At 65.9% G+C, this 222,863-nt stretch carries 229 protein-coding genes, 3 tRNA genes, 1 other RNA gene and 1 pseudogene (1 of these 234 running past the window's edge); 107 read left to right on the top strand and 127 right to left on the bottom strand.

Annotation, left to right across the window (positions count from 1 at the left end):
• The 13 genes from arsJ to QMG28_RS01110 all read right to left on the bottom strand — a co-directional run.
• Positions 1–23, bottom strand: partial view of an organoarsenical effux MFS transporter ArsJ gene (arsJ, locus tag QMG28_RS01170; protein ID WP_281840324.1) — the start only. It extends 1,216 nt beyond the left edge of the window; only the first 23 of its 1,239 coding nucleotides appear in the window; the start codon lies at positions 21–23; its stop codon lies off the left edge, out of view.
• A gap of 21 nt (positions 24–44) precedes the next feature.
• Entirely contained in the window at positions 45–1,049 is a 1,005-nt protein-coding gene (locus QMG28_RS01165; protein WP_281840323.1) for an ArsJ-associated glyceraldehyde-3-phosphate dehydrogenase, read from the bottom strand.
• Positions 1,050–1,109: 60 nt separating this feature from the next.
• Positions 1,110–2,417 (bottom strand): cytochrome-c peroxidase, encoded by a 1,308-nt coding sequence (locus QMG28_RS01160; RefSeq protein WP_281840322.1) that lies wholly within the window; start codon positions 2,415–2,417, stop codon positions 1,110–1,112.
• Positions 2,417–3,355: an aldose epimerase family protein gene (locus QMG28_RS01155; RefSeq protein WP_281840321.1), complete on the bottom strand. Its 939-nt coding sequence runs from the start codon at positions 3,353–3,355 to the stop codon at positions 2,417–2,419. The genes QMG28_RS01160 and QMG28_RS01155 overlap by 1 nt, the downstream gene beginning before the upstream one ends.
• Positions 3,356–3,358: 3 nt before the next feature.
• Positions 3,359–4,669, bottom strand: coding sequence for a xylose isomerase (xylA, locus tag QMG28_RS01150; RefSeq protein ID WP_281840320.1), 1,311 nt, complete (start codon positions 4,667–4,669; stop codon positions 3,359–3,361).
• The gene (gene xylB / locus QMG28_RS01145; RefSeq protein WP_281840319.1) at positions 4,666–6,117 is read right to left on the bottom strand and encodes a xylulokinase; all 1,452 of its coding nucleotides are present in this window, start codon (positions 6,115–6,117) and stop codon (positions 4,666–4,668) included. Before xylB ends, xylA begins: the two co-directional genes overlap by 4 nt.
• Before the next feature lie 85 nt (positions 6,118–6,202).
• On the bottom strand, positions 6,203–7,408 hold the full coding sequence (locus QMG28_RS01140) for an NAD(P)/FAD-dependent oxidoreductase (RefSeq protein WP_281840318.1): 1,206 nt from the start codon (positions 7,406–7,408) through the stop codon (positions 6,203–6,205).
• Between the two features lie 68 nt (positions 7,409–7,476).
• Positions 7,477–8,295, bottom strand: coding sequence for a shikimate dehydrogenase (aroE, locus tag QMG28_RS01135; RefSeq protein ID WP_281840317.1), 819 nt, complete (start codon positions 8,293–8,295; stop codon positions 7,477–7,479).
• Positions 8,292–8,729, bottom strand: coding sequence for a type II 3-dehydroquinate dehydratase (gene aroQ / locus QMG28_RS01130; RefSeq protein ID WP_281840316.1), 438 nt, complete (start codon positions 8,727–8,729; stop codon positions 8,292–8,294). The genes aroE and aroQ overlap by 4 nt, the downstream gene beginning before the upstream one ends.
• A gap of 78 nt (positions 8,730–8,807) precedes the next feature.
• Complete coding sequence (locus QMG28_RS01125) at positions 8,808–9,227, bottom strand: hypothetical protein (protein ID WP_281840315.1); 420 nt, start codon at positions 9,225–9,227, stop codon at positions 8,808–8,810.
• Entirely contained in the window at positions 9,220–10,650 is a 1,431-nt protein-coding gene (locus QMG28_RS01120) for a DUF2793 domain-containing protein (protein WP_281840314.1), read from the bottom strand. Before QMG28_RS01120 ends, QMG28_RS01125 begins: the two co-directional genes overlap by 8 nt.
• A gap of 147 nt (positions 10,651–10,797) precedes the next feature.
• Positions 10,798–10,874, bottom strand: a tRNA-Pro gene (locus tag QMG28_RS01115).
• Positions 10,875–10,919: 45 nt separating this feature from the next.
• The gene (locus QMG28_RS01110; RefSeq protein WP_281840313.1) at positions 10,920–11,867 is read right to left on the bottom strand and encodes a DMT family transporter; all 948 of its coding nucleotides are present in this window, start codon (positions 11,865–11,867) and stop codon (positions 10,920–10,922) included.
• Positions 11,868–12,024: 157 nt separating this feature from the next.
• Here QMG28_RS01110 and QMG28_RS01105 point away from each other — a divergent pair, with 157 nt between their 5' ends.
• Positions 12,025–12,462 carry a helix-turn-helix domain-containing protein gene (locus QMG28_RS01105; RefSeq protein ID WP_281840312.1) on the top strand — a complete coding sequence of 146 codons (438 nt, stop codon included), beginning with the start codon at positions 12,025–12,027 and terminating at the stop codon, positions 12,460–12,462.
• 121 nt (positions 12,463–12,583) lie between these two features.
• On the opposite strand, the gene leuB is transcribed toward QMG28_RS01105, so the two are convergent.
• Positions 12,584–13,690 carry a 3-isopropylmalate dehydrogenase gene (leuB, locus tag QMG28_RS01100; protein ID WP_281840311.1) on the bottom strand — a complete coding sequence of 369 codons (1,107 nt, stop codon included), beginning with the start codon at positions 13,688–13,690 and terminating at the stop codon, positions 12,584–12,586.
• A gap of 59 nt (positions 13,691–13,749) precedes the next feature.
• Positions 13,750–14,643: a LysR family transcriptional regulator gene (locus QMG28_RS01095; RefSeq protein WP_281840310.1), complete on the bottom strand. Its 894-nt coding sequence runs from the start codon at positions 14,641–14,643 to the stop codon at positions 13,750–13,752.
• 86 nt (positions 14,644–14,729) lie between these two features.
• Here QMG28_RS01095 and QMG28_RS01090 point away from each other — a divergent pair, with 86 nt between their 5' ends.
• Complete coding sequence (locus tag QMG28_RS01090; protein ID WP_281840309.1) at positions 14,730–15,617, top strand: Rossmann-fold NAD(P)-binding domain-containing protein; 888 nt, start codon at positions 14,730–14,732, stop codon at positions 15,615–15,617.
• Here the strand turns inward: QMG28_RS01090 and QMG28_RS01085 are convergent.
• The 5 genes from QMG28_RS01085 to leuC form a co-directional block, all read right to left on the bottom strand.
• Positions 15,604–16,686: an endonuclease/exonuclease/phosphatase family protein gene (locus tag QMG28_RS01085; protein WP_281840308.1), complete on the bottom strand. Its 1,083-nt coding sequence runs from the start codon at positions 16,684–16,686 to the stop codon at positions 15,604–15,606. The genes QMG28_RS01090 and QMG28_RS01085 overlap by 14 nt on opposite strands.
• Complete coding sequence (locus tag QMG28_RS01080) at positions 16,686–17,441, bottom strand: hypothetical protein (RefSeq protein ID WP_307726331.1); 756 nt, start codon at positions 17,439–17,441, stop codon at positions 16,686–16,688. Before QMG28_RS01080 ends, QMG28_RS01085 begins: the two co-directional genes overlap by 1 nt.
• A 356-nt stretch (positions 17,442–17,797) precedes the next feature.
• Complete coding sequence (leuD, locus tag QMG28_RS01075; RefSeq protein WP_281840306.1) at positions 17,798–18,403, bottom strand: 3-isopropylmalate dehydratase small subunit; 606 nt, start codon at positions 18,401–18,403, stop codon at positions 17,798–17,800.
• A 31-nt stretch (positions 18,404–18,434) separates the two neighbouring features.
• Complete coding sequence (locus tag QMG28_RS01070; protein ID WP_281840305.1) at positions 18,435–18,953, bottom strand: HdeD family acid-resistance protein; 519 nt, start codon at positions 18,951–18,953, stop codon at positions 18,435–18,437.
• Positions 18,954–18,965: 12 nt separating this feature from the next.
• Complete coding sequence (gene leuC / locus QMG28_RS01065) at positions 18,966–20,369, bottom strand: 3-isopropylmalate dehydratase large subunit (protein ID WP_281840304.1); 1,404 nt, start codon at positions 20,367–20,369, stop codon at positions 18,966–18,968.
• A gap of 265 nt (positions 20,370–20,634) precedes the next feature.
• Here leuC and QMG28_RS01060 point away from each other — a divergent pair, with 265 nt between their 5' ends.
• The 3 genes from QMG28_RS01060 to rlmH are packed head-to-tail and all read left to right on the top strand — an operon-like array spanning position 20,635 to position 22,920.
• Positions 20,635–21,948 carry a mechanosensitive ion channel family protein gene (locus QMG28_RS01060; RefSeq protein ID WP_281840303.1) on the top strand — a complete coding sequence of 438 codons (1,314 nt, stop codon included), beginning with the start codon at positions 20,635–20,637 and terminating at the stop codon, positions 21,946–21,948.
• Between the two features lie 46 nt (positions 21,949–21,994).
• Positions 21,995–22,450 carry a ribosome silencing factor gene (gene rsfS / locus QMG28_RS01055; protein ID WP_281840302.1) on the top strand — a complete coding sequence of 152 codons (456 nt, stop codon included), beginning with the start codon at positions 21,995–21,997 and terminating at the stop codon, positions 22,448–22,450.
• Positions 22,450–22,920: a 23S rRNA (pseudouridine(1915)-N(3))-methyltransferase RlmH gene (gene rlmH, locus QMG28_RS01050; RefSeq protein WP_281840301.1), complete on the top strand. Its 471-nt coding sequence runs from the start codon at positions 22,450–22,452 to the stop codon at positions 22,918–22,920. The genes rsfS and rlmH overlap by 1 nt, the downstream gene beginning before the upstream one ends.
• Positions 22,921–23,258: 338 nt before the next feature.
• On the opposite strand, the gene QMG28_RS01045 is transcribed toward rlmH, so the two are convergent.
• Positions 23,259–24,524, bottom strand: a complete 1,266-nt coding sequence (locus QMG28_RS01045) for a SulP family inorganic anion transporter (RefSeq protein ID WP_281840300.1) — start codon at positions 24,522–24,524, stop codon at positions 23,259–23,261.
• Positions 24,525–24,607: 83 nt separating this feature from the next.
• Complete coding sequence (locus tag QMG28_RS01040; protein WP_281840299.1) at positions 24,608–24,787, bottom strand: PLD nuclease N-terminal domain-containing protein; 180 nt, start codon at positions 24,785–24,787, stop codon at positions 24,608–24,610.
• A gap of 167 nt (positions 24,788–24,954) precedes the next feature.
• Here QMG28_RS01040 and gpmI point away from each other — a divergent pair, with 167 nt between their 5' ends.
• Genes gpmI through QMG28_RS01025 form a run of 3 tightly spaced genes read left to right on the top strand, consistent with a single transcriptional unit; the run spans position 24,955 to position 28,970 of the window.
• The gene (gpmI, locus tag QMG28_RS01035; RefSeq protein WP_281840298.1) at positions 24,955–26,475 is read left to right on the top strand and encodes a 2,3-bisphosphoglycerate-independent phosphoglycerate mutase; all 1,521 of its coding nucleotides are present in this window, start codon (positions 24,955–24,957) and stop codon (positions 26,473–26,475) included.
• Positions 26,472–27,617: a murein hydrolase activator EnvC family protein gene (locus tag QMG28_RS01030; protein WP_281840297.1), complete on the top strand. Its 1,146-nt coding sequence runs from the start codon at positions 26,472–26,474 to the stop codon at positions 27,615–27,617. Before gpmI ends, QMG28_RS01030 begins: the two co-directional genes overlap by 4 nt.
• A 12-nt stretch (positions 27,618–27,629) precedes the next feature.
• Complete coding sequence (locus QMG28_RS01025; protein WP_281840296.1) at positions 27,630–28,970, top strand: S41 family peptidase; 1,341 nt, start codon at positions 27,630–27,632, stop codon at positions 28,968–28,970.
• A gap of 114 nt (positions 28,971–29,084) precedes the next feature.
• On the opposite strand, the gene QMG28_RS01020 is transcribed toward QMG28_RS01025, so the two are convergent.
• From QMG28_RS01020 to QMG28_RS00990, 7 genes are all read right to left on the bottom strand, one after another.
• Entirely contained in the window at positions 29,085–29,687 is a 603-nt protein-coding gene (locus QMG28_RS01020; protein ID WP_281840295.1) for a LolA family protein, read from the bottom strand.
• Positions 29,688–29,767: 80 nt separating this feature from the next.
• Positions 29,768–32,815: a DNA translocase FtsK gene (locus QMG28_RS01015; RefSeq protein ID WP_281840294.1), complete on the bottom strand. Its 3,048-nt coding sequence runs from the start codon at positions 32,813–32,815 to the stop codon at positions 29,768–29,770.
• Positions 32,816–32,830: 15 nt separating this feature from the next.
• Complete coding sequence (locus QMG28_RS01010; RefSeq protein WP_281840293.1) at positions 32,831–34,012, bottom strand: aminotransferase class I/II-fold pyridoxal phosphate-dependent enzyme; 1,182 nt, start codon at positions 34,010–34,012, stop codon at positions 32,831–32,833.
• A 142-nt stretch (positions 34,013–34,154) separates the two neighbouring features.
• Positions 34,155–35,486, bottom strand: a complete 1,332-nt coding sequence (locus tag QMG28_RS01005; protein ID WP_281840292.1) for an amidase — start codon at positions 35,484–35,486, stop codon at positions 34,155–34,157.
• Between the two features lie 53 nt (positions 35,487–35,539).
• On the bottom strand, positions 35,540–36,124 hold the full coding sequence (locus tag QMG28_RS01000; protein WP_281840291.1) for a transglycosylase SLT domain-containing protein: 585 nt from the start codon (positions 36,122–36,124) through the stop codon (positions 35,540–35,542).
• 113 nt (positions 36,125–36,237) lie between these two features.
• Positions 36,238–36,624: a Cu(I)-responsive transcriptional regulator gene (cueR, locus tag QMG28_RS00995; protein WP_281840290.1), complete on the bottom strand. Its 387-nt coding sequence runs from the start codon at positions 36,622–36,624 to the stop codon at positions 36,238–36,240.
• A complete protein-coding gene (locus QMG28_RS00990; RefSeq protein WP_281840289.1) occupies positions 36,621–39,062 on the bottom strand; it encodes a heavy metal translocating P-type ATPase in 2,442 nt (813 codons plus the stop codon). Before QMG28_RS00990 ends, cueR begins: the two co-directional genes overlap by 4 nt.
• Positions 39,063–39,204: 142 nt before the next feature.
• Between QMG28_RS00990 and QMG28_RS00985 the strand changes: the two genes are divergently transcribed.
• From QMG28_RS00985 to lpxK, 3 genes are all read left to right on the top strand, one after another.
• Complete coding sequence (locus tag QMG28_RS00985) at positions 39,205–39,405, top strand: heavy-metal-associated domain-containing protein (protein ID WP_281840288.1); 201 nt, start codon at positions 39,205–39,207, stop codon at positions 39,403–39,405.
• Positions 39,406–39,519: 114 nt separating this feature from the next.
• Entirely contained in the window at positions 39,520–40,812 is a 1,293-nt protein-coding gene (locus QMG28_RS00980; protein ID WP_281840287.1) for a 3-deoxy-D-manno-octulosonic acid transferase, read from the top strand.
• A gap of 3 nt (positions 40,813–40,815) precedes the next feature.
• Positions 40,816–41,742 carry a tetraacyldisaccharide 4'-kinase gene (gene lpxK / locus QMG28_RS00975; RefSeq protein ID WP_434784406.1) on the top strand — a complete coding sequence of 309 codons (927 nt, stop codon included), beginning with the start codon at positions 40,816–40,818 and terminating at the stop codon, positions 41,740–41,742.
• Here lpxK and QMG28_RS00970 read toward each other — a convergent pair.
• Both QMG28_RS00970 and QMG28_RS00965 read right to left on the bottom strand, forming a co-directional pair.
• Entirely contained in the window at positions 41,739–42,398 is a 660-nt protein-coding gene (locus tag QMG28_RS00970) for a DsbA family protein (RefSeq protein WP_281840286.1), read from the bottom strand. The two genes, lpxK and QMG28_RS00970, sit on opposite strands and share 4 nt — an antisense overlap.
• 10 nt (positions 42,399–42,408) lie before the next feature.
• Positions 42,409–42,948: a DUF721 domain-containing protein gene (locus QMG28_RS00965; RefSeq protein ID WP_281840285.1), complete on the bottom strand. Its 540-nt coding sequence runs from the start codon at positions 42,946–42,948 to the stop codon at positions 42,409–42,411.
• 73 nt (positions 42,949–43,021) lie between these two features.
• On the opposite strand from QMG28_RS00965, the gene mutY reads away from it, so the two are divergent.
• Both mutY and QMG28_RS00955 read left to right on the top strand, forming a co-directional pair.
• The gene (mutY, locus tag QMG28_RS00960) at positions 43,022–44,080 is read left to right on the top strand and encodes an A/G-specific adenine glycosylase (protein ID WP_281840284.1); all 1,059 of its coding nucleotides are present in this window, start codon (positions 43,022–43,024) and stop codon (positions 44,078–44,080) included.
• Between the two features lie 67 nt (positions 44,081–44,147).
• Positions 44,148–45,287 carry an alkane 1-monooxygenase gene (locus QMG28_RS00955; RefSeq protein ID WP_281840283.1) on the top strand — a complete coding sequence of 380 codons (1,140 nt, stop codon included), beginning with the start codon at positions 44,148–44,150 and terminating at the stop codon, positions 45,285–45,287.
• A 101-nt stretch (positions 45,288–45,388) separates the two neighbouring features.
• Here QMG28_RS00955 and QMG28_RS00950 read toward each other — a convergent pair whose 3' ends face one another.
• The 3 genes from QMG28_RS00950 to QMG28_RS00940 all read right to left on the bottom strand — a co-directional run bounded on the left by QMG28_RS00950 (position 45,389) and on the right by QMG28_RS00940 (position 47,860).
• Entirely contained in the window at positions 45,389–46,486 is a 1,098-nt protein-coding gene (locus tag QMG28_RS00950) for a site-specific DNA-methyltransferase (protein ID WP_281840282.1), read from the bottom strand.
• A gap of 96 nt (positions 46,487–46,582) precedes the next feature.
• Positions 46,583–47,212, bottom strand: coding sequence for a ribonuclease HII (gene rnhB / locus QMG28_RS00945; RefSeq protein ID WP_281840281.1), 630 nt, complete (start codon positions 47,210–47,212; stop codon positions 46,583–46,585).
• 123 nt (positions 47,213–47,335) lie between these two features.
• Complete coding sequence (locus tag QMG28_RS00940) at positions 47,336–47,860, bottom strand: hypothetical protein (RefSeq protein WP_281840280.1); 525 nt, start codon at positions 47,858–47,860, stop codon at positions 47,336–47,338.
• 168 nt (positions 47,861–48,028) lie between these two features.
• Between QMG28_RS00940 and QMG28_RS00935 the strand changes: the two genes are divergently transcribed.
• Both QMG28_RS00935 and QMG28_RS00930 read left to right on the top strand, forming a co-directional pair.
• Positions 48,029–48,331, top strand: coding sequence for a hypothetical protein (locus QMG28_RS00935; RefSeq protein ID WP_281840279.1), 303 nt, complete (start codon positions 48,029–48,031; stop codon positions 48,329–48,331).
• Entirely contained in the window at positions 48,303–49,004 is a 702-nt protein-coding gene (locus QMG28_RS00930; protein ID WP_281840278.1) for a winged helix-turn-helix domain-containing protein, read from the top strand. Before QMG28_RS00935 ends, QMG28_RS00930 begins: the two co-directional genes overlap by 29 nt.
• A gap of 4 nt (positions 49,005–49,008) precedes the next feature.
• Here QMG28_RS00930 and QMG28_RS00925 read toward each other — a convergent pair whose 3' ends face one another.
• The 6 genes from QMG28_RS00925 to QMG28_RS00900 all read right to left on the bottom strand — a co-directional run bounded on the left by QMG28_RS00925 (position 49,009) and on the right by QMG28_RS00900 (position 54,193).
• Positions 49,009–49,344, bottom strand: coding sequence for a hypothetical protein (locus tag QMG28_RS00925; RefSeq protein WP_281840277.1), 336 nt, complete (start codon positions 49,342–49,344; stop codon positions 49,009–49,011).
• Between the two features lie 100 nt (positions 49,345–49,444).
• On the bottom strand, positions 49,445–50,410 hold the full coding sequence (locus tag QMG28_RS00920) for an ATP-grasp domain-containing protein (RefSeq protein ID WP_281840276.1): 966 nt from the start codon (positions 50,408–50,410) through the stop codon (positions 49,445–49,447).
• A 370-nt stretch (positions 50,411–50,780) separates the two neighbouring features.
• Positions 50,781–50,857, bottom strand: a tRNA-Arg gene (locus QMG28_RS00915).
• Between the two features lie 41 nt (positions 50,858–50,898).
• Positions 50,899–51,963 carry a LacI family DNA-binding transcriptional regulator gene (locus tag QMG28_RS00910; protein ID WP_281840275.1) on the bottom strand — a complete coding sequence of 355 codons (1,065 nt, stop codon included), beginning with the start codon at positions 51,961–51,963 and terminating at the stop codon, positions 50,899–50,901.
• 117 nt (positions 51,964–52,080) lie between these two features.
• Positions 52,081–52,860: an inositol monophosphatase family protein gene (locus QMG28_RS00905; protein ID WP_281840274.1), complete on the bottom strand. Its 780-nt coding sequence runs from the start codon at positions 52,858–52,860 to the stop codon at positions 52,081–52,083.
• Positions 52,847–54,193 (bottom strand): TldD/PmbA family protein, encoded by a 1,347-nt coding sequence (locus QMG28_RS00900; RefSeq protein ID WP_281840273.1) that lies wholly within the window; start codon positions 54,191–54,193, stop codon positions 52,847–52,849. The genes QMG28_RS00905 and QMG28_RS00900 overlap by 14 nt, the downstream gene beginning before the upstream one ends.
• Before the next feature lie 118 nt (positions 54,194–54,311).
• Between QMG28_RS00900 and QMG28_RS00895 the strand changes: the two genes are divergently transcribed.
• From QMG28_RS00895 to QMG28_RS00885, 3 genes are all read left to right on the top strand, one after another.
• Entirely contained in the window at positions 54,312–55,064 is a 753-nt protein-coding gene (locus tag QMG28_RS00895; RefSeq protein ID WP_281840272.1) for an SDR family oxidoreductase, read from the top strand.
• Positions 55,061–55,672, top strand: a complete 612-nt coding sequence (locus QMG28_RS00890; protein WP_281840271.1) for an enoyl-CoA hydratase/isomerase family protein — start codon at positions 55,061–55,063, stop codon at positions 55,670–55,672. The genes QMG28_RS00895 and QMG28_RS00890 overlap by 4 nt, the downstream gene beginning before the upstream one ends.
• Positions 55,673–55,772: 100 nt before the next feature.
• Positions 55,773–57,143: a glutamate--cysteine ligase gene (locus QMG28_RS00885; RefSeq protein WP_281840270.1), complete on the top strand. Its 1,371-nt coding sequence runs from the start codon at positions 55,773–55,775 to the stop codon at positions 57,141–57,143.
• Positions 57,144–57,168: 25 nt separating this feature from the next.
• On the opposite strand, the gene QMG28_RS00880 is transcribed toward QMG28_RS00885, so the two are convergent.
• The 8 genes from QMG28_RS00880 to QMG28_RS00845 form a co-directional block, all read right to left on the bottom strand.
• Positions 57,169–57,630 carry a DUF805 domain-containing protein gene (locus QMG28_RS00880; protein ID WP_281840269.1) on the bottom strand — a complete coding sequence of 154 codons (462 nt, stop codon included), beginning with the start codon at positions 57,628–57,630 and terminating at the stop codon, positions 57,169–57,171.
• Positions 57,631–57,741: 111 nt separating this feature from the next.
• Entirely contained in the window at positions 57,742–58,347 is a 606-nt protein-coding gene (plsY, locus tag QMG28_RS00875) for a glycerol-3-phosphate 1-O-acyltransferase PlsY (protein ID WP_281840268.1), read from the bottom strand.
• A 277-nt stretch (positions 58,348–58,624) separates the two neighbouring features.
• On the bottom strand, positions 58,625–59,887 hold the full coding sequence (gene pyrC, locus QMG28_RS00870) for a dihydroorotase (protein ID WP_281840267.1): 1,263 nt from the start codon (positions 59,885–59,887) through the stop codon (positions 58,625–58,627).
• Complete coding sequence (locus QMG28_RS00865; protein WP_281840266.1) at positions 59,884–60,387, bottom strand: hypothetical protein; 504 nt, start codon at positions 60,385–60,387, stop codon at positions 59,884–59,886. The genes pyrC and QMG28_RS00865 overlap by 4 nt, the downstream gene beginning before the upstream one ends.
• Entirely contained in the window at positions 60,384–60,971 is a 588-nt protein-coding gene (locus QMG28_RS00860) for an aspartate carbamoyltransferase catalytic subunit (protein WP_281840265.1), read from the bottom strand. Before QMG28_RS00860 ends, QMG28_RS00865 begins: the two co-directional genes overlap by 4 nt.
• 66 nt (positions 60,972–61,037) lie before the next feature.
• Positions 61,038–61,454, bottom strand: a complete 417-nt coding sequence (locus QMG28_RS00855; protein WP_281840264.1) for a hypothetical protein — start codon at positions 61,452–61,454, stop codon at positions 61,038–61,040.
• Between the two features lie 23 nt (positions 61,455–61,477).
• Positions 61,478–62,026 carry a hypothetical protein gene (locus QMG28_RS00850; RefSeq protein WP_281840263.1) on the bottom strand — a complete coding sequence of 183 codons (549 nt, stop codon included), beginning with the start codon at positions 62,024–62,026 and terminating at the stop codon, positions 61,478–61,480.
• A complete protein-coding gene (locus QMG28_RS00845) occupies positions 62,023–62,979 on the bottom strand; it encodes an aspartate carbamoyltransferase catalytic subunit (RefSeq protein WP_281840262.1) in 957 nt (318 codons plus the stop codon). The genes QMG28_RS00850 and QMG28_RS00845 overlap by 4 nt, the downstream gene beginning before the upstream one ends.
• A 95-nt stretch (positions 62,980–63,074) precedes the next feature.
• Between QMG28_RS00845 and QMG28_RS00840 the strand changes: the two genes are divergently transcribed.
• The 5 genes from QMG28_RS00840 to QMG28_RS00820 all read left to right on the top strand — a co-directional run bounded on the left by QMG28_RS00840 (position 63,075) and on the right by QMG28_RS00820 (position 69,990).
• On the top strand, positions 63,075–63,863 hold the full coding sequence (locus QMG28_RS00840; protein ID WP_281840261.1) for a uracil-DNA glycosylase: 789 nt from the start codon (positions 63,075–63,077) through the stop codon (positions 63,861–63,863).
• Positions 63,860–64,453, top strand: coding sequence for a metallophosphoesterase family protein (locus QMG28_RS00835; protein WP_281840260.1), 594 nt, complete (start codon positions 63,860–63,862; stop codon positions 64,451–64,453). Before QMG28_RS00840 ends, QMG28_RS00835 begins: the two co-directional genes overlap by 4 nt.
• Before the next feature lie 3 nt (positions 64,454–64,456).
• Positions 64,457–65,005 carry a molybdenum cofactor biosynthesis protein B gene (gene moaB, locus QMG28_RS00830; protein WP_281840259.1) on the top strand — a complete coding sequence of 183 codons (549 nt, stop codon included), beginning with the start codon at positions 64,457–64,459 and terminating at the stop codon, positions 65,003–65,005.
• A gap of 107 nt (positions 65,006–65,112) precedes the next feature.
• A complete protein-coding gene (locus QMG28_RS00825; protein ID WP_281840258.1) occupies positions 65,113–66,585 on the top strand; it encodes an efflux RND transporter periplasmic adaptor subunit in 1,473 nt (490 codons plus the stop codon).
• 3 nt (positions 66,586–66,588) lie between these two features.
• Positions 66,589–69,990 (top strand): efflux RND transporter permease subunit, encoded by a 3,402-nt coding sequence (locus tag QMG28_RS00820; protein WP_281840257.1) that lies wholly within the window; start codon positions 66,589–66,591, stop codon positions 69,988–69,990.
• On the opposite strand, the gene QMG28_RS00815 is transcribed toward QMG28_RS00820, so the two are convergent.
• A complete protein-coding gene (locus QMG28_RS00815; protein WP_281840256.1) occupies positions 69,987–70,796 on the bottom strand; it encodes a protein-disulfide reductase DsbD domain-containing protein in 810 nt (269 codons plus the stop codon). The genes QMG28_RS00820 and QMG28_RS00815 overlap by 4 nt on opposite strands.
• 121 nt (positions 70,797–70,917) lie before the next feature.
• Between QMG28_RS00815 and QMG28_RS00810 the strand changes: the two genes are divergently transcribed.
• The gene (locus tag QMG28_RS00810; protein WP_281840255.1) at positions 70,918–71,493 is read left to right on the top strand and encodes a YqgE/AlgH family protein; all 576 of its coding nucleotides are present in this window, start codon (positions 70,918–70,920) and stop codon (positions 71,491–71,493) included.
• Between the two features lie 10 nt (positions 71,494–71,503).
• Here QMG28_RS00810 and QMG28_RS00805 read toward each other — a convergent pair whose 3' ends face one another.
• Positions 71,504–71,944 carry a MarR family winged helix-turn-helix transcriptional regulator gene (locus QMG28_RS00805; RefSeq protein WP_281840254.1) on the bottom strand — a complete coding sequence of 147 codons (441 nt, stop codon included), beginning with the start codon at positions 71,942–71,944 and terminating at the stop codon, positions 71,504–71,506.
• 118 nt (positions 71,945–72,062) lie between these two features.
• On the opposite strand from QMG28_RS00805, the gene QMG28_RS00800 reads away from it, so the two are divergent.
• Positions 72,063–73,244 (top strand): MFS transporter, encoded by a 1,182-nt coding sequence (locus QMG28_RS00800; RefSeq protein ID WP_281840253.1) that lies wholly within the window; start codon positions 72,063–72,065, stop codon positions 73,242–73,244.
• 66 nt (positions 73,245–73,310) lie between these two features.
• On the opposite strand, the gene QMG28_RS00795 is transcribed toward QMG28_RS00800, so the two are convergent.
• Positions 73,311–74,600, bottom strand: a complete 1,290-nt coding sequence (locus tag QMG28_RS00795) for a DEAD/DEAH box helicase (protein WP_281840252.1) — start codon at positions 74,598–74,600, stop codon at positions 73,311–73,313.
• Positions 74,601–74,964: 364 nt separating this feature from the next.
• Between QMG28_RS00795 and QMG28_RS00790 the strand changes: the two genes are divergently transcribed.
• The 7 genes from QMG28_RS00790 to QMG28_RS00760 all read left to right on the top strand — a co-directional run bounded on the left by QMG28_RS00790 (position 74,965) and on the right by QMG28_RS00760 (position 79,512).
• Positions 74,965–75,987 (top strand): aspartate-semialdehyde dehydrogenase, encoded by a 1,023-nt coding sequence (locus QMG28_RS00790; protein ID WP_281840251.1) that lies wholly within the window; start codon positions 74,965–74,967, stop codon positions 75,985–75,987.
• Positions 75,988–76,199: 212 nt separating this feature from the next.
• Complete coding sequence (locus tag QMG28_RS00785) at positions 76,200–77,831, top strand: DUF4139 domain-containing protein (protein ID WP_281840250.1); 1,632 nt, start codon at positions 76,200–76,202, stop codon at positions 77,829–77,831.
• A 283-nt stretch (positions 77,832–78,114) separates the two neighbouring features.
• The gene (locus QMG28_RS00780; protein ID WP_281840249.1) at positions 78,115–78,300 is read left to right on the top strand and encodes a hypothetical protein; all 186 of its coding nucleotides are present in this window, start codon (positions 78,115–78,117) and stop codon (positions 78,298–78,300) included.
• A gap of 45 nt (positions 78,301–78,345) precedes the next feature.
• Positions 78,346–78,564, top strand: a complete 219-nt coding sequence (locus tag QMG28_RS00775) for a hypothetical protein (protein ID WP_281840248.1) — start codon at positions 78,346–78,348, stop codon at positions 78,562–78,564.
• A gap of 191 nt (positions 78,565–78,755) precedes the next feature.
• Positions 78,756–78,932, top strand: a complete 177-nt coding sequence (locus tag QMG28_RS00770) for a hypothetical protein (protein WP_281840247.1) — start codon at positions 78,756–78,758, stop codon at positions 78,930–78,932.
• 80 nt (positions 78,933–79,012) lie between these two features.
• Positions 79,013–79,207, top strand: a complete 195-nt coding sequence (locus QMG28_RS00765) for a hypothetical protein (RefSeq protein ID WP_281840246.1) — start codon at positions 79,013–79,015, stop codon at positions 79,205–79,207.
• Between the two features lie 59 nt (positions 79,208–79,266).
• Positions 79,267–79,512, top strand: coding sequence for a hypothetical protein (locus QMG28_RS00760; RefSeq protein WP_281840245.1), 246 nt, complete (start codon positions 79,267–79,269; stop codon positions 79,510–79,512).
• Positions 79,513–79,575: 63 nt separating this feature from the next.
• Here QMG28_RS00760 and QMG28_RS00755 read toward each other — a convergent pair whose 3' ends face one another.
• The 3 genes from QMG28_RS00755 to QMG28_RS00745 all read right to left on the bottom strand — a co-directional run bounded on the left by QMG28_RS00755 (position 79,576) and on the right by QMG28_RS00745 (position 81,908).
• On the bottom strand, positions 79,576–80,520 hold the full coding sequence (locus tag QMG28_RS00755; RefSeq protein WP_281840244.1) for a phosphatidate cytidylyltransferase: 945 nt from the start codon (positions 80,518–80,520) through the stop codon (positions 79,576–79,578).
• Complete coding sequence (locus tag QMG28_RS00750; RefSeq protein ID WP_434784405.1) at positions 80,507–81,163, bottom strand: lysophospholipid acyltransferase family protein; 657 nt, start codon at positions 81,161–81,163, stop codon at positions 80,507–80,509. Before QMG28_RS00750 ends, QMG28_RS00755 begins: the two co-directional genes overlap by 14 nt.
• A 94-nt stretch (positions 81,164–81,257) precedes the next feature.
• Positions 81,258–81,908, bottom strand: coding sequence for a carbonic anhydrase (locus tag QMG28_RS00745; protein WP_281840243.1), 651 nt, complete (start codon positions 81,906–81,908; stop codon positions 81,258–81,260).
• A 142-nt stretch (positions 81,909–82,050) separates the two neighbouring features.
• Here QMG28_RS00745 and QMG28_RS00740 point away from each other — a divergent pair, with 142 nt between their 5' ends.
• The 3 genes from QMG28_RS00740 to QMG28_RS00730 all read left to right on the top strand — a co-directional run bounded on the left by QMG28_RS00740 (position 82,051) and on the right by QMG28_RS00730 (position 84,749).
• A complete protein-coding gene (locus tag QMG28_RS00740; protein WP_281840242.1) occupies positions 82,051–82,434 on the top strand; it encodes a hypothetical protein in 384 nt (127 codons plus the stop codon).
• A 69-nt stretch (positions 82,435–82,503) separates the two neighbouring features.
• The gene (locus QMG28_RS00735) at positions 82,504–83,889 is read left to right on the top strand and encodes a leucyl aminopeptidase family protein (RefSeq protein WP_281840241.1); all 1,386 of its coding nucleotides are present in this window, start codon (positions 82,504–82,506) and stop codon (positions 83,887–83,889) included.
• The gene (locus QMG28_RS00730; RefSeq protein ID WP_281840240.1) at positions 83,886–84,749 is read left to right on the top strand and encodes a C40 family peptidase; all 864 of its coding nucleotides are present in this window, start codon (positions 83,886–83,888) and stop codon (positions 84,747–84,749) included. Before QMG28_RS00735 ends, QMG28_RS00730 begins: the two co-directional genes overlap by 4 nt.
• A 33-nt stretch (positions 84,750–84,782) precedes the next feature.
• Here QMG28_RS00730 and QMG28_RS00725 read toward each other — a convergent pair whose 3' ends face one another.
• The 5 genes from QMG28_RS00725 to QMG28_RS00705 form a co-directional block, all read right to left on the bottom strand.
• On the bottom strand, positions 84,783–85,280 hold the full coding sequence (locus tag QMG28_RS00725; RefSeq protein WP_281840239.1) for an RNA pyrophosphohydrolase: 498 nt from the start codon (positions 85,278–85,280) through the stop codon (positions 84,783–84,785).
• A gap of 55 nt (positions 85,281–85,335) precedes the next feature.
• Positions 85,336–85,524, bottom strand: a complete 189-nt coding sequence (locus QMG28_RS00720) for a Trm112 family protein (RefSeq protein WP_281840238.1) — start codon at positions 85,522–85,524, stop codon at positions 85,336–85,338.
• Positions 85,521–86,165: an LON peptidase substrate-binding domain-containing protein gene (locus tag QMG28_RS00715; protein ID WP_281840237.1), complete on the bottom strand. Its 645-nt coding sequence runs from the start codon at positions 86,163–86,165 to the stop codon at positions 85,521–85,523. Before QMG28_RS00715 ends, QMG28_RS00720 begins: the two co-directional genes overlap by 4 nt.
• A gap of 1 nt (position 86,166) precedes the next feature.
• Positions 86,167–87,078: a thioredoxin gene (gene trxA / locus QMG28_RS00710; protein ID WP_281840236.1), complete on the bottom strand. Its 912-nt coding sequence runs from the start codon at positions 87,076–87,078 to the stop codon at positions 86,167–86,169.
• A 263-nt stretch (positions 87,079–87,341) separates the two neighbouring features.
• On the bottom strand, positions 87,342–88,343 hold the full coding sequence (locus QMG28_RS00705; protein ID WP_281840235.1) for an asparaginase: 1,002 nt from the start codon (positions 88,341–88,343) through the stop codon (positions 87,342–87,344).
• 179 nt (positions 88,344–88,522) lie between these two features.
• Here QMG28_RS00705 and QMG28_RS00700 point away from each other — a divergent pair, with 179 nt between their 5' ends.
• The 4 genes from QMG28_RS00700 to QMG28_RS00685 all read left to right on the top strand — a co-directional run bounded on the left by QMG28_RS00700 (position 88,523) and on the right by QMG28_RS00685 (position 91,149).
• Positions 88,523–89,038, top strand: coding sequence for an invasion associated locus B family protein (locus QMG28_RS00700; protein ID WP_281840234.1), 516 nt, complete (start codon positions 88,523–88,525; stop codon positions 89,036–89,038).
• 105 nt (positions 89,039–89,143) lie between these two features.
• Positions 89,144–90,373 (top strand): dual-specificity RNA methyltransferase RlmN, encoded by a 1,230-nt coding sequence (gene rlmN / locus QMG28_RS00695; protein ID WP_281840233.1) that lies wholly within the window; start codon positions 89,144–89,146, stop codon positions 90,371–90,373.
• A 92-nt stretch (positions 90,374–90,465) separates the two neighbouring features.
• Positions 90,466–90,663 (top strand): hypothetical protein, encoded by a 198-nt coding sequence (locus QMG28_RS00690; RefSeq protein ID WP_281840232.1) that lies wholly within the window; start codon positions 90,466–90,468, stop codon positions 90,661–90,663.
• A 48-nt stretch (positions 90,664–90,711) separates the two neighbouring features.
• Positions 90,712–91,149, top strand: coding sequence for a ribbon-helix-helix protein, CopG family (locus QMG28_RS00685; RefSeq protein ID WP_281840231.1), 438 nt, complete (start codon positions 90,712–90,714; stop codon positions 91,147–91,149).
• Positions 91,150–91,155: 6 nt separating this feature from the next.
• On the opposite strand, the gene QMG28_RS00680 is transcribed toward QMG28_RS00685, so the two are convergent.
• On the bottom strand, positions 91,156–92,004 hold the full coding sequence (locus QMG28_RS00680) for an LOG family protein (RefSeq protein WP_281840230.1): 849 nt from the start codon (positions 92,002–92,004) through the stop codon (positions 91,156–91,158).
• Positions 92,005–92,096: 92 nt separating this feature from the next.
• Between QMG28_RS00680 and dapD the strand changes: the two genes are divergently transcribed.
• Positions 92,097–92,924 carry a 2,3,4,5-tetrahydropyridine-2,6-dicarboxylate N-succinyltransferase gene (gene dapD / locus QMG28_RS00675; protein WP_281840229.1) on the top strand — a complete coding sequence of 276 codons (828 nt, stop codon included), beginning with the start codon at positions 92,097–92,099 and terminating at the stop codon, positions 92,922–92,924.
• Here the strand turns inward: dapD and QMG28_RS00670 are convergent.
• From QMG28_RS00670 to QMG28_RS00660, 3 genes are all read right to left on the bottom strand, one after another.
• Positions 92,902–93,141: a DUF6525 family protein gene (locus tag QMG28_RS00670; protein WP_281841037.1), complete on the bottom strand. Its 240-nt coding sequence runs from the start codon at positions 93,139–93,141 to the stop codon at positions 92,902–92,904. The two genes, dapD and QMG28_RS00670, sit on opposite strands and share 23 nt — an antisense overlap.
• Before the next feature lie 47 nt (positions 93,142–93,188).
• Positions 93,189–94,388: a GTP-binding protein gene (locus QMG28_RS00665; protein ID WP_281840228.1), complete on the bottom strand. Its 1,200-nt coding sequence runs from the start codon at positions 94,386–94,388 to the stop codon at positions 93,189–93,191.
• 132 nt (positions 94,389–94,520) lie between these two features.
• A complete protein-coding gene (locus QMG28_RS00660; RefSeq protein ID WP_281840227.1) occupies positions 94,521–95,138 on the bottom strand; it encodes a hypothetical protein in 618 nt (205 codons plus the stop codon).
• A gap of 82 nt (positions 95,139–95,220) precedes the next feature.
• Between QMG28_RS00660 and QMG28_RS00655 the strand changes: the two genes are divergently transcribed.
• From QMG28_RS00655 to QMG28_RS00645, 3 genes are read left to right on the top strand one after another with little or no spacing between them, the layout of a single operon-like run.
• On the top strand, positions 95,221–95,559 hold the full coding sequence (locus QMG28_RS00655; protein ID WP_281840226.1) for a DUF8846 family protein: 339 nt from the start codon (positions 95,221–95,223) through the stop codon (positions 95,557–95,559).
• Positions 95,556–96,188: an HAD family hydrolase gene (locus QMG28_RS00650; RefSeq protein WP_281840225.1), complete on the top strand. Its 633-nt coding sequence runs from the start codon at positions 95,556–95,558 to the stop codon at positions 96,186–96,188. Before QMG28_RS00655 ends, QMG28_RS00650 begins: the two co-directional genes overlap by 4 nt.
• 3 nt (positions 96,189–96,191) lie before the next feature.
• Positions 96,192–96,845 carry an NnrU family protein gene (locus QMG28_RS00645; protein ID WP_281840224.1) on the top strand — a complete coding sequence of 218 codons (654 nt, stop codon included), beginning with the start codon at positions 96,192–96,194 and terminating at the stop codon, positions 96,843–96,845.
• Here the strand turns inward: QMG28_RS00645 and QMG28_RS00640 are convergent.
• From QMG28_RS00640 to QMG28_RS00630, 3 genes are all read right to left on the bottom strand, one after another.
• The gene (locus tag QMG28_RS00640; protein WP_281840223.1) at positions 96,842–97,423 is read right to left on the bottom strand and encodes a hypothetical protein; all 582 of its coding nucleotides are present in this window, start codon (positions 97,421–97,423) and stop codon (positions 96,842–96,844) included. The genes QMG28_RS00645 and QMG28_RS00640 overlap by 4 nt on opposite strands.
• Before the next feature lie 73 nt (positions 97,424–97,496).
• Positions 97,497–98,600: a Hint domain-containing protein gene (locus QMG28_RS00635; RefSeq protein ID WP_281840222.1), complete on the bottom strand. Its 1,104-nt coding sequence runs from the start codon at positions 98,598–98,600 to the stop codon at positions 97,497–97,499.
• Positions 98,597–100,219, bottom strand: a complete 1,623-nt coding sequence (locus QMG28_RS00630) for a Hint domain-containing protein (protein ID WP_281840221.1) — start codon at positions 100,217–100,219, stop codon at positions 98,597–98,599. Before QMG28_RS00630 ends, QMG28_RS00635 begins: the two co-directional genes overlap by 4 nt.
• Before the next feature lie 285 nt (positions 100,220–100,504).
• Between QMG28_RS00630 and dapE the strand changes: the two genes are divergently transcribed.
• The 4 genes from dapE (at position 100,505) to QMG28_RS00610 (ending at position 105,923) form a co-directional block, all read left to right on the top strand.
• Positions 100,505–101,650, top strand: a complete 1,146-nt coding sequence (dapE, locus tag QMG28_RS00625) for a succinyl-diaminopimelate desuccinylase (protein WP_281840220.1) — start codon at positions 100,505–100,507, stop codon at positions 101,648–101,650.
• 193 nt (positions 101,651–101,843) lie between these two features.
• Positions 101,844–102,401, top strand: coding sequence for a TIGR04282 family arsenosugar biosynthesis glycosyltransferase (locus QMG28_RS00620; RefSeq protein ID WP_281840219.1), 558 nt, complete (start codon positions 101,844–101,846; stop codon positions 102,399–102,401).
• A gap of 31 nt (positions 102,402–102,432) precedes the next feature.
• Entirely contained in the window at positions 102,433–104,694 is a 2,262-nt protein-coding gene (gene rnr / locus QMG28_RS00615) for a ribonuclease R (RefSeq protein ID WP_281840218.1), read from the top strand.
• A gap of 50 nt (positions 104,695–104,744) precedes the next feature.
• Positions 104,745–105,923 carry a lytic murein transglycosylase gene (locus tag QMG28_RS00610; protein WP_281840217.1) on the top strand — a complete coding sequence of 393 codons (1,179 nt, stop codon included), beginning with the start codon at positions 104,745–104,747 and terminating at the stop codon, positions 105,921–105,923.
• On the opposite strand, the gene QMG28_RS00605 is transcribed toward QMG28_RS00610, so the two are convergent.
• The 11 genes from QMG28_RS00605 to QMG28_RS00555 form a co-directional block, all read right to left on the bottom strand.
• Positions 105,885–106,580 carry an HAD-IA family hydrolase gene (locus QMG28_RS00605; protein WP_434784418.1) on the bottom strand — a complete coding sequence of 232 codons (696 nt, stop codon included), beginning with the start codon at positions 106,578–106,580 and terminating at the stop codon, positions 105,885–105,887. The two genes, QMG28_RS00610 and QMG28_RS00605, sit on opposite strands and share 39 nt — an antisense overlap.
• Entirely contained in the window at positions 106,580–107,242 is a 663-nt protein-coding gene (gph, locus tag QMG28_RS00600) for a phosphoglycolate phosphatase (protein ID WP_281840215.1), read from the bottom strand. The genes QMG28_RS00605 and gph overlap by 1 nt, the downstream gene beginning before the upstream one ends.
• Positions 107,243–107,246: 4 nt before the next feature.
• Complete coding sequence (locus QMG28_RS00595) at positions 107,247–107,798, bottom strand: thioredoxin family protein (protein WP_281840214.1); 552 nt, start codon at positions 107,796–107,798, stop codon at positions 107,247–107,249.
• 30 nt (positions 107,799–107,828) lie between these two features.
• Complete coding sequence (locus QMG28_RS00590; protein ID WP_281840213.1) at positions 107,829–108,749, bottom strand: MBL fold metallo-hydrolase; 921 nt, start codon at positions 108,747–108,749, stop codon at positions 107,829–107,831.
• Positions 108,750–108,753: 4 nt separating this feature from the next.
• The gene (gene rpe, locus QMG28_RS00585; RefSeq protein WP_281840212.1) at positions 108,754–109,455 is read right to left on the bottom strand and encodes a ribulose-phosphate 3-epimerase; all 702 of its coding nucleotides are present in this window, start codon (positions 109,453–109,455) and stop codon (positions 108,754–108,756) included.
• An 84-nt stretch (positions 109,456–109,539) separates the two neighbouring features.
• The gene (locus QMG28_RS00580; RefSeq protein ID WP_281840211.1) at positions 109,540–110,922 is read right to left on the bottom strand and encodes a ribulose-bisphosphate carboxylase; all 1,383 of its coding nucleotides are present in this window, start codon (positions 110,920–110,922) and stop codon (positions 109,540–109,542) included.
• Between the two features lie 86 nt (positions 110,923–111,008).
• Positions 111,009–112,058, bottom strand: coding sequence for a class II fructose-bisphosphate aldolase (gene fba / locus QMG28_RS00575; RefSeq protein ID WP_281840210.1), 1,050 nt, complete (start codon positions 112,056–112,058; stop codon positions 111,009–111,011).
• A 72-nt stretch (positions 112,059–112,130) separates the two neighbouring features.
• Complete coding sequence (gene gap, locus QMG28_RS00570; protein WP_281840209.1) at positions 112,131–113,132, bottom strand: type I glyceraldehyde-3-phosphate dehydrogenase; 1,002 nt, start codon at positions 113,130–113,132, stop codon at positions 112,131–112,133.
• A 16-nt stretch (positions 113,133–113,148) separates the two neighbouring features.
• A complete protein-coding gene (gene tkt / locus QMG28_RS00565) occupies positions 113,149–115,140 on the bottom strand; it encodes a transketolase (protein WP_281840208.1) in 1,992 nt (663 codons plus the stop codon).
• An 11-nt stretch (positions 115,141–115,151) separates the two neighbouring features.
• On the bottom strand, positions 115,152–116,024 hold the full coding sequence (locus QMG28_RS00560) for a phosphoribulokinase (RefSeq protein WP_281840207.1): 873 nt from the start codon (positions 116,022–116,024) through the stop codon (positions 115,152–115,154).
• Positions 116,025–116,033: 9 nt separating this feature from the next.
• Entirely contained in the window at positions 116,034–117,044 is a 1,011-nt protein-coding gene (locus QMG28_RS00555; protein WP_281840206.1) for a class 1 fructose-bisphosphatase, read from the bottom strand.
• A gap of 105 nt (positions 117,045–117,149) precedes the next feature.
• Between QMG28_RS00555 and cbbR the strand changes: the two genes are divergently transcribed.
• On the top strand, positions 117,150–118,073 hold the full coding sequence (gene cbbR, locus QMG28_RS00550; protein ID WP_281840205.1) for a LysR family regulator CbbR: 924 nt from the start codon (positions 117,150–117,152) through the stop codon (positions 118,071–118,073).
• An 81-nt stretch (positions 118,074–118,154) separates the two neighbouring features.
• Complete coding sequence (locus QMG28_RS00545; protein ID WP_281840204.1) at positions 118,155–118,658, top strand: protein-tyrosine phosphatase family protein; 504 nt, start codon at positions 118,155–118,157, stop codon at positions 118,656–118,658.
• On the opposite strand, the gene QMG28_RS00540 is transcribed toward QMG28_RS00545, so the two are convergent.
• Positions 118,655–119,560 (bottom strand): hydrogen peroxide-inducible genes activator, encoded by a 906-nt coding sequence (locus tag QMG28_RS00540; protein ID WP_281840203.1) that lies wholly within the window; start codon positions 119,558–119,560, stop codon positions 118,655–118,657. The genes QMG28_RS00545 and QMG28_RS00540 overlap by 4 nt on opposite strands.
• A gap of 118 nt (positions 119,561–119,678) precedes the next feature.
• On the opposite strand from QMG28_RS00540, the gene QMG28_RS00535 reads away from it, so the two are divergent.
• The 7 genes from QMG28_RS00535 (at position 119,679) to acpS (ending at position 125,287) form a co-directional block, all read left to right on the top strand.
• Positions 119,679–120,332, top strand: coding sequence for a peroxiredoxin (locus QMG28_RS00535; RefSeq protein ID WP_281840202.1), 654 nt, complete (start codon positions 119,679–119,681; stop codon positions 120,330–120,332).
• A gap of 144 nt (positions 120,333–120,476) precedes the next feature.
• Positions 120,477–120,833, top strand: a complete 357-nt coding sequence (gene rpoZ, locus QMG28_RS00530) for a DNA-directed RNA polymerase subunit omega (RefSeq protein ID WP_281840201.1) — start codon at positions 120,477–120,479, stop codon at positions 120,831–120,833.
• Positions 120,834–120,843: 10 nt separating this feature from the next.
• A complete protein-coding gene (locus QMG28_RS00525; protein ID WP_281840200.1) occupies positions 120,844–122,985 on the top strand; it encodes a RelA/SpoT family protein in 2,142 nt (713 codons plus the stop codon).
• A gap of 31 nt (positions 122,986–123,016) precedes the next feature.
• Positions 123,017–123,697, top strand: a complete 681-nt coding sequence (locus QMG28_RS00520) for a DUF2062 domain-containing protein (protein ID WP_281840199.1) — start codon at positions 123,017–123,019, stop codon at positions 123,695–123,697.
• On the top strand, positions 123,694–124,443 hold the full coding sequence (locus QMG28_RS00515) for a pyridoxine 5'-phosphate synthase (RefSeq protein WP_281840198.1): 750 nt from the start codon (positions 123,694–123,696) through the stop codon (positions 124,441–124,443). Before QMG28_RS00520 ends, QMG28_RS00515 begins: the two co-directional genes overlap by 4 nt.
• On the top strand, positions 124,440–124,892 hold the full coding sequence (locus QMG28_RS00510; RefSeq protein ID WP_281840197.1) for a hypothetical protein: 453 nt from the start codon (positions 124,440–124,442) through the stop codon (positions 124,890–124,892). The genes QMG28_RS00515 and QMG28_RS00510 overlap by 4 nt, the downstream gene beginning before the upstream one ends.
• Positions 124,889–125,287: a holo-ACP synthase gene (gene acpS / locus QMG28_RS00505; RefSeq protein WP_281840196.1), complete on the top strand. Its 399-nt coding sequence runs from the start codon at positions 124,889–124,891 to the stop codon at positions 125,285–125,287. Before QMG28_RS00510 ends, acpS begins: the two co-directional genes overlap by 4 nt.
• A 26-nt stretch (positions 125,288–125,313) precedes the next feature.
• Here acpS and QMG28_RS00500 read toward each other — a convergent pair whose 3' ends face one another.
• The 4 genes from QMG28_RS00500 to QMG28_RS00485 are packed head-to-tail and all read right to left on the bottom strand — an operon-like array spanning position 125,314 to position 128,222.
• A complete protein-coding gene (locus QMG28_RS00500) occupies positions 125,314–125,919 on the bottom strand; it encodes a pyridoxamine 5'-phosphate oxidase family protein (RefSeq protein ID WP_281840195.1) in 606 nt (201 codons plus the stop codon).
• Positions 125,906–126,652, bottom strand: coding sequence for a lysophospholipid acyltransferase family protein (locus QMG28_RS00495; protein ID WP_281840194.1), 747 nt, complete (start codon positions 126,650–126,652; stop codon positions 125,906–125,908). The genes QMG28_RS00500 and QMG28_RS00495 overlap by 14 nt, the downstream gene beginning before the upstream one ends.
• On the bottom strand, positions 126,652–127,554 hold the full coding sequence (locus tag QMG28_RS00490) for a cell division protein FtsX (RefSeq protein WP_281840193.1): 903 nt from the start codon (positions 127,552–127,554) through the stop codon (positions 126,652–126,654). The genes QMG28_RS00495 and QMG28_RS00490 overlap by 1 nt, the downstream gene beginning before the upstream one ends.
• Positions 127,551–128,222 (bottom strand): cell division ATP-binding protein FtsE, encoded by a 672-nt coding sequence (locus QMG28_RS00485; RefSeq protein WP_281840192.1) that lies wholly within the window; start codon positions 128,220–128,222, stop codon positions 127,551–127,553. The genes QMG28_RS00490 and QMG28_RS00485 overlap by 4 nt, the downstream gene beginning before the upstream one ends.
• Before the next feature lie 181 nt (positions 128,223–128,403).
• On the opposite strand from QMG28_RS00485, the gene QMG28_RS00480 reads away from it, so the two are divergent.
• Positions 128,404–129,294, top strand: a complete 891-nt coding sequence (locus QMG28_RS00480) for a zinc-ribbon domain-containing protein (protein WP_281840191.1) — start codon at positions 128,404–128,406, stop codon at positions 129,292–129,294.
• A 30-nt stretch (positions 129,295–129,324) separates the two neighbouring features.
• Here the strand turns inward: QMG28_RS00480 and QMG28_RS00475 are convergent, their stop codons facing one another.
• The 4 genes from QMG28_RS00475 to argH all read right to left on the bottom strand — a co-directional run bounded on the left by QMG28_RS00475 (position 129,325) and on the right by argH (position 135,325).
• Positions 129,325–131,850 carry a TIGR02302 family protein gene (locus QMG28_RS00475; RefSeq protein ID WP_281840190.1) on the bottom strand — a complete coding sequence of 842 codons (2,526 nt, stop codon included), beginning with the start codon at positions 131,848–131,850 and terminating at the stop codon, positions 129,325–129,327.
• A 339-nt stretch (positions 131,851–132,189) separates the two neighbouring features.
• Positions 132,190–133,455: a diaminopimelate decarboxylase gene (gene lysA / locus QMG28_RS00470; RefSeq protein ID WP_281840189.1), complete on the bottom strand. Its 1,266-nt coding sequence runs from the start codon at positions 133,453–133,455 to the stop codon at positions 132,190–132,192.
• A gap of 161 nt (positions 133,456–133,616) precedes the next feature.
• Positions 133,617–133,934 (bottom strand): DUF2834 domain-containing protein, encoded by a 318-nt coding sequence (locus QMG28_RS00465; RefSeq protein WP_281840188.1) that lies wholly within the window; start codon positions 133,932–133,934, stop codon positions 133,617–133,619.
• Positions 133,934–135,325, bottom strand: coding sequence for an argininosuccinate lyase (argH, locus tag QMG28_RS00460; protein ID WP_281840187.1), 1,392 nt, complete (start codon positions 135,323–135,325; stop codon positions 133,934–133,936). The genes QMG28_RS00465 and argH overlap by 1 nt, the downstream gene beginning before the upstream one ends.
• A gap of 24 nt (positions 135,326–135,349) precedes the next feature.
• Between argH and QMG28_RS00455 the strand changes: the two genes are divergently transcribed.
• On the top strand, positions 135,350–135,910 hold the full coding sequence (locus tag QMG28_RS00455) for a TlpA disulfide reductase family protein (RefSeq protein WP_281840186.1): 561 nt from the start codon (positions 135,350–135,352) through the stop codon (positions 135,908–135,910).
• Here QMG28_RS00455 and QMG28_RS00450 read toward each other — a convergent pair.
• The gene (locus tag QMG28_RS00450) at positions 135,907–136,461 is read right to left on the bottom strand and encodes a DNA-3-methyladenine glycosylase I (RefSeq protein ID WP_281840185.1); all 555 of its coding nucleotides are present in this window, start codon (positions 136,459–136,461) and stop codon (positions 135,907–135,909) included. The two genes, QMG28_RS00455 and QMG28_RS00450, sit on opposite strands and share 4 nt — an antisense overlap.
• A gap of 116 nt (positions 136,462–136,577) precedes the next feature.
• Here QMG28_RS00450 and QMG28_RS00445 point away from each other — a divergent pair, with 116 nt between their 5' ends.
• The 4 genes from QMG28_RS00445 (at position 136,578) to yddG (ending at position 140,604) form a co-directional block, all read left to right on the top strand.
• On the top strand, positions 136,578–137,417 hold the full coding sequence (locus QMG28_RS00445; protein ID WP_281840184.1) for an EAL domain-containing protein: 840 nt from the start codon (positions 136,578–136,580) through the stop codon (positions 137,415–137,417).
• Between the two features lie 179 nt (positions 137,418–137,596).
• Complete coding sequence (locus tag QMG28_RS00440) at positions 137,597–138,772, top strand: acetyl-CoA C-acetyltransferase (RefSeq protein ID WP_281840183.1); 1,176 nt, start codon at positions 137,597–137,599, stop codon at positions 138,770–138,772.
• Positions 138,773–138,939: 167 nt separating this feature from the next.
• On the top strand, positions 138,940–139,662 hold the full coding sequence (locus QMG28_RS00435) for a beta-ketoacyl-ACP reductase (protein WP_281840182.1): 723 nt from the start codon (positions 138,940–138,942) through the stop codon (positions 139,660–139,662).
• A gap of 66 nt (positions 139,663–139,728) precedes the next feature.
• Complete coding sequence (yddG, locus tag QMG28_RS00430) at positions 139,729–140,604, top strand: aromatic amino acid exporter YddG (protein WP_281840181.1); 876 nt, start codon at positions 139,729–139,731, stop codon at positions 140,602–140,604.
• Between the two features lie 18 nt (positions 140,605–140,622).
• Here yddG and QMG28_RS00425 read toward each other — a convergent pair whose 3' ends face one another.
• The 3 genes from QMG28_RS00425 to QMG28_RS00415 form a co-directional block, all read right to left on the bottom strand.
• Positions 140,623–140,790 carry a YdcH family protein gene (locus QMG28_RS00425; RefSeq protein ID WP_281840180.1) on the bottom strand — a complete coding sequence of 56 codons (168 nt, stop codon included), beginning with the start codon at positions 140,788–140,790 and terminating at the stop codon, positions 140,623–140,625.
• Positions 140,791–140,902: 112 nt separating this feature from the next.
• Positions 140,903–141,664 carry a tRNA1(Val) (adenine(37)-N6)-methyltransferase gene (locus QMG28_RS00420; RefSeq protein WP_281840179.1) on the bottom strand — a complete coding sequence of 254 codons (762 nt, stop codon included), beginning with the start codon at positions 141,662–141,664 and terminating at the stop codon, positions 140,903–140,905.
• A gap of 2 nt (positions 141,665–141,666) precedes the next feature.
• Complete coding sequence (locus QMG28_RS00415) at positions 141,667–141,885, bottom strand: putative signal transducing protein (RefSeq protein ID WP_281840178.1); 219 nt, start codon at positions 141,883–141,885, stop codon at positions 141,667–141,669.
• Between the two features lie 75 nt (positions 141,886–141,960).
• Here QMG28_RS00415 and QMG28_RS00410 point away from each other — a divergent pair, with 75 nt between their 5' ends.
• The 3 genes from QMG28_RS00410 to QMG28_RS00400 all read left to right on the top strand — a co-directional run bounded on the left by QMG28_RS00410 (position 141,961) and on the right by QMG28_RS00400 (position 143,604).
• Complete coding sequence (locus QMG28_RS00410; RefSeq protein ID WP_281840177.1) at positions 141,961–142,956, top strand: polyprenyl synthetase family protein; 996 nt, start codon at positions 141,961–141,963, stop codon at positions 142,954–142,956.
• A gap of 39 nt (positions 142,957–142,995) precedes the next feature.
• The gene (locus QMG28_RS00405; protein WP_281840176.1) at positions 142,996–143,229 is read left to right on the top strand and encodes a GlsB/YeaQ/YmgE family stress response membrane protein; all 234 of its coding nucleotides are present in this window, start codon (positions 142,996–142,998) and stop codon (positions 143,227–143,229) included.
• Positions 143,230–143,361: 132 nt separating this feature from the next.
• Positions 143,362–143,604, top strand: a complete 243-nt coding sequence (locus QMG28_RS00400) for a hypothetical protein (protein WP_281840175.1) — start codon at positions 143,362–143,364, stop codon at positions 143,602–143,604.
• Here QMG28_RS00400 and rnhA read toward each other — a convergent pair whose 3' ends face one another.
• The 6 genes from rnhA to QMG28_RS00370 form a co-directional block, all read right to left on the bottom strand.
• A complete protein-coding gene (gene rnhA / locus QMG28_RS00395; RefSeq protein ID WP_281840174.1) occupies positions 143,605–144,057 on the bottom strand; it encodes a ribonuclease HI in 453 nt (150 codons plus the stop codon).
• Positions 144,050–144,637, bottom strand: a complete 588-nt coding sequence (locus QMG28_RS00390; protein ID WP_281840173.1) for a class I SAM-dependent DNA methyltransferase — start codon at positions 144,635–144,637, stop codon at positions 144,050–144,052. Before QMG28_RS00390 ends, rnhA begins: the two co-directional genes overlap by 8 nt.
• Before the next feature lies 1 nt (position 144,638).
• Positions 144,639–145,250 carry a LysE family translocator gene (locus tag QMG28_RS00385; RefSeq protein ID WP_281840172.1) on the bottom strand — a complete coding sequence of 204 codons (612 nt, stop codon included), beginning with the start codon at positions 145,248–145,250 and terminating at the stop codon, positions 144,639–144,641.
• The gene (locus QMG28_RS00380; RefSeq protein WP_281840171.1) at positions 145,247–145,846 is read right to left on the bottom strand and encodes a class I SAM-dependent DNA methyltransferase; all 600 of its coding nucleotides are present in this window, start codon (positions 145,844–145,846) and stop codon (positions 145,247–145,249) included. The genes QMG28_RS00385 and QMG28_RS00380 overlap by 4 nt, the downstream gene beginning before the upstream one ends.
• A complete protein-coding gene (gene ispH, locus QMG28_RS00375) occupies positions 145,843–146,793 on the bottom strand; it encodes a 4-hydroxy-3-methylbut-2-enyl diphosphate reductase (protein WP_281840170.1) in 951 nt (316 codons plus the stop codon). The genes QMG28_RS00380 and ispH overlap by 4 nt, the downstream gene beginning before the upstream one ends.
• 132 nt (positions 146,794–146,925) lie before the next feature.
• On the bottom strand, positions 146,926–147,507 hold the full coding sequence (locus QMG28_RS00370; RefSeq protein WP_281840169.1) for a LabA-like NYN domain-containing protein: 582 nt from the start codon (positions 147,505–147,507) through the stop codon (positions 146,926–146,928).
• Between the two features lie 91 nt (positions 147,508–147,598).
• On the opposite strand from QMG28_RS00370, the gene folK reads away from it, so the two are divergent.
• Positions 147,599–148,204 (top strand): 2-amino-4-hydroxy-6-hydroxymethyldihydropteridine diphosphokinase, encoded by a 606-nt coding sequence (gene folK / locus QMG28_RS00365; RefSeq protein ID WP_307726330.1) that lies wholly within the window; start codon positions 147,599–147,601, stop codon positions 148,202–148,204.
• 8 nt (positions 148,205–148,212) lie between these two features.
• Here folK and ffs read toward each other — a convergent pair.
• Both ffs and QMG28_RS20950 read right to left on the bottom strand, forming a co-directional pair.
• An RNA gene (gene ffs / locus QMG28_RS00360) (signal recognition particle sRNA small type) lies at positions 148,213–148,311 on the bottom strand.
• A gap of 165 nt (positions 148,312–148,476) precedes the next feature.
• Positions 148,477–150,189, bottom strand: a pseudogene (locus QMG28_RS20950) (5'-nucleotidase C-terminal domain-containing protein); the annotation flags it as partial.
• Positions 150,190–150,484: 295 nt separating this feature from the next.
• Between QMG28_RS20950 and nudC the strand changes: the two are divergent.
• A complete protein-coding gene (nudC, locus tag QMG28_RS00350) occupies positions 150,485–151,462 on the top strand; it encodes an NAD(+) diphosphatase (protein ID WP_281840167.1) in 978 nt (325 codons plus the stop codon).
• Positions 151,463–151,511: 49 nt separating this feature from the next.
• A complete protein-coding gene (locus QMG28_RS00345; RefSeq protein ID WP_281840166.1) occupies positions 151,512–151,979 on the top strand; it encodes an SRPBCC family protein in 468 nt (155 codons plus the stop codon).
• Here QMG28_RS00345 and QMG28_RS00340 read toward each other — a convergent pair whose 3' ends face one another.
• On the bottom strand, positions 151,980–152,822 hold the full coding sequence (locus QMG28_RS00340) for a prephenate dehydratase (protein WP_281840165.1): 843 nt from the start codon (positions 152,820–152,822) through the stop codon (positions 151,980–151,982). It abuts the gene before it with no gap.
• A 144-nt stretch (positions 152,823–152,966) separates the two neighbouring features.
• Here QMG28_RS00340 and QMG28_RS00335 point away from each other — a divergent pair, with 144 nt between their 5' ends.
• The 5 genes from QMG28_RS00335 (at position 152,967) to QMG28_RS00315 (ending at position 159,595) form a co-directional block, all read left to right on the top strand.
• Positions 152,967–153,506, top strand: a complete 540-nt coding sequence (locus QMG28_RS00335; protein WP_281840164.1) for a c-type cytochrome — start codon at positions 152,967–152,969, stop codon at positions 153,504–153,506.
• A gap of 183 nt (positions 153,507–153,689) precedes the next feature.
• Complete coding sequence (locus tag QMG28_RS00330; RefSeq protein WP_281840163.1) at positions 153,690–155,591, top strand: extracellular solute-binding protein; 1,902 nt, start codon at positions 153,690–153,692, stop codon at positions 155,589–155,591.
• 30 nt (positions 155,592–155,621) lie between these two features.
• Entirely contained in the window at positions 155,622–156,785 is a 1,164-nt protein-coding gene (locus QMG28_RS00325) for a microcin C ABC transporter permease YejB (protein WP_281840162.1), read from the top strand.
• 48 nt (positions 156,786–156,833) lie between these two features.
• Positions 156,834–157,991: an ABC transporter permease gene (locus QMG28_RS00320; RefSeq protein WP_281841035.1), complete on the top strand. Its 1,158-nt coding sequence runs from the start codon at positions 156,834–156,836 to the stop codon at positions 157,989–157,991.
• Entirely contained in the window at positions 157,988–159,595 is a 1,608-nt protein-coding gene (locus QMG28_RS00315; RefSeq protein WP_281840161.1) for an ABC transporter ATP-binding protein, read from the top strand. The genes QMG28_RS00320 and QMG28_RS00315 overlap by 4 nt, the downstream gene beginning before the upstream one ends.
• Before the next feature lie 7 nt (positions 159,596–159,602).
• On the opposite strand, the gene fnrL is transcribed toward QMG28_RS00315, so the two are convergent.
• Complete coding sequence (gene fnrL, locus QMG28_RS00310) at positions 159,603–160,346, bottom strand: transcriptional regulator FnrL (RefSeq protein WP_281841034.1); 744 nt, start codon at positions 160,344–160,346, stop codon at positions 159,603–159,605.
• A 70-nt stretch (positions 160,347–160,416) separates the two neighbouring features.
• Here fnrL and hemN point away from each other — a divergent pair, with 70 nt between their 5' ends.
• Positions 160,417–161,772 carry an oxygen-independent coproporphyrinogen III oxidase gene (gene hemN / locus QMG28_RS00305; RefSeq protein ID WP_281840160.1) on the top strand — a complete coding sequence of 452 codons (1,356 nt, stop codon included), beginning with the start codon at positions 160,417–160,419 and terminating at the stop codon, positions 161,770–161,772.
• A 246-nt stretch (positions 161,773–162,018) separates the two neighbouring features.
• On the opposite strand, the gene hemC is transcribed toward hemN, so the two are convergent.
• Complete coding sequence (hemC, locus tag QMG28_RS00300) at positions 162,019–162,975, bottom strand: hydroxymethylbilane synthase (protein WP_281840159.1); 957 nt, start codon at positions 162,973–162,975, stop codon at positions 162,019–162,021.
• Between the two features lie 102 nt (positions 162,976–163,077).
• On the opposite strand from hemC, the gene hemE reads away from it, so the two are divergent.
• Positions 163,078–164,106, top strand: coding sequence for a uroporphyrinogen decarboxylase (hemE, locus tag QMG28_RS00295; protein WP_281840158.1), 1,029 nt, complete (start codon positions 163,078–163,080; stop codon positions 164,104–164,106).
• A gap of 187 nt (positions 164,107–164,293) precedes the next feature.
• Here the strand turns inward: hemE and hemF are convergent, their stop codons facing one another.
• Complete coding sequence (gene hemF, locus QMG28_RS00290) at positions 164,294–165,184, bottom strand: oxygen-dependent coproporphyrinogen oxidase (RefSeq protein ID WP_281840157.1); 891 nt, start codon at positions 165,182–165,184, stop codon at positions 164,294–164,296.
• A 114-nt stretch (positions 165,185–165,298) separates the two neighbouring features.
• Between hemF and QMG28_RS00285 the strand changes: the two genes are divergently transcribed.
• Positions 165,299–165,667 (top strand): hypothetical protein, encoded by a 369-nt coding sequence (locus QMG28_RS00285; protein WP_281840156.1) that lies wholly within the window; start codon positions 165,299–165,301, stop codon positions 165,665–165,667.
• 3 nt (positions 165,668–165,670) lie between these two features.
• Here QMG28_RS00285 and QMG28_RS00280 read toward each other — a convergent pair whose 3' ends face one another.
• Genes QMG28_RS00280 through clpS form a run of 3 tightly spaced genes read right to left on the bottom strand, consistent with a single transcriptional unit; the run spans position 165,671 to position 167,849 of the window.
• A complete protein-coding gene (locus tag QMG28_RS00280) occupies positions 165,671–166,513 on the bottom strand; it encodes an SDR family NAD(P)-dependent oxidoreductase (RefSeq protein WP_281840155.1) in 843 nt (280 codons plus the stop codon).
• Between the two features lie 37 nt (positions 166,514–166,550).
• Positions 166,551–167,522: a class I SAM-dependent methyltransferase gene (locus tag QMG28_RS00275; RefSeq protein ID WP_281840154.1), complete on the bottom strand. Its 972-nt coding sequence runs from the start codon at positions 167,520–167,522 to the stop codon at positions 166,551–166,553.
• An 18-nt stretch (positions 167,523–167,540) separates the two neighbouring features.
• The gene (gene clpS / locus QMG28_RS00270; protein ID WP_281841033.1) at positions 167,541–167,849 is read right to left on the bottom strand and encodes an ATP-dependent Clp protease adapter ClpS; all 309 of its coding nucleotides are present in this window, start codon (positions 167,847–167,849) and stop codon (positions 167,541–167,543) included.
• Positions 167,850–167,990: 141 nt separating this feature from the next.
• On the opposite strand from clpS, the gene QMG28_RS00265 reads away from it, so the two are divergent.
• Entirely contained in the window at positions 167,991–168,692 is a 702-nt protein-coding gene (locus tag QMG28_RS00265) for an HAD family hydrolase (protein ID WP_281840153.1), read from the top strand.
• Between the two features lie 251 nt (positions 168,693–168,943).
• Positions 168,944–170,359 (top strand): D-alanyl-D-alanine carboxypeptidase family protein, encoded by a 1,416-nt coding sequence (locus QMG28_RS00260; RefSeq protein WP_281840152.1) that lies wholly within the window; start codon positions 168,944–168,946, stop codon positions 170,357–170,359.
• Between the two features lie 90 nt (positions 170,360–170,449).
• Here QMG28_RS00260 and QMG28_RS00255 read toward each other — a convergent pair whose 3' ends face one another.
• On the bottom strand, positions 170,450–171,289 hold the full coding sequence (locus QMG28_RS00255) for a universal stress protein (RefSeq protein WP_281840151.1): 840 nt from the start codon (positions 171,287–171,289) through the stop codon (positions 170,450–170,452).
• A gap of 300 nt (positions 171,290–171,589) precedes the next feature.
• On the opposite strand from QMG28_RS00255, the gene ccoN reads away from it, so the two are divergent.
• The 8 genes from ccoN (at position 171,590) to ccoS (ending at position 179,841) form a co-directional block, all read left to right on the top strand.
• The gene (ccoN, locus tag QMG28_RS00250; RefSeq protein WP_281840150.1) at positions 171,590–173,185 is read left to right on the top strand and encodes a cytochrome-c oxidase, cbb3-type subunit I; all 1,596 of its coding nucleotides are present in this window, start codon (positions 171,590–171,592) and stop codon (positions 173,183–173,185) included.
• Between the two features lie 14 nt (positions 173,186–173,199).
• Positions 173,200–173,949, top strand: a complete 750-nt coding sequence (gene ccoO, locus QMG28_RS00245) for a cytochrome-c oxidase, cbb3-type subunit II (protein ID WP_281840149.1) — start codon at positions 173,200–173,202, stop codon at positions 173,947–173,949.
• Positions 173,950–173,959: 10 nt separating this feature from the next.
• A complete protein-coding gene (locus tag QMG28_RS00240; RefSeq protein WP_281840148.1) occupies positions 173,960–174,145 on the top strand; it encodes a cbb3-type cytochrome c oxidase subunit 3 in 186 nt (61 codons plus the stop codon).
• 29 nt (positions 174,146–174,174) lie between these two features.
• Positions 174,175–175,041, top strand: a complete 867-nt coding sequence (gene ccoP / locus QMG28_RS00235; protein WP_281840147.1) for a cytochrome-c oxidase, cbb3-type subunit III — start codon at positions 174,175–174,177, stop codon at positions 175,039–175,041.
• 510 nt (positions 175,042–175,551) lie between these two features.
• Positions 175,552–176,982: a cytochrome c oxidase accessory protein CcoG gene (ccoG, locus tag QMG28_RS00230; RefSeq protein WP_281840146.1), complete on the top strand. Its 1,431-nt coding sequence runs from the start codon at positions 175,552–175,554 to the stop codon at positions 176,980–176,982.
• A 6-nt stretch (positions 176,983–176,988) separates the two neighbouring features.
• Positions 176,989–177,477 (top strand): FixH family protein, encoded by a 489-nt coding sequence (locus tag QMG28_RS00225; protein WP_281840145.1) that lies wholly within the window; start codon positions 176,989–176,991, stop codon positions 177,475–177,477.
• Positions 177,478–177,481: 4 nt separating this feature from the next.
• A complete protein-coding gene (locus tag QMG28_RS00220; RefSeq protein ID WP_281840144.1) occupies positions 177,482–179,683 on the top strand; it encodes a heavy metal translocating P-type ATPase in 2,202 nt (733 codons plus the stop codon).
• Positions 179,680–179,841 (top strand): cbb3-type cytochrome oxidase assembly protein CcoS, encoded by a 162-nt coding sequence (gene ccoS / locus QMG28_RS00215; protein ID WP_281840143.1) that lies wholly within the window; start codon positions 179,680–179,682, stop codon positions 179,839–179,841. The genes QMG28_RS00220 and ccoS overlap by 4 nt, the downstream gene beginning before the upstream one ends.
• A gap of 16 nt (positions 179,842–179,857) precedes the next feature.
• Here the strand turns inward: ccoS and QMG28_RS00210 are convergent, their stop codons facing one another.
• Both QMG28_RS00210 and QMG28_RS00205 read right to left on the bottom strand, forming a co-directional pair.
• Positions 179,858–180,262 (bottom strand): helix-turn-helix transcriptional regulator, encoded by a 405-nt coding sequence (locus QMG28_RS00210; RefSeq protein WP_281840142.1) that lies wholly within the window; start codon positions 180,260–180,262, stop codon positions 179,858–179,860.
• Between the two features lie 387 nt (positions 180,263–180,649).
• Positions 180,650–181,270 (bottom strand): arylesterase, encoded by a 621-nt coding sequence (locus QMG28_RS00205; RefSeq protein WP_434784404.1) that lies wholly within the window; start codon positions 181,268–181,270, stop codon positions 180,650–180,652.
• Between the two features lie 61 nt (positions 181,271–181,331).
• On the opposite strand from QMG28_RS00205, the gene QMG28_RS00200 reads away from it, so the two are divergent.
• Complete coding sequence (locus QMG28_RS00200) at positions 181,332–182,003, top strand: ABC transporter ATP-binding protein (RefSeq protein ID WP_281840141.1); 672 nt, start codon at positions 181,332–181,334, stop codon at positions 182,001–182,003.
• Positions 182,000–184,528, top strand: a complete 2,529-nt coding sequence (locus QMG28_RS00195) for an ABC transporter permease (protein ID WP_281840140.1) — start codon at positions 182,000–182,002, stop codon at positions 184,526–184,528. Before QMG28_RS00200 ends, QMG28_RS00195 begins: the two co-directional genes overlap by 4 nt.
• A gap of 4 nt (positions 184,529–184,532) precedes the next feature.
• Here the strand turns inward: QMG28_RS00195 and QMG28_RS00190 are convergent, their stop codons facing one another.
• The 6 genes from QMG28_RS00190 to sdhC form a co-directional block, all read right to left on the bottom strand.
• Positions 184,533–184,952, bottom strand: coding sequence for a hypothetical protein (locus QMG28_RS00190; protein ID WP_281840139.1), 420 nt, complete (start codon positions 184,950–184,952; stop codon positions 184,533–184,535).
• 67 nt (positions 184,953–185,019) lie between these two features.
• A complete protein-coding gene (locus QMG28_RS00185; RefSeq protein ID WP_281840138.1) occupies positions 185,020–185,799 on the bottom strand; it encodes a succinate dehydrogenase iron-sulfur subunit in 780 nt (259 codons plus the stop codon).
• Positions 185,800–185,860: 61 nt separating this feature from the next.
• Positions 185,861–186,712 (bottom strand): hypothetical protein, encoded by an 852-nt coding sequence (locus QMG28_RS00180; RefSeq protein WP_281840137.1) that lies wholly within the window; start codon positions 186,710–186,712, stop codon positions 185,861–185,863.
• A 6-nt stretch (positions 186,713–186,718) separates the two neighbouring features.
• Complete coding sequence (sdhA, locus tag QMG28_RS00175; protein WP_281840136.1) at positions 186,719–188,524, bottom strand: succinate dehydrogenase flavoprotein subunit; 1,806 nt, start codon at positions 188,522–188,524, stop codon at positions 186,719–186,721.
• A gap of 10 nt (positions 188,525–188,534) precedes the next feature.
• A complete protein-coding gene (gene sdhD / locus QMG28_RS00170) occupies positions 188,535–188,912 on the bottom strand; it encodes a succinate dehydrogenase, hydrophobic membrane anchor protein (protein WP_281840135.1) in 378 nt (125 codons plus the stop codon).
• Between the two features lie 10 nt (positions 188,913–188,922).
• Positions 188,923–189,315, bottom strand: a complete 393-nt coding sequence (sdhC, locus tag QMG28_RS00165; protein WP_281840134.1) for a succinate dehydrogenase, cytochrome b556 subunit — start codon at positions 189,313–189,315, stop codon at positions 188,923–188,925.
• Between the two features lie 80 nt (positions 189,316–189,395).
• Here sdhC and QMG28_RS00160 point away from each other — a divergent pair, with 80 nt between their 5' ends.
• Positions 189,396–189,557 carry a hypothetical protein gene (locus QMG28_RS00160; RefSeq protein ID WP_281840133.1) on the top strand — a complete coding sequence of 54 codons (162 nt, stop codon included), beginning with the start codon at positions 189,396–189,398 and terminating at the stop codon, positions 189,555–189,557.
• 48 nt (positions 189,558–189,605) lie between these two features.
• On the opposite strand, the gene QMG28_RS00155 is transcribed toward QMG28_RS00160, so the two are convergent.
• The 5 genes from QMG28_RS00155 to QMG28_RS00135 form a co-directional block, all read right to left on the bottom strand.
• The gene (locus QMG28_RS00155) at positions 189,606–190,418 is read right to left on the bottom strand and encodes a DUF4344 domain-containing metallopeptidase (RefSeq protein WP_281840132.1); all 813 of its coding nucleotides are present in this window, start codon (positions 190,416–190,418) and stop codon (positions 189,606–189,608) included.
• Between the two features lie 7 nt (positions 190,419–190,425).
• A complete protein-coding gene (locus tag QMG28_RS00150) occupies positions 190,426–191,460 on the bottom strand; it encodes a MaoC family dehydratase (protein ID WP_281840131.1) in 1,035 nt (344 codons plus the stop codon).
• Between the two features lie 36 nt (positions 191,461–191,496).
• Positions 191,497–192,057: an NnrU family protein gene (locus tag QMG28_RS00145; protein ID WP_281840130.1), complete on the bottom strand. Its 561-nt coding sequence runs from the start codon at positions 192,055–192,057 to the stop codon at positions 191,497–191,499.
• 2 nt (positions 192,058–192,059) lie between these two features.
• The gene (locus QMG28_RS00140; RefSeq protein ID WP_281840129.1) at positions 192,060–192,917 is read right to left on the bottom strand and encodes an HpcH/HpaI aldolase/citrate lyase family protein; all 858 of its coding nucleotides are present in this window, start codon (positions 192,915–192,917) and stop codon (positions 192,060–192,062) included.
• Positions 192,918–193,077: 160 nt separating this feature from the next.
• On the bottom strand, positions 193,078–193,833 hold the full coding sequence (locus QMG28_RS00135) for a sulfite exporter TauE/SafE family protein (protein WP_434784417.1): 756 nt from the start codon (positions 193,831–193,833) through the stop codon (positions 193,078–193,080).
• Positions 193,834–193,994: 161 nt separating this feature from the next.
• Between QMG28_RS00135 and mdh the strand changes: the two genes are divergently transcribed.
• From mdh to QMG28_RS00085, 10 genes are all read left to right on the top strand, one after another.
• Complete coding sequence (mdh, locus tag QMG28_RS00130; protein WP_281840127.1) at positions 193,995–194,957, top strand: malate dehydrogenase; 963 nt, start codon at positions 193,995–193,997, stop codon at positions 194,955–194,957.
• 300 nt (positions 194,958–195,257) lie between these two features.
• On the top strand, positions 195,258–196,451 hold the full coding sequence (sucC, locus tag QMG28_RS00125) for an ADP-forming succinate--CoA ligase subunit beta (RefSeq protein ID WP_281840126.1): 1,194 nt from the start codon (positions 195,258–195,260) through the stop codon (positions 196,449–196,451).
• Between the two features lie 12 nt (positions 196,452–196,463).
• Positions 196,464–197,204 (top strand): sulfotransferase family 2 domain-containing protein, encoded by a 741-nt coding sequence (locus QMG28_RS00120; RefSeq protein WP_281840125.1) that lies wholly within the window; start codon positions 196,464–196,466, stop codon positions 197,202–197,204.
• Positions 197,205–197,208: 4 nt separating this feature from the next.
• Positions 197,209–198,093, top strand: coding sequence for a succinate--CoA ligase subunit alpha (gene sucD / locus QMG28_RS00115; RefSeq protein WP_281840124.1), 885 nt, complete (start codon positions 197,209–197,211; stop codon positions 198,091–198,093).
• Positions 198,094–198,202: 109 nt separating this feature from the next.
• On the top strand, positions 198,203–198,928 hold the full coding sequence (locus QMG28_RS00110; protein ID WP_281840123.1) for a hypothetical protein: 726 nt from the start codon (positions 198,203–198,205) through the stop codon (positions 198,926–198,928).
• Positions 198,929–198,964: 36 nt separating this feature from the next.
• Positions 198,965–201,943, top strand: a complete 2,979-nt coding sequence (locus QMG28_RS00105) for a 2-oxoglutarate dehydrogenase E1 component (protein ID WP_281840122.1) — start codon at positions 198,965–198,967, stop codon at positions 201,941–201,943.
• A gap of 3 nt (positions 201,944–201,946) precedes the next feature.
• Positions 201,947–203,470, top strand: coding sequence for a 2-oxoglutarate dehydrogenase complex dihydrolipoyllysine-residue succinyltransferase (gene odhB, locus QMG28_RS00100; RefSeq protein WP_281840121.1), 1,524 nt, complete (start codon positions 201,947–201,949; stop codon positions 203,468–203,470).
• A 1-nt stretch (position 203,471) separates the two neighbouring features.
• On the top strand, positions 203,472–203,705 hold the full coding sequence (locus QMG28_RS00095; RefSeq protein WP_281840120.1) for a hypothetical protein: 234 nt from the start codon (positions 203,472–203,474) through the stop codon (positions 203,703–203,705).
• 52 nt (positions 203,706–203,757) lie between these two features.
• Positions 203,758–205,143, top strand: coding sequence for a dihydrolipoyl dehydrogenase (gene lpdA / locus QMG28_RS00090; RefSeq protein WP_281840119.1), 1,386 nt, complete (start codon positions 203,758–203,760; stop codon positions 205,141–205,143).
• A gap of 134 nt (positions 205,144–205,277) precedes the next feature.
• On the top strand, positions 205,278–206,699 hold the full coding sequence (locus QMG28_RS00085; protein ID WP_281840118.1) for a peptidoglycan-binding domain-containing protein: 1,422 nt from the start codon (positions 205,278–205,280) through the stop codon (positions 206,697–206,699).
• A gap of 177 nt (positions 206,700–206,876) precedes the next feature.
• Here the strand turns inward: QMG28_RS00085 and QMG28_RS00080 are convergent, their stop codons facing one another.
• Both QMG28_RS00080 and QMG28_RS00075 read right to left on the bottom strand, forming a co-directional pair.
• A complete protein-coding gene (locus tag QMG28_RS00080) occupies positions 206,877–207,545 on the bottom strand; it encodes a GntR family transcriptional regulator (RefSeq protein ID WP_281841031.1) in 669 nt (222 codons plus the stop codon).
• 34 nt (positions 207,546–207,579) lie between these two features.
• Positions 207,580–208,278, bottom strand: coding sequence for a M48 family metallopeptidase (locus QMG28_RS00075; RefSeq protein ID WP_281840117.1), 699 nt, complete (start codon positions 208,276–208,278; stop codon positions 207,580–207,582).
• A gap of 143 nt (positions 208,279–208,421) precedes the next feature.
• On the opposite strand from QMG28_RS00075, the gene QMG28_RS00070 reads away from it, so the two are divergent.
• Positions 208,422–208,751 carry a TIGR02300 family protein gene (locus tag QMG28_RS00070; RefSeq protein WP_281840116.1) on the top strand — a complete coding sequence of 110 codons (330 nt, stop codon included), beginning with the start codon at positions 208,422–208,424 and terminating at the stop codon, positions 208,749–208,751.
• A gap of 274 nt (positions 208,752–209,025) precedes the next feature.
• Positions 209,026–209,101 (top strand) — tRNA-Ala (locus QMG28_RS00065).
• A gap of 59 nt (positions 209,102–209,160) precedes the next feature.
• Here the strand turns inward: QMG28_RS00065 and QMG28_RS00060 are convergent.
• Complete coding sequence (locus QMG28_RS00060) at positions 209,161–211,203, bottom strand: bifunctional aldolase/short-chain dehydrogenase (RefSeq protein ID WP_281840115.1); 2,043 nt, start codon at positions 211,201–211,203, stop codon at positions 209,161–209,163.
• A 110-nt stretch (positions 211,204–211,313) separates the two neighbouring features.
• On the opposite strand from QMG28_RS00060, the gene QMG28_RS00055 reads away from it, so the two are divergent.
• The gene (locus tag QMG28_RS00055; protein ID WP_281840114.1) at positions 211,314–212,282 is read left to right on the top strand and encodes a sugar-binding transcriptional regulator; all 969 of its coding nucleotides are present in this window, start codon (positions 211,314–211,316) and stop codon (positions 212,280–212,282) included.
• A 67-nt stretch (positions 212,283–212,349) separates the two neighbouring features.
• On the opposite strand, the gene mtnA is transcribed toward QMG28_RS00055, so the two are convergent.
• Positions 212,350–213,444: an S-methyl-5-thioribose-1-phosphate isomerase gene (gene mtnA, locus QMG28_RS00050; protein WP_281840113.1), complete on the bottom strand. Its 1,095-nt coding sequence runs from the start codon at positions 213,442–213,444 to the stop codon at positions 212,350–212,352.
• Entirely contained in the window at positions 213,441–214,706 is a 1,266-nt protein-coding gene (mtnK, locus tag QMG28_RS00045) for an S-methyl-5-thioribose kinase (protein ID WP_281840112.1), read from the bottom strand. The genes mtnA and mtnK overlap by 4 nt, the downstream gene beginning before the upstream one ends.
• Positions 214,707–214,866: 160 nt before the next feature.
• On the opposite strand from mtnK, the gene QMG28_RS00040 reads away from it, so the two are divergent.
• The 4 genes from QMG28_RS00040 (at position 214,867) to QMG28_RS00025 (ending at position 218,980) form a co-directional block, all read left to right on the top strand.
• Positions 214,867–216,384, top strand: a complete 1,518-nt coding sequence (locus QMG28_RS00040) for a sugar ABC transporter ATP-binding protein (protein ID WP_281840111.1) — start codon at positions 214,867–214,869, stop codon at positions 216,382–216,384.
• 5 nt (positions 216,385–216,389) lie between these two features.
• Positions 216,390–217,394 (top strand): ABC transporter permease, encoded by a 1,005-nt coding sequence (locus QMG28_RS00035; protein ID WP_281840110.1) that lies wholly within the window; start codon positions 216,390–216,392, stop codon positions 217,392–217,394.
• 33 nt (positions 217,395–217,427) lie between these two features.
• A complete protein-coding gene (locus QMG28_RS00030; protein WP_281840109.1) occupies positions 217,428–218,465 on the top strand; it encodes a substrate-binding domain-containing protein in 1,038 nt (345 codons plus the stop codon).
• A gap of 71 nt (positions 218,466–218,536) precedes the next feature.
• Positions 218,537–218,980 carry an RbsD/FucU family protein gene (locus QMG28_RS00025; RefSeq protein WP_281840108.1) on the top strand — a complete coding sequence of 148 codons (444 nt, stop codon included), beginning with the start codon at positions 218,537–218,539 and terminating at the stop codon, positions 218,978–218,980.
• Positions 218,981–219,131: 151 nt separating this feature from the next.
• Here QMG28_RS00025 and QMG28_RS00020 read toward each other — a convergent pair whose 3' ends face one another.
• From QMG28_RS00020 to QMG28_RS00010, 3 genes are read right to left on the bottom strand one after another with little or no spacing between them, the layout of a single operon-like run.
• A complete protein-coding gene (locus QMG28_RS00020; RefSeq protein ID WP_281840107.1) occupies positions 219,132–220,268 on the bottom strand; it encodes a RuBisCO large subunit C-terminal-like domain-containing protein in 1,137 nt (378 codons plus the stop codon).
• Positions 220,268–221,272, bottom strand: a complete 1,005-nt coding sequence (locus QMG28_RS00015; RefSeq protein WP_281840106.1) for a transketolase family protein — start codon at positions 221,270–221,272, stop codon at positions 220,268–220,270. Before QMG28_RS00015 ends, QMG28_RS00020 begins: the two co-directional genes overlap by 1 nt.
• An 11-nt stretch (positions 221,273–221,283) precedes the next feature.
• Complete coding sequence (locus QMG28_RS00010) at positions 221,284–222,228, bottom strand: transketolase (RefSeq protein WP_281840105.1); 945 nt, start codon at positions 222,226–222,228, stop codon at positions 221,284–221,286.
• Positions 222,229–222,384: 156 nt separating this feature from the next.
• Between QMG28_RS00010 and QMG28_RS00005 the strand changes: the two genes are divergently transcribed.
• A partial coding sequence (locus tag QMG28_RS00005; protein ID WP_491850071.1) for a beta/alpha barrel domain-containing protein occupies positions 222,385–222,863 on the top strand: 479 nt, incomplete at its 3' end.

Raw genomic sequence — 222,863 nt, 5'->3', positions numbered from 1 at the left:
TCTGGGCGCGTTTGGGCCGTCATCGGCGGTCTCCGGGCCGGGGGCTACAGCGAGGCCATCACCATCCGCGCCACATCGGCAAGGCGGCAGGCATAGCCCCATTCGTTATCATACCAGGCGTAGATCTTCACCTGCGTGCCGTTCACCACCATCGTCGATGGCGCGTCGACGATCGAGCTGCGCGGATCGTTCACGTAGTCGGCCGAGACGAGCGGCCGCGTTTCGAAGCCGAGGATACCCTTGAGCGGGCCATTCGCCGCCGCTTCCAGAAGTGCGTTAACCTCATCCACACTGGTTGCGCGCTCCACCTCGAAGACGCAATCGGTCAGCGAGGCACTGAGCAATGGCACCCGCACGGCATGGCCATTGAGCCGCCCTTCCAGCTCCGGGAAGATCTGGGTGATCGCCTTGGCCGAGCCAGTGGTGGTCGGGATCAGTGAATTCAGCGCCGAGCGCGCGCGCCGCAGGTCTTTCGCCGGGCGGTCGACCATCGTTTGCGTATTGGTCACGTCATGGATCGTGGTGATCGAGCCGTGGCGGATACCCAGCCCCTCATGGATCACCTTCACCACCGGCGCGAGGCAGTTGGTGGTGCAGGATGCGGCGGTTACCAGATCCTGCCCTGTGTAGATGTCATGGTTCACGCCATAGACGATATTGGCAGCATCAGGCTCTTTTACCGGCGCCGAGACGACCACCTTTTTCACGCCGGCGGCATAATAGGGCGCCAGCTTCTCTGCCGTCCGATGTGCGCCGGTGCAGTCGATCACCAGATCCACGCCGAGCTCGGCCAAAGGCAGCGCGCCGATCTCCCATTCGCCGCGCATCGCCATGCGCGCGCCATTGATGGTGACGCTTTCATCGTCATGGCCGATCTCGGCATCCCAGCGCCCGTGCACCGTGTCGAACTCGAACAGATGCGCGTGTTGCGCGGGTGTGCCCACGGGATCGTTGAGCAGCACGATCTCACCCGGAAAGCCATTATCCACCAACTCGCGCAGCGCGAGCTTTCCGATCCGGCCAAGACCATTGAGTGCGATCCGAGTCATGCCCATCCCCAAACTGGCAACGGGCACCCCATATGTTAGCCGTGTAACAGCTTCATGACATCACCTGTCCACCGGCAGCCCGCTCGGTACGCTGTCGGGCACACCCAATCGCCCAGCCGGCGCCATCGGATCGGTGAGTGCATTCAGGAAGGCGATAAGCTGGCTCACCTCGGCGTTGCTGAGAGCCATCGGCGCAAGCTCGTTGGCCTCGGCAATGGCCGCGATCTCGCGCGCATCGGCGAGCACCGCCGTATCCCACTCCGTCGCGCTCTCCAGCGCGGGCAGCACGGCTTGCGAAATGTCGTAGCTGAACAGCGCGGCCACCGGGTCGAGGTGATGGCGCACCACGGCCTCGAGCGTCGCATAGGCGCCGTCATGGCCGTAGGGCGCCGTGAGCGCCACGTTGCGCAGGCTGGGCGTGCGGAAGCGGTAGATATCGTCGGGATTGCCGGTTACCCGCAGCCGCCCGATATCGCGCGTATCGGTCTCGAACCGCTCCACCTTGCCGGGGCCGATCTGCGGCATGGCGATGGCGTGAAAGCCGTGATCGGTCTGGAACGGCCCGGCATGGCAATCGGCGCAGCCGGCCTTGCCGTAAAACAGCTCCATACCCGCCAGCGCATCGCCCGAAAGCGGCTCTGTTCCACGCAAATGCCGGTCAAACGGGCTATCGTCCGAGCGCCATTCAAAGGCGATGAACTCGGCGACCACGTTGGAAATATCGGTAAAGTCAATGGGCCGCGGCCCGATCACGGCGGTAAACATCTCGCGGTATTCCGGTACCGCCTCCACCCGCTTCGAGATCAGATCCCAGGCCCCGCCTTCGCCGGTGAGGAACCCCTGGCGCACCGCCTGGCTGATTTCGTTCTCGCTATAATGCCCGGCCATTTCGTCGGCGGACAGAACCGGAAACATCGCCTGCGCCGAAAGCACGCCGGAGAACCCGGCCACCATCTCCTGCCCCAGCGGTGTGCGGATGCCGCCCGGTTTGGTCGGGTCGGCCTCCAGCCGTCCGGCATGAAACATATGGGTGAATTGCAGCGCCCCGAGGTTGAACATCCCCGGCGCGTTACGCGGGATGCGCTTTTCGGGAAGGTTTTCGGGCAGCGCCACCCGGTCCGGCCCAAGCCCATCCGCGCCGTCGCCAAGGCCAAGCGAAAGCCCGTCGGAGGTGCCGAAGCGCGGGTGGTGGCAGGTGGAGCAGGCCACCGTTTTCGAGCCCGACAGGATCGGGTCGTAAAACAGAAGCTGGCCGAGGGCCACGGCCTCTGGCGTGGTTTCCATGTAATCGGCATCCGTCACCGGCGCAGGCAGATCGGCGGCCTGGGCGGCGGCGGTCATCAGGGCTAGGGCGAGCAGAATACGCATCAGGCCACCTCGATTGACAGGCGTTGAAAATATGGGGCTTCGGGAAATGTGATGATCGGCGCAAATCCGGGGTGGTTCACGGCGTCGGGAAAGGCCTCCGGCTCCAGACACAGGCCGGAATAGGGTCTGAACCGGCCCCCGAGATGCTCTCCGGTGTAGAGCTGAAGCCCCGGCTGGTCGGTGAAGAATGAAAGCGTCGGCGCGCCCGGCGCGCTGAGCACGGCAGCCGGTTCGGCGCCGCTCAGCACCATGCAGAGATCGGCCTGCGGCACCGGCTCGCCCAGCGCGCGCGTGGTGCGGAAATCGAGCGGCGTATCGGCAATCGCCAGCCGCTTCCCGGTGGGGATGCCGCCCGCATCCACCGCCAGCGCCTCCGCCGCCGCGATCTGCAATTCATGCCCGGCGAGCGATCCGCCGGTCAGGTTGTAGTAATTGTGCTGCGCCAGGTTGATCGGCGTGGGCCGGTCCACCTCGGCACGTATCTCGTAGGTCAGCCGCGTCTCGCTGAGGCGCACCACCACCTCGAACCGGGCGCGCCCCGGATAGCCGCCATCGCCATGCCCGCTCACGCAGGTCAGCCGCACGGAATTGGCACCGCTGTCTTCCTCCATCTCCCAGAACCGCTTGCCCAGCCCGCGCGGGCCACCGTGCAGGTGGTTTGGCCCGTCATTCAGCGGCAGGTCCACCGCCATGCCATCGAGCATGAACCGCCCGCCCGCGATCCGGTTGGCCACGCGCCCGGCGATGACACCGACGAAATAGGGATCATCGCCGTAATCCGCCGGATCGTCATAGCCCAGCACGATCGAGCGCCCGCCGATCCGCCAATCCCGCGTGATCGCGCCGTAGCTCAGAAGCGTCACCTCCATGTTGCCCGCGGCCAGCCTGGCGGCATCCACTGGCCGCCCCCCGATCCGGGTATGGCCGCGGGCGATCATGGCTCAGACGAACCTGTTGACGAGGTTTTCGAGGTATTCCTGCTTGCCGGATCGCGGCTCGGGCTCGATCCCCTCGTTCTCGACCTTCGCGGCGATCTCGTCGAGGCTCACCTTGCCGGCCAGAACAGACTGGTAATAGTCACTATTCCAGCCTGAATAACGCTCGTCGACATAGCCGGGCAGGGTGCCGTCCTCGAGCATCGCGGCGGCGGATTTGAGCCCGCGCGCGCAGGTGTCCATCGCGCCGATATGGGCGATCAGCAGGTCTTCCGCGTCGAGCGATTGGCGGCGGATCCGGGCATCGAAATTCGTGCCGCCCTGACCGAAGCCGCCACCCTTGAGGATGTGGTAATAGGCCAGCGCCACCTCCGGCACGTTGTTGGGGAACTGGTCGGTATCCCAGCCCGACTGGTAATCGTTGCGGTTCATGTCGATCGAGCCGAACACGCCCAGCGCCTGCGCCAGCGCAATCTCGTGCTCGAAGGAATGCCCGGCCAGGATCGCGTGGCCCTGTTCGATATTGAGCGTCACCTCATCCTCAAGCCCGTGGCGCTTGAGGAAGCCATATACGGTCGCCACGTCAAAATCGTATTGGTGCTTGGATGGTTCCTGCGGCTTCGGCTCCACCATGATCTGCCCCGTGAAGCCGATCTTGTGCTTGTACTCGACCACCATGTTGAGCATCCGCCCCATCTGCTGGTCTTCGCGGGCAAGATCGGTGTTGAGCAGCGTTTCATAGCCTTCGCGCCCGCCCCAGAGCACGTAATTCTGCCCGCCGAGCCGATGCGTGGCGTCAAGGCAGGTCTTGATCGTGGCCCCGGCATAGGCAAACACCTCCGGGTCGGGATTCGTGCTCGCCCCGGCCATCCAGCGGCGATGGCTGAACAGGTTGGCGGTGCCCCAGAGCAGGCACACCCCCGTCTCGTCCTGCTTGGCTGCAAAGATGTCGATGATCTCTTCGTAAGCTTTCTTGCTGGCCGTGAACGAGCCGAGATCGGGCCGGATATCGGCATCGTGGAAGCAGTAGAACGGCACGCCCAGCGCGGTGAACATCTCAAACGCCACATCTGCCTTCAGCCGGGCATTGTCCATGCTGTCATTGGGAAACCACGGGCGCTGGAATGTCGCCCCGCCAAACGGGTCCAGCCCCTCATAGGCGAAGCTGTGCCAATAGGCGACGGCGAAGCGCAACTGGTCTTCCAGCCGCTTGCCCATCACCATTTCGTCGGGGTTGTAGTGGCGGAAGGCGAGCGGATTGGTGCTGTCGGGGCCCTCGAAGGCAACGCGCTCGACGGGAAAAAAACCGGTGCTCATAGGATCTCCTTCAAAGCGGGATAAAGCGCGCGATATTGCGCGTAAGCGTCGTCATAGGCATGGGCCAGATCGGCGCGCGGTTCGATGGTGCGGGCGACGGCGGGCCGGGTCATCACCTCGGCGGGCGCCGCTCCCGTGTCGCCGACGATCGCAAGCCGCGCGGCGCCCAGCGCCGCGCCAAACTCGCCCTGTTCGGGCAGGTCGATGGGCACGCCCAGCAAAGTCGCGATCAGTTCCACCCAGTAATCGGATTTCGAACCGCCGCCGATCCCGAGCACACGGGTCAGCGTGGTGCCCGTGGCTTTCAGCGCCTCGTGATTGTCCCTGAGCGCGAAGGCGACGCCTTCCATCACGGCTTGGGTCAACGCCTTGTGCCCGTCGCCGATGCCGAGGCCAACAAAAGCCCCCCGAATGGCCGCATCGTTATGCGGCGTGCGCTCGCCGGAGAGGTAGGGCAGAAAGCGGATGCTGCCGGGCCCGTCGATCCGGTCGCCCAGCAAAGCGCTTAATTCCGCTGGTTTAGAGCCTGTTTGTTTCGCCAGCCAGTTCAGGCTGTCGGTGGCCGACAGGATCACGCCCATCTGGTACCAGGTGTCCGGCACCGAATGGCAGAAGGTGTGCACCGCGGTTTCCGGGCTGGGCGCAAAGCCTGCCTTTGCCGCCAGCAGCACGCCCGAAGTGCCGAGCGAGACAAAACCGTCGCCTTCGTCAAAGCAGCCCACGCCGCAGGCCGAGGCCGAATTGTCGCCGCCGCCGCCCACCACTTTCACGCTGTCGGAAAGGCCCCAGCGATCCGCCACCTCCTTGCGCAAGGTGCCCGACACGTCCGAGCCCTCCACCAGCCGCGGCATCTGATCGAGCCGCATCCCGGCCTTGTCGAGCAATGCGGGCGACCATGCCCGCTTGCCCACATCCATCCACGAGGTGCCGGCGCTGTCCGACATGTCGGAGGCATGATCGCCGGTCAGCCAGAAGCGGAGGTAATCCTTCGGCAGCAGCACCATCGCGACCTTGGCAAACAGCTCCGGCTCATGCGCCTTCACCCAGGCCAGCTTGGGCGCGGTAAAGCCGGGAAAGACGATATTGCCGCTGATCGCGCGAAAGGCCGGATCGCCGTCCATCGCCGCCGCTTCCACCGACGCGCGCGTGTCGTTCCACAGGATCGCGGGCCGCAGCACCTCGTCACCGGCATCGAGCAGCGTGGCCCCGTGCATCTGGCCCGAAAGGCCGATCGCCCGAAGCGCGGCAAGCTCCTTCGGGCGGCTCGCTTTGATCGCCTCCAGCGCGCGCTCGGCGGCGGCAACCCAATCCGCCGGGTCTTGTTCGCTCCAGCCGGAATGCGGGTGAGAAACAGGGTAGCTCTGATCCGAGGCGGCAAGCACATTGCCCGCGCCATCGGTCAGAATGGCACGCAAACCCGACGTGCCGAGATCCAATCCGAGATACATAATTCCTCCCAGGCGGCCGATTTATTTCAGCCGCCAAAAAAATAATGAACCGACTCGCGGATCAAGTCAACGAAAGAGGATGTGCTCAGATGATCGCGGCTTCATCCAGCCGCTCGCCGCGCCGGATGCGGCCGATCCCGAGCGGCGAGAGGTCGAGCGTCTGCCAGCCGCCGGTGGCGATCCACTCTGCAATCCCCCGCCCCACGGCGGGCGATTGTTGCAGCCCATGGCCGGAAAACCCGTTGGCATAGAGAAAATTGCCCACCCGGTCGTCCGGCCCCAGCACCGCATTCTGGTCGAGCGTGTTATAGGCATAATGCCCCACCCATTCGTTCACCACGCGGATCGCCTCGAAGGCGGGAATACGGTTGGCAAGTGCAGGCCAGACCTTGCTTTCCCATAGCCCGTGATCGGCGGCAAAATCGTCCGGCTCCACCGCCGGGTCATGGTCCGGCGTCGCCCCGGCCATGTAATAGCCGCCGTCGCTGCGCACATGCACGCCGCCCGGGTCAATGGTCAGCGGCAGATCCTGCCCCAGCGGGCGCTCCGCCTCGAACACCCAGGTGTAGCGCTTGCGCGGTTCCACCGGCAGCGCCAGCCCCGCCATCGCCGCCACCCGCGCTGCCCGTGGCCCGGCGGCGTTCACCACCCAACCGCAGGCAATCCGCTCGCCGCTCGCCAGCTGCACGGCGGTCACCCGGTCGCCCTGGCGCTCCACGGCCACCACCTCGTTGGCGGTGAACTCCACACCCCGCTCCCGCGCCTTGCGCCGCCACCAGTCAAACATCGTCCCGCCGTCGAAATAGCCCTCGTCACGGGTGCCGAAGGCGCCGAGCAGGATGTCGTCGAGCCGGTAGAACGGAAAGCGCGCGGCGATTTCATCAGGCGTGAGCAGCACCGTCCCAGCGCCACTTTGCGCCTGCATAGAGACTGTTCTTCGCAGATGCCCGGCAAAGGTGTCATCGCCCGCGAGATACATATAGCCAAAAAAATGGGTGTGAATCCCCGGCACCCGCTCATCGCCCAATTCCTCACGAAACCGCTTCACGTAGTCCGCGGCGAACTGGCTGATCTTCACGTTGATCGGGGCCGAGAACTGCTGGCGCATACAGGAGTTGGTGTGCGCCGTGGAGCAACTCCCATAGCCCGGATCGCGTTCCACCACGAGCACCCGGCCCTGAAAATCGGGGTTCGAGGCCAGAAACCAGGCCACGCTCGATCCCATGATCGCCCCGCCGACGATCACCACGTCATAGTTGTTGCGGTTCGGGGTCGGGTCGGTTTGCGCCATTGGCGGCCTCCATATCGCCGCGTGAGCCTGCCCGAAAGACATGCGCAGGGAAAGGGCCGGAAAAGACCCTATTCCAGCGGAATCGTCAGGTCTTCGATCACCGGGCGCGTGTTGGGCCGCTTGCCGCGCCACCACTGAAAGGCTTCCGCCGCCTGTTCCACCAGCATCCCGACGCCATCGGCGATCTGCTCGGCCCCGCTATTCTCGGCCAGCGCAAGGAAGGGCGTCTTGCCCTTGCCATAGACCATCTCATAGGCCAGCTCCGCCCCCTCGAAGGCCACGGCAGGCAGTGGCGGCAAAGCGCCCGTCAGGCTGGCGGAGGTGGCGTTCAGCACCACGTCGAAGCCCTGACCGATGGCATCGTAGCCGCAGGCATGGATCGAGCCGCGTGGCCCCAGCAGATGCGCCACCTCTTCGGCCTTCTCCACCGTCCGGTTGGCGATGCAGATCCCGGCCACCCCGGCCTCCAGAAACGGCCCCAGCGCGCCGCGCGTGGCCCCGCCCGCCCCGGCAAAGAGCACCCGCTTGCCCTTGAGTTCCACGCCGAGATTGTCCTCGATATCGCGCACCAGCCCGACGCCGTCGAAATTGTCGGCAATGATCCGGCCATCTTCGAACTTCAGGCAATTCGACGCACCGCAGATATTGGCCGCTTCCAGCGCCTCGTCCGCCATCGCCTCGGCGCGCACCTTGAAGGGTACGGTCACGTTGATCCCCTTGCCACCGGCCGCGATGAAGGCGCGCACCGCCGCCTCGAACCCGTCAACCGGCGCTTCGACCGCTTCGTAGCTCATATCTTCGCCGAACTGTGCGGCGAAGGCGGAATGGATGAACGGGCTTTTGGTGTGGCCCAGCGGGCTGCCGAACACGGCGTAACGGTCGGTCATCCCAGGAGCGACCCCATCCGCCGCATCGCCAGCGCATAGCCTTCCACGCCAAAGCCGGCGATCACCCCATCGGCCCGCAGCGACACATAGGAATGGTGCCGGAAGCTCTCGCGCTTGTGGACGTTGGAGATATGCACCTCCAGCACCGGCCCCTCGAAAGCGTTGAGCGCATCGAGGATCGCCACCGATGTATGGGTATAGGCACCGGGGTTGATGATGATCCCCCCGGCGTCCTCCCGCGCCTCGTGAATCCAGTCCACGAGCTGGCCTTCGTAGTTCGATTGCAGAAGCTGCACCGCCAGGCCGAACCCGTGCCCCACCTCGGCGCACATCGCCTCGACATCCGCCAGCGTGTCCGACCCGTAGATTGCGGGTTCGCGTTTGCCGAGCAGGTTCAGGTTCGGGCCGTTCAGGATGTAGATCAGGTTGCTCATGGGCGTGTCCTTCAGATGTCCCATGCTGTTTGCCACCAAAACCCCGCTGGAACAAGAAAACCCGGGCGGCCCCCACTCTCAGAGCGCCGCCGCCTGCCACCAGAGATCATCCATCGCCTCGGCTGAAAGACCGAGCGCCGCGCCGAGCTGATCCATCGCCGGATCGAAACGGTCGATCGTCGGCGCGTAGCGCAGCCGCGCCCGGATCACCGCCGCCACGTCCGGCGTCAGCGCGTCGAGCGCCGCCTCCAGCCGGTCGCTCAACCCCGCCATGTCGAGGACGGCGTGCAGGCACCACGCCTCCACCGGGCGCGGTCGCGGCCCGGGCAGGCCGTAGGGCGCGAGCACCTCCGAAAGCTCGGCCTCGCTGGCGATCCGTGTCAGCTTTCCGTCCTCTGCCGCCTCGACATAGGCTCCGGCACGGGATGACCAGATCCACCCGGTTTCGGCCACCAGCCAGAACCAGTTGGCAGGGTCATAGGTGATTACATCAGACATATTGGCCTCCCGTTGCCGTGATGCCGGCGGTGGTGCCCGGGATGTACGAGGCCCCGCCACCCGCGGTATTGATGACACCATTACTGTTCGCGTTGAATCGCAGGCCGCTGATCGCGCCTGCGCTTTCGTCCCAGACCACCTGGCTGGCATTCACCTGCGCAGTGGCGCTCAGATTGGCAAATGCCGTGGCGGTGAAGCTGACCGGCGCGGTGGTCGCCACGGTCACCCCGGTGCCGAGGTAGATGTATCCGCCAGCGGTCGCGTAGAGAAAATAGGCGCTGCCCGTCGCGCCGATCAGCAGTGTGCAGTTCAGCACTTCGATATAGGCCCCGTTATCGGCGCAAATCATCCTTGCGCTGCCCGTGCCGATCTGAATCGTGCCACGCAGAAACACCCGTGCGCCGTAGCGGGCCCAGAGCGCCACCGATGCGCCCGACACACTCAGGTTGCGCAGCGTCACCTCGCAGGGCCCCGTTATCTGTATCCCGTAGGCGCTGCCGGAAATCGTCGTTGCATCATAGCCGGCGCCCTCCAGAACCAGCCGCAGGTTGCCATTGCCGGGTACAAGCAGCCTCGTGCCCTCGTCGAAGGTGCCCGGCCCGATCCGGATGGTCACGGTATAGGGGCCGCAATAGAGCCCGGCGGCTATATCCACAGCATGTTGCACCGTCCGGAACGCACCGGCCGCCGTATCCGCCAGCCCGTCATTCCCGTCATAGCCGTCGCCGCGCACGTAATAGGTCCGGTTGGTGCTCAGCGATCCGGCCACGCCGGCGATCCCGGCGGGAAAGCTCGCCGCGCCCGTCACGGCGTTAATCACCAGCGCCTCCGTCCAGGCCGAGCCATCGGCGCTCACCTTCACATGCAGATCGTCATCTCCCGCCAGCCCGATCTCGGCCCGCCCCGACCAACCGTCCTGAAACAGCAGCGACGCCGTGTCGCCCGCTGTGGCCTTGTTGACCTTCAGCCGGTGATCGTCGCCCTCATGGCTGAGCAGCGTGGCAGGCGACGACACCGCCAGCCGGTTTGTGCCGTCTGCCGTGGTGTTGATGCCAACGCCGGTAAGATTGTCGAACGAGTCCGCGCCAAGCCCTGACCAGTCGCCGCCATCCCAAATCCGCATCTCCGTCGTGCCGGCCAGCACGGCTGCCCAGCCCGGCTGCGGAGTGTGAAATTGCCACGCCCCGTCCACATACATCGCCAGATCGCCATCGCGGCCCGACCAGGCATCGTTGGCCCCGGGGCCGAGCGCATATATCTCCCCCTCCACCGGCAACGAAGGCGGCGTGACCGCCCCGAAGGCAACGACAGTAAGCTGCACCAGCGCATCGAGCAGCCGCAGCGCCTCGTTATGGGTGACGTGTTTCTGGGCCTGCGCAGGCTGAATATACGGCAGGTCGAGACGGGGCGAATTGTCCGACATGGAGCCTCCTCGGGTGTGAAAAAACCGAGGAATGTGATATCCGGCAAATCCCCAAAAACGGCCAAACCGCCGGACCCGGACGGTGACACTTTCGTAACCAAGGTGAAGAAACGAAAAACGCCGCGACCGGCGCGGCGTTTTCTCAATTGGTCGGAGTGAGAGGATTCGAACCTCCGACCCCTGCCTCCCGAAGACAGTGCTCTACCAGGCTGAGCTACACTCCGACCGTGGCGCGCGGGATAGCCCAGCTTTGGAGGCTTGGCAAGGCCCTAACTTGCCTGACGTTTCCGCTTGAGCAGCGGCGAAATGCGAAACAGCGCCGTCGTGGCCCCGCGCGAGCGTGTGCGGGTGATCGGCGCCTGCGACGCGGCGCCAAGCCGGGTCTCGCGGATGACAATGTAAATCCCCGAGGCGATGATGATTCCCGCCCCTGCCAGCGTGTAGCCATCGACGCCCTCGTCGAAGAACAGAAAGCCATAGAGTGTGGCCCAGAGGATCTGAGAATACTGCATTGGCGCGACGATCGCGGCATCCGCCTTGCGGTAGGCGGCGATCAGCACCAGCCCGCCGACAAAGCTCAGCACCGCCACCACGCCGAGGCCACCCAGATGCGCCACAGGCATCGGCTTGTAGACGAAGGCGAGAATCGCCCCCATCACCACGAAGTTGGAAACCATCGGGTAAAGCATCAGCACCGCCGTGCGTTCTTCTGAGCCGATCTTGCGCACGATCAGCGCGGCGGTGGCGCCAAACACGGCCGCCACCGCGCCCGCGAGGTGGCCAAGGCTCAGCTCCGCCGCGCCGGGCCGGAGCACCACGATCACGCCGCACAGGCCAACCAGCACGGCGATCAGCCGGTGCGGCCCCACCTTTTCGCCCAGCATCGGGATCGAGAGCAGGGTGATCAGCAGCGGTGAGGCGAACAACAGCACATAGACCTGTGCCAGCGGCAGCACCGTGAAGGCGTAGAAGGCGGCAAACCCGGCGATTGTAGTGCACAGCGTCCGGGCCAGCGACCACCACGGATGCACCGGCCGCAAATGCCCCTCGGTGCGCTCCGCCATCAGCATCAGCGTGACGAGCGGGAAGGAAAACAGGGTGACGAAAAAAATGATCTGGATCGGCGAATAGGATGCGCCGAGAAACTTGATGACCGCGTCATGCGTGGCAAAGACCGCGAAGGAAAGGAGCGCGTAAAGCGGGCCTGTAACAGACATGGGGCCTCCATCAACTTTGCCCGAGTAAACAACACCAATGGAGCACGGACGCAATGCGAAAAGGTCGCACGACTCCATTTCCTTTTGCACTGGAAAAGGGCATTTATGCTCCCTTATTATCTCTGGTAAGGAGCAATAAAGATCAATAGGTCATATCATGTATACCGTCGCTGAAGTCGCAGAACTGCTGAAGCTGCATCCCAAAACCGTGTTGCGCCATATCCGCACGGGCCGTCTGGCCGCGCGCAAGGCGGGCCGGTCCTGGCGCATCACGCAAGACGCCCTGCGCGCCTATACCCATGCCGAGCTTGCATCGGGTCCGGCTGCCATCCGGCCCGATATGCCGCTCGGCGAGCGCCTGCGCGTCTCCGCCGTGTTTGAGATCCCCGAAGGCGGGGCGGAAGACGCGCAGCGCCTCGCCGCCAGCCTCATGGCGCTGATGAACTGCAAGGATCCAAGCTGGGGGCCGGCTCGGTTCGATGTGGTCCACCAGCCCGAAACGGGCGTGTCCCGTGCCGTTCTCTATGGCACGCCTGCCTTCCTTTCGGCGGCGCTCTCGGCGGTGGAGGTCTTTGTCTCCGACAATGCCTCATGAGCGTTTTCGCGCCGGCACCGGGCTATGCCGCCGTCATGCCCGCCCCGTCCTTCGGGGCTTGCTGAAACGCGAAGCGGCGCGGGTTCGATCCCGCGCCGCCTGCCGTCATGTCATTGATGCCTCAGAGCGAAGCGTCGAGCGCGGCGAGAATCGCGTCGCCCATTTCTGCGGTCGATACCGGCTGCACGCCATCCTGCCCCAGCAAATCGGCGGTGCGCAGGCCGTCGGCCAGCACCTTTTCGATTGCCGCATCCAGCCGGTCCGCCTCTGTGCCGAGATCGAAGGAATAGCGCAGCGCCATCGAGAAGCTGAGGATACAGGCGATCGGGTTGGCCTTGCCCTGCCCGGCGATATCCGGCGCAGAGCCGTGCACCGGCTCATACATCGCTTTTGGCCGGCCGTTTTCCATCGGCGCACCGAGGCTGGCGGACGGCAGCATCCCGAGCGAGCCGGTAAGCATCGCCGCCACGTCCGACAACAGATCGCCAAACAGGTTGTCGGTGACGATCACGTCGAACTGTTTGGGCGCGCGCACCAGCTGCATCCCGCCGGCATCGGCATACATGTGGCTGAGCTCGACATCGGGATATTCCTCATCATGCACCTTCTGCACGATCTCGCGCCAGAGCAGGCCCGATTCCATCACATTGCCCTTTTCCATCGAGCAGACCCGGCCATCGCGTTTGCGGGCCAGCTCGAAGGCCGAGCGGGCGACGCGCTCGATCTCGGGCACCGTATAGCGCTGGGTGTTGATCCCGTACCGCGCATCGCCCTCGCCGAATATCCCGCGCGGCTCGCCGAAATAGACGCCGCCGGTCAGCTCGCGCACGATCATGATGTCGAGGCCGGAGATGATTTCCGGCTTCAGCGACGAAAAATCCGCCAGCGCGTCGAAGCACTGGGCCGGGCGAAGGTTGGAATAGAGGTCCATTTCCTTGCGCAGACGCAACAGGCCGCGTTCCGGCTTCAGCGAGAAGTCGAGCACGTCGTATTGCGGCCCGCCGACGGCGCCAAGCAGAACGGCATCGACCTGCTGGGCCTTGTCCATCGTCTCATCGGCCAGGGGTACGCCGTATTTGTCATAGGCCGCGCCACCCACGAGGTCTTCGCTGACGTCGAAGTCAAGGCCGCGCTTCTCGCCATACCAGTCGATGATCCGGCGCACCTGCGCCATCACTTCCGGGCCGATCCCGTCGCCGGGGAGGATGAGAATGGAGCCAACACTCATGGGGTCTGTCCTTGGTTTGAATAGGGTTGGCGCTGGCGTAGCGGGAAGCGTCCCCAGCGTCAAGAAAGCGCGGCAAGGGCCTCGCTCAGCGCATCCCAGACCCGCGCCACACGCGGCACCCGCCGCACCGCTTCATGGGCGGTGAGCCACACCGGCAGCACCGGCAAGGGCATGTCGGGCAGCAGCCGTTCCACCTGCGGCTCCCGCTCTCCGATCGCCTGCTGCATGATCCCCACGCCGCCCCCGGCGCGCACAAGCTGCCAATAGGCGGCCTGATCGTCGGTGCGCAGCCGGAAAAAGTTCCGGTCCACATTCCAGCCCGCCTCGGCCATGCCGCGAATGATCATCTCGTTGCGGTCGAACCCGACCCAGTCGAGCGCCAGCAGATCGTCCACCGTCTTGGGCCGCCCGGCCCGGTCGAGATAACCCGCCGCCGCATAGGCCCCTGTCGGCAGATCGGCGACATGCCGCGTTACCACGTCGAGCTGACCGGGCCGATACATCCGCACCGCGATGTCGGCCTCGCGAAACAGCAGGTTCTCCGACGAATCCGAGGCAACGAGGTCGATCTCGATCCCCGGATAGGCGCGCCGCAGGTCCACCAGCACCGGCGGCAGCACGAAATGCGACACGACCACCGAGGCGGTGATCCGCACCGTCCCGGCCAGTGCCCGGTCTTCGCCCGCCGCGATCAGCGCCATCTGCCCCGCCGCCGCGCGCATGGCCTGCGCCGGGGCAAGCATTGCCTGCCCGGCATCGGTCAGCGCCAGTCCCTTGGCGTGCCGGCGAAACAGCTCCGCCCCCATTGCCGCCTCGATCTCACGCACCTTGCGCCCAAGCGTTGGCTGGCTGCTCCCCAATGCCCGCGCCGCGCCAGAAAGCGAGCCGGTTTCGGCGACGGCAAGAAAGGCTTGCACCAACGACCAGTCGAGTGAGGCGAGTGTATTATCCATTCAATACTGAATATCATATCAAAGATTTCAGGCAATTCTCATTCTTGGGTGAATGGATATCTTTGACCCATCAGAAGGAGGCCAACATGACCCAGACCGTTCTCATCCTCGGCGCCAATGGCCGCTTCGGCAGCCACGCCGCCACCGCATTCGCCACTGCCGGCTGGCGCGTCCGCCGCTTCGACCGCGCCGCCGACGATCTCGAAACCGCCATGCAGGGCGCCGATGTCGTCGTCTCCGCCTGGAACCCACCCGGCTATCACCTGTGGAACGAGGCCCTTGCCGAAAGCCATGCCGCCGTGGCCGCCGCCGCGGCGCGCAGCGGGGCCACCGTGATCCTGCCCGGTAATGTCTATGTCTACGGTCCCGACGCCCCCGCGCCCTGGCGGGCCGATACACCCCACCGCGCCACCAACCCGCTCGGCCTGTTCCGCAAGCGCATCGAAGCGGCCTATCGCAGCAGCGGCGCACGCACCCTGATCCTGCGCTGCGGCGACTTCATCGACACGCATCCCACCGGCAACTGGTTCGAGGGCTATATCACTCCCTCGGTGCCCAAGGGGTTCATCCGCTATCCGGGCAACCCCGACGCCCCCCATGCCTGGGCCTACCTGCCCGATGCCGCCCGTGCCGCCGTGGCACTGGCCGATAACCGGGCGCAACTCGCGCGGTTCGAAGATGTCCCCTTCCCCGGCTACACCCTGTCCGGGCACGACATCGCTGACGCGATCTCCCGCGTCACCGGGCGCGGCATCGCCGTCAAACCGTTCCAGTGGAACCTGATGCGGTTGGCGAGGCCCTTCATGCCGCTCCTGCGCGGCGTGTTTGAGATGCGCTACCTCTGGTCCCTGCCCCAGCGCCTCGACGGCGCCCGCCTCGCCCAGCTCGCCCCGGACTTCACGCCGACTGCCGCTGAGGATGCCCTGCGCGACGCGCTCGCCTATCAGGCCGCACCCGCCGCTAAGGCAGCGTGATATCGACCCAGACAAGGCGGTGACGGCTCGCCGTCGTCACCGTCGCCTCGAACGGATCGCCCGGCGCGGGCCAGATCACCCCGGCATCCAGCACATTCAGCCGCGCGTCGGGCAGCACGTAATCCACCCGCAGATTGCCCGGGTTCGGATCGCTCCAGTCTGCCGTATCCAGCCCCGCATTGCCCACCTGCCCGGCATTGGCCGCGGCCCGCCCGCCGGGGCTGACCGGCGCGGGGTCCTGCAACCGCGGGTCGGCGAGCAGCCCGACCATCGCCGCGCGCCGCCCGTCGCCGTCGGCAGGGTCGAGATTGGCATTGCCGATCACCACCACCGGCCTCTCCGGCGCGGCAAAGGGCAGATCGCCATCGAGCAGCCGTTGCCAGAAGACGATCTCATCGTGGTTGCGCCGCCCGTTCAGGTCTTCCGGCCCGTCGAACACCGGCGTCGTCGCGTTGAAGGCGAGCAGGTGGATCACCCCGCCCGGCAGCACCACCGGCACATCCCAATGCGCCACCGACGAAAGCCGCTGCACCGCCCGCGCCTCGGGCGAGGGAAACGGAGCGCCGCCCGCCTCCGGGGCAATCGCGCCGGGCAGGTCGTGCCACAGAAAGGTGCTGAAATCGCGCACTTCGCCGAGCGGATGGCGCGACAGCACCGCCATGCCGCCCGCGCCGGTAAACGCGCCATAGCCCTGCGCATCGCGCGCCTCGCCGATCTTTCCGTTGCCGTCCATGTCCAGCCCGGTTTCCACCCCGGCATTGGGCCGCGCGGCAAAGCGGAACGGATAGCTCACGCCCGTCGCGTCGAGCATGGCGGCGAAGGCCGTCAGGGCGTGGCCCTCAAGATCGTGGTCAAAGCCTGTCAGCAGCAGCACATCGGGCCGTGCCGCAGCAATCACGGCAGCAACGGCGCGCACCTGTTCTCCGCCGGCAAGAATATCCGCCAGCAACAGGCCGGGGCCGCGCCGGCCAAGCTCGGCATCATATGTGGCAATACGAACCGGATCAGCGGCCAGCGGCGCCCCCGCCATCGGCAAAGCGAGCGCCAGAAGGGCGAGCAGGCGGCGCATCACGCCGGCTGAAGCTCTTGCTCCGCATCGGCAGGGGTATTCTTCTGCCGCTCCTCGGTGATCATCGACGCCACCCGCTGCATGGCGATCCCGCGCATGAACAGGCTGGCGGGCAGAAAGGCCCAGGCGGCGATGCTCCAGATCACCGTTTGATCGTCCGACAGCGACATCGAGCCGAAAGCGCCCGAGGCGAGTTGGACCACGGCCGGGGTCACGAAGGGCAACAGGAAGCCCAGCGTCACGTTGAACCGCGCATCGCGTTCGAGCCGGTCGACAACGTCGCCGCCTGCCGTGGGATCGAAGGTCGGCAGGTTGACCCAGACATTGAAGCTCTTGCCCCGGTAGGGCCAGTTGGCCACGCGCAGCACGATCAGGAAAACGGCGAGCGACAGCAGCGAAATGAGATAGGCCATGCCCGCCGCGCTGCGCAACATGCTCACTTCGAGCGACGAGGCGGTATCGGGCAGCATCAGCACGACAAGCCGCACCGGGCTGTAGGGGAAGTCCATCGCGCTGCCGATCAGCAGGCCGATCGCGGTCACGAATTGCGACGCGGTCGAGGGCGCTTCGGGCCGGGCATAGACGACCGAGACGAGCAGCAGGATGAAGAAAAGGCTGGCGAAGCGGATCCGGTTGAACGGCGGCGCATCGCGGAATTCGACAAGGCCGGGATAGGCGGAGGCATATTCGAAGCCGGTCAATGCGGCGGCGAACAGCGCCACGAGCACCACGATCTGGGTTGCGTCGGAACTCACGCCGGGAAGTACGAGGGCAGGTGTCGCCACCAGCAAAGCCATCAGAATCGCACGCGCGATTGCACTGGGAAGACGCGAAAACACTGCCCTAATCCTCAACCTGGACGGGGACGATACGATGCCGCCACCCTTGTTCCAAATTAACCCCGCCAATTATGGCGGACTGCCTCATCTTTGCCATATTGTTGCCCACATCCGTCCACCGAAGCAAGTAACGGCTTCAGAAAGCACGATATTCCGGGCGTTTATTGGGAGGAACTGGTGCGATTGTGCATCATTTCTGGAGCAAAAAAAGGGCCGCCTGGATGGGCAGCCCCCGATGTTGTGGAGGCAGCCAGAACCGCCCCCAGATGTGGTCAGACCCAGGGGCGCTCCTGAGCGGCCTTCGCCTCGAAGCTGTCGATGGCCGCCTTCTTTTCGAGGGTGAGGCCGATATCGTCGAGCCCGTTCAGCAGGCAATGCTTGCGGAACGCATCCACCTCGAACGGAATTTCGACCCCGTCCGACGTGGTGATGAGCTGGTTTTCCAGATCCACGCTCATCCGCGCATTCGCGCCCTTTTCGGCATCGGCCATCAGCACATCCACCTGTTCCTGCGGCAGTACGATGGGCAGGATGCCGTTCTTGAAGCAGTTGTTGAAGAAGATGTCGGCAAACGAGGTGCTCACGATCGCCTTGATACCGAAATCCCCCAGCGCCCAGGGCGCGTGTTCGCGCGACGAGCCGCAGCCGAAATTGTCGCCCGCCACGAGGATTTCCGCTTGCCGGTATTGCGGCTTGTTGAGCACGAAATCGGCGTTCTCGTTGCCCTCGCGGTCATAGCGCATCTCGTCGAACAGGTTCACCCCGAGGCCCGAGCGCTTGATCGTTTTCAGAAAGATCTTCGGGATGATCATGTCGGTGTCGATATTGACGAGCGGCATCGGCGCCGCGATCCCGGTGATTTTTTCGAATTTATCCATGATGTTTCCTCCGTGGAGCCTTCCGCCCCACTTATTTCCGCATATTACGGCCAACGACGCCGAGGGCGATCAGCCCCGCACCGTCGGCGATCAGTTCAATGGCCAGGATCAGCCCGAGCAGCACGGTCGCGGCGCCCATCAGGTCGCCGATCACGAGAATGCCCAGGAGCGTCGAGACCGCGCCGGAAAGAAGCAGCATCCAGAACACCGGCGCGCCCCGCAGGCCCCAGGCCATCAACAGCCGCGCGATCCCGGTGATCAGGAACAGAAACCCAACGACGAGCGTGAGCGATACGACCCCTTCCAGCGGATTGGTCAGCAGGAACACGCCCGCCACCAGCGCCATCAGGCCAAGAAGCCCGGTCATTGTCCGCGAGCCGAAAACCATGCCCGAAAAGGCGGCCCAAAGCTGGAACGCCCCGCCGAACAGCAGAAAGAGGCCGACGAGCGAAGTCACCGCGAGCGAGGCGGCAAACGGGTTGGCCAGCGCCAGAAGCCCGCCCACCAGCATCACCGCGCCGATCACCATGAACCACGTGTTGAGTTTCATATCCGCCTCCGTCTACGTGAGGTCGCGCACATCCGTCAGATGGCCGGTCACCGCGGCGGCGGCGGCCATTGCCGGGCTCATCAGATGGGTGCGGCCCTTGAAGCCCTGCCGGCCCTCGAAGTTGCGGTTCGAGGTCGAGGCGCAACGCTCCTCGGGGGCGAGCTGGTCGGGGTTCATCGCCAGGCACATCGAGCAGCCCGCAAGCCGCCAGTCGGCGCCGGCTTCCACGAAGATCTCGGCCAGCCCTTCCGCCTCGGCCTGCTCACGCACAAGGCCCGAGCCGGGCACGATCATCATCCGCACGCCATCGGCCACCTTGCGGCCCTTGAGGATCTTCGCCACTTCGCGCAGATCCTCGATCCGCCCGTTGGTGCAGGAGCCGACAAAGACGGCATCCACCTTGATCTGATCGAGCGGGGTGCCGGGCTGCAGCCCCATATAGTCGAGCGCGCGCTTCGCCGCCTCGACCTTGCCCCCCTTGAAGTCCTCCGGCGCCGGCACCTTGCCCGAGATCGGCAGCACGTCTTCCGGGCTGGTGCCCCAGGTGACCACCGGCTCGATCTCCTCGCCCTTGAGGGTGATGACCTTGTCCCAATGGGCGTCATCGTCGGAATAGAGCGTCTTCCACCAGGTGAGCGCCGCTTCCCACTGCGCGCCTTTCGGGGCGTGCGGGCGGCCCTTGACGTATTCAAACGTGGTTTCGTCCGGCGCGATCAGACCGGCGCGCGCGCCGCCCTCGATCGCCATGTTGCAGACGGTCATCCGCCCTTCCATCGACAGATCGCGGATCGCCTCGCCGCAATATTCGATCACATAGCCGGTGCCGCCCGCCGTGCCGGTCTCGCCGATCACCGCAAGGGTGATGTCCTTGGCCGTGACGCCCGGCTTCAGCTTGCCGGTGATCTCCACCTTCATGTTCTTCGATTTCTGCTGGATCAGCGTCTGGGTGGCCAGTACATGCTCCACCTCGCTGGTGCCGATCCCGTGCGCCAGCGCACCGAAGGCGCCATGCGTCGCCGTGTGGCTGTCGCCGCAAACCACCGTCATCCCCGGCAGGGTCCAGCCCTGTTCCGGCCCGACGATATGCACGATCCCCTGACGAACATCGTCCACCGGGTAGTAGTTGATGCCGAAATCGCGGGCGTTCTTGTCGAGCGCGTCCACCTGAATGCGGCTTTCCTCGTTGTCGATGCCCTTGGCCCGGTCGAGTGTCGTCGGCACATTGTGATCCGGCACGGCGATGGTCTTGTCCGGCGCGTGCACCGGCCGGCCGGCCAGGCGCAGCCCTTCGAAGGCCTGCGGGCTGGTCACCTCGTGAACCAGATGGCGATCAATATAGAGAAGCGAGGTGCCGTCCTCGTCTTCGTGAGCCACATGGGCGTCCCAGATTTTGTCGTAGAGCGTCTTCCCAGACATGCGGTTTTCTCCCGTGGGAAATGTGTGAAGTCGGATGAACGAAAGGTCTGGCCGCGATCAAAGTCGCGCCAGTACCGTCAGCGACGCGCCGAAAAACCGCCAGGGCAGGCGCGCGCGGTCGTCCATGTCAAAAATCCGTTTCATGGCTCGCGATGTATAGGCTGCGGCTGAGTCTCGCAAGCCTCGCCAGCATGCGCGCCCGTCCTTGGCTTGCGGCTGGACGCCCGCGCCCGGATTTGCCACCTTGGACAAAGGAGGACGATGAATGGAAAATCAGGCAGGCCCGGCCCCGGAAGACATCGCCCTTGGCCTCTGGGGGCAGATGCTCGATTTCCTGACCGGGCTGATGCGGCCCTGGAACGCCTACCAGGTGCTGATCGCCATTGCGCTGATCGCCGCCGCCTACCTCGCCGCCCGCATCCTCCGCCCGCGCTGGGAGGCCTGGCTGCGCTCGCGCGAAGGCTGGCCGACATGGCGCATGCGCCTCGGCGTGATGATCAACCGCCGCATGGGGCTCATCCTCTTCGTGGTGCTGATCTGGCCGCTGGTCTGGGTCATGCGCGAGCTTACTTGGCCCTCGCGCACCTACCTGCTGGCGGGCATAGGCGAACTTGCCTTTGCCTGGCTGGTCATCGCCCTCGTCACCCGTTTCATCGGCAACGCCTTCCTGCGCATGATCGTGCGCACCGCCGGCTGGATCTGGGTCACCATCTCGATCCTCGGCCTCGGCGAAGACACGGTGGCGCTGCTCGACGGCATCGCCGTCAATATCGGCGAGATCCGGCTTTCGCTGTGGATGGTGGTGCAGGCGGTGGCGATCATCGGCGCGCTCTTCGCCGCCGCGCGCTTCATCGCCAGAAACTCCACCAGCCGCATCCGCAAGAACCAGGATATCAGCCCCTCGATGCAGGTGCTCATGGTCAAGCTGCTGCAGGTCGGCCTCTATGGCGCGGCGATCTTCATCGGGCTGAAGGCGGTGGGCGTCGATCTGACCGGCCTCGCGGTACTGTCCGGCGCCATCGGCGTCGGCCTCGGCTTCGGTCTGCAAAAGGTGGTGTCGAACCTCGTTTCGGGCTTCATCCTTCTGCTCGACAAGTCGATCAAGCCGGGCGACGTGATCAGCCTGGGCGAGACCTTCGGCTGGATCGAGCAGATGGGCGCGCGCTACGTCTCGGTCGTCACCCGCGACGGTAGGGAATACCTGATCCCGAACGAAGACCTGATCACCGGCCAGGTGGTGAACTGGTCGCACACCAATGCCTTCGTCCGGCTCGATATCTTCTTCGGCACCGCCTATCACAACGATCCGCATCTGGTGCGCAAGGTTGCCACCGAGGCGGCGGCCTCTGTGGATCGCGTGCTCAGCTTCCGCCCGCCGGTCTGCCATATCGTCAATTTCGGCGACAGCTCGGTCGATTACATCCTGCGCTTCTGGATCGACGATCCCACCGGCGGCCTGACCAATATCCGCGGCAACGTCTATCTCGCGCTCTGGGATGCCTTCAAAGCCAACGGCGTCGACATTCCCTTCCCGCAGCGGGAAGTGCGCCTGCTCGGCGAAAACGAGCCAACCCGTTGAGAAGGGGCAGGGGAGTTGTTATCTTGATTTCATCCCGGCGCCGGGGATGGAACGGCGTGCCACGAAGGAGGACTATGTCCTGTCTCAACCAGCAGACGCGGCCCAAGGCGCGGCCGCAAGGGGGGCAAGCGTGAAACCCGCGCCGGTCCCTGTCACGAGCGACAGCCTGCTCGAACGCATCGTCGCATCATTGGAAGACGACAAGGCCGAGGAGATCGTGGCGATTCCGCTGCGGGGCAAATCCTCGATGGCCGATCACATGGTGATCTGCTCGGGCCGCTCGTCGCGCCAGGTGGCTGCGATTTCCGAAAAGCTCACCGACCGGCTCAAGCAGGAGATGAACATCCTCTGCAAGATCGAGGGCAAGGACCAGGGCGACTGGGTTCTGATCGACGCGGGCGATGTCGTCGTCCATGTCTTCCGCCCCGAAGTGCGTGAGTTCTACCAGCTCGAAAAGATGTGGATGACGCCGGGCGCCGCCGCCTCGCCGAAAACCGTCTGATGCGGGTGCATATCGTGGCCGTCGGACGGCTGCGCAATGGGCCGGAGCGCGAACTGGTCGACGATTACCTTGCGCGCTTCGACAAGACCGGCCGGGCGCTGGGCCTCGGGCCGGCACAGATCATCGAAGTCGAAGACAAAAAGGGCGGCGGCATGGCCGCCGAGGCCGCGCTGCTGGAAAAGGCGCTGCCCAAAGGCGCGCTGATCTGCGCGATGGACGAGCGCGGCCAAACGATGCCCTCCCCCGATTTCGCCCGCCAGCTCGCAGATTGGCGCGATGCCGGGCGCGGCGATGTCGCCTTCCTGATCGGCGGCGCCGACGGGCTCGCCCCGGCCCTGCGCGACAGGGCCGATTTCGCCCTCAGCTTCGGGGCGATGGTCTGGCCGCACATGCTGGTGCGTGTCATGCTCGCCGAACAGCTCTACCGCGCCGCCGCGATCCTCGCCGGAACTCCCTACCACCGGGCGTGAATCGCGCTGAAGTCCCGATGGACGGGCTGCCCGTTTTGCATCGCATGGGCGGTCGGGCGCTGAGTGGGTGATGACCTGCGCCATCCTTCGCCGACAACGAAGGGCGAGAGCCAAAAAGCGGCTACGCCGCGACATGCTGATGAAACGTGGCGACTTTTTGCTTCCGGTCGGGAAAACGGGATCGCCGAAACCCGCACCCGCCTGGACGTACCTATGCAGATCATCCCCGACGAACCCGAACGGATGCCGAGCCGGAAAGGGCCTCACAATCCGGCCTCTCTTCTTCGTTCTGAAAATACCTCACGGGGGTCCGGGGGTGTGAAACCCCCGGCGCTCGCCTATTTCTCGCGCGGGTGCCAGTCCTGCGCCGGCCGGTCCCGCTCGCGCCGCCTGAGCGCGAAGCCGAGCGCCACGCCCACCCCGATGGCGACCGTCAGGTCCACCAGTACCGTGAGCGCCATCGTCAGGAAGATCAGAAACACCTCCTGTTTCGGTCCGTTCACATAGCCCTTCCATTTCTCGGGCTCCGACATGTTCCACGCGGTCAGCATCAGCAGCGCCGCCATTGCCGGCATGGCCAGGTGCCCCGCCAGTGGCGCGGCCACCATCATCACCACCAGCACAGTCAGCGCATGAACCACACCGGCCACCGGCGTCTGGCCGCCGGCTTTCACGTTGGTCGCCGTGCGTGCGATGGCGCCGGTCACCGGCAGCCCGCCCACCATGGCCGAGCCGATATTCGCCGCCCCCTGCGCCACCAGTTCGGCCCGCGGACGATGCGCGCCGCCGCACATCCGGTCGGCCACCACCGCCGAGAGCAGCGACTCGACCCCGGCCAGGAAGGCGATCACCAGCGCCGAGGGCAGAAGCCCACGCAGACGCTCAAAGCTCACCTCAGGAAAATGCGGCGCCGGAAGCTGGCTGGGCAGCTCGCCGAACCGCGCACCTACGGTTTCGACCGTCGCGCCGGGCAGCAGCGTCAGCGCCGAGCCGATGGCGACGGCAAAGATCAGCCCCGGCACTTTCGGCGGCAGCCGGAACCGCATCACACGGATCAGCACCATCGTGAGCAGCGTAAGCGCCAGCGCCTGCCAGTTGAACGTGGCCCGCGCGCCCCAGAGCGCCTCGATCTTGCCGATGAACTCGGCGGGCATGTGTTCGACGGAAAGCCCCAGCGCGTCGCCAAGCTGGCTGGTGGCGATGATCACCGCGATGCCGAGCGTGAAGCCGTTGATCACCGGTTCCGGCACATAGGCCACGAGGCTCCCCGCCCGCAGCGCCCCGGCGATCAGCAGGATCACCCCGGCCATCAGCGTTGCCAGCACCAGCCCGTCCATCCCGTGCTCGGCGATCACGCCATAGACCACCACGATGAACGCGCCGGTCGGCCCGCCGATCTGCACCCGGCTGCCGCCGAGTAGCGAAACGATGAGCCCGCCGACGATGGCGGTGACAAGCCCCTGTGCCGGGGTCGCCCCCGAGGCGATGGCGATGGCGAGCGACAGCGGCAGGGCCACAAGCCCGACAGTGATACCGGCCATCGCATCGGTGCCGAAAGCAGGCCAGGAATAGCTGCGAAGCGTGGTGAGAATCTTCGGAGTCATCGGAAAAATCGGAAATATGAGTGGTTCGGGCGCAGCCTAACGACTTGCTGCGCCGCCTGCACCCGGTTTTTTCAGCGCGAACCTCAGCCGCCGCGCGGCCCCGCGAGCAGCCAGATGATGAAACCGACGATCGGCAGAACAAGGATCAGGATCGTCCAGAGCAGCTTGCCCGCCGCCGAGGCGTTCGAGGTCAGAACCTGGTAGATCGCGTAGATGTCGAGGGCGAGGACGATCGCGCCGCCCAGGCTGGTACCAGCAGTCATGTCGGGCTCCTTTTCAGTCGGCCCAATGCGTCGGCAGAATTGCCCGCATGGCAACGAGCGTAGACGCCCCCCTTCGCGCCGGTCAACCCGGCCTGGGGGGCACGCTGCGTGGTTGTGCGTATCCGGGCGGAGGTCTAGATAGGTGGCAACGGAAAGCGAGGCCCCCGATGAGCATCCCCAAACCTGTCTGTCTGTGCATTCTCGACGGTTTCGGCATCCGAGACGCGCGTGAGAACAACGCGGTGAAGCTTGCCGATACGCCCAGCTTCGACAAGCTGATCGCCACCTGCCCCCATGCGCAGCTCACCACCCATGGCCGCTCCGTGGGGCTGCCCGACGGGCAGATGGGCAATTCCGAGGTGGGCCATACCAATATCGGCGCGGGCCGGATCGTGGCGATGGATCTGGGGATGATCTCGCTGGCGATTGAAGATGGCGAGTTCCCGAAGGAACCGGCCCTGCTCGATTTCATCCGCGATGTGAAACAGGCGGGCGGCACCGCGCATCTGATGGGGCTGACCTCGCCCGGCGGCGTTCACGCCCACCAGGATCATATCGTTGCCGCCGCGAAGGTGATCGCCGCTGCCGGCATTGCCGTTGCTGTACATGTCATCACCGATGGCCGCGACGTGCCGCCGAAATCCGCCCGCGACCAGATCGCCAGGTTCGAGGCCGATCTGCCGGAGGGCGCGAAGGTGGTCAGCGTTTCGGGCCGCTATTTCGCGATGGACCGCGACAACCGTTGGGAGCGTGTGAGCCAGGCCTATGACGCGATGGTCAAGGCGATGGGCGAGGCCGCGCCCGATGCCGATACCGCCATTGCCAATGCCTATGAGCGCGGCGAGAGCGACGAGTTCATCAAGCCCACCGTGCTTTCGGGCTTCACCGGCATCCATGACAATGACGGGATCTTCTTCCTCAATTTCCGTGCCGACCGCGCCCGCGAGCTGCTGCGCGCCATCGGCGAGCCGGGTTTTGCCGAGTTTGACGTGGGCACGCGCCCCAAGCTCTCGGCGCTGCTCGGCATGGTCGAATATTCCACCCGCCACAATGCTTACATGACCACCGTGTTCCCGCCGCGCGACATCGTGAATACGCTGGGTTCGTGGGTGGCGCAAAAGGGGTTGAAGCAATTCCGCCTTGCGGAGACAGAAAAATATCCCCACGTCACCTTCTTCCTCAACGGCGGTCAGGAAGAGCCGGAAGTGGGCGAAGATCGCTACATGGCGCCCTCGCCCAAAGTGGCGACCTACGATCTCCAGCCCGAGATGAGCGCACCCGAGGTGGGCGACAAGTTCGTCGAGGCGATCCACAAGGGCTATGACCTGATCGTCACCAATTTCGCCAATCCCGACATGGTCGGCCATACCGGCGATCTGCAGGCGGCGATCACGGCGGTGGAAACCGTCGATACCCAGCTTGGCCGGGTGATCGAGGCGCTGGCCGAGGTGGGGGGCGCGGTGATCGTCACCGCCGACCACGGCAATTGCGAAACGATGGTCGATCCCGAAACCGGCGGGCCGCATACCGCGCATACCACCAACCCGGTGCCGGTTGTGATGTTCGGCGGGCCCGATGGCGTATCCCTGCGCGACGGGCTTCTTTCCGATCTTGCGCCGACGCTGCTCGAACTCATGGGGCTCGAACAGCCCGCCGAGATGACCGGCAAGAGCCTGATCGTCCGGTGAAGTGGCCCGCGCTCTTCCTCGCGGGCGCGCTGGCGCTGGGCGGCGGCGCTTCGGCACAGACCGAAACCCCCGATACCGCCTGGGATGCGATGGAAGAATTGCGCGCCGCGGGTGATGCGCTGGAAGCGGCCGAAGGCGCGCGTGACCGCGTCGCGGCGCTGACACAAACGGTGCAGGCCTACGAGAGCGGGCTTGCGGCGCTGCGCGAAGGGCTGCGGCAGGCCACGATCCGCGAACGTGCCATCGAAGGCGTGTTCGCCGCCGAGAGCGACCGCCTCGCCCGGCTTCTCGGCGTGTTGCAGGCGATCCAGGCGGCGCCGGAGCCGCACCTGCTGCTCCACCCCGACGGGCCGCTTGGCACCGTGCGGGCGGGGATCGTCGTGTCGGACGTGACGCCCGCGCTCACCCGCGAGGCGATGGAGCTGAAAGAGGCGCTGCAGGAGGTTGCCGTGCTGCGGGCCTTGCAGGAGGCTGCGGTGACGACGCTGGAAGAAGGGCTTGCCGGAGCCCAGCGGGCGCGCACCGAACTGTCCAAGGCGATCTCTGAGCGCACCGATCTGCCGCGCCGGTTCATCACCGATACGGTGGCGATGGAAAACCTGCTGAACTCCGCCGATACGCTGGAAAGCTTTGCCGGCGGGCTGCTGTCGGCCAGCGTCGAAGATCCGTCGGTCAGTGTCGAGGCGCCCGATTTCACCACCGCGCAGGGGCAGCTTGGCCTGCCGGTGCTCGGTCGTGTCATTCGTGGTTACAACGAGGCCGATGCCGCCGGCGTGCGCCGCCCCGGCTGGGTGGTGGCGACGCGCCCGCTCACGCTGGTCACCACACCCTGGCCCGCCACGATCCGCTATCTCGGTCCGCTGCTCGACTATGGCGAGGTTGCCATTCTCGAACCGGGCGAGGGCTATCTGCTGGTGCTGGCCGGTCTTGGCCAGCTCTTTGGCGAGGTCGGCGAGGTTTTGCCAAAGGATACGCCGATCGGCCTCATGGGGGGGTCGACTCTCGCGGCAGATCAAGGCTTTTTGATATCCTCCCCGCAAGGAGGTGGCGCTGAAGCGTCGGAGTCGCTTTATATAGAGTTGAGAAGAAACGGCACGCCCGTGGACCCGGCGGAGTGGTTCGCACGTGCCGAAAACGGATAGACCGGAGCAGACATGAAAAAATTCCTGATGGCCGCCGTTGGCGGAACGCTGGCCGGCGCGGTGCTGACCACCCAGATTGCCGGGCCGCTGATCGCCCAGGGCGCGGAGAACAATGCGTCGGTTTATCAGCAGCTTGATCTGTTTGGTGATGTGTTCGAGCGCATCCGCTCACAATATGTCGAACAGGTCGAACCCGCGGAGCTGATCGAAGCGGCGATCAACGGCATGTTGACCTCGCTCGATCCGCATTCCAGCTACCTGCCGCCGGAAGACGCGGCCGATATGCGGGTGCAGACGCGCGGCTCCTTCGGCGGGCTTGGCATCGAGATCACCCAGGAGAACGGCTTTGTGAAGGTGGTTTCGCCGATGGACGGCACCCCCGCCGAGGCGGCGGGGATCCAGTCGGGCGATTTCATCACCCATGTCGACGGCGAGAGCCTGCTCGGCCTCACCACCGACGAGGCGGTTGACCTGATGCGCGGCCCGGTCGGCTCGGAGATCATCATCACCGTGGTGCGCGAGGGCGTCGACGAACCCTTCGACGTGTCGATCATCCGCGACACGATCAAGCTCACCGCCGCCACCGTGCGCGCCGTCGGCAACACCGCCGTGATCCGGATCACCACCTTCAACGACCAGACCTATCCCAACGTTGCCGATGGCTTCGAAACCGTGGTCGAAGAGTTGGGCGGGATCGAAAATCTCGCCGGTGTGGTGCTCGATCTGCGCAACAACCCCGGCGGGTTGCTGACCCAGGCCATCGCGGTCTCCGATGCCTTCCTCGAAGAAGGCGAGATCGTCTCGACGCGGGGCCGCAACCCTGAAGACACCGAGCGTGTGAACGCCAAGCCGGGCGACATCACCGGCGGCAAGCCGCTCGTGGTGCTGATCAACGGCGGCTCGGCCTCGGCTTCCGAGATCGTGGCCGGTGCGCTGAAGGACCACCACCGGGCGATCATCGTCGGCACCAAGAGCTTCGGCAAAGGCTCGGTGCAAACCGTGATGCCGCTGCCCGGCGACGGTGCGATGCGCCTCACCACGGCGCGCTACTACACGCCGTCCGGCCGCTCGATCCAGGCGCTGGGCGTGAGCCCCGATATCGTCGTCGAACAGCCGCACCGCGATATCAATGCAGAGGCGGAGGAGGAGGACGACACCCTGTTCCGCTCCGAGGCAGATCTGCGCGGCAGCCTCGACAATGACAGCCTGACCGAAGACGAGATCAAGTTGATCGAGGAGGAGCGCGCCGCCGCCGAAGAAGCCGCCAAGCTGCGCGACGACGACTTCCAGCTTTCCTATGCGATCGACCTGATCAAAGGCGTCTCGACCATCGCGATGGAAGATATCCGGTAAGCCGCGACAGGCGCGAAACATGGGCCACCCCCTTATCGGGGGTGGCCTTTTTCGTTGTGGGATTTACTGGCAGCGCGGCTGTGCGATGCCCGTGCCGCCGCGTTCGGGTGCCGGTCAGCGGTTGCGCTTGTCGATCTCGGCGCCGATCGAGAAGGTGGCGGTGTTGAACCGCATTCCCGTTTTGAGTTTGCCGAGGATCACCGCCGTTTCAGCGCCGGAGCCATCGGTGATGACCCATTGGCGCAGTTCCACCGGATCGGCGGTAAACATCAGCCGGATCGTGCCGTATTCCGGAAAATCCGGGTCTTGTGCCGTGACGGTCGTGGCGGTGCCGTCGTAATCGTGCCCGACCACCATGCCGGAGCGTGCGAGGTTCACATCGCGCTCAAGGATCAGGTTGAGCGGCGTTTCCTTCAGCGGATATTGCTCTGGCCCGGTATTGGATTTGCCGTCAAACACCGCAAGCTGCTGGCCGCCCGCGATCACCAGCGTCTGCTCCGGCGGGTTGTATTCGAACCGCGCCCGGCCGGGCCGCTGGATCATGATCGTGCCGGTCGAGATCGTCTGGTCGGCATTGATCTGGGTAAACTCGGCTTCGAGCGTGGTCAGCCCGTCGAGATAGGCCGAGATCTCGCTGAGCGAGAGCTTGTCGGCCCAGAGCGGCAGGGCCGAGAACAACAGCGCCACGGGGGCGAGGAGGAAGCGGGCAATCGTCATGGCACCTACCTAAGCGAAAGCGCGGGCGAATCCAGACCGCCCGCGCCTCATATCATTTCAAACCCGTATGTTAGGCGATATCACGCCTGCTCGGGCACCAGAATCTCACGCTTGCCGACATGGTTCGACGGGCTGACGATGCCCTGATCCTCCATCTGCTCCACCAGCCGCGCGGCCTTGTTGTAGCCGATGGCCAGCTTGCGCTGGATGTAGGAGGTCGAGCATTTGCGGTCCTTCAGCACGATCGCCACGGCGGTATCGTAAAGCGCGTCTTCCATATCGGTGTTGCCGCCGGTGTTGAGGCCCAGCACCGCGTCGATATCGGCGGCCTTGTCCTCGTCCGGCCCCTCGACCACACCGGAGACGTAATCGGGCGTGCCGAAAGACTTGAGGTGGTTGACGATTTCTTCCACCTCTTCGTCGCTGACGAAGGGCCCGTGCACCCGGGTGATGCGCGCCCCGCCGGCCATGTAGAGCATATCGCCCATGCCGAGGAGCTGTTCGGCGCCCTGTTCGCCAAGGATCGTCCGGCTGTCGACCTTCGAGGTCACCTGGAAGCTGATCCGGGTCGGGAAGTTGGCCTTGATGGTGCCGGTGATCACGTCGACCGAGGGGCGCTGGGTGGCCATGATGATATGGATGCCCGAGGCCCGCGCCATCTGCGCCAGACGCTGGATCGCGGCTTCGATCTCCTTGCCCGCCACCATCATCAGGTCGGCCATCTCGTCGACCACGACGACGATATAGGGCAGCTTCTCGGGCGCGAATTCTTCCGTCTCGAAGATCGGCTCGCCGGTTTCCTCATCGAACCCGGTCTGCACGGTGCGGGAGAACATCTCGCCCTTGTCGAGCGCGTCTTTCACCCGGCCATTATAGCCCTCGATGTTGCGCACCCCCATCTTCGACATCTTGCGGTAGCGCTCTTCCATCTCGCCGACGACCCATTTGAGCGCCACCACGGCCTTCTTCGGGTCGGTCACCACCGGCGAGAGCAGGTGCGGGATGCCGTCATAGACAGAGAGTTCCAGCATCTTCGGGTCGATCATGATCAGCCGGCACTCTTCCGGGGTGAGCCGGTAGAGGAGCGACAGGATCATCGTGTTGATCGCCACCGACTTGCCCGAGCCGGTGGTGCCCGCGATCAGCAGGTGGGGCATCTTGGCGAGGTTGGCCACGATCGGATCGCCGCCGATATCCTTCCCCAGCGCCAGCGGCAGGCGCATGTTGGTGTCGCCGAAATCGCGGCCTGAGAGGATCTCGCGCAGCACCACCTTTTCGCGGTGCGCATTGGGCAGTTCGATCCCGATCACCGAGCGGCCCGGCACGGTCGAGACGCGCGCCGAAAGCGCCGACATCGAGCGCGCGATATCGTCGGCCAGGCCGATCACCCGGCTCGCTTTCAGGCCCGGGGCGGGCTCAAGCTCGTACATCGTGACCACGGGGCCGGGGCGCACGCTCACGATCTCGCCTTTCACGCCGTAATCGTCGAGCACGCTTTCCAGCATCCGGGCGTTTTCTTCCAGCGCCTCGTCGGAGAGATGATGGCGCTCGATGGCCACCGGGTCGGCCAGCAGGTTGAGCGGCGGCAGCTCAAACGCCGCATGATTGTCACCGAAATTGAGCGTCGGCTGCGCTTCGGCCCGGGCGCGGGTCGATGGCGCGGTCTTGCGCGTATTGTGCTGCACCACGGCTTTGGGAGCTGGGGCAGGGGCGGGGGTAAAGGCGGCTTCGTAATCCGGCTCGAAATCGCCGTCGAAGCCGGGATCCCAGTCCTCGTCCGGAGCCGGTTCGGCAAAGATGTTGAGCTCTTCGACCGGCGGTTCCGCCGGCATCGCCTGCGCTGCGGGCGGCTGTGCGGGCGCACGCATCACCGGCGGCTCGGCGCGCAGCACCTTGCCGCCCTGCGCGTCCTGCCTGGCGCGGGCGCGGGCGGCGGCGCTGGCGATGGCCGCCGACATCGGCGACATCGGCTCGCCCTGCGCCATGGTCAGCGGCGGCTCGTCCGGTGCGCCGGGATTACGGCGCGCCTTGAGCGCATTGGCGATCTTGGCGCTGATCCGGTCAGACGTGCCGGCCCCCTCGGGAACGTCGCCCTGGAACGCCCCGGCATCCACCAGTTCCGGCTCAAGATCGGGCATCGGGTCGGCATTGCGCTTGGCCAGACCCTGCACACGGGCGAGAAGGCCGGTGCGCTGTTGCGGTTGCGGCTGCGGCTGCGGCGCGGGGGTTGCGGCCAGCGGCGCATGGGGTGCGGCGACGGGGGCGGCTTGCGGCTGGGCGCGCTCCACCGGCGGCTCGGCGCGCAGCACGCGGGCGGCGCGCAGCGGCGGCGGCGCGGAAAAGCTCAGCTCTTCTTCATATTCCTCTTCGTCGTCGTAGACGGCGCGTTCGGCCCGGCGGCGGGCATTGCGCGCGCGCAGCGCCTGCGCCCCGCGCACGGCCCCGGTGGCACTCACCGCCGCGCCCACCGCGGCACCGCGTGCGCCGTGGCGCAGAACGGAGAGCAGGGCGGCATAGGAGAAGACGACACCGGCCAGCAGGAACCGGCCGAAACGAGTGACCTCGGGCAGCGTCACACCAAGCGCGAAGGCTCCGACGACCAGCATGGCCAGCCCGACAAGGAGCGACATCGTCTTGATTCCAAAGGCGGGATCGACGGGCAGCAGGCCCAGCACCGCGCCCAGCACCGTATCGCCGAACAGGCCGCCAAGGCCAAAGGTATGGCTCCACTCGGCGCCTGGCAGCAGCGTCGAGGCGTAGACGGCGGCCAGCGCCACGGCGATCGGCACGAAAACGGCCCGGCCCAGTGCGCGCTCTTCGCCCTGATGCATGATGAACCGCAGGCCCCAGGCTGCAATGGCGACGACGATGGCCCAGCTGCCTTTGCCGATGATCACGGCGAGCGGCGAGGCGATGAAGGCGCCGAAACCGCCGAACATGTTCTGCGCCGGCCCGTCGGTGGCCGAGAGCCAGCCCGGATCATCCGGCGCATAGGTGCCGAGGATGAGGCCGAGCACCCCGGCGAGTGCCAGCAGGACCAATCCCAGAAGCTCCATGCCCCGTTGCTCGATCAGAGCCTGCGTGGTGCTGTCAAAGATCGGGTCGCGCCCTTTAGCCTGATATGCCATGCCTCACCTCGTGCCTTATGCGTAGAGACAGCGCCGGATCGTGTTCAGCGCCGCTTCCGTTTCTTTCTTCGGGCCCACAAGGGCCACCCTTATATATCCTTGTCCGGGGTTCTTCCCGTCCACCTCGCGCGCGAGATACGCGCCGGGCAGCACCCGGACCCCGGTTTCCGTCCAGAGCTTCATCGCCGCCGCCTCGCCATCGGCTACCGGCAGCCAGAGGAAAAACCCGCCTTCGGGCGCGCTGTAGCCCGGCACACCTGCAAACACGGCATCCGCGATGCGGTATTTCTCGTGGTAGAGCGCCCGGCTGGCCTCCACATGCGCCTCGTCGGCCCAGGCCCGCTCGGCCACGCGCTGCAAGGGCAGCGACAGGGGGGCGCCGGCATAGGCGCGCAGTTGCTTCATCCGGCCGATGCTTTCGGGGCCGCCCGCGGCAAAGCCCGAGCGCAGCCCCGGCAGGTTCGACCGCTTGGAGAGCGAATGGAAGATCACCACGCGCTCCGGGTCGGCCCCGCCCTCGGTGGCCACTTCGAGCGCGCCCGGCGGCGGTGCGTCGCGCCAGATCTCAGAATAGCATTCGTCGGCGAAGATCTGGAAATCGTGCTTCTCGGCAAGCGCGATCAGGCCCGCCCAGTCTTCCCGGGTCGCCACCGCGCCCTGCGGGTTGGAGGGCGAGCACAGATAGGCGATGGCGGTGCGGTTGAGGATGTCTTTCGGCAAGGCGGCGTAGTCGGGCATAAAGCCGGTTTCGGCCGTTGCCGAGACAAAGACGGGTTCGGCCCCCACCGCCTGCGCGGCGACGGCATAAACCTGGTAGAACGGGTTGGGGATCAGAACCACCGGCCTCTGCCCGCGCACTTCTTCGGGGCACAGCGCCAGCGCGGCGTTAAACAGCCCTTCGCGGGTGCCGTTGAGCGCCATGACCTGCGTATCGGGGTCGGTGGTGACGCCATAGCGCCGCCCGATCCAGCCGGAGATCGCCGCACGCAGTTCTGGCGTGCCCTCGTTCGGCGGATATTTGGCGAAGCCATCGACATTCGCGGCAATCACCTCGCCGACGAAAGACGGCATGGCGTGACGCGGCTCACCGATGGTCATATGCACCACCGGCCCGCCCGGCGCATGCACGTCGAGCAGGCTCCGCAAACGCGGAAACGCATATTCGGGTAGCCCTGAGAACCGCTCGGGGAACGTCATCGCCTGTTACTGCCTCTGTGTTCGGGATCGTTTCGCCCCGATTTCACCCAGAATAGCGTGCTCGTGCGGCGTGGTCCAGAAAAAGGCGGGATAACAGCCGGTTGGGCGGCGATATGTGGCTTTTGGGGCAAACCGGCCCGGATCAGGCCAGCGCTGCCTCTGCCGCCGCCCCGATCCGAAGCAACCGTTCCTCGCTCATCGGCGGGCCGACAAACATGATCCCGGTCGAGGGCAGGCCGGTCGGAAGCGTAAGCGCCGCGCCGCCGGTGAGGTTGCCGATGCGCGTATTGTTGAGCGTGAGCAGGTTCTCGGTCACGTAATAGTCGTGGTCGTCGAGCAGCTTCTGCGCCTTGGGCGGCATGATCGCGGCGCTGGGCAGGATCACGGCATCGTAACCCGCCGTAAGCCGATGATATTCCACTCGAATTTGTGCGAGTTTTTGCTGCGCGGCGACGAGGTCGGCAGCGCTGAATCGCCCGCCCGCGCGGAACCGTTCTAGGATTTCGTGGAACATCAGCTCGGGCTGCGCCTCGATCTCGTCGCGCCAGGTCGCATAGGCTTCGGGCGTGTAGAGAATGGCCGACATCGCCAGCGCCTCGTCGATCACGCCGATATGCGCGCGTTCCACCACCGCGCCCGCAGCGCGCAGCCGCTCGACGGCGCTTTCAAACCCGGCGCGGGGCGCGTCGCGCAGGTCGCGGTAGCCGTTTTCGAGGATCAGAAACCGTGTGCCGGCAAGGCTCGCCCCGGTCAGATCGGCGCTGCGCGACCGGCCTTCGAGCGCGGCGAGAAACAGAGCGGCGTCTTCCACGTTGCGGCAAAGCGGCCCGACCGTGTCGAAGCTTGCCACCAGCGGCACCACGCCCCTGAGCGAGAGCCGCCCGGAGGTGGTCTTGAGCCCCACCAGATCGTTCCATGCCGACGGGATGCGCACCGAACCACCGGTGTCGGACCCCATGCCAGCCGGGGCCAGCCCGAAGGCCACCGAGGCGGCGGCGCCGGAAGAGGAGCCGCCGGGCACGGCATCGGGATCGTTCACGCAAGGCGGGGTTTCGGTCACCGGGTTCAGCCCGAGGCCGGAGAAGGCCAGCTCCGACATATGGGTCTTGCCAAGGCCCACCAGCCCCATTGCCGTGGCATTGGCGACCACGTCGGCATCGCTATCCGGCACCCGGCCCTTCAGCATGGCCGAACCGGCTTCGGTGGCGATGCCGGCCGTATCGAACAGGTCTTTCCAGCTCACCGGCACGCCGTCGAGCGGCCCGCGCCGTGTGCCCGCCTTCGCCCGGAGCGCGGCGGCTTCGGCCTCCGCCATGCCACGCGCCTCGGTGAGCCGTGCATAGATGCGGTCGCGCAGCGGATGGGCCTTGATCGCGCTGAAATAGACCGTGGCGAGATCGACAGGGTCAATCTCGCCCGCAGCGATCCCGCGCCCGAGCGCACCCGCGCTCATCCACAGCCACTTGTCCGCCATCGCCGCCTCCGTTTTGGCCGACGGTATCGGCGGACCCTGCGCGGCACAACGCCTTATCGTTTGCCGCAGAGCCTCAACTGCTGGTCATACATCACCGCCCGCGCCTGCACCTCGTCGGCGATCCGCAAGAGCCATGCCTTCGAGTTGTGGCTGCCCCGGTTATAGCCGGTGCGGCCCTCGTGATAGGCGAGGTACTGGTTACGCGCGTCATGCACCGGCACGCCGGTCTCGGCTGTGGTCTGGGTCATGTACCAGCCCATGAAATCGGTGGCGTCGCGGATATCGTCGCGTTCGGAAAAGCGGCTGCCTTCGGATCGCTGATATTCGTCCCAGGTGCCGTCCAGTGCCTGCGCATAGCCGTAGGCCGAGCTTTGGCGGCCCATGGGAATCACGCCGAGCGCATAGCGCATCGGTGTGCGGTTGTTGCCGATGAATTTCGATTCCTGATAGATGATGGCCATCTGAACCGGCACCGGCACATCCCATTTGCGCTCGGTCCGCTCCATGGCCTTCAGATATTTCGGCCTTTGCTGCACAATCGAACAGGCGTCGTCGAGGTTGCGCGGCGCCCGGAAATCGCTGCCGCCACATGAGGCGACAAGCAACAGAATTGCGATTGTGCGAAGAAGTCTGCTCATAGCCCCTCGCATCTTTTGTTTTATCGTTTTGCGGCATCTTAACCGAAACCGCCCCGCGAGGAAATGGGGTTGGCCAAGTTCGTGTATGCGCTGTGGCGGGGCGCGGGCGCGGCTCAGTCGCCGCTCATGCTGGCGAGGATCGGGCAATCGGGCCGGTGATTGCCCCGGCAGGCCAGCACCAGCGCCGACAGCGTGTCGCGCATCTCGGCGAGCTGGAGGATCTTGGCCTCGATCTCGTCGAGATGGCGCTGGGCGATGGCCTTCACATCCGCCGACGCGCGCGACTTGTCTTCGTAGAGCGCCAGCAGCGCGCGGCAATCCTCGATGGAAAACCCGAGCGCCCGGGCCCGCGCGATGAAGGCGAGGTTATGCACGTCCGTTTCGCTGAAATCGCGGTAACTGTTGGCGCTTCGGGCGGGTTTGATAAGGCCGATCTGCTCGTAATAGCGGATCGTTTTCGGTGGCAGGCCCGACGCCTCGGCGGCTTGCTTGATGTTCATGCCCGCACCCCCGCCCGGCGCAACCTCAGCGCGTTGGTCAATACGAAGGTGGACGACATCGCCATCGCGAAGGCCGCCAGCATCGGTGAGAGCATCGGCCCGCCGAACGGATAGAGCAGCCCGGCGGCGACCGGGATCAGCACCACGTTATAGCCGAAGGCCCAGAACAGGTTTTGGCGGATATTGCGCATCGTCTGTCGCGATAATGTGATCGCGGTGGCCACCCCGGTGATCTCGCCCGAGGCAAGCACCACATCGGCTGCGCCGATGGCCACATCGGTGCCGGTACCGATGGCCAGACCGATATCGGCGGCGGCGAGCGCCGGAGCGTCGTTGATCCCATCGCCGACAAAGGCGGTGGCCCCGTGCGCCGCACGCAGGGCCTCGATGGCCGAGACCTTGCCGCGCGGCAGCACCTCGGCGGTCACGTGGTCGATCCCCAGCCGCCGGGCGATGGCGTCGGCGGTGGCGCGCGTATCGCCGGTGATCATCGCCACTTCCAGCCCTTCGCGGTGCAGCGCGGCGATGGCTTCTGGCGTGCTGTCCTTGATCGGGTCGGCCACGGCGATCACCGCCGCCGCCACGCCGTCGATCCCGACATAGAGCGGCGTCTTGCCATCCGCCGCCAACGCGGCGCCGGCCTCGGCCAGTGCGCCCAGCTCGATCTTTTCACGCTCCATCAGGCGGGCGGCCCCCACCGCCACGTTGCGCCCGCCGATGCCGGCGCGGATACCAAAGCCGGGCAGGGCGCGGAAGCTCTCGGTTTCCGGCAGGGCCAGCCCACGTTCCTCAGCGGCCGCAAGGATCGCAGCGGCCAGCGGATGCTCCGATTGCGCCTCCGCGGCGGCCACCAGCCGCAGCACCCCGGCTTCGTCCTGGCCATCGGCGAGCACGATGTCGGTCAGCGCCGGGCGGCCCTCGGTGAGCGTGCCGGTCTTGTCGAAGGCCACCACCTTCACCCCTTCCATGACCTGAAGCGCATCGCCCTTGCGGAACAGCACCCCAAGCTCGGCCCCCCGCCCGGTGCCGACCATGATCGAGGTGGGCGTGGCCAGCCCCATCGCGCAGGGGCAGGCGATGACGAGCACGCTCACCCCGGCAATCAGCGCAAAGCTCAGCGCAGGGCTCGGCCCGAAGGCGAGCCAGGCGAGAAAGGTGAGCGCCGCCGCGCTCATCACCGCGGGCACGAACCAGCGCGTGATCCGGTCGACGGTGGACTGGATCGGCAGTTTTGCCCCCTGCGCCTGTTCCACCAGCCGGATGATCTGCGCCAGCGTGGTATCGGCCCCCACGCGGGTGGCCTCGATGCGCAGTGCGCCGGTGGTGTTGACGGTGCCGCCGGTCACCGCGTCGCCCGGCCCCTTGGCCACGGCGAGCGGCTCGCCGGTGATCATGCTCTCGTCGATATGGCTCTCGCCTGACAGCACCGTGCCATCGGCGGCCACCGCTTCGCCGGGGCGCAGCACGATCACGTCGCCGGGGCGGATCTCATCGGCGGAGATTTCCACCGCACCGCCATCGCGCTCGACCCGCGCCGTCTTTGGCTGCAACTGCATCAACGCACGGATCGCGGCGCCCGTGCGCCCCTTGGCGCGCGCCTCCATCCAGCGCCCGAACAGGATCAGCACGATGATCACAGAGGCGCTTTCGAAATACACATTCGCCGTGCCTTCGGGGAACAGCCCCGGCGCGAAGGTGGCCAGCGTCGAATAGGCGAAGGCCGCCGAGGTGCCCATCGCCACCAGCGAGTTCATGTCTGGCGAGCCGTGCAGAAGCTGCGGGATGCCCTTGGTGAAAAACCTTTGCCCCGGCCCGGCGAGCACGATGGCGGTCAGCAGAAACTGCGCGATGCGCGAGGTCTGCATCCCGATCGTCGCGTTCACCCAGTGGTGGAACGGTGGGTAGAGATGCCCGCCCATCTCGACGATGAAAACCGGCAGCGTCAAAGCGGCGGCGACAATCGTGAGCCAGCCCAGCCGGGTCATCTCGGCCTGCTTGCGCTTTTGCACATCCTGCCCGTCGCTCGACCGCAGGGCAGCCTTGAAACCAGCAGATGAGATCAGGCCCGCCACCTGCGAGGGCGCGATGGCCCCGGCGGCGATGGTCACGCTTGCGGTATCGGTTGCAAGGTTCACGCTGGCCGAGAGCACGCCCGGCGCGGCTGTGAGCGCCTGCTCCACCTTGGCGACGGAGGCGGCATCGGCCAGCCCCTCGACGGCAAATTCGAGGTGGTCGGTCACCACCGGATAGCCCGCTTTGGCCAGCGCCTCGGCGGTGCGGGCGAGGTCGGCGGGATCGTCGAGCGAGAACGAGGCGTTCTCGGCGGCGAGGTTCACCACCTGGCCGTGGACGAAGGGAAGCTCATCGAGCGCACGTTCCACCTTCCCCACGCAGACGGCGCAGGTCATCCCTTCGACTTGCAGGGTCATATCGGTCATCGCGGGCCTCCGCTCTTGCATTCGCGCAACAGGTAAGGGTTCCAATGACTGGAAGGTCAAGGGCTGAGCGCGATATCACGTGGATTTGTCATTGACCGGCGGGTGGGCGCGTTCCTAGCTGAGTGCAAAGAAGGAGATCGCCATGAGCAAGTTTTCCGTTCCCGATATGAGCTGCGGCCATTGCAAGGCCACGATCGAAACCGCGCTGCTCGACGCCGATGCGGGCGCCGAACTGAGCTTTGACATGGAGGCGCGCGAGGTCGAGGTCGACAGCACGCTGGCCACCGCCGAGGTTCTCGCTGCGATGAAAGACGCGGGCTACCCCGCAAGCGAGATCGCCTGAGCCCTTTTCCCTCTGCGCGCCTTCGACTAGGCTCGCGCCGATGGTGATCAGGGCGGAAGGCGAATGGCGATGCACCCCCACCGCATGGCGAAGCAACCGGGTGGGAGGTAGGCCGTGGCGTCGCATCCCGGCATAGCCCTTGCGCTGTTTCTGGCGTCGCAAAGACCGGGCGGGCGCAGCCGCGCCGAGCGGCGGCTCCAGCGCGAATTGGCGGCCGGTCGCGAGGATGCCGACCGCGGCAGCGAGCGGCTGGGCGCGACGAGCCTGCCGCGCCCGCCGGGTCCGCTCGTCTGGCTGCATGTGGGCAGCGAGGCCGAGGCGCTGGGCATTCCCGAACTGATCGACCGTCTGCGCGAGGAGCGCGACGATCTGGGCGTGCTCATCACCACCGCGCGCCACGGGCCGGACGAACTCCTCGCCGCCCGCCTGCCGCGCGATGTGGCGCTGCAATTCTCGCCCTATGGCACCGGCCCCGGGGTCGATACCTTCCTCCAGCATTGGCGGCCCGATCTGGCCGTCTGGGCCGATAACCGACTGGAACCGGCCCTGATCGAAGCGGCGGGGCGGGCCGGGATCGAGATGTTTCTGGTCGATGCACGGGTGCCCGAACGGCCCGGCTGGCGCTGGTTTCCGGGGCTGCGCCGGGCGCTCCTGAAGCGCTTTTCGCATGTTCTTGCCGGCGATGAGCGGGCCGCGGCGGGGCTCAGGGCGCTGGGCGTGGCCGAAGATCGGATCGAGGCGATGGGGTTCCTCCAGGAAGGCACCGCGCCGCTCCCCTGCAGCCAGGCCGAACGCGACACCATCGCCGAAATTCTCGCCGCGCGCCCGGTCTGGCTCGCCGCCGGGGCGACGGCGGGCGAGGTGCAGATGGTGGTCGAGGCGCACCGGCAGGCGATGCGCGGGGCGCATCGGCTGCTGCTCGTTCTCGTGCCCGACCCGTTGGAAGACGGCCCGGCGCTCGCCGCCGCGCTGGAGGCCGATGGCTGGGTCGTCGGCCTGCGCTCGGGCGACGATGAGCCGGAGCCGGAGGTGGAGATCTTCGTGGCCGATCTCGGCGACGAGCTTGGCCTGTGGTATCGGCTGTCGCCGATTTCGCTGATGGGCGGCACGCTGATGGGCGAACAAGGCGCGCGCAACCCGTTCGAGGCTGCGGCGCTTGGCTCGGCGGTGCTGTTTGGCCCGCATCTGGGGCTGTGGCGCGAAAGCTACGAGCGGCTGCGCGATGCCGGGGCGGCCCGTGCCGTGGCCGATACCGCCAGCCTTGCCCGCGCTGTGGAATTCCTGCTTTCCCCCGACAAGGTGGCCGAGATGGCGGCAGCGGCCTGGGAGGTGACCACCTCCGGTGCCGAGGCGACCGACCGGATCGTCGCACTGGTGATCGAGGCGCTCGATAAGCGGGGGGTGTGAGCATTGGCGCCGGTGTTCTGGTATCGCCCGGCGGGGCCGCTGCTGCGCCTCCTCGGCCCGCTCGCACCGGGCCGCCGTTTGCCAGCTGCACCCGCCCGCCTGCCGCCGGTGCCGGTGATCTCGGTCACCAGCCTGTCGCTCGGCGGCACCGGCAAGACGCCGACGGTGATCGCTATTGCCCAGCGGCTCGCCATGCAGGGCCGGGCGGTGCATGTGGTGACGAATGGGCCGGGTGCGCCCGCGATGGTCGACGAACGCCACGACGATCCGTCGCGCGTGGGCGACGAGCCGCTGCTGATCGCCGCTTTCGCACCCACCTGGATCGCCGCCGACCCGGCCGAGGGGGTCCGCGCGGCGGCTGAGGCGGGCGCCGGGATCGTGGTGTTTGACGGAGATCTGCCGGGTGCGAAGGCGCGCGTGCTGGTCGAGGATGCGCTGCGTGGCTTTGGCAATGGCTATGCCTGGCCGCTCGGTCCGTTGAAGCGCAGGCTGTCTGACGGGCTTGCCGGGGCCGATCTGCTGGTGGCCATCGGCCCGGACCGCGCGCAGGCGGAGTTTGCCGCCAAATGGGCCGTGCGCCTGCCCTGCCCCATCGCCGCCGCACACCTCGCGCCCCTGCCCACGGGAATGGACTGGGAGGGGCTCGACGTGGTCGCCTTTGCCGGGATCGGTGCGCCGGAGCGCTTCTTCGCCACGCTGAAAGGTCTGGGCGCCAACCTCGTGCGCGCGCAGGCGCTCACCGATCATCAGGACCTCACCCCGGCGCTGATGACGCGGCTCGAAAATGAGGCGCGCTCGGCCCGTGCCCAGCTTGTTACAACGGAAAAAGACGCGGTGCGTCTGCCCCGCGCCTTTCGCCAGAAGGTGGTGAGCCTGCCGGTGCGCCTCGAACTCGGCGACTGGGCCGCATTCGAGGCGTTGCTGGCTTAGCTGTCGGCCAGTTTCTCGTCGATGATCGCGGCGAGGTCGTTGAACGACATGTTCGAGTGCTTGTCGCCGTCGATGATCAGCGTCGGCGTGGCGTTGATGTCATCGGTCTCGGCATGGGCCTGGAAGGTGGCGACGAGCCGGGTGGCCAGCGCCTCATCCTTCAGGCAGGCATCGACCTGCTCTTCGGTGAGGCCGGCGGTCTTGCCCATCTTGGTCAGGTTGGCGAGAATCTCGGTCGGGTCGCCCGAACCGATCCAGTCTTTCTGCTGGTCGTAGAGCATGCCGGCAATGCCGAAATACCGCACCTCGCCGCCGCAATTGGCGAGCAGCCCGCCCCAGAGCCCGAACCGGTCAAAATACACTTCGCGGTGAATGAAGCGCACCTTGCCGGTGTCGATGTAATTCGTTTTCAGCTTCTTGAACTGGTCGCCGTGGAAGTTGGCGCAATGCGGGCAGGTGAAGGAAGCGTATTCGATCACCGTTACCGGCGCGGCGTCGTCGCCGAGCACGTAGTCGGGCATCAGCTCCACATCGGCTGCCGCGTCCTGCCCCAGAGCGGGGGCGACGAGCGCGTCGGTCGCGGAGCGGCCAGACAGCCAGGCGCCGCCGGCGAGAACGAGGATCAGGGCTGCGATGGCAGGCAGGATACGGGTCATGTGTTACCTTTCAGTCGGCCGGGTGTTTCCGGCGGGATAGAACGTTTTGCGCCAGCGCCTCAAGGGCTTCGCGCAGATCGGCGTTTTCGATGCCCGCCGCGCTTTCATGCGCGCGGGCGGCAATCTCGGGGTCCGGCGCACGGGGCGCGGGCTTCGGCTGCCGGGTGAACTGGGCCTGCCCCTCGGCAAAGCCGGTGGGCGCGGTCTGGGTGAGCCGCACGCGCGAGATCGCGGCATAGCCGTAGGTGGCGTTCACCTTCTCGCGGATGCGCTCCTTCTGCATGTCCAGCATCGGCGCGTTGGCCCCGGTGGTGAGCAGAACCAGCGTGGCGCCGAACCCGCCGGAGCGGCCATAATTGACCTCGACGGGCCGGGCGATGCGGGCGATGTCCGGCCCGGCGATTTCGTCCCAATGGGTGAGCAGACGGGTCACGGCAAAGCCCCGGGCTTCGCCTGCCTCGCGGATGCGCTGGGTGAGCAGGGCCGAGGTACGCTCGAACCCTCGCCGCCGACGCTCCGGTTTGTCTGTTTGCCTGGTCGTCACTGGCATCCTCATGTGCTTGTGGGATACTAAGCCGCGCGGCAAGGTCATGCCACTTCAAAGCACTGACAGGACATAACACATGCGTGACGCGGGCGAGATGGCGGAGGAATTGCTGGGCTGGTATGACCGCCACGCCCGGGTGCTGCCGTGGCGCGTGAACCCGGCACAGCGCGCGGCGGGCATCCTGCCCGATCCCTATGCCGTCTGGCTGTCGGAGATCATGCTGCAGCAAACCACGGTGGCGGCGGTGCGCGATTACTTCACCCGCTTCATGGCGCTCTGGCCCGATGTTGCGGCGCTCGCGGCGGCCGACGATGCGCGGGTGATGGGCGAATGGGCCGGGCTCGGCTACTACGCCCGCGCCCGCAACCTGCTCAAATGCGCCCGCGTGGTGGCGGGGGAGCTGGGTGGCGTGTTTCCCGATTCCGCCGAGGGGCTGCGCGCCCTGCCGGGCATCGGCCCCTATACGGCCGGGGCCATTGCCGCCATCGCCTTCGACCGGCCCGAGCCGGTGGTGGACGGCAATGTGGAGCGGGTCATGGCGCGGCTCTTCCGGATCGAAACGCCGCTGCCGCGGGCAAAGCCGGAGATGCGCGACAAGGCCGCCGCAATGACGCCCGCCACACGCCCCGGCGATTATGCGCAGGCGGTGATGGATCTGGGCGCGACGATCTGCACCCCAAAATCGCCCGCCTGCGGCATCTGCCCATGGCGCGAACCGTGTCAGGCGCGCGCGGCGGGGATCGCCGCCGATCTGCCCGCCCGCGAAGCGAAAAAGCCCAAGCCCGTGCGTCTGGGCATTGCCTATGTCGGGCGGCGCGAAGACGGCGCCTGGCTGTTGGAGACACGGCCCGAAAGCGGGCTGCTCGGCGGTATGCTGGGCTGGCCCGGCGGCGTCTGGGGCGACACGGCCGAGGATCTGCCCCCGGTCGCGGCCAATTGGCGCGATCCAGGCGAAGAGGTGCGCCACACCTTCACCCATTTCCACCTGCGCCTTGCGCTGCGGGTGGCCGATCTGCCCGCCGATTGCCGGCCCGTGCGCGGCAGTTTCGTGCCCCGCCTGCGCCCGACCGATCTGCCGACGGTGATGCGCAAGGCCTACGACCTCGCGCGGCTGTCGTTCGGCGCCGCCGAGTGACATTGCCGCACCCGTTGAGCCGATGCATCCCGCCGCGTATGCTCAGGGCAGTCTGAAAGGGTGTGTTATGGTTCCCGCTACCGAAGTTGCCAGTTTCCGCCATGCGGTGCCCTATTGGGTGTCGCTCCTGCTCCTGCCGCTTGTGTGGCTGTCAGCCACCTATGGCGGCTGGGCGCTCTTGCTGCCGCCCGCCGGTGCGTGGTGGCTCTATACCGCGCTCGATGCCGTGCTCGGGCGCAATTCCGACAACCCCGACCTTGAGACCCGCGACGCCGATCTGTTCTGGTACAAGGTCATCACCTGGATCTGGCTGCCGATCCAGGTGGCGATGATCTACGGCACGATCTGGTATGTGACCGGGTCCGACCACCTCACCGGCTGGGAAAAGCTCGGCGTGTTCTTCGGTGTGGGCGTGCTTTCGGGATCGGTCGGGATTGTCTATGCCCATGAGCTTCTGCACCAGTCCGACAGGTTCGAGCGCTGGCTCGCCGACCTGCTGCTCGCCACGGTGCTCTATTCCCACTTCCGCACCGAACATCTGCTGGTGCACCACCCCTGGGTGGGCACGCGGCGCGACGGGGTGACGGCGCGCTATAACGAAGGCTTTCACCGCTATTTCGTCCGGGTGCTGTTCACCGGGCTGACCTCGGCCTGGCACGCCGAAACCGCGAAGCTGGCGCGGCGCGATCTTGCGCCGCTCGACGGGGCCAATCCGTTCTGGCGCTACTGGGCGCTGCAGGCGGGCGCGGCGATCCTTGCCGTGCTGGTCGGCGGCTGGGAGGGGCTGGGGCTGTTCGCGTTCCAGGCCATCGTGGCGATCTGGCAGCTCGAAATGACCAATTACGTGGAGCATTACGGGCTGACCCGCAAATATCTGGGTGACGGCAAATACGAGCCGGTGCGCCCGCACCATAGCTGGAACGCCGATCACCGGGCGACGAGCTGGCAGTTCATCAACCTGCAACGCCATTCCGATCACCACTACAAGCCCGCCCGGCGCTACCCGCTGCTGCAGACCTATCCCGACGCCGAAGCGCCGCAATTGCCCTTCGGGTATGCGGCGATGGGCTTTGTGGCGATGGTGCCGCCGCTCTGGCGGCGGGTGATGAACCCGCGCGTGCGCAAATGGCGGGCCGACCACTACCCCGAAATCACCGATTGGGGGCCGTATAAACGCGGCGAGTTTCCCGCGCCGGAGCTGCGCTAGGGGCGGCATCCGATGCAAAAAAGGCCCCGCCACAAGGGCGGGGCACAAGTTGGGTGCCCCGGCGCGAAGCCGCAGGCACAGGCGGTACCTCGTTGAATTCTTTATGACATCTCGGCCCGGATCTGCTGGCGCAACACGTCGATGGGCACGGTCTTGCCCTCGCGCTTGAAGTGCCAGTAGGTCCAGCCGTTGCAGGAGGGCGCGTGCTCCAGAGCCGCGCCGACCTGGTGGATCGAGCCCTTGGCGTCGCCCGAAATCAGCGTGCCGTCGGCGCGCACCTTGGCAAGCTGTCCGCGCGCGTTCATCAACACCTCGCCGGGGCGCAGCATCCCGCGCTCGACAAGCTGGCCGAAGGGCACGCGCGGCTCGGCGCGTTTGGAGGCGGAGACGGTCAGCGCCTCCTTGTCGAATTTGCGAATCCTGGCGAGCCGCTTCTCGGCGGCGTTGCGATAGCTCTCTTCGCGCTCGATGCCGATATATTCGCGGCCCATCATCTTGGCGACCGCGCCGGTGGTGCCGGTGCCGAAGAACGGGTCGAGCACCACATCACCGGGATTGGTCGTGCCGAGGATCACCCGGTGCAGCAGCGCCTCGGGCTTCTGCGTCGGGTGCGTCTTGTCGCCGTTCTCGTCCTTCAGCCGCTCATGGCCGGTGCAGATCGGCAGCATCCAGTCCGACCGCATCTGCACCCCTTCGTTCAGCGCCTTCAGCGCCTCGTAGTTGAAGGTGGGCCGCGCCTCTTCCGACTTCGACGCCCAGATCAGCGTTTCATGCGCATTGGTGAAGCGTTTGCCGCGGAAATTCGGCATCGGGTTCGACTTGCGCCAGATCACGTCGTTGAGGATCCAGAAGCCCTGGTTCTGCAGCTCGGCCCCCATGCGGAACACGTTGTGATAGGAGCCAATCACCCAGATCGCGCCGTTCGGCTTGAGCAGCCGGCGGGCAGCGGCAAGCCAGTCACGGGTGAATTCGTCATAGATTTTGAAGCTGTCGAACTGGTCCCAGTGGTCGTCGACGGCATCGACCTTGGAATTGTCGGGCCGGTGCAGATCGCCCTTGAGCTGAAGATTATAGGGCGGGTCGGCGAAAATGAGATCGACGCTGGCTTCCGGGAGGGAATTCATCACCTCGATGGAGTCACCGGCAAGGATCTGGTTCAGCGGCAAGTCGGGCACCGCTACGCGAGTCTGTTTGGTCATTTGTCTGCCTCTGTCCCCGGCACATTTGTGCTCGTTGTTGAGGCTAAGGATGAGTCAAAGGCGATTCGCGGTCAAATTCTTTTTTGAATCAAGCACTTACGTTTTTTCTTGATACAAGATATTGTGCACGGGCCGGAACGAACGCCTATGGTGTGGGGTCACACCAAGATTTTGGAGCGCCGAAATGTGGCTTTTTGACGGATATCCGGCATTGCTCTCCCAGCCATAACCGGGGTGCTGTTGCGCGAGGTCCACCATGATCCGGTCGCGCGTCACTTTCGCCATGATCGAGGCGGCGGCGATGGAGAGCGAGCGGCCATCGCCCTTGATGACCGGCTCCGCCGGAAGCGTCAGGCCACGTGGCAGCAGGTTGCCGTCGATCAGGGCGTGATCGGCGGCGGGGATCAGCCCGGCCAGCGCGCGGGTCATCGCCAGATGCGAGGCGCGCAGGATGTTGATCTCGTCGATCTCTTCCACGCTGGCATGGGCGATGGACACGCTCGCCGCTTCCATGATCGCCTCGAACAGTGCCTCACGCCGCCGGGCGGTGAGCTTTTTTGAATCGTTCAGCCCTTCGGGGATGCGGGCGGGGTCGAGCACCACGGCGGCGGCGGTGACCGGCCCGGCGAGCGGCCCGCGCCCGACCTCGTCCACCCCGGCCACGCGGGTGGCCCCCGCCGCCAGCGCGGCGGCCTCGAAGCTGAAATCCGGTCCGTCTTTCGTCATGCCGCTTGGGTCGCCCATGCTCGCGCCCGGTGCAAGCAAAAAGGGCGGGGGGCACATGGCCCGCCCGCCCAGGGGAGCACGGCGAAACCTGCGACAGCCGCGCCCCCGGCTCGATATGCCGTATCAGCGCCGCGCGTCGCGGCCACGGCTGCGTTCGTCCTCGCGGTAGCCGTAGCGCGCGAGGCAGCTTGCGTCATAGGCGCGGATATCGTGCCGGCCCGGCCCGTCGATGCGCTTTTCGCAGCGGTCGGGCAGGTAGGGCCAGTGGTTGAAGCTGCGTTGAAGGCACTGGCTGCTGTAGTAGCTGCCCCGGTCGCGGCCATGATTGACCGAAAATTCGCATTGCGCCGGCAAGAGCTTGCGCGGATCGGTGCGGGTGCGGCCGTGATCCCAGCGGTTCGGCTCCGGGTCGCGCCTTGGGGTATAGTGGTGCGGCGTGGGCGTGGACTTGTGGCCTTTCTGCGTGGCCGCATTGGCGACGATACCGGCGGTGATCAACGCAAAGACCGAGGCGGCGGCGATGGCGCCAATGGTCTCTTCGTTTCCGGCACGCGCCGGGCTGGCGGCAAGCGGGCTGAGCGCGAGGGCCGCGGTCAGCGTGGCGATCATGGCCGACCGTGCGGACAGTTTGAAAAAGCTCCGGGTCATGTCTTGTCCTTTCCTGTTGGCCGGCATTGCGCCGGGGAAGATCGAGGTGAGACAAGGCTGGAGCGGGTGGCGCCGGACAAACAATAACGCCCCCTCGCTATCGCATATCGCCGGGAGCAGGGCGGTTTGATATTGAATATCCACCCCGCCCCGCGCAGGGTCGGGCGCATGAAACGCATCGCCGCTACCCTTGGCCTTTCGGCCCTTCTCAGCCTCGCGGCCCTGCCTGCGGCGGCGGAGTGCTATGCCGATTACAAGGCCAAGCGCGACGATCCCCTGCGGCTGCATTACGGCGTGATCGCCCTGCCGGACCCTGCCTGCGCCAGCCGCGAGGCGGCGGCGGAGGCGATTGCCGCGCGCATTCGCGTCGAGGGCTGGACGCTGCTTTCGGTGGTGTCGGTCTTCGGCGAAGCCGGTCTGGACGACGAGAAAAGGAGAGAGAGTGCGGGAGACTACTTCCTCCGTTACTGAAGCGCGCCAGACCGGAAACCGGGTGGTGCTGATCGGGGTCGCGGCGGTGGTCGCGATCCTCGGTCTGGCGGCTGTCTTCCTGTTTCTCAATCTGCCCGACGCCAATGCCTTCAACGCCCGTGTCGAGCAGATCTTCGTCGAGAACGATCTGACCAGCGAAGCCGAGATCAGGCTGCTTGAAATCCTCGCGCAATCGGGCACCGCCTTTTCCGATACGCTCGCCTCCTATCGGGTGGTGATCTTCGTGCTGATGCTCTTCGCCACCGGGCTGCTGGTGGCCGCGCTTGTCTTCGTGCTCACGATCATCGCGCTCAACCGGCGCATGGGCGAGATCGAGCGCGCCGGCATACAGGTGAATTCGCTGATCATCAGCCGGGCGGACCGGACCGTTTATCTCAACAACATGGAATTCAGCCTGACCGAAGCGGCCATCGAAACCCTCTCGGTTCTGGCCGAAGCGCGGATGGACGATGTCGTGCTTTCGGGCGCCGAGCTGGAAGCGGTGATCTCGGGCCGCAATGCCGCCGATTGCGACGAGGCGGCGGGCGCAACCCGGATCAAGCGGCTGCGCGATGCGCTGGGCAACCAGCTCATGGCCGAGCTGCTGGTGCGCACCATCGCCCGGCGCGGCTACATGCTCTCCATCGACAAGGACGTGATCCGCATGATCTGAGCCGTCACGGGGCCAGATAGGCAGGATCGACGCGGCGCCAGAAATGCAGAAGGTCATGGGCCTTTGCCGGGCGCTTGCCGAGGCTTTCCACAGCATAGATATCGGCCGAGACCAGCGCCGCCATGCGGTAGGCGAGCGGGCCCGCGCCGCTCATCCCGCCCGTGCCCACCAGATTGTCTTCGATCATCGCGGCGGCGGAGGTGAGGGCGAAAACCACTGAAAGCGCCGGGCTTTCCGGCCAGCGCTCGCACATCCGGCGCACCAGCGCGCGGCGGCTGTCGCCGCTGCCTGACAGCAACGCCTTGAGCGCGAACGCGATCATGTCGTCAATCTCGGCCACCCGATGCACCCCTGTTGGCCCGGTTCTACGCCGCAAAGGCGATTCCGCCCACGATAAAACGCAGAAAATTGTCCGATCCGGTGGCGGATCGGCCGCCGGATCAGTCTTGCGCGCGCAGAAGCATGGCGACCGGGTCGCCAAGCCCCTGCCGAAGCGCAGCCCTCTCGGCGCGATTGAGCCGCCGTGGCGCCTGGCGGAAGGTCAGGATCCGAACCAGCAGATGGGCCGGCGAGCGGACGGTGCAGCCGGCGATGTCGGGCTGCTCCGGCACGGGCTGGCCGAACGCAACGGCGATGCCGGTCTTGACGAAGTTGCGTCCGCACCATTGCGCATGGGCGATCGTGCCCCAGAAACGCGCATTGCATTCGAGCAGGTGCAGCGTGCCGTCCTGGTCATTCACCAGCGCATCGAAATCATAGACGCCGGTCAGCTTAAGCTCCCGGGCGATCCGGCGGGCGGCCTCAAGGAAGGTGTCGTTGGCGAGATAAATCACCTTGGACCCGTCGCGGTCATGTGCCGAGTTGCACAGCACCTCGCCGTCGACGGCGAAAATGTCGAGCCCGATATCGCGCCCGTCCACTCTGCTCTGGGCGACCATCGGGCCGTGGTCGTAATCCGGATTGTCGAGCACCTCGCGGGTGAGCGCAGCCCGGTCCGCGGCGATGACCAGCCCCTCGCTCTGCCCCAGCCCGGTGGGCTTGATCACCATCGGATAGCCAAGCTCCGCTTCAAGCGCGTCGGCGTCGATGGCGGACTTGTCCGGCAGATGCACCGCTTTCGGTATCGGCAGGCCGAGCCTCTGGCAGAGCTGCTGAAAGCGCCACTTGTCGTTCAGTTCCTCGAATTGCGCCTGGCTGGGCATGGGGAAGACCGGGGTGGAAAGCTCGCCCTTGATCGCCACCAGCGCGGCCTGCCCGTCGAAATCGCCCGGCATGACGAGATCAATCCTGTAGCGCGCGCACAGCTCGTTCACCCGTTTCGCCAGTCCGGCGCGGTCATTTTCGTAATCGGCAAGCTCAAGATCGACGAATTTGCGGCAATAGCGCGAAAACCGCAGCGGCCGCATGGCCCGGCCCCCGGCCACAACCGGCCGTATCCCGGCGCCCCGAACGCAATACAGAACGGATGTGGCAAGGCCCCGTCTGGCGCAAAGCAAGAGAATGTTCGGTTCGGCTTCAGTACCCATCGTGATGAAAATGTCCCCCGACACCGGATGGCTGAAAAACTGTATGTTCTGAAGCAGCGATAAAAATGTGCTGCCGACTGGTTCAAATCGACGTGGGCAAACTTGCCCTCCCGTTCACCAATACCGGACAGGGGAGATTCGTTCACGCGATCCTCACGAAAACGTTAGATCAATTCGAGCGCTCGGTCCATCGTAGCGATGCGCCGATAGCCTGAACTTGCAGCGTGGCGTGAATGACGGTGGGGAGCGCTGGCGACCCCGGCAGGATTCGAACCTGCAACCTGCCCCTTAGGAGGGGGCTGCTCTATCCAGTTGAGCCACGGGGCCGCGCGCGGCCTTGATGCCGCGTTGCGCCGGGATTGTCTACGCTATTCCGGGTAGTCGCCGCCGGCGGGGCGGGCGCGCAGCGTGTCGCCGCGGCTGATCGTGGGGCTGAGCTCGATCCGTTCTCCGGCCATCTCGTCGCTCCCCGCCTCGACGCGCGCGGCGATGATCTCGGCGGCGCGCCGGCCGATCTCTTCACGGCCCGAATCCATCGTCGCGAGCCGTTTCGAAAAGCCGTCGAGCAGCGAGATGTTGTTGAACCCGGCCAGGCCGAGCCGCCCGGGCACGTCGATCCCGGCATCGAGGCAATGCAGTAGCCCGCCGACGCCGATCTTGTCGTTCGAGTAATAGACGAAGTCGACCTCGGGGCTGCGTTCGAGCACGCGGGCCGTCATCTCGCGGCCCTTGGCCAGCGATGAGCCGCCGTCGTAGAATTCCTGGTCGACGATCTCCAGCCCCTTCTTGGCGAGCGCCTCGGTGAAGCCCTCGAAGCGTTTGCGTGCGCGGTGATCGAGCGGCATCTTGGTGCCGAGAAAGGCGATCTTGCGGTAGCCCGCCTTCATGATCGCCTCGGCCATCATCCGCCCGGCGCGGCGGTGCGAGATGCCGACCATCGAATCGATCGGAGTGCCGTCCGTATCCATGATCTCGACCACGGGAATACCCGCGCCGCGCAGCATTGCCTTGGACGCGTCGGAATGTTCAAGCCCGGCGATGATCACGCCGGAGGGCCGCCAGGAGAGCATTTCATACAGCACTTTTTCCTCGCGTTCCGGCAGGTAATTGGTGACACCGACCACCGGCTGCAGCGGAGTCTGGTCGAGCACTTCCGAGATCGCGGTGAGCACTTGCGGAAACACCATGTTGCCGAGCGAGGGGATGATCACCGCCACCAGGTTCACCCGCTGCGAGGCGAGGGCGCCGGCGATCTTGTTGGGCACGTAGCCCAGCTCCTTGGCCGCCGTCAGCACCCGGGCGCGGGTGGAATCGCTCACATCTCCCCGGTTGCGCAGAACCCGGCTCACGGTCATCTCAGATACGCCGGACGCTTCTGACACATCCCGCAGGGTGAGCGGGCGTTTGGCGGGTTTGTGGGGTTCGTCGGTCACGGCATGGCCTCTCTGTCGCGCACGGTATTGTATGAATGTTAGCGGACGAACACCCGTAGCGAAAGCCATAAAACCAAGGCAGATACCGGTAACATGCCGGGGCTGCCCCGGATGGTGTCAGACCAGCCGCCGGGTGATCTCGTTATGCACCCGCGGCCCGGCGGCGACCACGCCGTTCACCCGTGGCTCGGCGGCGTTGAACCTGAGCGCCGCGCCGCGCCGGTCGGTCACACGCCCGCCCGCCTCCTCGACGACGAGCGATCCGGCGGCCACGTCCCATTCCCAGGTCGGGCGCAGCGAGAGCATCGCGTCGAACCGGCCTTCGCCCACAAGGCTCATCCGGTAGGCGAGCGACGAGCGAAACTTGCGGCTCACCTGCGGCACCTGCGCCTCGACCCAGTGCCAGGGTTCGAAATTGGTGCGCGAGGCCAGCACCGTCGCCCCGTCGAGCGCGTCGGCGGCCGAAACGGCGAGACGCGCGCCGTTCAGATGCGCGCCCTGCCCGCGCGCGGCGGAATAGAGCTTGTCGGTCATCGGCAGGTAGATCGCGGCAGCGGTCACTGTGCCGTTATCGACCACGGCAAGCGCATGGGCCCAGGCATAATCGCCTTCGATGAAGGCGCGGGTGCCGTCGAGCGGGTCGATCACGAAGGCGCGGGCGGCGTTCAGTCGGGCGGCATCGTCGGGGCTTTCCTCCGACAGCCAGCCATAGCCCGGGCGGGCAGCGCGCAGCCGCTCTTCGAGCATGTCGTTCACCGCGATATCGGCTTCGGTCACCGGCCCGGCCGCGCCGGGTTTGTCCCACGCCTTCGGGGCGCGCTGGAAGTAGCCGCGCGAGATCTCTCCGGCGGCGCGCGCGGCGTCGGTCAGCAGGGCAAGGTCGTCAGTTTCCGGCAAGCATCAACCCTTCGATCAGCAGCGAGGGCACCATGCGCGAATGGTGCGGTTCGGCATCGTTTGCGGGAACGATCCGCAGTAACATATCGAGCAGGTTACCCGCGATGGTACATTCGTTCACCGGGCGGGTGATCACACCGTTCTCGACCCAGAAGCCGGAGGCCCCGCGCGAGTAATCGCCGGTATTCGGGTTCACCGTCGAGCCGATCAGCGAGGTCACCAGCAGCCCGGTGCCCATGTCGCGGATCAGGTCTTCGCGGCTGGCGCTGCCTTGGGTGAGCGCCACATTGGAGATTGTCGGCGAGGGCGGCGCGGAGGTACCGCGCGCGGCGTTGCCGGTGCTTGCCAGCCCGAGTTTGCGCGCGGTGGCAAGATCGAGCGTCCAGCCGGTCAGAATACCGTTCTCGACGATCGCGCGCCGTTGCGTCGGCAGCCCCTCTCCGTCGAAAGGGCGCGAGCCGGAAATGCGGGGGCGGTGCGGGTCTTCGATCAGCGAGAGGTTTTCGGGCAGAACCTGCTTGCCCAGATGGTCGCGCAGATAGGACGAGCCGCGCACGATCGAACTGCCGTTCACCGCCATCAGAAGATGGCCGATCAGCGACGACGAGATGCGCTCGTCGAACAGAACGGGGTAGGTGCCGGTGGGCGGCTGGTTCGCGCCTGCGCGCGATGCCGCGCGCTCGCCCGCGATCCGGCCGATCTCTTCCGGGCTTGGCAGATCGGCCTGAAAGGTGCGGCTTTCGCCGTTATAGTCGCGCTCCATCGCCGCGCCGGTGCCCGAGATCGCGGCGAGCGAGATCGCCCGGTCGGTGCGGGCATAGCCGCCGGAAAAGCCGTTGCTGGCGGCAAGGTGAAGCTGCCGGCGGCCATAGCCTGCCGAGGTCGACTGTACCTGGCTCACCCCGTCTACCGCGAGCGCGGCGGCCTCGGCGCGGCGGGCATCTTCCTCCAGCGCGGCTGGGGCGGGTTCCGGCGCACTGTCTTCCAGCTCAAGCGCCGCAATATCCCAGTCGCGCGCAAGCTGCGACGGATCGGCGAGCCCGGCGGTCGGATCTTCCGGCGCTTCCTTCGCCATCGCCACGGCGCGCTCGGCCATCGCCGCGATGGTGGCGGGCGAGGTATCGGAGGCCGACACGCTGGCCTGCCGCCGGCCCATCAGCACCCGCAGCCCGATATCGACCCCCTCCGAGCGCTCGGCATGTTCGAGCTTGCCCTTCAGAACGTCGATGGACAGCGACGTGCCCGAAATGGCGATGGCATCCGCCGCCTCGGCGCCGGCTTTTTTCGCGGCGTCGAGAAGCTGTTGGCTGAGGGTTTCGAGCGAAATCGTCATGCGTCGTCCTTTGCGATGTTCCCCGTGAGGTAAACGCCCGCACCCCGTGCCGCAAGTGATCGGGTACTGGAATACGCTCTGGCCAGCGGCTATCCATATGAAAACGGAAGGATGCGGGATGGATATGACGGGCAAAACGGTGGTCGTCACCGGCGCGAGTCGCGGGATCGGCGAGGCGGCGGTGCGGGCCTTTGCCGGGGCTGGCGCCAATGTGGTGCTGCTTGCGCGTTCGGGCGAAGCGATTGGCCGGATCGCCCGCGAGATCGGCGACAAGGCCCTGGCGGTAACCTGCGATGTCGCCTCCTGGAGTCAGGTAAAGGCGGCGATGGATCAGGCCGCCTGGCGCTTTGGCCGGATCGACGTCCTGGTCAACAATGCCGGTGTGATCGAACCGATTTCGATGCTGCGCGGCAGCGATCCGGCGGCATGGTCGCGGGCCTTCGATATCAATCTCAAGGGCGTCTATCACGGGATGCGCGCGGCGGTGCCGATGATGCGCGAAAAGGGCGGCGGCACGGTGCTGACCGTGGGGTCGGGCGCGGCGCATAACCCGCTGGAGGGCTGGAGCCATTACTGTGCGTCCAAGGCCGCCGTGCACATGATGACGAAGGCGCTCCACAAGGAAGAGGCGCGCGCGGGTATCCGGGCGCTCACCCTCAGCCCCGGCACCGTCGCCACCGAGATGCAGCGCGAGATCAAGAGTTCCGGGGTCAATCCCGTCTCGGCGATGCAATGGAGCGACCATATCCCGCCGGACTGGCCGGCCAGGGCATTGTTGTGGATGTGCAGCCCGGCGGCGGATGCCTATCTCGGCGACGAGGTATTGCTGAACGATCCGGCCATCCGCGCGCAGGTGGGCCTGGGCGCATGATCCGCTATGTGCGCGATGGCGGGCTCTGGACCGCCACCATCGACCGGCCGGAAAAGGCCAATTCTCTGACCGGCGAGATGCTGGAGAGCCTCGCGGCGTTCGCCGGGGAGGCCGCCCGCGAAGCGCGGGTGCTGGTGCTCACCGGCACGGGCAAGGTGTTTTCCGCCGGGGCGGACCTCGACGAAGCGCGCGCCGGGCTTGCCACCAGCCCGCTCTGGGAGCGGCTCTCGGGCGCGATCGCCGGGGCGCCGATCCTGACCATCGCCGCGCTCAACGGCACGCTGGCGGGCGGCGCCTTCGGGATGGCGCTGGCCTGCGATCTGCGTATCGCGGTGCCTGAGGCGCGGTTCTTCTACCCGGTGATGAAGCTCGGCTTCCTGCCGCAGCCCTCCGACCCGCCGCGCCTGGCGGCCCTTGTCGGCCCGGCGCGGGCCAGGATGATCCTGATGGCGGGGCAAAAGATCCCGGCGGAGGAGGCGCTGGCCTGGGGGCTGGTCGACAGGATCGTGCCGCGCGAGGCGCTGGAAGAAACGGTGGAGATGCTGGCCGAAGACGCCCGCGCGGCGCGCGCGGCCCATGTGGCGGCGATCAAGCGGATGATCGGCTGACCCCGCCGCGCGCTTCGCCGCTCCCGGCGGATTGACACTTCCCGCCCGTTGCCCCACCACTTCACCGACCACGCGAACTCCCACGGCCCGGAGGCCAGATATGTCCATTCCCCAGTCCGGCGGCGGCCCGATCGAGCGGCCCGAACAACTTGCCGAATATCTCGCAAGCGGCTGCAAGCCCAAGGAAGAATGGCGCATCGGCACCGAGCACGAGAAATTCGGCTACGACAAGAAAACGCTTCTGCCGCTGCCCTATGACGGGCCGACCTCGATCAAGGCGATGCTGGAGGGCCTGCGCGATACCTATGGCTGGTCGCCGATCCACGAGGGTGGGCATATCATCGGGCTGGAACTGAAGGGCGCCAATATCTCGCTTGAGCCGGGCGGGCAGCTTGAACTGTCGGGCGCGCCGCTGGCGACGATCCACCAGACCTGCGACGAGGTGAACGAGCACCTGCGCGAAGTGCAGACCGTGGCCAACCAGATCGGTGCCGGCTTTATCGGACTGGGCACCGCGCCGGTCTGGTCGCACGAGCAGATGCCGATGATGCCCAAAGGCCGCTACAAGCTGATGACCGATTACATGGACAAGGTCGGCACGCTCGGCAAACAGATGATGTATCGCACCTGCACGGTGCAGGTGAACCTCGATTTCGCCTCCGAAGCCGACATGGTGAAGAAGTTCCGCGTGGGCCTTGCGCTGCAGCCTGTGGCCACGGCGCTCTTCGCCAATTCACCGTTCCTCGACGGCAAACCCAACGGCCACAAATCCTGGCGTTCGCGGATCTGGCGCGATCTCGATCCGGCCCGCACCGGGATGCTGCCCTTCGTCTTCGAGGATGGCATGGGCTTTGAGCGCTATGTCGATTACGCGCTCGATGTGCCGATGTATTTCGTCTATCGCGACGGCACCTATATCGACGCGCGCGGCCAGTCGTTCCGCGATTTCATGAATGGCCGCCTGCCGGCCATGCCGGGCGAAATCCCTACCCTCAGCGACTGGGCCGACCACCTCACCACGATCTTCCCCGAAGTGCGGATCAAGAAATTCATGGAGATGCGCGGCGCCGATGGCGGGCCGTGGCGGCGGATCTGCGCGCTGCCCGCCTTCTGGGTGGGCATCCTCTACGACGAACCGGCCCTCGATGCCGCCTGGGATCTGGTGAAGGACTGGGATGCCGAAACCCGCGAGGCGCTGCGCGTGGCCGCCAGCGTCGACGGGTTGCAGGGCCAGGTCGGCGGGCTGCATCTGCGTGTGCTGGCCGAAACCGTGCTCGATATCTCGCGCAGCGGGCTGCGCCGGCGCGCGCGGCCAGGCTTCGGCGGCATGGTGCCCGACGAGCGCCATTTCCTCACCGCGCTGGAAGACAGCGTGGAAGACGGGATGACGCCCGCCGACGAGCTTCTGGAGCATTACTGGGGCGACTGGAACGAAGACCTCAGCCGGATCTACGCCGAATACAGCTACTGATCCGGTCCGGCCGCCCCGGTCGTTTTCAGCCGCGCGGCACGTTCGGAACGGAAGAGGCCGTCAGCCCCTCGCCGCCGCCATAATCGCTACCGCCGCCCAGCGGGTCTTCGCCGTAGCGGTTCGGGCCGCTTGTGCCTTCGGTGGCGAACCAGACGATCAGGATGATGATCCCCACCAGCGGGATCAGCACCAGCCAGTACCACCAGCCCGACTTGTCGCGGTCATGCAGCCGGCGCACGGCGACGGAGATGCCGGGCAGCAGCGTGGCGAGGCCGAACAGGCCCGACAGGATCGGCGTATTGGTCGAGGCTTCGAAGCCGTATTCGGTTGTCACCGTGGTGCCGAACAGCACCGAGTCGATGACCGACAACACAAGGTTGGCGACGAAGACGAAGAGCACCCACCACCAGAATTCCGACCGCTGCGCGCGCCCCGAGAAGGTGACGTATTTTGAAAAACAGGTGCTGACCGATTGTCCGAAAGTCATTTTTACTGTCCCATTACGAGTTATAATTGCCCCGATGGTGCGCCCCTTCCGGGCCAAAATCAACACTCGCGTGATCCGCGCCGGCATCACGTGCGACAGGGGCTGGCGCTGTCAGGTTTTGCCGATGCGGGGCTCTTCGCCGCGCAGGAGCCGGCCGATATTGGCGCGGTGGCGCTCGAAGATCAGCGCCGCCAGCAACAGCGCCAGAACGAAAACCTCGCCCCGCCCGACCGCCAGCGCGAGCACCGGTGCAAGCGCCGCCGCCACCAGCCCGGCCAGCGACGAGATGCGAAACAGCGCCGCCGTGACAAGCCAGGTGCCAGCCGCGACCAGCCCCACCGGCCAGGCGACGGCCAGAATGGTGCCGAGCCAGGTCGCCACGCCCTTGCCGCCGCGAAAGCCGATATAAACCGGGAAGAGATGGCCGAGATAGGCAAACAGCCCCGCCGCCTGCGCCGCATCCTCGCCCAGAGCCGCGCGCGCCACCAGCACCGCGAAGGCGCCCTTGCCGATATCGCCGATCAGCGTGAGCAGCGCCGCCAGCCTGTTGCCGGTGCGCAGCACGTTGGTGGCCCCGATATTGCCCGACCCGATCTCGCGGATATCGCCAAGGCCGAAAAGCTTTGCCCAGACCATGCCGAAAGGGACCGAGCCGAGCAGGTAGCCGAGCAGGGCGGTCAGGGCGAGAAGCGGGATCGGTGTGGTGATCTCGGGCATGCTTTTCTATCCCCCGGCGCAGGGGGTTTCGGCAAGCGAAAAGGGGCGCTGTCTGCCCCTTCGGCCTGCGCGCCCCGGCGGTATTCTGAACAGAGAAGAAGAGATCGCCACGATATGCCGGGCTCATGGTGCCATGGTGCAGGCTGAGGAGCCTGTGACCGTGGCGGAGAAGCCCCCGCCCCCGCCCGCCGGCGGGGGGTGGACCGGCCATGCCCCTTTCTTCGTTCTTCAAATACCTCGGGGGGTTTGGGGGGCAGCGCCCCCCAACGGGTCGGCGTCAGCCGAAAACCCGTGTGCCGCCCACCCAGGTGCCAAGCACCTTGCCCTGCATCCGGGCCTCGTCGAACGGGGTGTTCTTCGATTTCGAGTGCAGCGTGAAGCGGTTGAGCACGAAGGGCGCATCCGGGTCGAACAGCACGAGGTCGGCGGGCGCGCCCGTGGCGAGTGTGCCGCCGGGCAGGCCGACCCGCCGCGCCGGGTTCATCGACAGCGCGCGCCAGAGCACCGGCAGCGTGATCGCCCCGGCATGAACCAGGCGCAACGCGGCGGGCAGCAGCGTTTCCAGCGCCACCGCGCCCGAGGCGGCCTCCTCGAAGGGCAGGCGCTTGGATTCCTCGTCCTGCGGCGTGTGCATCGACGAGATCACGTCGATCAGGCCGGAGGCCACCGCCTCGACCATCGCCATCCGGTCCTCTTCCGAGCGCAGCGGTGGCTTCAGCTTGAAGAAGGTGCGGTAATCGCCCACGTCGAGCTCGTTGAGCGTGAGGTGGTGGATATTCACCCCGGCGGTCACGTCGAGCCCGGCGGCTTTGGCGCGTTCCAGCACCGGCAGGGCGACGGCGGTGGAAAGGTTGTCGGCGTGGTAGCGCGCGCCGGTCATCTCGACCAGCGCCATGTCGCGCTCCAGCCCCATCCGCTCGGCCATCGGAGAGACGGCAGGCAGCCCGCGCAGGCTGGCGAACTTGCCCGAGGTTACCGCCGCGCCATGGGTGAGCACCGGTTCCTGCGGATGGGCCATGACCAGCGCGCCGAGCTGGCGGGCATAGGACAGCGCGCGGGAGAAGACCTTGGCGTCGGTTACCACATGGTCGCAATCGGTGAAGGCCACGGCACCTGCATCCATCAGAAAGCCGATCTCGACCATCTCACGCCCGGCGCGGCCCTTGGTGAGCGCGGCCATCGAATGCACCCGCACCGGCGCCACTTCGCGGGCGCGGCGGGTGACGAAATCGAGCACTTCGGGCGTGTCGATGGCGGGCGTCGTATCGGGCCTGGTGACCATCGTGGTCACCCCGCCCGCCGCCGCCGCGGCCCCGGCAGTGCGGAAGCTTTCCTTGTGCCGCTCGCCCGGCTCGCCCACCTTCACGCCGATATCGACGATGCCGGGGGCAAGGCATTTGCCGCCGCACTCCACCACCTCGCCCGCCGGGGCGAGATCGCGCCCCAGGATTACGCCGTTTTCGACGGTGAGCGAACCGGGCGTTTCGGTTCCGGTTTCCGGGTCGATCAGCCGGGCATTGGTGAAGGTAATCGTGGTCATGCTCCCCCCTCGATCTGGCGGATCAGGATGTCGCGCGCGGCGGCGCCGTCGTCAAGCCGCTCGAAGCGAAGCGTGGCGTCTTCGTCCGAGACGATCACCGTGCCGCCCCTGAGCGATACCGCCACGCCGGGCCTGAGCGCCAGCTCGGTCAGATAGGGGCCGGTAAGCGCCAGCGCCCGGCGGGGGGTGATGCCATAGGCCGTCCGCCCATCGCGGGCGCGGGCGCGGCGGCGGTCGAGCACGGTCAGGCGCAGACCGGCATAGGTAAACAGCGCGGCAAGCGTGAGGATACCCAGAACGAGGGGCCGCGATCCGGGCAGATGGCCGCGAAAGATTGCGACATACCAGGAGAGCACGGCCAGAAGCAGCGTAGCGGTGAACAGCGCCGCCGCGAAGGCCGTGGCTTTCAGGGGCACCCGGCGGCCGGGCCGCGGGTGGCCGCTCCACAGAAGCGCTTCACCCGGGGCGAGTTGCGCCGCGATGTCGGGGCGGGCGCTCATGCCTCCGCCTCGGGCGCCTGGCTGCGCTGCACCTTGCGCATCAGGCCATAAACCTTGCCGGAATCGTCGATCCGCTCGAAGCCGATATCGACGGAATAGCTCCGCCCCTTGTTGCCGCGCCGGTCCTCGCGGGCGAAATACACCGTGCCGGGGATTTCCTCACGCCAGGTGAGGCGGGTCTCGGGTGTGATCGCATAGCTGGCGAGCGACCGCCCTTTTACCGGCAGATCGGTCGCGATGAAGGCGCGCCGGTCGGTCAGCGTATACCAGGTGTGCCGCCGCTTCATTGTGCCCCAGTAGGTGGCGTTGAAGATGATTGCGAGGCCGGCGGTGAAGTGGATGAGGCCGAACATCCAGAAAATCCCGCCACGCCGTGCCGCCATGACCATCCAGAACAGCGCGAAGCCTGCAAAGAACAGGCCGAAGAGTGTCATCGGAATCTGGCTCAGCCGCAGGTGAAACGCCTGATCGGGCCGCCCCTGCCAGAGAATGCGCTCTCCGGGGTCGAGAATTCCTTCCCATCCCGCGGGCACGTCGCGCAGTTTCACCCCGGCCGGATACGGCTGTTCACTGGTCTCGGTCATGGTGTCGCCCAAGCTGATTGCGGCCCCTGTCCCGTATAGGCGGGCTGGCCGCGCCGGGCAATGCCGCTAGCTGCGCCCCATGATCGTTGCCGCCACGGCCTTCGGGTCCGGCTGGTACTTGATCATGTATTTGTCGCCCTTGCGGGTCACCACCTGCGCCGCCGAGAAGATGGTGCGCACCGTTTCGATCTCGGAGCGCGGAATCGTGAGCCCGGCGGGCGTGATCAGCCGGCGGTCGGTGAGCTGCCAGGTCATGCCCACCTGTTCGGAGGCGACATAGACGCCACGCACCGCGATGGCGAGCACGGCGCCGACGGGGCCGACCCAGTAGTTCGCGTCGCCCAGCCAGATCAGCACCAGCGCCGCCCCGACCGAGCCGATGGCGGCGAGCATCACATGCTCCTTGATATAGGTGGTCAGGTTGCCGCTGAACCGGGCGACGAGGGTTTCGCCATCGGCGAGGGCAGGCAGGGGGCTGGGCATGGGCGGCTCCGGGTGAGGGCGGATCAGGTCAGCGCAAGTACGAGAACGACGAGCGCGACCAGGGCGGCAATCGTCAGGATGAGCCCGCGGCGCGTATCGGGCGCGGGGGCGTTGGCGGGCGGGATATGGCCCCGGGTGCTCGCGCCCGGCGCGAAGGGCGTGGCGGGGGCAAGGCTCTGGTGTTCGGCATAATGGCCGATGAAATTGGCGGGCCGCGCCGGCGTGAATCGCCCCGGCCGCTCGGTCAGCGCGGCGGATTGAACGAGCGCCACGGTGCCGCGGATCATGTCGAGCTTGCCGGCATCGGCATTGACCTGATCGGCGTCCATCCCGATTGCGTCGATCAGGAACTTGCGCAGGCCCTCCTTGCCAAGATCGCCCGCCTCGAACACGCTCACATGGCCCGGCTCAAGCGGTCCGGCGCCGAGCGCATCCACAAGCGGCCAGTCGCGCGGGTTGCCGGGGCGCGGCGGCTCCCAGCGGTCGGCCTCGTCGGAGGTGACGAAGAGGGTGAAGAGCCAGGCTTCGCGCAGGCCCCGGTCGGGGCCGAAATCGAGGGGATCGCCGCTCATACCAGCACATTCCGGGGCTCGGGCGCCTCGCGCAGATTGCGGGCGAGCAGCTCCATCGCCGCCATGCGCACGGCCACGCCCATCTCGACCTGTTCCTGAATCACCGAGCGGTTGATGTCGTCGGCGATTGTGCCGTCGATCTCCACACCCCGGTTCATCGGGCCGGGATGCATCACGATGGCGTCGGGTCTGGCATGGGCCAGCTTCTCGGCATCCAGCCCGTAACGGTGATAATATTCGCGCTCGGACGGGATGAAGCCGCCGTCCATCCGCTCTTTCTGCAAGCGAAGCATCATCACCACATCGGCCCCCTCCAGCCCCTCGCGCATGTCGTCGTAGACCTCGACGCCAAACTCCTCGATCCGGCTCGGCATCAGCGTGGCCGGGCCGACGAGGCGGACGCGGTTTTCCATCTTGCCGAGCAGGATCAGGTTCGACCGCGCCACGCGGCTATGCGCGATATCGCCGCAGATCGCGATGGTGAGCCGGTGCAGCCGGCCTTTTTCGCGCCGGATGGTCAGCGCGTCGAGCAGCGCCTGCGTCGGGTGCTCGTGCTTGCCGTCGCCGGCATTGAGCACGGCGGCGTTGACCTTTTCGGCCAGCAGGTTGACCGCGCCGGAATGCGGGTGGCGCACGACCAGCAGATCGGGATGCATGGCGTTGAGGGTGAGCGCCGTGTCGATCAGCGTCTCGCCCTTTTTGATCGAGCTCGCCTGCATCGACATGTTCATCACATCCGCCCCCAGCCGCTTGCCGGCCAGCTCGAAGCTGGCCTGGGTGCGGGTCGAGTTCTCGAAGAACATGTTGATCTGGGTCAGGCCCTGCAGAACCTTCGAGCGCTTCTTGGGCTGGCGGTTGAGATCGACATAGCTTTCCGCGAGGTCGAGAACCGTGGTGATCTCGTCCGGCGCGAGCGGTTCGATGCCGAGCAGATGGCGGTGGCGGAAGGTCATGGGCGGCGCTCCCCGGTTTTTCCGGGTGATAGCCCCGGCGCGGGCCACGGGCAAGGGCGCTGGCGGGCCGCCGGAGCATGGGATAGCGTCGGGGCATGGATTCGGCGCAGGACTGGCACAGCGCGAAGGCGCTTCTGGAATGGTATGTGGAGCTTGGCGCGGTGGACGCGGTGGGCGACGCTGCCGTGGACCGCTACGCGCTGGAAGAGAGCGCGCCGAAAGCGGCCAAACCCGCCGCTGCCGCCGCGCCGCCGCCACCTGCGGAACCGCCAAAGCTGGATCATGCCGCCGAAGCCGCGCGCCTTGCCGCCGGGGCGCAAGACCTCGATGCGCTGGCCGGGGCGATGTGCGACTTCGACGGGCTGGAACTGAAGAAGGGCGCGCGCAACTTCGTCTTTGCCGATGGCAATCCGGCGGCGAGGGTGATGATCCTGGGCGAAGCGCCGGGCGCGGATGAAGACCGGATCGGCCGCCCCTTCGTTGGCCGGGCCGGGCAATTGCTGGACAAGATGCTCGCCGCCATCGGGCTCGACCGCGAGAGTGCCGATGCCGACCGTGCCGTCTACATCACCAATGTCCTGCCCTGGCGCCCGCCCGGCAACCGCACGCCGACGGCGGAGGAAGTGGCGATGATGGTGCCCTTCGTCACCCGCCATATCGCGCTGGCCGACCCTGACGTGCTGATCCTGATGGGCAATACCCCCTGCGGCGCGCTCATCGGGCGCAGCGGCATCCTGCGCATGCGCGGGAACTGGACGCAGGCGCTGGACAAGCCGGTGATGCCGATGACCCATCCGGCCTATCTGCTCAGAAACCCCGCCGCCAAACGCGAGGCCTGGGCCGACCTTCTTGAAATTCAGGCGAAGCTGAGGGAGACCCCATGAAAATCCTGGCCTTTTCCGATCTGCACATGGCGCGCGCGCGGGCCGAAGACATTGTGGCTGCGAGCCGGGTGGCCGATCTGGTGATCGGCGCGGGCGACTTTTGCAACATGCGCAAGGGGATCGCCGAGGCGATGGGCCTGCTCGACGGTATCGAGAAGCCGCTGGTGCTGGTGCCGGGCAACAACGAGAGCCTCGAAGAATTGCAGATGGCCGCGCCCGAGGGCGCGCATGTGCTGCATGGCACGAGCGTGGAGATCGTGGGTGTGACGATCTTCGGCATCGGCGGGGGCATCCCCGTTACCCCGTTTGGTGCGTGGAGCTGGGATCTCACCGAAGACGAGGCGGAAGAGATGCTGCAGCGCTCGTTCGGGGCCGATGTCCTCGTCTCGCATTCGCCGCCCAAGGGGATTGCCGACCGCACCGCCGATGGCATCTCGGTCGGCTCCGTCGCCGTGCGGATCGCGGCCGAATGGGTGCAGCCCAGGCTGCTGCTCTGCGGCCATATCCACGATTGCTGGGGCGAGGAAGGCATGATCGAAGAGACGCTGGTGAAGAACCTCGGACCCACCGTGAACTGGTTCGAGGTCTGAGCCATGAACCAGATCACCGACAGCGCCACGCGCGACTTCATTCCCGTCCGTATCGCCATTCTCACCGTGTCGGACACCCGCACGCTGGCCGATGACCGCTCGGGCGATACGCTCGTGGCACGGCTGGAGGCGGCGGGGCATGTGCTGGCCGACCGCGACATCGTGAAAGACGACCGGGGCGCGATTGCCGACAAGCTGCGCGCCTGGTCGCTCGACCCGGAGATCGACGTGGTGATTTCCACCGGCGGCACCGGGCTGACCGGGCGCGATGTGAGCGTCGAGGCGCATCGCGACGTATATGAGAAGGAAATCGACGCTTTCGCCACGATCTTCGCTCTGGTGAGTTTCCAGAAGATCGGCACCAGCGCCGTGCAGAGCCGCGCCACCGGCGGCGTGGCCAACGGCACCTATCTGTTCGCGCTGCCCGGCTCGACCGGCGCCTGTAAGGACGCCTGGGACGAGATCCTCGCCGCGCAGCTCGACTATACCCATCCGCCCTGCAACTTCGTCGAGATTTTTCCCCGTCTCGACGAGCATAAGCGACGGAAATAGCCGGCAGGGCCGTTCAAGCCTGTAACGGCTATGTCAACTCTGCCCGATTGCGCCGATCAAAAGCCGCGGTAAGACTATCGGGAAACCCAAACGGGAGTGGTTCCTTAATGCGATTTCTGCGCCGCAGCCTGGCCGGTCTGTTTCTTGTTGCCCTGACGATAGCCCTGCTTGCGCTGGCGGGCGAAACCCTGCGCAGCGCCATCCAGGAGCGGCTGGCCCGCGAAAGCGATCAGGGCACGGCGCGCGAGCGGGTCTACTCCGTCAACGTGATGACCGTCGAGCCGGGCGAGATCGTTCCGGTGCTGGAAGCCTTTGGCGAGGTTCGGGCGCGGCGCACGCTGGAACTGCGCGCGCAGGTGGCAGGCTCCGTCGTCGAGCTTGGGCAGGGGTTCGAGGAAGGCGGGCGCGTCGAGGCCGGGCAGCTTCTGCTGCGGGTCGACCCGACCAACCTGCAGGACAGTCTGGCGCTCGCACGCACCGATCTGGCCGAAGCCCAGGACGAGCAGCGCGATGCCGGGGCGGCGCTGGACATCGCCCGCGATGACCTGGCCAGCGCCCAGAGGCAGGCCGAGCTTCGCGCCCAGGCCCTGGCCCGGCAGCAGGATCTGGCCCAGCGCGGCGTGGGCACCGAAGCCGCGGTGGAAACCGCGGCGCTTTCGGCTGCCAGCGCCGAGCAGGCCGTGCTGTCGCGCCGCTCCGCCCTCGCTTCGGCCGAAGCGCGTGTCGCGCAGGCCGAAAACACCCTTGCCCGCCGCCAGATCGCGCTGGACGAAGCCGCGCGCCGTCTGGCCGAGACGGAAGTGCGCGCCAGCTTTTCCGGCACGCTCGCCGATGTCGCCGCCATCGAGGGGCGTCTGGTGACGGCCAACGAGCATGTCGCCACCCTCGTCGATCCATCGGCGCTGGAAGTGTCGTTCCGGTTGTCGACCGCGCAATATGCCCGGCTGCTGGACAGCGACGGCGCGCTGGTGCCGGCCGATGTCTCGGTCCGTCTTGCCGTCTCGGGGGTCGATATCGAGGCGGTGGGCCGGATCGACCGCGAGAGCGCGGAAGTGGGCGAGGGGCAGACCGGGCGGCTCCTGTTTGCCCGGCTCGAAGATGTGCGCGGCTTCCGGCCCGGCGATTTCGTGACCGTCGAGATTCGCGAGCCGGCGCTGCGCGGGGTGGCCGAACTGCCCGCCAGCGCGCTGGGCGCCACCGACACGGTGCTGGTGCTGGGCGCGGAAGACCGGCTGGAAGAAGTGTCGGTCACGGTGCTGCGGCGGCAGGGCGAAACGGTGCTGGTGCGCGCCGGCGATCTTGCCGGGCGCGAGGTGGTGACCGAGCGCACGCCGATGCTGGGCGCCGGGATCGGGGTGAAGCCCTTCCGCCCCGGCGCGGCTGCCGCGCCGGCCCAAAGCCAGCAAGAGAACATGACGATGATCGCGCTCGACGACGAGCGGCGCGCGAAACTGATCGCCTTCGTCACCGAAGAGAACGCCATGCAGCCCGCCATGCGCGAGCGGATGCTGTTTCGGCTGAACCAGCCCGAGGTGTCGGAGCAATTCGTCCAGCGCCTTGAGCAACAGATGGGGGAATAGCACATGGCCGCCTCACCCGGTTCCGCCGCGCGCGGTATCCTGAGCTACTTCACCCGCCACGCCACCGCCGCCAATCTGCTGCTCGTTGTGCTGATCGCCGTTGGCGTCACGCTGGCGCCGCGGATGCGGGCGCAGTTTTTCCCCGATGTGATCATCGACAATATCACCGTCAACGTCCGCTGGAGCGGCGCCGGGGCCGAAGATGTGGACACCGCCATCGTTCAGGTGATGGAACCGGCGCTGCTGGCCGTCGAAGGCGTCAGCTCGTCGAGCTCGCGCGCCTCGGAAGGACGAGCGCGCATCCGGCTCGAATTCGAACCGGGATGGGACATGTCGCGCGCCGCCGCCGATGTAGAGGAAGCCGTGGCCGGGGTGGGCACGCTGCCGAGCGACGCGGACGATCCCGATATCAGCCGCGCCAACTGGCGCGACCCGGTGACCGATGTGGTCATCACCGGGCCGGTCGGGCTCGACCAGATCGCCCGGTTCGGCGACGAGATGATCGCGCGGCTGTTTGCCGAGGGCGTCACCCGCACCAGCATCAGCGGCGTCGTCGCGCCGCGCACGGTGGTCGAGGCGACTTCGGCGCAGCTCATGCTGAACGATGTGACGATGACCGAGATCGCCAATGCGATTGGCGCGGAAGCCGCCGCCGACCCGGCAGGCAACGTCGCCTCCGGCGCGGCGCGGGTGCGCACCGGCGTGGCCAAGCGCAGCCCGGAAGAGATCGAGGCGATCGTTCTGCGCTCCAATCCCGATGGATCGAAAGTCACCATCGGCGATGTGGCGCGCGTCTATGTCGAGGGGATCGACCGCAACGTCGCCTATTTCGTCGGCAGCGATTCCGCCATCACGATCAATGTCAGCCGTTCCGCTCAGGGCGATGCCATCGGCATCCAGCGCACCGTCGAGGATGTGGCCGATGACATGATGCTCACCCTGCCCGAAGGGGTGAAGATCGACCTTATCCGCACCCGGGCAGAGGTGATCACCGGGCGGCTTCAGATCCTGCTGGAAAACGGCCTGATGGGGCTTGGCCTTGTGGTCGTGCTGCTGTTTCTGTTCCTCAATAGCCGCACTGCCTTCTGGGTCGCGGCGGGCATTCCGGTGTCGATGCTCACCGCCGTCACGATCATGTATCTGATGGGCCTGTCCTTCAACATGATCTCGATCTTTGCGCTGATCATCACCCTCGGGATCGTGGTGGACGATGCCATCGTCGTTGGCGAACACGCCGACTTCCGTTCGAAACACCGGGGCGAGGGGCCTGTCACCGCCTCCGAGACGGCGGCACGGCGGATGTTCGCGCCGGTCTTCTCGGCCACGCTCACGACGATCATCGCCTTCTTCGGCCTCACCGCCATCGGCGGGCGCTTCGGCGATATGATCGAGGATATCCCGATCACGGTGATCGCGGTGCTGCTTGCCTCGCTGATGGAATGCTTCCTGATCCTGCCCAACCATATGGCCCACGCGCTCACCCATTCGAAGGAGCACCATTGGTATGACTGGCCGTCGCGGCAGGTGAACCGGGGCCTGCGCTTCGTGCGCGAGAAACTGTTCCGCCCGATGATCCGGCTGGTGATCCGCGCCCGCTACCCTGTGCTGGCGGGCGTGCTGCTGCTGTTGTCGAGCCAGGTCGCGCTGCTGGTCACGGGCGATGTGCGCTTTCGCTTCTTCGATGCCCCCGAGCGCACCGATGTGACCGCGAACTTCGCGATGGCGCCCGGTTCGACGCGGGCCGACACGCTGGCCCAGCTCGCGCTGGTGCAGGAGGCGGTGGAAGCCTATGGCAAAGAGGTTGAGGCAGAGACCGGCAATAACCCGATCCTCTACGTGCTCGGCCAGATCGGTGGCAATGCCGGCCGGGGCCTCGCCGCGGCGGAAGACAAGGATTCCGACCAGCTCGGCGCCGTCACCATCGAACTGATCGACGCCGATCTGCGCCCCTTCACATCATTCACCTTCGTTGGCGAAGTGCAGCGCCGCGTGCCCAGCCACCCGATGCTCGAAGAGCTGAGCTTCCGCGGTGGCCGTTTCGGCCCCGGCGGCGACGCGCTCGACGTGGAGCTGACCGGCGCCGATGCCGGGGTGCTGAAAGCCGCCGCCGAGGAGTTGAAAACGGCCGTTGCCCGCTTCCCAGAAGTGTCGGCGGTGGAAGACAGCCTTGCCTATGACAAGGCCGAACTGGTGCTGGAGCTTACACCGCAGGGCAAGGCGCTGGGCTTCACCATCGACGCGCTCGGCAGCGAGTTGCGCAAGCGGCTGAGCGGGATCGAGGCGGCCACCTATCCCGACGGCATGCGTTCGGCCTCGATCCTCGTGCGCCTGCCCGACGAAGAGCTGACCGCCGATTTCCTCAACAGCACAATGATGCGCGCCGCCGCAGGCAGCTATGTGCCGCTGTCCGATATCGTGACCGCGACCCGCAAATCCGGCTTCTCGACGGTGAACCGCGAGAACGGGCTGCGCGTGGTTTCGGTCACCGGCGATATCGACCAGACCGACGCCGCCCGGGGCGAAGAGATCACCCGGCTGATCCAGGACGAAATCCTGCCGCAACTGGCCGAGGATTACGGCATCAGCTACCGGATCTCCGGCCTCTCGGAGCAGCAGAACCAGTTTCTCGAAGATGCGCAGTTCGGCCTGATGTTGACGCTGGTCGGCATCTTCCTCACGCTCGCCTGGATCTTTTCGAGCTGGACCCGCCCGCTGGTGGTGATGGCGATCATTCCCTTCGGCCTGATCGGTGCGATCTGGGGCCACCAGCTCTGGGGCGTGCCGATGAGCATGTTCTCCATCGTCGGCCTGATCGGGATGGTGGGGATCATCATCAACGATTCGATCGTGCTGGTCTCAACCATCGACGAATACGCCGCCGACAGGGATATCCGCACCGCTATCGTCGACGCTGTGGCCGACCGGCTGCGCCCGGTCTTCCTGACCACGGCGACCACGGTGCTCGGCCTTGCGCCGCTGCTTTACGAAACGTCGAGCCAGGCGCAATTCCTCAAGCCCACGGTGGTGACGCTGGTCTATGGTCTTGGCTTTGGCTTCGTGCTGGTGCTGCTGGTGGTGCCCGCCCTCGTCGCGGCGCAGGCCGATCTTGGCCGGCAGTTGCGCGCGGTGCGCCGGATGTTCCGGCTGCGCCATCGCGGCGCGCGCGGCGCGGCGCTGGCCACCGGCCTGACCAGCGGCGCCCTTGCCGTGCTCTTCGTCTTCACGCTGGGCTGGGCGCTTGTCTCCGGCGGCTTGCCGGGCGGGCTGTTCGGCGAGGGTGCGGCGATGCTGAAGGCGACGGCTTCGTTCATCGCCGGTGCGGCGCTGATCACGCTCGGGGCCTGGGCGGTGGCGGCACTCGCCCATTGGCGGCATATGCGGCAGGGCGGGCAGGCCGGAGCTTAGCGCAGCGGCGCGCAGCCCCGGATATCGACGGCCCGGCCCTGCGACAGCACGGTAAAGCGCAGCGCCTGCGTATCGAGATCGAAGGGCCGCGTATCCGGCGGCACCAGATCGGCGGTGGCGGTGAGCATGTTTTCGGCGCGGCGCGTAACCGCCTCCGACACCCAGATCGCAGGGTCCGGCGTTTCGACCACGGTCATCTCGCGCGGGCCGACCGGCGGCAGGTCGATCTTCGCGGTCACCCGCAACCCGTCGGCAATCGGCTCGACGCTGCACCGCGCCGAGACGAGCCCGGCTTCGGCTTCGGTATCGGGGCGGCGGTCGAGCGCGAAGGCGATGCGCATATCGGGTTCGCCCTGATCGCGCGGCAGCGTCGCCGACACGTCGGTCTGGAACGGCATGCAGATGTCCTGGCAGATGCCCATCGTCAGCGCCCCGTCCAGCACCACATCCGCCGCCGGATCGGCGGGCACCACCTCGACCGGCAGCACCAGCTCGTGGTGATAGCCGAGCGTGGTCATCCCGTTGGTGGTGAACACATCGGGCACCGGCCAGTGCAGGCGCAGATCGGCGAGGTTTTCAGACCCCGACCAGTCAAACTGAGGCGGCAACCCGGCCTCGCCCGGCGCGCGCCAATAGGTCTTCCAGCCATCGTCCAGCGTGATCCGCAGGGCGGCCATATGGGTGCCGCCGCCGCTGCGCCAGCCGGGCAGGAGCTCGACCTTGGCGGGCGTGGCGGGCGCGTCGCCGGCGATCAGGGGCGCGGCGGCGAGGAGGGCGGCAGAGAGTGTGGCGGCAAATCGAAACATGCCCCCGATATAGGCGTGCCGGGCGCGAGGGGAAGTCACTTTCGCGAGAATGCGCCGAGAGGGCGCCGGCGCGGCAGGATGCCACTTGTATTGCCGGCGGTTCCGACCACATCTTTGCATCATGGGCCAGACCGATATCTCGCAAGACCTGACCGGCAAACTCCTCGTCGCGATGCCCGGCATGGGCGACCCGCGTTTCGAACACGCGGTGGTGATGCTCTGCGCCCATTCGGGCGAGGGCGCGATGGGGCTCATCGTCAACAAGCAGGTGCCGGAGCTGATGCTGGACGACCTGCTCGAACAGCTCGAAATCGACAGGGGCGATGGTAGCCATGGCCGCGCCGTCCATTTCGGCGGGCCGGTCGAAGGCGGGCGGGGCTTCGTGCTGCATTCGGCGGATTATCCGGGCCGCGATGCGACGATGCGGATCGGCGACAGCTTCGGCATGACCGCGACAAAGGATATCCTCGTCGAGATCGCGCAAGGCAGCGGCCCGCGCGAGGCGCTGACCGCGCTCGGCTATGCGGGCTGGGGGCCGGGGCAACTGGAAAGCGAGCTCAGGCAGAATGCCTGGCTCACCGTCGAGGCCGATGCGGCGATCGTGTTTGATACCGACAATTCCGCAAAATGGTCGCGGGCGTTGAAATCGCTGGGGATCGACCCGAGAATGCTCTCGGCCGAGGGCGGGCGGGCCTGACCGGGCCGCGCTACTCGTCGCGGTCGCCCACCTTCTCCGTCAACGCCGCCACCTGTGCACGGAATTCCACCGCATGCTCGCCGAGCAATTCGTCGAGTTCCTGCTGGTAGGCCGCCGCGATCGGGGCGAGAACCTCGATCATCTCTTCGCCTTTCGGCGTGAGCGACAGCTCGACGAGCCGCCGGTCTTTCTCGTTCACCACCTTGGTAATGTAGCCCGCCGCCTCCAGCCGCGACGCGGCGCGCGAGACCTTGGGCTTGTCCAGCCCCACCCGTTCATGGATTTCGCGCACCGAAACGGCGGCGTCCTGGCTCAGATGCGCCACCACCCGCCACTCGGCGACGGATATGCCGTAGCGCTCACGGTAATGGCGCGAAAACGCTGCGCTCACCCGCCGCGACAGCTCGGAAATCTGGTAGGGCAGAAAACTGCTCAGGTTGAAATCTGTCACGGCTATCCCTCTCCGCCTTGGCCCGATAAGAGCGCAGCCGCCGGACCTGTGCAAGACCCGGGCTTGCAGTCACGCCGCCGCCCGTGTCATCTGGCCTGACCGGGAGAGGGAGGACGTGATGCGCGCCGGGATCGTGACGCTGGTGCTTGGCTACGTGCTGAGCCAATTCTACCGCGCCTTCCTGCCGGTGATGACCCCTGTCCTCACCACCGATCTCGGGGCGACGCCTGAGATGCTGAGCCGTGCTTCGGGCCTGTGGTTTCTCACCTTCGCCGCGATGCAGATTCCGGTGGGCTGGGCGCTCGACCGGATCGGGCCGCGGCTGACCTCGGCGGCCCTGCTCGCATTCGGTGGCGGCGGCGGCGCCATTGTTTTCGCGCTGGCGACAGAACCCTGGCACATTCAGGCCGCGATGGTGCTGCTCGGCGCCGGTTGCGCCCCGGTGCTGATGGGCAGCTATTTCATCATTGCCAAGAGCTTTTCGCCCGCCGTGTTCGGCACGCTGGCCGGCGCGGTGATCGGGATCGGATCGTTTGGCAACATCGCGGGCAGCCTGCCGATGGCCTGGGCGGTGGAGAGCTTCGGCTGGCGCGAAACGCTCTGGGCGCTCGCTGCGATCACCTTTGCCGTTGCGCTGCTGATCCTCATCGTGGTGCGCGATCCGGCCCGGCCGGAGGATCACGGCAGCCAGTCCGGCTCGGTGCTCACCTTGCTGAAGATGCCGGCGCTCTGGGCGATCTTTCCGCTGATGATGGTGAACTACGCTCCGGCGGCCGGGCTGCGCGGGCTCTGGGCGGGGCCGTATCTGTCGGAGGTATTCGGGCTTGATGCCGGCGGTATCGGCGCGGTGACCCTTGCAATGGGCATTGCCATGATCGTCGGCAATTTCGCCTATGGCCCGCTCGACCGGGTGTTCGGCACCCGCAAATGGGTGATTTTCTGGGGCAACCTCGCCGCCGCGGCCGCGTTGTTCGGGCTGTGGGCCTTTCCGGCCCACGGGCTCTGGACCGCGACACTTCTGATGGCGGCGGCGGGCCTGTTCGGCGCGTCCTTCCCGCTGGTCATGGCCCATGCCCGCGCTTTCTACCCGCCGCATCTGACCGGGCGGGGTGTGACGCTGCTGAACCTGTTCGGGATCGGCGGCGTGGGCCTGTTCCAGTTTGCCTCCGGCTGGGTCTATGAGGGCGGACAGGTGGCGGGCGACCCGGTGGCCGGGTTCCGCACGCTGTTTTTGTTCTTCGCGGTGCCGGCACTCCTGGGCACGCTGCTTTACCTCTTTACCCGCGACCGGATGGATTGATGCGGCGGGACCGGGGGTTTCACACCCCCGGACCCCCGTGGGATATTTCGGGCAAGATGAAAAGGCTCAGGCCGCTTTGCGGCGGCGCGGGCGGCGGCGCTTCTGGCCCTGTCCCTGACCCTGCGGCTTGGATTGCGCATTGGTGGGCTTCGGGCCACGGCGGCGGTTGCCCCCAGCGCCAGCGCCACCGCCCCGGCCCTGCCGCTTCGGCGGATCGACTTCGGCGGGGCGTTCGCCGCCCAGAACCGGGATTTCAATCTTCATCAGCTTCTCGATCTGGCGCAGCAGCCCGATATCCTCGCCGGTGACGAGAGCGATGGCATCACCATCCGCGCCCGCGCGTGCCGTCCGGCCGATGCGGTGCACGTAGTTCTCGGCCACTTCCGGCAGATCGAAATTGTAGACGTGGCTGACGCCCGGAATGTCAATCCCGCGCGCGGCCACATCGGTGGCGACGAGGATCGGCGTGCCGCCGTCACGGAAGCTCGCCAGCGCCCGCTCACGCTGACCCTGGCTCTTGTTGCCGTGGATTGAAACCGCATCGAAGCCCTCGGCGACGAGGTGCTTCTTGAGCCGCTCGGCGCCATGCTTGGTGCGTGCGAAGACGAGCGCGAGGCCATCGGGCGCATCGGCAAGATACCTCTTGAGCAGCGAGACCTTGTCGTCCTTGCTCTGCGCCCAGTGCACGCCCTGGGTGATCTTGTCGGCGGCCTTGCCCGGCGGCGAGACCTGCACCCGCACCGGGTTATGCAGATAGGCGCCGGCGATCTCTTCCATGTCTTTCGGCATGGTGGCCGAGAACAGCATGGTCTGGCGCGGATGGCCGAGCTTCGGCGCGATCCGGCGCAGGGCGTGGATGAAGCCCATATCGAGCATGTGGTCGGCCTCGTCGAGCACGAGGAAGGTGGCGGCGTCGAGCCGCACATCGCCCCGATCCATCAGGTCGATCAGCCGGCCCGGCGTGGCGACGAGAATGTCGGTGCCCTTGGCGAGCGCATTGGCCTGGCGGTTGATCGAGACGCCGCCCACCACGGTGACCACCTTCATATGCGTGCCCTTGACGTAGAGCGCGAGGTTGTCGGCGATCTGGTTGACCAGTTCGCGGGTGGGGGCGAGCACGAGCGCGCGTGCCGTCTTCGGCACCCGTTTGTCGTGGCGATGCATGAGCTGGTGGATCAGCGGCAGGCCGAAGGCGGCGGTTTTGCCGGTGCCGGTCTGGGCCAGGCCCATCACGTCACGCCCCTCCAGCACCGGCGGGATCGCCTTGAGCTGGATCGGGGTGGGTGCGTCATAGCCGGCGGCCTTGACCGCATCGAGCAGTTTCGGGGAGAGCCCGAGGGATTGAAACGTTGTCATATATGTCTTTCCGCGGCGCATTGGCCGCATGCAAGGGGGCCGGGGCGCGCGGATGCGCCCTGGCGTCGAGTTGGATCGGGCCCAGCCTCGCCGCAGAGCGCTTGCCCTGCCGCCGTCCGGCCCGGTGACCCCCCGCGTGATTTGGGAACCTGTCTGGACGCCCATCGCGTCCGTGCTCATCGCGCCGTGCCGCACTCTTATTGCTTGTTCAAAGCGGCGGGCGGCTCACGCGGCCGCCGGAGCGATGCGCTCTCATCACAGCATGTGGCGCTTAAGTCAACGTGAATCAACGCCCCTTTCACCGCTACGGCGATTGAGGTATCAGCGCCCCTGGTCTGACCAGACTCATATAAAGGAGACCCCAATGGGCTACAGAGTCGTTGTCGTCGGCGCCACGGGCAACGTGGGCCGCGAAATGCTGAACATCCTGGCCGAGCGCCAGTTCCCCGTCGACGAGATCGCCGCGCTGGCGAGCCGCCGCTCGCTGGGCACCGAAGTCAGCTTTGGCGACAAGACGATCAAGACCCAGGACCTCGCCACTTTCGATTTCACCGGCTGGGACATGGCGCTGTTCGCCGTGGGCTCGGCGGCGACGAAGGATTATGCGCCGAAGGCCGCCGCCGCCGGTTGCACCGTGATCGACAATTCGTCGCTCTACCGCTACGACCCCGACATTCCGCTGATCGTGCCGGAGGTGAACCCGCAGGCGATCCACGGCTATGCGAAGAAGAACATCATCGCCAATCCCAACTGCTCGACCGCGCAGATGGTGGTGGCGCTGAAGCCGTTGCATGACCGCGCGAAGATCAAGCGGGTGGTGGTGAGCACCTACCAGTCGGTTTCCGGTGCCGGCAAGGAAGGCATGGACGAGCTGTGGGAGCAGACCAAGGGCATGTATGTGCCGGGTCAGGAGAAAGATCCCGCCAAGTTCACCAAGCAGATCGCCTTCAACGTGATTCCGCATATCGACGTGTTCATGGAAGATGGCTCGACCAAGGAAGAATGGAAGATGGTCGCCGAAACCAAGAAGATCGTCGACCCGGCGATCAGGATCACGGCCACCTGTGTGCGGGTGCCGGTCTTTGTCGGCCATTCGGAAGCGGTGAATATCGAGTTCGAAGATTTCCTCGATGAAGACGAAGCGCGCGATATCCTGCGTGAAGCGCCGGGCATCCTCGTCGTCGACAAGCGCGAAGACGGCGGCTACGTGACCCCGGTGGAATGCGTGGGCGATTACGCCACCTTCATCAGCCGCATCCGGCAAGACCCGACCATCGAGAACGGGCTCAACCTGTGGTGCGTCTCCGATAACCTGCGCAAAGGCGCGGCGCTGAACGCGGTGCAGATTGCCGAGCTGCTGGGCCGCGAAGTGCTGAAAAAGGGCTGACGCCGCCCGATCGGATCAAACGGGCCGCCGGGGGCAACTCCGGCGGCTTTTTCTTTTGTCGTGTGCGTACCCTGCGCCGATCCCTGCCCACCCGGCGCCCGCCGCGCGCCCGGCAGAAACCAAGCCGCCTTCCGCCGATGGGCAAACCGGCGCTTTTCGCCCCTGTGCCCGCGCGTTAGCGTGGCATCAGGTTCTGACAGAAAGGTTCTGCCATGCGCGTTCTTGCCACCTCGTTTCTTGCCCTTGCCGCCGCCTGTCCGGCGCTGGCCGACGATGTCTATACCCAGGCGCCCGTTGCCGCCGTGACGGTCTATCCCGCCGGGGCCGAAATGGTGCACCGCGCCACGGTGGAGCTGCCGGCGGGCACGCACCGGGTGTTTCTGCCCTATGCCGGGCTGGACGGGTTGGGTTCGCTGCCGCGTATCCGCACCAGCGACGGCGTGAGCATCGGCACGCTTGGCTTTCAGCGCGACATGGCGATTGACCGCGAAGCCTTGTTTACCGAGGCGCAGGCTGCCGCTTTTGGCCGGATTGATTACCTTACCGCCGACATCGCCGCCAAGGATGACGAGATCGCCACAACCGGCGCCGAGGCAGCCGCTCTGAAGGCGCGGCTGGCCTTTCTCGGTCAGGTCGCGCCCGGCGAGGCGGCGAGCGGCGAAGACATCGTGGCGCTGGCCGACATGCTCCAGCGCGAGACACAGGCCGCGCAAACCGCTCTGGTGACGGCAACCGCCGCCCTGCGCCCGCTGCAAGAAGAGCGTGACGAGTTGGCCGCCGCGCTCGCCGCCGCTCAGGCCGAATTCGACCGCCTGTCGCCGCCGGGCGACACCGCCGATCTGCTCAGCGTCGAGGTGGTCGTTGCCGAGGCGGGGCCGGTGACGCTGGAACTGACCGAGCTTTCGCAGAGCGCCTGGTGGGAGATGGATTACGACCTCGACCTTGACCGTGACGCGGGCGCCCTCGACATCGCCCGCAAGGTCATCGTGGTGCAGGAAACCGGCCAGACATGGGATGGCGTCGCGCTTACCCTCTCGACCGCGCGCCCCGGCGAAGAGGTGATGCCCTCGCCGGTCTCGCCCGATCAGGCGCGTATTCATGAGCCCATCACCCTCAGCCGCACCATGGCGCAGGCGGAATCCGACATGGTGGCGGGGGCCGCGCCGATGCCGGAGCCGATGCTGGCCGATGCCGCGATGAAAACCGCCGCGCTTGAGGTGGATGGGCTTGCGCTCTCCTACGTCTATCCCGAGGCGGTCACCATCGCGGCGGGTGAGGCGGCGGAGCTGGCGCTCGATGCGCTCACGCTCGACGCCACCCCGGCGGTCCATGCCAGCCCGCGCTATGACGAAACCGCCTTCACCGTGGCCAGCTTCACCAACACCGCGGGCGAGCCGATCCTGCCCGGCTGGGCCAATATCCTGCGCGACGGGCATCTGGTGGGCCGCCAGATGATCGAGCTGATCCCGGCGGGCGCCGAAACCGAGCTGGGCTTTGGCCCGATCGAGGGTATCCGCCTCGACACGATCTTCGAGCGCAACGCCGAGGGCGATACCGGGCTGATCGCCAGGTCCAACACCCGCGATCAGGCGATTACCTTCACCGTCGAGAACCTGACCGGCGAGGCGCAGCAGGTGCGGGCGATCTTCCCGCTGACCTATTCCGAGCAGGAAGACCTGAAAGTGAAGGTCACCGCCTCGCCGTCGCCGAGCGAGACCGACCTTGAGCGCCAGCGTGGCGTTTCGGCCTGGGATCTAACCATCGCGCCGGGCGAGACGGCGGAGGTTTCGATCATGGTCGAGCTGTCCTGGCCCGAGGGGCAGGATCTGGCCTGGTATCCGTAAGCGGCGGGGAATCGCCCGACTCGCGCGCCGCGCCTGATTGGGGCGGCGCGCCCGTTCATGATCCGGCAATCTCGGTAAATTCCGCGCGTTTCGGCTAAATCTTGCCGCATTTCGGTGCCGTCGACGCCGGAATCACGCGGGAATATCATCTTGCCGGACGCAAATTCCGGTGCGCGGCAAAGCCGCCCGCCCCACGGGGCGCCCGCCGGAAACCGGCAGCACTCATCCAGACTAAACGCCAGGTTGTGGTTTGCGCGACGCGCTGACCCTTGGGGAGAGAACCATGCAAACGAATGTGATCGCCTTCACCGCGCGGCCCGCCCGACCGCGTCGCAGCCGGGCGCCGTACCGGGGGCAAAACAACGTCATCCCGCTGGCTGACTGGCTGGGCCGGGCGATGCCGCACCGCACGCCGACGGGCGTTTTCTTCACCACGCGGGTGCTTGTCGCGCCGGGCGAGATCGCCTGAATTCTTCAAGCAAACCGCAGCATACTTAATAAAACGGAGACCGATATGACCATGACCCTCGCCGACAAAGCCCGCGAAGGCCGCCGCGCCGCGCTGGCGGCTCTGAACGCCCGCACCGCTGATGACCGCAGTGTGGTTTCCATCTTCGATCGCGTCGCGCACCGGCGCCAGACCGTGCCGCAATTCCACTCGATCCGCAGCCGCGTGCACCGTGGCAAGGCGATCGCGCAGAACCGCGCCACGCGCGGCCCGATGGCGGCCTGATCCGCAGCGCGGCTGCCCTGCGAGCGCCACATACGGGGCACCGATGCGGTCATTTCAGGCAGACCGTGCGGCCTCATGGTGTCGAAAAGATGAAAAACCACGTTTCTGCCGCATTTCGGCAGAAATACCGCCCGAATCTGGTTCGAAATTAGACCACATCGGAACGGAAATCTGACCACAGGAGAAAGACCATGGCTGCCACCATGACCCTCCAACAAAGCGCCAAGATCCTGCCTTTCAGGAAGCCTTGCGCCAGCGTGAACCGGACGGATCGCATGAAGCGTCTGCCCACCATCACCAGCGCGGAGATCGAATCCATCTTCGACCACGCGCACTTTGCAGCAGAGCGTATCCGTCAGGCGGCTTAATACCACGCCCGGCACGTTCGCGCAGTAGCAAATACAGAAACAATCCCGGCCCAAAGCCGAAACGATCTGGGGAATACACAATGAACAACGTCATCGCCTTCGACCGCACCCGCCGCGCCGCTCTCTGCGCCGTCACCGGCCGCGAAACCACCGCGGGCACCCGCAACAACGTCGTCTCGATCAGCGAATGGAAGAGCCGGCCCCGTGCGCGCCGCACCGCGTCTGGCGTGTTCTTTTCCACCGGCGTCCTGCTCACCTACGGCAACGTCGCCTGATCGCCTTTCCCCCCAACACGCCGCCAGAACGCGGCTCTACATTCCAGGAGAATCCTGACATGGCCACCGTCAGCTATATTGAAAAAGCCCGCCAACGCCGCCTGAACGCCCTCGCCTCGCTCGGCACTGCCGACCGCTCGCATCATCGCAGCCGGTTCACCTCGATCTTCGACAACGCCTTCGATGCAAACGATGGCGAGACCCCGCTGATCGCCCGCAACAACGTTGTCGCCTTCCGCTCGACCCGCCACGCGCTGGTTGCGGCGAATGACAACGACACCGCCGCCGAAAGCGCTGCGGCCTGACCAGATGCGCGGCGCAGGCCCACCCGGGGCCTGCCCGCCGCAATCGGGGCCTGTCCCGCAAGGTCAGGTCCAGAAATACCGCACCAGGTGGAAAAACAGAGGTGCGGAAAAGACCACCGAATCCAGCCGGTCGATAAATCCGCCCTGGCCGGGGATCAGGTGGCTCCAGTCCACCACGCCCTTGTCTCGCTTGATTGCCGCCATCACCATGCCGCCGGCATAGCCAAGCACCGCCACGACGATCGCCATGATCGCCGCCTGCCAGGGCGCGAATGGCGTCACCCAGCTCAGAGCCGTGCCGATGATGGCCCCCGCGCCCAGTGCCCCCAGAAAGCCCTCCCATGTGCGCGAATGCGGCAGTGACGGCGCAATCCGTGTGCGCCCCATCAGGCGCGGCACGATGTAATGGGCGATGTCGGCGGCCTGTACGACGATCACCAGCCAGGCGATCAGCAGGATCTGCTTGCCCTCGTAGCCGTCGATCTCAAGCAGCAGCAGGGCCGGGGCATGCGACGCGGCGAAGATCGTCAGCATCAGCGCCCACTGCGTTTCCGCCACCCGGCTGAGAAAGCCCGACGTATCGCCCCGGATCACCGCGAGCACCGGCAGGAACAGGAAAGTATAGACCGGGATGAAAATGGTGAAGAGCCCCACCGACCCGATATAGACCAGCAGATATTGCAGCGGCAGGGCGATGAAGAAGGAAAACATCATCGCCCAGTGATCGGCCCGCCGCTTGCGGGTGAGCGTCAGAAATTCGCGCAGGGCCGAGAACGAGACGAGCAGGAACAGCACGACGATGCCCAGCCGCCCGAAGAAGGCGGCGAAGGAGAGCAGCACGACCATCGCCCACCAGGCGTTGATCCGGGCGAACAGCGTCTCGACGATGATGTTCTGCCCGCCCGCGGCGGCGGGCCACCAGCGGCGCAGGGCAGAGGCCAGCAAGGTCGCCCCGAGCAGGGCGAGGATGAGGCCGGTGAAGAGCTGGGCAAATTCAACGTGCGCCATGATCGTCTCCCCGGCCCGACAAGGCGGCCAGCGCCCGCCCGGCCCGCGACAGGAAGATATCGCGGTCTTCGCCGGGCGCGATATGCAGGGGCGATCCGAAGGTCACGGTGCAGATCAGCGGCACCGGCACCACCTCGCCTTTGGGCAGCACCGAGTTCATGTTGTCGATCCATGTCGGCACGAGATCGACATCGGGCCGTGCCCTGGCGAGGTGATAGAGCCCGCTCTTGAACGGCAGCACCGGGTCTTCGGTCAGGTTGCGCCCACCCTCGGGAAACAGGATGAGGCTGGAGCCCTCGTCGAGCGCGGCGACCATCAGCGCCACCGGGTCTTCGCTGGCATCGCGGGTTTCACGGTCACGGTTGATGAGCACGGCGTTCAGCACGTCACGCCCGAAGAAGGCGCGCGGCCGGCTTTTGAGCCAGTAATCCGACGCCGCCACCGGCCGGGTCTGGCTGCGCAGGAAGGCGGGCAGCGCCGTCCAGATCACCGGGAAATCCGCGTTCGAGGTGTGATTGGCGAAATAAACGCGCTTGCGGGGGATCGGCTCGATCCCGGCCCAGATCGTGCGCGGCGCGGTGAGCATCCGCACGAACAGCACAAGCCCGTGCCCCGCGATGGCGGCGATTGTCTTCTTCAGCACGGGTTTCTCCTCCCTCGCGCCGGTGCATCATGGGCGAGCGGCGCGGCGCAGGAAACTCCCGCCGCAAACCCCGGCGGAAGAAAAGCCCGGCGCCTCAGACCGGCTTGAACCTGTCGTCTGCGCTGTCATACCAGAGCAGATCGCCCTCGCCGATATCGTGCCAGAGCCCGTGCAGGGTGATCTCTTCCGCCTCGACGGCGGATTTCACGAAGGGAAAGGTCATCAGGTTGTCGAGCGAGACCTTCACCGCCTCTTTCTCCAGCGCGTCGATGCAGTCCGGCCCGGAACGATCGGCCTTGATCCGTTCATAGCCGGGCTTCAGCAGGTCCATCCAGCGACCGACGAAGCTTGTCTCTTCGCTCAGCTCGGGCGCAAGCCCCATCGTCATGTCGTAGAAGCCGCGCACACCGCCGCAGGCCGAATGGCCCATCACGATCACATGCGCCACCTTGAGCGCGGTGACGGCATATTCGACCGCCGCCGAGGTGCCGTGCTTCTGCCCGTCGGGCTCGTAGGGCGGCACGAGGTTGGCGATGTTGCGGTGGATGAAAAACTCGCCCTGATCGGCGCCGAAGATCGAGGTGACATGCACCCGGCTGTCGCAGCAGGAGATGATCATCGCGCGCGGATGCTGGCCTTCGCTCGCCAGCCGTCGATACCAGGCCTTGTTGTCGGCATATCCGGTGGCCTTCCAGCCCTGATAGCGGCTTACGAGGTAGTTCGGCAGCTGTCGCGCGGTGGTCATGGTCGGCCTCCCTGGCTGTCGCGATGTTTCCCGGGTTTTACGGCGGATTTTGAAGGAATTCGAGGGATTTCTGCGGCGGCGAGAAACCTTTTCTTGAGGCCGCGCTGCGATGCTTTGCGGGCTTTGGGAAAGGAGGGGTGGCATGGTGAATGCCGTTTTGAGGCTACATTTTGACGAGCCTGTGCGGCTCGACCGGGGCCAGCTTGAGGTGCTCTACCGCAACCTTGGCCCGACCGGCGCCGACAGGGTTGTCGCTCATGCGCTGGAGGATCTGGCGACCGCGCTCACCCAGGCCTCGGCGCAATATGGGGCGGGTGAGATCGAGGCGCTGCGCGGCACGGTGAAATCCGTGATCGCCCTGGCGCAGCAGGTGGGGATGACGGTGCTCGCCCGGGTTGGGCGCGACGTGCTGGCGCTGTCGCACAGCTATGACGCCGCCGCTTTCGGCGCCACGATGGCCCGCCTTGGCCGGATCGGGGAGGGCTCGCTGGTGGCGGTGTGGGATTTGCAGGATCTGAGCGGCTGAGCGCTCCCCCTTGCGGGCAGCCACGGGCCGGGTAGTCTGACCTGCGATACCATTGCCCGGAGCGCGCCCATGTCTCTCACCTTCGCCCCGCCGCAGGACCAGTCCCTGCCGCTGCATCTCGTTGACAAGGCGGGCCTTGCCGCGCTCGTCGAACGGCTCGATCCGGCCCAGCGTGCCTGGGTATTGGCCAGCGGTTTCGAGGCGGAGCTTGGCGCCGTTCTGATGGTGCCCGGGCATGACGGCGGCCATACGCTCGCGCTGGCGGGCCAGGGCACCGAAGCGGCGCGCGCGCGCACGCGGTTCGGGCTGGCCAGGGCGCGTGCCGGTTTGCCGGGCAAGGTCTTTCACCTTGTAACCGATCTTGCCGGCGAGGCGCTGAACGAAGCCGCGCTCGGCTGGCTGCTCGCGGGCTACCATTTTGGCCGCTACAAGAACAAACCCGCGCCGGAAGCGCAGCTTGTCGCCCCGGCAGGGGTGGATGCGACGCGGCTTGAAGCCATCGCGGCGGGCGAGGCGCTGACCCGCGATCTGATCAATACCCCGGCCTCCGATATGGGGCCCGATGAGCTGGAAGACGCGGCCCGCAAGCTGGCCGAAAGCTTCGGCGCCCATGTGGCGGTAACCACCGGCGAACAGCTTCTGACCGCCAATTTCCCGATGATCCACGCGGTTGGCCGTGCCTCCACCCGCGCGCCCCGGCTGATCGACATCGCCTGGGGCGAAAAGGGACCGCGGCTGACGCTGGTGGGCAAGGGCGTGTGCTTCGACACCGGCGGTCTGAACCTCAAGCCCGGCAACTCGATGGGGCTGATGAAGAAAGACATGGGCGGTGCCGCCACGGTGCTGGGCCTTGCCCAAATGATCATGACCCTGGGGCTGGACCTGCAGCTTCGGGTGCTGATCCCGGCGGTGGAAAACAGCGTGGCCGGCGATGCAATGCGGCCCGGCGACATTCTCACCAGCCGCAAGACGCTGACGGTCGAGATCAACAACACCGATGCCGAGGGCCGGCTGGTGCTGGCCGATGCGCTCGCCTGTGCCGACGAGGAAACGCCCGATCTGGTGATCTCGATGGCCACGCTGACCGGCGCGGCGCGCGTCGCCGTGGGGCCGGACCTTGCGCCGTTCTATGCCACCTCGCCCGAAGATGCCGCCGCGGTGAAAGCCGCCGCCGGGCGCGTGGCCGATCCGGTGTGGGAAATGCCGTTCTGGACCCCCTATGAAGCCAGGATCGAACCCGGTATCGCCGATCTCGACAACGCCCCCGCCGGCGGCATGGCCGGCTCGATTACCGCCGCGCTGTTTCTCAAGCGCTTCGTCACCGCCAGTCCGCGCTATATGCATTTCGACATCTATGGCTGGCAACCCGAGGCCGCCCCGGCCCGCCCGAAAGGCGGTGTGGGGCAGGGCGCGCGGGCGCTGCTCGACGCGCTGCCGGAAATGCTGGGCCTGTGACCGACCGGCGGCTCACCCCGGCCAACGGGCGCGTCGCCCATAGCTCGCTGCGCGGCGAGGTTGAGGCGGACCGCTTCACCGAGGGGGAATGGCGGCAGGTCGAAACCGCGGTGCTGCCGCTTCTGGCCAGCCCCGACGGGCCGCGCGACCGCGAGCTTTTGCAGGGCGAAACCTTCTGTGTGCTCGAGGAACAGGATGGCTTTGCCTTCGGCTTTTCAGGGCGTGACGGATATGTGGGCTATGTTTTCGCCGAGTTCCTGTTTCCGCTGCAGCCGCCGACGCACCGCGTGGCGGCGATCCGCAGCTACTGGCAGGAAGACCCCGATATCAAATCCTCGATGCGGATCTTTCCGATCTCCTTCGGCGCCAGGCTGCGGGTGGCGCGGATCGACGGGGCCTGGGCCCGGCTCGCGATCCAGACACCGCCCGATGCCGCCTGGTTCCGCGAGGCATGGATTCCGGCGGTGCATCTCGCGCCGGTCGAGAGCCGCGAGGCCGATCCGGTGACGGTGGCCGAAATGTTCCTCGGCACGCCCTATCTCTGGGGCGGCAATACCGCCTTTGGCATCGACTGCTCGGGTCTGGTTCAGGCCGCGCTCATGGCTTGCGGCATCGACTGCCCCGCCGACAGCGATCTGCAGATGAGCCTCGGCACCGGGATCGAGGGCGAGTTGCAGCGCGGCGATCTGATATTCTGGAAAGGCCACGTGGCGATGGTGGTGGACGATGCCCGTCTGATCCACGCCAATGCCCGCGACATGGCGGTGGTCCGGGAGGGAATTGACGATGCGATCGCGCGGATCGAAGCGCAGGGCGACGGGCCGGTGCTGGCACGCCGCCGGATCGTCTGGGGCGCATAGCCGCAGGCTCGCGCGCGCCGGCAGAACCCGGCGCTACAGCCTGTCGCCGAAGGCCGCGATCACATGGGTGTAGATATCGCGCTTGAAGGGCACGATCTTCTCGATCAGATCGGTCGGGTCGATCCACGTCCAGCGGCGGAATTCCGGATGTGCGGTTTCGATCACGATCTGGTCGTCCGCGCCGTGGAAGCGCATGAGATACCAGCGCTGCTTCTGCCCCCGATAGCGGCCCTTCCAGATCCGTGGCACCACTTCCAGCGGCAGATCGTAGGTCAGCCAATCGGCCAGCTCGGCCTCGACCGTCACCAGATCGCGGGTTACCCCGGTTTCTTCCTCCAGCTCGCGCAGGGCGGCGTCAGCCGGGTCTTCGCCCGCGTCGATCCCGCCCTGCGGCATCTGCCAGGCGGTCTCGCCGGTGCCGAGGCGGGCCGCGTCGATCCGCTGGCCGGCAAATATCAGCCCGGCCGGGTTGGCCAGCACGATGCCGACATTGGGGCGATAGGGGAGCCTGGCGATCTCGTCCGGTGTCATGGCGGTCCTGTGTTATCTAATGATGTGCCCCGCGGCGGGCGAGGGGCTGCCAGGATCAGTCGGCAAGTTTGCGGGCCTCGTCGACCAGCATGATCGGAATGCCGTCGCGGATCGGAAAGGCGAGGCCGGCGGCTTCGGAGATCAGTTCCTGCGCATCGGCATCATAGCTCAGCCGTGCCTGCGTGAGCGGGCAGACCAGCGCTTCAAGCATATGCCGGTCGACACTGGGGGTTTTGTCGTTCATTGCATTTTGTCCTCGGTGCCGCCGCTGCTTTGCGAGGCGAGTTCGAATTCCATCAGCGCCACCAATGTTTCGCGCCTTGTGGTGAGCGACGGCGCTTCCAGAAGCGCCTGCTTGTCCTCCGTGCTGAAGGGCAGGAGGATCGCCAGCGAATTGACCAGAAGCTCGTCATCGGCTTCGTCGAGACTTTCCCAGTCCGTGCGCAGATCGGTCACGTCGAAATAGCGTGCGAGCAATTTCAGAAACGGCTTACGGTTAAAGCCCGGATCGGTTTCGGACGGCCCGAGATCGCGCTCGAACCCATCCCAGTTGACCGGCGCGACGAGATAGGGCGTAAAGCCGTCCTCGGGCGTGCCGACGCGAAACCGGCTGATGCCGGTCAGCGTGATCATGTAGCGGTGATCCTCCGTTTCGGTGAAGGAGGTGACACGCCCGGCGCAGCCGATCTGGTGCAGCCGCTCGCCCGCATCGTCGGCGGGCTGGATCATGCCGATCAGCCGCCCCGGCGTTTTCAGCACATCTTCGAGCATCGCCAGGTAACGCGGCTCGAAGATATGCAGCGGCAGGCGCGCGCGCGGCAGCATCAGCGCCCCCGGCAGCGGGAAGAGCGGCAGCCGCGCGGGAAGGTCGGCACGCACCGCCATCTCAGGCGAACATGAGCGAGGAGAGCTTGCGCCGCCCGGCCAGCGCCACCGGATCGTTCGCCGCCAGAGCATCGAAGATCGTGAAGAGCTGCGCCTTGGCCGCGCCGTCGTTCCACTCGCGATCGCGCCGGAACAGCTCGATCAGCTCGTTCACCGCGCCTTCAACGTCGCCCGCCGCATGTAGCGCCTTGGCGAGATCGAAACGCGCTTCATGATCGGCCGGATCTGCCTCGACCCTGGCGCGCAGCTCGTCGAGCGGCCCGGCCTCGGCAGCCTGCCGGGCAAGCGCGATCTGGGCATGTACGCCCTCGATCTCTGCGGAATGCGAAATCTCGGCCGGTGCGCCGTTCAGCACCGCCTCGGCATCGTCGAGATCGCCCTGGGCGATCTTCACCCGGGCAAGGCCGGCATAGGCGGCGGCCATCTTCTCGTCTTCCTCCAGGATCGCGGCAAAGGTTTGCGCGGCATCGTCCAGCGCGCCGGCCTCCAGCATTTCCTCGGCCGAGGCGACGGCGGCGGCAAGCGGGCCTTCGGTGGCGAGCGCCGCCATCTTGCCGACGAACTCGTTCACCTGGCTTTGCGGTAATGCACCCTGAAACCCGTCAACGGGCTGGCCATCGAAGAAGGCGTAGACGGTGGGGATCGACTGGATGCGCAGCTGTGCGGCGACCTGCTGATTCTCGTCCACGTTGATCTTGACCATCTTCACTTTGCCGCCGGCGGCCTGCACCGCGCTTTCCAGCGCCGGGCCGAGCGTGCGGCAGGGGCCGCACCAGGGCGCCCAGAAATCGACGATCACCGGCACCTCTTTCGAGGCTTCGACGACATCTTCCATGAACGTGGCTTCGGTGATCTCTTTCACCAGCGTGTCATCGCCAGCGGGCGCGGCGGCGGGTTGTCCCATCTCAAGCATTGTCATGCTCCTTCATGTCTCGTGTTGCCGCCAATATGGGCGCAAGCGGCGGGCAGTCCAACCCCGCCCGCACCGGACGCGACGCTTTGTGCAATGGCGTGCCGGCAGCGGGGCGCCTGATCATCACCGGAAATCCAGTTATCCGGATAAGTGGAGTCGGATATTATCATTTTATTCCAGTATGTTGCCATGAGATGGTGTCACAGAGTAACATCACGTTAACCTTAACGCGCCGATGAATATCAATACGCCCGTGGGTAAGGTCAGTCCAGCAAACCCGGCGCCGCGCGGATATGGCCGGTGGTGATCCCGCGCCGGTTCAGGATCGGTGCGTCGAGGTAGGATGCCGCCGCCTCGCCGCCGCGTTCCAGAACGCCGAGCCGTATGAGCAGCGCCGTGACCGTCGCTTCCGATGCGCGGGTGGCGCCATCGGCGATCTTGAGCGCCACCCCGAGCTTCCGCTCCGGCACGATCGCGACGTACACGGCCTCGGCTCCGGTCTTGACCACGACCGCGCCGTTCATCGCCCGCATCAGCCGGGTGCAGGCCCGGCCCTCGCCGGCCACCAGTTCGGGGTGCTTCGCCATGGCGGCTCGCAGCCGGGCGGCGGCGCGCTCGCGCGGGCTGTCGCCGTCTTCGCGGGCGGCGGCGAAATAGGCCATCGCCCGCGCCAGCCCCTTAAGCGATCCGGCGAAGTTGGGGGCCGAGCAGCCATCGGGCGACCAGCCCTGCACAGGTTCGCCGGTCACGTCTTCCCAGGCCGCTTTCACCGCCTGCTGCACCGGATGGTCGATCCCGACATAATCCGGACCCGCGCCGAGATGCTTCGTGAGCGTCAGAAAGCCCGCATGTTTGCCGGAGCAGTTATTGTGCACCTGCCGCGGCTCGGCATCGGCGCAGAGAAGTTCCTTCATCGCCGCCGGATCGTCCGGCATTTGCGGGCCGCAGCGCAGATCGTCGTCGTCAAGGCCGAGTCCGGTCAGCCAGGCGTCGACCCGGTCGGTATGGATATGCGCGCCGTCATGCGAGGCGCAGGCCAGGGCGAGATGCTCGCTCGTCAGCCCGGCGGCTTCCGCCGCACCGCTTTCGACCAGCGGCAGCGCCTGGATCATCTTCGCCGACGAGCGCGGATAGATCACCGCGTCCGGATCGCCCCAGGCTCGCAGGATTTCGCCCGACGGCGCACAGATCACCGCATGGCCCAGATGTAGCGACTCCACCCTGTCTCCCCGCCAGATTTCGGTGAGTGGCACCGGGTTACTCATTCGTGAACCTCCATCCCCCTTGGAACGCGCGGTTTTCCGCCAACGGGGCTTTTATAATCCCAACATCTTCGGCTAATGTGACCCCGCAGAGTGAACCGAGGTCCGCGCCACCGAGAAGACCGCTTCCGGCGCCGTGGCGCAAGGACCAAGAGGCAGGAACGGCTGGAGGCTGGGAAGATATGAATTCGAAACTCGCACGGGGTCTCGGGATCGCGGCATTTGTGGTTGCCGCGAGCGGGGCCGTTGCGCAGGAAAGCACCAACCGTGTGGCGGCAAACACCGATTGGAGCGTGTTTGTCGAGAACGACCCGAAAGAATGCTGGAGCGTTTCCAAACCGAAGGAAACGGTCAACACCAGGGATGGGAGCGTCGTTTCGGTGAGCCGGGGCGATATCCTGCTGTTCGTGAGCTACCGGCCCGGTGGCAACGGCGAGGTGAGCTTTACCGGCGGTTACCCCTTCGCCGGCGATTCGACCGTGGCGCTCACCATCGGCGGAACCACCTATCAGCTCTTCACCGATGGCGAATGGGCCTGGGCCCGCCCCGAGGACGACGCCAAGATCATTGCCTCGATGAAAGCCGGGGCCGATGCCGTGGCGGTGGCCATGTCGAGCCGGGGCACCCGCACCGAAGACAAGTTTTCGCTGCTCGGGTTCACCGCTGCCGTCGATGACGCCGCGACGCGCTGCAAGTAAGTAGAGCACAGAAATTTCATCGCCCCGGGCCGCGTGTCCGGGGCGTTTTCTTTTGAAACATCCGCGTAATCGCCTATATGGGCGCCAGAACGCGAGGATTGCCAGATGACCAGCCCCACCGCTCCCGTCACGCAGGACGTGCTCACCATCCCCCGCAAGGATGCGGGTGATGGCTCCGGCAAGGTGAATCTGGTGGGCCTCACCCGCGACCAGCTGCGTGAGGCGCTGATCGCCGCTGGCACGCCGGAGAAGCAGGCGAAGATGCGCGTGGGGCAGATCTGGCAATGGATCTATCAGAAGGGCGTGCGCGACTTCGAGGCGATGACCAATCTCGCCAAGGATTACCGCGCGAAGCTTGCCGAGCATTTCGAGATCGCGGTGCCCGAGATCGTGACCAGGCAGGTGAGCGAGGACGGCACCCGCAAATACCTTGTGCGGATTGCCGGCGGGCATGAGGTGGAGGTGGTCTATATCCCCGAGGAAGACCGCGGCACGCTCTGCGTCTCAAGCCAGGTGGGCTGCACGCTGACCTGTTCGTTCTGCCATACCGGCACCCAGAAGCTGGTGCGCAACCTTACGGCGGGCGAGATCGTTGGCCAGATCATGGTGGCGCGCGACGATCTGGGCGAATGGCCGCAGCCGGGCCGGCACCCGAAGGACGAAACCCGCCTGCTCTCCAATATCGTGCTGATGGGCATGGGCGAGCCGCTTTACAATTTCGAGGCCGTGCGCGACGCGATGAAGATCGCGATGGATGGCGAGGGGATCAGCCTCAGCCGCCGGCGGATCACGCTGTCCACCTCCGGGGTGGTGCCCGAGATCGCCCGTGCGGGCGAGGAGATCGGCTGTATGCTGGCGATCAGCTTCCACGCCACCACCGACGAGACCCGCGACAAGCTGGTGCCGATCAACAAGAAGTGGAACATCGAGGCGCTGCTGGAGGCGCTGAAAGCCTATCCGAAACTCTCCAATTCGGAGCGGATCACCTTCGAATACGTCATGCTCGACGGCGTGAACGACAGCGACGAAGACGCCCGCCGCCTTGTCCGGCTGATCGCGGGCATCCCGGCCAAGATCAACCTCATTCCGTTCAACGAATGGCCCGGTGCGCCCTACAGGCGCTCGACCGACGAGCGGATCAAGACCTTTGCCAATATCATCTACAAGGCGGGCTATGCCTCGCCCGTGCGCACGCCGCGCGGGGAAGATATCATGGCCGCCTGCGGCCAGCTCAAATCGGCCACCGAGCGCGCGCGCAAGTCGAAGCGCGAGATCGAGGCCGAGGCGGGGATGGGCGTGGTGTCCATCGGGTCATGTGAGACATCGGCTGGCTGACCCCGGCAATCTTCTTGGAATCGTCTTATTGTTGCTCATTTGTCGCCAATCTGGTGCGGTTTTCTGCTCCTGACGCAATGAAGGGGGGTCAGATGGCCGACAATTCCGAAGTTGAGAAGATCGTTGAATTCGTGTGCGACCAGCGCCGCCATGCCCGGTCGCGGCGGCAGTGGAAACGCCGCCTCGCCGCCTTCGGCTTCGCGATCAAGGATACCGATGAAGGCCCGATGATCGCCACCCTGCCCAAACGCAAGGTGGTCTGCCCGCTGCCGGACATGTCCTTCGCCTGAGCGGCGGCCTTAACCGGGCGGCAACCCGATCCGGGCCAGACTGGCCCTATGGAATCGGTCACGTTCAAACTTCCGCAAAGCATGCTCGCCCGGCTCGACCAGATCGCGCGGGGTGAGGATGTGTCGGTCGGCCAGATCATCCGTCTCGCCATCGAGCGCGACTTTCACCGGCGCGACGGGTTTGCCCGGCATCCCCGCACCGCCGAGGATCTGCTTGCGCCGATCCGCGCGCGGGTGCGCGATGATTTTATCGAGGCGGGCGGCTGGCGCGACCTGCGCGCGCGGCTGATCGAGCGGGGCTGTTCGCTGCGCGAAGCAGGCGGCGGGCTGGCGCTGCACGATGCGATCACCGGGCGCTTTCTCTGCCGCACCTCCGAGATCGGCTTTGGCTATCCCACGCTGATGCGCCGTTTCGCGGCACCGTTTCCCGGCCACAGCCAGACAGCATTGCTTGACCGGATGAAAGAGGCCGCCATGAAGGGCTGACGCCGGTCAGATCTCGCCGTTCTTCAGCTTCACCTCGCACTTGCTTTCCCACTCGTCGATGATGTCCATCGCCTCTTCGGCGGTTTCGACGAATTCGAACAGATCGAGGTCTTCGCGGCTGATCGTGCCCGCATCGGCCAGTGCCTCCCAGTTGATGATCTTCTGCCAGAAGTCGCGGCCGAACAGGATCACCGGAATGCGGCGCATCCGCTTGGTCTGGATCAGGGTGAGGCTCTCGAAGGTCTCGTCGAGCGTGCCGAACCCGCCGGGGAAGACCACGATCGCCTCGGCCCGCATCAGGAAATGCATCTTGCGGATGGCGAAATAGTGGAAGTTGAAGCACAGCTCCGGCGTGACCCATTCGTTCGGCGCCTGCTCATGCGGCAGCACGATGTTGAGGCCGACGCATTTGCCGCCGACATCCGCCGCGCCGCGGCTCGCCGCTTCCATCACCCCAGGGCCGCCACCCGAGACGATCACCTTGCAGCGATGCCCGTTCTCCGTCGACTGCCGCGAGACGAGCTGGGCGAAGCGGCGGGCCTCGTCGTAGTAATGCGACAGCTCGCCCAGCGTCTTCGTCTTTGCCTGATCCTTGTTCTCGGGCCGGGGGATGCGCGCACCGCCGAAGAGCACGACGGTCGATTCGATGCCCTGCTCCTGCATCACCAGCTCCGGCTTCAGAAGCTCCAGTTGCAGACGCACCGGGCGCAGCTCGTCGCGCAGGATGAAGTCGAGGTCGTCATAGGCCAGCCGATAGGTGGGCGAGCGGGTTTGCGGCGTATCGGGATAATGGTGGGATGCGTCGCGGTCCTGCCCGGAATGGCGAAACGGATGGCTGCGGGTATCGTCGGTCAACGGCTCGTCCTCTCTTGCCGCATTGCGCGGGGCTGTTTCAGCCCTTATAGCCATCGCGCAACCGGGAAAGAACCGAAATCGGGGAGAGTTACATGTCCAACGCACAGCTTGAAGCTGCCATCGAAGCCGCCTGGGAGGCGCGCGAAACCATCACGCCCGCCACCAAAGGCGAAACCCGCGACGCGATCGAAGACACGCTGAACGCACTCGACGGCGGCAGCCTGCGCGTGGCCGAAAAGATGGAGAGCGGCGACTGGCATGTGAACCAATGGGCCAAGAAGGCGGTGCTGCTCGGCTTCCGCATCAAGGACATGGAACAGCAGTCCGGCGGCCCGCAGGGCGGCGGCTGGTGGGACAAGGTGGACTCGAAGTTCGCCGGCTGGGGTGACAACCAGTGGCAGGCGGCTGGCTTCCGCGCCGTGCCCAACGCTGTCGTGCGCAAATCGGCCTATATCGCTCCCGGCGTGGTGCTGATGCCGAGCTTCGTGAACCTCGGCGCCTATGTCGACGAAGGCACGATGGTGGACACCTGGGCCACCGTCGGCTCCTGCGCCCAGATCGGCAAGAACGTGCACCTTTCCGGCGGCGTCGGCATCGGCGGCGTTCTGGAACCGATGCAGGCCGGCCCGACCATCATCGAAGACAATTGCTTCATCGGCGCGCGCTCGGAAGTGGTCGAAGGCTGCATCGTGCGCGAAGGCTCGGTGCTGGGCATGGGCGTGTTCATCGGCAAATCCACCAAGATCGTCGACCGCGACACCGGCGAGGTGATGTATGGCGAAGTGCCGCCCTACTCGGTGGTCGTCGCCGGTTCGATGCCCTCGAAGAACGGGGTGAACCTCTACTGCGCGGTGATCGTGAAGCGGGTGGACGAAAAGACCCGCTCGAAGACCGGAATCAACGAGCTTCTGCGGGACTGATTTCCGGCGGAACCGGCGCACCCCAGACATGGGGTGCGTCACGGCTGATCTGCCGGGCTTCCGCAGCGGTCAGACGTTCCAGCGCCCGTATCTCGCACCCATCGCTCGCGCGCCGCGCCCGCCCCCAAGCCCGGTGCACCGAGCGGGCAGACCAAGGCAGGATGGCGTCGGCCAGCCAGCGGCGCAGGACTGGTGGCAGACGGTCATACTCCTGCATCGGGGTGCCGCAGCGCCTGCACTTGAGGCCGCTGGACAGGTTGCGCCTCATACCTGCCCCCAAACCGGAAACGGATCTTCGAGCACATCCGCCAGCGACGGAGCAAAACGGTCGTCCGGCCCGAACAACGCTCCGTCAAGCGCAGCGGTAATCGCTGCCTGATCCATTCCGGAACCGATGAACACGATTTCCTGCCGCCGGTCGCCGAACGGCTCTTGCCAGGCGGCCATGATCTGACCCTGCGCCTCCATCGCACCCGGCCAGCGGCTGCGCGGCACCGAAGCCCACCAGCGGCCTAGGGGCCGGATCGTGCTGAGCGCGCCTGCAAGCGCAAATTCGGCCGCCCAATCCGGCCGCGTGGCGACCCAGAGATGCCCTTTGGCCCGGATCACGCCGGGCAGATCATCGTTCAGCACATCATGCACTGCCTGCGGGGCGAAGGGCCGCCGGGCGCGATAGACGAACGAGGTCACGCCGTATTCCTCCGTCTCGGGCACATGGTCTTCAAAGCCATAGAGTTCCTTCGCCCAGAGCGGATGTTCATGGGCGCGGTCGAAATCGAACAGGCCGGTATCGAGGATCGCCCCCGGCGCGACATCCGCATAGTCGGTTTCGATTACCCGCGCATCGGGGTTCAGGGCCACGATGATCGCCCGGGCCGCCGCCACCCGTTCGTGGCCAGCGGCCGAAACCTTGTTGAGCACGACGACATCGGCAAACTCGATCTGATCGACAAGCAGGTCGACGATGCGACGCTCGTCGCCATCCCCCGCCGTCTCGTCCCGGTCGGCGAGGAAGTCATGGCTGGCATAGTCGGCAAGCAGGCTCAGCGCATCAACGACGGTCACCATCGTGTCGAGGCGGGCAATGTCATCAAGGCTTTGGCCCTGTTCATCACGAAAGGCAAAGCTCGCGGCCACCGGCAGGGGTTCGGCGATGCCCGTGGATTCGATCAGCAGGTAGTCGTAACATCCGTGCTCGGCGAGGCGGCGCACCTCTTCCAGCAGGTCGCCCCGCAGCGTGCAGCAGATGCACCCATTGGACATTTCCACCAGCGTTTCTTCGGTATGCGAAAGCTCGGCGCCACCCTGCCGCACAAGGTCGGCATCAATATTCACCTCCGACATGTCGTTGACGATCACCGCGACGCGGCGGCCCTCGCGGTTGTTAAGCACATTGTTGAGCAGAGTGGTCTTTCCGGCGCCGAGAAAGCCGGAAAGGACGGTAACGGGAAGGCGCGGTTGCATAGGGTCTCCTGCGTTTTTGTTATGTTATGTAATATCATAACATAACAGTCAACAAGAGACGTATTCGTTGCTGCATCTCGCGCTTGCAGGCGGCAGGCGGTTTAAACGGTTTGGAGAGGCCGGAGTCTGGCGTTAGTCGCAGAACAACCCGAGAAACGCGCAGCTTTTTTCCAGTTGCACCGTGGTCTCGAAGGCGGGCGGAAGGCCGGTATTGCCGGTCAGCAACCCGGTGATTGGAACGACGAGCGAGGCTTCCCTGCCGTCTTCCGAGAGCGTTCCGGTGGTGTCGAGGATCTTGTAGCCGCGCACCCGGAAGATGATGGAATGCCCGGCGAAGGCGGCGGCAGCCATGTCGCCCATACCATCGAGCTGTTCGGGCGTGTTGTCGGGGTTGTTGAGCTCGTCGAGCTTCACCGAAACCCGCATCGTGTTGTCGTCGATCCGGGTCAGCGTCATGCCTTCGGACGGGTCGAATTCCTCGCTCTCGTTGAACGGGTTGGGCCGGGCGATGGCCTCGTCGATCGTCATCGTGGCGCTTTGCACGCAGGTAAAGCTTTCTTCCGTCAGCGTGCCGATGCCGTTTTCGCAAGGATCCTGATCGCTCAGTGACGACATATCGTAGAGCGCGCGGGCAAGCTCGGTGGTCACTGTCGTCTCGACATTCTCCCGATCCTTGAAGTCGAGCACCATTTCTGCGTCGAAACAGGCCGTGAGCGTGAGCACGGCGACGAGAGACAGGATGGCACGCATGGAAACCCCTTTCACACGGAGACGAATTGCGAAACTGACGCTTTCGCAATAGACAGACGCGACACCCCGAAAGGCAAGCCCTTTGACTGACCGCCCGAAAAAACCCAAGCGCCAACAGGTCTACACCCTGCTCGTGGAAGTTGGCCGCCATCCCAATGACGGGCTGCCGGAGGGCAGCACCGGCGCTGCGCTGATGTGCTATGCCTCGGGCGTCGATGAGGCGGAGGCGGTGCGCGAGACGGTGGCGATTCTGAAACAGGCCGATCTCGCCCCGCTCGATGTATCGGGCTATGGCACGCTCGACGAGCGGTTGGCCGACGGGCACGATATCTCCGACGAAGAGCGCGCGCTGATGGGGCGGGCGCTGGAGGAAAACGCGGTGATCGTGGCGCAGATGACCCCGTTTTACGACGACGCATGAAGACGGTTTTCCTCGACCTCGACGGCACGCTCACCGAGTCGAGCCCCGGCATCATCGCCAGTGTGATCCACGCGCTTGAGGCGCTTGGGATCGACGCGCCGCCACCCGAGGCGCTGCGCTGGGTCGTCGGCCCGGCGCTGATCGACAGCTTCACCCGCCTCGGTGTGCCCGATCCGGCGGAGGCGCTGCGGCTCTACCGTGAGCGCTATACCAGCGTCGGGCTGTTTGAGAACCGGGTTTACGACGGGATTCCAGAGGCGATGGATGCAATGGCGGCGGCCTACCGGCTCTGCCTCGCCACCGCCAAGCCCCATGCCTATGCCACCCGCATCACCGCCCATTTCGGGCTGAACCGCCACCTTGCCCATGAATTCGGCCCCGAGCTCGACGGCACCCGCAACGATAAGGCGGAGCTGCTCGCCCATGCGCTGGCGGAACTCGGGCTTGATCCGGGCGCCTGCGTCATGGTCGGCGACCGGCACCACGATATCGACGCGGCCCGGGCGGTGGGCATGGCAAGCATCGGCGTTGGCTGGGGTTATGGCGATGCCGCCGAGCTGGGCCATGCCACCGCCTTTTGCGCCAGCCCCGACGCGCTTGCGGCGCGGGTGGCCGATGTGCTGGGATAGGCCATGACCGGCTGGAGCGGCTTCATCCTCGCCTTCGCGGTGTTCTTCGTCTCGCATTCGCTGCCGGTGCGCCCGGCGGTGAAGGCGCGCATCGTCGCGCTGATCGGTGCGCGGGGGTTCAGCCTTGCCTATTCGGCGCTGTCCGTGCTGGTGCTCACCTGGCTCATCGTCGCCGCCGGGCGCGCGCCCTATGTCGAGCTTTGGCCGCGCCAGCCATGGCAAAGCTGGGTGCCGCTGGTGGCGCTGGCGCTCGCCTCGGTGATCGTCGCGCTCGCCATCGGCCGGCCCAACCCGCTCTCCTTCGGCGGCGGGCGCAACGCCGCCTTCGATCCGGCGCATCCGGGCATCGTCGGCTGGGTGCGCCACCCGCTGCTGGTGGCTATCGGGCTGTGGGCCGGGGCGCATATGGTGCCCAATGGCGACCTTGCCCATGTGATCCTGTTCGGCACCTTCCTCGGCTTCGCCATCCTCGGCACGACGCTGATCGACCGGCGCAAGCGGCGGCAGATGGGCGCGCAATGGGAGCGGCTGACGCAAACCGCCCGGCGCGTCGAGGTCACGCCGGGCGGGCTTGTGCGGGTGGTCGTCGGCCTCGGCCTCTGGGGCCTGCTGCTATGGCTGCATATGCCGGTGATCGGGGTGTGGCCGCTGCCCTAAGCGCCAGGGCGCAGGAGCACCTCGAAAGCCTCGGGCATGTCGTTGTGATCGGCCAGCAGCGTTTCCAGCGGGATCGTGAAGGTGGCGGTGGCGCCATCCTCCGACACCGTGCCGTTGGTTTCGATGATCTCTGCGCCTGAGACGTTGACGGTGATGAAATGGCCCATGAAGGCGGCCTTCATCATCTCTTTCATCTGGTCGGCCTCGGCCCCGGCTTCTTCCGGCGGCGCCACGTCCTGGGTCATGTCGCCAAGGTCGAAGGCGACGAACAGCGTGCCATCGTCATTGCGCGCGATGGTCATCCCTTCGGCCATGTCGGGATCGTTGAGGATTTCGTCGATGGTGCCCGAGAAGGTCTCGGTGCAGGTATGGCTGCCGTCTTCCAGTGTCGCCTCGACATCCTCGCAGAACGGCTCGGTGCCGGAGCTGGCCATCGCGTAGAACTCGGGCGTCGCGGTCATCACCATCGTGCCTTCGGCGGTGTTGTCGTCGATGAAGCTGATTGACAGATCGGCATCGAAACAGGCCGCAAGCGGCAGGATGAGGGCGAGGGAAAGGGCTGAAACAATACGGCGCATGTTGTGCTCCTGTGCGTTTGTATTGGCGGCAGAGTGGCAGCCCGGCGCAGACCTGTCCAGCCGGAGCAATGGCTCAGGCGTGCCGCAATGCCGAAGCCAGACTGCGCGCCTCGACATCGTTCAGACGGTGGTGCGAGAAGGCGCGGTGCTGCGGAATGGCGGTGCCGGGCATGTCGCCCAGTACGGTGCTGCGCGCCACGTCGGGGCGGCGCGCAATGGTGCCCACATACAGGCTCTCGGCCCAGATGCCGGCGTGCAGCAGGCAATCGTGCACGTCGAGCAGCACCTGATAATAGGTCACCAGCCGGTTGCTGCGCTCATGCCGGGCGTGCTGGCCGTTGAGCAGATGCGCGGCAGGCAGAAGCACCTCGTCGGTGCCGAGGATGTATTCGGCTTCGGCAAAGTCGATCCGCACCCGGTGATCGGGGGCGAGCGTCACATCGGCATTGAGGCCGAAGAAGGGCTTGCGCAGGCGCACCGGCTGGAAACTGCCAAAGGCGGGAACCGTGCGCTTGCCGATCCAGCGCACCGGCTGGCGGCCCGATGTGGCGGTGGTGACCGGGTCACCGAGCCGCAGCCGCTCGACGGGCACCGGGCCGGAGGCGGTGTCGACAAGCGTGCCGGCAAGAATGCCGATGCCGAAGCCGACAGGCTCGATGCTGTCGGCGAAGGCGAGGAAGATCACGTTGGCGGCGATCTGGGCCGGTCCGGTGTTGCGCAGGATCAACCGAAGATCTTCGACCGGCAGCGGCACCGGGGCGGCGACGCCCGCCTGATACATCTGCCCCTCGTCCAGCATTTCGACGGTGAGCAGCCCCTGCCGGAGCGGCGCATCCCAGGCATAGCTGACCCGCAAGCGACTGTCGCGGGCAGGCATGGGCAGGCGAATACTGGCCTCGGAGCCGGACAGGCCCTGCCGGGACGACACCCTGAGCACCCCCGCGCCATCGAGCGTGACGCGCAGGCTACGCGCCCAGCCCCGGCTGCGGTGGTAGTCCAGCAGGGTCTGCGTGACACCCGGTTCGACGTTGTAGCGCAGTTCGAGCATCATCGTGCCGCGCGGCAGGATTTCATCGGGCTGAACCGGCGGGCGCGCGCCAGGTGCGTCCGGGGCAACGCCGATGCCGCGGATGTTGAAGAGCGGTCGCGTCAGATCTGTAACCGCGATCCAGCTCATGCCGCCGCCTCGTCGGACGCGCCCAGGAGCAATTGCGCCTCATAGGCTTTCAGCGTGCGCCGGGCGGCAGGGGGGTAGCCGGCGCCGGTTTCGGGGTCGAGCTCTGGAAAGATCGCCCGGATCTCATCGACGATCTCACGTTCGAAGCCCTTGGTCGTGTGCGGGCCGGGCAGGAAGCTCTCGGTCGCCAGCCCTTCGGAATACACCACCTGATGCTCGTCGAACAGGATATGCACATAGACCACCTCGCCGCCGATCACCGGGCGCACGGTGCTGTCGTTCACCAGATCCTTGGCGGCCACGAGCACCTCGGTGTCGCCGAACAGAAGCTCCGCCAGCGCATCGCGGATCAGCACCCGGTGCTGCGGCGAGACGAGCAGGCGGCGGTGGCTGCCGAAGGTGTCGGGCGCGATGGCGATCGGGGCCAGGCTGCCCTCGGCGGGCACCCGCCGCATCCCGATCCAGCGCACGGGCTGTGGGCCATTGTCCTGGGTCAGCACCAGATCGCCCGGCTGCAGGCTCTCAACGGTCACGTCGCCCTGTGGCGTGGCGATCAGCGTGCCCTCGACAAAGCAGGGGATCGAATGGATCGTGACGAAAGCGGTATCGGTGACCGACGAGGCCCCGTTGCCCGCCGCCACCGTGTAGGAGAAGTTGACGCTTTCCTCATCCGCGTCGGCGGCAACGCCCAGCGTGCCATCGGCATTGAGCGTGATGACCTGCCCGGTGGTGAGCGTGATGCTGTCACCCGCCGAAACCTCGATGCCGTTGATATGGGTGATGTAGAGCGTTGCGTTGCCCGGGCCGTCATCGTTGGCCAGCACATCGACATTGACGCTCTGGCCCGGCGCGACATTGACCGAATCGTCGCCCGCGATCAGCACTGTCTGCGCCGACTTGGCGGCGATCAGCAGGGTCGAATCATAGTTCGTATCGGTCACGTCGGCGATGCCGATGCGGATCGAGTTCACCTCGCCGGGGATGACTGGCATGGTCAGCGTCATCGTCACCGTGAAGCCGTCCATCTCGGTATTGTGCTGGCTGCCGGTATTGCTGACGTAGAGGTTCTCGTTGGACGCGGCGTTGACGCCGCCCACCGAGGTGTTGCCGCCGATGGAAAGCTCGACGGGCTGGCCGTTCACCCAGACCCCGACAATGTCGTTGTAGATCGAGCCCGCGTATTCGGGATATTCCTCGGAGGAAAACACGAACTGGAGCGACATCACATCGTCGTCGGGGATGAAATCGACGTCGAGGATCGACGCATCGTAGGTATTGGTGCCGACCAGCGCGTTGAAATCGGAATCGTTGTTGACCCCGGAGGTATTGGTGGAGGTGTCGCCGCTCTGATTGGCCTCGGCCTGCTGGCTCCACCAGCCCCAGCCGGACGACGAGGCGGGATTGGTGAAGTCGGCCAGATGCCCCGTCGAGAGCATCACGCCGGTATCGGACGGGGTCACATAGGGCGAAACGCTGTCGCCATTGCTGTAGATGCCGGACGAGCGGTTGTCGCCGGAATAGGACGCAGAGACGACGGTCGTGCCCTCGCCAAAGATCGTCCGCGCCATCTGCATGGCGCTTGCGCTGGTTGTGATCGGGAGTTCCGATGCTGCAACCATAAACCTGCCTCCTGCCCCTCAGTGACAGGACGCACGGCAAAGACGGGGGCATTTGCCCCAGATTTAGTCTAACCGCTCGCGAGCCTGCGCCTATATTGCGCTTTACCGGCCCGGCACCCCTGCCTCGGGATTATTATTGCGGCCAATATGCGAAAAATATTCTGATTTGTTAAGACCTTGTTGGGGCGCATGCTTTGTCGCGGGGCACCTGTCGCCCGGACGCCACATTTGCCGCCGCGCCGCCGCCGGTGTATCACGGCGCGAATTGCCAGGCTGGAGATCACGATGCCCGAGACCGATGCGGTTGCGCTGACCAAGGCCCTTATTCGCTGCCCTTCGGTGACCCCGGAGGAGGGCGGTGCGCTGGTGCTGCTCGAAGCCCTGCTTTCGGAGGCCGGATTCAGCTGCATCCGCGTGGATCGCGGCGGGGTGGCGAACCTGTTTGCCCGGATCGGCCCCAGGGGCGCCGCGCGCACGCTCGGCTTCAACGGTCATACCGATGTGGTGCCGGTGGGCGATGGGGCGGCCTGGAGCGTGGACCCGTTCGGCGCGGAGGAGAAAGACGGACAGGTCTGGGGCCGGGGTGCGACCGACATGAAATCGGGCGTGGCCGCCTGGGTGGCCGCCGCCATCGACGCGGCGGGCGATCTGCCCGAGGATGGCGCGCTGATTGTGACCGTCACCGGCGACGAGGAAGGCGATGCGACGGACGGCACCGCTGCACTGCTCGACTGGATGGTGGAGCATGGCGAGGCGATGAGCGCCTGTATCGTCGGCGAGCCCACGTGCCCCGACCGGATGGGCGAGATGATGAAGATCGGCCGGCGCGGCTCGATGACCGCGTTTTTCACCGCGCGCGGCGTTCAGGGCCATTCCGCCTATCCGCACCGCGCGAAAAACCCGGTGCCGGCGCTGGCCCGGCTGATGGCCCGGCTCGACGCCCATGTGCTCGACGAAGGCACCGCGCATTTCGATGCCTCGACGCTGGCGGTCACCACCATCGACACCGGAAACCCCGCCACCAACGTGATCCCCGCCGAATGCAGGGCGACGGTGAACATCCGTTTCAACGATGCTCACAGCTCCGATGGCCTGACCGCGTGGTTGCAGGACGAAGCGGCGAAGATCGAGGCTGAAACCGGGATTGCCGTCACGATGAATGTGAAGGTTTCAGGCGAGAGCTTCCTCACCCCGCCGGGGCCGTTGTCGGACCTGGTGGCTGCGGCGGTGGCGGCGGAGACAGGGGTGACCCCGGTGCTCTCCACCTCCGGCGGAACTTCGGACGCACGCTTCGTGAAGAGCCATTGCCCGGTGGTGGAATTCGGCCTGGTCGGCAAGACGATGCATCAGGTGGACGAACGGGTCGAACTGGCGCAGATCGCGCAGCTCAAGCGGATCTATGGGCGGATCATCCGGGATTATTTCGGGTGAGCCTCGGCGGTCTGACCTGGGCCGTCAACGTTCGGTTAACCATGAGCTCGCAACCGGCATCAGATATTATATCATAAATTCAATGTATTGGCATCATGCGAGACAGAATCCACTTATCCGGAAAACCAGTTATCCGGATAAGTGGAATTGTGCGCGGAGGGTGGGGCCAGCCAAACGCCCCCGTCTCGTCATCATGGTGAAAGAGCCGCGCGCGGGGCGGGTCAAAACGCGGCTCGGGCGTGATATCGGCATGGTCCGCGCCGCGTGGTGGTTTCGTCACCGTATCGCCATGCTCGCGCGCGCGATGCAGGATCCGCGCTGGGATACGCTCCTTGCCGTCACCCCCGATACCGCGCTGTCGAGCCGCGCTCTGCCGCCGCTGCCTCGCATCGCGCAGGGGCCGGGCGATCTCGGGGCGCGGATGGGTCATGTCTTTCGCACCCAGCCGCCGGGGCCGGTGCTGATTATCGGCGCCGATATTCCCGGCATCACCCGCGCTCATATTGCCACCGGCTTCCGGGCGCTTGGCAGCCAAGATGCCGTCTTTGGCCCGGCGCAGGACGGCGGCTATTGGGGGATCGGGCTGAAACGCAGGCCCGCAATCCCCGCGCGCCTGTTCCAAAACGTGCGCTGGTCGAGCGAGCACGCGCTGACCGATACGCTGGCGAGCCTGCCCGGACTTTCGGTCGCCTATCTGCCGGTTCTCGCCGATGTTGACGTAGGGTCAGATTTAATGCGTCTTTCCCGCTGACCTTTGCGCCGGCCCGTGCTAGGCCGGGCGCATGACACGTATTCCGTCCAAAGATGAAGTCCTCGCCTGGATTTCCGATAACCCCACCCTGGCTTCGAAGCGCGATATCGCGAAGGCCTTTGGAATCAACGGGTCCGACCGGATCGAGCTGAAGCGCATCCTGCGCGAGCTTGAGGATGAAGGCCATCTGGCGAAACGCAACAAAACCTATCGCGATCCCGACAAGCTGCCGCCTGTCGCAGTGCTTGAGGTGGGCGAGGTCACGCCCGATGGCGATCTCTTCGCCAACCCGCTGGAATGGCAGGGCGAGGGCGCGCCGCCGCGTGTGGTGTTCGTGGCAAAGCCCGGCGATCCGGCGCTGAAGCCGGGCGACCGGATCCTGTGCCGGATGACCGAGGTGAAGGGCGAGGATCATGATTATGAGGCGCGGCTGATCCGCCGCATCGGGCAGGCCGCGCACCGCATCCTCGGCATCTTCCGCAAAGGGGCGGAAGGCGGCCGGGTGGTGCCCATCGACAAGGGCGCCGACAAGGAATGGATGGTGCCCGCCGGAGCGACCGAAGACGCGAAAGACGGCGAGCTTGTCGAGGCGCAGCAGACCGGCCCGCGCGCCCGGATGGGGCTGCCGAAGGCGAAGATCGTCGCCCGGCTCGGCGACCCGACAGAACCGCGCGCCGTCTCGCTCATCGCCATTCACCAGCATGGCATTCCCGACGATTTCCCCGATGACGTGATCGCCGAGGCCGATGCGTGGAAGCCCGCCGGCCTCAAGGGCCGGGAAGACCTGCGCCACCTGCCGCTCGTCACCATCGACCCGGCCGATGCCCGCGATCATGACGATGCCTGCTACGCCCATGCCGACGACAATCCGAAGAACCCGGGCGGTTTCGTCATCTGGGTCGCCATTGCCGATGTGGCGCATTACGTCACCCCCGGCTCGGCGCTCGACCGCGAGGCGCGCAGGCGGGGCAATTCCACCTATTTTCCCGACCGTGTGGTGCCGATGCTGCCCGACCGGCTGTCGGGCGATCTCTGCTCGCTGCACGAGGGCGTGCCGCGTGCCTGCCTCGCTGCCCGGATCGTGATCGACGCGCAGGGCGAGAAGAAGAGTCACAGCTTTATCCGCGGCCTGATGAAGTCGCGCGCCTCGCTCAATTACCGCGAGGTGCAGGAGGCCGAGGACGGCACGCCGAACGAGACCTGCGCGCCGTTGATGGACGAGGTGATCCACCCGCTCTTCGCCGCCTATCGCGCGTTGAAACTCGCCCGTGCGCAGCGCCAGCCGCTGGATCTCGACCTGCCGGAGCGCAAGATCGTGCTCACCGAGGAAGGCAAGGTAGAGAGCGTGCGCTTTGCCGAACGCTACGATGCGCACCGGCTGATCGAGGAAATGATGATCCTCGCCAATGTCGCCGCCGCCGAAGAGCTGAACCGGCTGAAGCGCCCGCTTCTGTTCCGCGTCCATGAGGAGCCGAGCCCAGAGAAGCTGGAGGCTTTGCGCGAGGTGGCGCAGGCCAGCGGGTTCACGCTCGCCAAAGGGCAGGTGCTGAAAACCCGCCACCTCAACCAGTTGCTCGCCCAGGCCGAGGGCAGCGAGTTTGACGAGCTGATCAACATCACCACGCTGCGCTCGATGACGCAGGCCTATTACAGCCCTGAAAACTTCGCCCATTTCGGCCTCGCGCTGCGCAACTACGCGCATTTCACCTCGCCGATCCGGCGCTATTCCGACCTGATCGTTCATCGCGCGCTGATCTCGGGGCATGGCTGGGGCAAGGATGGGCTTTCGCCCGAGGATATCGACCAGCTCGAAGCCACCGCGCAGCATATCTCCGACACCGAGCGCCGCTCGATGGCCGCCGAGCGCGACACGACCGACCGTTACCTCGCCGCCTATCTTTCCGACCGCGTGGGCAACGAGTTTGCTGGCCGGATCTCGGGCATCCAGCGCTTCGGCGCTTTCGTGAAGCTCGATGAAACCGGGGCTGACGGGCTCATCCCGGTCTCGACCATCGGCGCGGAATATTTCCGTTACGATGGCGATGCGCAGACCCTCACCGGCGAGCACAGCGGGCTCACCCTTTCGGTCGGCCAGCGGGTGCTGGTGCGGCTGGCGGAAGCGGTGCCGGTGACCGGCGGGCTGATGCTCGAACTGATCGAGGTCGACGGAACCACCCTGCCAACCCTGCGCGGCCGGACCCCGCGTGGTGGAAAGCCGGTGCAGCGCAAGGCGGCCAAAGCCCGCCGCAGCAACGAGAAAACAGCAAAAAAGGTCCGGAGAAGGCGGAAGTGACGTATGATGGTGCCATTGGTTTATGTGGCGAAACGCAGTGAGGCGACCCGGTGAATACGGTGCCGCACGACAAGGAAAACAGCGCATTTCGCGACTGGATCACGCAGGAGTTGAAGCCGCGCGCGCTTGAGCGGCAGGTGCGCAAGCGTGTCTTCGACCAGGCGACGGCGGGCATCGAATTTCTGCCTGACGTGCTCGACCGGCAGGCGAACCAGAAGGAATTCTCGCTCGCGATCTGGGACTATCTCGAAATCGCGGCCTCCGACGAGCGGGCGCGAAACGGCCGTCAGATGCTGCGCCGCCACCGCGATCTGTTCAACCGGATCGAAAAGGCGTTTGGCGTCGAACCCGAGATCGTCACCGCGATCTGGGGGCTGGAAACCGGCTATGGCGTGGTGCGCGGTGAGGTGCCCACGCTCTCGGCGTTGGCCACCCTGGCCTGGCGCGGGGCGCGGGCGCGGTATTTCGAGGAAGAGCTGATCGCCGCGTTCCGGCTGATCCAGACGCGCGGCTGCGCACCCGTTGCGCTGCGCGGCTCCTGGGCCGGCGCGATTGGCCACGGCCAGTTCATGCCCAGCTCGGTTATTGATTTCGCGGTGGATTTCGACCGCGACGGCATTCCCGATATTTGCGGCGACGACCCGACCGACGCGCTCGCCTCGATCGCCAATTACCTGCAAAAGCACGCCTGGAAGAAGGGCCAGCCCTGGGGGCTGGAGCTGCGCCTGCCCGATGGGTTCGACTATGCGCTGACCGGGCTCGATCAGATCATGCCGTCGCGGGATCTTGCCCGGATGGGGGTGGTGGCGGCCGATGGCGAGCCGGTGCCGGATTACGGGCCGGGCTCGATCCTGCTGCCCGCCGGTGCGCGCGGCGTGGCGCTGTTCGTGCTGCGCAACTTCCACGTCATCACCAGTTACAACAAGTCCGAGGCCTATGCGATTGCGATCGGGCATCTGTCGCACCGGATCGTCGGCGGGCGCCCCTTCCACGGCACCTGGCCGCAGCAGGACCGGGTCTTGACGCGCGACGATATCGGCGAGGCGCAATACCTGCTGACGCGGGCAGGGTTCGACACGCTGGGTATCGACGGGCTGCGCGGGCCGAACACGCTGCGCGCCGCGCGCAACTGGCAGATTGCCCAGCGGCGGCTGCCGGACGGTTATATCAACGAGGAGATGCTGGCGCAGCTACGCCGCAAGGAGCGCGGCCAGGGTGCCGACGCTTAGCCCTTCGAGGCTCGGGCGGACCATCTCGGCGGCGGAGAAATCCTGATCGTCGGTATAGACCGACGGGGTCACCACCACTGGCAGCCCCGCGCCCCTGGCCGAATGTACACCGTTCAGGCTGTCTTCGAACGCCACGCAGGCGCCGGGGGCGAGTCCGAGCCGGTCGAGCGCAAGCTCGAACACATCGGGGGCGGGCTTTTTCGCCTTCACCTCGTCGCCCGCCGCGATCACGTCAAACACCGCGTCCGGCTCGGTGTTCCAGCAGCAGCGGGTGAGCGCGGCGACGTTGGGCAGGTTCGTGGTGGTGGCCACGGCGATGCGCAGGCCGGCATCGCGCGCGGCGTCGATCAGTGCGGCAACGCCGGGGCGCAGCGCCAGCTCGCCCGCGCCGAGGATCGCGCCATAGGTGGCCGTCTTTTCCTTGTGCAGAGCGGCGATCTCGTCGTCCGACATGCGGCGTGCCTCCGGTGGCAATGTGGCCTGCCAGGCCCGCATCCGCTCCTTGCCGCCGGTGGTTTTCAACAGCCAGCGGTAATCCTCCATCGACCAGTGCCAGCCGAGGTCATGGGCCTCGAAGGTCCGGTTGAAGGCGGCGCGGTGGGCTTCTTCCGTCTCGGCCAGTGTGCCATCGACGTCGAAGATCAGGGCCTGCAGAATCATGCGGCGGTCTCGGCCTCGGGAAGCGTGTCGATGATCGGGCCAAGCTCTTCGAAATGATCGAAGCGGAAATCGTGCGGCAGCCCGTCGATTGCCTGCTTGCGGTAGCCATGCGCATAGATCGCGAAGGTGACTTCGGCGGCAAGCGCCACTTCGGCATCCACCTCGCTATCGCCGACATAGAGCCGCGCGCCGGGGCCGAGACGCTCGAACGCAAGGTTGAGCGGGGCGGGATGCGGCTTTTTCTCGGGCAGGGCATCGCCGCCCACCACGGTGTCGAAATACGGCTCTAATCCAAGCAGATTCAGCATCAGCCGGGCCGGCTCCTCCGGTTTGTTGGTGCAGATGCCAAGGCGATGGCCATCGGCCTTGAGCTTGTCGAGCAGCGCCATGACGCCGGGCATCGGCTTGCTCTCGTCCGCAGGCGCGGCATTGTAGAAATCGCGCACCTCGTCATAGAGCCGCTCGAATTGCGAGGTGGCGATGCCGCGCGCGCGCAGCACCCGCTCGACCAGCTTGGGCAAGCCATTGCCGACGAACGAGGTGATCGTGGCCAGGTCGAGCGGCTCCAGCCCCTCGCCCCGCAGCATCTTGTTGGATGCGATCATGAGATCGGGCGCGCTGTCGACCAGTGTGCCGTCGAGATCGAAGACGATATTCATGGCTCTAATCCTTCCACTTGATCGAGCAACCGATAGAGGCAACCTGCTCCTGCGGCCCTTTGCCGGTCGCGGCGACCAGCTTCATCGCTTCGAACAGGTCGCGACGCACATCCGCCGGCGCGGCTTCGCGGCGGGATTCATCGAGCCTGCCGCGATACTGCAATTCGCCTGCAGCGTTGTAGCCGAAGAAATCGGGGGTGCAGGCCGCTTCGTAGGCCCGCGCCACATCCTGGCTCTCGTCATAGAGATAGGGGAAGGTGAAGCCGTGCTCCTCGGCGAGCGTCACCATGTGCTCGGGGCCGTCTTGCGGGTAGGTGACAACATCGTTGGAACTGATCGCAACCACGCCAACGCCCAGCGCCTGCAGCTCTTTTGCATCGCGCACGATCCGGTCAATCACCGCCATCACGTAGGGGCAGTGGTTGCAGATGAACATCACCAGCGTGCCCTTCTCGCCCTTCACATCGGCGAGGGTCCAGGTCTTGCCATCGGTACCGGGCAGGCTGAAATCGTGGATCGGCGCGCCGAAGTCGCAGACGGGAGGGTTGGTACCCATTGTAATCTCCTGTTCCTGTTCGCGTTTGGGTCAGGCGGGGACGAAGCGGAAGGCCCCCTCGAAACGGTCGACATGGCCGACACCGCCATTGGGCAGATGAAAGCCGATCATCGGCATCGCCTCGGCGGCGAGCTGGTCGAGCAGGCCCGCGCGCATGCGGGCGGCTGCCTCAAGGTCGCTGTCGGCGCCGATCGGCCAGTCCGGGTGCGCGAAGGCGGTGTGATCGTTGAGGATCGCGTCGCCCACCACCATCGCGGCCTGCCCGCCATCGGCCAGCGCAAAGCTCATATGGCCGGGAGAATGGCCGAAGGTGGCCTGTGCGATCACGCCGGGCAGCACCTCGGCGCCGTCCTCGAACAGCGTGAAGTGCTCGCCGACGAGATCGAGCCGCCGCTTTGCCCCGGCGGCCATCGGCACGCGGTCTTCGGAAATCGTGTCTATCGTGGCCGGATCGTTCCAATAATCGAACTCGACCCGGCCCATCAGATGCGCGGCGTTGAAAAAGAACGGCTCGTCGAAATCGTCGATCACGCCCCAGAGATGGTCGGCATGGCCGTGGGTGAAGACCACGTGGGTGATATCGCCGGGATCGACGCCGAGCGCCGCGAGCGCATCGGGCAGAGCGCCAACCGAGTCCATGAAACCGGTGCCGGACCCGGCATCGAACAGGATTACCCGGTTTTCGTGGCGCACCAGTGTCACATTGCAGGGCGGTGTGAGCGGCGCGTCGCGCTCCATGCCCTGGCTGGCGAGATAGGCGGCAAGCTCATCCTGCGGCATCGGGGCGAACATGAAATCGGCGGGCTGGGTGAGATAGCCGTCGCTGAGGGTGGTCACCTCCATCCCGCCCAGCGTGAAGTGCGTCTCCGCCCAGGCTGCGTGCGGGCGGAAGGCCGCGGTGGCGATGCCCGCCGCGGCCCCCGAAAGCAATGTGCGGCGCGTGATCCGCATGGCGTCAGGCCGCGCTCTTCAGCGCACCTTCCGCCGCTTCGCGGATCGCGCGGATGTTCTGGCCGTAGATTTCGGGGTTGTCGACCGAGCCGCCCTTGAACACCGCCGAACCGGCGACGAAGCAATCGGCCCCGGCGGCCACCAGCGGGCCGACCGTGGTCGGGTCCACGCCGCCATCCACCTGGATGTGGATCTCGCGGTCGCCGATCATCTCGCGCACCTGGCGCACCTTGTTGATCGAGGAGGGGATGAACTTCTGGCCGCCGAAACCGGGGTTCACGCTCATCACCAGCACCATGTCGACGAGGTCGAGCAGTTCGGAGATCACGTTTGCCGGAGTGCCGGGGTTGAGGCTGATGCCGCATTTCGCGCCGGTTGCCTTGATCGCCTGCAGGGTGCGGTGCGGGTGCGGGCCGGCCTCCCAATGCGCAACGATCATGTCGGCGCCTGCCTCGGCATAGGCCTCGATATAGGGATCGACCGGGGCGATCATCAGGTGCACGTCCATGAAGGTTTTCACATGCGGGCGAAAGGCTTTCACGGCGGGCGGGCCGAAGGTGAGGTTGGGCACGAAATGCCCGTCCATCACATCCACATGCACCCAGTCGGCGCCCTGCGCTTCGATGGCCCGGATCTCCTGGCCGAAATTGGCGAAATCGGCCGACAGGATCGACGGCGCGATCTTGATGGAACGGTCAAAGGGCATGGTTCTCTCCCAAATCTCAAATCGGGCACGTGGCCCGGCGATGGTGCCTGCCCGGGGTATAGCCTCCCGGGCAGGCGATTGTCATCACGCCACGGCGCTGGCGAGCGCGTCGCGCCAGCCCGGATAGAGCGCGTCGGCATCCTTTTCGAAGCTCAGGAAGGCGCGGGCCAGTTCCTTGTGCTCCTTGGCGTAGTCCACGAGGTTCGCCCCAGCCATCCAGGCATCATGCGCCTGACGCAGCGATTTTGCCCCGGCGGTGCCGCCATCGACATGGCCGAAGGCGCCGCCGCCCGAGGTCTGGATCACGTTGGAATGACCCAGGTTGGTGAAGAAGCCCGGCAGGCGCAGCGCGTTCATGCCGCCCGAGATGATCGGGGTGGTGGCCTTCATGCCCTGCCATTCCTGGTGGTAATAGGGGCCGTCCGCCGAGTCGCGTTCCAGCATGTAGGCGATGTTCTTGTCGTCGGCTTCGCCTTCCATCTTGCCATAGCCCATCGTGCCGGTGTGGATACCCGAAGCGCCCGAGAGGCGCGACATCTTGCAATGCACGAAGGCGGTGTAGCCGCGCTTGGCCTGCGGGCTGGTCACCGCACCGTGCCCCGCCCGGTGGTAATGCAGGAACTGGCCCGGGAAGGCGCGGCGGGCGGTGGTCACGGCGGCGGGGCCGGCCACATAACCATCGACGAGGAAGGCGACGTGATCGGCATTCTCCGCGAAGGTTTCGAGGATGTATTCGCCACGCGCCAGCATCTCGTAGTGGTCGTCGGCGGTGATATTGGCCGAGAACAGCTTGGCCTCGCCGGTCTCGTCCTGCGCGCGCTTCATTGCGTCGGCGACGAGCGCGATGGTTTCCTTCAGCGGCGCAAACACCTGGTTGCCCTGCGGCTCGTCGTTCTTGATGAAGTCGCCGCCCAGCCAGAACTCGTAGCAGGCATCCGCGAAGGGCTGCGGGCGCAGGCCGAGTTTCGGCTTGATGATCGTGCCGACGACCATGCCGCCGTTCTGCATCGGGCGTTCGAGCACGCGCCACATGTCTTCGATATTCATCGAGGGGCCATCGAACAGGCGCAGATAGGCGGGCGGCAGCCAGAAATCATACATCTTGGCATATTCGACATCGCCCATGCCCTGATTGTTGCCGATGGCGAGGGTGAGGAACGAGGCGAGCATGGCCCGGCCGTCGATGATATTGCGGTCGAAGAGCTCGATCGGATAGGCGATCTTCATCTCTTCCTTGTCGGGGTCGATCTCGTAGACCAGCGCATCGACGCCACGGGTGAAATCGTCGGTGGTGGACACTTCCACATTGGTGCCGGTCGAACTTTCGGCAGCGAAGTGGGCGGCGGTTTCGAGATAGCCGTAACCGGCTTTCGGCTTCATGATATAGGCCACGAGCACGTGGCGGCCGCCGGCGATCAGGTCGGCTTCGTTCAGATCGAGGCGGGCGTAGCGGTTGGATTGATCCATAGCGTTTCTCCAGAGAGGGTCGTTCGCGCGATTTACTCTCGGGTCAGAGAGCGCGCGCCCGGGCGGGGCCGGGCGCGCGGAAAGGTTCAGAGCGAGCCGTCGGCGTAGCGTTTGGCCATGTCGTCGAGGTCGATGGGTTTGATCTTCGAGGCGTTGCCGGCGGTGCCGAAGCGCTCGAACCGGTCGAGGCAGAGCTTCTCCATTTCCTCCATCGCCGGGATCATGAACTTGCGCGGGTCGAACTCTTTGGGCTTCTCCGTCGCCACCTTGCGGAACTGGCCGGTCAGGGCCATCCGGTTATCGGTGTCGATGTTCACCTTGCGCACGCCCGACTTGATGCCGCGCTCGATCTCTTCGACCGGCACGCCATAGGTCTGCGGCATCTCGCCGCCGAACTCGTTGATCAGGTCTTGCAGATATTGCGGCACCGAGGACGAGCCGTGCATGACGAGGTGCACGTTCGGAATCTTGGCGTGGATCGCCTCGATCTGGCTGATCGCCAGCGTGTCGCCGGTGGGCTTCGACGAGAACTTGTAGGCGCCGTGCGAGGTGCCGCAGGCGATGGCAAGCGCATCCACCTTGGTCAGCTTGACGAATTCCAGCGCCTCGTCCGGGTCGGTCAGAAGCTGGTCATGGCTGAGCTTGCCTTCGGCGCCCGATCCATCCTCCTTCGCCGCCTCGCCGGTTTCGAGCGAGCCGAGCACGCCCAGCTCCCCCTCGACCGATGCGCCAACCCAATGCGCCATCTCCGCCACGCGGCGGGTGATGTCGACGTTGTAATCCCAGTCGGCGGGCGTTTTCATGTCGGCCTTGAGCGAGCCATCCATCATCACCGAGGTGAAGCCGTGCTTGATCGCCGAGATGCAGGTGGCCTCGCTGTTGCCGTGGTCCTGGTGCATGACGATGGGGATGTCGGGATACATCTCGGTCAGCGCCTGGATCATGTGGCGCAGCATGATGTCGCCGGCATAGGAGCGGGCGCCGCGCGAGGCCTGGAGGATGACCGGAGAGTCAACCTTCCGGGCCGCGTTCATGATCGCAAGGCCCTGTTCCATGTTGTTGATGTTGAAGGCCGGCACGCCGTAATCGTTCTCGGCGGCGTGATCCAGCAATTGACGCAGCGAAATAAGAGCCATGTGTCTCTATCCTTGGTGTTTCAGGCACAAATCGGTCCGCGAACCGGGGGTCCGGTTCGCGGCGTCCTGCGCTCAGATCAGCTTGCCCATGGCGACGGCGGTGTCGGCCATGCGGTTGGAGAAGCCCCATTCATTGTCGTACCAGCTCAGGATGCGGACGAAGGTGCCGTCCATCACCTTGGTCTGGTCCATGTGGAAGGTTGACGAATGCGGGTCGTGGTTGAAGTCGATGGAGACGTTGGGCAGATCGGTATAGCCGAGGATGCCTTTCAGCGGGCCATCGGCGGCCTTGCGGATCGCGTCGTTGATCTCGTCCACACTGGTGGCGCGGCTCGCCTCGAAGGTGAGGTCGACGACCGAGACGTTCGGGGTGGGCACCCGGATCGCCACCCCGTCGAGCTTGCCGTTGAGTTCCGGCAGCACGAGGCCCACAGCCTTGGCCGCACCTGTCGAGGTCGGGATCATCGACATCGCGGCGGCACGGGCGCGGTAGAGGTCCGAGTGCATCGTGTCCAGCGTCGGCTGGTCGCCGGTATAGGAGTGAATGGTGGTCATGAAACCACGGGTGATGCCTACTGTATCCTGCAGAACCTTCGCCACCGGCGAGAGGCAGTTGGTGGTGCACGACGCGTTGGAGACGACGAGATCGTCCCTGGTCAGCGTGTCATGGTTGACGCCGTAAACGATGGTCTTGTCGGCGCCCGAGGCCGGGGCCGAGACCAGCACGCGCTTGGAGCCGTTTTCGAGGTGGAAGGCGGCCTTGTCGCGGGCGGTGAAGATGCCGGTGCATTCCATCGCGATATCGACATCGCCCCAGGGCAGCTCTTTCGGATCGCGGATCGCGGTCACCTTGATCGGGCCACGGCCCACGTCGATTGTATCGCCATCCACCGTCACGGTGCCGGGGAACTTGCCGTGCACCGAGTCATATCGGATGAGGTGGGCATTGGTTTCCACCGGCCCGAGATCGTTGATCGCGACCACTTCAATGTCGGTGCGGCCCGATTCGACGATGGCGCGCAGCACGTTGCGGCCGATACGGCCAAAGCCGTTGATTGCTACCTTGACGGTCATGTTTCCTCCTGGGTCGTCAGATAAGGGTCTTTGCGGCGGCCATGACGGCCTCCGCCGTGATGCCGAAATGTTCGTAAAGCGCGCCCGCCGGGGCAGAGGCGCCGAAGCCGGTCATGCCGACAAAGGCGTCGTCCGGGCGCAGCAGCCCGCCCCAGCTCTGGCGGATCGCCGCCTCGACGCCGATGCGCGGCGCACTGCCGAGCACCGTCTCGCGGTAGGCGTCGGGTTGTTCGGCGAAGGCTTCGAAGCAGGGGGCAGAGACCACCGCCACCTTCACACCGGCCTCGGCCAGCTTGTCGGCGGCGGCGAGCGCAATCTCCACCTCGGAGCCGGTGGCGATCAGCGTCACATCGCGGACTCCCGGCGCCTCACGCAGCACATAGGCGCCCCTGGCGGTCATATTGGTGTCGGTGTGCTTGGTGCGCACGGTCGGCAGGCCCTGCCGCGAGAGCGAGAGCACGCTGGGGGTGCCGTCCATCTCCAGCGCGGCCTGCCAGGCTTCGGCGGTTTCCACCGCATCCGCCGGGCGGAACACCCGCATGTTGGGGATGGCGCGCAGGCTGGCCAGCGTTTCCACCGGCTGGTGAGTCGGCCCGTCTTCGCCGAGGCCAATCGAGTCGTGGGTGAGCACATAGACCACCCTGAGCCCCATCAGCGCCGAAAGCCGCATCGCGCCGCGCATGTAGTCGGCAAACACGAGGAAGGTGCCGCCGTAGGGGATGAAGCCCCCGTGCAGCGCGATCCCGTTCATGATCGCCGCCATGCCATGCTCGCGCACGCCGAAGCGCACGTAATTGCCGGAATAGTCGCTGCCGGTTACGTCCTTCATCCCCTTGGTGAACGTGAGGTTGGAGCCGGTGAGGTCGGCCGAGCCGCCCACGGTATTGGGCAGCGTGCCGTTGACGATCTCCAGCGCCATTTCGCTCGCCTTGCGGGTTGCGACCTTGGGGGCATCCGCCGAGAGCCGGGCCTTGTAGGCGTTGATCGCGGCGTCGAGCGCGCGGGCGTCGGGATTGGCCTGATCGCTTTCGAACCGGTCCTGTTTCGGATGGCCGGCCAGGCGCTTCTCCCACTCAAGCCGGGCGGCGCGGCCACGGGCGGCGACGGCGTGGAAGGCGTCATAAACCTCCTGCGGCACCTCGAAGGCGGGATGGCTCCAGCCCAGCGTCTCGCGGGCGGCGGCGATTTCGTCGGCCCCGAGCGGCGCGCCGTGCACATCGTGGCTGCCCTGCTTGTTGGGCGCGCCGAACCCGATGATGGTGCGGCAGGCGATCATCGACGGTTTGTCGGTCACGCCGCGTGCGGCCGCGATAGCGGCTGCGATGGCTTCCTTGTCGTGCCCGTCGACCGACTGCACATGCCAGCCCGCCGCCTCGAACCGGGCCTGCTGGCTCGTCGAGGTCGACACATCGGTATCGCCGTCGATGGTGATCTTGTTGTCGTCCCACATCACGATCAGCCGGCCCAGCTTGTGGTGCCCGGCAAAGTCGATGGCCTCGTGCGAAATGCCTTCCATCAGGCAGCCATCGCCGGCGATTACGTAAGTGTAATGGTCCACCAGATCGTCGCCGTAGCGGGCATTGGCCATGCGTTCGGCCAGCGCCATGCCCACGGCGGCGGTGATGCCCTGGCCGAGCGGGCCGGTGGTGGTTTCGATCCCCTTGGCATGGCCGTATTCCGGGTGGCCGGCGGTGCGGTAGCCGAGTTGGCGGAAATTGCGGATCTGCTCCATCCCCATGTCGTCGTAGCCGAGCATGTGGTTGAGCGCATAGACCAGCATCGAACCGTGGCCCGCGCTCATCACGAAGCGGTCGCGGTCGGGCCATTTGTCGGCCGAGGGGTCGATCTTCATGAACCGGTTGAAAAGCACCGTGGCAATGTCGGCCACGCCCATCGGCGCGCCGGGATGGCCGGAATTGGCGGCCTGCACCGCATCCATCGCCAGTGCCCGGATCGCGTTCGCCATCATGTCTTCGGTGCTGGTGTCAATCGTCGCTTGAACGTTCATCGCGCTGCTCCTCAAACGCGCTTCGAGGTCGAGACGAGGCGCTCGATCATCGGGGTGAAGATGAGCTGCATGGCCAGGTCCATCTTGCCGCCCGGGATGACGATCGAGTTCGCCCGGCTCATCCAGCTGCCTTCGATCATGCTGGTGAGATAGGGGAAGTCGATGCCGCGGGGGTTCTTGAACCGGATCACCACGAGGCTTTCATCGGCGGTGGGAATCCAGCGGGCGATGAACGGGTTCGAGGTATCGACCACCGGCACGCGCTGGAAGTTGATGTCGGTCTCGGTGAACTGGGGCGTAATGCAATGCACATAGGCGTGCATCCGGCGCAGGATCACATCCGTCACCGCTTCGGTCGAATAGCCGCGCTGGGCCTTGTCACGGTGGATCTTCTGGATCCATTCAAGGTTGATCACCGGCACCACGCCGATCTTGAGATCGGCATATTTCGGCAGGTCCACCTCGTCGTTCACCACGGCGCCGTGCAGGCCCTCATAGAAGAGCACGTCAGACCCGTCCTCGAAATCCGCCCATTCGGTGAAATGGCCCGGCGGCACGCCGTACTTTTCGGCTTCGTTATCGTCATGGACGTAATGCCGGGTCTTGCCCTTGCCCGTTTCGCCGTATTCGCGGAACACGCGCTCCAGCTCGGCCAATTCGTTGGCCTCGTAGCTGAAATGCGAAAACCCGTGATCGCCGGCGGCATAATGGCGTTCCAGCTCGGCCTTCATGTCGGCGCGGTTGAACTTGTGGAAGGCATCGCCCTCGATCGACACCGCCTTGATGCCCTCGCGGCGGAAGATCTGGTCGAACGTGCCTTTGACGGTCGAGGTGCCGGCCCCCGAGGAGCCCGTGACCGAGATGATGGGGTGTTTCTTGCTCATGATATTTCCTCAGGCGCGGAACAGGCCGCGATTTCCGAAAAGGGCGTTCACTTCGTCGGTGGGCAGATCCTGGTAGGCGGCGACGCGCGCCACCTTCTCGGCCGATCCGAAGACGAAGGGTGTGCGGGCGTGCAGCTCACGGGCCTGCTGGGTCATGATCCGGTCATGCCCGTCCGTGGCCTTGCCGCCCGCCTGTTCGATCAGAAAGGCGATGGGCGCGCATTCGTAGACCATCCGCAAACGGCCGCGCTCATAGCCCTTCCGCTCGTCGCCCGGGTAGAGAAAGATGCCGCCGCGCGACATGATCCGGTGCGTTTCGGCCACCAGCGAGGCCACCCAGCGCATGTTGAAGTTGCGCTCATGCGGGCCGGTTTCGCCGGCGAGCATATCGTCGATATAGGCGCGGATCGCCGGGCTCCAGTGCCGGTAGTTGGAGGCGTTGATCGCAAATTCGCTGGCCTGCGGCGGCACCTTGTGCGCGGTCTCGACCAGTTTCCAGGCATTGGTATCGGGGTCGTAGATGTAGCTTTGCACGCCGTTGCCAAAGGTCACCACGATATAGGTCTGCGGCCCGTAGATGATGTAGCCGCCGGCAAGCTGCTCGTCGGCGGGGCGCAGAAACGATCCATCGGGATCGCCATTCTTGGCCTCGAAGATCGAGAAGATGGTGCCGATGGAGACGTTCACGTCGATGTTGGACGATCCGTCGAGCGGGTCGATGGCCAGCGCGAAACGGCCATCGGGGTTCAGCTCGACGACATCGTCCTGCTCTTCCGATGCATAATAGCGCACGGCGGTGCTTTTCAGCTCTTCGGCAAAGGCGTCATCTGCCATCACGTCGAGCGCCTTCTGCTGGTCGCCGCCAAGGTTTTCGCCAACCCCCGCGCCAAGCGAGCCGCCAAGCGGCCCCCGTTTGATCGTGCGGCACAGGCTGCGGCCCACGAGGGCCAACGCCTCCATCACCGGCAACAATTCGGCCGGGATGTGCGACGTGTCGTCAATGACATCCGTGGTGCTCATGTTTCCTCCCAAGTCCGGTCTCCACACCGGAACGCCCTTGCTGTGCCATGCTGTTGCTGTTTATAGAATTTAATAAGTAGAAAGACTCATGAAGAGATTTTTAATATGCTCCGGCCAGATGCAATAACTCTCAAGCAATTGCGGGCACTTAGCGCCGTGGCGCAGCACGGGTCGATCACCCGGGCGGCTGAGGCAATTCGTCTCACACCCCCGGCGGTGCATACGCAGCTCAAACAACTGGCTGCCAATATGGGCGCCGAAATGCTGCGGCGCGGGCCTTCGGGGAAAATGGAGATCACCGATGAGGGCGCTCTGGTGCTGGAGACGATTCGGCGTGTCGAGGTGGAGCTTGATGCCTGTATGCGCTCGGTCGCGGAACTGCGCGACGGGCGCGCGGGGCTGGTGCAGCTTGGCGTGGTCTCGACCGGCAAATATTTCGCGCCGCGGCTCGTGGCGACGCTCAAGCAGGTCTTTCCCGAGATCAAGGTGGAGCTCGTTGTCGGCAACCGCGAGCAGACGGTCGCGGCGCTGGAAAGCCGGCAGGTGCAGCTTGCCATCATGGGCCGCCCGCCGCGCTTTCCGATCAATCACTCCGAGCCGGTCGGGCCGCATCCGCATGTGCTGATCGCGCCGCCCGACCACTGGCTTGCAAAGCGCGACAGGATCGACCCGGAAGACCTGATCGACGAAACCTTCATCGCCCGCGAAGAAGGATCGGGCACCCGTATCCTGATGACCCGGTTTCTCGACCGGATCGGCGAGGGCCGGATTTACGACATGACGACGATGAGCTCGAACGAGACGATCAAGCAGGCCGTGATGGCCGGGCTGGGGATCGCGCTGATCTCGCAGCACACGGTGGTTGAAGAACTGCATGGCGGACGGCTGGTGACGCTCGATATGCCCGGCCTGCCGATCGAGCGCGCCTGGTATCTGCTTGCCCGGGCCGATGTGCCGCTCTCGCCCGCCGCGCGGCGTATCCGCACGCATATTTCGGGCATGAAGGGGAGCTTTCTGCCGCAATTGTGAGGTAGGGCTTGCCGTGCACGGGGCGCGCGCTACGGATTGGCAAAGTCCCGGGCGGGATTGGCCGGAGCATGGAGGATCGTCATGCAGGGATTTCAGATCGCATCGCTTCCCGTCGCGGGTGGAGAGCTTGGGCTTTGCCCGATCCCCGGACGGGGCGGCGATTATGCGGGCGATCTGGCGGCGATCCTCGACTGGCGCCCCGGTCTCGTCCTTACCATGACCACGGTTGCGGAACTCGCGGCGGTCGGCGCGTCGGCGCTCGGGTCGGATCTCGGCCGGGCCGGTGTGGATTGGCGGCACCTGCCGGTGGCCGATCTCGGTGCTGGCAGCCCGGCGCTCACACAGGGTTGGCCCGAGGCTTCCGCTGCCGCGCTGGCCGTGCTTGGGGTCGGCGGAAAGGTACTCGCCCATTGCTTCGGCGGCTGTGGGCGGTCGGGCATGGCGGTGTTGCGGCTGATGGTCGAAGCGGGCGAACTGGCCGATCCGGCGCTGGCGCGGCTGCGGGATGTGCGCCCCTGTGCCATCGAGACGGATGAACAACTCGCCTGGGCGGCGCAGCCGATGTGGGGCAGGCTGCGCGGCTAGCCTGCCAGCCGCGCCCGCTCTTCGCGCAGGATATGCGCGAGCACCTTGAAATCCTCCGCCCGTGCCGACGACTTCCGCCAGGCCAGGATCACCTCGCGCGGCCAGGCGCCTTCCAGCGGCGTCAACGCAATATTGGCGTTGCGCGTTGCACCGGCGTCGATCACCAGTTGTGGCAGCAGGGTGATGCCGATGCCTTCCTCCACCATGGCGATCAGTGTGGCCAGCGAGGTGGCGGCAAAGCTTTCGTCCTGCCGCGCGTGGCTGTCGGGGAAAGCGGCGAGCGCGTGGCGCTGCAGGCAATGGCCGCGTTCGAGCAGCAGCAGCGTTTCTTCGTCGAGATCGGCGCCATGCACCGGCGTGCTGCCCGCGAGCGGGTGGCCGCGCTCGGAGGCCAGCTGGTAGCCGTCCATGAACAGCGAGTCCGACGCGAGATCGCCGATATCGAAGGGGAGGGCGATCAGGATCACGTCAAGCCGCCCGGCGCGCAGTCCGTCGATCAGGCCCTCGGTGAGTTCCTCGCGCAGATAAAGCGTAAGCTCGGGGTAATCGCGTTTCAGCCGGGGCATCAGGCGGGGGAACAGAAACGGCCCGATAGTGGGGATCGAACCGAGCCGGAGCGGCCCGCGCAGAATGCCCGCCTCGCGCCGGGCAAGCTCCACCATTTCACCCACATCGGTGAGCACCCCGCGCGCCCGCTCGGCCAGTTCCGCACCGAGCGGGGTGAGCATCACCGAGCGTTTGGTGCGTTCGGCAACAGGCGCGCCAAGGATCGCCTCAAGCTCTTTCAGCCCGGTCGAGAGCGTGGATTGCGTCACCAGGCAGCGGTCGGCGGCGCGGCCGAAATGCAGCTCGTCGGCCAGAGCGGTGAGAAAGCGGAGCTGGCGCAGGGTGGGAAGGATCATGATCGTTTTTCTCGATTACTTAAGTTGGTTTTATTCGTTTCAACAATCTAAGTCCATCTCCTATCTCAGTCTCATCGAAGGCGACACGCTTTCACCAAGACATCAAAGGAGAGATACAATGACCGAAGAAACCATCATCGCCGGCCCGCAACTGAACCGGCCCGCCCCGGCCTTTGACGCGCCCACGACCCATGGCCAGAAGTCGCTCGGCGACTACAAGGGCAAGTGGCTCATCCTGTTCTCGCACCCGGCTGATTTCACGCCCGTCTGCACCACCGAATTCATCGGCTTCGCCCGGAAGCAGGACGAGTTCAAGGCGATGGGTGTGGAGCTGATCGGCCTGTCGATCGACTCGGTGCACTCGCACATCGCCTGGGCGCGTAACATCAAGGAAAAGTGGAACGTCGAGATCAAGTTCCCGATCATCGCCGACCTCAACATGAAGGTGGCCAATGCCTATGGCATGATCCAGCCCGGCGCCTCCGATACGGCGGCTGTCCGCGCGACCTTCATCATCGACCCCGAGGGCGTGCTGCGCGCGATGGTCTATTACCCGATGAATGCGGGCCGCTCGGTGGACGAAATCCACCGCCTTGTGGTGGCGCTCCAGACCGCCGACGAGCACAAATGCGCGATGCCGGAAAACTGGGTGCCGGGCGAGCGCGTGATTGTCCCGCCGCCGGCCACCGACGCGGCTGCCGATGCCCGCATGGCCGATGCCGGCGAGGGCGTCGAGGTGACCGACTGGTACTTCGCCACCAGGGCGATCTGAGGCCAGACTTTCGCAAAGGCGGGGCCCGACAAGGCCCCGCCGCTGCCATTTCACGGGGCATTTACTGCGATTTCCCTTGTCAATAAGAGATTCTGCGCATACATAGCCCGCTCGAACGCCCGATATCCCTGATTGGAGTGACCCATGGCCCGCGTGACGGTTGAAGATTGCGTTGACAAGGTTCCGAACCGGTTCGACCTGGTGATGCTCGCCGCCCACCGTGCGCGCGAAATCTCGGCCGGTGCGCCGATCACCGTGGACCGCGACAACGACAAGAACCCGGTCGTGGCGCTGCGCGAAATCGCCGACGAAACCCAGACGGCGGACGATCTCACCGAGCGGATGATCGAAAGCCAGCAGACCCAGATCGAAGTCGACGAGCCGGAAGAAGACCAGATGGCGCTGCTCATGGGCGCCGAGGCGGCCGACAAGCCCGTCGAGGACGACATGACCGAGGAAAACCTCCTGCGGGCGCTGATGGAAGCTCAGGGTCAGGGCTAAGGACAAAGCCTTGCCCGGACAGGTTGCGACACTCGCCGAACTCGATCCCGAAGAGCTTGTCGCCCAGGTTCGCGCCTATAACCCGAAGTCGAACGATAAGCTGATCCGCGAGGCATTCGCCTACGGGATGGCGATGCATGAGGGGCAGTCTCGCCAGTCGGGCGAACCCTATTTCTCCCATCCCGTCGCGGTGGCGCATATTCTCGCCGAGCAGCGGCTGGATGACGCCACGATCATCACCGCGCTTCTGCACGACACGATCGAAGATACGAAATCGACCTTCACCGAGGTCGAAAAGCGGTTCGGGCGCGACGTGGCGGAGCTGGTTGACGGGGTGACCAAGCTCACCAACCTGCAACTGTCCTCGACCGAGACGAAGCAGGCGGAAAATTTCCGCAAGCTGTTCATGGCGATGTCGAAGGATCTGCGGGTGATCCTCGTCAAGCTCGCCGACCGTCTGCACAACATGCGGACGATCAAGCATATGCGCCCCGAAAAGCAGGTGCAGAAAAGCCGCGAAACGATGGACATCTATGCGCCCCTCGCGGGCCGTATGGGGATGCAATGGATGCGCGAGGAGCTGGAAGACCTCGCCTTTCACGTGCTGAACCCCGAAGCGCGCGCCTCGATCATCCGCCGCTTCATCCGGTTGCAGCGCGAATCGGGCGACGTGATCAACAAGATCACCTCCGACATCCGCAAGGAGCTCGACCGTGCCGGGATCAGTGCCGATGTGTTCGGCCGGGCCAAGAAGCCCTATTCGATCTGGCGCAAGATGCAGGAAAAGGATCAGCCCTTCTCGCGGCTGTCCGACACCTACGGTTTTCGGGTCATTACCCATAGCGAGATGGATTGCTACGGCGTGCTCGGGGTGATCCACCAGCGCTGGCGCTCGGTGCCTGGCCGGTTCAAGGATTACATCTCGCAGCCGAAATCGAACGGCTATCGCTCGATCCACACCACCGTGTCGGGGCGCGACGGCAAGCGGGTGGAGGTGCAGATCCGCACCCGCGAGATGCACGAGGTGGCCGAGGCGGGCGTGGCCGCGCACTGGTCGTACCGCGATGGGGTGCGGGCCGAGAACCCCTTTGCCGTCGATCCCGCGAAATGGCTGGCCGCGCTCACCGAACGGTTTGAGAACTCGGACGATTACGACGACTTCCTCGAACATGTGAAGCTCGAAATGTACACCGACCAGGTGTTCTGCTTCACGCCCAAGGGCGAGGTGGTGAAGCTGCCGCGTGGCGGCACGCCGCTCGACTTCGCCTATGCGATCCACACGCGGATCGGCGATAGCTGCGTCGGCGCCAAGGTCGACGGTATTCGCGTGCCGCTCTGGACCCGGATCAAGAACGGCCAGTCGGTCGAGATCATCACCGCCGAGGGGCAGAGCCCGCAGGCGACCTGGCTGGATATCGTGGTGACGGGCCGCGCCAAGGCGGCGATCCGGCGGCGGCTGCGCGAGGAAGACCGCGAGCGCTTCATCAAGCTCGGGCGCGAACTGGCGCGGGTGGCGTTCGAACATGTCGGGCGGCGTGCCACCGATAAGGCGCTGGAAACTGCGGCCAAGCAGCTTGGCCTGGTCAATACCGATGAGCTTCTGGCCCAGCTCGGTTCGGCGGAGCTTGCGGCGCGCGACGTGGTGGCCACGCTGTACCCGACGGCGAAGGAAGGCGGTGAGATCGACGCCAGGCGCGCCGTCGTCGGCCTCGATCCGGGCCAGACCTTCCAGCGTGCCGAATGCTGCCAGCCGGTGCCCGGCGAGCGGATCGTGGGCATCAGCTACCGCGGCAAGGGCGTGATGGTGCATGCGATCGACTGCCACGCGCTTGAAGAACTGGCTGAAGAATCAAGCCGTTGGGTCGATGTGCAATGGCATTCGGGCCAGCATGCCGCGGTGCATACGGTAAGCCTCGACGTGGTGATCGCCAATGATGCCGGCGTGCTGGGGCGGATTTGCACGTTGATCGGCGAGCAGAAGGCGAATATCTCGGACCTGCGGTTCATTGACCGCAAACCGGACTATTATCGCCTTATTATCGACGTGGATCTGCGAGACATTGAGCACCTTCACGCCGTGATGCTTGTGCTCGAAGCCGACAGCGACGTGGCCGAAATACGCCGCCACCGGGATCTGGCTCGCGCACCCTGACCGCAACCGCCGCCTGCAAGGGGATTGACAGGTGTTCAAGCGAAACCCGCGCACATGGGCAAGGGCTGTGCTCGAATTCTTCTACCCCCGCGGTGGGTGGTACCGCGCGGCGCGCTATGTGATTCACCGCATAAGGCGGCTGCCCGACCCGGCTCACCGCATCTCGCGCGGGATCGCCGCCGGGGTGTTCGTCTGCTTCACCCCGTTTTTCGGGCTGCATTTTGTCACCGCCGTCCTGATCGCCTGGGTCATCCGCGGCAATATCCTGGCGGCGCTGCTGGCGACCTTTGTCGGCAACCCGCTTACATTCCCGTTCATCGCCGAGCTCAGCCTCGACCTCGGGTCGCGCTTTCTCGGGATGCCGATGGATATGCATCTGCCGCAGGTGGTCGAGGCGGTGGGCCATGCGCTCTGGGATCTGTGGAACAACTTTCTTGCCATCTTCACCCCGCGCCACGCCGAATGGGGCGGCATCCAGCGGCTCTTCCACCGGGTTTTTCTGCCCTACACGGTGGGCGGGCTGATGCCGGGGCTGGGCGCCGCGATGATCGCCTATGGCCTCGCCAACCCCGTTATCACCGCCTACCAGAAGGCGCGTATCAAGCGCTTGAAAAAGCGGTATGAAAAGCGCATGGCGGAACAGGCGATCCGGGCGGAAGCTGCGGCAGCGGCGGCCCGGAGCGAGGGGAACGGCAAGGGAGAAGTCAGATGAAGCCGCTGGGCAAGCTGAGATTGGGCGTGAACATCGACCACGTCGCCACGGTGCGCAACGCGCGCGGTTCGGCCTATCCCGATCCGGTGCGCGCCGCCGAACTGGCGCAGAAGGCCGGGGCGGACGGGATCACCGCGCATCTGCGCGAAGACCGCCGCCATATCTCGGACGAGGATATCGACCGGCTGATGGAGGCGCTGGACCTGCCGCTGAACCTCGAAATGGCGGCGACTGACGAAATGCAGAAGATCGCGCTGCGCCATCGTCCGCATGCGGTCTGCATCGTGCCGGAGAAGCGGCAGGAGGTGACCACCGAGGGCGGGCTGGAAGTGGCGCGGCAGGAAAACCGGCTGGGCGATTTCATCGCGCCGCTGCGCGAGGCGGGCATCCGGGTGAGCCTGTTCATCGGCCACGAGCCGGAACAGATCGAGGCGTCGGCGCGGATCGGCGCGGCGGTGGTCGAGCTTCATACCGGGGCCTATTGCGACTTCCACTATGCCGGTGACTTTGCCGCGCGCGATGCCGAGCTGGCGCGGCTGGCCCGAGGGGCTGCACTGGCGCACAGGCTGGGGCTGGAGGTGCATGCGGGGCACGGTCTGACCTACGATACCGTGCAGCCGGTCGCCGCCTTTCCCGAGGTGTTGGAATTGAACATTGGCCATTTTCTGATTGGCGAGGCAATATTCCGGGGACTCGAAGGGTCAATTTTGGAAATGCGACGCCTTATGAATGAGGTCCGTTCATGAAGAAAATTCTAGCCGCGGTATTTCTCGCCGGCACCCTGCCCGCTGCGGCGCAAACCGTCGAAGAGTGCGATTGGCGCGCCGATATGCGGTTCATCGCCGAGCCCTGGGAAGATCACATCGCCAGCCTTGCCAACGTCGGTGTGCGGCTCGCGATCATCGACATGCGCGACCCGGTGGCGGTGCCCTACCGGCTTGTCGTGATCTCGCCGCCCTATGACGAAGACGACTGGCCCCAATGCATGACCATTGGCAGTTTTGCGGGCATTGATTTCGCGGCGCTGCAAACGGGATACGATCCGAATACCGGCCTGATCTTTACCGTGCCGGTGCGGCTCTACGATGCCGCCACGGATACGACGCAGCCGTCGGTCCTGACCTTCTCGCTCAACCAGGCGTCGGGCGACATCCTGAGCCGTCTGGATACGCCGGTGGAGACGCCCGCGGAGTGATCCTTGGCATCGGCACAGATCTCGCGAATATCGACCGGATCGCCGGGGTGCTGGAGCGCCACGGCGACCGGTTTCGCAACCGCGTGTTCACCGAGATCGAGCAGGCCAAGGCCGAGCGCCGCGCCGATACGGCGGGCACCTATGCCAAGCGCTGGGCGGCCAAGGAAGCTTGCTCCAAGGCGCTGGGCACCGGGCTTCGGATGGGAATTTCGTGGAAGGATATGGCGGTGACCAATCTCCGCAGCGGCCAGCCGGTGATGCATCTCACCGGCTGGGCGGCGGAGCGGCTGCGCGAGATGACGCCGGAGGGCCACGAGGCGCTGGTGCATGTGACGCTCACCGACGATCACCCATGGGCGCAGGCTTTCGTGGTGATCGAGGCGCGGCCGGTCTGACGGGCGGACAAACGCCGGAACGGCGCTCACCACATGCTTGTCTTGGCGCGGGCGGGCCAGTCCTTGTCGTAGCTTGCGCCGTCGAAGGCGCCCGATGTCGCCTCGCGCAGCATGTCGCCCACGCTGGGCAGGCCCTCCGACTGGTCGCCATCGGTCCAGAGCCCCGCGCGCATCACTGCGCGGGCGCATTGCGAATAGACCTCGGCAATGTGCACCACGATCACCGAGCGCGGATGCTTGCCGTTCTGCTCGAACCTGTCGAGCAGTGCCGGGTCGGCAGAGACCGTTGCGGTGCCGTTCACCCGCATCGCCGTGGTCGAGCCCGCCACCAGAAACATCAGCGAAATCCGCCCGTCGCGCACGATGTTGCGCAGCGTGTCGATCCGGTTGTTGCCACGCCAGTCGGGGATAAGCAGGGTGCGATCGTCCTGCACGCGCGCCACCGGCCCGGCATCGCCGCGCGGGCTGCCATCGGTGCCCTCGGGGCCGACGGTCGAGATCACGCAAAACCGGCTGCGTTCGATCCAGGCCCGATAGGCGGGGATGAGGCGGGAGGTGACCTTTACCCGCGCCGCTTCGCCGGGTTGGCCGTAAAGCGCGTCGAGCGCTTCGATCGTGTCAATCCTGGTCATCGGGCGAGCCGGTGAATCCGGCTTCCTGCATGAGCTGGTTGGATCGCGTCTCCACCGCCTCTTCCAGTTGCGTCATGAAGGCGTCAATCGCGATGCCCGGCTGAATCGCCGGCAGGAATTCCACCACCGCTTTGCCCGGGTAGCGCATGATCCCGTGGCGTTTCCAGAACACGCCCACATTGGTCGCGGCGGGCACGACTGGCTGGCCGGTTTCCGTATAGAGCACGCCGGTGCCGATCTTGTAGGGTTTCGTTGCCCCGGCAGCCACGCGGGTGCCCTGCGGAAAGATGATGAGCTGTCCGGGATTGGCCTGGCCGGCCTTCACATCGGCCACCATTTGCTTGATCGCCGTGCCGCGCTTGCCCCGGTCGACCGGGATGCAGCCGATCTGTTTGGCGTAGAAGCCGACGAAGGGCGCCCGGACGAGCTGCTTTTTCATGATGAACTTCGGGCGGGGCACCGCCGAGACGATCAGGATGATATCGAAGAAGCTCTGGTGCTTGGAGGCGATGATCACCTCGCCCTCGGGCACGGGACCGCGGATCTCGCTCTTCAGCCCCACCAGAACGGCCGCGAGCCAGCGCACGACATAGGTATAGGCGTGGACGATGCGAAAGGCCCAGGCCCGGCTGAACACCGCGAAGGGAAACATCACCGTCGCGATCACCGCCATCGCCAGATACATCGCGACGATGAAAATGAGCGAGCGGACCCACTGGATCGCGTCTTTCATCAGCTTCGCTCCCTCAATGTGGCGAAGGCCGCGCGGCGGGTGGCGGCAAAGGCCACCACGGCGGCCAGCGGCGGGATGGTCAGCGGCCAGAGCCAGCCGGGCCCCTGAAAGCCGAGGCCAGTCAGGAATGTGCCGGTGGCATCGGCTTTCGGCAGGAGCAGGATCGCGACCATGCCGAGCGCGGTGCCCACCGCCGCGCCGGTGAGCGCGCGCAGCGTGTAGCGGCGCACGAAGGCGCGGGCGATATAGGCATCGCGCGCGCCCACAAGGCGGAGCACCCGGATCACCTGCGCATTGGCGGCCAACGCGGCGGAGGCGGCGAGGGTGATCATCACGGCGGTGGTGGCGGCGATCAGCAGGATCGAGACCAGCCCGAGCATACGCAGCCGGTCGGCGGCGCGCACCAGCGGTTCGCGCCAGCGGGTATGATCGTCGAGCACCGCGCCGGGCGCTTCGCCCGCGAGCCGGGCGCGCAGCCCCGCCGCGTCGTAGCCCTCGGCGGTTTCGGTCACTTCGATGAGGCGCGGCACCGGCAGCGTGTCGAGCGGCAGATCGGGGCCGAACCACGGCTCCAGCAAACGGCGCTGTTCGTCGTCGGTGAGCACGCGGGCATCGGCGATGCCGGGCGTGGTCTCAAGCACGTCCATGACGGCGAGCACCTGCGCCTCCACCTGCCCTTCCGGGGCCGAGACGCGGATTGTCGAGCTATGCGCCAGCGCCGAGCTCCAGTTTTCCGCCAGCCGCCCGGTAGCGAGCGACAGGGCGAGCGCGAAGACGGTGAGAAAGGCCATCGCCGCCGAAGCGAACAGGGTAAGCCGCGCGGTGAAGCCGGTGGGCGGCACCACCCGGTCGGCCTGGGCGTCGCCGGTGATGAGTTGCAGAAGGCCCGATAGCCGGTTCACAGATCCGCCCCCGCCAGTTGCAGCCGGTGGTTGGAAATGCGCAAAACCCGCGCCTGCACCTGCTGCTTGGCCGAGCGGATCAGGTTGAGGTCATGGGTGGCGATCATGATCGTCTTGCCCATCTTGTTAAGCTCGACCATCAGCTTGAGCAGCCTCAGCGACATCTCCCAATCGACATTGCCGGTGGGCTCGTCGGCCAGGATCACCTCGGGGCTCATGACAATCGCCCGCGCCAGTGCCGCGCGCTGCCGTTCGCCGCCCGAAAGCTCCGGCGGATGCGCCTGCGCCTGATTTTCCAGCCCGACCCAGCGGATCAGCTCTTCAAGGTCGCCCTGCGGGGTGGTGCGGCCCGAAACGGTGAGCGGCAGAGAGAGGTTTTCGACCACGCTCAGATGGTCGAGAAACTGCTGGTCCTGATGCACCACGCCGATCCGGCGGCGCATCATCGCCACGTCGTCGCGCGTCATCGTGCGGGCATCCTGCCCAAACAGCGTCACCCGTCCCTGCGAGGCGATCAATTCGCCATAGCAGAGCTTGAGCAGGGTGGTCTTGCCCGCGCCGGAGGGGCCGGTGAGGAAGTGAAACGAGCCGGGGGCGAGCCTGAGAGACACGTCGGCCAGAAGCGGTGCGCCGCCATAGCCGTAGGTCACGTCTTCGAACTCGATCACACCTGCGCCCCTTACCTGTCTGTTGGCGACTGTTTTGCCCCAGTGCGCGAATTGTTTCAATCGCAGGATTGCAAAGGTTTGATTTCCCGTCCTTCCGTGAGCATACTGTCGCCGCGCAGCATGATCGCCGATGCATCGGTGCGCGTGCCTGCGCCAAGGGATCTGAGGAGCAGAAGTCAGGATGCGACTGGTTTGTCCGAATTGCGGTGCGCAATACGAGGTGGACGATCGCGTCATCCCCGAAGGCGGGCGTGATGTGCAATGCTCCTCCTGCGGCCATGCCTGGTACCAGATGCCCGCCGACCGCGACGAGGATGTCGACGTCGACGATGCGGTGCTCGAAGACCAGTTGAACGCCGAGGAACCGGCGGACGAACCCCAAGCGGCAGAGCCCGAACCGGAAGAAGCGGGCGCCGAAGACGCGCCGGAAGAACCCGAAGAGCCCGCCGAACCTGCGCACCCCGCCGAAGCGCCGAAACCGCGCGAGATCGACGAAGGCGTGCGCTCTATCCTGCAGGAAGAGGCGCAGCGCGAGATGGATGCGCGGGCCGGCGAGACCGGGCATGAGCCCGAACAGGTCGAGACCCAGCCCGATCTCGGGCTCGAAAGCGGCCCCTCGCCCGACGAAGAACGCCGCCGGATCGCGCGCGAGCGCATGGCCCGGATGCGGGGCATGGACGAGGACGATCTGCCCGAGCCCGATTTCGACGCCCATGCCGAGCCGGACAGCGAGGAGGAGACGCGCGCGCCGCATGGCCGCGATCTCTTTCCCGACATCGAGGAAATCAACTCGACGCTCGATCGTCACGAACCGGGCGAGAGCCATGGCGTTGGCGGGGCCGTCGAGGCGAAAGCGTCGCGCGGGTTTGGCCGCGCCTTCACGCTGGTGCTGGTCATCGCCATCCTGCTGATGACGCTCTACATCGTCGCGCCGCGGCTCGCGGTGCAGGTGCCGGCGCTGGAACCGGCGCTGACGGCCTATGTGGACGGGGTGAACCAGATGCGCGGCTGGCTTGACGAAACGCTGCGCGGCCTCATCTCGAAAATCGAGAGCGCGGCAGGCGCCGAATAGCCCCGCGCGCCACTCCCCTGTGGCGCTATCTCAGAACAGATCCAGCAGCCGTTTGAGGTAATCCCGTTCCAGCTCGGGCCGGTCGGCCTCGCCGGAACGGCGGCGCAATTCGTCCATCAGTTCCTGTGCCCGGCGGTAGACGTCTTCGCGGTCTTCCAGCGGGCTGTCGGTGGCGGTGGTGCCGCTGCCGCCGGGATTGCGCCCGAGCGGGTCGGCGCGCTCGCGGTCGCCGGGCTGCCCGGCAAGGCGGCCCTGATCGCCCTGCTGGCCCGATTGCGCCTCGCGCCGCATCTGGTCTTCGAGGTTGCGCATCCCTTCGCGCAGGCTCTCCATCGCATCGGCCTGCCGGTCGAGCGCGCCGGGTATGTCGCCTTCCTCCAGAGCATCGGCGGCTTCGCCCATCGCCCGGCCTGCTTCATCCAGCGCGTCGCGCGCCGCGTCGCCCTCCGGCGTGCCCGCGCCGGGCAGGTTGCCGCGCTGGCGGGCCAGTTCGTCTTCCAGCATGCGCTGGCGCCCGGCAAGGTCGCCGCCCTGCTGGCCGCTCTCGCCCTGTTCACCGCCCTCGCCTTGGGTCTCGCCCTGCCCCTGATCGCCCTGGCCCCCCTGGCGGCCGGTATTTTCGCCGGGTTCACCGCCCTGTCCGCCGGGATTGAGCTGCTGCTGGAGATTGCGGAAGGCTTCGTCCGACAGGCCCTGCTGCTCGCGCAGGGTCTCGGCAAGGCCCTCCATCGCCTGTTCGCCCTGCGAGCCGCCTTGCTGGCCCGAGGCGCCCTCGGTCATCTCCATGTTTTCCATCATCTGCTGGAGCTGGTCGAGCAATTGCTGGGCCTCTTCCATGCGGCCCTGCTCCATCAATTCCTGGATGCGGTCCATCATCGCCTGAAGATCCTGCTGGGTCATCTCCATGCGGTTCTGGCCATCGTCGGGCTCGTCGGTGCGGTTCTGCGGCTCCTGCTGGCCGAGCTGGCGCATATAGTCCTGCATCGCCTGACGGTACTCGTCCATAAGCTCACGCAGCTCTTCGGGCGTCGCGCCCTGGCGCATCGCCTCCGACAGCCGCTCCTGCGCCCGGCGCAGCCGCTCCAGCGCATCGGCCAGCGCGCCGTCTTCGATCTCGACAGCGATCTCCCAAAGCGCCTGCGCCACCGCATCGCGTGCCTCGGCGGTGAGGTCCGGCTCTTCCAGCGTGCCGACGGCGGTGCGAACCTTGAGATATTGCACCTGCTTGGGAAACAGCCCCTCGGGCCGGTTCGAGATGGCGCGCAGGATGCGCGCGGAGCGGCGGGCATTGTCCGTCGTCCACAGAATATCGCGCCGCTGCTCGACGATGGCGCGGGCGAGCGGATGCAGGAAGCGCCGACCGGGCAGAACGATCTCGACCGGCGCGCTGTCGCCCGATTGGCCGGCGGCGTCGGTTGCGCTGAAGGTCACGGTCACCGGCAGCCCGGCCCAGGGATGTTCGGCGAGGTTCTCGACAAACAGCTCTTCCACCTCGCGCCGGTCGCCGCGATAGGGCATCGGCAGGTCGACCACCACCGCCGCGCGCGGCTCCGGCTCGGCGGTGAGGCCATGGCGCCGGTCGACCCGGGGCAGGTCGATCTCGATCGCGGCCTGCCCGGCGGAGACGCCGTAATCGTCGCGCGCGGTGAAGGGCAGGCGCATCTCGCCCGCGAGTGTCCGGGTGAGGTCGCCCGAAGGCTGGATGCGCGGGTGTTCGTCCGGGATCGCGGCGATGTTCCAGGTCGTATCGCCGATGCTGAGCGTGCCGTCGCCCGCGATCTTGAAGGCGCGGGTCGGCGTCGGTTCGTCCGGGGTTTCGCCGGAAAAGGTCTCGGTCACCTCCAGCGCGCCGAGCTTGCCGTAGAGGCGCAGGGTGACCCGGCTGCCGATGGGCACGGCCAGCGCGCCGGGCGGCTGGTCGGACAGATAGAGCGTGGGCTTGCCGGTATAGGAGGGCGCCTCGATCCAGCCCTCCCAGCTCGCCTCGGCAATGGCGGCCTCGGCGGTGCCGGGCATCAGCGCGGCCAGGTCGCCCTTCCGGGTGCCCGCGCCGAAGAGGAGCGCGGCGGCAAGCGCCGTGCCCGCGATCAGGCGCAGCGCGTAGGGATCGCGCCGGGGCAGGCCGGGGGAAGGGGGCAGGGGCCTGAGCCCCGCCAGCCGCTCGGCCATGCGGCGGCGGTGCGTGAGCCAGACGGCCTGCGACGCGGGATCGTCGGCACCGATCGCCTGCGTATCGGTGAGCGCCGCGATCGGGTTGCCGGGCAGGGTGGCGTCGAGCCGGGCCAGCGCCTCGCCACGCCGCACCGGGCGGAACCGCCGGATGCCCAGCACGAAGGAGACAAGCCCCGCCAGCGCCAGCGCGACGATCAGCACCTGCCCGAGCCAGCCGGGCCAGAGCGCCAGCACGCCGGAAATGACCAGAGCGGCGGCGGCCATGATCGTGGTGAGCAGCGGCCAGAACGCCTGCGCGGCACGCTCCGCCACCATCCCCGCCAGCGTCAGCCGCAGGGGACGGGACAGCCGCTTGACGGCATCGCCTGGAAGCTCGTTGGTCATCGCATCTCCGCGCCCCGTGCGCCGGGGTCCAGGCTGAGCATAGCCGTGTTGCGGAGCGCATCAAAGCACGGGGGCGTGATCGGGGATGTGCGGCGGCGGGGCGCGCATCGCCGGGCGCGTGGCTCTCAGCGAGCAAGGCGGCGCGGTGGGCGGCTTGTGTTGGACGTGGAGCCGCGCTGGAACCGGATATCCGGTTATCCGGAGAACTGGATATCCGGATTTCCATAAATTTGTTTTATTACAATATATTGATAGCTGGTTTGGGCGGCATTCCCGCAGCCGTTAACGTTCCGTTTACGATCTCTGCGCCGTCGTTGGCCCCGGGCGCCGTCGACGCTCTCAGAGCCAGTCCGGCACCGTGTCGCGTGCGAGCATCTCTTCGTAGCTCGGCCGATGGCGGATCACCGCAAAGCGGTCGCCATCCACCAGCACCTCCGGGATCAGCGGGCGGGAATTGTATTCCGACGACATCACCGCGCCATAGGCGCCAGCCGAGCGGAAGGCGATCAGATCGTCCGGTGCAAGGCCGGGCAGGTTGCGCTGCCTGGCGAAGGTGTCGCCCGATTCGCAGACCGGGCCGACAATATCGTAGGGGGTCTGCTCGGCGCCCGGCGCGGCTTCGTTGACCGGCACGATATCGTGATGCGCCTCGTACATCGCCGGGCGGACGAGATCGTTCATCGCCGCGTCGACGATGAGGAAGTCGCGGCCCTCGCCGTGCTTGAGATAGATCACCGAGGCGACCATCAGCCCGGCATTGCCCGCGATCAGGCGGCCCGGCTCGATCTCGATCTCGCAGCCGAGATCGCCCACCGTTTCACGCACCACATGGCCGTAATCCACCGGCAGGGGCGGCGCGGCGTTCGAGCGTTCGTAGGGAATGCCGAGGCCGCCGCCAAGGTCGAGCCGGCGGATATCGTGCCCGTCTTCGCGCAACTGGCGGGTCAGCTCGGCCACCTTCTCGTAAGCCGCGCGATAGGGGGCGAGGTCGGTGAGCTGCGAGCCGATATGCACGTCGATCCCGACCACGTCGAGCCCGGGCAGCGCCGCGGCTTCGGCATAGACGGCGCGGGCCCTGGCGATCGGGATGCCGAACTTGTTCTCCGATTTGCCGGTGGCGATCTTGGCATGTGTCTTCGCGTCCACGTCCGGGTTGACGCGGAGGGTGACGGGGGCGGTTACGCCCAGGGCGTCGGCCACTTGCGACAGCGCGTGCATCTCCGGCTCGCTTTCGAGGTTGAACTGGCGGATGCCGCCGGTGAGTGCGAGCCGCATCTCTTCGCGGGTCTTGCCGACGCCGGAAAACACGATCCTGTCGCCCGGCACGCCCGCCGCCTTCGCGCGCATGTATTCACCGCCCGAGACCACGTCCATGCCGGCACCCATATCGGCCATGAGCGTGACCACGGCGAGGTTCGAATTGGCCTTCATCGCGTAGCAGACGAGGTGGTCCATGCCCGCCAGCGCCTCGTCGAACACCTGGAAGTGGCGGCGCAGCGTGGCGGCGGAATAGACGTAGAACGGCGTGCCGACGGCGGCGGCGATCTCGGGGATCGCCACGTCTTCGGCGTGGAGGATGCCGTTGCGGTAGTCGAAATGGTCCATGGCGGGTTTCCTTCGGGTCGGCGCGTCATAGCACAGGTGCAGGGCCATGCAACGAACGGTTTCGCGGCCTGGCCGCCGCGACCGGGCGGGGGCTCTGCCCCCGCACCCCCGGGATATTTGGGGCAAGATGAATGAGCAGGTTGCCCGGGCGGGTCGGCCGGTCAGGTCACGGCGCGGGTGCGCAGGAACAAATAGAGCGGCAGGCCGAAGGAGACGCCGACAAGGAATGTGGCGGGAATGGCGATAAGGGCGGTCCAGTTTTTGCGCACCAGCGTTTCGGCCACGATCCAGATGGTGAGCGCGGTGCCGGTGACGATGAGATCGGCGGTGAGGCCGCGCGTGGCGTCATTGGCGAGCCAGAGCGCGACCATGCCGGGCAGGGTGCCGCCCTCGCCGGTGAGATAGCGCACGATATGCCACATCGGCCAGACCGCGCCGATCGCGGCAAGAACCAGATAGGTGCGCCGCAGGCCGGACATCAGCCCAGCCGCGCGCGCCAGGCGGCGATCTGTTCGCGCACCCGGGCCGGCGCGGTGCCGCCATAGGACATGCGCGAGGCCACCGAGGCCTGCACCGTGAGCACGTCATAGACGCCTTCGGTGATCTGCGCGTTCACGCTCTGCATCTCGTCGAGCGAGAGGTCGGCAAGGTCGCAGCCCTTTGTCTCGGCCATCGCCACCAGCGCGCCGGTGGCGTGGTGAGCATCGCGGAACGGCAGGTTCGCCTCACGCACCAGCCAGTCGGCGAGGTCGGTGGCGGTGGAGAAGCCGCTGGCGGCGGCAGCTTCCAGCGCGTCGGGGTTGGCGGTGAGATCGGCGATCATGCCGGTCATCGCCGCGAGCGAGAGCATCAGCGTGTCGGCGGCGTCGAACACCTGTTCCTTGTCTTCCTGCGTGTCCTTCGCATAGGCGAGCGGCAGGCCCTTCATCACCGTGAACAGGGCGACGGTCGCCCCCAGCACCCGGCCGATCTTGGCGCGGATCAGCTCGGCGGCGTCGGGGTTTTTCTTCTGCGGCATGATCGAGGAGCCGGTGGAGAAGCTGTCGGACATGGTGACGAAGCGGAACTGGGCCGAGGACCAGATCACCAGCTCTTCCGATAGGCGGCTGAGGTGCATGGCGCAGATCGAGGCCGAGGTGAGGAATTCGAGCGCGAAATCGCGGTCCGACACGGCGTCGAGCGAATTGGCCATCGGCCGGTCAAAGCCGAGCGCCTCGGCGGTCATGTGCCGGTCGATGTTGAAGCCGGTGCCGGCAAGGGCTGCGGCGCCCAGGGGGCTTTCGTTCATCCGCGTGCGGGCATCGGTGAAGCGGCCGATATCGCGGGCGAACATCTCGACATAAGCCATCATGTGGTGGCCCCAGGTCACCGGCTGGGCGGTTTGCAGATGGGTGAAGCCGGGCATCACCCAACCGGCCCCCGCCTCGGCCTGATCGAGCAGGGTGCGGATCAATGCCTGAAGCCCCTCGATTGCGGCATCGTGTTGTTCACGCACCCAGAGGCGGAAATCGGTGGCCACCTGATCGTTGCGCGACCGCGCGGTGTGCAGCCGCCCGGCGGGCTCGCCGATGATCTCTTTCAGCCGGCTCTCGACATTCATGTGAATGTCTTCCAGCGCTTTGGAAAACTGGAACTCGCCAGCCTCGATCTCTGACAACACCGTGAGCAGGCCTTCCCGGATCGCTGCGGCCTCGTTATCAGTGAGGATGCCCTGCGCCGCCAGCATTGCGGCATGGGCGCGCGAGCCTTCGATGTCCTGGGCCGCGAGGCGCTTGTCGTAGTCGATCGAGGCGTTGATCGCCTCCATGATCGCATCGACACCCTTGGAAAAGCGCCCGCCCCACATCGCGTTGGCTTGTTTGTCAGTCATGGCTTTTGGCCCCGGGAGAGAAAAATGCTTCGTTCCGCCCTGCTATACGCGGCCCTTTTGTTCGGTGCAAATGCCGCCTTCGCCGCCGATCCGGCGGTGCTGGAGGCGCTGAAACAGGGCGAGATGAAACGGCTGGTGGTGCATGATGCGCCGAAGCCCTCCGGCCTGTCGGCCTTCACCGATCGTGACGGCGGCAGCCACAGCCTTGCCGACTGGCAGGGCAAGGTGGTGCTCCTGAATTTCTGGGCCGTCTCCTGCGTGCCCTGCCGCGAGGAGATGCCGGCGCTGAACGCGCTGGAGAAGGAGCTGGGCGGCGAGGATTTTGCGGTGGTGCCGGTGGCCTTCGGCTACAACCACCCCGGCGGGCTTGCGCGCTTCATCACCCAATACGAGATCGACGCGCTGCCGGTGCTGCTCGATCCCGACCGCAGGCTGTCCGCCGAGATGGGGGTGATCGCGCCGCCGGTGACGATGTTGCTCGACCGCGAGGGCAACGAGGTGGCCCGCTTCATCGGTGGCGCGGAGTGGGACAGCGACGAGGCCAAGGCGATCATCGCCACGCTGATCGCCGATCCGGCCAGCTAGACGCGCCGTGCCGGGCAGCCGGTGATGTGATCGTTCACCAGCCCGCAGGCCTGCATCCAGGCATAGACGATGGTCGGCCCGACGAAGCGAAAGCCGGCCTTGCGCAGATCCTTTGAGACCTGTTCCGAAAGCGGCGTAGAGGCGGGCACCTCGGCCAGCGAGGCAAAGCTGTTCACGATCGGCGCGCCGCCGACATAGCCCCACATCCGTTCAGAGAACGGCGCGGCACCGCCCATATCGAGATAGGCCCGGGCATTGCCGATGGTGGCCTCGATCTTGCCGCGGTGGCGGATGATCCCGGGGTTTTCCAGGAGCCGCGCCACCTCCGGCTCGCCCCAGCCGGCGATCACCGCCGGGTCGAACCCCTCGAAGGCTTCGCGAAAGGCGTCGCGCTTGCGCAGGATGGTGATCCACGAAAGCCCGGCCTGAAAGCCGTCGAGGATCAGCTTTTCCCACAGCGCGCGCCCGTCATATTCCGGCACACCCCATTCCTCGTCGTGATAGGCGACATAAAGCGGATCGTCTCCGCACCAGCCGCATCGCTCTGCCATTTTCGCCTCCACCGTCGTGCTCCTGCCTCAGAATGCCGAAAATTCTCCGCAAATCCAGAGTTTTACCGCTTGTTAGCGGGAATGGGCGAAGCTGCGGGCGATGTGACGAGGTGGCCATGCAAAACCCGACCCTTTTCGAACCCGCCGATCCCGATCCGGAATGGTCGAGCCCGCTTTCCATTGCCGTCGCCAGGCGCGATCAGGACATTGTGCAGATGGTGCGCCGCGCGGTGGAGCGGGGGCAGGTCATGCTTGCCTATCAGCCTGTGGTGCGCGCCGCCGATCCCGATGCGCCGGCATTTTACGAGGGGTTCGTCCGGGTGCTCGATCATACCGGGCGAATCATCCCGGCGGCGGATTTCATCGGCGTGGTCGAGGCGCAGGAGCTTGGGCGCCGGCTTGACACGATTGCGCTGCGCCTCGGGCTTGAGGCGCTGAGCGCCGAGCCGTCGCTGCGCCTGTCGATCAACATGTCGGCGCGCTCCATCGGCTATCCCGACTGGCTCGAAACGCTGCGCGCCGGGCTGCGGCGCGACGGGACCATCGGCGAACGGCTCATCCTCGAAATCACCGAGCGGACCGCCATCGCGATGCCGGATCTCGTGCAGGTCTTCATGCAGGAGATGCAAAAACACGGCGTCGCCTTCGCGCTCGACGATTTCGGCGCGGCCTATACCGCCTTTCGATATTTCAAGGATTTCTACTTCGATATCCTGAAGATCGACGGCGCTTTCATCCGCTCCATCGCCACCGATCCCGACAATCAGGTGATCGCCGGGGCGATGCTCTCGGTGGCCCATCATTTCGACATGCTGACAGTGGCCGAAAACGTTGAGACGGCGGCGGATGCGGCGTTTCTGATCGCGGCCGGGTGTGACCTGTTGCAAGGCTATTGCTTCGGCGCGCCCACCGTCCGCCCGTGGTGGTCCCGGCCGGATGAGTGCCGCCGCGCCTGAACCCGATCCGGCACGCAATTTTATTTCTCCGGCTTGATTAGTTCTGCGCCGCAGCATAAGCCTTGACCCCACTTGCTTGCTCGGCAGAAGCGCAATCGTTACCGTCCGATCCGTCGGGCGGCGCCGCCGCCAGCACAGGGGGGAGCGGCCAGAGGCGCCGGACAACAGGAGAGGAAAACATGACCAACGTCGTTATCGTTTCTGCCGCGCGCACGCCCGTGGGCAGCTTCAACGGGGCCTTTGCGAACACGCCGGCCCATGATCTGGGCACCGCCGTTCTGCAGGCCGCCGTGGCGCGCGCCGGGATCGAGGCGGGCGAGGTGAACGAGACGATTCTGGGCCAGGTGCTCACCGGAGGCCAGGGCCAGAACCCGGCCCGCCAGGCGCATATCAACGCCGGCCTGCCGATTGAAAGCGCGGCCTGGGGGATCAACCAGGTCTGCGGCTCGGGCCTGCGCGCTGTGGCGCTGGGCGCGCAGCACCTCCAGCTTGGCGATGCCGCCATCGTTGCCGTGGGCGGGCAGGAAAACATGAGCCTCAGCCCCCACGTCGCGCATCTGCGCGCCGGTCACAAGATGGGCGATACCAAGTTCATCGACTCGATGATCAAGGACGGGCTGTGGGATGCGTTCAACGGCTACCACATGGGCCAGACCGCCGAGAATGTGGCGGAGAAATACCAGATCACCCGCGAACAGCAGGACGAATTCGCGCTTGCGAGCCAGCTCAAGGCCGAAGCCGCGCAGAAGGCGGGCCGGCTTGCCGACGAGATCGTGCCCTTCACGGTGAAGACCCGCAAAGGCGAGATCGTCGTCGATCAGGACGAATATATCCGCCACGGCGCGACCATCGAATCGATGCAGAAACTGCGCCCGGCCTTCGCCAAGGACGGCACGGTGACGGCGGGCAACGCTTCGGGGATCAACGACGGCGCAGCGGCGCTGATTCTGATGACCGAGGATGAAGCGGCCCGGCGCGGGCTGGAGCCGCTGGCGCGCATCGCCTCCTGGGCCACGGCGGGCGTGGATCCGTCGATCATGGGCACCGGCCCGATCCCGGCGAGCCGCAAGGCGCTCCAAAAAGCGGGCTGGACGATCAACGATCTCGATCTGGTCGAATCGAACGAGGCCTTCGCCGCCCAGGCGCTGGCAGTGACCAAGGAGCTTGGCTGGGATCCGGAGATCGTGAACGTGAACGGTGGCGCGATCGCCATCGGCCACCCGATCGGCGCGTCGGGCGCGCGCATCCTCACCACGCTTCTGCACGAGATGAAGAAGCGCGAGGCCAGGAAGGGCCTGGCGACGCTGTGCATCGGCGGCGGGATGGGTGTTGCGATGTGCCTTGAACGCGCCTGATCCGGCGGTAAAATTGAACTTGGCAGGGGGGGCGCTTCGGCGCCCCGTTCGCGTAACAGACAAGGCTATTTCGCAGGTGCAGAAAATCCTTGCGCAACATTATTGCGTATGGTCTACCGGCACGAGCAACAGAGTTACTCACACGAATCGCGACAGGGAGACATATTATGGCACGGGTTGCACTGGTTACCGGCGGTACGCGCGGCATCGGCGCGGCGATCTCGAAGGCGCTGAAGGAGGCGGGCTACAACGTGGCCGCCAACTACGCCGGCAACGATGAGGCGGCGGCGAAATTCACCGAGGAAACCGGCATCGCCACCTACAAGTGGTCGGTCGCCGACTATGATGCCTGTGCCGAGGGTATCGCCAGGGTCGAGGCCGATCTCGGCCCGGTCGACGTGCTGGTCAACAATGCCGGCATCACCCGCGATGCGCCGTTCCACAAAATGACCCGCGAGCAATGGGCCCAGGTGATGGATACCAACCTGTCGGGCATCTTCAACATGACCCATCCGCTCTGGAACGGGATGCGCGAGCGCAAGTTCGGGCGGGTTATCAATATCTCGTCGATCAACGGTCAGAAGGGCCAGTTCGGGCAGGTCAACTACTCGGCGGCCAAGGCGGGCGATATCGGGTTTACCAAGGCGCTGGCGCAGGAAGGCGCGCGCGCGGGTATCACCGTGAACGCCATTGCGCCGGGCTATATCGGCACCGAGATGGTCATGGCCGTGCCGGAGAAGGTGCGCGAGGCGATCATCTCGACGATCCCGGTGGGCCGCCTTGGCGAGCCGGAAGAGATTGCGCGCGCGGTGGTTTTCCTCGCCTCCGACGAGGCCGGATTCGTCACCGGCTCGACGATGACCGTGAATGGCGGGCAATACCTCGCCTGAACCACATGGCGACGGAGTGAAGAACCGGCCTTTCGGGGCCGGTTTTTTCGTGCCAAGAGATCTGCCATGACCCGGACCGCCGCCACCCTGATCGGCTTCACCGCCGTGCTGCTCTGGTCGCTCCTGGCGCTGTTCACCGTGAGCACCGCGCCGGTGCCGCCATTCCAGCTGAACGCCATGACCTTCACGGTCGGCGGATTGGTCGGGCTTGTCTGGATCGGTGCCACGGGCGGCTTTGCGCAGCTCACCCGGGTGAGCTGGCGGGTCTATGTCTTCGGCACGCTGGGGCTGTTTGGCTATCACGCCTTCTACTTCACCGCGCTCCGGCTCGCGCCGCCCGCCGAGGCGGGGCTGATCGCCTATCTCTGGCCGCTGCTGATCGTGCTGTTTTCCGGGCTGCTGCCCGGCGAGACGCTGCGCCGCGGCCATGTGACCGGCGCGGTGATCGCCTTTGCCGGGGCCGCGCTGATCCTGACGGGCGGGATCACCGGCGGCGGCGAAGGCACGCTGGCGGGCTATGGTTTTGCCGCGCTCTGTGCGCTGACCTGGTCGGGCTATTCGGTGCTGTCGCGCCGCCTTGGCGCCACGCCCACGGCCAGTGTTGCGGTGTTTTGCCTTGCCACGGCGGCTCTGTCGGCGGGCGGACATGCTGCGTTTGAAGATACCGCCTGGCCCGAAACCGCGCTGGGCTGGGCGGCGGTCGCCGGGCTGGGGCTCGGCCCGGTGGGCCTTGCCTTCTACACCTGGGATGTGGGCGTGAAACGGGGCGATATCCAGCTGCTCGGCACGGCCTCCTATGCCGCGCCGCTGTTGTCGACGCTGATCCTGATCGTTTCAGGCTATGCCGAACCGCGCCGGGAAGTGGTGCTCGCGGCGGTGATGATCACGCTGGGTGCCGCCCTTGCGGCGCGCGCGGGGCAGGCCGCGCGCGCGGCCGGTTAGGCAGGCCGAACGGCGCCGTCAGCCGTGGGCCAGGCGCTCGATCTCTTCCTTCAGGCGAAGTTTTTCCTTCTTGAGGCTGGCAATTTCCAGATCGTCGCTCGATAGGGTTTGCTGGAGTTTCTCAACTTGCGCGGACAAGGCTTCGTGTTTCTTCCGAAGTTCGGTGATGTGCGCGTCAACACTCATGGCATTCTCCTTGTCATGTCCTGAAATCCTCACGTAATCAGTGCACCACAGATTTCGAGTCGTGTCACGATATCGTTGCGTTTCGGGCCTGCCCCGGCGCCTCGCAGCCGCCCTACCAAAGTGGCAGATGCGCGCCCTCGCGCAGAATGGCGGAGACCTCGGGGCGGTAGCTTTCACGGTCGCCCGAATGCTCGTCGCCCGCGTGCAGAACGAGGGGCGCGGCAAGGCGGAAGGCGCCGCGCCCGCCCTTGCGCGCCTGCACCAGAACGAGCACGGCAGCGCGGCCCTCGCGTGGGCTGAGCGGCTTGACCAGCACTGAACCGAGCCGCTCATCCATCCCGTTCAGGATCTCGGGCAGGCGCTCGGCCTTCTGGATCATGGTGAGGTGGCCGCGCGGCTTGAGGCGTTTGGTCGCGGCGTCGATCCAGGCGGCGAGCGGCGTGTCTTCAAACAGCGCATCGGCGCGGCCGGTATCTGCCGAGGTCGTCGACCGTTCGCGCAGGTGATAGGGCGGGTTCATGATGACGTGATCGAAGCTCTCGTCGCGCAGCTCGCGCGGCAGGTCGGTCAGATCGGCGCTGAACACATCCATGTCGATATCGTTGTCGAAGGCGTTCATCCGGGCCAGATCGGCATAAGCCTCCTGCCGCTCGACGCCCACCAGCGTCAGCCCGGCCACCCGCGCGCCGAGGCACAACGTGGCCGCGCCAACACCACAGCCAAGATCGAGCACGCTTTCCCCGGCCCGTGCTGCGACGGCAGCGGCGAGAAACACCGGATCCACCCCGGCGCGATAGCCGTCGCGCGGCTGGATCAGGGTGAGCCGCCCGCCCAGAAACCTGTCTTCTGTCAGATCGGCGGGGGCAAATCCCATCGTTATTCTTCCCTGCACTCGATGCCGTTATCCGTAAGCACCCGGCGCGCCTGCGCCAGATCGTCGGCATGAACCATAAGCCGGCGGGGTAAAATTCCTATTGATCCCTCAAGCGTGCTCATATGGACGTCGACCGCAAACGCCGCTATACCTTCGCCGTCCAGAAGTGCCGTGGCAAAGGCGATGATCGTCGGGTCTGTGGTGCGGAGAAGCTCGTGCATCCTCAGGGAGTTACCGGATTTCGTCCGGAAAGGCGAGGGGGCGGGCGAGGACGACGGGAACACGGAACGGTGACCATGCGGGACGAGATAGCGCACCGGCCACATGAGAGGCTGGCCGACCACCTCGCGCAAGACCTTGCGGAGGTGAATGCATTGATTCGGGAACGTATGAGTTCCGAACATGCCCCGCGCATTCCCGAAGTGACCGCGCATCTGATCGAAGCGGGCGGCAAGCGGCTCAGGCCGATGCTCACCCTCGCCTCGGCCCGGCTCATGGGCTATGGCGGCCCCTATCACGTGCATCTCGCAGCGGCGGTGGAATTCATCCATACCGCGACGCTCCTGCATGACGATGTGGTTGACGGCTCTGAAAAGCGGCGCGGGCGGCCAACGGCCAACCTCTTGTGGGACAACAAATCTTCCGTTCTTGTCGGGGATTATCTCTTTGCCCGGTCATTCCAGTTGATGACCGATGCCGGCAACATGCAGGTGCAGCGCATCCTCTCCAACGCGGCGGCGACGATCGCCGAGGGCGAGGTGCTTCAGCTGACCGCCGCGCAGAACCTGGCGACCGACGAAGGCACCTATCTGAAAGTGGTGCGCGGCAAGACGGCGGCGCTGTTTGCCGCCGCCTGCGAGGTGGGCGGCGTGATCGCCGGTGCCGGGGCGGATGCCGAGCAGGCGCTGCGCGACTACGGCGATGCGATGGGCATCGCCTTCCAGATCGCCGACGATCTGCTCGATTTCTGGGGCGGCGACGGGATCGGCAAGAACAAGGGCGACGATTTCCGCGACCGCAAGCTCACCCTGCCGCTGATCAAGGCCATCGCCCTGGCCGATGCCGGCGAGCGCGAATTCTGGGTGCGCACCATCGAGAAGGGCAAGCAGGTGCCCGAGGATCTCGGCGAGGCGCTCAGGCTGATGGACAAGCACGACACGCTGGAAGCCACCCGCGCGGCGGCGCTGGAATGGTCCGCCCGCGCCAAGGCCGCGCTCGAAACGCTGCCGGACGATCCGATCCGCCAGATGCTGGCCGATATTGCCGATTACGTGGTGGCGCGCGTCGCCTGAGGTTTTGCATTCGCGCCCCGGCACGCCCATATTCTCCCCATGCCTGTGCTTTTTCTCATCATCGTCGGCGCTGCTGCCGGCTTTGTCGCGACCCGGATCATGAAGCTTGAGACGGATGTGCTGACGACGATTGCCATTGGCGTCCTGGGCGCTGTGATCGGCGGGCTCGTGCTGCGCTTCCTCATCGCGCTGACCGGCATTGCCGCCGGATTCGTCGGCGCGGTGCTTGGCGCCGTACTGCTGATCTGGCTCTGGCGCATTTACGTGAAATAGCGCCACGCCCGATTCGTCCGCCCCTTCGGCAGCGGCGCAATCCGCCCTCCAAACAGTGCGCTTTGAGTTTGCGTCGTTTCGTCGCACTATGTGCGGGCGAACGGGCAAACCGTCATGTCTGTGGGAGGGACCATGACCATCATCATCTCGCTCATCGTCGGGTTCGGCCTGGCCTGGCTGATCAACTACGCCATCACCTTCCGCACCGGGAAGGGGCGCAACTTTGCCGTCTGTATCATCGGCGGGCTGATCGGCGGTGCGGTGATCCCCTGGCTCTTGCATGTGCCCAATGTCTGGACCGCGATTATCGGCTCGGCGATCGGGGTGGTCGTGCTGCTCTGGATCACGCTCCGGGTGACGGCGCGCACCGCCTGATCAGGGCTTGAACGGAGCCATGCCCTCGCGCGCCAGCTCGTCGGCGCGCTCGTTGCCGTCATGCCCGGCATGGCCCTTGATCCATTTCCAGTGAACCTCGTGGCGCGCCTGCGCCTCGTCCAGCCGTTGCCACAGATCGGCGTTCTTCACCGGCTTCTTGTTGGAGGTCTTCCAGCCGTTCCTCTTCCAGCCGTGGATCCAGCCGGTGACGCCGTTCTTCACATAGGCGGAATCGGTCACCACCGTGATCGCGGACGGGCGCTCCAGCACCTCCAGCGCCATGATTGCCGCCATCAACTCCATCCGGTTGTTGGTGGTCTCGGCCTCGCCGCCGCTGAGCGTGCGCTCCTTCAGCACGCGGTTGCCATCCTTGGCTTCGAGCAGAACGCCCCAGCCGCCGGGGCCGGGATTGCCGGAACAGGCCCCATCGGTATGGGCGACGAGATCAACCATTGGCGTGCATCCAGATGCCTTTGTACTTGGTGCCGTCGAGGCCGGTATCGGTGCGTGTCTCTCGGATCGTCGGGGTGAACCCGGCGGCTTCGAGCAGCGCGATCAGCTCGGCCTCGGTGTAATAGACGTAGAGCCGCCCGAGACTGTCGCGCTGTTCGCCGTCGCCCAGCTTCATGCCGATATGCAGCCGCCCGCCGGGCTTCAATGCCCGGTGAAGGCGGGCGAGCAGCCCCGGCATGTCGGCGCGTGGGGCGTGGAGCAAAGAATAGCTCGCCCAGACCCCGTCATAGATATCCCGCCCCTCGATCTCGTCGAAGCTGGCGCGGCGGGCGGGCACGCCAAGCTCGCGGGCGCGCGAGACCATGGCCGGCGCCGCATCCACCGCATCGACGGTGAAGCCCGCCTTGAGAAAACGGTGGGCGCTGTCGCCGGGGCCGCAGCCGAGATCGAGGATATGCGCGGCGCGCGGCAGCTCCGAGACGAACTCCGCCAGCCCCGGCTCGGCCTGCCGCCCGGTGCGCGCGGCATAGTCGTGGCTATGCGTCTCATAGGCCGCGATCGTCTCGTTATCGGTGCTCATCTCAGGCGCGCTCGAAGGCCAGTTTCAGCCCCAGCCCGGCAAAGCTGGCGGCGAAGGCGCGGCGCGCCCAGATCATCGCGCGGGGGCTTTCGAGCACCCGGTCGCGCGCCGAGGCGGCGAACAGGCCGTAGAGCACGAAGACGATGAAGGTCAGCGCCATGAAGACGCCGCCAAGCGTGAGCATCTCGGCGGTGGCCGTGGCGGCATCGCCCGAGAGGAATTGCGGCAGGAAGGCGAGGAAGAAGATCGAGAGTTTCGGGTTCAGCACGTTGATCAGCGTGCCGCCCAGAGCGACGCGCCAGAGCGCGCGCGGGGTCTCTTCCTGCTCGATCCTGAGCGGCCCGCTGTCTTTCAGCGTTGTCCAGGCGAGATAGAGCAAGAAGGCGACCCCGGCGAATTTGACCACCTGAAAGGCGAGGGCCGAGGTATGCAGAAGCGCGGCGAGGCCAAGCACGGCGGCCAGCATCGCGGGCACGATGCCGAAGGTGCAGCCCAGCGCGGCGGCCACGGCGGCGGTGCGGCCGCGGGTGAGCGCGGTGGCCAGCGTGTAGATGACGCCGGTGCCGGGCACGAGCACGACGATGAGCGCGGTCAGCAGAAATTCCGGGGTCATGGGAGCCTCCTCAGCAGCAGGGCGATGAACGGCTCTGTTTTGCCGCCCATGCCGGTTTGCGTGCCGGTCTCGGCATCCAGTTCCACAAATCCCGCCGCTTCGGTCAAACGGCGCAGGTCTTCGGGTGTGTAATAGGTATAGGCGCGGTCGAGATCGTCGCGCTGCTCGCCGGTGCCGGTCAGCATGGAGAGGTGGAACAGCCCCTCTGGCCGCAGCGCGCGGGCGATGGCCGCAAGGTGGCCCGGCATCTCGGCGCGCGGCGCGTGGAGGAGGGCGAAATTGGCCCAGACGGCATCATAGGCCGCCACTGCATCCAGCGCGTCGAACCCGGCATGAACGAAATGCGCCTCGGGGGCGAGGCGGCGGGCAACGTCGAGCAGGCTGGCGGAGGCGTCGAGCGCGGTCACGTCGAATCCCTCGCGGATGAGATGGGCCGCCGAAATGCCGGGGCCACAGCCGAGATCGAGCACCGAGGCTCCCGGCGCGAGCTGTGCCATGAACCGCGCCAGCGCGGGCGCGACGGGGCCATCGGCCCGAAGCGTGTCGAACCTTTTGGCGGCCTCGTCGTAGAACCGGATCGTGCCCGCGTCGCTCATGCGTCTTCGCGCAGCACGCGGGGCACCTTGAACTCCACGTGTTCCCGCGCGGTCTCCACCGTTTCCATCGTCACCTCGTAGCGGTCGCGGAAGGCGGCCACCACCTCGTCAACCAGCACTTCCGGCGCCGAGGCCCCGGCGGTGACGCCGACGCTGGCGATGCCATCGAGCGCGCGCCAGTCGATGCCGCCGGCATTGTCGACAAGCTGGGCGTAGGCACATCCCTTGGCGCGGGCGACCTCGACGAGACGGCGGGAATTGGACGAATTGGGCGAGCCGATCACCAGCAGCGCATCCACCTTCGGGGCGATCTGCTTCACCGCTTCCTGGCGGTTGGTGGTGGCATAGCAGATGTCTTCCTTGTGCGGGCCGACGATGGCGGGGAAGCGGGCTTTGAGGGCCGCGACGATATCCTTCGTGTCATCCACCGAGAGCGTCGTCTGGGTGATGAAGGCCAGCGCGTCGGGATCGCGCGGTTCCAGCGTGGCCACGTCCTCGACCGTTTCCACCAGCAGCACCTCACCCTCGGGAAGCTGACCCATCGTGCCGATCGTCTCGGGGTGGCCGGTATGGCCGATCATCACCATCTGCAACCCGTTATTGTGATGGCGCTCGGCTTCGATATGCACCTTGCTCACCAGCGGGCAGGTGGCATCGACATAGATCATCTCACGCCGGCCGGCCTCGGCGGGCACCGACTTGGCCACGCCATGCGCCGAAAAGATCACCGGGCGGTCGTCGGGGCATTCGGTCAGCTCCTCGACGAAGACCGCGCCCTTTGCGCGCAGCCCGTCGACCACGAACTTGTTGTGCACGATCTCATGGCGCACATAGATCGGCGCGCCCCATTTCTCGATCGCCATTTCAACGATCTTGATTGCCCGGTCCACGCCGGCGCAAAAGCCGCGCGGGGCGGCGAGGTAGAGGCTGAGGGGCGGCTTGGTCATGGTGGCTCTCCTGTTCGCCTCATGGGTATTCGCTTGGGGCTGGCGCGTCCAGAGCCTGCCCGTCACGTCCTGGTGCAAATGAAAACCCCCGGCCGAGTGAAGCCGGGGGTTCGTGCAGGCCATGTGCTGCGATCAGGCGTCGATATCTTCGTCGAAATCCTCGGCCCGCTCATCTTCGCGGGGTTCGCGCGGCGGGCGGCCGATCACTTCGCGCAACTCGTCGAGCTCGATGAAATTATCGGCCTGGCGGCGCAGCTCGTCGGCGATCATCGGCGGCTGGCTGCGGATGGTCGAAACCACCGACACCCGCACGCCCTTGCGCTGCAGCGCCTCGACGAGCGGGCGAAAATCGCCGTCGCCGGAGAACAGCACGATGTGATCCACATGGGGGGCGATCTCCATGGCATCGACGGTGAGTTCGATGTCCATATTGCCCTTCACCTTGCGGCGCCCACTGGAATCGGTGAACTCCTTGGCCGGCTTCGTCACCATCGAGAAGCCGTTGTAGTGCAGCCAGTCCACCAGCGGCCGGATCGGCGAGTAATCGTCGTTTTCCAGCAGAGCGGTATAGTAGAAGGCGCGAAGAAGTTTGCCCCGGCGCATGAACTCCTGCCGAAGGAGCTTGTAGTCGATGTCGAATCCGAGCGACTTGGCTGCCGCATAAAGGTTCGAGCCGTCGATAAACAGCGCGAGACGTTCGTCTCTGTAAAACATTTTTGTTCCTTCCGAATCCTCGTCGCCGGTACTGGCGGTGAGTGGTAAGAAATAATGAGCACCGGCGCAGGTGGGGGAAACATAAGGAATCGTGCAGGTGACGCAAGCGACCAAAGGGTCATATACGGGCGGAAATACGCTGGTTGCGTTGGGCAGTAACGCAACGTCACAACATGGAACGCCCAGAGAGACTGTCGAAAAGGCTGTTGCGGCGCTCAATGCCGGCCCTGTGCACGTTGTCGCAACAAGCCGTTTCTACCTCACCCCGTTCATTCCGGTCGGTCAGGGGGCCGATGTGGTGAATGCCGTGGCTCTGGTGGAAACCGCACTGCCGCCCGAGGCGCTCCTCGCCCATCTCCACGCGGTCGAGGCGCGGTTTGACCGCGAGCGCGGTACGCGCTGGGGTGATCGGACGCTGGATCTGGATATCGTGGCGATGGGCGATCTCGTCCTGCCGGATGCCGCGACGGTCCGCCGGTGGATGGATCTCGCCCCGGAGCGGCAGAAGCGGGAGGCGCCGGATCGGCTGATCCTGCCGCATCCCCGGCTTCAGGACCGGGCATTCGTGCTGGTGCCCGCCGCCGACATTGCGCCCGATTGGGCGCATCCGCTGACCGGGCAAACGATCCGCAACATGCGCGATGCGCTGCCCGGAGACGAGGTTGCCGCCGTGCGGGTGCTGGAAGAGCGGCCCTGAATCGGGGGAAGTGAGAGGCTGGACATCGACCCAAGCGGGGCTCGTTACGGCTGCTTCCTTCCGGACCTGACCGGGTTGGCGAGGTGCTTGCCCGCGCCAACCTCTCGACCGGCGATATAGGAAACCCGGCCGCCGAGCGCAAGACGGTAGCTGCGGAAGCCATCCGCCAGCAGCGGGCCGGGCCGGATCAGTTCCGACAGGGCGGGCGCGTCCTCCACCACCTCCGCGGCTTGCGGCGACGAGGCGAAGAGCGCGGTGGCGCCAGGCACCGGGCCGAACCGCCAGCTTGCCCGCAACGGCCCATCGACCGGCCCGGTTTCGGCAAGATAGGCGGCGATGATCTCGCGGATGTCATGCCCCGGTTCAAATGCGATCCGCTCCGGTGCCGGTGCGGGATAGCCGCCACGGCCCGCCGCACGATAGGTGGTGGTGGCCAGCAGCACCTCGTCGCTCATCCCGAGGCGCTGCCCGTCTACCGTGAGGTTGCGGATTCTGTTGGCGCGCGGCGTCCGCAGCGTGCCGTCAGGCGCGAACCGGGCCTCGACCGAGAGGTCGATCTCGTAGTCGCAGCCCGCCAGCGTCTCGAACGTATAGAGCGGCGTTGTGGGGTCGAGCAGCGGCTGGTCGCCGCCGAACGGGCGGATCCGGTTGAAGACCGAGGCCGAGCGCTCAAGCCAGTTGCTCAGCTCCGCCCCGGTCATGCGCAGGATGCAGAGCGTATTGGGATACAGGTAAAGGTCGGTCACCCCGTGGCGGGTGATCGGGCCGGGCGGAATGTCGGTGTAATAGCCCGGGCCGCCGCGCCCGCCCGCCTTGAACGGAGCGGTGGCGGTGAGGCGGGGCAGATGCGCCAGCGGGCCATCGGCCAGTTCGCGAGCGACCCACCAGTCAAGCGCGCGATGCACCACGTCGAGCGCGGGCGACGGCGCGGCGGCGGCGAAGTAGCTGTGCAGCCGGTGGCGGGTTTCGCCGCAGCTATGTTGTGACTGGCCGATGATCGTGCGGTGCAGATTGTTGAGCATCCGCAGGATGGCCCGATCCGGCGCGACGGTGGGCCGGGTCTCGCCGCTTGCCGGGTTGCGCAGCGAAATGGGGCGCGCTTCGATACGCGCGTCCTGCACCGTCACGCCCTTCGGCCCGATCGTCAGCGACAGGTCGATCACGCCCAGATGCGAGCCCCAGAACCCGGGCACCACCGTGGGCGTGCCATGGATGCGCCCGGTCTGCGGGTCGGCCCCGGCGGGCCAGTCGGCCCGGTCGCCCCGGGGAAAAACCTGGTGCGCATGGCCGCCGACGATCGCGTCGATCCCCGGGATGCGGGCAAGCGGGAGCAGAGCGTTTTCCATCCCCGGGCGGTGCGTGGCCGGGCCGATGCCGGAATGGGCGAGGATCACCACCAGATCGGCGCCGAGCGCGCGCAATTGCGGCACGGCGATTTCGGCCGTGGCCACGATATCGCGGATTTCGGCGCGGAAGGCGCTGCCGCGAAGCCCGGTGATCGAGCCGGGCGGCAGAAAACCAAGAAGCCCGATCGTCACCTTATGGGCCTTGCCGGCGGTGTCGGTCAGCCACCGCTCGATCAGGGCGAAGGGTTGCGAGGCGGGGATCGGGCGCGGCCCGGCAGGCCCGGCGCGCGGCACCAGCGACAGGTTGGAGATCACCACCGGAAAGGGCGCATGTGCCAGAACATGCCCCAGATATTCGGCGCCGTGGTCGAAATCGTGGTTGCCGAGCGTGATCGCATCGACCCCGAGCGCGGCCATGGCGGCGACGATGGGGTGACGCCCACGCAGCTCGCGGCGGCCCCGCATCACATCGCGCAGCACCGCGTCGCCCATCGGATTGCCGTGCAGAAAGTCGCCATTGTCGAACAGCAGCGCGTTATCGGCCTGCGCCCGCGCGGCGCGGATCAGCGATGCGGTGCGCGCCAGCCCGGTGGTGACCGAGGGCATGTTCGACAGATAATCGTAGGGCAGGATGTGCATATGCACATCCGTTGTCGCCATAAGGCGCAGTTCAATCCGTGGCAGCGTGTTGCCGGTGCTCTCCCGAGCGGGCGCTGTCATGCCAGACACACCTTTTCAATTGCCCCAAGGCCATAGGCTGGTTCACTTGATGCGGCCGCATCATCACTCGTACAACACAAATCGGAAAATATAGAACAACCTTAAGGCGATCAATACATACGTATTCAACTACCGCGATCAGCTCGGGAAATTGACAAGTGTGGCCCACCGCCCCTATCGGGATTGGCGTAACGGCTTGTGCGGGGTGTATCGGATGAAAGTGGCGGAGCAGGTCAGCCTTGGCGGTGGCGGGCTCGACCGGCGGGCGGATCGGCGCGCGCAGGCTGGTGAGCTGTGGCAGGCGCCGGGCGCGCGCGTGCTTCCTCTCTGGCGCGGCAGGCCGCTGGTGGCCGGCGATGGTACGGCCCGGCCGCTCGGACTTGCCACGCTGGCGCCGGCAGATGCCTTTCTGGACGAGGCCGGGGGCGAGACGGTTTATCTCGGCGAGGCGGGGGCCGCACCGCTCTTTGCGCGCGATGTGTCGGGCTGGCAGCCCGACAGCGAGGTGGTGCTCGATGCCGGGCCGGGCCGGGCCGGCGCGGACCAGCCCGCGCCCGCACTGACCGGTCTGCCGTCGGATGCGCGCTTTGCCGATCTGCGCGCGGTGTTTCCCGCGCTCGACCCGTTCGACGCCGAATGCGCGGTGACCGCCAAGGGCATTCTCGAATGGCACCGCACGCACAGCTTCTGTGCCCGCTGCGGTGCGCCCTCGGTCGCGGCGGACGGGGGCTGGCGGCGCGACTGCCCGTCCTGCGCCCGAGCGCATTTTCCGCGCACCGACCCTGTGGTCATCATGCTGGTCACACGCGGCAACGAGCTTCTGATCGGGCGCTCGCCGGGCTGGCCGGAGGGGTTTTACTCGCTTCTGGCAGGCTTCATGGAACCGGGCGAGACGGTGGCCGCCGCCGTGCGCCGCGAGGTGGCGGAGGAAACCGGCATCGCCGTGGGCGAGGTGCGCCTGCTCGCGAGCCAGCCCTGGCCCTTCCCGGCCTCGCTCATGATCGGCTGCATCGGCACGACGCAGAGCACCGCGATCACGCTCGATCCGAAAGAGCTGGACGATGCGCTGTGGATCGGGCGCGAGGAACTGATGGATGTATTCGCCGGACGCCACCCGCGCATCGCAACGCCGCGCCGGGGCGCCATCGCCCATTTCCTGATGAAGATGTGGCTTGCGGACAGGCTTGATTGAGGCGACATTCCCCGCCGGGGCACAGTAGCAAGTAACCGGGATCAGACACATGAAAATGGCGACCCGCGAAGACATCGCGGCACCGATCGAAGCAGTATTCGAGCAGATCTCCGATTTTGACGGTTTCGAGCGCGCGGCCATGCGGCGGGGCGCTGAAGTTGTACGCACCGATACGCTGAGCGCGCCCGGCCCCGGCATGTCGTGGCGGGCCGGCTTCGACTATCGCGGCAAGGCGCGCAAAGCCAATATCGAGCTTTCGGATTACGAAGTGCCCGAACGGGTGCGCGCCCGGGTGCAGTCCACCGGCATCGAGATGGAAGTGGTTGTCGAACTGGTGGCGATGTCGCGCAGCCGCACCCGGATGAACCTGACGCTCGACGCCCGCCCGCGCACCATTCCGGCGCGGCTGATGATCCAGTCGCTGAAACTGGCGCGTCAGTCGGTGCTGAAGCGGTTTCGCCGCCGGGTGGCCGATTATGCCGCCGATCTTGAGGAGCGCCTGCGCGACCGCGGCTGATCAGCCGGTGCTGTGGCGGCGCGGATCGGCGGGATAGACGCCGAGAATGTCCAGATTATGGGTGAAATACTCAAGCTCTTCGAGCGCGAGTTGCACCGACCGGTCGTCGGGATGGCCCTCGATATCGGCATAGAACCGCGTCGCGGTGAAGCTGCCGTCGATCATGTAGCTTTCCAGCTTGGTCATGTTCACGCCATTGGTGGCGAAGCCGCCCATGGCTTTGTAGAGCGCGGCGGGAATGTTGCGCACTTCGAAGACGAAGGTGGTCATCATCCCGTCATTGCCGCGCCGGGTCATGTCGAGCTCGCGGCCCATGATCACGAAGCGCGTGGTGTTGTGGCCGTGATCCTCGATGTCGCGTGCGAGAACGTCGAGCCCGTAGATATCGGCGGCGAGGGCTGAGGCCAGCACGCCCTGATCCGCGGTGCGGTGCAGTGCCAGCTCGGCGGCCGCGCCGGCGCTGTCGGCGGCGGCATGGCCGGTGATGCCATGCGCCTTCAGGAACTTGGCGGATTGCGGCAGCAGCACGAGATGGGCGCGCACATCCGTGATGTCATCGAGTTTGCTGCCGGGCAGGCCGAGCAGGCTGATGCGCACGCGCACGAATGCCTCGTCGAGAATATGCAGCCCGCTTTCGGGCAGAAGGCGGTGAATATCCGCAACCCGCCCGTAGGTCGAGTTTTCGACCGGCAGCATCGCCTGGTCCGCGTCGCCCTCGCGAACGGCGGCGATCACGTCTTCGAAGGTGCGGCAGGGCAGGGCCTCCATATCGGGACGCGCGTTGTGGCACGCCTCGTGCGAATAGGCGCCGGGTTCTCCCTGGAAGGCGATCTTGCCCTTCATGCCGATGCTCCCTTCTTGCCGGTTTTCCGCGCTTCCTGGCCGCATTTGCGGCCCTCAGGCATTTGGTCGCGCCTCATATCGCTTGAAACGAGGCAAGGGAAGCGGATAGAAGGCGTGGGACTCAGGGAACCTACGGACCGCGACATGTTCAACACAACCAACTTGATCAAGCTCGGCGCCAGTGTCGCCGGAGCGCTTCTTATCCTCCTTTTCGTGAACTGGGGGGCCTCGGCGCTCTACCGGGTTGTCGAGGAATCGCACGGCGACGAGGAACAACACGCCACCCAGGGCTACGTGATCGCGCCCGACGGTGCGGGCGAAGACGAGCCGGCTGAGGAAGAGGTCGAGGTGGCCTTTGCCGACGTGTTTGCCGCGGCCGATCCGGCGGCGGGCGAGAAGGTCTTTGGCAAGTGCAGGGCCTGCCACAAGCTTGAAGACGGCGCCAACGCCACTGGCCCGTCGCTCTACGGCGTTGTCGATCGCGCGATTGCCGAGGAGCCGGGCTTTAGCTATTCCGATGCGCTGCTGGGCCTGCAGGGCGGCACCTGGACGCCGGAAGAGATCGACGCCTATGTGACCAACCCGAAAGAATACGCGCCGGGCAACAAGATGACCTTTGCCGGTCTCAAGAAGATCGAAGACCGCGCCAACCTGATCGCCTATCTCGCCACCATCGGCGGCTGATCGGAACACTGCATTGGCAAGCGGCCGCGCCGGGCAACCGGTGCGGCCGTTTCCGTTTTCGGCCCCGGATTGGCAGTGATGACGATCCAATCACGAATTCTCGCCTTGAATACGAGCGGTGCGCCGCTTTAGCTTGGAATGTAACGAAATCGGCACCAAGCCCGTTCGCAGGGAGGATCCCCTATGCACCGCAAGACCGCGCCCGTCCGCGCCGAGGCCCGGACCCGTTCCGCCGCGCTGGAGTTTTTCCACCTGCTGCCACCGGCGGCCGCCGCGCTGCTGTTTACCACCCTCGCCGCTCTGGCGCAGGACAATGTAAAATCGCATGCCTTCTCGTATTTCGGCACGCCGAAATACGCCGCCGATTTCGCGCATCTCGACTACGTCAATCCCGACGCGCCGAAAGGCGGCGAGATCGCGCTCTGGACGATGGGCACGTTTGACAGCTTCAACCCCTACAGCCGCAAGGGCGTGGCCGCCTGGGGCGCCTCCATCGGCGTCGAGCGGCTGATGGCCGAGACCAGCGACGAAATCGGCACCTCCTACTGCCTGATCTGCGAAACGCTGGAATATCCCGAAGACCAGTCCTGGGTGATTTTCACCCTCCGGCCCGAGGCGAAATTCGCCGATGGCACGCCGGTGACGGCGGATGACGTGGTTTTCACTCACAACCTGTTCATGGAGCAGGGCCTGCCGAGCTTCCGCGAGGGCGTGGCGCGGATCATCTCCGGTGTCGAGGCGCTGGATGAGGCGCGAGTCAAATTCACCTTCCTGCCCGACAGCACCAAGCGCGACCGGATCGGCCAGGCCGGCAACACCCCGGTGCTGTCGCGCGCCTTCATGGAGGCGAATGCCTACCGGCTCGACGAGAGCAACGACATCCCGATCCTCGGCACCGGCGCCTATGTGCTCGACAGCTACGAGACCAATGAGCGCATCGTCTACCGGCTGAACCCCGATTACTGGGCGAGTGAGCTGCCGTTCATGAAGGGGCGCAACAATTTCGGCTCGATCCGGATGGAATATTTCGCCGACAGCGATGCCGCCTTCGAGGGCTTCAAGGCCGGCGCCTATACGTTCCGCATCGAGAACAGCTCGAAGCAATGGGCGACCGGCTACGAGTTCGACGCGGTGACCAACGGCACCATCGTCACGGCCGAACTGCCGGATGGTTCACAGGCGTCGGGCCAGTCCTTCGTGTTCAACCTGCGCCGCGACAAGTTTCAGGATATCCGGGTGCGTGATGCGATCAGCCGGATGTTCAACTTCGAATGGTCGAACGAAACGCTGTTTTACGGCATCTATGCCCGGATCACCGGCTTTGCCACGAACTCCTATAACGAGGCCACGGGCATGCCGGGCCCCGATGAGCTTGCAGTGCTGGAGCCGTTGGCCGACATTCTGCCCGCCGGCGTGCTGACCGACGAGGTGGTGATGCCGCCCGTATCCGGCGCGCGCCAGCTCGACCGCGCACAATTGCGCGAAGCCTCGGCGCTGCTGGACGAGGCCGGCTGGCTCGTGGGCGACGATGGCATCCGCCGCAACGAGGCGGGCGAGACGCTGAAGGTCGAATTCCTCGAATATTCGCCAAGCTTCGACCGGGTGGTGCAGCCCTTTGTGGAAAACCTCAAGGCGCTGGGTGTGGAGGCATCGCTGAACCGCGTCGACACCGCGCAATATATCGAGCGCACCCGCAGCTTCGACTATGACATCATCACCGATCACCTCTCGATCGGTTACGAGGCGGGGTCGGGGCTGGAGCAGGCCTTCGGCTCGCAAGAGGCCGAGTTCAGCCTGTTCAACCCGGCGGGCATCGGCCACCCGGCCATCGACGCGCTGATCAAGGTCGCCTCGAACGCGGAGAGCCAGGACGACATGATCTCGGCGATGAAGGCGCTCGACCGGACCATGCGCGCGCTCAAATTCGTTACGCCGCAATGGTACAAAGACCTCTATACCGTGGCGTATTTCGACATGTTCGAACACCCGGAGACGATCCCGCCATACAGCCTTGGCTATCTCGACTTCTGGTGGTTCAACCAGGATAAATACGAGGCGCTGAAAGCGTCCGGCGCGTTGCGCTGACCGGGCAGGAGCGGGCAAGACAGGAGCGACATGGGCGCTTACATCCTCCGGCGGATATTGCTGATCATCCCGACATTGTTCGGAATCATGGTCATCAACTTCACGCTGACACAATTCGTCCCCGGCGGGCCGATTGAGCAGATCATCGCCCAGATGGAGGGTGAGGGCGACGTGTTCGAGGCGATCTCGGGCGGCGGCCAGGAGGCGTCGGGCGGCGGCAGCGGTGGCGGCGGGAGCGATGAGAGCTACCTCGGCGCACGCGGGCTGCCGCAGGATTTTCTGGACAGGCTCGAAATCGAAATGGGTTTTGCCCGCATCGTCTGCGAGCCCGGTTTTCAGGGCACACCCACGGTCACGGACCCGGCCTGCGTGAAGGAAGATATCCCCGCGCTCGAACGCTTCCTGATCATGATGGGCCGCTATCTGCGGCTCGATTTCGGCGAGAGCTACTTCCGCTCCATCGGCGTGTTCGAACTGATCGCCGAAAAGCTGCCGGTCTCGATCACGCTGGGCCTGTGGTCGACGCTGATCGCCTATTTCGTCTCGATCCCGCTCGGCATCAAGAAAGCGGTGCGCGACGGCTCGCGGTTCGACACGATCACCTCGGGCCTGATCATCGTCGCCTATGCGATCCCCGGCTTCCTCTTCGCCATCCTGCTGCTCGTGCTCTTCGCCGGCGGCAGCTACTGGCAGATCTTCCCGTTGCGCGGGCTGACATCGGACAATTGGGAAGAGCTGAGCGTGATCGGCAAGGTGCTCGACTATTTCTGGCACATCTCTCTGCCGGTGCTGGCCTCGACCATTGCCAGCTTCGCCACGCTGACGCTGCTGACGAAGAACTCCTTCCTCGACGAGATCAAGAAGCAATACGTCATCACCGCGCGGGCCAAGGGGCTTTCGGAAAGCCGGGTGCTCTACGGCCACGTTTTCCGCAACGCGATGCTCATTGTGATCTCGGGCTTTCCCGCACTCTTCATCGGCGTCTTCTTCGGCGGCTCGCTGATCATCGAGACGATCTTTTCGCTCGACGGGCTGGGGCGGCTTGGGTTCGAGGCGGCGGTGGCGCGCGATTACCCGATCATCTTCGGCACGCTCTTCGTCTTCGGCCTTGTCGGGCTGCTTGTCGGTATCCTGTCGGACCTCATGTATGTGTTTGTCGATCCGCGGATCGACTTCGAGCGGCGGGAGGGCTGAGGCATGGACAATCATCAGGCTATCGCCGACGCTCTCGAAGAAGAACGTATGCCCGGCCAGACCGCGCCCGCCCCGACGATACCCGCCTCCGGCAAACGGCCCCGGCTCTCCCACCTCAACCAGCGCCGCTGGCGCAACTTCCGCCGCAATGGCCGCGCCTTCTGGTCGCTCATCATCTTCGCGGTAATGTTCGGCCTGTCGCTCTTTGCCGAGCTGATCGCCAACGACAAGCCGATCCTCGTGAAATACGATGGCGGCTTCTACGCGCCGATCTTCAGATTCTATCCCGAAACGGCCTTTGGCGGCGATTTTCGCACCGAGGCGGTTTATGGCGATATCGAGGTGCAATGCCTGATCGTAAGCCAGGGACAGGAGAGCTGCTTTGACGACCCCGAGGCGGTGATTGAAGACGCGCAGGACGGCGAGATCGGCGGCGCGCAAATCCGCAAGGGCTGGCTCCTTTGGCCGCTCGTTCCCTACAGCTACGACACGATCAACGATCTTGGCGGCCCGGCCCCGTCGGCACCGGACGCCCAGCACTGGCTCGGCACCGACGATACCTCCCGCGACGTGCTGGCGCGGGTGATCTACGGCTTCCGCCTGTCGGTGCTGTTCACCCTGATCGTCACCGTTCTCACGTCGCTCATCGGCATCGCCGCCGGGGCGATTCAGGGCTATTTCGGCGGCTGGATCGACCTCATCTTCCAGCGTCTGCTGGAAATCTGGGGCTCAACCCCCTCGCTCTACGTGATCATCATCCTGTTTGCGATCCTCGGACGAAGTTTCTGGCTGCTCGTCTTCGTCACCGTGCTGTTCGGCTGGCCGGCGCTGGTGGGCGTGGTGCGTGCCGAGTTCCTGCGGGCGCGCAACCTCGAATACGTTCGCGCCGCCAAGGCGCTCGGCGTGTCGAACCGCAAGATCATGTTCCACCACATGCTGCCCAACGCGATGGTGGCCACGCTGACCATGCTGCCCTTCATCATCACCGGCACCATCGGCACGCTGGCCGCGCTCGACTTCCTCGGCTACGGCCTGCCGTCCTCTGCGCCCTCGCTCGGCGAGCTCACCCGGCAAGCCAAGCAGAACCTGCAGGCCCCCTGGCTCGCCTTCACCGCCTTCGTGACCTTCACCGTGCTGCTCTCGCTGCTCGTCTTCATCTTCGAAGGCGTGCGCGATGCCTTCGATCCGCGAAAGACGTTCCAATGAGGGTGCTGGAGGTCAATAACCTGAACGTGAGCTTCCGCCAGGACGGGCAGGAGCACATGGCGGTGCGCGGCGTGTCGTTCCACATCGACAAGGGCGAGACGGTGGCGCTGGTGGGCGAATCCGGCTCGGGCAAATCGGTCACCGCGCTCTCCACCGTGTCGCTGCTGCCCGACAGCGCGACGGTCAGCGGGTCGGTCCGTTATGAGGACCGCGAGCTGTTGAACGTGTCCGAGGCGCAGCTTCGCGCGGCGCGCGGCAACGATATCAGCTTCATCTTTCAGGAGCCGATGACCTCGCTGAACCCGCTGCACACCATCGAGAAGCAATTGCGCGAATCCATCGTGCTGCATCAGGGCCTGCAAGGCGACGCGGTGCGCGGGCGTATCCTCGACCTGCTGACCAAAGTGGGCATCCCCGATCCGCAGGAACGACTGAGCGCCTATCCGCACCAGCTCTCGGGCGGCCAGCGGCAGCGGGTGATGATCGCGATGGCGCTCGCGAACAATCCCGACCTGCTGATCGCCGACGAGCCGACCACGGCGCTCGACGTGACGATCCAGGCGCAGATCCTCGATCTGCTGGCCGATCTCAAGCGCGATATGGGGATGAGCCTGTTATTCATCACCCACGATCTGGGCATCGTGCGCAAATTCGCCGACCGGGTCTGCGTGATGAAGGATGGCGAGATCGTCGAGGCGGGTCCGACGGCCGAGATATTCGCCAACCCCCGGCACCCCTATACCCGGATGCTGCTGTCCGCCGAGGCCACCGGGCGGCCCGATCCGGTGCCGGACGGCGCCGAGGAGATTGCCAGCGCCGAGGGGCTGCGGATCTGGTTTCCGATCACCCGCGGGCTTCTGCGCAAGACGGTGGGGCATATCAAGGCGGTGAACGCCGCGAGTTTCAGCGTGCGCGCCGGCGAGACGGTGGGGATCGTCGGCGAGAGCGGCTCCGGCAAGACCACACTGGCGCTGGCGGTGATGCGGCTGATCGCGTCGGACGGGCCGATCGTGTTTCTCGGTGAGCATATCGAACGGCACACGGCGCGCGAGCTGCGCACGCTCCGGCGCGATATGCAGATCGTGTTTCAGGATCCCTATGGCTCGCTCAGCCCGCGGATGACGGCGGAAGAGATCATCGCCGAGGGGCTGTCTGTCCATGGTGTCGATCCGGGCCGGTCGCGCCGCGAGATGGTGGCCGAGATCATGGAGGAGGTCGGGCTCGATCCGGCCACCATGCACCGCTACCCGCATGAGTTTTCCGGCGGTCAGCGCCAACGCATCGCCATTGCCCGCGCGATGATCCTGCGCCCGCGCCTCGTGGTGCTGGACGAACCCACCTCGGCGCTCGACATGACGGTTCAGGTGCAGATCGTCCGGCTCCTGCGCGATCTGCAGCGCAAGCACGGGCTGGCCTATCTGTTCATCAGCCACGACCTCAGGGTGGTGCGGGCGCTCGCCCATCAGGTGCTGGTGATGAAATCGGGCGATATCGTCGAGGCAGGCTCCGCCGATGACATCTTCGATGCGCCGCAAACGGATTACACCCGCGCGCTCATGGCGGCGGCCTTCGATCTGGCGGTGGAAGAGGGCGCGTCGATGTAGACAGGGCTCAGGCGATCAGCCCGCCATCCACATCGTCGCCGGTTTCGTTCATCAGCTTTTCGAGCGAAGGGATCACCACCCGGCGCTTGCCGTCGAGTTCGATGATACCGGATTTGCGCAGGGCCGAAATCTGGCGGCTGACGGTTTCGAGAGTCAACCCAAGGTAGTCGGCCATGGCCTCCCGTGTGAGCGGCAGATCGAAGGTCATCCCGTCTTTCGGGGAGTGTTTCTTGAGTGTGGCATCTCGTCGCGCAATGATCGCCAGGAGGCTCGCGATCTTCTCGCGGGCGGTCTTGCGGCCCAGCACGAGCATCCATTCCCGCGCCGAGTCGAGCTCGTCCAACGTCATCTCCAGAAGCCGCTGGCCGATATGCGGCGTGGTGGTCATCAGCTCTTCGAAGGGCTTCTTGCGAAAACAACAAATCGTGAGGTCAGACACCGCGACCACGTCGAACGGCGCCGAATCGCGGCCCGGCCTGCCGATGAAATCCGACGGCAGGAGCAGGCCGACCATCTGGGTGCGCCCGTCTTCCATCGTCTGGCTCAGCGAGGCGATCCCGGTCACCACCGAGGCCACGAATTCCATATGGTCGCCGGCCCAGATCACCGGCTGGCCCGCGTCATAGTTGCGGTAATACTTGATCTCTTCGAGCCGGGTGAGCTCGTCAGGCTCACACCGGGCGCAGACTGCCTGATGCTTGATCGGGCAGTTCCAGCACTCTTTTGTGTCCAGAGCCACGTCCATCTTCATCTTCATGCCGGAAGTCCCGGTTTGATCCTGATCAAAGTCGCGCGCGTCGTTTCCGCTAGAGCGTAGTCGAATGCAGTCACTCACGCAACTTCGCAAACTCGGACTGTTTGACGCCCGAGTGCCCCGCTATACGAGCTATCCGACCGCGCCGCAATTCAAAGCGGGCGAATGGTCGGGGTCTGTCGCCACCTGGCTGGAAGCGATTCCCGCCGGGGGTACGGTGTCGCTCTACGTTCATGTGCCCTTCTGCCGGCGGTTGTGCTGGTTCTGCGCCTGCCGCACCCAGGGCACGCAGACCGCCGAGCCGGTTGCGGCCTATGTCCAGACGCTGAAGCAGGAGCTGGCGCTTCTGAAACCGCATCTGGCGGAGGGCGTGACGATCGAGCATCTGCACTGGGGCGGCGGCACGCCGACCTTGCTCGAACCGCAGATGATCACCGATCTCGCCGGCGCGATCTACGATGTCGCGCCGCTCGCCGAGGGGGCGCAGTTCTCGGTCGAGATCGACCCGACGGAGGTCGATGGCCCCAGGCTCGATGCGCTGGCGGCGTCGGGGTTCAACCGCGCCTCGATCGGGGTGCAGGATTTCGACCCGATGATCCAGGAAGTGATCGGGCGGCCGCAAAGCTATGAGGTCACCCGCGATACGGTGGAGATGCTGCGCGCGCGCGGCATCCGGTCGCTCAACGTCGATCTGCTGTACGGATTGCCGCACCAGACCCATGCCCGCATCACCGATTCGGTGAACAAAGTGATCAGCCTCGGGCCGGACCGGATCGCGCTCTTTGGCTATGCCCATGTGCCGTGGATGTCGAAGCGCCAGCAGCTTATCCCGACCGAGGCACTGCCGACGCCCGAACAGCGGCTCGATCTCTACAACACCGCGCGCGATCTGTTCGTCGGCGCCGGGTTCGAAGAGATCGGCATCGACCATTTCGCCAAACCCGAAGACGGCCTTGCCGTGGCACATCGCAATGGCACCATGCACCGCAACTTCCAGGGCTATACCGAAGACAAGTCCAACGTGCTGATCCCCGTCGGCGCCTCGTCGATCGGACGGTTCCCGCAAGGCTATGCGCAGAACGAGCCCTCGACCTCGAAATACACCGAACGCGTGCGCGCGGGCGAATTGCCCACCGCCAAGGGCCACGCCTTTACCGGTGACGATCTTCTGCGCGGCCGGATCATCGAAAAGCTGCTGTGCGATTTCCGCGTCGATTTCAATGCGGTCGCCGCCGAGCATGGCGTGGCGCCGGAGATGGCGATTGCGACGGCCAAGGGGCTCGACGAGGTGCTGCCGGGCACGACGGTGCTGGACGGCGGCGTGCTGACGATCCTTGAGGATGCGCGCCCGCTCGCCCGGATCATCGCCCGCTGGTTCGATGCCTACGAGATGTCCGCCGCCGGTCACAGCCAGGCGGTGTGACGCCACCATCCCTGCGTCCGATACGTTAACGAAGCCTTGCCGCCCCGGCGGCGGCCGGGTTTTTCCTCGCCTGAACAAGAGGATAAAGCACCACCGGATATCCACTTATCCGGATAAGTGAACATTGTGCGCCTGGGCACCCATGACGATCATGGCGCAGCGTCAAGGCAAGGGTGCGCGCGGTGAAGGCGGCGGCGAGCCCGAACGGGATCATGAACCCCGGCAACCGCCCGCCTTGGCAGGGGGCTATTTCCAGTCGAAAAACCCGTCGCCGGCCAGCCCCAGAAGCTTCGCGGCCATGGCGCGGCCCATCTCGGCCCCGTCCTCGACCGCGCCGGTCACGTCGTCGGCCAGAGCCTCCGAGCCATCGGTGCGCAGGATCTCGCCCCGCAGCCGCAGCGTGCCGCCGTCGAGCGTGGCAAGGCCGGCAATCGGCGTTTCGCAGGAGCCATCGAGCGCGGCCAGAAAGGCGCGCTCGGCGGCGAGGCGCTGGCCGGTTTCGGCATGGTGGATCGCGGCAAGCATCGCGGCGGTGCGGCTGTCATCGGCGCGGCGCTCGATCCCGATGGCGCCCTGCGCGATGGCGGGCAGCATCTCTTCCGGCGCAATCGCGGCGCGCGGCACATCCGCCATGCCAAGCCGGTTCAGCCCGGCCATGGCGAGGAACGTGGCCTCCGCCACGCCATCGCCCAGCTTTTTCAGCCGGGTCTGCACGTTGCCGCGAAACTCGACCACGTTGAGATCGGGCCGCCGGTTCAAAAGCTGTGCGCGGCGGCGGAGCGACGAGGTGCCCACGGTGGCCCCCTGCGGCAATCCCGCAATGCTGGCATATGTGAGCGAGACGAAGGCATCGGCGGTATTTTCGCGTGGCAGGTTGCAATCGAGCACGAGGCCCGCGGGCTGCTCGACCGGCATGTCCTTCATCGAATGCACGGCAATGTCGATCCCGCCCGAGAGCAATTGCTCCTCGATCTCCTTGGTAAACAGCCCCTTGTTGCCGATCTCCTTGAGCGGCCGGTCGGCGGCGATCAGCGCTGCGTCGTCGCCCGTGGTCTTGATCACCACGATCTCGAACACATCCTCGGGCAGATCGAAGGCGGCCATCAGCCGGGTGCGGGTTTCATGGGCCTGCGCAAGCGCCAGCGGCGAGCCGCGGGTGCCGATCTTGAGCCTCTGGGCGGGGGTGGGCAATGCAATGGTCATGCGCCCGGTTTAATCGCGGCAAAATGGCCTGTCCACGCCCCTTCGCTTGACAAGTTGCCGCCGTCTTGGGAACCAGCCCCAACCAGCGAAAAGGATCGACCGATGACCAAGCTCCTTCTGCGCGCCCTCGCCGGCGAAACCCTGCCCGTGCCGCCGATCTGGATGATGCGTCAGGCCGGGCGCTACCTGCCGGAATACCGGGCGACGCGGGCGCAGGCGGGCGACTTCCTGTCGCTGTGCTACAATCCCGATCTGGCCGCCGAGGTCACCCTGCAGCCGATCCGCCGCTATGGCTTCGATGCGGCGATCCTGTTCGCCGACATTCTGCTGGTGCCGCAGGCGCTGGGCGCGGATCTGTGGTTCGAAACGGGCGAGGGTCCGCGGCTCTCGACGATCCGGGCGCAGGCCGATTTCGACAAGCTCAAGCCCGCCGATGCGATCCACGAGCATCTCGCCCCGGTCTATGAGACGGTGCGCATCCTCGCGCGGGAGCTGCCACAGGAAACCGCGCTGATCGGCTTCGCGGGCGCACCATGGACGGTGGCGACCTATATGATCGCCGGGCGCGGCACGCCCGATCAGGGCCCGGCCCATGCGCTGAAAGCCGAAAACCGGGCGCTGTTCGAGGCGCTCCTTGACCGGATCACCGAGGCGACGATCGACTATCTCTCGATGCAGGTCGAGGCCGGGGCGGAAGTGGTCAAACTGTTCGACAGCTGGGCCGGCTCGCTCAAGGGTGAGGATTTCACCCGCTACACCCTCGAACCGGCCAAACGGATCATCTCCGCGCTGAAAGCACGCCATCCCGGCCTGCCCGTGATCGCCTTCCCGCGCGAAGCGGGCGAGGGCTATATCGGCTTTGCCAGAGCCACCGGGGCCGATTGCGTGGCCATCGACAATTCGGTGAGCCCGCAATGGGCCGCCGAACATGTCCAGATTGACGGCTGCGTTCAGGGCAACCTCGACCCGAAGCACATGGTCACCGGTGGGCAGCCGCTCATCGACGCGACCCGCGCGGTGGTCGAGGCATTCCGGAACGGTCCGCACATCTTCAACCTCGGCCACGGCATCACCCCGGATGCCGACCCCGAAAACGTGCAGCTGATGATCGACACGGTGCGCGGCGCCTGAAGCCTTTCGCCCGCTGGCGCGGTCGATCCGTCGGGGGTTTCACACCCCCGAACCCCCGTGAGGTATTTCCGGAACGAAGAAGAAGACACGATATCGCGTGTCCCCTTCTCTGTTCCTAAAATACCTCGGGGGGTTTGGGGGGCTGGCCCCCCAAGCCGGTCGACCCGGCGTCAGCCGGGGCGAAACCCTACACCCATTTCGCCAGCGGCGGCAGGCTCATCAGCACCGCATTCGCGTCATGCCCGGTGGCAAGGCCGAACTTGGTGCCCCGGTCGTAGACGAGATTGTATTCGGCATAGAGCCCCCGGTGGATAAGCTGCGTATCCTTGTCGGCCTCGCTCCAACCCGTGTCGCGGCGGCGCTCGGTGACCGGCAGGAAGGCAGGCAGGAAGGCGCGGCCCACATCCTGTGTGAAGGCGAAATCGGCCTCCCAGTCGCCTGTATTGAGGTCATCGTAGAAAATGCCGCCCACCCCGCGCGCCCGGTGGCGGTGGGGGATGTAGAAATACTCGTCCGCCCAGGCTTTGAAGCGGTCGTAATAATCCGGCCCATGCGCGTCACAGGCGGATTTGAGCGCGGCGTGGAAGCCGGCGGTATCTTCGGCATATTCGATGCAGGGGTTGAGATCGGCGCCGCCGCCGAACCACCAGGCATTGGGTGTCCAGAACATCCGCGTGTTCATATGCACCGCCGGCGTGTGCGGGTTCTGCATATGGGCGACGAGGCTGATCCCGGAGGCCCAGAAGCGCGGATCGGGTTCGATCCCGGGCACGCCGCGTGCGGCCATGCTCTTCTGCGCCGCGACGCCCAGCGTGCCGTGCACGGTCGAGATGTTCACGCCCACCTTCTCAAACACCCGGCCGCCGCGCATCACGCTCATCAGCCCGCCACCGGCGTCCGATCCGTCTTCGGAGCTGCGTTTCGTCTCGGTCACCTCGAACCGGCCCGGCGCGGCGGCGGCAAACGGGCCGGTGGCCTGGCTGTCTTCCAGCGCTTCGAAGGCGGCGACGATCCGGTCGCGCAACTCGCCAAACCACGCGGCGGCGCGGGCTTTCTCGTCCTGCATCATCTCGGTCATCTGTTCCTCCAAACCGGCACTGGTGCTGGCTAGCAAGAAAGGGCCGATGGGGGAAAGGGTGTTTTCGCCCCGCGCCGCCCGCAGTAGGCTTGGGACGAAACCGGAGGGAGTCCCATGCGTTCGATTGCCTTGTCTGCCCTTGCCGTTGCGCTCACCCTTGCCGCCTGCGCCACCACGCCGCGCCAGCAATGCGAGGCGCCTTACCGCGCCGAGCTGCGCAACACCACCTTCCATATCCGCGAGACCGAGATGCTCCTGCGGCGCGGCTTTGGGCTGGTGCCGGCCCGCAACGAGATCGGGCTGCATTATTGCCTGCGGCCCACCGGGTCGGCCTATCTCTGCCGCGCCGAGGATGGCGAGCCGATGTTCGACAGGCGGCCGATCAATCGCGTGGCCGAGCAGGCCAAGCTCGATGCCTTGCGCGCCGAGGCGCGGCGGCTGACGGCGGCGATTGCCGATTGTCAGGCGGCATACCCCGAATAGGCGTCAATGCGCCGGAGCGCCGACCGCGTCGACGAGGGTGCGCCCGCCATCGACGGTGAGGATCTGCCCGGTCATGAACCCGGCGCCGTCCGAGGCGAGGAAGCGCGCCGTCTCGGCCACTTCGCCGGGGCTGGCGATGCGGCCAAGCGGGGTGCCGTCGACGATCATGTCGCGCATCCCGGTATCTTCGCGCAGGGCTTCCTGCAGGCTGGCGCTCATCACCGAGCCGAAGCTGATGGCGTTGACGCGCACCCGGTGCGGGGCGAGCGCCACGGCGAAGGCGCGGGTCATCTGCTCAAGCGCGGCGGCGGAGATCGAAAAGGCCATCAGCCCCGGCTGGGTGCGGGTGGCGGCGATGGACGAGAGGTTCACGATCGCGCCGAGCGGCATATCGCTGTCTTCCGGCAGCTCGTCGCCCTGCCTGATCATGCGCTTCGCCACGGCCTGGCTGAGCCGGAGCGCGGTCATCAGGTTCTGGTCGAGCAGGGTTTCGACGGCCTGGTCTTCCATGTCGAGCGGGTCGGAGGCGATTACCTGGCGCGATGCGTTGACGAGGATATCGACCCGGTCGAACGCGTCGATGGTGGCGGAGATCAGGTTCTTGATCGTGAGCTTCTTGCGCAGATCGCCGGCGAAGATCCGGATGTTGCGCGCCTCGGCCTCGTCGCTGTTGCCGCCATTCCCGCTTTCGGGGTTCGCGCCGAATTCGTCGATCAGCTTGGCCTCGTCGCGGTCGGCGCAGACGACATTGGCGCCCTGTTCCGCAAAGTGGCGCGCAATCGCGAGGCCGACGCCGTTGGCCGCGCCGGTGACGATCGCGGTCTTGCCGGAAATGAAAAACGGCATGGGTTTCTCCTGATTCCTGTGGCGAGCCTAGCCGGGTTCAGTGCCGGATGCGATGGGGGCGGCTCGCGTGGATCACTTTGAAGCCCGGTGTGCCACCGGCCTCCTCGACATGGTGAAAAGATCGGCCGAGCGCCACTTCGTAGGGCAGGTGACGGTTGGCGACCATCCAGAAGCTGCCATGCGGCGTGAGCATCCGGGCGGCCGCGGAAATGAACGCCTGCCCCAGCCCCGGATCACCGGCGCGGCTGACATGGAAGGGCGGGTTGGACACCACCGCGTCATAGGGCGCATCGGGCGTGAAGCGGGTGGCGTCGGCCCAGTGGAAGGCGGCGCGCGGGTCCGCCACGTTGCGCCGGGCGCAATCGAGCGCCACCGCGTCGGCCTCGACCAGATCGAGATGGGTGACAGTAGCCGAGCCCAGGATGTGGCGGGCGAGAAAGCCCCAGCCCGCGCCCAGATCGGCAACGCGGCCCTTGAGCGGCGGCAGCGCGTCGATGAGCGCGAGCGAGCCCTTGTCGGGCCCGTCCGCCGAAAACACACCGGGGCGGGTGATGAACCCGTCCACCGCGCGGTCGGCGGCGGCCCAGTCGGCGAAATCGCCGCCGGTGAACCAGAACAGCTTGCCATGCGCTTTCGAGATCGTGCCATCGGGCGCCCGCCGGGCCTTTACCGCCTTCAGCATCGAATCGATCCCGTCATGCTTCTGGCCATCGACGATCACCAGCGGCGCGGCGGCGCTTGCCTCGGCGATCAGCGCGCGGGCCGCATCCTTGGCGCGCGGCAGGATGACGAGTGCGGCGGCAAACGGCCCCTCGGCGGCTTGCGCCACGGCGAATCCCGCCTGCGCCCAGGCCGCTGCGTCGGGGAAGAAGTGGGTGACGATGGTCGTGCCCTCTGGCCGCAGCGCCGACAGGTCATAGCCGGCGGGCGGGCCAAACACCGCCACGGGCCCTTCGGGCAGCCGGAGCGCGCCATCGGAAAGCGCGAGGGTGAGGCGGGAGGCGCTCATGGCGAGGAAGGCCGCAGCCTATTCCTTCTCCATCGTGCATTGCAGCGGGTGTTGATGCTGGCGGGCCAGTTCCATCACCTGGGTCACTTTCGTCTCGGCGATTTCGTAGGAAAACACGCCAACGACGGCGAGGCCTTTCTTGTGCACCATGAGCATGAGTTCAAAGGCCTGGGCATGGTTCATCCCGAAGAACCGCTCCAGCACCATCACCACGAATTCCATCGGGGTGAAGTCGTCGTTGAGCAGCAGCACCTTGTACATCGGCGGCCGCTTCGTCTTTGGCCGGGTCTGCAGCGCGACGCCGGGTTCGTCACGCTCGTCCGCCATCAGCACGGGAATGTTCCGGTCTTTCGACACGAGGGCCTCTTGGTTAAGCTGTTCAGTCAGACACATTCAGAGCGCACTATATAGCGTCAAACCGCGGTATGAAAAAGGCCCGGTTGCACAGGGTGCGGAACGAAGGGGGAAATGCGCGTGCCGCTGACGACAATCGGCTTCGATGCGGATGACACGCTCTGGCAGAACGAGGCGTTCTTCCAGATGACGCAGGAGCGCTTCGCCGCGCTGCTTCAGGGCTATGTCGATCCCGGTCATCTCGCCGAGCGGCTGGAGGCGGCCGAGCGGCGCAACCTCGGGCATTACGGCTTCGGCATCAAGGGCTTCATGCTGTCGATGATCGAGACCGCCATTGAAGTTACGGGCGAGCGGGTGCCGGCGCGGGTGCTGCGCGAGATCATCGACGTGGGCCACGAGATGCTGGCCCATCCGATCCACCTTCTGCCCGAGGCCGAGGAAACGGTGCGCGCGCTCGCCGGGCGTTACCGGCTGGTGCTGATCACCAAGGGCGATCTGCTCGACCAGGAGCGCAAGCTGGCGCAATCGGGTCTGGGCGATCTGTTCGATGCGGTCGAGATCGTGTCGGACAAGACCCGCGCCACCTATAGCTCGGCCTTCATGCGCCACGGCACCGGGGCGGAGGCGGCGATGATGGTGGGCAATTCGCTCAAATCCGATGTGATCCCGGCGCTGGAAGCCGGCGCCTGGGGGGTCTACGTGCCGCATGAGCTTACCTGGGGCTACGAGGCGGCGGAGCCGCCCGAGGGTTTTGCCCGCTTCGCCGAGATTGCGAGCCTTGGCGCGCTTCCGGGGTTGCTGAACGAGATCGGCTGACCGGCAATTTTGCCTTTTCCCGCCACAATCGTTCATCTTGTGGTTGTCGTCGGCCTATGCCCAGGATGTTCCCGAGTCACATCAACACACTTTGCAAACTCATGCGAATCGGGTGTTTTCTGCGCTGCCCGCTTCTGCTAGGCTGGGTGCAAATCAGCTGGGCAAAAGACCCGGCGAACGAGGCAGAGACAGGTGACGACGTGAAACCGCGTCCAGGGCAGATCGCCCGCATTTTCGCATATCTTGCCACGATGCTCGTGTTTGCATCGTCGGGCATTGCCGCGCCCTATGCGGCAATGGTGATGGACATGCGCACTGGCGAGGTGATCCATTCGCGCAACGCCGATACCCAGCTTCACCCCGCCTCGCTCACCAAGATGATGACGCTCTACATCGCCTTCGAGGCGATCGAGCATGGCGAGATCAGCCTCGATACGATGGTCACGATCTCGGCCAATGCCGCCAATGAGCCGCCGTCGAAGCTGGGCCTGCGTGCGGGCCAGAAGATTGCGCTGCGCTATCTCATTCGGGCCGCGGCGGTGAAATCGGCCAATGATGCGGCCACCGCCATCGGCGAGGCCATCGAGGGGTCGGAGGCCGCCTTTGCCCGCCGGATGAACCGGACCGCCGCCGCGCTGGGCATGACGCGCACGCATTTCAAGAATGCCAATGGCCTGACCGAGTCGGGCCATATGTCGACGGCGCGCGACATGACGACGATGGGCCGCCACGTATTCTTCGACTATCCCGATTATTACAACCTGTTCTCCCGTCTCTCCGCCGATGTGGGCGGCCATGCAGTGCCCAACACCAACCGCCGTTTCCTCAATTCCTATCAGGGCGCGGACGGGATCAAGACCGGCTATACCCGCGCCGCCGGGTTCAACCTCGTGGCATCCGCCGAGCGTGGCTCGAAGCGGATCATCGCCACCGTCTTCGGCGGCCAGTCCACCGCCGACCGCAACAAGCGGATGGCTGAACTGCTCGATATGGGCTTCTCCAAGGTTCCGACCCGGGTTGCGATGCGCGCACCCGCACGCCCCACCTATGAAGGCCCGGCCGCCGGCGGGGCGGGCAAGACGATCCGGCTGGTCGGCGCACCCACCCGTTCGATTCGCCCGCAACCGCGCCCGACGCTGAACGCGCCGGACGAAGCGATCGTGGCGGCGCTGGTCGAAACGGTCGACGAGGTGGTGGCCGATATCGTGACGGCGCAAGCCACGCCCGAACCGGCGGCGCCTGCGGCGCCCGTGGCCGAGGCCGCCGAACCCGAGATCGCCACCGAGAAGATCGCCGAATCACTCACCGCGCCGGAAAGCACGCCGCTGCCCAAGCCGCGGCCGGCTGAGATCATCCTCGCTTCGGTCGAGCCGGAGGAAACGGTGGAGCCGGTGGCGCCGGAAGTCGTCACCCGGTTGTCCACCTCCGGCGGCCGGCACTGGAGCATCAATGTGGGCCGGTTCAACAGCCAGTACGAGGCGGAGCGCGTGCTGCTGAAGACCGCGCTTGTCGAGCTGGCGACGCTGGGCGAAGCGCTGCGCAAGGTTGCGCGCAGCCCGCAGGGCTATGATGCGAATTTCGTCGGGCTGACCGAGGACGGCGCCGAGCTGGCCTGCCGCCGGCTGCAGGCGCGGGCCACCGATTGCCGGGTGGTCGGGCCGAGCTGAGCCGCCCTGCCGGCTCAATTCTCCGGATCGGACAGAAAAAAGGCCGGAGCGAGCGGCCCCGGCCAGTCCTTCAGGGAGAAACGATAGAATTCAGTGCGCCATCAGCACCGGCACCTGCGCGAGTTCGAGCATGCTGCGAGTCGCGCCGCCGAGAATCGATTCGCGGAACCGCGAGTGGCTGTAGGCCCCCATCACGATCAGATCGGCGTCGATATCGCTGGCATGGCGCAGCAAAACGTCACAGACGCGCGGCAGGGTCTTGGACAGGACCGAGACTTCGGGCCGCACCCCGTGACGCGAAAGCATCTGGCTGAGCGCGCCACCCGGGTCCGAGCGTTCCGGCCCGTGCTGCGGCGGATCGACGATGGCGATGTTCACATTCTCGGCGTTCTGCAGGAAGGGCAGCGCCGCCCGCACCGCCCTGAGCGCCTCGGTGCTTTCGTTCCAGGCCACCATCACGGTGCGAATCTCGTCCGGGAAGCCGGTGCCATCGGGCTGGATCAGCACCGGCACGTCGCCCTCGAACATCGCGGCTTCGGTGATCGCCTCGCAATCGTGGCCGCGCCGTTCGCCATAGGGGCGGGGCAGAACCACCAGATCGGAGAATCGGGTGCGATGGGCGACAAGCCCGTTCAGCGCCACCATCTGGGCCGAGACCGCCGTGGCGGACCACGGAAAATCGGAGCCTTTGAGGAGTGTGCGCGCGTGCTCTTCGAGTTCCATCGAATCGTCGCGCGCCTGTGTGAGATTGTCCTGAACCACCATCGCATTGGCTCCGGCATAGTAGAAGCCGGGCTGCGTGCGGTCGATGCCGAGACAGAGAACGTCGAGGTGGGCCTCTTCGCGCCGGGCCATCTCCATCGCCGTCTGCATCGAGGCGGCGCTCATCTCCGGGTCGGTCAGGATCGTTGTGATCGTCCGGAAGGCCATGACTTGCCCTTTCGTGCTGTGCGACGCGCCAGGTGACACGTCTTTTTCAGCGTCAGGATGCGCCTGAGCGGCGTCCGGTTCCTTGACATGGGTCAAGATTTTCGCCGTGCGGCACGGACTTGCTCCCGATCCTTGTTTCAAGGGGGTGCGGCGACAAGGCGCGGGCGCCGATGCGAATTGACATGGATCAAAGCGAGTGGCGGGGTTACCGTCCAAACCCACAAAAGTCGACAATTGTCCCCACAGGCGTGGTGTAAACACGCGACGCGGGGGCGACTGAGAAAGACGAAGGGACGTGAAATGTGGGATTACCTTAAACTGGTGCTGTTCGGGCTCATTGCAGTCCTGACCATGTACCTCGCGAGCGAAGCCCGTGACCTGGCCTTTATGGTCGCGTCGCTGATCGGGCTTCTGAGCGCCGCCGTCGCGTTCATCTATACTCTCCGGGGTATGGGGAACGCGCGGGCGCCGAAAACCGGATATCTGGACGGGCCTGTCCGGATCGGCGTTATTCTGACGGCCTTCTGGGGCGTCGTCGGATTTCTGGTCGGGACCTGGATCGCCTTCCAGCTTGCCTTCCCGAACCTCAACTTTGCCTGGGCCGAAGGCTATCTCAACTTCGGCCGTCTTCGCCCGCTGCACACCAGCGCGGTGATTTTCGCCTTCGGCGGCACGGGCCTCGTGACCACCTCGTTCTACGTGGTTCAGCGCACCACCGGCGCGCGCCTGTGGAATGACGGGCTCGCCTGGTTCGTCTTCTGGGGCTATCAGATCACGATCCTTCTGGCCGCGACGGGCTATCTGCTCGGCGCGACTCAGGGCAAGGAATACGCCGAGTTCGAATGGTACACCGACTGGTGGCTCACCGTTGTCTGGGTCGGCTATCTGCTGCTCTACATGGGCACGCTGATGAAGCGGAAAGAACCGCACATCTACGTCGCCAACTGGTTCTACCTGTCGTTCATCATCACCATCGCCATGCTGCACGTGGTGAACAACCTGTCGATCCCGGTGTCGCTCTTCGGCTCCAAATCGGTGCAGGTCTTCGCCGGTGTGCAGGACGCCATGACGCAATGGTGGTACGGCCATAACGCGGTGGGCTTCTTCCTGACCGCGGGCTTCCTGGGCATGATGTACTACTTCGTGCCGAAGCAGGCCGAACGCCCGGTGTTTTCCTACAAGCTGTCGATCATCCACTTCTGGGCGCTGATCTTCCTCTACATCTGGGCCGGTCCGCACCACCTGCACTACACCGCTCTGCCGGACTGGGCATCGACCCTCGGCATGGTGTTCTCGGTGATCCTGTGGATGCCCTCCTGGGGTGGCATGATCAACGGCCTGATGACCCTTTCGGGCGCCTGGGACAAGCTGCGCACCGATCCGATCATCCGCATGATGGTGGTGTCGGTCGGCTTCTACGGCATGTCCACCTTCGAAGGCCCGATGATGTCGATCAAGGCGGTCAACTCGCTGTCGCACTACACCGACTGGACGATCGGTCACGTGCATTCGGGCGCGCTCGGCTGGAACGGCATGATCACCTTCGGCGCGCTCTACTTCCTGTTCCCGCGCCTGTGGAACAAGGCGGGGATCTACTCGAACCGCCTCGTTTCCTGGCACTTCTGGCTCGCCACGATCGGCATCATCTTCTATGCCGCGTCGATGTGGGTCACCGGGATCATGGAAGGTCTGATGTGGCGTGAGATCGACGCTCAGGGCTTCCTCGTGAACTCGTTCGCCGACACCGTGGCGGCCAAGTTCCCGATGTATGTGGTTCGCGGCATCGGCGGTATCCTGTACCTCACCGGCGCGCTGATCATGGCCTACAACCTCTGGATGACCGTCAAGCGTGCTCCCCTCGCCCGGGAAGCAAGCGCCGCGGCGCCGGCTGAATAAGGAGGGCCGGACAGATGGCACTTATCGACAAACACGTCATCCTTGAGAAGAACGCAACGCTTCTGCTGATCTTCTCGCTCCTGGTTGTGACCGTCGGCGGCATCGTCGAAATCGCACCGCTGTTCTACCTTGAGAACACGATCGAGGAAGTGGAGGGCGTGCGCCCCTACTCCCCGCTCGAACTCGCGGGCCGGAATATCTACATCCGCGAGGGCTGCTATGTCTGCCACTCGCAGATGATCCGGCCGATGCGCGACGAGGTGGAACGCTACGGGCATTACTCATTGGCAGCGGAGTCGATGTACGACCACCCGTTCCAGTGGGGGTCCAAGCGGACGGGGCCGGACCTCGCCCGCGTGGGCGGCCGCTACTCCGACGAGTGGCATGTCGACCACATGATGGACCCGCAATCCGTGGTGCCGGAATCGGTGATGCCGAAATACGCCTTCCTCATGGACAACGTGATCTCGGCCGAGAGCACCTACATTGATGAGGTCATGGCGACCAACCGGTTCGTGGGCGTTCCCTACACCGACGAGCAGATCGAACTGGCGAAGATCGACTTCGTCAGCCAGGTAGACCCCTTCGCGGACATCTTCGATGACGCGGATGGCGATGCCCTGCTTGAGCGGTATCCGGGGGCGCAGACGCGCAACTTCGACGGGCAGCCCGAAGTCACCGAAATGGATGCGCTGATCGCGTATCTGCAGGTGCTCGGCACGATGGTCGATTTCTCGACCTTCGAACCCGTCGCAAGCCGTTAAGGAGGGGATGATGCAAGGTCAGGACATCTATTCGATCTTCCGTGCATTCGCGGACAGCTGGGTGCTCCTTGCCATGTTCGTGTTCTTCGTCGGCGTGGTTGTCTGGGCGTTCCGCCCGGGCAGCCGTAAGATCCACGAAGACACGGCCAACATCCCCTTCCGCCACGAAGACAAACCTGCCGGTGACCGGGAGTAATCCCGGCGCTCAATCAAGGAGGACCGGCTTTGAGCAAAGACGATCACAACAAGGTCAATACCACTGGTCACGAGTGGGATGGCATTGAGGAGTACAACAATCCGCTGCCGCGCTGGTGGGTCTGGATTTTCTACGCAACCATCATCTGGGGCATCGGCTACTCGATCGCCTACCCGGCCTGGCCGCTGGTCAAGTCGGCGACCCCGGGCCTGCTCGGCTTCTCCACCCGCGCCAACGTGGCGGCGGATATCGAGACGTTCGAGGCGATGAACGGCGAAGTCGAGGCGCAGCTCGCCTCGGCCGACCTGACCACGCTGGCCGACAACCCGGATGTCTACAACTACGCGATCCAGTCGGGCCGCGCGACCTTTGCGACCTACTGCTCGCAGTGCCACGGCTCGGGTGCCGCGGGGGCCGTCGGCTACCCGAACCTGCTCGATAACGACTGGCTCTGGGGCGGCGACATCGAAGAGATCGCCTTCACCATCCGCCACGGCGTCCGCAACACCGAAGACGAAGACAATGCGCGCTTCTCGGAAATGCCGGCCTTTGGCGACGATTACCTGACGGATGACGAGATCACCAATGTGGTGGCCTATGTCCGCTCGCTCGCCGGTCTCGAAAACGAGCATGGCGACGTGGCGGAAGGCGCCGTGGTGTTCGAAGACAACTGCGCCTCGTGCCACATGGAAGACGGCACCGGCGACCGGGCGCAGGGCGCACCGAACCTCACCGACGCGATCTGGCTCTTCGGCTCCTCGCCGGAGCAGGTCGAGCAGTCGGTGCGTGTCGGCCCCTACGGCGTGATGCCGGCCTGGGGCATGAACGAAAACTTCGACGACGCCAAAATCAATGCCGTCGCCGCATACGTACACCAACTGGGCGGCGGCGAGTAACGCCGGCCAGGTCACAGAGTTCCGGGGCCTCACTCCCCGGACACGGCACCGACCCCTGATCCTGTTCGCGCGTTTCTCCGGGGTCGGTGCCACCTAACAGGAAAGGGCCGGGGATATCCCCGGCCCTTTTCCATGTCTGCCGTGGCGGATCGCACGGGTGCGAATGCGGGCGCGAAATCGCGGTGCGCCGCCTGCCGGACGGCAGGCGGCGACTCGCGGGTACTTGGAAGACACCCGATCCGCCTGTTCGCTATCCCCGGGATCGGCACGCCCAATGTCGAGGCAGAATGTCGCAGGCGCAAGCCCTCTCGCGCCCGATCTGGCGGTCACATTTAAGTTATATCGGAGATTTGGGTTTAAAATCAGGGCAAAACAGGGATTTACCCCGAAATCCGCCGCAGATGCGGGCCAGCCGCAGCGGCAGTCAGACCGGTTGATCCATGTCAAAGTGGGGGGTAAGGCCGACCCATACAACCAATTTTAACGCCAAAACCAGGATCGGATTCCGCCATGGCCTCTGACACCCCCGAAACTCCCGAGCAGCTCTATGCCGCCCGCGAGCCGGTTTTTCCGCGCCGCGTGAAAGGCATGTTCCGCTCGTTGAAGTGGTGGATCATGGGGATCGCCCTGGGCATCTACTATCTGACCCCGTGGATCCGTTGGGACCGGGGTCCCAATCTCCCTGACCAGGCCGTACTGGTCGACTTGGCCGGGCGCCGCTTTTTCTTCTTCTGGATCGAGATCTGGCCGCACGAGTTCTACTTCGTCGCGGGGCTCTTGATCATGGCGGGGCTCGGCCTCTTTTTATTCACGTCGGCCCTGGGCCGGGTCTGGTGCGGCTATGCCTGCCCGCAGACCGTCTGGACCGACCTCTTCGTGCTGGTCGAACGCTGGGTCGAGGGCGACCGCAACGCGCGCCTGCGACTGTGGAAGCAGAAGTGGAACGGCGAGAAGGTTCGCAAGCGCCTCACCAAATGGGTGCTCTGGCTGCTGATCGCGGTGGCGACGGGCGGGGCCTGGGTGTTCTATTTCACCGATGCGCCGATGCTGCTGATGCAGCTTCTGACCTTCCAGGCGCCGATGGTGGCCTATGGCACCATCCTTGTGCTGACCGCCACCACCTTCGGCTTCGGCGGTTTCGCCCGCGAGCAGATCTGTATCTATGCCTGCCCCTGGCCGCGCATTCAGGCGGCGATGATGGATGAAGACACGATCACCATCGGCTATCGCGAATGGCGCGGCGAGCCGCGCGGCAAGGGCAAGAACCGCGAGGGGCTGGGCGATTGCATCGACTGTAACGCCTGCTTCAACGTCTGCCCGATGGGGATCGACATCCGCGACGGCCAGCAGCTCGCCTGCATCACCTGCGGCCTCTGCATCGACGCATGCGACGACATGATGGACAAGGTCGGCAAGCCGCGTGGCCTGATCGCCTATCTCGCTCTGAAGGACGAGCCAGAGGAGCGCGCCGCCGGCAGGCCGGTGACCCACATCACCAAGCATATCTTCCGCCCGCGCACGATGCTGTACTTCGTGCTCTGGGCGGCATTCGGCGTTGCCCTGGTGGTGGGTCTCTTTGTTCGCCCCGATCTGACGATCACCCTGCGCCCGGAGCGCAACCCGGTCTATGTGACCATGGCCGACGGGGCGATCCGCAATACCTATGAGCTTGGCATTCGCAACACCCACGGCAATTCCCGGCCCTATTACATCACGGTCGGCGAGGCGGAGACGGGGTTCGATGTCGAGGTTCAGGGCGGTGACGGAACCATGATTGAAGTGCCGGCCGACACCGAAGAAAAGGTGCGTGTATACGTGACCGCCCCGGCTGGCTCGGACGCGGCCCGCGATGACCGGACCCCGCTGAGGATCTGGGTCGCCGATGGCGAGAGCGGCGACCGCGCGTCACGCGATACGGTATTCAACGGAACGGGGCAGTGAGGACTCATGGCTGAACAAACGACCGATGGCGGCAAGCCGCTGACCGGGCGCAAGGTCTTCGCGATATTCGCGGGGGCTTTCGCGCTGATCATCGGGGTCAACATCTTCATGGCCTATTCGGCCGTCGGCACCTTTCCGGGGCTGGAGGTCGACAATTCCTACGTCGCCTCGCAGAGCTTCGATGCCGACCGCGCCGCGCAGGAAGCGCTGGGCTGGGACGTAAGCGCCGCATTCGAGGGTGAAGACGCGGTGGCGCTCACCATCATCGGCCCGAACGGCCAGCCGGCCCGGGTCGAGGCGATCGAGGGCACCATCGGCCGCGCCACCCAGCGCACCGACGATCAGGTGCTGACCTTCACCCGGAACGACCGGGGCGTTCATGTCGCTTCCATTACGCCGCTGGATGCGGGAAAGTGGGAGTTGCGCTTCTTCGCCACCGCCGCCAACGGCGTGACGTTCAAGCAGCGCATCGAGTTGATCATCTCCGAGGAGTAAGGCCATGGCCGCCCCGGTTTCCGCATGTCCGGCCTGCGACGCCGCGCATATCGCCGAAGATACGGCGGGCAAGGGCTATCGCGGCAACGGGCAGGAAGCCAGGCGGATCATGCTCAGCCTGCCCACGGCCCATTGCGCGGCCTGCATCGTCGGGGTGGAGCACGGTCTGGGAGATTTGCCCGGCGTCCGCTCGGCGCGGGTGAACCTGACCCTAAAACGCGCGACGGTCGAGGCCGACCCGGATGTCGAGCCGCAGGAGCTGGCCGATTATCTCACCTCCATCGGCTACGAAGCCTATGAGCTCGACTCGGGCGCGCTGACCACCACCGCCACCGACAAGAGCTCGCGCGATATCCTGATGCGCGTCGGCGTGGCCGGGTTCGGTATGATGAACGTCATGCTCCTCTCGGTGGCCGTCTGGTCCGGCGCGACGGATGCCACCCGCGATCTGTTCCACTGGGTCTCGGCGGCGATCTCTCTGCCGATCATCGCCTTCTCGGCCCAACCCTTCTTCAAGAATGCCTGGGCCGCGCTGCGGGTTGCCCGGCTCAACATGGATGTGCCGATCTCGCTGGCGATCCTGCTGGCGGCGGGCATGTCGCTGTATGAAACGGCCATGTCGGGGCGGCACGCCTATTTCGACGCGGCTCTGTCGCTCACGTTCTTCCTGCTCGCGGGCCGCTACCTCGATCACCGCACCCGCGCCGTGGCGCGCTCGGCGGCGGAGGAACTGGCGGCGCTGGAAGTGCCGCGCGCCCACCGGGTGCTGGCGGATGGCGGCGAGGAGGTCGTTTCGGTGGCCGAGATCGCCGTGGGCGACCTCGTGCGTGTCGTGCCCGGCGCCCGTGTGCCGGTGGACGGCATGGTGGAAGAGGGCGAGAGCGAGATCGACCGCTCGCTGCTGACGGGCGAGAGCCTGCCCGTCTTTGCCGGGCCGGGCGAGATGCTCAGCGCCGGCGAGGTGAACCTGACCGGCCCGCTCACCATGCGCGTGGCGGCGGCGGGCAAGGATACCTCGCTGCACCGGATGGCCGATCTCGTGGCGCTGGCCGAGACCAGCCGCAACAAATACACCTCGCTCGCCGACAAGGCCGCGCAGGTCTATGCCCCCGTGGTGCATTTGCTCGCGCTCTTCGCCTTTCTGGCATGGCTGTGGATCTCCGGCGGCGATGTACGCCTGTCGCTCAATATCGCCGTGGCGGTGCTGATCATCACCTGCCCCTGCGCGCTCGGCCTTGCGGTGCCGGCGGTGACCACCGCCGCTTCCGGCAAGCTGTTCCGGCAGGGGATGCTGCTCAAATCCGCCACCGCCACCGAGCGGCTGGCGCAGGTGGATCATGTGGTCTTCGACAAGACCGGCACGCTCACCGAGGGCAATCCGCAGCTCGACAATCTGGGTGATCACAGCGCCGACGATCTGGCCGTGGCGCTGGCCATGGCGCAGGGGTCGTCGCATCCGTTGGCCCGCGCCATTGCCACCACGGCTCTGGCCGAGGGTATCCGCGCCGCCCGGATCACCGATGTGAAAGAGATCCCCGGCCATGGCATCGAGGCGCTCTGGCAGGGGCAGGAGGTGCGGCTGGGCCGGGCCGAATGGCTGGGCGCGAAGGCGCTCGACCGCACGGCCACCTATCTGAAGATCGGCAAGCGCCCGGCAGTGGCCTTCACCTTCACCGACAATCTGCGCGACGGCGCCGCCGAAGCGGTGGCCGCGCTGAAGGCGCAGGGCATGGGGGTGACGCTGATCTCGGGCGATGCGCCCGCCGCGGTGCGTGATGTGGCCTTCCGCCTCGGGATCGAGGATTACCGGGCGGGGATGCTGCCGGAAGACAAGGTGCGCGCCGTCGAGGCGTTTGCGGAAGACGGGCGCAAGGTGCTGATGGTGGGCGACGGGCTGAACGATACCGCCGCGCTCGCCGCCGCCCATGTGTCGATCTCGCCCGCCACGGCGCTGGAAGCCACGCGCGTGGTGTCCGATATCGTGCTGCTGGGCCGCTCGCTCGCGCCGATCGGCGGCGCCGTGCGGCTCTCGCGCTCGGCCACCAAACGGATCAAGGAAAACTTCGGCATCGCTGCTGCCTATAACGCGATCGCGATCCCGATTGCGCTGGTCGGCCTCGCCACCCCGCTCGCGGCCGCCTTGGCGATGTCGTTCTCTTCGATTACGGTCTCGCTCAACGCATTGCGTCTGAGAGGCCCGAAATGAGCGTTCTCGTCTACCTGATCCCGATTTCGCTGTTTCTGGGGGGGCTTGGCCTCGCGGCGTTCTTCTGGTCGCTCAAATCGCACCAATATGACGATCCCGAGGGCGATGCGCATCGGATCCTGTCTGGCGAGTGGGACGACGCGCCGCCGGAAGATTAGCGCCCGACCGCGCCGCTCAGACGATCCCCAGATCCCGCGCGATCATTGCTGCATGGGTGCGGTTGCGCGCGCTGAGCTTTCGGATGATCGCGCGCACATGCATCTTCACCGTCACCTCCTGCACCTGGAAGCTGTGAGCGATTTCCTTGTTCTGGAGGCCATCGCAGATCCCCCGTAGCACCTGCAATTCACGCTCCGACAGCGTTTCGGCCCCCTCGTTGGTATCGAGCACCACCGGCGTGTCGAACAGGATGAAGCGCTGGTTGGCGGTGAGCAGCGCGATGCCCGAAAGGATCAGATCGCGCGAGGCATCGAGCGGGAGGACGCCCTGCGCCCCGGCCACCAGCGCCCGGCGGGCTTCCTCGAAGGTCGGTTTCTGGGCAAGAACGCCGAGTCGTCGGCGGCGCAGCAGGGGGCGCACAGTCCGGACACCCTTGGAGCCGGACAAGCCGGCGAGCCGCCAATCCAGCAGAACGATGTCGGCGCCCGGTCTGTCTCCGAGCCGCGCGAGAACACCACGTTCAGTGTGTTCGAAGACAAACGACGCCTTTGCCGTATCCACCGTCAAACGCTGGGCCAGTTTCCCGGCCATCGTTCGCGGTGCAGCAACCAAGACCTGTACCACGCTACAACCTCTCTGGGGCGTCGGCCAATGGCGTTCACCCAACTCTCAGTTGTTCGGTTTCGCATGGTTTTTGCGATGAACATACCTATCAATAGGGATAGGCGGTTGACGCAACGATACCGCTCTTCGTCGCACGCACCTCTCAGGGTTGAGGTGCGACCGGCGCCGGGGGGCGCTCGGCGGTCAGGGTTCCGCCTGTTCCACAAGGTCGAGCACGGCCGGACCCATCGCCTCGACGATGAGGGCAACGCCCTCCGGGTTGGGGTGGGTGGCGTCGGCCTGCAGGTAGTCGCGCAGCACCTCCTGCCGGTCGCCCAGATCGACGAGCGCTTGCAGAAATTGCGGATAGAGAGAGATGCCATGCGCTCCGGCAAGCGCGGGGTAGAGCGCGTCGAAGGCGGTTTTGTAGCTGTCGCCGAAATTGCCGGTGGCTTCCATCCCGACAAGCAGGGCGGGCAGGCCCCGGCTTTCGATCTCGGTCAGGATCGCATCGAGGTTGGCCTTGCTCTCCGCGGGCTCGATCCCGCGCAGCAGATCGTTGCCGCCAAGGGCCACCAGCACCGCATCCACCTCCGGGGTGAGCGACCAGGCGATCCGCGCCGCGCCGCCCGCCGTCGTGTCGCCCGAGACGCCGCCGTTGATCACCTTTACGTCAGCGCCATGATCGGTGAGCCAGCGCTGCAGTCTGGGCACGAAGCCCTCGTTCTGCGCCAGCCCGTAACCCTGGGTCAGCGAGTCGCCGAAGGCCAGCAGCGTCACCGGCTCGGCCATCGCGGGCAGGGTGATGAAAGGGAATATCAACAAAGCCTTGGATAGATTGCGAACAGGCCCATATGGCTTGAAGAGACGGATGAAGGACCGGGGAATGGCGGAGACGATCCTGGCGCTCGACGGGGCGCGGCTGGAACTGATGGGCAATGCCGGGCGGGTGGAGATCCTCAAGGGCATCACGCTCGACGTGGCGCGCGGCGAAACGCTGGGGCTTACGGGGCCGTCTGGCTCGGGCAAGTCGTCACTCCTCATGCTCATGGGCGGGCTTGAGCGCGCCACCGGCGGCCGGATCACCGCGCTTGGCCGCGATCTCGGCACGATGGGGGAAGACGCGCTGGCCCGCTTCCGCCGCGATCATATGGGGGTGGTGTTCCAGTCTTTCCACCTCATTCCCACCATGACGGCTCTGCAAAACGTCGCAACCCCGCTGGAACTGGCAGGCGCTGCGGATGCCTTCGAGCGCGCGGCGGAGGAACTGGCGGCAGTGGGGCTTGGCGGGCGGCTCGATCACTACCCGTCCGAAATGTCGGGCGGCGAGCAGCAGCGCGTGGCGCTGGCCCGCGCCGCCGTTGTCCGGCCCGATATTCTGCTGGCCGACGAGCCCACCGGCAATCTCGACGCCAGCAACGGCGCGGCGATCATGGATCTGCTCTTCGGCCTGCGCGACCGGCACGGCGCGACGCTGGTGCTCGTCACCCACGCCCCCGAGCTTGCGGAGCGCTGCGACAGGGTGCTGCATCTGGTCGATGGGCGGCTCGCGGCATGAGCCTTGGCGTCGCCATGCGGATTGCCCGGCGCGAACTGGGCGGCGGGCTGAAGGGCTTTCGCATCTTCCTGGCCTGCCTCGCCCTCGGCGTGGCGGCGATTGCCGCGGTGGGCACCGTGCGCGCCTCGATCGAGGCCGGGCTGGCGCGCGAAGGGGCGGTGCTGCTCGGCGGCGACGGGCGGGTGGAATACACCTACCGCCGCGCCACCGATGCCGAACGCGCCTATCTCGACAGCGTGGCCGAGATCGTCACCGAAGTGATCGACTTCCGCTCGATGGCGCAGCTCGATGACGGGTCCGACCGCGCGCTCACTCAGGTCAAGGCGGTGGACGGGGCATGGCCGATCTACGGTGCGCCGGTCTTCGACCCGCCGATGGCGACGGACACGCTCTTTGCCGGGCAGGGCGGGCTGCCCGGCGCCGCGATGAGCCCGCTTCTGATTGACCGGCTGGAACTTGCGCCGGGCGACAGGTTCAGGCTGGGCGATCAGGATTTCGTGCTGATGGCCGCGCTCGTCTCGGTGCCCGACAATGCCTCTGCGGGCTTCGGTTTCGGCCCGCCCACGCTGGTGCGCAGCGCCGATCTTGCCGCATCGGGGCTGATCCGCGAGGGCACGCTGTTCAACGCCGAATACCGGCTGAAACTGCCACCGGGCGCCGATCTCGACGCGGTGCAGGCGGGGGTGCAGGAGGCGCTGGCCGAAGGCGCCCCGCGCTGGCGCGATGCGCGCAACGGCACGCCGGGGGTGAGCAATGCGGTCGAGCGGCTCGGGCGCTTCCTTGTGCTCGTCGGCCTCGCCGGGCTGGCGGTGGGTGGCGTGGGCATCTCGGCGGCGGTGCGTGCCTATCTCGATGAAAAGACCGAGACCATCGCCACGCTCAAGGTGCTGGGCGCGGCGCGGGGCACGATCTTTGCCATCTACGCGATGCAGATCGGTGTGCTGACGGCGCTTGGCATCGTGATCGGGCTGGTGATTGGGGCCGGGTTGCCGCTCGCCTTCGCACCGATGATCTCGGCCGCGCTGCCGGTGCCCGTCGAACTTGGCGCAGAACCCGGCCCGCTGGTCGAGGCCGCGCTTTACGGCGCGCTGGCGGCGGCGCTTTTCACACTCTGGCCGCTGGCCCGGGCACAGGATATCCGCGTGGCCGCGCTCTACCGCGACGCGGCCACCGGGCTCAGCCGCTGGCCGCGCCCGACAATCCTGCTGGCGACGGTGCTGCTGCTGGCGGCGCTGGTCGGCCTGGCCGCGCTGTTCTCTGGCACCCCCACGATCACCCTTGCGGCGGCGGGGGGCATCTTCGGCGCCTTCCTGCTCCTGGTACTGGCGGGCTGGGCGGTGCGCAGGTTTGCCCGCTGGGCCGCCGGGCGGCGCGGGCTGCGCGGCCGGCCCACCCTGCGCATGGCGCTCGCCTCGGTGGGCGGGCCGGGGAACGATGCGGCCTCGGTGGTGCTCTCGCTCGGCCTCGGCCTGTCGGTCCTCGCCGCTGTCGGGCAGATCGACAACAACCTGCGCGGCGCGATCCAGCGCGAGTTGCCGAGCGTCGCGCCGAGCTTCTTCGTGGTCGATATCCAGCCCGACCAGATCGACGCCCTGCGCACCCGTGTCGAGGGCGATCCCGGCGTCAGCCGGATGGACACCGCCCCGATGCTGCGCGGCATCATCACCACGATCAACGGCCAGCCGGCGCAGGAGGTGGCGGGCGATCACTGGGTGGTGCGCGGCGACCGGGGGGTGACCTATTCGGAGGCGCTGCCGGACCGCACCACGCTGACCGAGGGCGAATGGTGGCCGGAGGGCTATGCCGGTGCGCCGCTGATCAGCTTTTCGGCCAACGAGGCGGCAGAGATCGGCCTGAGGATCGGCGATGAGATGGGGGTGAACATTCTCGGGCGCGAGATCACCGGCACGGTGGCGAGCTTCCGCGCCGTCGATTTCACCAATGCGGGGATGGGCTTCACCATCGCCATGAACCCTTCGGCGCTGGCCGGTGCGCCGCATAGCTGGATCGCCACCATCTATGCCGGGCAGGATGCGGAGGCGGCCCTGATGCGCGATCTGTCGCGGACCTGGCCAAATATCACCGTGATCTCCGTGCGCGATGCCATTGGCGCGGTGACCGGGCTGATGGGGCAGGTGGCCGCCGCGATCACTTATGGCGCGCTGATCACGCTGGTGACCGGCGCGGTGGTGCTGATCGGCGCGGCGGCGGCGGGCGAGCGTGCGCGCACTTATGAGGCGGCGGTGCTGAAAACGCTGGGCGCGCCGCGCGCCATCGTGCTTGCCAATTTCGCCCTGCGCTCGGCCACGCTCGGGGCGGCGGCGGGGCTGGTGGCGGTGTTTGCGGGCGGGATCGCCGGCTGGGCCGTCTCGCGCTACGTGATGGAAACCGAGTTCGCCTTCGATCCCGGCTCGGCGCTGCTGATCGTGCTGGGCGGCGTGGCGGTGACCATGCTGGCCGGCCTCGCCTTCGCCTGGCGCCCGCTCTCGGCCAGCCCGGCGGGGGTGCTGCGGGCGCGGGAATAGCGCGCTACCGCAATTCCGTGCGGATCACCAGTTTCAGCCCTGACCAGATCGCATCCACGGCGCAGACCTTCACATCGACGAGCGGGCCCTCCAGCGCCAGCCCGCGCACCACGTCTTCCGTCACGTCGGTGGGCAGTTTCGCGGCCTTCTTCGGCCAACTCACCCAGATCATCCCGTCGCGGGCGAGGCGGCCAAGGGCGGTGTCGAGGTCGCTCTCCAGCATCGCCCGGCTCATGGTGAAAACATGGATCATGTCGAACGGGCCGGGCGCGAGATCGCGGCAGCGGGCGACGAGATCGGACCGGGCGAAGCTGCGCGAAAGCGGCAATGCGCTGAGCGACGCGGGCAGGCCGACCCAGCCCGCGCGCTGGCCATGCTGCAGCCCGAGCTTGTCGGCAAGGGGCTTGCCGGAATACCCTGCCATGATGCCTCCCGCGAAATGAAAAAGCCCGGCAAGGGTTGCCGGGCTTTGCAATCAGGTCAAGCGCGGATCACAGGGTGCGCGCCACATGCATTTTCTTGATCTCGGCAATCGCCTTGGCCGGGTTCAGCCCTTTCGGGCAGGTCTGGGCGCAGTTCATGATCGTATGGCAGCGGTAGACCTTGAACGGATCTTCCAGATCGTCGAGCCGCTCGCCGGTGGCCTCGTCGCGCGAATCGATGATCCAGCGATAGGCATGCAAGAGCGTGGCGGGGCCGAGGTAGCGGTCGGAGTTCCACCAATAGCTCGGGCAGGAGGTCGAGCAGGAGGCGCACATCACGCATTCATAAAGCCCGTCGAGCTTTTTGCGGTCTTCGATCGACTGCTTCCATTCCTTCTCGGGCACTGAAGACTTGGTTTCCAGCCATGGTTTGATCGAGGCGTGCTGGGCGTAGAAATGGGTGAGGTCGGGCACCAGATCCTTCACCACCGGCATATGCGGCAGCGGGTAGATCTTCACGTCACCCCGCACCTCGTCGATGCCGTAGATGCAGGCAAGGTGGTTCTGCCCGTCGATGTTCATCGCACAGGAGCCGCAGATGCCTTCGCGGCAGGAGCGGCGGAAGGTGAGCGTGGGGTCGATCTCGTTCTTGATCTTGATCAGCGCGTCCAGAACCATCGGCCCACAGCTGTCGAGATCGACGAAATAGGTGTCGACCCTGGGGTTCTCGCCATCGTCCGGGTTGAAGCGGTAGATCAGAAACTTCTTGAGGCGCTTGGCGCCATCAGGCTTGGGCCAGGTCTTGCCCGTGCGGATCTTGGAGTTCTTCGGAAGGGTCAGTTGAACCATGTCGCTACCTTTCGATCCTGTGCCGGGGCGGGCTGGCCGCCGGGGCTGCGTTTGATGCGGGTCATGTCCGGGCCTCGCGGGATTGGGCGCGGTCCGGGTCGGGCGCAAAGAGCGCCGGGTTGTTCATAACGAGCCTCATCACCTTCATGCGCGGGCCGGGGGCGAGCCCGGTTTCGTTCACCAGGCGCATGAATTCGAGCGCGCCGGGGGCGAGGCTCTCGTTCGGGCGATGTGCGATCGGGTCGAGCGCGGCCAGCGTGGCGGCGTCGAGACCGGCCAGCGTGAGAAGCTGCTGGCCGGGGCGAAGCTGGTCGGCCTCGTCTTCAAGGCGGAAACGGGTAAACCGGCTCGCCCCGATCTGGGCGGCGATCCGCGCGGAAAGCCCCTCCCAGGTGCCGCATTCGGCGGTTTCGGTCAGGAAAGCCTCGAACGAGCGGGGATAGCCATCTGTCTTGACCGACTGGTTGTAGGCGCTTCTTTTCCAGGCCGCCATGTCGCGGGTGTAGAGCACGTAATGCGGCACCAGCGGCGCAAGATGCGCGTCGAGCAGCGCGAGCAGCTGCCCGATCATCGGATAGAGCGTTGTCACGCCGGGATTGCCGAGCATCGCGCCCGGCAGGTTCTCATGGCTGACGAGCACGGGGCGATCATCGGCAAGGATCTCGTCGCGCAACTCGCGGATGCAGGCGACAAACGCGGCCTCGCGCTCCGGGGTCGGCTCCAGCGAGTAATCCACCGCCGCCCGGCCCATGCGCTGGGTGGGCGTGCCCTGACGCGGCGTGCGCACCATCAGATGCGGCGCCAGCGCCTCCTCATTGCGTTTGAGGAAGTGGTGCAGGGCGGTCGACGCGGTTTTCTGCACGCCAAGGTGCAGGATCACGCGCCGATCGGTTATGCCCGTGCTCGCGGCCATCGTCGCTCAGAAGGTCCGGGCCTTGGGCGCGATCTTGGCGAGGCTGATGCCGCCTTCGGCTTCGGTCGTCAGCGGATCGAGCACCACCGGCCGATAGCTGAGCTCGGCCTTGTTGCCTTCGACACGGCTGATCGTGTGCACGCGCCAATTGTCGTCGTCGCGGGTCGGGTAATCCTCATGCGCGTGGGCGCCCCGGCTCTCGTGCCGCGCCTCGGCGCCGGTGATCGTGGCCAGCGCGTTGGGCATGAGGTTGGTGAGCTCAAGGGTTTCCATCAGGTCGGAGTTCCAGACCAGCGACCGGTCGGTGACGTGCAGATCGCCAAGCTTGGCGGCAACGCCCTCCATCAGCTCGACGCCCTCTTTCAACACATCGGCGGTGCGGAACACGGCGGCATGGGCCTGCATCGTGCGCTGCATCTCAAGGCGCAATTCGGCCGTCGGGGTGCCGCCGGTGGCATGGCGCAGCCCGTCGAACCGCTCGAACGCCTTGTCGACGCTGGCCAGATTGACCGGCGCGTTGGGCTTGCCCGGCTCGATGATCTGGCCCGCACGGATCGCCGAGGCGCGGCCGAAGACCACGAGGTCGATCAGCGAGTTGGAGCCGAGGCGGTTGGCCCCGTGCACGCTCGCGCAGCCCGCCTCGCCCACGGCCATCAGGCCCGGTACCACGGCGTTGGGATCGTCGGCGGTCGGGTTCAGCGCCTCGCCCCAGTAATTCGTCGGGATGCCGCCCATGTTGTAATGCACGGTGGGCAGAACCGGGATCGGCTCCTTGGTCACGTCGACGCCAGCGAAGATCTTGGCGCTTTCCGAAATGCCGGGCAGGCGCTCGGCCAGCGCTTCGGCGGGCAGGTGCGACAGGTTGAGGTGGATGTGATCGCCATGCGCGCCCACACCCCGGCCCTCGCGGATTTCCATCGTCATGCAGCGCGAGACGTAATCGCGCGGGGCGAGGTCTTTGTAATGCGGCGCATAGCGCTCCATGAAGCGCTCGCCCTCGGCATTGGTCAGGTAGCCGCCCTCGCCGCGCGCGCCTTCGGTGATCAGGCAGCCCGCGCCATAGATGCCGGTGGGGTGGAATTGCACGAACTCCATGTCCTGCAACGGCAGGCCCGCGCGTGCCACCATGCCGCCGCCGTCGCCGGTGCAGGTATGGGCCGAGGTGGCCGAGAAATAGGCCCGGCCATAGCCGCCGGTGGCCAGCACCACCATCTTGGCCGAGAACAGGTGGAAGGTGCCGTCATCGAGCTTCCAGCACAGCACGCCCTGCACCGCGCCGTCGTCCGACATGATCAGGTCGATGGCGAAATATTCGATGTAGAATTCAGCGTTGTTTTTCAGCGACTGGCCGTAGAGCGTGTGCAGGATGGCGTGGCCGGTGCGGTCGGCGGCGGCGCAGGTGCGCTGCACCGGCGGGCCATCGCCGAATTCGGTGGTGTGGCCGCCGAAGGGGCGCTGGTAGATCTTGCCCTCCTCGGTGCGGCTGAAGGGCACGCCGTAATGCTCAAGCTCGTAGACGGCCTTCGGCGCCTCGCGGGCCAGGTATTCCATCGCGTCGGTATCGCCGAGCCAGTCGGACCCCTTCACGGTGTCGTACATGTGCCATTGCCAGTTGTCGGGGCCCATGTTGCCGAGCGAGGCGGCAATACCGCCCTGCGCCGCGACCGTGTGCGAGCGGGTCGGGAAGACCTTGGTGACGTTGGCGGTGCGCAGCCCCTGCTCGGCCATGCCAAGGGTGGCGCGCAGGCCAGCACCGCCGGCGCCGACCACGACCACGTCGTATTCATGGGTTTCGTATTCGTAAGCAGCCATGTGGGGTACCTCAGCCGGTGAAGGCGATTTTCAGGATGGCGAACACGCCGATCAGGGCGAAGAGCGCGGAGAGCAGGCGCGTGGTGATGATCAGCACGATCTCCCAGCGGCCGTGCACGTAATCCTCGATCACCACCTGCAGGCCCTGGAAGAAATGCAGGAAGGCGGTGACGAAGAAGGCGACGGCGATGGTGGCGTTCACCGGATGGGCATAGGCCGCGTGCACGGCCTCGTAACTGTCGCCCATGTTGTAGGCGAGCGGGAAGATGAACAGCGGGGCCAGCACGACGAGGGCGATGGCGCTCACGCGCTGCTCCCAGAAATGCTGAACGCCGGACCGGGCAGAGCCGAGGCCGGTGGCGCGTTTGCGGTCGGTCATGTAACGCATATCGTTCTCCTTACACCGCGACGGCGACCCAGATGGTGACCAGCGTGAGGATCACCATGAAGACAAGGCCGATGAGCGCCGTGCGCCGCACGCGCTTCTGGCCGAAGGACGAGCCGGTATCCCACACCAGGTGGCGCAGCCCGTTCACGAAGTGGAACCACAGCGACACCGCACCGCCGAAGAGCACCAGCCAGCCGAGCCAGGAGGTCATCAGCCAATTCGCCTTGGCGAAGGCTTCGGGCGACCAGGCAAGGGCGAAAAACCACAGCGCGACGAAGGCGATAACCACGCCGATGGCGACGCCCGTGACCCGATGGAAGATCGACATCCCCATATTGATCGGCCATTTGTAAATCTGGAGATGCGGCGAAAGCGGGCGGTTGCCCTGTTCCACGTCGGCCATGACATGCCCTCTCGAACTGTTGGCGGTTCTGCACATGCATAATCAAATTCATCCCGGTGTCACGCCCCGAGGGCGCGAAAATGTCGCATGTGAGCGGAAACGGGAGCGGATTTTTCATTTTTGTGATCACAACAAGCAGCGCCGTGATCACGATTGAAATGGGCTGCGCGCTGCAGCGGTTGGGCGGAACCCGGAATGCCGGTTTTCCGGAAATCCGGATAACTGGAAATCTCGATATTTGAATATGTTGCGCAACGGCTGTGCAGCCGCGGCATGCGAAGCCGGTTCGGCTATCGGGCCAGCGCGGCGAGGTGCTCTGCCATCTCGGTGCAGATGATGATCTCGCGCGGGCCCGGGTCGTAGAAGGCATTGACCTCGCCGCAGGGGATCACGCTCACGGCGACCTCCTCCGGCAGCGACATGATCGAGTTCAGCCGGTCCACCTCGGCGGCGACGTAACGGGTTACGGGGCTGGATTCGTCGAGCATCCAGTCCATCTTCAGCGAGGCGCCGGGCGCCCCGGCGGCGATGCGGTCGAGCACCTGGCCCCAGGCGCGGGCCGTCAGGGCATATTCGTCTTCGCAGGTATCGGCGCGCGCGTCCGGCAGGCCAAGCTCTTCGGCCAGGTCGGCGCGGGCATCGGGGTTCGCCCCATACATCAGGCAGGCGAGGTTGTAGTAGCGCTGGCGGTCGGAGCCGTGCACATCCCACATCACCGGGGTATCGCCGGCGGTGCGTTCCTTCACTGCCCCCGCATCATAGGCGGCAGCCACATCATAGGCCATGCGCACCACCGTATCTTCGTCATGCATCCGGTTCATCATCACCACGGCAAAGAGATCGACGGCGAATTCTTCCGGCCCGAAGACCGGCAGCTCCAGCACGTCGATCAGCATATGGCCGAGCTCGTGATAAAGCGTTTCCGCGATGTTCGATTCGACGAAGCGCTGCACCGGATCTTCGCGGTGGCCGGTGCCGGTCACTCGTCCGGGGCTGGCGCTGCCGCTGTCGTTGCGGTTGGCGACATAATCGTCCTTGGTGCCGCCGGCTTCGGCGGGCAGGGCCAGCATGGCGGCGAGAAGAAGGGGCAGGGCGCGGCGCATGGCCCGATCACATCGGCATCAGCGCCCAGTAGTCAAGGTCGAGCAGCACTTCGGGAAGGTATTTGCCATCGTCGCCCCGGAGCGCGAAGGCCGGCGCGCCATGCTTCACCGCCACCAGCCGGAGCCGGATCGCGCCGACGCCGGGATGGGTCGTCTCGGCCTTGTCGAGCACTTCCGACCAGGCGCGCACGGTATCGCCGGTGAAGCAGGGATTGGCATGGGCGCCCGCATTCAGCCCGACGATCATCTGCGCATTGGCGAGCCCGTTGAAGCTGAGGCTCCGCGCAAGGCTGATGATATGGCCGCCATAGATCAGCCGCTTGCCATCGGGCCGGTTGGTAGCGTCGAAATGTACCTTGGCGGTGTTCTGCCACAGCCGGGTGGCCATCATGTGCTCGGCTTCCTCGATGGTCACGCCATCGACATGGTCGATCCTCTCGCCGATCTCGTAATCGCCCCAGCGGTGGCGTTCGCCGGCAAGGGTGAAATCGTAGCGGGCGAAGTCGAGCCCCTCCGGGATCACAAGGTCTTGCGCCGCCAGCACCGGCTTGAGATCGGGCACGAGCGTATCCGGTGCGGCGGCGTCGGGATCGCGCTTCCTCACCATCACCCAGCGGATATAGTCGAGCACCGCCTCGTCGTCCTGATTGTAGCCGCGGGTGCGCACCCAGACCACGCCGGACTTGCCGTTGGAGTTTTGCTTAAGCCCGATCACCTGGCTTTCGGCGCGCAGCGTATCGCCGGGCCAGACCGGCTTCAGCCAGCGCCCTTCGGCATAGCCGAGATTGGCCACCGCGTTCAGCGAGATATCGGGCACGGTCTTGCCGAAGACGATGTGGAAGGCCACGAGGTCGTCGATCGGGCTGGCGTCGAGGCCGCAATCGCGGGCGAACTCGTCGGACGAATAGAGCGCGTGGCGGGCCGGATAGAGCGCGTGATAGAGCGCCCGCTCGCCGCCCGCGACGGTGCGCGGCACCGCGTGGGCGATCACCTCGCCAATGCGGTAATCCTCAAAGAAACGGCCCGAATTGGTCTTCGCCATCGCTGCTCTCCAGTTATATGTTCGTGCTCTGCCGGGTCAGGAATAGGTGCCCTGGAAGGGGTTGTGCCCAAGCCAGATATGGATGCCGGAAATGATCGCGTAGAGCACCACGGCGCCCACCGCCGCCTTCACGTCGTTCATCGCCGGTCCGCGCGCCGGACGTTGCCACGGCACCGCGCGCGAGATCAGCGCCATCGACATAAGCGCATAGGCGGTCATCCCGCCGAACAGCACCACCGAGGCGAGATCGCCGTTCACCAGCAGATGCGCCACCGCCCAGATCAGCACGCCGGTAAGCATGTTGTGGCGCACTTTGGTGGCCACCACCCCCGGTTTCATCCCGCCCACGCCGAAGAAGAACAGCGAGACGAGCATCAGCAGGTTGTTGAGATGCCCCGTGCCGGGCAGCGGGGCGTAGAGCGGCACGGTCTCCGCCCCCCGGTAGCCGATCACCATCAGCACGATCCCGGCGAGCGACAGGAGGCTGACCAGCCCCTTGCCCCGGTTCTCGCCAAGCGCCGCCCGCAGGCCGGGCGCGATCCGTTTCAGCGTGTGAGACAGCACCCACAGCAAGAGGCCGATGATGAGCAGCGTCATGTTCAGCTCCCTTCGAGCGCGGCGATGGCTTCGGCCTTGCCGATCAGCGCCTTGGCGGTCACGATATGCAGGTTCTCCACGATCTTGCCGTCGACCACCGCCACACCCTGCCCGGCGGCCTCCGCCTCTTCGAAGGCCGCGATCTGGCGGCGGGCGAGATCAAGGTCGTCGTCCGAGGGCGCGAAGGCCTTGTTGGCGATCTCGATCTGCGCCGGGTGGATCAGCGTCTTGCCGTCGAAGCCGAGCCGGCGGCCCTGATCGCATTCGTTCCAGAGCCCTTCATCGTCCTTGAAGGCATTATACACGCCGTCGACGATGGGCACACCATCGGCGCGGGCGGCGATCACGCTGAGCTGCAATGCGGTCTGAATCTCGGCGCGGTCGGGCGCCGGCTGCGCGCCCAGCTCTTTGATCAGGTCGTTCGTGCCCATCACGATGCCGGCAAGGCGCGGATGGGCGGCGATTTCCTTGGCGTTGAGCACGCCCGATGCCGTCTCCATCATCGCCCAGATCGCCACGTCCGACATCATGTCGGCCAGCGTCTCGATATCATAGGCGGAATTGACCTTTGGCAGCAGGATGCCGTCGACCTCGGCACCGCGGAAGGCCTGGATATCGGCATTGCCCCAGGGCGTGTCGAAGCCGTTGATCCGCACCAGCCTGGCCCGGTTGCCATAGCCGCCCTTGTCGAGCTCCGCGCGCAGCGTCACGCGCGCCTCGTCCTTCGCGTCGGGCGCCACGGCGTCTTCGAGGTCGAAGATGATGGCGTCGGCGGGCAGGCTTCTGGCCTTGTCCAGCGCCCGCTCCTTCGAGCCGGGGATGTACAGCACCGACCGGAAGGGGCGCATCGACTGGGTCATGATTCTCTCCGTGCAGCAATTTTGTTGCGCAAGGGATCATAGGCGCGCACGATTGGGCAAGCGAAAAATGCCGCAGCGCAGCGGCGGCGGGCCAATGCCGGGTGCGTTCAAGCCTGCGCCTTCATCCCCTGAAGGCGGCGGGGGCCGCTCGCCCGGGCGTTCAACTCAGCGCGTCCCAGATCAGCTTCGTGCCGGTGGCGAGCAGCATCACATAGGTCAGCCCGAAAAAGAACTTCTCCGACACGGCCTTGTGCGCCTGCACCCCGAGCCAGACGCCGAGAAAGGCGACCGGCGCGAGCAGCAGATCGGCCAGCAATGTCTGCGCCGTGAAGATGCCGAGAAAGGCATAGGGCACCGCCTTCACCGCGTTGACCACCCAGAAGATGATCACCGTGGTGGATTGATAGGTGAGCTTGTCGAGCCCGCGCGAGAGCAGGAAGATCGCCGAGGGCGGCCCGCCCGCATGGCTGATGAAGCTGGTGAACCCGGCGACGAACCCGGCAATCCGCCCCGCCCCGAGCGAGAGGCGATGCGCTTCCGGACGGTACAGGCCGAGCTGGCGCACCATCTGCCAGCCGACAAACAGAACCGACATCGCGCCGATCAGCAGCCGGAAGACATCCGGATCGGTGTAGGAATAGATCGCCGAGGCGAGCGCGACACCGGGGATCGAGCCGATGATCATCGCCGTGGCCGCGGGGGCATCCCATTTCTTCCAATAGGGTTTCAGCGCGGCCACATCCATCATCATCAGGAGCGGCAGCATCAGGCCGATGGCTTGCCCCGGCTCAAGAATCAGCGCCAGCAGCGGCGTCGAGGCAAAGGCGGCCCCGCCGGCGAACCCACCCTTGGAGAATCCGGAGAAGATCACGGCGGGGATCGCCACGGCGAAGAATGTGAGATCGAGTTCCATGATCCAATGCGCCCTCAAAGCCCCTCAATTGAACGTGCTTTAGCGGTATCGGGCGGCACATGCCAGCCCGGCCGGGGCCGATGCCGCGCCGCGGCGGGCTTGCGAAAGAGGTGCGACAGGTTTACCCACGCGGGCGAAACCAACCAGACCTGGAGACAGTTTTCATGGCTCGACCCAAGATTGCCCTCATCGGCGCAGGCCAGATCGGCGGCACCCTCGCCCATCTCGCCGCGATCAAGGAACTCGGTGACGTCGTGTTGTTCGACATTGCCGAAGGCACCCCTCAGGGCAAGGCGCTCGACATCGCCGAAAGCGGCCCCGTCGAAGGCTTCGACGCGGCGCTCAGGGGCACCAACGATTACGCCGACATCGCCGGCGCCGATGTGTGCATCGTCACCGCCGGTGTGCCGCGCAAGCCCGGCATGAGCCGTGACGATCTGCTCGGCATCAACCTCAAGGTGATGAAATCGGTCGGCGAAGGCATCAAGGCCCATGCCCCCGATGCTTTCGTGATCTGCATCACCAACCCGCTCGACGCGATGGTCTGGGCGCTGCAGCAATATTCGGGCCTGCCCGCCGGCAAGGTTGTCGGCATGGCCGGCGTGCTCGACGCCGCCCGTTTCCGCCACTTCCTCTCGCTCGAATTCGATGTGTCGATGAAGGACGTTACCGCCTTCGTGCTTGGCGGCCACGGCGATACGATGGTGCCGCTCACCCGTTACTCGACCGTTGCCGGCATCCCGCTGCCCGACCTCGTGGAAATGGGCTGGACCACCCAGGACAAGCTCGACGCGATCGTTCAGCGCACCCGTGACGGCGGCGCCGAGATCGTCGGCCTGCTGAAAACCGGCTCGGCCTTCTACGCCCCGGCCGCCTCAGCCATCGAGATGGCCGAAGCCTACCTGAAAGACCAGAAGCGCCTGCTGCCCTGCGCGGCCTGGGTCGACGGGGCGCTGGGCCTGAACGGGATCTATGTGGGTGTGCCCACGATCATCGGCGCCGGCGGCATCGAGCGCGTGGTCGACATCAATCTGCGCAAGGACGAGCAGGAGATGTTCGACAAATCGGTCGACGCGGTGAAGGGCCTTGTGGAAGCCTGCAAGGGCATCGACCCGGCGCTTGCCTGATCCTCGCTGACGAGACATTCGGGCCCTCCGGCACAACCGGGGGGCCTGTTCTTTTGGCCCGGCCGCCGCCCGACCGCCCCGGCCCGGTTTCACGGCGAAGCACCCCGTTCACATTGGGCGAAACGCCGACTCACCGCTGCGACAGGGTGCCGCGATTCATGTTTGTGATCACATAATTTGATGCCGTGATCACATAAGCGGGAAAATCCGGCGCATTTTCGCGAACCACGCAGAAAACCGTTTCCCGCGCAGGGGAGACGTGCATATGTCCCGCCAATCGCAAGCAGACGGGATAGGTTCATGAACATCCATGAATACCAGGCGAAGGCCCTCCTTCGCAGCTACGGCGCACCGGTTTCCGACGGCCGTGTCGTTCTCAAGGCCGACGAAGCCAAGACCAAGGCGAGCGAGCTCGACGGCCCGCTCTGGGTGGTCAAGGCCCAGATCCATGCCGGCGGCCGCGGCAAAGGCCACTTCAAGGAAGCCGAAGCCGGTGAAAAGGGCGGTGTGCGCCTGGCCAAATCGGTCGAGGAAGCCGCCGAGGAAGCCAAGAAGATGCTCGGCCGCACGCTGGTGACACACCAGACCGGCCCGGCCGGCAAGCAGGTCAACCGCATCTATATCGAAGACGGCTCCGGCATCCAGCGCGAGCTTTATCTCGCCCTGCTGGTCGACCGTCAGACCAGCCGCATCAGCTTCGTCTGCTCGACCGAAGGCGGGATGGATATCGAAGAGGTCGCCGCCAAGACGCCTGAAAAGATCCTGTCGTTCAGCGTCGATCCGGCCACCGGCTACCAGGGCTTCCACGGCCGCCGCATCGCCTTTGCGCTGGGCCTCGAAGGCCAGCAGGTGAAGCAATGCGTGAGCCTGATGGGCACGCTCTACAAAGTCTTCACCGACAAGGACATGGAGATGCTCGAGATCAACCCGCTGATCGTGACCGATACGGGCGATCTGAAGGTGCTCGACGCCAAGTTCGGCTTCGACGGCAACGCGGTCTACCGCCACCCCGACATTGCCGAGCTGCGCGACACCACCGAGGAAGACCCGAAAGAGCTGGAAGCCTCGAAATACGACCTCAACTACATCGCCCTCGACGGTGAGATCGGCTGCATGGTCAACGGCGCCGGCCTTGCCATGGCGACGATGGACATCATCAAGCTCTACGGCGCGGAGCCTGCCAACTTCCTCGACGTGGGCGGCGGCGCGACCAAGGAGAAGGTGACCGAAGCCTTCAAGATCATCACCTCCGACCCGAACGTGAAGGGCATCCTGGTGAACATCTTCGGCGGCATCATGCGCTGCGACATCATCGCCGACGGCGTGATTGCCGCGGTGAAGGAAGTCGGCCTGCAGGTTCCGCTGGTGGTGCGCCTCGAAGGCACCAACGTGGAAGAGGGCAAGGCGCTGATCAACAATTCGGGCCTCGACGTGATCGCCGCCGACGACCTCAAGGACGGCGCGCAGAAGATCGTGAAAGCGGTGAAAGGCTGACCGGCCAGACGCATGGCACTCGTGATCCCTGCATACAAGCTGGCCTATACGCCGATCCCGAAGGTGGCCTGCACCTCGATCAAGCGGGCGTGGTATGCGCTCGCGAACGGTCGCCCATTCGACCGGCGCAGCCTGCGCGGCCGGCTGGCGAGGGGCAGCATCCACCGGGTATACCGGTCGGCGGGGTTCGACCCGGCGCAGATGGCGCGGCTGAAAGATTACTGGAAGGTCGCCGTCGTGCGCGATCCGGCCTCCCGTATCCTCTCGGCCTACAGCTCGAAGGTGCTGAAGCGCGACTTTCTCACCGCGCATGCCGGTGACCGGGGCGGGATCTTCGGGGGGCTCCGGGCGCGTATGCGGGGCGACGGGTCGTTGCCTGCCGATCTGCCGCTGCGCCCCAGCGCCGACGAGTTCGTGACCCGGCTCGACGAGTACCGCACCGCCTTCGGCGTGATCCGCAGCCATACGCATCCGATCAGCTATTATCTCGGCGCCGATCTGTCCGCCTTCGACGCGATCTATCGCATTGATCAGATCGACGACATGGCATCCGAAGTCTCCGCCCGCTCGGGGCAGCGCTTTCGGGTGCCGAATTCCAACGCATCGTCCGATGTGCTGAAGGTGACGGTGAATGACCTGTCGCCGAAAGCCTTCGCAACCCTCATGGCGCGGCTCGCGCCGGATTACGATCTCCTTGCCGAGTTCTACCCCCGGCCGGCCCGCACCGCAGACATGAACCAGACAGGAACCTGACCCAATGGCAATTCTCGTCAACGAAAACACCAAGGTCATCTGCCAGGGCTTCACCGGCTCGCAGGGCACCTTCCACTCCGAACAGGCGATTGCCTATGGCACGAAAATGGTCGGCGGCGTCACCCCCGGCAAAGGCGGCCAGACGCATCTGAACCTGCCGGTCTTCAATTCGGTGCACGAAGCCAGGGCGGTGACCGAAGCCAATGCCAGCGTGATCTACGTGCCGCCCCCCTTCGCGGCCGACTCGATCCTCGAAGCGATCGACGCCGAGATGGAGCTGATCGTCTGCATCACCGAGGGCATCCCGGTGCTCGACATGATGAAGGTCAAGCGCGCGCTGGAAGGCTCGGCCTCGCGGCTGATCGGCCCGAACTGCCCCGGCGTGATCACCCCCGATGCCTGCAAGATCGGCATCATGCCGGGCCATATTCACAAGCGCGGGAGCGTGGGTGTCGTCAGCCGCTCAGGCACCCTAACCTACGAAGCTGTGAAACAGACCTCTGACATGGGCCTCGGCCAGTCCACCGCCGTGGGTATCGGCGGCGACCCGATCAAGGGCACCGAGCATATCGACGTGCTCGACATGTTCCTCGACGATCCCGAAACCACCTCGATCATCATGATCGGCGAGATCGGCGGCACCGCCGAAGAGGAAGCGGCCGAGTTCATCAAGGACCAGAAGAAGAAGGGCCGCTGGAAGCCTGTCGCCGGCTTCATCGCCGGGCGCACCGCTCCTCCGGGTCGTCGCATGGGCCATGCCGGCGCCATCGTCTCGGGCGGTCAGGGCGATGCGGAATCGAAGATCGAGGCGATGAAATCGGCCGGCATCGTCGTCGCCGACAGCCCGGCGACGCTGGGCGAAGCGGTGATGGAAGCGATCGGAAAGTAAGAATGTCCGAACCCGCGTGCACCTTGCCGGACCACCCTCTGCCGCTCAACGCAGCGGCAGGGTTCGGCATGTGCGCCGGTCGGCCCGGTCCTGTCCGCGAGGCGCGGCCATGACGCTGGTGAGCTACGCCCACGATTTTGTCTACCTGCGCACGCGCAAGACGGCGGGCACCTCGACCGAGATGTATCTCCAGCCGTTTTGTATGCCCGCAGGCAGGCCGGTGAGCGAGCGCAACCCGCGCCGGATACGATCGCGTGAGGGGATCGTGGGCCGCCGGGCCACCAGCGAGAAACTCCCCTTCCTGCTGCGAGTGGAAATCGCCATTCGGCGCGGCCTCGGGCTGGTGAACTGGGGGCCGCACATGGAGGCCGAAACGGTGAGAGACGCGCTCGATGCCGACTTCTGGCAGCGCGCGCTGAAGGTCTCCTCGGTTCGCAATCCGTTCACGCGCCTGGTTTCGGCCCATTACTGGAACCATGCCGTGGAGGGCAAACCGGTCGCGCCCGGCGAGCAAGCCATCCGCTACTGTCGAAGGATGGTCCGGCGCGGCGGGTTTCAGGACGACAGGAAGATCGTCATGATCGGCAAGGCATTCGTGCCCGATGTGCTGATCCGGCAGGTGCACCTCGCCGATGACCTGACGGCGCTGGCCGCCCGTCTCGGGCTCGATACGAGCCGGACTGCGCTGCCGGTCACAAAGAAAACGCACTCGTCGGACGCAGGCAGGCGCCCGGCGATACAGGACTTCTACGACGATGAAACTGCCGACATCGTCCGCCGGCGGTTCGCCTGGGCGTTTACCCACGGCAATTACTCTCTCGACGTTCCGACGTGACGGCGAGGGTTCGATATTCACTCGAAGGTTCGTGACATGACCGACCAATCCCCCAACGATCAATTCAAGGCCAGCTCCTTCATGCAGGGCCATAACGCGGCCTATCTGGAGCAGCTTTATGCGCTCTATGCCAACGATCCGAACGCGGTCGACGAGGCATGGCGGGCCTTCTTCGCCGAGCTTGGCGACGAAGAGATGGATGTGAAGGCCGAGGCGCAGGGGCCGTCCTGGGCGCGCACCGACTGGCCGCCGACGCCCTCCGGGGATTGGGTCCACGCGCTCGATGGCCAGTGGCCGGACGAGCCGACCCCCGTGAAGGTGGCCGAGAAGGTCAAGCAAAAGGCCGCCGCGACGGGCGTGGAGATTACCGAGGCGCAGGTGAAGCGCGCGGTGCTCGATTCCGTCCGCGCGCTGATGATCATCCGGGCGTATCGGATCCGTGGCCACCTTGCCGCCGATCTCGATCCGCTGGGGATGCGCGCAACCGAGGCCGAGGCGCATCCGGAGCTCGATCCCGCCTCCTACGGCTTCACCGAGGCCGACATGGACCGGCCGATCTTCCTCGATCAGGTGCTCGGGCTCGACATGGCCTCGATGCGCCAGATCCTCGATATCGTGAAGCGCACCTATTGCGGCACCTTCGCGCTGCAATACATGCACATCTCCGACCCGGAGCAGGCGGGCTGGCTGAAAGAGCGGATCGAGGGCTTCGGCAAGGAAATCCAGTTCACCCGCGAAGGCCGCCGGGCGATTCTGAACAAGCTGGTCGAGGCGGAAGGCTTCGAGAAGTTCTGCCATGTGAAATTCATGGGCACCAAGCGGTTCGGCCTCGACGGCGCCGAGGCGCTGGTGCCGGCGATGGAGCAGATCATCAAGCGCGGCGGCAATCTCGGGCTGAAGGAAGTGGTGATCGGGATGCCGCACCGGGGCCGCCTCTCGGTGCTGGCCAACGTGCTCTCCAAGCCCTACCGCGCAATCTTCAACGAATTCCAGGGCGGCAGCTTCAAACCCGAGGATGTGGACGGGTCGGGCGACGTGAAATACCACCTCGGCGCCTCGTCGGACCGCGAGTTCGATGGCAACAAGGTGCACCTCTCGCTCACCGCGAACCCCTCGCACCTCGAAGCGGTGAACCCGGTGGTGCTGGGCAAGACCCGCGCCAAGCAGGCCCAGCTCGGCGATGCCGACCGCACCGAGGTTCTGCCCGTGCTGCTGCATGGCGACGCGGCCTTTGCCGGCCAGGGCGTGGTGGCCGAGGGCTTCGGCCTGTCGGGCCTCGTCGGCCACCGCACCGGCGGCACGATCCATATCGTGGTGAACAACCAGATCGGCTTCACCACCGCGCCGAGCTTCTCGCGCTCCTCGCCCTATCCGACCGATATCGCGCTGATGGTGGAAGCCCCGATCTTCCATGTGAACGGCGACGATCCGGAGGCTTGCGTGCACGCCGCCAAGGTGGCCACCGAGTTCCGCCAGAAGTTCCACAAGGACGTGGTGATCGACATGTTCTGCTACCGGCGGTTCGGGCACAACGAGGGCGATGAGCCCATGTTCACCAACCCGCTGATGTACAAGAACATCAAGACCCACAAGACCACGCTCCAGCTCTATACCGAGCGTCTCGTGAAAGACGGGCTGATCCCCGAAGGCGAGATCGAGGATATGAAGACGGCCTTCCAGGCCACGCTGAACGGCGAGTTCGAAGCCTCGAAGGATTACAAGCCCAACAAGGCCGACTGGCTCGACGGGCGCTGGGCGCACCTGACCCGTCATGGCGACGAGTATCAGCGCGGCCAGACGGCGGTGTCGACGGAAACCTTCAAAGAGATGGGCGCCGGGCTGACCCGCGTGCCCGACGGGTTCGATCTGCACAAGACGGTGGGCCGGATGCTCGATGCCAAGCGCCAGATGTTCGAAACCGGCACCGGCTTCGACTGGGCGACGGGCGAGGCGCTGGCCTTCGGTTCGCTGATGCTCGAAGGCTACCCGGTGCGCCTCTCGGGGCAGGATGCGACGCGCGGCACCTTCAGCCACCGCCATTCGGCCTTCATCGACCAGTCGACGGAAGAGCGCTACTACCCGCTCAACCACCTGCGCGAAGGGCAGGCCCGTTACGAAGTTATCGACTCGATGCTGTCGGAATATGCGGTGCTGGGCTTCGAATATGGCTACAGCCTTGCCGAACCCAACGCCCTGACGATCTGGGAAGCGCAGTTCGGCGATTTCGCCAACGGCGCGCAGATCATGATCGACCAGTTCGTCTCGTCGGGCGAGGCCAAGTGGCTGCGCATGTCGGGCCTGGTGATGCTCCTGCCGCATGGCTTCGAGGGGCAGGGGCCCGAGCATTCCTCGGCCCGGCTTGAGCGCTACCTGCAGCTTTGCGGCGGCGACAACTGGATCGTCGCCAACTGCACCACGCCCGCCAACTACTTCCACATCCTGCGCCGGCAGCTTCACCGCTCCTACCGCAAGCCGCTCGTGCTGATGACGCCGAAATCGCTTCTGCGCCACAAACTGGCGGTGTCGGATGCCACGGATTTCACCGAAGGTTCGTCGTTCCACCGCGTGCTGTGGGACGATGCCGACGAGGGCCACCGCACCGGCAAATCCGAGGCCAGCCTGAAAGCCGACAAGGATATCAAGCGCGTGGTGATGTGCTCGGGCAAGGTCTATTACGACCTGCTCGAAGCGCGCGACGAACGCGGGATCGACGATGTCTATCTGATGCGGGTCGAGCAGTTCTATCCCTTCCCGGCGCTGTCGCTGGTCAAGGAGCTGGAGCGCTTCCCGAACGCCGATGTGATCTGGTGCCAGGAAGAGCCGAAGAACCAGGGTGCCTGGACCTTCATGGAACCCAATATCGAATGGGTGCTCACCCGCATCCGCGAAACCAACACCCGCCCGATCTATGCCGGGCGACCGGCCTCGGCCTCCCCGGCCACCGGCCTGATGAGCCAGCACAAAGCACAACAAGAGGCGCTCGTGACCGAAGCGCTTACGATTGAAGGGAAATAACCCATGAGCATTGAAGTCCGAGTGCCCACCCTGGGCGAGAGCGTGACCGAGGCCACCGTGGCGACCTGGTTCAAGAAACCGGGCGATGCCGTGGCCGCCGACGAGATGCTCTGCGAGCTGGAAACCGACAAGGTGACGGTCGAAGTGCCGGCCCCCGCCGCGGGCGTGCTGGGCGAGATCGTCGCCGGCGAAGGTGAAACCGTGGGCGTCGACGCGCTGCTCGCCACGCTGAATGAAGGCGACGGGGCGGCTGCCGCGCCCGCGCCGAAAGCCGAAGCACCGGCCGGCGATGACGCGCCCGCAAAAGACGAAGCACCCGCCGCCGGCCCCAGCGTCGATGTGATGGTGCCGAGCCTTGGCGAAAGCGTCACTGAAGCCACCGTGTCGACCTGGTTCAAGAAGGTGGGCGATACGGTCACCGCCGACGAGATGCTCTGCGAACTGGAGACCGACAAGGTCTCGATCGAGGTGCCCGCCCCGGTGGGCGGCACGATCTCCGAGATCCTGTTCGAAGAGGGGGCGACGGTCGAGGCCGGCGGCAAGCTTGCGGTGATGGTGCAGGGCGCCGCCGGTGCGGCGGCTTCCCCATCGGCCAAGCCCGCCGCCGCACCCGCGCCCGCCGCCGCGACGGCCGGCAAGGATATCGAGCACGCGCCCTCCGCCAAGAAGGCGATGGCCGAAGCCGGGCTCACCGAGGCGCAGGTGCAGGGCACGGGCCGCGACGGGCGGATCATGAAGGATGACGTGCGCAAGGCCGTGGCCGCCGCCGCATCGGCCCCCGCCCCGGCTGCCGCCGCGCCGCGCGCCCCGGTGCCCGCCGAGGATGCCGCCCGCGAGGAACGGGTGAAGATGACCCGCCTGCGCCAGACCATCGCCCGCCGCCTCAAGGACGCGCAGAACACCGCCGCGATCCTGACCACCTATAACGAGGTGGACATGTCGGCGGTGATGGCGCTGCGCAACCAGTACAAGGACGAATTCGAGAAGAAGCACGGCGTGCGTCTCGGCTTCATGTCGTTCTTCACCAAGGCCTGCGTGCATGCGCTGAAGGAAGTGCCCGAGGTGAACGCCGAGATCGACGGCACCGAGATCGTCTACAAGAACTTCGTCCATATGGGCGTGGCGGCGGGCACGCCGCAGGGCCTCGTCGTGCCGGTGATCCGCGATGCCGATGCGATGAGCTTCGCCCAGATCGAGAAGGCGATTGCCGAGAAGGGCCGCCGCGCCCGCGACGGCAAGCTGTCGATGGACGAGATGCAGGGCGGCACCTTCACCATCTCCAACGGCGGCGTCTACGGCTCGCTGATGTCGTCCCCGATCCTGAACCCGCCGCAATCGGGCATCCTCGGGATGCACAAGATCCAGGACCGCCCGGTGGTGGTGAATGGCGAGATCGTGATCCGCCCGATGATGTATCTGGCGCTGAGCTACGACCACCGCATCGTCGACGGCAAGGGGGCGGTGACCTTCCTCGTCCGTGTGAAAGAGGCGCTGGAAGACCCGCGCCGGCTGTTGATGGATCTGTGACATGAGCGACGACAACAAAGAACCCGCCAGCAACCTCGCAAGCTGGATGCCCAGCCGCGGCAAGAAGCTGAAGATCTGGGCGATCCGCTCGGTGATCGTGGTAGCGGCAGCCTATGGCATCGTCGCGCTCAACGGGCCGGGCTGGCTGATCTGGCTGGCCTGGGCCTACGTGGCTGTCACCCTCGTCACCGCCTTCCTGCTCACGCGCGGGCAGGGTGGCGGCACGGCGGACTAGCCGCAACGCGGACCATTGAAGACAAGGCCCGCATGCGGGCAAGGAGAGCACTATGGCTGAGTATGATGTGATCGTGATCGGGGGTGGCCCCGGTGGCTATGTCTGCGCAATCCGCGCGGCGCAGTTGGGCCTGAAAACCGCCTGTGTCGAGGGGCGCGAGGCGTTGGGGGGCTCCTGCCTCAACGTTGGCTGCATCCCGTCGAAGGCGCTCCTGCACGCCAGTCACTCGCTGCATGAAGCCGAGCACAACTTCGCCAGGATGGGCCTCAAAGGCAAAGCGCCCTCCGTCGACTGGAAAGAGATGCTGGCCTACAAGGATGACGTGATCGGCCAGAACACCAAGGGCATCGAGTTTCTGTTCAAGAAGAACAAGGTGGACTGGATCAAGGGCTGGGCCTCGATCCCGGCCGCCGGTCAGGTAAAGGTGGGCGACGAGACCCACAGCGCGAAGAACATCGTGATCGCGTCCGGGTCCGAGGCGTCGAGCCTGCCGGGCGTCGAGATCGACGAGAAGGTGGTGGTCAGCTCCACCGGCGCGCTCAGCCTGCCGAAGATCCCGAAGAAGATGGTGGTGATCGGCGCCGGTGTGATCGGGCTGGAAATGGGCTCGGTCTATGCCCGCCTCGGCAGCCATGTGACCGTGGTCGAGTATCTCGATCAGGTGACGCCGGGCATGGATGGCGAGATCGCCAAGACGCTTCAGCGCAGCCTCAAGAAGCAGGGCCTCGATTTCGTGCTCGGCGCGGCGGTGCAGGGGGTGGATGCAAAGAAGACCAAGGCCACCGTCAGCTACAAACTGAAGAAGGACGACAGCGAACACACGCTCGACGCCGATGTGGTTCTGGTGGCGACGGGCCGCAAGCCCTACACCGAAGGGCTCGGCCTCGATGCGCTGGGTATGAAGATGACCGAACGCGGCCAGATCGCCACCGACCACTGGCGCAGCTCGGTGCCCGGCATCTGGGCCATCGGCGATGTGACCGAAGGGCCGATGCTGGCCCACAAGGCCGAAGACGAGGGCATGGCCGTGGCCGAGAGCATCGCCGGACAGGCCGGGCACGTGAATTACGACGTGATCCCGAGCGTGATCTATACCAGCCCCGAAGTGGCCGCGGTGGGCAAGACGGAAGAGCAGCTCAAGGACGAGGGCCGGGCCTACAAGGTCGGCAAATTCTCCTTCATGGGCAATGGCCGGGCCAAGGCGATGTTTGCCGGCGAAGGTTTCGTGAAGATTCTCGCCGACAAGGAGACCGACCGGATCCTGGGCGTGCACGTCATCGGGCCGAGCGCCGGCGAGCTGATTCACGAATCCTGCGTGGCGATGGAGTTCGGCGCGGCGGCGGAAGACCTCGCGCGCACCTGCCACGCCCATCCGACCGTGTCGGAAGCGGTGCGCGAAGCGGCGCTGGCCTGCGGCGACGGGCCGATCCACAGCTGATCCCGCTTGCGCTGAGCAACGAAAGGCCGGGCCGTGCGCCCGGCCTTTTTATCTGCGCAGAATTTGACACTTGGCCATCTGCCTGCCACGCTTGAAGCTATCTGCTGACCTTTTCATTTTGTGGAAGAATTCCGATGGCTCTTCGCATTCCCGCGGCCCCGCGTCCGCTTCACGCGGTCTTCACCCTTGCTCTCGCGCTTGCCCTCGTGGTCGGGCTGACCGCCCCGCAGCCCGCCGAGGCGCAAAGCCGCACGCTGGGGCGTGCCGTTGGTGCCGCGATTGTCGGCACCGCCATCGTCTGCGCCACCAATCCCGAGCTTTGCGGGGCCAGCGGCAGCGCGCGCGGCGGTGGCGGCATTGGCGATGCGGTCGGGCTCGACCGGACGCAGGCGATGTGGGTGCAAAGCGGGCTGCAGGAAACCGGCTTTTACACCGGCGCGATTGACGGCGCGATCGGGCCGGGCACCCGCGCCGCGATCGGTGATTACCAGCTCGCGGTGGGCGATCCGGCGACCGGCGCGCTGACCGGGCGGCAGTTGAACGACCTGGTGGCGGTGTCGTCCACCTTCGCACCTTATGCAAACGATCCGGTCTACATGTTCAACGCCGATCTGGCGAATGACCTCGACCCCGACCAGATGGCCCAGCTTCAGGCCGCGCTCAACAATCAGGGCTACAATGCCGGCGTGGTCGATGGCGCCTTCGGTGGCCGCACCCGCAGCGCGATTGCCGAATACAAGGCGCTGGAGGGCCTGCCCGGCGCGCCCGTCGCCACCCGCCGCCTGCTTGCGCAACTGACCGGGATGCCCGCGCCGCAGCCCGACAGCCTGCAATTCGTGGCGATGCCCATCGAGCCCGAGGTTGCGCCCGAGGTCGTGGTGCCCGAACCTGTGGCCGCGCCGGAGCCAGCGCCCGATCTGTCCTTTGATATCATCGGCATCACGCTCGGCATGAGCGAAGAGGCCGTTCAGGCGGCGCTGGCTGCCGAATACGGTGCGGGCTTCCCCTATGAACGGGTGCCGGCGGCGAGTTTCGGCGGTGACGACATGTTGAGCGCCGGCGCGCTCGCGGTGCAGCCCGCCTGGCCTGCGCCGAGTTCGGAGCAGTTCCTCGCTTTTTACGACGATGCACGGCCGGAGCTTGGCATGATCGCAGCGGTTCGGATGATCCGGATGCCCGAGACGGTCGACCGCGCGGTGTTCGAGGCGCAGGTGCTGCCGGGGATCGTCGACAAATACGGCGAGGCAGCGATGTTCGGCAATGGCGGCATGTGGGTTGGCGGCGGGGCCGCCCGCATGGCAGCCCGTGCCGATGCCAACGAATTGATGGGATGCGGCATGCTGCGGCTCGCCACCATCGCGCCCGCCGCCGATGCCGCCGGGGCGCTGTGGAGCGCAGGCGGCGGCGTAACGCTCGATCCGCGCAGCCTTGGCAGCGTGGCCACGGATTGCGGGCAGGTGGTGAGCGTCGATTTCCACGAGTCCGTGATCCGCATCGCGATGTGGAACGCGACCGCCTTGTCTAACGCGGTTGTCGCCCCCGCCATCAAGTTCTGACGGCAAGGGGAAGGCCGGGGTTCAGGCCCCGGCCTTCCGGCTGGTCCCATGAGGAGGCGCAGCCCGGAGGGGAGGCAGGGTGACCCCTCCGTCGGTGAGGTCTGAACGGGCGGCGGCGGAGGATCTGTCGCGCCGGGCAGTCACAGCTGCGTGAAAATGCGCGGGGGCAGGCCGCCGCTAGCTGACCAGCATCTTCAGGCCCTGCGTCACATCGGTGCGCACCGCGAGGCGCAGGCCCGGCTCGTCGCCCGCCGCCAGCGCGGCGAGGATCATCCGGTGATGCTTTTGCAGATCCGTGCGGGTCCGCGCCATGTAGAGCGCCCGCATCGTCGGGCCGAGCTGAAGCCAGACGGTTTCCACCAGCGCCAGCATCGCCGGAGCCTGGGCGCGCAGGTAGATCGTGCGGTGAAATTCGAGGTTGGTGCGGATATAGCCGGAAATATCGTTCTTGGCGACGTGCTCGCCCACCCGCCCGTTGATCGCGCGCAGGCGTTCGATCAGCGCCATATGGGCGCGGGGCAGGGCGCGCGAGGCAAGCTCCGGCTCCAGCAGCGCCCGCAAGGCGGCCAGCTCTTCGATCCGCTCCGGCCCGAGATTCGGCGTGCTGATCCGCCCCGAACTCGACAGCGTGAGCGCGCCTTCCGCCGCCAGCCGCCGCACCGCCTCGCGCGCCGGGGTCATCGACATGCCGAACTCTTTGCCGATGCCGCGAATGGTCAGCGCCTTGCCGGGATCCAGCTCGCCATACATGATCCGCGACCGCAGCGTGCGGTAGATCTGCTCATGCGCCGCCAGCCCGGCTTCGGGGCCGGGAGTCAGGGGCGGGTTGGTGGCCGGTGGCGTCATCATGCGGCAATTGTGATCACAAATTTCACGCCGGTCAATCGCGGAAACGATAGCGGTGCAGGCGGGGAGCGTTTTCGTGCAGCCAGCGGCGTGGCGCTTCGTAGCCGGGGAACAGATCGCCGACCACGGCCCAGAAGGCGGGCGAGTGGTTCATCTCCGCCAGATGCGCCACCTCATGCGCGGCAACATAGTCGAGCACCTCGGCCGGAGCCATGATCAGCCGCCAGGAATACATCAGATCGCCCTTCGACGAACATGACCCCCAGCGCGAGCGGGTATCGCGCAGGGTGATGCGGCCATGCGCCCGCCCGAGCGCGGCGGCATGGCGGGCGCTGGCCTCGGCCAGCGCGTCGCGGGCCTGCAGCTTGAGAAAGGCCGCGAGCCGTGCCGGGGTGCGGTCGGGATCATGCGCGGGCACGGCGATGGCGGCGCCGGTATGGCGCACCGCCCGTGCCGTGTGGGTGACGATCGGCGTTTCGACGCCGCGATAGGGCAGCACGGCGCCCGGCATCGGGCGTGCCTCGTCGGGGCGCCCGGCAAGCTGACGGCGAATCCAGCCGGCCTTCTCCTCGGCGAAGGCCAGCGCATGGCGGCGTGAGGCGCCCCGGGGCAGCGTCAGCGTGACCCGCCCGTCAAGCCGCGACACCCTCAGCGACAGCCGCCGCGCGCGGCTCGAGCGGTTCAGCACCAGCTCAATCGGCGGATCGCCGTCAAGGATCACCTGTTCGCCCATGTCCGGCTGCCTGTTTCGCCTTTCTGCGCGCCATATTCAGCGCGCGCCGAGCCTGTGCCGCAAAAGGCTTTGACAGCCCCGCGCGACTGTGGCAAGTGCCCCCAAATCTCGCAGATGGATCTGACGACGGAAAGGGGTTTTCCATGCCCAAAGAAGAATGGGGCACAAAGCGGCTCTGCCCGGAAACCGGCAAACGGTTTTACGACCTGGGACGCAGCCCGGTCGTTAGCCCGTATACCGGCAAGGTGGTCGAGATCGACACCGGCAAGACGACCCGCACCATGGTGGCCGACAAGGCCGACAAGGCGTCGGTGAAAGACGATGCGGTCGATGACGATCTGCTGGATGCGGATGATCTCGACGATGACGATACCGATGTGGATCTCGACGACGATGTGCTCGAGGACGACACGGACGACGACGATGTCTCGCTCGACGATATCGCCGATGTAGCCGGCCCGGACGACGACTGAGACCGGACAGCGGACGAACACCAATGGGCCGGGCTGCGAAGGCACCCCGGCCCGTTTTCGTTTTCAGCCGACCCGTCTGCGCGCGCCCTTGTTTTTTCGACGGTTCCAGCCCCACGGAACGGCCCCGCCAGCCCCGCTCCGGCCGCCGGCGATAGGCCCGCCGCCAGCCCGCTCCGGCAGGCAGATTTCCACCCGCGAGCGGCAGTTTTTCCCTTGCACAACCCCGTCGCCTCGCCTACATACGCGCGGGCAGACGGAACGTCTGCACCTGGATGGGGCCTTAGCTCAGTTGGGAGAGCGCTTGCATGGCATGCAAGAGGTCAGGGGTTCGACCCCCCTAGGCTCCACCAAAACCTCACAGTTCAACACTCAACGGAATCCTGTTGATCCAATCTTTCCTCGAAGCGCTTTAGCGCAGCGCCGCCTCGATATTGCCGCCGTCCACGGTCATGACATGGCCGGTGGTGCGCTCCGAGAGTGCCAGGGCCACGAAGGCTTCGGCGACGTGGCGTGCTTCCACTTCGCGGTGCAGGAGGTTGCCGCCGAGATAGGTGGCCACGTCCACGCCGCGGGCGGCGGCGCGTTCGGCGATCATTTCGGGCGTCAGCAGGCCGGAGCGGATCCGGTCGGCGTTGATGCCGTTCACCCGCACACCCTCGCTGCCGAGTTCGAGCGCGAGCTGGCGCAGCAGGAAGAAAGTGGTGGCTTTCGGTAACCCGTAGGCGGCGAAGCCCTTGCCGGGATTCACCGCCTGTTTCGAGACGTTGAACAGGATCTGCCCCTGCCGCCCCTGTGCGCGGAACACGGCGACGGCGGCTTGTGAAAAGGCGAAATGCGAAAAGAAGTTGAGTTCGAAGGCGGCGCGCAGCGTTTCCTCTGGCAATGTCGCCACCTCGCCATTGATCGCGGCCCCGGCATTGTTGACAAGGATATCGAGCCCGCCGAAGCGCAACACGCAGGCTTCGACCGCCTGCGCGGGCTCGCCGGGGCTGGTGATATCGGCGGTGACGCCGCCATGATCCGGGCCCAGACGGTCGAGTGCACGCGCGAGCGCGTCGGGGTCGCGGTCGACGAGGAAGATCGTGGCGCCGCGTGCGGCGAAGGCTTCCGCCGTTGCCAGCCCGATCGCGCCGGCGCCGCCGGTGACGAGCACCACGCGCCCGCGCAGCTCCGGCGCTTTCGCGGCCCCCAGCTTGGCGCGTTCGAGCGGCCAGTATTCCATGTCGAACAGATCGGCCTCGGCAATCGGGCTGTATCCGCCAGCGGCTTCGCCATCGGCCATGACGCGGGTGTTCTGCGCGCCGAGATCGGCGGCGATACGCGCCGCAGTGGCGGATGTGCCGATGCCGACAAGGCCGATGCCCTCGATCCAGGCCAGCCCGGGCATCGGCGATACCATTTCGGGCGCGTCGGCGAAGCGGGGCGCCTGGCGCGCGAAATAGGCGCGATAGCTGTCGGCGAAGGCGCTCACCTTCGCGGCAATCACCCCGGCACCACCGGCCAGATCGGTGGCGGTAAGATGCAGCGGCTGGCCCTTGATCCGGATCACGTGATCCGGCGTTGCGACGCCGCGCGGGGCGAGGCTGGCAAGGTCATCCCGGGCGAAAAAGGAGAGAATTTCGGCATCCTGGCGGATGTCGAGCACTGGCATGGGGGCATCTTCCGGCGCATCGGACGCGAGGGCGCCGCGCAGCGATGCCAGCGCGGCGGCACGGTCGCCAGCAGGCAGCAGGGCCGCGGGTTTCAGCGGCTCCGGGCGGCGGTCGGCAAGCCAGGCCTCCACCAGATTGGCGTGTTCCAGCACGCGCTCATAGGCGCCGCGCGCATCGTCGCCCCAGGTGACGTGCCCGTGGTGCAGCAGCAGCAGGCCCTCGGCATCGGGACTGGCTTCAAACGCTTCGGCGGAACGGCGGCCAAGCTCGAAGCCGGGCCGCACGTAATCGACCAGCGCCAGACGGGTGCCGAACAGTTCGCGCACCACGGCGGCGGCGTCGGGCAGGTTGGCCAGCACCAGCATGGGCGTGGCATGGGTGTGGTTCACGTAAGGCTGAGGCAGATAGGCGTGGAGCAGCGTTTCGACCGACGGGTTGGGCGCAGTGGAGTCGACGAGGTTCGAGCGCAGGGTGTTGACCATGTCGCCGTCGGAGACCTCGCCGAGTGCGCGCAGCCGCCGCAGGGGCGCGAGCCGCACCGCCGGCATCCCGTCCGCTTCCATCGTCGCGAGATCCCAGCCTGAGCCCTTGATGTGGATCACCTCCATCGGGTCACCGTAGAGATCGCGCGTGGTGAGCTTCAGCGAGGTGTTGCCGCCGCCATGCATCACGAGATCGGGTTCGCCGCCGATCAGGCGCGAGCTGTAGACGCGCAGGGCAAGTTCGCGCGCCGCCGGATCGCTGCCGGCGGCCTCTTCGAACCCGCGGGCTTCTGCGTCTTGCCATCTGTTCTCGATCATCTGAAACTCCTCGGTGCATTCGGTGGCGTACCACCGTTCAGCGGACTTGATCCGTCGATGCTTTTGTACAAAAGTCAAATGCAATTGTCATAAATAAAATAGGCGGACAGATGGCGGGGCCGAAACGCAGGACGAAGGGCCGCATCAGCGGCGAGAACGTGGTGATCGAGGTCGCCTGGCTCTACTATCAGGAAGGCATGAACCAGAAGGAGATTGCCGACCGGCTCGAAATCTCGCGCGCCACGGTGGTGAACTACCTGCAGGAAGCGCGCGAGCGCGGGCTGGTTCGTATCTCGCTTGCCTCCGACGCCTTCACCACCCACCGCGCGGCGGTGGAGCTGGTCAACAAATTCGGCCTGACCGCGGCCTATGTGCTGCCCGATGAAGGCGCGGACGTGAACGAGACCTTTACCCGCGTGGTCGAGGGTGCGGCGGCCTGGTTGCCGGAATTGCTGGAACCGGGCGACCGGGTTGGGGTGGCCTGGGGCAAAACGGTCTACGACATGGCGGAGGCGATCGAGAAGACCCGGATCGACGATCTGGCGGTGCTTCAGCTGGTCGGTTCGATGGCCACGCCCTACGGCTTCACCGCCGAGGCTTGCTCGACCCGGCTGGGCCAGCGGCTCGGCGCCGAGATCTACAACCTGCACGCGCCGGCGGTGCTGTCGAGCGCGAAGCTGGCGGAGGAGTTGCGCGAAGAGCCGATCATCCACCGCCAGTTGGAGCGGCTGGAGACCTGCAACAAGTTCCTGTTCTCCGCCGGCACGGTCGAGACCGACAGCCATATCGTCGGCTCCGGGCTGGCCAGTCTGGAGGATCTGGCCTGGCATCTCGACCATGGCGCGCGGGCGGTGATCTGCGGGCGCTTCGTCGATGCCGATGGCAATGCCGTGCATGGCCCCATTGACGACCGGATGATCGGCATCTCGATTGAACACTTGGTCGGCCTGGAAATGGGCATTCTCGTCACGCCGGGGATCGACAAGATCGAAGCTTCTCTGGCGGCGATACGGGGCGGATACGTGACCCATTTCGCCACCTGCCTGAGCGTTGCCGAGGCGCTTCTGGCCGAGGACTGAGCGCGCCGGGGCGAAAAAGGCCCGAGCCGAAGCCCGGGCCTGATTGAACACGCGCGGTCAGGGAGGACTATTTTTTCGCGTGTTCCGGGAAGGCTTTGGCCATCGCCTCGGCATTGGCGGCCACCACGCCGCGCTCGGTGATGAGGCCGGTAACAAGTTCGGCGGGGGTCACGTCAAAGGCCGGGTTGCGCCCGCCGGTGCCGTCGGGCGAAATCTGCACCGAGACGATCTTGCCGTCCGGGCCCTTGCCCTGCACATGCGTCACTTCCTCGTCGGTGCGTTCCTCGATCGGGATTTCCTTCACGCCGTCCCAGACCGTCCAGTCGATGGTGGGCGAGGGCAGGGCGACGTAGAAGGGCACGCCGTTGGCATTGGCGGCCAGCGCCTTCAGATAGGTGCCGATCTTGTTGGCGACGTCACCGCGCGCGGTGGTGCGGTCGGTGCCGACGATCACGATATCGACTTCGCCATGCTGCATCAGGTGCCCGCCGGCATTGTCGACGATAAGCTGGTGACTGACGCCCGCCGAGTTCAGCTCCCACGCCGTCAGCAGCGCGCCCTGGTTACGGGGGCGGGTTTCATCGACGTAGACATGCACGTCGATCCCTTCCTCCACCGCGTGATAGATCGGCGAGGTGGCGGTGCCCCAGTCGACGGTGGCGGGCCAGCCGGCATTGCAATGGGTGAGGATGTTCACCCGCCCGCCGTTTTTCTTCTTCGAGATTTCGCGGATCAGTTCGAGGCCGTGAACGCCGATCATCCGGTTGGTCTCGACATCTTCGTCGCAGATCTCGGCGGCGCGCTTATAGGCGGCTTCGGCCCGCTCCTCCGGGGCCAGCGGCTCCAGCACGCGGGTCATCTCGTCGAGCGCCCATTTGAGGTTGATCGCGGTGGGGCGGGTGGCGTGCAGCACCTCGTAGGTTTCCTTCAGCGAGGCGTCCGACGGGTCGGCGGCCATCTGCACCGCCACGCCATAGGCGGCGGTGGCGCCGATCAGCGGCGCGCCCCGCACCCACATTTCGAAGATCGAATCCGCGAAGTCCTTGCGGTCTTTCAGCTCGACAATGCGCAGCTCATGCGGGAGCCAGCGCTGGTCGATGATCATCACGCGTCCATCGTCTTCGCGCCAGATCGAGCGATACGGTTTGCCGTTGATCTTCACAGGTATTCCTCCTTGTTGGCCTGACGGGCGAGGTCGAGGACCTGCGCCATCGAGGTGATCTCGCCGCGGGCGACGGCGAGGGTGCGCCCGAGCATGAGCGCGCGCGCTTCCAGCCGGGCACGGGTGGCCTCGTCTTCGATGGTTTCGAAATCGGCGTTGTGGGCGAGGCTGAGAATGCGGCGGTGCATTTCGATGCCGCAGAAGCCCAGCATGTCGCGCCAGATTGCCGTGAGCCGTTCGATCCGGGCCTGTTCCGACCCGCGCGCATGGCCCTGATCCTCGAACAGACTCGCCTGATAGAGAATGCCGTTGCGCTCGGTGCGCCACAGGTGGCTGAATTCCGCCTCGAAGGTGGACCAGATGTCGTCGATCACCGACAGAATCCACTCCTGGTAGTCGTCGCGGGCGCCGGGGGCGCTGGCATGGCCGGGTTGCGAGATATAGGCGTGCAGGAAGTTGGCGATCAGCATCCCCACGTCAAACCCCACCGGGCCATAGGTGACGAATTCGGGGTCGATCACCTTGGTCTCGGTGTCGGTCACCATCACCGAGCCGGAATGCAGATCGCCGTGCAGCATGGTTTCGGCATTGTTGGCGAAGGCCGATTTCATGTGCTGCGCCGTGACCTTGAGGTCGATATCGTCGCGCAGGATTTTCACCACCGGGTCGAGGGCCGGGGTGTGATGGTTCATCTCGGCGTCGAAATACGGATCGGAGAACACGAGGTTTTCGGTGATGTCGCAGATCTCGACATTGCCGAGGAACATCGCCGCATCGGCCTTGCGGTCTGCTGTCGGCATCGAAAGATCGGAGCCGCGGAACAGGGTGCGGGCGCAGAATTTGCCCAGCACCTCGGCCAGCCCCTCGACCTTGCCGCCGTCGATCAGCACCTTGCGCAGGATCACATGCGGCTGGAGAAACTCCATGGCGATCATCGCCTGCGTTTCGTCGAAATGGAAAACCTGCGGCACCGAACCGGGGTCACGCGCCTCCTGCCGGATGAGGGCGTTGTATTCGAAAAAGGCGCGTTTCAGCGGCAGCGGCCAGCTATCGCCCACCAGCCGCACATAGGGCAGCGCCTGCTTCACAATGACGCTGCCTTCGGGGCCGTCGACGATGAAGACGAGGTTCAGGTTGCCGTCGCCCACCTCGCGGACGCGCCATTTTTCAGGGTCTCCCAGATGCGAGCGGATCGAATCGACCGGCCCGAGCCGGGCGGCAAGTGTGTCGGGGCTCAATGCCTCGTAGTCTTGTTGCGTCACGGGTCTCCTCCCCTTGAAAACGCCAATTTTGAAAGGTCCTCCGCCCCTGTCGGGGCTGCGTTCGGACAGCAGAATTCCGAGTTTTCATCCAATTGTCAAATTATATTGACATTTGAAAGTTTCGGGGGCTAGCTTCCTGCCATTGGGAGGAGTGATCGACGTGAGCGAACCGGCTATCCGCCTGTCCGGCGTGCGTAAGTCCTTCGGCAAGAACCAGGTTCTGCGCGGGATCGACATGCAGATTCCCCCCGGCCAGGTGACCGTGCTGATGGGGGCCAACGGAGCGGGAAAATCGACCCTCGTGAAAGTGCTGTGCGGCGTTCATCGCGCCGATGGCGGCACCGTCATGCTCGGCGAGACGCCCTTCGCGCCCGAAACCCCGTCGGAGGCACTGCGCTCGGGCGTGGTGACGGTGCACCAGAATATCAACGATGGCGTGGTGCCCGATCTCGACGTCACCTCCAATCTGCTGCTCGACACGCTGGCCTCGGGCGGTTCCACCTTCCTCAAACGGCGCGACATGCGCGCCCGCGCCCGCGAGATCGCGGCGGCGGTGGGGCTGGAGATCGACGTGACGCTGCCCGTCGCGGGCCTCACCCTCGCCGACCGCCAGCTTGTGTCCATCGCGCGGGCGATGGCGCATAACCCCGAACTTCTGATCCTCGACGAGCCGACCTCGTCGCTCTCCGCCGCCGAGACGAAACGGCTGTTTGAAATGGTCGAGCGGCTGCGCGACCGGGGCGTCGCGATCCTCTACATCTCGCACCGCATGTCGGATATCCGCCGGTTGGCGGACCGCATCCTGTCGATGCGCGACGGGCAGATCGTGCAACACTTCGAAGACAAGCCGCTGGATTACGAAGGCGCGGTGCGCGCCATGCTCGGCCATGAGATCAGCGAAGTCGATATCCGCATTCCCGATGCCGGCAAGCCGGTGCTGGAACTGAGCGATCTGGTGCTGCGCGAGGGCGCGGCGCCATTCTCGATCGACGCGCATGAAAATGAAGTGATCGCCGTTGCCGGGCTTGTCGGCTCGGGCAAATCGGCCTTTGCCGCGGCCCTGTTCGGCCTGACCCGGCCGGTCTCTGGCCGGATGAAGCTCGATGGCCGGCCGCATCAGCCGCGCGCCTCGTCGGATGCGGTGGCGGCCGGCGTTTACATGTGCCCGAAAGACCGGCTGGTCAACGCGGTGGTGCCGGATTTCGACATCAGCCGCAATATCACGCTGCCCTTCACCCGCCGCCATTCACGGCCCGGCGGGTTCCTCTCCTTCCGTTCGGAACGGGCGACGGCAAACCGCATGGTGGGCGATATGGGGGTGATCTGTCAGGGCGTGGGCGATGGCATTCTCACCCTCTCGGGCGGCAATCAGCAAAAGGTCATGGTGGCGCGCTGGATGGCCGAGGCGAGCCGGGTGCTGATCCTCGATGAGCCGTTTCAGGGCGTCGACATTCAGGCCCGGCGCGATATCGGCCGCAAGATCCGTGAAACCGCCAACACCCGCACCACCATCGTGTTCGTCGCCGAACTCGACGAGGCGCTCGAAGTGGCCGACCGGATTCTCGTGATGAGCGAGCATTCCATCGTCGGCGACCATCGGAACGACAACATCGACGTGTCCGCGATCATGGCCGAAGTGGTCGACGCGGGCGCGGCACCGCGTGCAGCAGGAATCTAAACGAGATGCAGAAAAGCTCCACCCTTCTCGATCTGGCGATCAAATATGGCTTCCTCGCCCTGATGGCGGGTCTGATCATCTTCTTCGGTATCACTGCCGAGGGATTTCTTTCGCCGTTCTCGGCGGTGTTCATCCTGCAATCGGTGGCGATCACCGGCATCCTCGCGCTGGGCGTGACGGCCACGCTGGTGGTCGACGGGTTCGACCTCTCGATCGGCGCGGTCGCCACCTCGGCGCTGATGCTCTCGGCCTATGTCATGGTGGTGTGGGAAATGTCGGCCTTCTGGGCGGTGGCGCTCAGCCTCGCCATGGGCGCGGCGGTGGGCGCGGTGAACGGGATGATGATCGTGAAGTTCAAGGTGCCCGACCTGCTCGCCACGCTCGGCATGATGTTTCTGCTGCTCGGCGCCCAGCGCATTCCGACCGAGGGCCGCTCGGTCTCGACCGGGATGGCGCTGCCCGATGGCACCATCGCTAATGGCACCTTTTCCGATACCTTCCTGATGCTTGGCCGTTACCGGATCGCCGATCTTGTGCCGCTGTCGGTGGTCTTCCTGATCGCCGCCGCGATCCTGATCTGGGCCTTTCTCGAACTCACCCGCCACGGACGGCTGATGTATGCCATCGGTTCCAACGCGCAAGCGGCGAGCCTCGCGGGCACCAATGTGAACCGCTACAAGATTCTGGCCTATATGATCTCGGGCACGATGGCTTCGCTCGGCGGCATCCTGCTCTCGGCCCGGCTCGGGCGGGGCGACGTGGCCTCGGGCAACAACCTGCTGCTCGACGCGGTGGCGGCGGCGCTCATCGGCTTCGCGGTGCTCGGCGCCGGCAAGCCCAACGCTTTCGGCACCGCCATCGGCGCGCTGTTCGTCGGCATCCTGCTGCAAGGTCTGACGATGCTGAACGCGCCCTACTACACGCAAGATTTCATCAAGGGCGCGGTTCTCGTCGTCGCCCTGGTGTTCACCTTCGCGCTTTCCGGCCGCACTGGCCGGGCCAAGGCGTGAACTCGGTTCATTAAGGAGAATAGGGAGGAAACCATGATCTCCAGACGAGTGTTTACGAGCCTTCTCGGGGCCGCAGCCATGCTGCCGACAGTCGGTTTTGCCGCCGACATGCCGGCACCGTTCGACAATGCCGGCGACGTGAAGATCGCGCTGGTGCGCTACCTGTCGACCGGCGACTTCTTCCAGGCCTATCTTTCGGGTGTCGAGAAGCAGGCTGAAGCGATTGGCGTCGATCTGCGCGTCTTCGACAGCCGCCAGGACGCCGCCCTTCAGGCCGACATGGTCGATCAGGCCATCGCTCTTGGCGTTGACGGCATCATCATCCAGCATGGCCTGACCGAGTCGATGCAGGCCGCCGCACAGCGCGCGGTCGATGCCGGCATCAAGGTCGTCGCCTTCGACGTGAACGTCGAGAACGACGCGATCCCGCAGGTCGAGCAATCCGACCGCGACCTTGCCCGCCTCGCGCTGGAAGCGGCGGTGGAAGACAATGGCACCGAATGGGTGGCTGGCTATGTCTATGTGCCCGGCATCGCCCCGCTTGACCGGCGCGATGAAACCTGGGTCGAGGTGAAAGCCGCCAATCCGGGGATCAACGAAGTGGCGATGTTCGGCACGCTCGACAACCCGATTGCCAACTCGGTCGCCAACCAGGCCCGCGCCGTGCTGTCGGCCAACCCCAACATCACCGTGATGTTCGCCCCCTATGACGAATTCGCCAAGGGCGTGAAGATCGCCGTGGACGAGGCCGGGATGACCGACCAGGTGTCGATCTACTCCGCTGACGTCTCCACCGCCGATATCGCCGCGATGCGCGAGCCGGGCTCGGCCTGGAAAGCCACCGCCGCGACCAACCCGGCCGTGGTCGGCGAGGTTTCGGTGCGCACGCTGGCGATGCTTCTGGCGGGTGAAGATCCGGGCCACAACGTGATCGTGCCGCCGACGCTGATCACGCAGTCGATGCTGAACGAGCTCGACATCTCGAACATGGAAGAGCTCGGCGCGAAGCTGCCGGCCTTTGCCCATGCCGATGTGGCGGTGCCGGAATGGATGCCGCTGCCGGCCCGCTGACCGGTTGGGGACGATGAAGCAGACGGGGCCGGTGCATCACGCGCCGGCCCCCTTTTGTCTGGAGGACGACCATGCTCAAGGGAATTGACGCGCGCATGCCCGCCGATCTGCTCGACGTGCTGATGCGGATGGGACATGGCGACGAGATTGCGGTGGTCGATGCGAACTACCCCAGCCACGCCACCGCCGCCGAGACCGTGTCGGGGCAGGTGGTGGAACTGCCGGGCTTTTCCGCGCCGGAAGCGATTTCACTGATCACCGCGCTGATGCCGCTCGACCCGTTCGTGCCGGAGGGCGCGCTGTGGATGCAGCATGATGGCGAGGGCGACAAGCCTGACGAGGTGCATCGCGAGGCGATTGCGATCCTGACGGCGGAGATGCCCGAGGGCGGCGCGGTCGGCTCGATAGAGCGGCAGGCATTCTACGCCCGCGCACGGCAGGGCTTCGCCGTGGTGCGCTGCACGGAAGCCCGGCCCTTCGGTTGCTTCATTCTGCGCAAGGGGGTGATTTTCTGAGCCTGGCGGGGCTGCTGCGGTGCTCTGATCCGCACGGCTCGACTCCGGAAATCCGGATAAGACAAGACTCCAGAAATCCGGATAACTGGTATACCGGATTTCCGGTATCCTGTTGGAATACCTTCCGAAAGCCGGCCCCGAACCTGTCGCGTCAATCTTTCGTTAACCGGCCTTCCGCAGCGTCGATGGCCGCGCGCATGGCGGCGATGCCTTCGCCGATCCGGTCACCATGGCGCAGGAGCGAGCCGCCGAGCAGGTAGGTGACGTCTTCGCCATACATGGCCACCATGTCGCCCGCCCGGTCCACGCTCATGCCGCCGCCCGGGCTGGGCAGCATCGGTTTGCCCGGCCCGTGCGGATCGCGGCAGGCACCGGCGATCTCGCCGCATTCGCCGGCGGTGAAGCCGAACCGCCCGCCGACATTCGGAAACACCGAAATGTCGGACCCGGCCAGCCGCTGCAGCGCGCCGAACATCATGCCGTGGGTGAAGCCGGTATCCTCCGACAGCACGTAGGGCCCGAGGAAGGCGGGGTGCGTCATCACCGGCATGTTGAGCTCCGGGTCGCGCGCGATCCGGTCGACCACGCCGAAGCCGAGCAGCCCGGGCATGATCAGAAGCCCGTCCGCCCCGGCATCCCTGGCAAAGCGGATATTGGCCTCGATGTCCTGCGGACGGCCGGCCAGCGAGGGGAAGTAGAGCGAATGGCCCCCGGTCTCGTCATTGGCCTTTTTCACGGTGGCGGCGGTTTTTTCCACCCGCTCGCGGAAGGGGGCCATGTGCTGGTCGGTGATGCCGTGATCTTCCTTCACCACATCGGCGCCGGCCTTTGCGCAAAGATAGGCGATCTGTGCCAGAGAATCGGCGTCGAGCCCCTGCGGTTTCAGCACCGGGGCGATCATGCCGCCTTTGGGGCGTCCGGCCAGGCGGCGGATGCCCTCGATTCCGAACCGGGGGCCGGGATGGCGCACCATCATCTCGGCGCCGGGGTCGACCGCGATCACCTTCAGGCCCTTCTGGATCGAGGAATTGCCGAAGATCACGTTGAAGAACTGGGTGAGCTCATGTCCGGCGCTGTCGGGGCTGAAGGACAGCGTGGCGCGGAAGCGGCCCTCGCTTTCCTGCCCGATCTCCTCGATCCGGCCAACGATCTCGTCGGCGATGTAGCCCGCCGGCACCACGTCTTCGGGCACCTCGACGGTTTGTTCCAGCGCGATCCCCTCGGCACGCGCGCGCGCCTCCGCCGCGTTGGCGGCAAAGACCCGGTAGGTGACGGCGAAGCGCTGCATCAAAGCGCCTCGGCCTTCACGCTGGAATGCACCGCATCGACGCGCACCGCCTCAAGTGCACCTTCGTCGATCCCTGTCTCGATCCCCATCAGCCGCTCGATGCCGCGCACGAGGGCGATGGCGTCGAGGCCATAATAGTTCATCAGATAGGGGCGTGAGCCGCCATGGGCATAGGTGTCTTGCAGGCCGAGACGGATGAGCTTTTTGCCCAGCCCCGCCTCCGCCAGAGCTTCCGCCGTCATCGAGCCGATGCCGCCCGCGACGAGGTGGTTCTCCAGCGTGATGACACCATGTGTCACGCTCGCGGCATGGGCGACGATGGCTTCGGCGTCGAAGGGCTTGAGGGTGGAGAGGTGCAGATGCCGCACCGAAACGCCCGCCTTGTCGAGCGCGCCGCGCGCGCGGATCGCCTCTTCGGTGGTGATGCCTGCGGTGATCACCAGCACGTCCGTGCCTTCGGAGAGCACACGGATCTCGCCCAGCCTGAACGGGCTGTCGAACAGCCGCGGCACCGAGCCGCGCAGCACGCGGCAATAGACCGGCCCGTCGATGCTGTCGGCGGCTTCCACGATGCCTTCCACCTCGGTGGCGTCGCCGGTTTCGAGCACGGTCATGTTGGGGATCGTGCGCATCACCGAAATGTCTTCGATCGCCTGGTGCGTCATCCCGCCCGGCGTGGTGATGCCCGGCAGGAAGCCCATCAGCCGCACCTTGCGGCGCGGATAGGCGACGGAGGCCATGAGCTGATCGTAGGGCCGCCGGTAGAGGAAGACGCCGAAGGTGTGAATGAAGGGCCGGAAGCCCGCCAGCCCAAGCCCGCCGGCGAAGGAGAGCATGTTTTGCTCCGCCATCCCCATCGAGAGGAACTGGTCGGGGTGCCGGTCGCGGAACCCGTCGATTTCGACCGACGAGGTGAGATCGGCCGACAGGGCCAGCACTTCGGGGTGCTGCACGGCGTAGGATTCGAAGGCCGAGGCGTAGGGGCGGGTGACCATTTCAACCATGATCTCTCTCCTCAGTGACTGTAGTCGATCGGCGCGATGCCGAGCTCGGCGGCGATGGCCTGATTGTATTCGGCGCGCTCGTCTTCCGACTTGAAGCGCACATAGTGAAGGCGGGGGAAGCGCCGCTCGAGGATCGGCATCCCCTGGGTGGGCGAGGTATAGGCGAGGATGATGAGCGGCTTGCCCTCATGCTTCTCGGCCTTCGCCTGGCGCATCGCTTCGAGGTCATGGCCGTCGATCTCGATACAGGCGGCGCCGAAGTCGATGAACTTCTGGCGGATGTCGCCCACCCGCATCACATCGTCCATCGCGCCGTCGCATTGCTGGCGGTTCACGTCCATGATCGCCCAGAGATTGTCGATCCCGTGATGCGCGGCGGCCTGCACCGCTTCCCAGGTCTGGCCCTCCTGCACTTCGCCGTCGGACATGAAGACGCAGACATCGCCGGCATCGCCATTGCGCCGCCGGCCCCAGGCAAGCCCCGCGCCGGTGGACAGCCCGATGCCGAGGGTGCCGTTATGCACTTCCATGCCGGGCGAATGCTCGGCCCCGATCATCTCGACCGACGAGCCATCCTTGTTGAACATCTCAAGCCCCTCGGGGGCCATGCGCCCGGTTTCGATCAGCGTGGCATAGGCCACGAGCGCGTAATGGGCGGGGGCGATGAACAGCCGGTCGTATTGCGGCTCGAACGGGCCGTTATAGCCCGCGCCGGTGACGTAACCGGGGTTGTCCGCAGAGGGCACCCCGCCGAAGGGCGGCGGGATCATCGGCATCGTCGGTTCACCGAGATGCAGCGCCTCGTTATAGAGGAAGGCGAGCTGTTCGGCGGCGGAACAGGCCTGGCTGAGATAGCCGCCATTGTTGCGGATGGTATGTTCGAAGACGCGCCGGCGAATGCCGAGCGCGACCTCCTCGGTGCTCTTGTCATTGCGAAGGGGCAAATCGCCTGCCACGGCCGGTCCTCCCGTATTTCCGAACAGAGTCGTGATTGCGTTCGGCGGAACATTACAAAAGTCAGCAGATATTGACAATTGAAATATCAAAGAGCAGTATCGCCGCGAATTCGGCGCCTTCCGCGCCGGTATGATGCGCAGACGAAAGGACACGAGATGGCGGATTTAGACGACATCAAGGACGGCAAGGATTTTGGACTGGACCGGCCTGCGGACGGGCATGGCTTTTTTCTGAAGGGGAGCGCGCATCTGGACTGGGGGATGAAGAACCGGCTGAGCCGGATCTTCAATCCGAAGACGGGGCGGACGGTGATGCTGGCCTTCGACCACGGCTATTTTCAGGGTCCGACGACGGGGCTTGAGCGGATCGACCTGAACATCGCGCCGCTTGCCGAGTATGCCGATGTGCTGATGGCGACGCGGGGGGTGATGCGCTCGTCGATCTCGCCGGCGACGCAGAAGCCGCTGGTTCTGCGCGCCTCGGGCGGCAATTCGATCCTTGGCGAGCTGTCGAACGAGACGGTCGCGGTGGATATCGAGGACGGGCTGCGGATGAACGCGGCGGCGATGGCGGCGCAGGTCTATATCGGGGCGGAATACGAGCACCAGTCGATCAGGAACGTGATCAAGCTGAT

Origin of the sequence: Sinisalibacter aestuarii (genome assembly GCF_027923545.1) — a bacterium.
GTDB classification, from domain to species: Bacteria; Pseudomonadota; Alphaproteobacteria; order Rhodobacterales; family Rhodobacteraceae; genus Sinisalibacter; species Sinisalibacter aestuarii.
Note: the sequence above shows the minus strand (reverse complement) of the source record. Positions and strands in the feature narration are given on the sequence as shown.

Coding starts and splice junctions, on each gene's coding strand:
- QMG28_RS01165 (WP_281840323.1), bottom strand. CDS start 1,049: ATGACTCGGATCGCACTCAATGGTCTTGGCCGGATCGGAAAGCTCGCG.
- QMG28_RS01160 (WP_281840322.1), bottom strand. CDS start 2,417: ATGCGTATTCTGCTCGCCCTAGCCCTGATGACCGCCGCCGCCCAGGCC.
- QMG28_RS01155 (WP_281840321.1), bottom strand. CDS start 3,355: ATGATCGCCCGCGGCCATACCCGGATCGGGGGGCGGCCAGTGGATGCC.
- xylA (WP_281840320.1), bottom strand. CDS start 4,669: ATGAGCACCGGTTTTTTTCCCGTCGAGCGCGTTGCCTTCGAGGGCCCC.
- xylB (WP_281840319.1), bottom strand. CDS start 6,117: ATGTATCTCGGATTGGATCTCGGCACGTCGGGTTTGCGTGCCATTCTG.
- QMG28_RS01140 (WP_281840318.1), bottom strand. CDS start 7,408: ATGGCGCAAACCGACCCGACCCCGAACCGCAACAACTATGACGTGGTG.
- aroE (WP_281840317.1), bottom strand. CDS start 8,295: ATGACCGACCGTTACGCCGTGTTCGGCAGCCCGCTGGGCCACACCAAA.
- aroQ (WP_281840316.1), bottom strand. CDS start 8,729: ATGAGCAACCTGATCTACATCCTGAACGGCCCGAACCTGAACCTGCTC.
- QMG28_RS01125 (WP_281840315.1), bottom strand. CDS start 9,227: ATGTCTGATGTAATCACCTATGACCCTGCCAACTGGTTCTGGCTGGTG.
- QMG28_RS01120 (WP_281840314.1), bottom strand. CDS start 10,650: ATGTCGGACAATTCGCCCCGTCTCGACCTGCCGTATATTCAGCCTGCG.
- QMG28_RS01110 (WP_281840313.1), bottom strand. CDS start 11,867: ATGTCTGTTACAGGCCCGCTTTACGCGCTCCTTTCCTTCGCGGTCTTT.
- QMG28_RS01105 (WP_281840312.1), top strand. CDS start 12,025: ATGTATACCGTCGCTGAAGTCGCAGAACTGCTGAAGCTGCATCCCAAA.
- leuB (WP_281840311.1), bottom strand. CDS start 13,690: ATGAGTGTTGGCTCCATTCTCATCCTCCCCGGCGACGGGATCGGCCCG.
- QMG28_RS01095 (WP_281840310.1), bottom strand. CDS start 14,643: ATGGATAATACACTCGCCTCACTCGACTGGTCGTTGGTGCAAGCCTTT.
- QMG28_RS01090 (WP_281840309.1), top strand. CDS start 14,730: ATGACCCAGACCGTTCTCATCCTCGGCGCCAATGGCCGCTTCGGCAGC.
- QMG28_RS01085 (WP_281840308.1), bottom strand. CDS start 16,686: ATGCGCCGCCTGCTCGCCCTTCTGGCGCTCGCTTTGCCGATGGCGGGG.
- leuD (WP_281840306.1), bottom strand. CDS start 18,403: ATGGATAAATTCGAAAAAATCACCGGGATCGCGGCGCCGATGCCGCTC.
- QMG28_RS01070 (WP_281840305.1), bottom strand. CDS start 18,953: ATGAAACTCAACACGTGGTTCATGGTGATCGGCGCGGTGATGCTGGTG.
- leuC (WP_281840304.1), bottom strand. CDS start 20,369: ATGTCTGGGAAGACGCTCTACGACAAAATCTGGGACGCCCATGTGGCT.
- QMG28_RS01060 (WP_281840303.1), top strand. CDS start 20,635: ATGGAAAATCAGGCAGGCCCGGCCCCGGAAGACATCGCCCTTGGCCTC.
- rsfS (WP_281840302.1), top strand. CDS start 21,995: ATGGAACGGCGTGCCACGAAGGAGGACTATGTCCTGTCTCAACCAGCA.
- rlmH (WP_281840301.1), top strand. CDS start 22,450: ATGCGGGTGCATATCGTGGCCGTCGGACGGCTGCGCAATGGGCCGGAG.
- QMG28_RS01045 (WP_281840300.1), bottom strand. CDS start 24,524: ATGACTCCGAAGATTCTCACCACGCTTCGCAGCTATTCCTGGCCTGCT.
- QMG28_RS01040 (WP_281840299.1), bottom strand. CDS start 24,787: ATGACTGCTGGTACCAGCCTGGGCGGCGCGATCGTCCTCGCCCTCGAC.
- gpmI (WP_281840298.1), top strand. CDS start 24,955: ATGAGCATCCCCAAACCTGTCTGTCTGTGCATTCTCGACGGTTTCGGC.
- QMG28_RS01025 (WP_281840296.1), top strand. CDS start 27,630: ATGAAAAAATTCCTGATGGCCGCCGTTGGCGGAACGCTGGCCGGCGCG.
- QMG28_RS01020 (WP_281840295.1), bottom strand. CDS start 29,687: ATGACGATTGCCCGCTTCCTCCTCGCCCCCGTGGCGCTGTTGTTCTCG.
- QMG28_RS01015 (WP_281840294.1), bottom strand. CDS start 32,815: ATGGCATATCAGGCTAAAGGGCGCGACCCGATCTTTGACAGCACCACG.
- QMG28_RS01010 (WP_281840293.1), bottom strand. CDS start 34,012: ATGACGTTCCCCGAGCGGTTCTCAGGGCTACCCGAATATGCGTTTCCG.
- QMG28_RS01005 (WP_281840292.1), bottom strand. CDS start 35,486: ATGGCGGACAAGTGGCTGTGGATGAGCGCGGGTGCGCTCGGGCGCGGG.
- QMG28_RS01000 (WP_281840291.1), bottom strand. CDS start 36,124: ATGAGCAGACTTCTTCGCACAATCGCAATTCTGTTGCTTGTCGCCTCA.
- cueR (WP_281840290.1), bottom strand. CDS start 36,624: ATGAACATCAAGCAAGCCGCCGAGGCGTCGGGCCTGCCACCGAAAACG.
- QMG28_RS00990 (WP_281840289.1), bottom strand. CDS start 39,062: ATGACCGATATGACCCTGCAAGTCGAAGGGATGACCTGCGCCGTCTGC.
- QMG28_RS00985 (WP_281840288.1), top strand. CDS start 39,205: ATGAGCAAGTTTTCCGTTCCCGATATGAGCTGCGGCCATTGCAAGGCC.
- QMG28_RS00970 (WP_281840286.1), bottom strand. CDS start 42,398: ATGACCCGTATCCTGCCTGCCATCGCAGCCCTGATCCTCGTTCTCGCC.
- QMG28_RS00965 (WP_281840285.1), bottom strand. CDS start 42,948: ATGCCAGTGACGACCAGGCAAACAGACAAACCGGAGCGTCGGCGGCGA.
- mutY (WP_281840284.1), top strand. CDS start 43,022: ATGCGTGACGCGGGCGAGATGGCGGAGGAATTGCTGGGCTGGTATGAC.
- QMG28_RS00955 (WP_281840283.1), top strand. CDS start 44,148: ATGGTTCCCGCTACCGAAGTTGCCAGTTTCCGCCATGCGGTGCCCTAT.
- QMG28_RS00950 (WP_281840282.1), bottom strand. CDS start 46,486: ATGACCAAACAGACTCGCGTAGCGGTGCCCGACTTGCCGCTGAACCAG.
- rnhB (WP_281840281.1), bottom strand. CDS start 47,212: ATGACGAAAGACGGACCGGATTTCAGCTTCGAGGCCGCCGCGCTGGCG.
- QMG28_RS00940 (WP_281840280.1), bottom strand. CDS start 47,860: ATGACCCGGAGCTTTTTCAAACTGTCCGCACGGTCGGCCATGATCGCC.
- QMG28_RS00935 (WP_281840279.1), top strand. CDS start 48,029: ATGAAACGCATCGCCGCTACCCTTGGCCTTTCGGCCCTTCTCAGCCTC.
- QMG28_RS00920 (WP_281840276.1), bottom strand. CDS start 50,410: ATGCGGCCGCTGCGGTTTTCGCGCTATTGCCGCAAATTCGTCGATCTT.
- QMG28_RS00900 (WP_281840273.1), bottom strand. CDS start 54,193: ATGACGATTTCGCTCGAAACCCTCAGCCAACAGCTTCTCGACGCCGCG.
- QMG28_RS00895 (WP_281840272.1), top strand. CDS start 54,312: ATGGATATGACGGGCAAAACGGTGGTCGTCACCGGCGCGAGTCGCGGG.
- QMG28_RS00890 (WP_281840271.1), top strand. CDS start 55,061: ATGATCCGCTATGTGCGCGATGGCGGGCTCTGGACCGCCACCATCGAC.
- QMG28_RS00885 (WP_281840270.1), top strand. CDS start 55,773: ATGTCCATTCCCCAGTCCGGCGGCGGCCCGATCGAGCGGCCCGAACAA.
- QMG28_RS00880 (WP_281840269.1), bottom strand. CDS start 57,630: ATGACTTTCGGACAATCGGTCAGCACCTGTTTTTCAAAATACGTCACC.
- plsY (WP_281840268.1), bottom strand. CDS start 58,347: ATGCCCGAGATCACCACACCGATCCCGCTTCTCGCCCTGACCGCCCTG.
- pyrC (WP_281840267.1), bottom strand. CDS start 59,887: ATGACCACGATTACCTTCACCAATGCCCGGCTGATCGACCCGGAAACC.
- QMG28_RS00865 (WP_281840266.1), bottom strand. CDS start 60,387: ATGAGCGCCCGCCCCGACATCGCGGCGCAACTCGCCCCGGGTGAAGCG.
- QMG28_RS00860 (WP_281840265.1), bottom strand. CDS start 60,971: ATGACCGAGACCAGTGAACAGCCGTATCCGGCCGGGGTGAAACTGCGC.
- QMG28_RS00855 (WP_281840264.1), bottom strand. CDS start 61,454: ATGCCCAGCCCCCTGCCTGCCCTCGCCGATGGCGAAACCCTCGTCGCC.
- QMG28_RS00850 (WP_281840263.1), bottom strand. CDS start 62,026: ATGAGCGGCGATCCCCTCGATTTCGGCCCCGACCGGGGCCTGCGCGAA.
- QMG28_RS00845 (WP_281840262.1), bottom strand. CDS start 62,979: ATGACCTTCCGCCACCGCCATCTGCTCGGCATCGAACCGCTCGCGCCG.
- QMG28_RS00840 (WP_281840261.1), top strand. CDS start 63,075: ATGGATTCGGCGCAGGACTGGCACAGCGCGAAGGCGCTTCTGGAATGG.
- QMG28_RS00835 (WP_281840260.1), top strand. CDS start 63,860: ATGAAAATCCTGGCCTTTTCCGATCTGCACATGGCGCGCGCGCGGGCC.
- moaB (WP_281840259.1), top strand. CDS start 64,457: ATGAACCAGATCACCGACAGCGCCACGCGCGACTTCATTCCCGTCCGT.
- QMG28_RS00825 (WP_281840258.1), top strand. CDS start 65,113: ATGCGATTTCTGCGCCGCAGCCTGGCCGGTCTGTTTCTTGTTGCCCTG.
- QMG28_RS00820 (WP_281840257.1), top strand. CDS start 66,589: ATGGCCGCCTCACCCGGTTCCGCCGCGCGCGGTATCCTGAGCTACTTC.
- QMG28_RS00815 (WP_281840256.1), bottom strand. CDS start 70,796: ATGTTTCGATTTGCCGCCACACTCTCTGCCGCCCTCCTCGCCGCCGCG.
- QMG28_RS00810 (WP_281840255.1), top strand. CDS start 70,918: ATGGGCCAGACCGATATCTCGCAAGACCTGACCGGCAAACTCCTCGTC.
- QMG28_RS00800 (WP_281840253.1), top strand. CDS start 72,063: ATGCGCGCCGGGATCGTGACGCTGGTGCTTGGCTACGTGCTGAGCCAA.
- QMG28_RS00795 (WP_281840252.1), bottom strand. CDS start 74,600: ATGACAACGTTTCAATCCCTCGGGCTCTCCCCGAAACTGCTCGATGCG.
- QMG28_RS00790 (WP_281840251.1), top strand. CDS start 74,965: ATGGGCTACAGAGTCGTTGTCGTCGGCGCCACGGGCAACGTGGGCCGC.
- QMG28_RS00785 (WP_281840250.1), top strand. CDS start 76,200: ATGCGCGTTCTTGCCACCTCGTTTCTTGCCCTTGCCGCCGCCTGTCCG.
- QMG28_RS00780 (WP_281840249.1), top strand. CDS start 78,115: ATGCAAACGAATGTGATCGCCTTCACCGCGCGGCCCGCCCGACCGCGT.
- QMG28_RS00775 (WP_281840248.1), top strand. CDS start 78,346: ATGACCATGACCCTCGCCGACAAAGCCCGCGAAGGCCGCCGCGCCGCG.
- QMG28_RS00770 (WP_281840247.1), top strand. CDS start 78,756: ATGGCTGCCACCATGACCCTCCAACAAAGCGCCAAGATCCTGCCTTTC.
- QMG28_RS00765 (WP_281840246.1), top strand. CDS start 79,013: ATGAACAACGTCATCGCCTTCGACCGCACCCGCCGCGCCGCTCTCTGC.
- QMG28_RS00760 (WP_281840245.1), top strand. CDS start 79,267: ATGGCCACCGTCAGCTATATTGAAAAAGCCCGCCAACGCCGCCTGAAC.
- QMG28_RS00755 (WP_281840244.1), bottom strand. CDS start 80,520: ATGGCGCACGTTGAATTTGCCCAGCTCTTCACCGGCCTCATCCTCGCC.
- QMG28_RS00745 (WP_281840243.1), bottom strand. CDS start 81,908: ATGACCACCGCGCGACAGCTGCCGAACTACCTCGTAAGCCGCTATCAG.
- QMG28_RS00740 (WP_281840242.1), top strand. CDS start 82,051: ATGGTGAATGCCGTTTTGAGGCTACATTTTGACGAGCCTGTGCGGCTC.
- QMG28_RS00735 (WP_281840241.1), top strand. CDS start 82,504: ATGTCTCTCACCTTCGCCCCGCCGCAGGACCAGTCCCTGCCGCTGCAT.
- QMG28_RS00725 (WP_281840239.1), bottom strand. CDS start 85,280: ATGACACCGGACGAGATCGCCAGGCTCCCCTATCGCCCCAATGTCGGC.
- QMG28_RS00720 (WP_281840238.1), bottom strand. CDS start 85,524: ATGAACGACAAAACCCCCAGTGTCGACCGGCATATGCTTGAAGCGCTG.
- QMG28_RS00715 (WP_281840237.1), bottom strand. CDS start 86,165: ATGGCGGTGCGTGCCGACCTTCCCGCGCGGCTGCCGCTCTTCCCGCTG.
- trxA (WP_281840236.1), bottom strand. CDS start 87,078: ATGCTTGAGATGGGACAACCCGCCGCCGCGCCCGCTGGCGATGACACG.
- QMG28_RS00705 (WP_281840235.1), bottom strand. CDS start 88,343: ATGAGTAACCCGGTGCCACTCACCGAAATCTGGCGGGGAGACAGGGTG.
- QMG28_RS00700 (WP_281840234.1), top strand. CDS start 88,523: ATGAATTCGAAACTCGCACGGGGTCTCGGGATCGCGGCATTTGTGGTT.
- rlmN (WP_281840233.1), top strand. CDS start 89,144: ATGACCAGCCCCACCGCTCCCGTCACGCAGGACGTGCTCACCATCCCC.
- QMG28_RS00690 (WP_281840232.1), top strand. CDS start 90,466: ATGGCCGACAATTCCGAAGTTGAGAAGATCGTTGAATTCGTGTGCGAC.
- QMG28_RS00685 (WP_281840231.1), top strand. CDS start 90,712: ATGGAATCGGTCACGTTCAAACTTCCGCAAAGCATGCTCGCCCGGCTC.
- dapD (WP_281840229.1), top strand. CDS start 92,097: ATGTCCAACGCACAGCTTGAAGCTGCCATCGAAGCCGCCTGGGAGGCG.
- QMG28_RS00670 (WP_281841037.1), bottom strand. CDS start 93,141: ATGCAGGAGTATGACCGTCTGCCACCAGTCCTGCGCCGCTGGCTGGCC.
- QMG28_RS00665 (WP_281840228.1), bottom strand. CDS start 94,388: ATGCAACCGCGCCTTCCCGTTACCGTCCTTTCCGGCTTTCTCGGCGCC.
- QMG28_RS00660 (WP_281840227.1), bottom strand. CDS start 95,138: ATGCGTGCCATCCTGTCTCTCGTCGCCGTGCTCACGCTCACGGCCTGT.
- QMG28_RS00650 (WP_281840225.1), top strand. CDS start 95,556: ATGAAGACGGTTTTCCTCGACCTCGACGGCACGCTCACCGAGTCGAGC.
- QMG28_RS00645 (WP_281840224.1), top strand. CDS start 96,192: ATGACCGGCTGGAGCGGCTTCATCCTCGCCTTCGCGGTGTTCTTCGTC.
- QMG28_RS00640 (WP_281840223.1), bottom strand. CDS start 97,423: ATGCGCCGTATTGTTTCAGCCCTTTCCCTCGCCCTCATCCTGCCGCTT.
- QMG28_RS00635 (WP_281840222.1), bottom strand. CDS start 98,600: ATGAGCTGGATCGCGGTTACAGATCTGACGCGACCGCTCTTCAACATC.
- QMG28_RS00630 (WP_281840221.1), bottom strand. CDS start 100,219: ATGGTTGCAGCATCGGAACTCCCGATCACAACCAGCGCAAGCGCCATG.
- dapE (WP_281840220.1), top strand. CDS start 100,505: ATGCCCGAGACCGATGCGGTTGCGCTGACCAAGGCCCTTATTCGCTGC.
- QMG28_RS00620 (WP_281840219.1), top strand. CDS start 101,844: ATGGTGAAAGAGCCGCGCGCGGGGCGGGTCAAAACGCGGCTCGGGCGT.
- rnr (WP_281840218.1), top strand. CDS start 102,433: ATGACACGTATTCCGTCCAAAGATGAAGTCCTCGCCTGGATTTCCGAT.
- gph (WP_281840215.1), bottom strand. CDS start 107,242: ATGAATATCGTCTTCGATCTCGACGGCACACTGGTCGACAGCGCGCCC.
- QMG28_RS00595 (WP_281840214.1), bottom strand. CDS start 107,798: ATGGGTACCAACCCTCCCGTCTGCGACTTCGGCGCGCCGATCCACGAT.
- QMG28_RS00590 (WP_281840213.1), bottom strand. CDS start 108,749: ATGCGGATCACGCGCCGCACATTGCTTTCGGGGGCCGCGGCGGGCATC.
- rpe (WP_281840212.1), bottom strand. CDS start 109,455: ATGCCCTTTGACCGTTCCATCAAGATCGCGCCGTCGATCCTGTCGGCC.
- QMG28_RS00580 (WP_281840211.1), bottom strand. CDS start 110,922: ATGGATCAATCCAACCGCTACGCCCGCCTCGATCTGAACGAAGCCGAC.
- fba (WP_281840210.1), bottom strand. CDS start 112,058: ATGGCTCTTATTTCGCTGCGTCAATTGCTGGATCACGCCGCCGAGAAC.
- gap (WP_281840209.1), bottom strand. CDS start 113,132: ATGACCGTCAAGGTAGCAATCAACGGCTTTGGCCGTATCGGCCGCAAC.
- tkt (WP_281840208.1), bottom strand. CDS start 115,140: ATGAACGTTCAAGCGACGATTGACACCAGCACCGAAGACATGATGGCG.
- QMG28_RS00560 (WP_281840207.1), bottom strand. CDS start 116,024: ATGAGCAAGAAACACCCCATCATCTCGGTCACGGGCTCCTCGGGGGCC.
- QMG28_RS00555 (WP_281840206.1), bottom strand. CDS start 117,044: ATGAGCACCACGGATGTCATTGACGACACGTCGCACATCCCGGCCGAA.
- cbbR (WP_281840205.1), top strand. CDS start 117,150: ATGCTCCGGCCAGATGCAATAACTCTCAAGCAATTGCGGGCACTTAGC.
- QMG28_RS00545 (WP_281840204.1), top strand. CDS start 118,155: ATGCAGGGATTTCAGATCGCATCGCTTCCCGTCGCGGGTGGAGAGCTT.
- QMG28_RS00540 (WP_281840203.1), bottom strand. CDS start 119,560: ATGATCCTTCCCACCCTGCGCCAGCTCCGCTTTCTCACCGCTCTGGCC.
- QMG28_RS00535 (WP_281840202.1), top strand. CDS start 119,679: ATGACCGAAGAAACCATCATCGCCGGCCCGCAACTGAACCGGCCCGCC.
- rpoZ (WP_281840201.1), top strand. CDS start 120,477: ATGGCCCGCGTGACGGTTGAAGATTGCGTTGACAAGGTTCCGAACCGG.
- QMG28_RS00515 (WP_281840198.1), top strand. CDS start 123,694: ATGAAGCCGCTGGGCAAGCTGAGATTGGGCGTGAACATCGACCACGTC.
- QMG28_RS00510 (WP_281840197.1), top strand. CDS start 124,440: ATGAAGAAAATTCTAGCCGCGGTATTTCTCGCCGGCACCCTGCCCGCT.
- QMG28_RS00500 (WP_281840195.1), bottom strand. CDS start 125,919: ATGACCAGGATTGACACGATCGAAGCGCTCGACGCGCTTTACGGCCAA.
- QMG28_RS00495 (WP_281840194.1), bottom strand. CDS start 126,652: ATGAAAGACGCGATCCAGTGGGTCCGCTCGCTCATTTTCATCGTCGCG.
- QMG28_RS00480 (WP_281840191.1), top strand. CDS start 128,404: ATGCGACTGGTTTGTCCGAATTGCGGTGCGCAATACGAGGTGGACGAT.
- QMG28_RS00475 (WP_281840190.1), bottom strand. CDS start 131,850: ATGACCAACGAGCTTCCAGGCGATGCCGTCAAGCGGCTGTCCCGTCCC.
- lysA (WP_281840189.1), bottom strand. CDS start 133,455: ATGGACCATTTCGACTACCGCAACGGCATCCTCCACGCCGAAGACGTG.
- QMG28_RS00465 (WP_281840188.1), bottom strand. CDS start 133,934: ATGTCCGGCCTGCGGCGCACCTATCTGGTTCTTGCCGCGATCGGCGCG.
- argH (WP_281840187.1), bottom strand. CDS start 135,325: ATGACTGACAAACAAGCCAACGCGATGTGGGGCGGGCGCTTTTCCAAG.
- QMG28_RS00455 (WP_281840186.1), top strand. CDS start 135,350: ATGCTTCGTTCCGCCCTGCTATACGCGGCCCTTTTGTTCGGTGCAAAT.
- QMG28_RS00450 (WP_281840185.1), bottom strand. CDS start 136,461: ATGGCAGAGCGATGCGGCTGGTGCGGAGACGATCCGCTTTATGTCGCC.
- QMG28_RS00445 (WP_281840184.1), top strand. CDS start 136,578: ATGCAAAACCCGACCCTTTTCGAACCCGCCGATCCCGATCCGGAATGG.
- QMG28_RS00440 (WP_281840183.1), top strand. CDS start 137,597: ATGACCAACGTCGTTATCGTTTCTGCCGCGCGCACGCCCGTGGGCAGC.
- QMG28_RS00435 (WP_281840182.1), top strand. CDS start 138,940: ATGGCACGGGTTGCACTGGTTACCGGCGGTACGCGCGGCATCGGCGCG.
- yddG (WP_281840181.1), top strand. CDS start 139,729: ATGACCCGGACCGCCGCCACCCTGATCGGCTTCACCGCCGTGCTGCTC.
- QMG28_RS00425 (WP_281840180.1), bottom strand. CDS start 140,790: ATGAGTGTTGACGCGCACATCACCGAACTTCGGAAGAAACACGAAGCC.
- QMG28_RS00420 (WP_281840179.1), bottom strand. CDS start 141,664: ATGGGATTTGCCCCCGCCGATCTGACAGAAGACAGGTTTCTGGGCGGG.
- QMG28_RS00415 (WP_281840178.1), bottom strand. CDS start 141,885: ATGCACGAGCTTCTCCGCACCACAGACCCGACGATCATCGCCTTTGCC.
- QMG28_RS00410 (WP_281840177.1), top strand. CDS start 141,961: ATGCGGGACGAGATAGCGCACCGGCCACATGAGAGGCTGGCCGACCAC.
- QMG28_RS00405 (WP_281840176.1), top strand. CDS start 142,996: ATGCCTGTGCTTTTTCTCATCATCGTCGGCGCTGCTGCCGGCTTTGTC.
- QMG28_RS00400 (WP_281840175.1), top strand. CDS start 143,362: ATGACCATCATCATCTCGCTCATCGTCGGGTTCGGCCTGGCCTGGCTG.
- rnhA (WP_281840174.1), bottom strand. CDS start 144,057: ATGGTTGATCTCGTCGCCCATACCGATGGGGCCTGTTCCGGCAATCCC.
- QMG28_RS00390 (WP_281840173.1), bottom strand. CDS start 144,637: ATGAGCACCGATAACGAGACGATCGCGGCCTATGAGACGCATAGCCAC.
- QMG28_RS00385 (WP_281840172.1), bottom strand. CDS start 145,250: ATGACCCCGGAATTTCTGCTGACCGCGCTCATCGTCGTGCTCGTGCCC.
- QMG28_RS00380 (WP_281840171.1), bottom strand. CDS start 145,846: ATGAGCGACGCGGGCACGATCCGGTTCTACGACGAGGCCGCCAAAAGG.
- ispH (WP_281840170.1), bottom strand. CDS start 146,793: ATGACCAAGCCGCCCCTCAGCCTCTACCTCGCCGCCCCGCGCGGCTTT.
- QMG28_RS00370 (WP_281840169.1), bottom strand. CDS start 147,507: ATGTTTTACAGAGACGAACGTCTCGCGCTGTTTATCGACGGCTCGAAC.
- nudC (WP_281840167.1), top strand. CDS start 150,485: ATGAAAGTGGCGGAGCAGGTCAGCCTTGGCGGTGGCGGGCTCGACCGG.
- QMG28_RS00345 (WP_281840166.1), top strand. CDS start 151,512: ATGAAAATGGCGACCCGCGAAGACATCGCGGCACCGATCGAAGCAGTA.
- QMG28_RS00340 (WP_281840165.1), bottom strand. CDS start 152,822: ATGAAGGGCAAGATCGCCTTCCAGGGAGAACCCGGCGCCTATTCGCAC.
- QMG28_RS00335 (WP_281840164.1), top strand. CDS start 152,967: ATGTTCAACACAACCAACTTGATCAAGCTCGGCGCCAGTGTCGCCGGA.
- QMG28_RS00330 (WP_281840163.1), top strand. CDS start 153,690: ATGCACCGCAAGACCGCGCCCGTCCGCGCCGAGGCCCGGACCCGTTCC.
- QMG28_RS00325 (WP_281840162.1), top strand. CDS start 155,622: ATGGGCGCTTACATCCTCCGGCGGATATTGCTGATCATCCCGACATTG.
- QMG28_RS00320 (WP_281841035.1), top strand. CDS start 156,834: ATGCCCGGCCAGACCGCGCCCGCCCCGACGATACCCGCCTCCGGCAAA.
- QMG28_RS00315 (WP_281840161.1), top strand. CDS start 157,988: ATGAGGGTGCTGGAGGTCAATAACCTGAACGTGAGCTTCCGCCAGGAC.
- fnrL (WP_281841034.1), bottom strand. CDS start 160,346: ATGAAGATGGACGTGGCTCTGGACACAAAAGAGTGCTGGAACTGCCCG.
- hemN (WP_281840160.1), top strand. CDS start 160,417: ATGCAGTCACTCACGCAACTTCGCAAACTCGGACTGTTTGACGCCCGA.
- hemC (WP_281840159.1), bottom strand. CDS start 162,975: ATGACCATTGCATTGCCCACCCCCGCCCAGAGGCTCAAGATCGGCACC.
- hemE (WP_281840158.1), top strand. CDS start 163,078: ATGACCAAGCTCCTTCTGCGCGCCCTCGCCGGCGAAACCCTGCCCGTG.
- hemF (WP_281840157.1), bottom strand. CDS start 165,184: ATGACCGAGATGATGCAGGACGAGAAAGCCCGCGCCGCCGCGTGGTTT.
- QMG28_RS00285 (WP_281840156.1), top strand. CDS start 165,299: ATGCGTTCGATTGCCTTGTCTGCCCTTGCCGTTGCGCTCACCCTTGCC.
- QMG28_RS00280 (WP_281840155.1), bottom strand. CDS start 166,513: ATGCCGTTTTTCATTTCCGGCAAGACCGCGATCGTCACCGGCGCGGCC.
- QMG28_RS00275 (WP_281840154.1), bottom strand. CDS start 167,522: ATGAGCGCCTCCCGCCTCACCCTCGCGCTTTCCGATGGCGCGCTCCGG.
- clpS (WP_281841033.1), bottom strand. CDS start 167,849: ATGGCGGACGAGCGTGACGAACCCGGCGTCGCGCTGCAGACCCGGCCA.
- QMG28_RS00265 (WP_281840153.1), top strand. CDS start 167,991: ATGCGCGTGCCGCTGACGACAATCGGCTTCGATGCGGATGACACGCTC.
- QMG28_RS00260 (WP_281840152.1), top strand. CDS start 168,944: ATGCTCGTGTTTGCATCGTCGGGCATTGCCGCGCCCTATGCGGCAATG.
- QMG28_RS00255 (WP_281840151.1), bottom strand. CDS start 171,289: ATGGCCTTCCGGACGATCACAACGATCCTGACCGACCCGGAGATGAGC.
- ccoN (WP_281840150.1), top strand. CDS start 171,590: ATGTGGGATTACCTTAAACTGGTGCTGTTCGGGCTCATTGCAGTCCTG.
- ccoO (WP_281840149.1), top strand. CDS start 173,200: ATGGCACTTATCGACAAACACGTCATCCTTGAGAAGAACGCAACGCTT.
- QMG28_RS00240 (WP_281840148.1), top strand. CDS start 173,960: ATGCAAGGTCAGGACATCTATTCGATCTTCCGTGCATTCGCGGACAGC.
- ccoG (WP_281840146.1), top strand. CDS start 175,552: ATGGCCTCTGACACCCCCGAAACTCCCGAGCAGCTCTATGCCGCCCGC.
- QMG28_RS00225 (WP_281840145.1), top strand. CDS start 176,989: ATGGCTGAACAAACGACCGATGGCGGCAAGCCGCTGACCGGGCGCAAG.
- QMG28_RS00220 (WP_281840144.1), top strand. CDS start 177,482: ATGGCCGCCCCGGTTTCCGCATGTCCGGCCTGCGACGCCGCGCATATC.
- ccoS (WP_281840143.1), top strand. CDS start 179,680: ATGAGCGTTCTCGTCTACCTGATCCCGATTTCGCTGTTTCTGGGGGGG.
- QMG28_RS00200 (WP_281840141.1), top strand. CDS start 181,332: ATGGCGGAGACGATCCTGGCGCTCGACGGGGCGCGGCTGGAACTGATG.
- QMG28_RS00195 (WP_281840140.1), top strand. CDS start 182,000: ATGAGCCTTGGCGTCGCCATGCGGATTGCCCGGCGCGAACTGGGCGGC.
- QMG28_RS00190 (WP_281840139.1), bottom strand. CDS start 184,952: ATGGCAGGGTATTCCGGCAAGCCCCTTGCCGACAAGCTCGGGCTGCAG.
- QMG28_RS00185 (WP_281840138.1), bottom strand. CDS start 185,799: ATGGTTCAACTGACCCTTCCGAAGAACTCCAAGATCCGCACGGGCAAG.
- QMG28_RS00180 (WP_281840137.1), bottom strand. CDS start 186,712: ATGGCCGCGAGCACGGGCATAACCGATCGGCGCGTGATCCTGCACCTT.
- sdhA (WP_281840136.1), bottom strand. CDS start 188,524: ATGGCTGCTTACGAATACGAAACCCATGAATACGACGTGGTCGTGGTC.
- sdhD (WP_281840135.1), bottom strand. CDS start 188,912: ATGCGTTACATGACCGACCGCAAACGCGCCACCGGCCTCGGCTCTGCC.
- sdhC (WP_281840134.1), bottom strand. CDS start 189,315: ATGGCCGACGTGGAACAGGGCAACCGCCCGCTTTCGCCGCATCTCCAG.
- QMG28_RS00160 (WP_281840133.1), top strand. CDS start 189,396: ATGTCGCATGTGAGCGGAAACGGGAGCGGATTTTTCATTTTTGTGATC.
- QMG28_RS00155 (WP_281840132.1), bottom strand. CDS start 190,418: ATGCGCCGCGCCCTGCCCCTTCTTCTCGCCGCCATGCTGGCCCTGCCC.
- QMG28_RS00150 (WP_281840131.1), bottom strand. CDS start 191,460: ATGGCGAAGACCAATTCGGGCCGTTTCTTTGAGGATTACCGCATTGGC.
- QMG28_RS00145 (WP_281840130.1), bottom strand. CDS start 192,057: ATGACGCTGCTCATCATCGGCCTCTTGCTGTGGGTGCTGTCTCACACG.
- QMG28_RS00140 (WP_281840129.1), bottom strand. CDS start 192,917: ATGACCCAGTCGATGCGCCCCTTCCGGTCGGTGCTGTACATCCCCGGC.
- mdh (WP_281840127.1), top strand. CDS start 193,995: ATGGCTCGACCCAAGATTGCCCTCATCGGCGCAGGCCAGATCGGCGGC.
- sucC (WP_281840126.1), top strand. CDS start 195,258: ATGAACATCCATGAATACCAGGCGAAGGCCCTCCTTCGCAGCTACGGC.
- QMG28_RS00120 (WP_281840125.1), top strand. CDS start 196,464: ATGGCACTCGTGATCCCTGCATACAAGCTGGCCTATACGCCGATCCCG.
- sucD (WP_281840124.1), top strand. CDS start 197,209: ATGGCAATTCTCGTCAACGAAAACACCAAGGTCATCTGCCAGGGCTTC.
- QMG28_RS00110 (WP_281840123.1), top strand. CDS start 198,203: ATGACGCTGGTGAGCTACGCCCACGATTTTGTCTACCTGCGCACGCGC.
- QMG28_RS00105 (WP_281840122.1), top strand. CDS start 198,965: ATGACCGACCAATCCCCCAACGATCAATTCAAGGCCAGCTCCTTCATG.
- odhB (WP_281840121.1), top strand. CDS start 201,947: ATGAGCATTGAAGTCCGAGTGCCCACCCTGGGCGAGAGCGTGACCGAG.
- QMG28_RS00095 (WP_281840120.1), top strand. CDS start 203,472: ATGAGCGACGACAACAAAGAACCCGCCAGCAACCTCGCAAGCTGGATG.
- lpdA (WP_281840119.1), top strand. CDS start 203,758: ATGGCTGAGTATGATGTGATCGTGATCGGGGGTGGCCCCGGTGGCTAT.
- QMG28_RS00085 (WP_281840118.1), top strand. CDS start 205,278: ATGGCTCTTCGCATTCCCGCGGCCCCGCGTCCGCTTCACGCGGTCTTC.
- QMG28_RS00080 (WP_281841031.1), bottom strand. CDS start 207,545: ATGACGCCACCGGCCACCAACCCGCCCCTGACTCCCGGCCCCGAAGCC.
- QMG28_RS00075 (WP_281840117.1), bottom strand. CDS start 208,278: ATGGGCGAACAGGTGATCCTTGACGGCGATCCGCCGATTGAGCTGGTG.
- QMG28_RS00070 (WP_281840116.1), top strand. CDS start 208,422: ATGCCCAAAGAAGAATGGGGCACAAAGCGGCTCTGCCCGGAAACCGGC.
- QMG28_RS00060 (WP_281840115.1), bottom strand. CDS start 211,203: ATGATCGAGAACAGATGGCAAGACGCAGAAGCCCGCGGGTTCGAAGAG.
- QMG28_RS00055 (WP_281840114.1), top strand. CDS start 211,314: ATGGCGGGGCCGAAACGCAGGACGAAGGGCCGCATCAGCGGCGAGAAC.
- QMG28_RS00035 (WP_281840110.1), top strand. CDS start 216,390: ATGCAGAAAAGCTCCACCCTTCTCGATCTGGCGATCAAATATGGCTTC.
- QMG28_RS00030 (WP_281840109.1), top strand. CDS start 217,428: ATGATCTCCAGACGAGTGTTTACGAGCCTTCTCGGGGCCGCAGCCATG.
- QMG28_RS00025 (WP_281840108.1), top strand. CDS start 218,537: ATGCTCAAGGGAATTGACGCGCGCATGCCCGCCGATCTGCTCGACGTG.
- QMG28_RS00020 (WP_281840107.1), bottom strand. CDS start 220,268: ATGCAGCGCTTCGCCGTCACCTACCGGGTCTTTGCCGCCAACGCGGCG.
- QMG28_RS00015 (WP_281840106.1), bottom strand. CDS start 221,272: ATGGTTGAAATGGTCACCCGCCCCTACGCCTCGGCCTTCGAATCCTAC.